We start from the raw sequence: 230,686 nt of genomic DNA, 5'->3' as shown, positions 1-230,686 counted from the left end.
GGGCGGTGTGGCCACCGACCTGAACGGCCGCAGTTCTCTGACCGGGCTCTGGGCATGTGGCGAGGCGGCCTCGACCGGGTTGCACGGGGCGAACCGGCTGGCCTCGAACGGTCTGCTCGAGGCGCTGGTCTTTGCCCGCGCCTGCGCCCGTGACATTGCGGGCACCCTGACGGTGGCCGACGCGCCCGAGGTGCGGCTGGGCCTGCCGTCCGGCGGCACCGAACCCGACCCCCAAGCCGTAGCCGAACTGCGCCAGGTCATGACTGATGGCGTGGGGGTGGTGCGCGACGCGGACGGGCTGCGCCGCGCCTTGGGCCGGATCGCCGTGTTGGAGTCGCTGCACGGCCAGTCGCACCTGTTCCGAAACATGACAGCAACCGCCACGCTGATCGCGGCAGCAGCGCTGATGCGCACCGAAAGCCGCGGCGCGCACTATCGGTCGGATTGTCCGGTTACGGCCGAAGGGCCGGGGCGGCGGTCTGATCTGACATTGGACGAGGCCGTGGCGCTGCGGTCGAAAATCTTCAAGGAAACCGCAAAATGCATCATGCCACTGTCCCCGACCTGATCCTCGAACCGATGGTCCGCGCCGCCCTGACCGAGGATCTGGGCACCTGCGGCGACATCACTACCCGCACCGTGATCCCGGCGGACGTGACCTATGCCGCACGGCTGAACGCGCGCGAGGATGCGGTTGTGTCGGGCATGCAGGTTGCGGCCCTGGCGTTCCGGCTGGTGGACCCGACGTTGAAGATCACGCCGCTTGTGGCGGACGGGGACCGTTGCACCAAGGGCCAGACCCTCATGGAGATCGCCGGCAGCGCGGCCTCGATCCTGTCCGGCGAACGCGTGGCGCTGAACTTTGCCGGTCGTCTGACCGGGGTGGCGACCCTGACCGCCGGGCTGGTGGCGCAGACCGCCGGGACCAGGGCGCGCGTCACCTGCACCCGCAAGACCACACCGGGCCTGCGAATCGTCGAGAAACTGGCCGTGTTGCATGGCGGCGGGTTCAATCACCGCCATTCGCTGTCCGACGCGATCCTGATCAAGGACAACCACATCGCTGCCGCCGGCGGGGTGCGCGCGGTGCTGGACGCGGTCAAGGCGCGTGCGTCGCACATGATGAAGGTCGAGATCGAAGTGGACCGGCTGGACCAGCTGGCCGAGGTTCTGGAAACCGGCGGCGCCGATGTGGTGCTGCTGGACAACATGACGCCCGACATACTGGCCGAGGCCGTGGCGATGGTAGGCGGACGTCTGGTGACCGAGGCGTCGGGCAATGTCACCGTGGACACGGTGGCTGAGATCGCGGCCACCGGGGTCGATTACATCTCGTCCGGGGCGCTGACCCATTCCTATCGGACAGTCGATCTGGGTCTGGATTTCTGATCACGGATCACGATGGTTTCGGCCATTCGATTGGATCCAGCCGGAAGTATCGGGACAGCTGTCCGTAGAATTCGGGCGCGGTTTCCCTGAGGGCCTCGGGGCGTTCGAAGAACAGCTCGACCGTGACGGCAAAGAACTCTTCGTGTCCCGTGGCGCCATAGGGGTCGATCACAGTGCGCCGGCCTGTCTCGACCGCGTGCAGATGCGCGTCATACGCGGCCAGAAAAACACGTTCCCACTCGGCATAGCTTTGACCCTTGGCCAGTACGGGCACGCCGTTGGTGCCGCCGGACAGATCATCCAACTGATGCGCGAATTCATGAAACACGACGTTGTGTCCGTCATGATCGTTTGCCGCGCCCTGCCGGCTGTGCGCCCAGGACAGGATCACCGGCCCCCGATCCCAGCTTTCGCCGGTACGGATGATCTCTTGCTCGGTCACGACATAGCCGCTGTGCCGCTGTTGGCGGGACTTGAAGGCATTTGGATAGATCAGGACCGTCGTCAGATTATCGTACCATTGGTCCGAGTTGACGACCAGAAGGCAGGCTTGTGCGGCAATCGACAGACGCATCTCGTCCGTGACCTCCAGCCCGTCGCAACCGATGAAATCGACCTGATTCAGGAACAGGTTGATCTTGCCTTCCAAAGTGGCGCGCAGCTTGGCCGGCAAACGCTCGAGGATCGGCACCATCGCATGGATGGTCCGCCGCTCCTCATCGCTCAGCGGTGTTTGCAGCAGCTCGGCCCTGGCCCTGGACTTCGACCAGAAATACCAGGCCACCAGACCGGCGATTGCCGCAACAAGGATCAGAAAAAGCACCATGTGGCGACGGTATCTCTATTGCCCCACCTCGGAAAGCCGATTCATTCGGTCGAGGGCTGCGTGAAGTGTGCCAGCCAAGGCCGTTCGACATCCATGCCCTGATACAGCGCATGCAGCAGCAGATGTGCCGTCACCGGGTCGGGGGCAAGGGGGCGTCGGTCCAGTCGCCCCTCTTTGACCGTCGTATCGGCGTCGAAGATCACCGCATTCTCTTTGATGGTGGTCACCACACGAAGCTGGGCCAGCGTTTCGGGGTCGACCGCGGTCGGGTCGTCCGAAAGGATCACGAAATCGGCCAGTTTGCCCACCTCGATCGAGCCCTTCTGGTCTTCCTCGAAATGCTGCCATGCCGGCCAGATCGTCATCGCCTTGAGGGCCGTCATCACATCGACCCGTTGATGCGGGCCCAGGATGTCGCCTGATCGGGTGCGCCGGGTGACCGTTGCGGCCAGAACCCGCATGCTGTCGGGAAACGCCACGGGCGCGTCGTGATGCGTACCGAACATCATTCCACGTTCCGTCACCCAGCCGGTGGGCGAGATGTTGTCGGCATTGACCGGCCCGACCGTGTGGTCGCGGTGCCAATCGCCCCAGTAGAAGGTGTGCATCGGAAACAGCGATGGGAACACGCCCAATCGTTTGAGGCTGGCCACCTGATCCTCCCGCAGGAACTGACCATGCACCAGAACCGGCCGGTTGCCCGGATCGCCATAGGTCAGCCGGGCCTCGTCGATGGCAGCGATCAGCATGTCCGTGGCCCCCTCGCCATTGGAGTGGGTCAGGATCTGGAGACCGTTCTCGAAACACCAGTTCACCGCATCCTGCAACTGCTCGCGCGTGATGGCGGCGTATCCGGCATAGCCGGGCGGGTAATCCCCGACCGGATCGTAGTAGGGCCGATCCCGCAGCGCGGTAAATCCTTGCGGCGAGCCGTCGATTGTCAGCTTGCACCCGCCGACTCGCACCCGGTCGGCATAGGTGCGCGAGGCGTCAGACGCGATGAAATCGCGCGATTCCAGAACGTCGGGAAAGGCCACGACGTCGATCGGAAGGTCGCCGTCCGCGGCCACCCGGCGCAGGGCTTGAACCACCGCGCCCGAGGAGCGTCCCTCTTGCGCGGTGGTGTAGCCAAAGCGCGCCCACATCCGACTGCCGGCGCGCGCGAAAGTCTGCAGCCCGTCTTCGCCGACAGCGCCAAGCAAGGGCACCAAGGCGCCGAAGAATGCGTATTCCTCCAGCACGCCGTTCGGCTCGCCGGCCTCGTCCTTTCGGATCACACCTCCGGGCGGGTTCTCGGTTTCTCCGGTGATCCCGGCCCGTTCGAGCGCTTTGGAATTGCCGACCCCCAGATGTCCGGATTGGTGGATGATCATGATCGGAACGTCGCGCGATACCGCGTCCAGTTCGGAACGGGTGGGGTGGCGCAGCTCGGCCAGTTGCGCGTTGTCATAGCCAAAGCCGATGATCATCCCCATCGCTTCGACCGTGTCGCTATTGGCCTCGGCCCACGCGGACAACGCCGCCTGCAGGCTGTCAATGTCGGTGACCCTGCCATCCGGTGGGGCCAGCAGGTTCGCCGACAGGGCTTGCAAACCACCCATGACCACGTGGCCGTGGCTGTCGACAAAGCCGGGCAGCATTGCGCGCCCGTCCAGGTCAAAGATCGTCGTATCGTCGCCCTGATGACTGCGCATCTCGGCCAGTTCACCTATTGCGATGATCCGCCCATCCCTGACCGCGACCGCCTGTACCGTGGGCCGGGCGTCATCGATCGTCAGAATCGGACCACCGGTATAGATCGTGTCCGCGACCTGTTGGGCAAAAGCCATGTTGCCGAAGGTCAGACCGGCAGCAACGCTCACGGCAGACAGGGATGAAAAACGCATTCCGAACCTCCAGCAGCATATGGCAATGCGATGGAGTCTAGCACGAAGTCCGCGTCTGGCCCGTGCAATATTCAGTTGTCGAACCGGCGCGCCGGCGTTTACTTGAGCGCGCGCGCGAGGAATTGCCGTGTGGCGTCCTGCTGCGGGTGGTCGAACAGCTGCTCGGGCGGGCCTTCCTCGACGATGCGGCCGTTCTGCAGGAAACACACCTTGTCGGCGGCCTGCCGGGCAAAGCCCATCTCGTGGGTGGCCATCACCATCGTCATGCCCTGCTGCTTGAGCATCAGCAGAACGTCCAGAACCTCGCCCACCAGTTGCGGGTCCAGGGCCGAGGTGATCTCGTCGAACAGCATTACCTCGGGCTGCATGGCCAATGCGCGCACGATGGCAACGCGCTGCTGCTGTCCGCCTGACAGCTGGTCAGGATAATTGTGCATCCGGTCGGCCAGCCCGAAGCGTTCGAACATCTCTTCGATCTGGGGCAGCAGGTCGGCCCGCGTGCGGCCGCGCACGCGGCGCGGCGCCAGCATCACGTTGTCCAGCGCCGTCATGTGCGGGAACAAGTTGAAGCTCTGGAACACGATGCCGATGCGCGCGCGCACAGATTGCGGATCCAGACCCGGCACCGAGATGTCGACCCCGTCCAACAGGATCTCGCCATCCTCGATCGGCTCGAGCAGGTTGATACAGCGCAGAACGGTGGATTTGCCTGCCCCCGAGGCGCCGATCAGGCAGACCATCTGCCCCTCGTCCACGGTCAGGTCGATGCCGTCGCAGACGGTGCGGTCGCCAAAGCGTTTGACGACGTTGCGCAGGTTCAGTTTCGACATCAGCGCCGCTCTCGCATTTGTCGGGCCATCAGGTGGTCGGCATAGCGCGTTGCCGGGATGGTCACGATCAGGAAGATGATCGCCGCGCCCACGTAAGGCGTGAAATTGGCCAGCAGCGATTTGAACACGCCGGCCTGGCGGAAGATCTCGACAGGGCCGATGAAGCTGAGAAGCGACACGTCCTTTTGCAGCGCGATCAGCATATTCATCTGCGAAGGCACCACGTTGCGGACGGCCTGCGGCAGCACCACGTCGCGCATCACCTGGCCTTCGGTCAGGCCCAGCGACAGGGCGGCGGCGCGCTGACTGTGGTGTACGCTGTCGATGCCCGAGCGGAAAATCTCGGCCACATAGGCCGAATAGGTCAGGATCAGCGCCAGCGACCCCCAGATATAGGGCGAGTTCCATGGCCGGGTCAGGCCCAGCCCCGGAATGCCGAAACCGATCAGATAGACGGTCAGGATCACAGGCACGCCGCGGAAGATGTCGGTGAAAGCCGCGCCGAAGATGCGCAACGGGAACAGCGCGGGTGATTTGGTGTCGCGGGCCAGCGCGATCAGCAGCCCCAGCACCGCGATCGCCGGTGCCGACCAGGCAAAGATCATCACGTTGATCTTGAAGGCTTCAAGCAGCTTCGGGAAGGTCTTGACCAGGACCTCGCCGTTGAAAAAGCTCTGCTGGACCTTGGCCCAGCCCGGCGCCAGCGGCACCAGCACGATAAGCGCCACGACGACCAGAACGGTGCTGGTCGCGGCGATCCGGATCGACCGCCGCCGCTGCTGCGCCTCAAAAAGTTCGCGGCGGGTCGGGCCCGCCGTTCTGTTTCGTGTCATGTCACTTGATCAGCGGAACGCCCGTTGTGTCCTGCAGCCACTTGGCCTCGATCTCGGCCAGCTTGCCGCTTTCATTCAGCGCGGCGATGGCCGCATCCACGCAGGATTTCAGCGGGTTGCCTTCCTCCATCAGCATGCCGAACTGATCGGGGTTGTCGCCTTGATCGGCAGGGAACTGGCCGATCACCTTGGACCCTTCGATCATCACCGCGCTCAGGAACAGGGCGGTAGGCAGGTCGAACAGCGCGGCGTCGATCTGGTTCGCAGTCATGGCCGCGTTCACATCGGCATTGTCGCCATAGAGCAGCGGATCGGCATCCGGCTGGATCACGCTGGCCAGTTTCGGCACGGCGGTGGTCGACCCGACCGCGCCCCATTGCAGGCCCTTCAGCGCCTCGAGCGTGGGCGGGGTGTCAACGGCGTTTGCGCTGACCAGAACGGCCATCGGCGCGGTGTAGTAGGGGGCCGAAAAATCGACGACCTGATCGCGCTCGGGCGTGATCGAGTATTGCTGGATGTTCACGTCGAAATTCTTGGCACCGGGCTGGATCGCCTCGTCAAAGGACGACCGGACCCAGACCACGTCGTCCGCGGCAAAGCCCATCTCCTCGGCCACGGCATAGGCGACGGCGGCTTCGAAGCCCTGGCCGGATTCGGGCGCGTCGTCCATCACCCACGGGTAATAGGCCGGGTTTCCGGTGGCCACGGTGAACTTGCCCTCGGTCAGGGTCTTGCCCGCGGCGCAATGCCCATCCGCAAGGGCCGAAGTTGCGGTGAACGCAAGGGTTGCGGCCGCGATCGAAAGCATCTTGGACATGAGTTTGGGTCTCCTGTTGGGAATGTCGGGCCCACGGTAGTGTTGCCCGCCGACCCTGTCCAGTTGGTCGCGGTCTATGCCAGACACCGCAAGAAGTTCAAGCCGTCACGCGGGTGGAATGTTGTGGTTCACTCGGAACAGGTTGCCGGGATCGTACCGCCCCTTGATGCGCGACAGCTGCGTGGCATTGGCCCCGTAGGCGCCGGACAGGTGATCGGCCTCGTCTGCTGGCATGAAATTGACATAGGCACTGCCGGTTGCATGCGGCGTCATGCGGTCATAGAGCGCGCGTGCCCAAGCGATGCAAGTGTCATCCTTGGCCGGATCTTCCCAACGGGTGTGCACGTTCATGATGAAATGGGCCGAGCGTTGGGGATAGGCTGTCGCCGCAGCCTCGACCCGGGCCATCGCACCGCCGACATGGGCAATGAACACCTCGCAGGACGGGTCCGGAAGGGTCGAGATACTGTCCAGAAGCCCTGCGATTGCATCCGTGGGCAGGGCATCAAAATCGTGACTTTTCCAATAGTTTCGCGCGCCGGGGGTCAGCAGGGGGTCAAAAGCGGCTTGCCAGTCGACGAAGGCGTGCGGCGAGATCACGTCCACGATCGGGTCCCCGAGGGCGCGCAGCGGCTCCATCGCGGCTTCGCCGTTTTCGATGGGACCTGCATAGCAGGCGGCAAAGATCAGCACCTCGCGCCCGTGCCAGTCTTCGGGAAGGAAGGGCAGGGGAGGGGCCTTGCGCATCACCGTCCAGACCGTCAGATCGTCAGGGGCGGTGTCGGCGATCCGGGCGTATTCGGGCAGCAGGGCGGGACCCTGTTCAAGCGGGTGGATCACAAGGCCGGACAGCACCTGCGGCCCCAGCGGGTGCAGGCGGAACTCGAACGAGGTAACCACGCCGAAATTGCCGCCACCGCCGCGAATGGCCCAGAACAGGTCCGGGTGGCTGCTTTCCGACGCGGTCACGATCGAGCCATCGGCCAGCACCACCTCGGCCGAGATCAGGTTGTCGATGGTCATGCCGAACTTGCGCGTTGTCCAGCCAAAGCCGCCGCCCAGTGTCAGCCCGGCGATCCCGGTGGTCGAGTTGATGCCCGTCGGAACCACCAACCCGTGCGCCTGCGTCTCTCGGTCCACGTCACCCAGAACCGCACCCGGCGCCACACGCGCGGTGCGCGCCTTCGGGTCGACATGCACCGATTTCATCTGCGACAGGTCCAGCATCACCGCATCATCGGCCACGGCATGTCCGGCGATCTGGTGCCCGCCCGAGCGGACGGACATGATCAGCCCCGCTTCGCGCACGAAATTCACGGCCTTTTGCACATCGCTGGCCCCGAGCGCCCGGATCACAAAGCCGGGTTTGCGGTCGACGATGCTGTTCCAGGTGGTGCGGGCACTATCGTATTCGCGGCTGCCGGGAAGAAAGACGGATCCACGCAGCGACGCGTCCAAAGCGTCCAGCGCTTCTTGGTCCACGGTTTTGGTGCTGCCGTTCAGCGTTATCAGGTCAAACATGATCAGTCCTCCAGATCAGGTGGACAGGTTTCCTGCGGTGCTGCCTCGGGCAATGGGTTGCGCGCCCCATTCGAGCGAAGGGCGCGCAATGCAAATTTGGTCGTGTCAGGCGAAGATGCCGGGATCGATCCGATCAACTGGCGTGATGACGTCAGCCGGAATGTTCAGACGCTTTGCCGCCTTGCGCAGGCTTTCCGCGTCCGGCGCCTCGTATAGACAATAGGTTTTTCGCTTGTCCGCGCTCAGGAACGAGAAAATCCACTCGATCCCTTCTTCGTCGTTGATTTCCTTGATCTTTACCTTGTCATCGTCGCCAAGCTCAAGCTGTTCGGCGAAGTTCCGTTCGATGATGTACCTTGGCATTATGCACCCCCCTGCGCATGTGCTCGGAGTCTAAGACGCGGATCCTTCAAGTTTTGACCTAAGGGAAACCATACCCAATTCCCGGGCAGTTGCCAACGCTTCGGCCTCAAGCGACAGGGCCGAGCGCAGATCCTGAGCGCGACCGCGACGGCGAAGAGCCCAGGCCCGCGCGGCTTGGCTGTGGGCGATCCACGGCGGCGCGGCCATCGCTGTGTCCACTTGGATCGCGGTTTCGAACAGCTCGTCGGCGGTGTCCCAATCACCCAACACGGCGGACAGAGCTCCCAGCCGCCGGGCCGCGGATCCGGTGCAGACGGTTGTCGCGCCGGCCGTGATCGTCAGGTCCCGGTAGGGCAGCAGCTTGTCGATCAGCGTTTGGGCATGGTGCGTGTTCTCGACCGCGACGCAGATATCCGCCAGATAGGACAGGGTGGTCGAGTACATCGCGTCCTGCGGCAGGTCAAAACCGGTGTCCGCGATCTCATTGAGAATACGCTCGGCGGGCTCGCGAAACCCGAGTTCGGCGGCTATCAGGCCGAAACCGGGTTTCCAGCTGGTTTCGCCGGGACTGTCGGACATGAGCCGTTTGATCACAGGGGCCACTTCATGCAACCGGGCCTGCTCGCGCCGGATGGTGAACATCTGAACGCCGTAGACACCCTCGACATGGGCGCCGTGTGTCTGCCGCCCGATTTTGACGGCTTCGCCTGCATAGGTCTCGGCGCGTTCAAAATCGCCATCCAGTATGGCTACCATTGCACGGGCGTGGATCTGAACCCAGTACAGCTGTCGGTGGTTGTCCTTGTCCGAAATCTCGGTCAGCAGTTTCAACGAGGTGTCGACCAACTGGCGATCCGCCATTTCGGCACCGACAAACAGGTTCAGGGTACGGTCGCGACCCTGATCGATGTTTCCAAGCTTTTCCGCAACTTCGTGCATGGATTCGAGGTTCTTGCGCCAGTTCAGCCGATCTTCGCCCTGGCGCGCCACGAAGGGAGCGCCGAAGCGGGTCATCATGACGGCGAACCGGGATTTGTGATCCCCCAGCCGGGCGGCCAGTTCCATGCATTGCTGGCCATATTTGGTGCCCTCGGCAAAGTCGCCGATGAACATGTAGGCGCGGGCGATCTGGGCCATCAGACGACACCGCCGAACCTCATCTGTCGGCGGCAGGCTGTCCAATGCCTCGAGGCACAGGCTGATCGCCTGGCCGTGCCTTTGGCCGGCCATCATGCATGAATCGGCGAAGTGATGTGCCGCGTCGGCAGCAAGGTCCGTCCGGCCTGAGTGCCGGGCGGCGTCCGAAGCCTCCTTCAGTTTGGCGATGCCTTCCGGCAACCTGCCTGCGCTGTCGTAGCTGCGCCCAAGCAGAAGGTTCCCAACGATCGTCTGAGGACTTTTTTCGTCGCCCAGTTTTTGCGCGGCCTTCAGGGTTTCCGTCGCATTGGCCAGGGCTTCCTGGCTGGCCGACCGTGACAGGGCCATTTCTGTCGCCGCGCGCCACCGGTCATAGGCGGCAGCCCAGTCTTCGGCCTCGGTCAGGTGCCGGGCGGCCAACTCGGGGCGTCGTTCAATCTCGGCCGACCGCAACTGCATCAGCGCGTGGGCGACATTGGCGTGTTGGGCCTTGCGTGTGCTGCTGAGCATGGACTGATAGGCGGTGTCCCTGATCAACGCATGGCGGAATACATAGTGCCCTTTGTGGTGCCCGCTTTCAAAGACCAGACCAGCGCGACACAGCTCAGCCAAACAAGTGTCGAGCTCTGGCGGGGCTTCCGGCATCGACGCGGCAAGCAGAGCCGGTTCGAACTCGCGCCCGATAACCGACGCCGCAAGAGCCGTTTGTTTGGCGTCGGGCGATACGGCGTCCAACCGGGCCATCAACGCTCCGCTCAGGGACGAGGGCACATTCACACCGACCCCGCCGGTTTCGTGTATGGCGCGTGTCAGTTCCTCGACAAAAAGCGGCACGCCGTCGGTTTTTTCGACAATCAGGTCGACCAATTCCGGATCCGGATCGCGTCCCGAGACACGTTGCACCAGATGGGCGACCTGCTCGGCATCAAGTCGCCCCAGATGCAGGGTTTGGACATGGCTGTCCCCTTCGGTCTTCTGCATTTCCCAGCCGGGGCGATGCGTGATCACGATCAGAAGGGGAAGGTCGACGCACAACGCTTTGAAACGGTCCAGCAACGCGTGGGTCGAGGCGTCGATCCAATGGGCATCCTCGACAAACAGGATGACCGGACGTTGGACGGCCCGGGCCTTTACCGTGGTGATCAGCGCTTGGATCGTCAGGTCTCGCTGTTCCTGGGGCGACAGTTGCAGGACCTGCTGGGCCAAGGTGCTGCGCGGGGCGACCAAGGCGGCGAAGGCAGGAAGAACTAGGTCCAGATCCAGTCCTTGCCGCTGGGCCAGCATGTCGTGAACACTCTCCTGCACCCTGTCGTCGTCAAAATCCGGGTCGACGCCCGCATCCTGCGAAATCCGTTCGGCAACCGGGTGAAACGGGCTGCTGGTGAGATAGGGAGAGCAGTTCAGTCTGATGATGTCGGCCTGATGGACCACGCTTTCGTCCTGCAGAAACTCCTCGATCAGGCGCGACTTGCCGATTCCCGCTTCACCTGACAGCAGGACCACTTCGCCTTTGCCGTCCTGCGCGTGTTTCCAGGATTGCAGAAGGATGCCCTTTTCAAAACTGCGGCCGATCAGGAACCCGTGGGCACCATCCCCGCGAACCGCATGGAACCGGCTTTCGGCGCTGCGCTCACCCATGACCTGAACCAGGTCGTGGGCGACATCGAAGCCTTTCAGGGGCACGCTGCCCAAGGATGAAACCTCGAACACGCCATCCAACGACCCTGTCAGGTCTGCACGGGGCATGACGACGGCGTTTGCCGGGGCTTTTTCCTGCAACCTGGCGGCCAAGTTCAACACCGGTCCGGTCATGGCGCCTTCTTCGAACGAGTTTTCACCGATCGCGTCACCGACAACCACGTCGCCGCTGGCGATGCCGATGCGCACGGCGAGTGGAGTTCCGTCGGGCGTCGTCATCTGCCGGACCCTTCGCACGGCTTCGAGGCCAGCTTTGACGGCCCGAATGGCGTGATCCTCATAGGCGCGGGGCCACCCGAAAAAGACCAACAGCCCGTCGCCAAGGTATTTTGCGACATATCCTCCATACCGGCTGACAGCACCTGCAACGGAATCCTGGTATCGCTGCAACAGGATCCGCATGTCTTCGGGGTCGATCCGGTTGGTCAATTCGGTCGAGCCGACGAGGTCGGCAAAAAAGACCGTCAGATGGCGCCGCTCGGCCGGAGCTCGCGACGGTTGCCCATCCGTGTCGGGCCGTATTTCGGCTGCGGCTGCTGCGATGTCAGATGTTGGCTGCTCGGGCGTTTGTTCATCAGACAGGATGCGGGCGGCAGCCAGAATGACCTTGCGGTGCCCGAGGCTGACTCCAAGCTCTCGGAGATCGTCATTGGTCAGCAGAGGCAATACGCGTGCATCAACGTCATTCTCCGCAAATGTCTCTGCGTATTGGCCCAGACCAAGATCGTTCAGCCATGTTTTGACCGTGAACCCCATTGACGGATCATGCGTGGTTGCAATTCGTCAATCAAGCGTGAGGATTGAACTTTACATAATCATGATTACGCGGCTCTGTGATCAGAACTCATTCCGCGGCCCACGTGATCCGGTCAGGCGCGGTCAGTCTTTGCCAGGCGTCATATTGCGACAGAAACACCTGACCGTTCAAAGCATCGAGGAAATGCGACTGCTTCAGTCGGTCCATGACCGGGCCTTTGACCTCGCTCAGGTGCAGCCCGACACCCATGTCGCGCAGGCGGTGGTTGATCGCTTCGAGGCTTTCGAGCGCCGAGAAGTCGACCTCGTTCACCGCCGAGAACATCAGTACCACGTTGCGGATCTCGCAACCCTCGGTCACGCGCGACTGGATCAGATCCTCGAGGAAGCGGGCATTCACGAAATACAGGCTTTCATCCACCCGCAGCGTGACCAGCGTGGGGTCGGTCTGGACCTTGTGGCGCAGGATGTTGCGGAAGTGTTGAGTGCCCGGCACCAGCCCCAGTTCGGCCACATGTGGACGTGAAGTCTTGTAAAGATGCAGAAGGATCGAGATTGCCACGCCGCTGGCAACACCCGCTTCGACGCCGGCCATCAGGGTCAGGACGATTGTAGCGGCGACGGCGGTGAAATCGGCCCGTGAATAGCCCCAGGTCTTTTTGAGGATTGAAAAATCCACCAGGCTAAGCACCGCCACGATGATCGTCGCGGCCAGCGTCGCCTTGGGCAAGAAATAGACAAGCGGGGTCAGGAAGAGTGCCGCCACCGCCAGCCCAACGGCGGTGAAGGCACCGGCCGCCGGGGTCTCGGCGCCCGCGTCGAAGTTCACCACCGAGCGCGAGAACCCGCCGGTGACCGGAAAGCCCCCGGTGAACGCGGCGCCCAGATTGGCCGCGCCCAGACCGATCAGTTCCTGGTCGGGGTCGACGCGCTGGCGTTTCTTGGCCGCAAGCGTCTGCGCGACCGAGATGCTTTCGACGAAGCCGATGATCGAGATCAGGATGGCGGGCACCAGCAGCGCGCCGATCAGGTCCGAGGACAGCCCCGGCAGGGTCAGCGGAGGCAGGCTTTGGGGCACCTCGCCCACGATCTTGACGCCGCGCGCGTCCAGCCCGAAGGCCCAGACCGCCATCGTGGTTGCCACTACCGCCACCACAGGCCCGGCCTTGGTCAGCACATCGGCCAAAAGCGGCGGTACGCCCATGCGCCGCAGCGCGGGTTTGAGGTTCTTGCGCACCCAGAACAGGAAGGCCGTGGCCAGTGCGCCGATCACCACCGTAATCCCGCTGGTCTGGTCCAGATGCGCCAAGATAGAGCCCAGCATCTCGGGCAGGGTATGGCCATGCGCGCTGACCCCCAGGATGTGTTTCAACTGGCTGGTGGCGATCAGAATGCCCGAGGCGGTGATGAAACCCGCGATCACCGGATGAGACAGGAAGTTGGCCAGAAAGCCCAGCCGGAACACACCCAGCAACACCAGGAACCCGCCCGACAGAAAGGCCAGTGTCAGCGCCGCCACCGCATAGCCGGCGGTGCCCTGTTCAGCCATCTGCCCCACGGCGGATGCGGTCAGCAGCGACACCACCGCCACCGGACCCACCGCCAGCGCCCGGCTGGTGCCGAAGATCGCATAGAGGATGATCGGCACGATCGAGGCATAGATACCCGCCTCGGGCGGCAGCCCCGCCAGCAGCGCATAGGCCAGCGATTGTGGGATCAGCATGATCGTCACGATCACCGCGGCGATCAGGTCATTGGACAGCGCCGCCCGGTCATACCGGCGGCCCCAATCCAGAATTGGCAAGTATCGCAACAGGTTGTGCATCGGTTCCACGTTCAAGAGGGCACAGGGCGGGTGTTGGATGGCGCAGGGCAAGAAGCCCTAGCGACCTATTCGGCCGCCACGTTCAGCGGCTCGGGCTTGGCCATCCATTCCTTGCCCTTCAGCATCGCCGACCAATAGACCGGCGGCAGCAGCTTTTCCTTGAGGACCCAGGCCGCGCGGCTGGGTTTGGTGCCGTCGATCAGGAACTTAGGGAAGCTGGGCTTCAGGACACCGCCATAGCCGAACTCGGCCAGCACGATCTTGCCGCGTTCCACCGTCAGCGGGCACGAGCCGTAACCGTCATAGGCCGCCACCGGGGCGCGGCCTTGGATATCGGCCACAATGTTGTCGGCCACCACTGGCGCCTGCTTGCGGGCAGCGGCCGCGGTTTTCGCGTTCGGCGCGTTCATCACGTCGCCCAGCGACCAGATGTTGTCAAAGCTCTTGTGGCGCAGCGTGGACTGATCCACATCGACCCAACCCGCCGCATCTGCCAGCGGCGATACCCGGATGAAGTCCGGCGCCACCTGCGGCGGGCAGACATGCATCATGTCGAACTCGACCGTCACCTGCTCGGGCTGCTCGTCGGGCTTGGCGACCTTGAACGTGGCGGTTTTCGCCGCCCCGTCCACCGCCACCAGATTGTGGAAGAAGTTCAGCGTGGCGTCGTATTTCCTGACATACTCCATCAGCGCCGGGACATAGTCCTTGACCCCGAACAGCACCCCGCCCGCATTCATGAACTGGATGTCGATATCCTTCAGAACCCCGCGTCGGACCCACGCATCGCCCGACAGATACATCGCCTTTTGCGGCGCGCCCGCACATTTGATCGGCATCGGCGGCTGGGTGAACAGCGCCCGTCCCACCTTCAGCCCTTCGACCAACTGCCAGGTATAGGGCGCCAGGTCATAGCGATAGTTCGAGGTCACGCCGTTGCGGCCCAGCGTTTCCTCCAGCCCTTCGACCGCACCCCAGTCCAGCTTGAGCCCCGGAGTCACCACCAGACGGTCGTATTTGACCACTCGGCAACCATCCAGAATGACGGCGTTGTTCTGTGGCTCGAACGCGGCCACGGCGGCCTTGATCCATTTGACCCCGCGCGGGATCAGCGCGCCCATGGTCTTGGCCGTCTGTTCCGGCGTGAACACGCCGCCGCCCACCAGGGTCCAGCCGGGTTGATAATAGTGCACGTCGGACGGGTCGATGATGGCAATCGACAGGTCGGATTTACGCGCATGCAGGCTGGCGGCGGTGGCGATGCCCCCTGCCCCGCCGCCCACGATCACCACGTCAAAGGACGCGTCGCCGGTGTCGGTGGGCGTCTTGCCGCCATTGGCGATGCGGCGGGCCACGCCGCTCATGTCATATCCGGCAGCCTTGGTTGAGGTCAGGATGTCAGGCAAGGCTCGGCCCTGCGCGGCCTCGTGCAGCGACCAAAGCGTGGCCGAGCGCGTGCCCGTCCGGCAATAGGCCAGGATCGGACCTGGCAGTTCGGTCAGGGCTTGACCGAAGGCCTGCGCGTCCTCATCCCGAACCAGGCCAGTCTGGACGGGAACGTACCGGGCTTCGATGCCAAGCTTTTCTGCAGCGGCCTCGATTTCCTCGAATGTCGGTTGGTCGGACCCTTCACCGTCGGGGCGATTGCAGATGATGGCGCGGAAGCCCGCGGCCTTGATCGCCGGGATATCGGCAAGCGTTACCTGTGGCGACACCGAGAGTGCGCCCGAAATCTTTCGGATTTCCATTGTTGTCTCCTGCGGTCAGATCTTGTTGACCGGAACCTTGAGCATCTGGTTGCCGTCCTTGTCGGTCGGGATGTCACCCGCCCGGATATTGACCTGGATCGACGGGATGATCAGGGTCGGCATCGCCAGCGTCGCGTCACGCTCGGTGCGCATCTTGATGAACTCGTCCCGCGACTTGCCGCCGCCCACGTGAATGTTGTGCGCCTTTTCCTCGGCCACCGTGGTTTCCCAGCGAATGTCGCGGCCGTTGGGGCCGTAATCGTGGCACATGAACAGGCGGGTTTCGTCCGGCAGGCTCAGCACCTTCTGGATCGAGTCATAAAGCGTTCCCGCATCTCCGCCCGGAAAGTCGGCTCGGGCCGAACCACCATCGGGCATGAACAGCGTGTCACCCACAAACGCCGCATCGCCCATCACATGCACCATGCAGGCCGGTGTATGGCCCGGTGTGTGCATGGTGAAGGCGGTCATGTTGCCGATCTTGTAGGTCATGCCATCGGTGAACAGTGCATCGAACTGGCTGCCGTCACGCTGGAACTCGGTGCCTTCGTTGAAGATCTTGCCGAAGACCTCCTGCACGATCTTGATGTTCTCGCCGATGCCGATCTTGCCGCCCAGCTTTTGCTGGATGTAGGGCGCCGCCGACAGGTGATCGGCATGGGCGTGGGTCTCGATGATCCACTCCAGTTTCAGGCCCTGCTTTTCGATCTCGGCGATCAGCAGGTCGGCATGTTCGAAGGTGATCCGGCCAGCGGCATAGTCGATGTCCATCACGCTGTCGATGATCGCGCAGGCATTGGATGTCGGGTCCGAAACGATGTAGCTGATCGTCGCCGTGGCCTTGTCGTAGAAGCCCTGAACCTTGGGTTTGACGCTCAGATCCACCGGATATGCGGAAATTGGTGTCGCGATTGCGTCAGCCATTTTCTGGTTGTGGGTGTCGATTGCCTTTTGGTCGGTCATGATCGTGCCTCCTCTCTGACGCTCAGGCCTTGGCCGAACGTGTAATCAATGGTTGCCCTTGCAGAATGCGCGCCAGGGCCAGCCCGGCGGCGACCGCGCCCAGAAACAGCAGAACCTCCCACCGTCCGGTGCCCAGGGCCGGAATTGCCGCGCCCGGGCAGAATCCTGCGATGCCCCAGCCCACGCCAAACAAGGCTGAGCCGCCGACAAGCTTCATGTCGATGTGCTTTGCGCCCGGAATCTGGAACCGGTCCGCATAAAGCGGCGCGGCGCGTCGCCATACCAGTCGATAGCCGATGAATGTCACCACCAGCGCACCGCCCATTACGAAGGCGAGGCTGGGGTCCCAAGTTCCGGCCAGATCGAAGAAGTTCAACACCTTGGCCGGGTTCATCATACCCGAGATCGCGATGCCTGTGCCGAAGACAAGGCCGGTCAGGAACGTATGGAACAGTTTCATTGCCTCACCCTCCGAATACGTGGCGGATCACGAAAACCGTGATGGCGGCAGTTGCCATGAAGGTCGGAACGGCGACCAGGGACCGGGTCGACAACCGCGACAGGCCGCATACTCCGTGACCCGAGGTGCACCCCGAGCCGAGGCTGGCGCCCAGGCCGACGATGACGCCGCCGACCAAGATCATCAGCGGGCTGATCGGCACCTCGATGGCCGGCATGGAGCCGGTCAGCACGTAGATCAGACCCGGCGCAACGATCATTCCGGCAACAAGCGCCAGACGCCAGGAAAACTCGGACCAGCTGTCAGGAAAGACCAGACCGGACATGATACCGGTGGCACCCATGATGCGGCCGAGGCCCAGCATCAACAACACGGCGCCCAAGCCTATCAGCAGGCCGCCGCCAAAGGATGCAAAAGGCGTGAATACGGTTTCCATATTATCTGGTCCTGCAGGTCTTGATGCCCAAAAGCGTGTACACTGGGCAGAATTTCATGGTCGCGGTCAACAGCATGATGATGCCAATGATCACAGCGCCATATTTGAAAAGGGGTGCGGCGAACAGGGCCAGCCCGCTGAAGATTGCCAGGTACAGCAGGACCAACCCAAGAGCTGCGCGCAGCGTGCGGTCGATCGTTCCGACGTTGTTGGTCATATCGCCCTCCATATTCAGGTTTCTGAATGGCATATATGACGCCAGGAGCGTCTCTTCAGTGACAATGTCACGAAAGCCGAAAAGATTCCCGAAAAATCAGGTGCTGTGGGCCAAAGCCTGCAAAGCCGTTGTGTCGGTGAGCGTAATCTTGCCCCGGGATTGCGAAACCAACTCGCGTTTCTGGAAGTCGTGCAGCACCCGCGAGACAACTTCACGCGCGGTTCCCAGTTCGCTGGCCAGTTGTTGATGTGTGGACTGCACCTCGTTCGCGGGATCGGCCAATGCAAGCAGACGTTCCGCCAGCCGGACATCGATCCGGCCGAAGGCGACGTCATCGACCACACGCAGAAGGTCGATCAATCGGCGGGAATAGGCTTGGAACACGAAATCGCGGAACGCGTCCTCTTCCGCGGCAAGGCGGTCGAAGGCAGGCTTGGGCAGGACGATCGCGGTGACATCTGTTTCAGCAATGCCTTCGGCGTTATAGGCCTCTTCGGCCAGCATGCATGCCGTGGTCAGCACACAGCTTTCGCCTGCTTCGACCCGATACAAGACGATTTCGCGCCCTGTATCCGAGCTTTGTGAAACGCGGATCCGCCCTTCGTACAGAAACATGAGGCTGTCCGGCACATTGTCGGGCCCGAACACTTGGGCCCCTTTCGGGAACTTCACGATCCGCGCAGCCGCGCGCAAGCGGGCGCGGACCGCCTCAGGCAGGTGGCTGGTTCCGTGGAACCGCTGGGTCCAGTCAGTGATCGTCATGTGGCTGCTTGCATGGGTGGCCCAAAGCCCTCGTAGATCATTACGGTTTTGCCGTCTTTCGCCCGGTCCGGACGATACGTTCGTAACGGAGCATCCTGTGCACCTGCCGCATGGCCTAGGACAGAACCGTGGTCGCGATCAAGGGAAAGCGCCCGAAGATGCCTCGGGTCCATCCTGTCAGTCGCGACCCAGATCCTTGAGAATGGGGCAATCCGGGCGGTCATCTCCGGCGCATTCCTGGATCAGGTGCGACAGTGTTTCGCGCATGGCTTTCAAGCCTTCGATCTTGGCATCGATCTCTTCGAGGTTCTGTTTGGCGATCCGCTTTACGTCGGCGCTGGCGCGGTGCTTGTCCTCGTACAGCGCCAGCAGCGAGCGACAGTCTTCGATGGTGAACCCCAGCGACCGCGCGCGCCCGATGAACGCCAGCTTGTGCAGCTCTTTCTCGTCGAAATGGCGGTATCCATTGGTCGAGCGTCTGGGTTTGATGAAACCGATATCCTCATAATACCGGATGGTCTTGGCCGGCAAACCCGAGCGTTCGGCGACGTCCCCGATGTTCATGGCGGCTCCTTTCCTATTCGGCGGGTGTGGGTGCGTGTGCGATGGTCTGCGGTTTGCGATCGGATCCGCTCGGCGGTCGTGCCGCCTTGACCCAACGCAGCCGCAGTGCATTTGACAGCACAAACACGCTGGACAGCGCCATGGCGCCAGCCGCCAAAACCGGGGACAGCAAGGGTCCGCCAAAGGGATAGAGGATCCCCGCGGCCACCGGTATCAGCAGCGTGTTGTAGCCAAAGGCCCAGAACAGGTTCTGCCGGATATTGCGCATGGTGCGCTGGCTGATGTCGAAAGCGTTGACCACGCCGATCAGATCGCCCGACATCAGCACCACGTCTGCGGCCTCGATCGCAACGTCGGTCCCGGTGCCGATGGCAATGCCGACATCCGCGGCCGCCAGCGCCGGAGCGTCGTTGATCCCATCGCCGACAAAAGCCAACTTGCCGCCGTTCACGCGCAGGTTATTCAGTGCAGCGACTTTGCCTTCGGGCAGGACTTCGGCGACGACTGTGTCGATCCCAAGCTGTGCTGCGATGGCATCGGCCGTCGCCCTGTTGTCGCCCGTGATCATCGCCACTTTGAGCCCCAGCGCGTGCAAGGCTTCGATGGCCTCCGGTGTGCTGGGCTTGATCGGGTCGGCCACCGCGATTGCGGCGGCAGCGGTTCCGTCGATTGCGGCGTAGAGCGGTGTTCTGCCTTTGGCGGCCAGCGACGCGCCGTGATCTGACAGCGCACTGATGTCGATGCCTTCGCGCTCCATCAGACGATCGGCGCCGATGAGGATGCTGTGCCCTTCGACGACCGCTTGAACCCCATAGCCGGTGATCGACTTGAAATCCTCGGGCTTCGGCAGATTCAGGCCGCGTGTCTCGGCCGCGCGCACGATGGCGGTGGCGATCGGATGTTCCGAAGTGGCCTCGACGGCTGCGACCAGCCGCAGGACGGTGTCCTCATCCAGCCCTTGGGCAACCACAAGATCAGTCAGTTCCGGGCGGCCTTCCGTCAGGGTGCCGGTCTTGTCCACCGCTACAACAGTGGTTTCCTGCAACATCTGCAGCGCGTCGCCCTTGCGGAACAGAACGCCCATCTCCGCAGCGCGCCCCGTGCCCACCATGATCGATGTCGGCGTAGCCAGACCCATTGCGCAGGGGCAGGCAATGATAAGCACCGCGACCCCGGCAACCAGAGCCATGCTGAGCGCCGGGTCCGGTCCGAACAGCAACCAAACAAGGACTGTCACGACCGCCACCGCGATCACCGCGGGAACAAACCAAAGGGTGATACGGTCAACCAAGCCCTGAATGGGCAGCTTCGCGCCCTGAGCCTGTTCGACCATCTGAATGATCTGCGCCAGCATCGTATCCGCTCCGATCTTTTCGGCGCGGACGGTCAACGCTCCGGTACCGTTCACGGTGCCACCTACGACAGTTGCGTCAGAGGATTTCTCGACCGGAACCGGCTCACCCGTGATCATGCTTTCGTCGACATACGAAGTGCCGCTCAGAACTGAGCCATCGACCGGGATCTTTTCACCGGGACGTACATGAACCAGATCGCCCACTGCGATCTGATCAATGGGCAGTTCGACAATGCAGTTCTCCCGTTCGACCCGCGCGGTTTTGGCCTGCAGGCCGACCAGCTTGCGGATCGCCTCGCCGGTGCGGCCTTTGGCGCGTGCCTCAAGGAAGCGGCCCAGCAAGATCAGAACCACGATGACCGCGGCCGCCTCGTAATAGACATTGGCGGTGCCGGCCGGAAGGATTTCGGGCGCAAAGGTCGAGATCAGCGAGAACCCGTATGCCGCCGACGTGCCCAAAGCGACCAGCGAATTCATGTCTGGCGCGCCTTTGGCAAGTGCTGGAAAGCCCTTGGTGTAGAATTGAAGACCGGGCCCGAACAGGACCAATGTCGTCAAGACGAACTGAATGTAGTGGCTGGCTTGCAGGCCGATGGTGCTTGCAATCAGGTGATGCATGCCGGGAATGACATGCGCGCCCATCTCAAGGATGAAAACCGGCAAGGCGAGGATTGCCGCAAACCCCGTTCGCAGTGCCAGTTTGCGGGTTTCGTCAGCTTTGCGATCCTGCGCCGCTGTCTGAGCCGAGTTGCGTGGCGTCGCCGGGTACCCGGCCGCGTTGGCCAGTGCAGCAATCGCTTCGGGTGTCGTGGCGCCCGTTGCAAACTGGACGGTCGCGCTTTCCGAGGCGAGGTTGACCGACGCCGTCAGCACCCCCTGCCCGGCAAGCAAAGCCTTCTCGACCCGGCCGACGCATGAAGCACAGCTCATGCCCTGGATGTTGAGCGTGACGGTCTCGGTCACGGCTGGATAGCCCGCCGCCTCCATCGCCTGTGCGATGGATTTGACATCAGCCGGAGCATGGAAATCCACCTGGACGCTCTCATTCGTCAGGTTTACGGCAGCCGAGTCGACACCCGGAACCGCGCTGAGCGCACGCTCAACCCGGGCTACGCAAGACGCGCAACTCATCCCCTGAACCTGAAATTTGGCATGTGAAATATTGGCCATGTCGTCACCACGATTATCCGGTCGACCCTGTACATAAGGGTTCCAGCAAGTGGAAGGTCAAGGCCCTCTGCGGAATATCCCTGCACACCAAGCAAACCATCCCGTCAGGGCAAGAGCAGTTGCGGCTGTGCTCCGTCGGCAACAGGGCAACGATGGATGGCGACGGATCCTTGGTGAATTGAAGCGGAATCGCTTGGATGCGAGGGTATCACGCAAAGAGAATCACTTGGGAATCGGAAAGGTGCGGCATGACAACGAGGAAAGCATTGATTGGGCTATGCGCGCTGTCCCTGATTGCCGCCTGCACCGAGACCACGTCGATGTCCGGCGACAAAGCCCCCGGTGATCTTGCCAAAGTGCCCGAGGGCGTGGTCGAGATCGCCGCGCCGGGCCAGGACCTGACCGCCGTTCGCATCATGCCCGAAGACGGTTGTTACTGGTACCGGTACGTGGGCCCGGTCGAAACGACATACCTACCGCTGAGAACCGCCGATGGCCGCCCGATCTGCGCCCGGGCGTGACGGATCAGCTGCTGGCAGTCGCAAATCTTTCGGGTGGGTAAAGATGAGCCGTCGCGCCCGGCTGCACCCGGTCATACAGGCCAATAATATGGGCCATGACCATACGTACACAGCCTGAGCTTGCCCGCCCGCCGATAGACCGGGAATAGGGTGTTCCGTGGATGCGCAGATATGTGTCGCGATTGCCCTGAAACAGGTAGAAAGCGCGTGCGCCCAAGGGGTTGTTGGGTCCGCCGGGCATTCCGTCGGCAAACTGCGCATAGTCCTGCGGATCGCGTTTGATCATGTCTGCGGTCGGGGTCCAACGCGGCCATTTGGCTTTGCGCCGGATCGTGTAGGTCCCGGGTTCGTAGAGATTGCCACGGGCGATCGCCACGCCGTATCGCATCGCGGTTCCGCCCTCTTCGATGAAATACAGGTAGCGCGCGACCGCATCCACGTGAATGTCACCGGGCACCAGCGACCGATTGGTTTCGACCCGTTGCGGCAGAAACCGGGGATTCAACCCCCAAGGGTTCGAGGTGGCCGGGTCATAGTTGGCCGGTGTCACCTGCCTGTCCCAAGCCGCCCATTGAGATGCGGTCGACGCTTCGGCCGATGTCGCGCCAAGAATCGGTTGCGAGAAAACAGCAAGCGAAGTCGCAACAAAATGTCTTCTGGTCAGCATGTCTGCACCTCCAGTCGCCTTGCCGTGGCAGCAAGAAAAAAGATCGGACTAAACGATTCCCTGAAACAGACCCCGAGTCCATTCACTTGTTCGTTTGACGCAAAACCTTGTCGCAACTGGTGTTTTGAGGTCGTGCACAAACGGCTGCCGAAAGCCGCGCATCTGGATCAGACGAGTTTTTGAACCGCCCCGGGTGGGTTGTCATAAAACTGTTACGAAAGCGTTACATAAGCTTCGCACGCCCGGACTACTGCACTCAACAAGGCCGCAGGGGGCGGCCAAAGCTGATTCTCAGGAGTGACCATGACCACCATCAAACTGACCGCTTCGGTTCTGGCAATCACCGCGATCGCCGCGTCCGCTGCCTCGGCGCGCGACGCCATCCGTATCGTCGGATCGTCGACCGTATTCCCGTACACCCAAGCCGTGGCCGAGCAGTTCGCCAACAACACGGGCGCTGCTTCGCCCATCGTCGAATCGACCGGTACCGGCGGCGGCATGAAAATCTTCTGCGAAGGCATCGGCGAAAACACTGCCGACATCACCGGCGCATCGCGTGCCATGAAGGCCTCGGAATACGAGCTGTGCCAAAAGAACGGCGTGACCGACATCTCTGAAGCTCTGATCGGTTTCGACGGCCTGTCGATCGCCATCTCGCGCAGCAATGAACAGGATTGGGACCTGTCGCTGGCCGACATCTACATGGCTCTCGGCGCCCAGGTGCCGGTTGATGGCGAGTGGAAGGACAACCCGTACAAGACCTGGAACGAAATCAACCCCGACCTGCCGGCCGTGGAAATCCTGGCTTATGGACCGCCGCCGACCTCGGGCACCCGCGACGCGTTCGTCGAGCTGGCCATGCATGAAGGCTGCAAAGAGCTGGACTTCGTCAAGAGCGGTGATTTCGACAAGAAATGGGTCAAGGAAAACTGCTCGCGCATGCGTACCGACGGGCCCTTCGTCGAAGCGGGCGAGAATGACAACCTGATCGTTCAGCGCCTTGAGGCGGATCCGAACGCCGTGGGCATCTTCGGCTACTCGTTCCTGTACGAGAACCTGGACAAGCTGAAGCCGGTCACGATCGAAGGCGTCGAGCCGAATGCCGACACCATCGCCGACAAATCCTATCCGGTGTCCCGCCCGCTGTACTTCTATGTAAAGAATGCGCATCGCGGCGTGATCCCGAACCTGGACGAGTTCCTGGAAGAATACATGTCGGATGATGCTTTGGCATCCGACGGCTACCTGGCCGAACGTGGTCTGGTTGGTCTGTCCGACGAGCGCCGTGAAGAGCTGCAGGACGCAATTCTGGACGGCCAGAACATGGAACCCAAGTCGTAAGATTTGCAATTCACAGGGCTGTCCGGCCGCGAAACCGGGCAGCCCATTTTTGTGCCTGGGGGGCAGATGACTACTTTCGTGTTTGCGGCGCTGTTGGGCGTCAGTATCCTTGGATATTTGCTGAACAGACGGGCCGCGGCCGGTCTGCGCGCAGATGGGACGTCCCTGCACTCCCTGCCCGGCTATCACGGGCTGTTTTCTTTTCTGTCCACGCTGGTTCCGGTCTTTGTGCTGATCGTACTGTGGCTGATCTTGCAGGGCCCGATGATCGACCATGTGGTCATGTCGGGCCTGCCTGCGGGCAGCCTTGACGGATTGGACACTGGAGGGCGTCAACTGGTGTTGGCCGAGATCAAGTCGATCTCGCGCGGGCAGATCTTCGGCGAGCCTGAACAGTGGAAGATGGACGCGGCCCAGCGGTATCTTGAGCTGCATCAGATGTCGGGATGGGTGCTGCTGTCTATCGTTGTCATTCTGTCACTGGCCATCGTGGCATTTGCCCGGTCGCGTGTCGGTGTCGAATTCCGCGCCCGCCACAGTGTGGAACGCATCGTTTCCGGCCTGATGATCTTCTGTTCGACCGTCGCCATCTTTACGACCGTCGGCATCATTGCCGCGCTGCTGTTCGAATCCATCCGCTTTTTCGAGATGGTGCCGATCACCGAGTTCTTCTTCGGCCTGAACTGGGAACCGCAGATTCCTCTGCGCGAGGACCAGATTGCGGCCGAAGGTGCCTTTGGCTGGCTTCCGGTCATCCTCGGCACGATCGTCATTACCGTGGTCGCGTTGTTCCTGGCGGTGCCGGTGGGCCTGCTGTCGGCCATCTACCTGAACGAATTCGCGCCCGACCGCTTGCGGGCGGTGGCCAAGCCAGTGCTGGAGATTCTGGCCGGCGTGCCGACCGTGGTCTATGGCTTTTTCGCGATCCTGGTCGTGGCCCCGGCCATGCGCAGTTTCGGAGCCTCACTGGGCATTCCGGTTTCGCCCAACACGGCGCTGGCCGCAGGCAGCGTGATGGGCATCATGCTGATCCCGTTTATCTCGTCCTTTACCGACGACGCCCTGTCAGCCGTGCCGAAATCTCTGCGTGACGGAGCACTGGCGCTGGGTGCGACACGGGCCGAGACGGTTCTGAACGTGCTGTTCCCCGCCGCCATTCCCGGCATCGTCGGTGGCATCCTGTTGGCCGTCAGTCGCGCGATCGGGGAAACCATGATCGTTGTGATGGCGGCGGGCCTGATCGCCTCGCTGACCATCAACCCGCTGGACAGCGTGACCACGGTGACCGTGCAGATCGTCACGCTTCTGATCGGCGACACCTCGTTCGACAACCCCAAGACGCTGGCAGCCTTTGCCTTGGGCATGATGCTGTTCGTCGTCACCCTGATCATCAACGTCTTCGCGCTGCGCATCGTGCGCAAGTACCGCGAAGCCTACGACTGAGGCCAAGAATCATGGCTGACCTGACTGCAGGACAAAACAACTCGCCCAAAGGCGGAGACACCGCCGACGCCGTGCGCGTCGGCCTAGCCCGCCGCAACCGCAAGCAGAAGATACTGCAGGGCCTTGGCCTGGGCGCCATCGGATTTGCATTTCTGATGCTGTTTATCCTGGTGGCCTCGCTTGTATCATCCGGATATCAGGCGTTCACCCAGACCAAGATCACGCTCGAGGTCTATGTCGACCCCGAGGAGATCGAGCCCGAAAAGCTGCCGCGGGGCGGTTTCAAGGACGTGTTGCAAGCCTCGCTGTCCGAGTTGCTGCCCGAGGTGGACACCAGCGATCGGGCTACCCGAAAGGCCCTGTCGGGCATTCTGTCCAACGGAGCGCAGTTTGATCTGCGCGACCGGGTGGTGGCCGACCCTGCGCTGATTGGTCAGACCATCACGATGACAGTGCCGGTATCTGACCCGTATGACCAGCTCAACAAGGGCACCATCGACCGCGACACGCCCGAACAGAACCGCCGCTTGAACGATGCCGAGATTGCGTGGTTCGATCAGCTCAAGGCCGAAGGCGTGATCAGCAAGCCGCTGAACACCGGCCTGGTCACCAATGCCGACAGCCGGTTCCCCGAACTGGCGGGCCTGAAGGGCGCGCTGATCGGGTCGTTCTGGGCGCTGTTCGTGTGTTTCGTGATTTCCTTCCCGCTGGGCATCGGCGCGGCGATCTACCTTGAGGAATTCGCGCCCAAGAACAAGGTCAGTGACTTCATCGAGGTCAACATCAACAACCTGGCCGCGGTGCCGTCGGTCGTTTTCGGCCTGTTGGCGCTGGCGGTGTTCATCGGCTGGTTCGGGCTACCGCGCTCGGCCCCGTTCGTGGGTGGCATGACGCTGGCGCTGATGACCATGCCGACGATCATCATCGCCACCCGCGCGGCGCTGAAGGCCGTGCCGCCCTCGATCCGCGAGGCGGCCCTGGGCATCGGTGCGTCCAAGCACCAGGTGGTGTTCGGTCATGTGCTGCCGCTGGCGATGCCCGGCATCCTGACCGGTACGATCATCGGGCTGGCGCAGGCCTTGGGGGAAACTGCTCCGTTGCTGCTGATCGGGATGAACGCGTTCATCACCTCGGCCCCGGCTGGCCCGTTCGACAGTGCCACCGCCCTACCCACGCAGATCTTCATCTGGGCTGACAGCCCCGAGCGCGGCTTCGTCAGCCGGACCTCAGCCGCGATCCTGGTGCTGCTGGGGTTCCTGGTCACGATGAATGCAATCGCGATCTATCTTCGCAACAAATTCGAGCGCAGCTGGTAAGCGCAAAGGGGTCATCATGATGAACGACATGAGCAAGATCGAGCCGAGTACCGCCGTCGACGCCATCAAAATTCAGGCGAAGGGCGTCCAGGTCTTTTATGGCGACAACCAGGCAATCAAGGACGTATCGGTCGACATTCTCGACAAAACGGTAACCGCTTTCATCGGCCCGTCCGGATGCGGCAAGTCCACGTTCCTGCGCTGCCTGAACCGGATGAACGACACGATTGACGTCTGCCGGGTCGAAGGCGACATCCGGATCGACAACGAAGACATCTACGACAAACGGATCGACCCGGTGCAGCTGCGTGCCAAGGTGGGTATGGTGTTCCAAAAGCCGAACCCGTTCCCCAAGTCGATCTACGACAACGTAGCCTATGGTCCCCGGATCCACGGACTGGCTAGAACCAAGGCTGATCTGGATGAGATCGTTGAGAAATCCCTGCGCCGCGGGGCCATCTGGGATGAGGTGAAGGATCGCCTGCACGAGCCCGGCACCGGCTTGTCCGGTGGTCAGCAGCAGCGCCTTTGCATCGCGCGCGCGGTTGCCACTGAACCCGAGGTCCTGTTGATGGACGAGCCGTGCTCGGCTTTGGATCCGATCGCGACCGCCCAGGTCGAGGAACTGATTGACGAGTTGAAGCTGAACTTCTCCGTGGTGATCGTCACGCACTCGATGCAGCAGGCGGCTCGGGTCAGCCAGAAAACGGCGTTCTTCCACCTCGGCAGCTTGGTGGAATACGGGGACACGGGGCACATCTTCACCAATCCCGAAGACCCGCGCACGGAATCCTACATCACCGGGAGAATCGGATGACCCAGGACGCCATGAAGGACAAGCACATCGTCCGATCTTTTGATCAGGAACTCGAGTCCGTTCAGGCTCATCTGATGCGCATGGGTGGGTTGGTCGAGAGCTGCCTATCGGACGCGATCCGGGCACTGTGCGACAAGGATGTCGAACTCGCCGCGCGCACCGTCAAGGCCGATCGCGCCATCGACGAGTTGGAAGAGATGGTCAAGAACGACAGCGCCAACATCATCGCGCGGCGCGCGCCTACGGCCATCGACCTGCGCGTGGTCCTGGCGACCTTCACCATCGCCAACCAGCTCGAGCGCAGTGGGGACCATGCAAAAAACATCGCCAAGCGTGCCGTGACCCTGGCGGACTCGGCGAGTTTGGACGAAGTCAAATCGGCCATAGCGCGTCAGGCCCAGCTGGTGCAGAGCATGATTGCGGATGCCCTGGATTGCTTCATCCAGCGGGACGCGGACAAGGCCCAGGCCATCCGTGAACGTGACGCTGATGTGGATGCGATGTACAATAACGTGTTTCGCGCTCTGCTGACCCATATGATGGAGAACCCGGGTAATATCACCCCGGGCATGCATCTGCATTTCGTGGCCAAAAACCTCGAGCGGATCGGTGATCATGCTACCGGGATCGCGGAGCAGACCATCTACCTTGTCAGTGGGCAGTTGCCTGATGATGACCGCCCGCGCCTCGACAAGACACCAACGGAAACCACCGAGGTCCTGTGATGCCAACGCCATCGATCCTTGTCGTCGAAGACGAGCCCGCGCAGCGCGAGATCATCTGCTACAACCTCGAGGCCGAAGGCTTTGACGTGCGCCAGGCCGAAACCGGTGACGAGGCGCTGTTGCAGATCAAGGAAGTGCCGCCCGATCTGATCCTGCTGGACTGGATGCTGCCCGGCGTTTCCGGGATCGAAATTTGCCGCCAACTGAAGATGACGGCCGCGACCCGTGCCATTCCGGTGATCATGCTCTCGGCAAAATCCGAAGAGGTCGACAAGGTGCGCGGGCTGGAGACAGGTGCCGACGACTATGTCACCAAGCCCTATTCGGTGATCGAGCTGATGGCCCGAGTCAAATCCCAGTTCCGGCGGACCCGCCCCGCAGCCGTGGGCGAGCGGTTGGAATACGATGACATCGTCCTGGATGCCGAAACGCACCGCGTGACCCGCGCGGACGAGGACATCAAGCTGGGCCCGACCGAGTTTCGGCTGCTGTCGACCTTCATGGAAAAGCCAGGCCGGGTCTGGAGTCGCGAACAATTGCTCGACCGGGTCTGGGGGCGCGACATCTACGTGGATACCCGGACCGTCGACGTGCATATCGGGCGTTTACGCAAAGCTTTGACGGTGCGTGGGGGGGATGACCCGATCCGCACCGTACGCGGGGCCGGTTACGCGCTCGGCTGAGCACCGGTCCCTGCCATTTCGCGCAGATGGCACCCCAGCATCAGCAGCGCCGGCCAGAGCAGATAGGCCTCGATCTCGATGTTTTCGCCGAAGGTCAGCAGCAGCAGGGTCATCAGCAGGCCCAGCGGCAAGCGTCCACGCGCCGAGCGGACCGCGTCGGTGATCACTACGCCGAAATGCACGGCGAAGGGGACAATAAAAGCCACGAAGCCGGTGATGCCCTTGACGAACAGAAGCCCGTACCAGGTGTGGTGGCTTCCGATGGGCATGTACTCGACCAAATGCGCACCGGGCTTAACGGTTCCGTGACCAAACAGCACCGCGTCGGATTGCCAGCGCTCATAGGCGATGCGTTGCAGGGTTTCGCGCACGCGGGTGCTGTCGGCGCGGGCCGATTTGAAATTCTGCAGTGCCTGGTTGCCAAGATCGATCGCGGCGGCCCCCCACGCCGCGGACGCCGTCGCCACGGCCGACACCAGAAACCATCCGATGCTGCGCGCCACCAGCGGCAAAAGGCGTGGCCCCATCGTGCAGGCCACCAGCCCGACCAGCCCCATGCGGGATTTCGACGCCAAGATCATGAGAATACCCGCGCTCAGCCCGACAGCCATCCATCCCCGGTGCCGTTCTTCGAGCGCGAACAGGACCATGCATACCCCCAGCAGGGCGGCAAATGGTGACCACGGCGCGAAGAACTGCCACCGGGGCGTCCAACTGGCCGGGTCGATTGTGTAGAGATAGACCGAGAAATACTCGGGGCCCGGCCCACCGACCGCCTTGAGCGGTGAGGTGAAGATCTGGCTGGGCAGGCCCAGATAAGGCGCAGCCAACAGCGGGGGCGCAAGGCACAGGGTCCACAGCCCCAGCTTGCACTGGCCTCGCACCAGAACCTCGCGCCGGATCGGCAGCACGGCCCCGGCCAGAATGAACAATGGAATAAGCGCCCAGCCCTTGGCCCAGCCGATCGAGGACTTGATGGTCTTGCCCAGCCCCAGCCCCCAATCCAGATGGCCGGCCCACAGTGCAAACAGCATCAACAACATGCCGGCCATCCACAGCCAAGCCAGCGCCGGAACCGGCCCCGTGGCCCGCAGCTCCGGACGAATCGCCGGCCCCAGATACAAAGCCAACACCGCCAACCCCGCCAGGGACCATCCCAGTACCGGCCCGACGACATAGAGCGCGCCGATGGCATAGAACGGCCATGTCCAGACCAGCGCGCGCCAGACAAGCCGCTCGGCCGGGTTCTGCGGCGCGGCCTGGCTCATGCCTTGTTCTCGCCTGCGTCTTTCAACAGCCGCGAGATCAGCGGGTTGCGGACCCATGCCAGCGTTAGCCCGATCAGAAGCATCAACGTGGCGGCAATCCCTGCCGCGATCGACAGCTTCTTGTTGGGTGAAGACGGCCGTTCCGGCAGCGACGGATTTTCCAGCACCTGGATCAGCGGGTACGAGGCGTAGACATCGGTCTTTTTCGATTCCGACCGGGCGATGGCCGAGGCAAAGACGGCTTCGGCCACGGCAAAATCCCTTTGGCGGTCTTCAAGTTCAGCCGCCATCGACGCCAGCGCGGACAGGCGCGCAGTTTCGGCCGTGACCTGTGCGGCGAGGGTTTTTACGTGCTTTTCCTGCCCCGCGCGCAGGGCGTTTTCGCGGACAAGCTCGCTCAGCAACTGCGCACGCTCTCCCTCGGGGGCGCGGTCCAGACCCGAGAGCTGTTCGACCGACAGGCCGGTCACCTCGGCCGCGCGTTGGACGGCGACCTTCCGTGCGCCTTCATATTCGTCCCGCGCTGCGCGATAGACCGGATGGCGCGGCCCGTAATTGGCATCGACCTGCGCCAGCTTGGCCGCGCCGGCCGAAACATCCTTGAGCAATGACAAGTATTGCGCGTCGGCGTACAGCTTCAGCGTCACCGCGGCGGCATCCGGCGGCAGATCAAGCGCGACCTCAAGCGCCGCGACCCGCTCGGCCTGCCGGGCCAGCGTGCTTTCCTCGGCCCGCAGCGTTTGGCGCGCGCGGTCATTCGCGGCCACCTGCTCACGGTATTGGGCGGCCGAGAGCAGCCCACTCTGCCGCTGCAACTGCTCGATCGCGGCGCGGGTTTCACGAACCGAGCGCTGATAGGCGTCGATTGCGCCGCTGTTGCTGGCCTCGCGCGTGGCGATCTCGTCCGCGCGCAAGGCGTCAATCTCGGCAAAGAACGCAGCGACAAGGGCATCGCCGTGGCGTTGCGCGTCCCCCGGGCTGGCGGCCTCCATTTCGATATGGATCAAGCTGGTCTGGTCCACCAGGCGGATGCGCGGCTTGCCGAACGCATCGCGCTCAGCCCCGACGGCGCGTGCGGCCGCATCCAGAATGCGATCGGCCGATAACAGCCGCTTGTAGGTTTCGGTGGGGCTGATCGACCCGTTGGCAAAGGCCGAATTGGCGAAGGACGAGGCCTGCCCGATATTGGCCAGATTGACCGAGGCCGACGCGCCCGACCCCGGCAGGATCAACGAGGCGTGGGATGCGTATTTGACCGGCGCGGTTGCCAGATACCCGCTGATCGGGGCACAGATGCAGCTGGATCCCAGAAGAAACAACGCAACGTATCGCGGCAGCCGTCCCGCATCGGTCAGCCGCCCGCCCTTGAGAACGCGGCGCCATCCCAGCGACCGGATGTCCGTGCGGCTGATGCGCGCCCAGTCCCAAGGGCGGTTTGGCGCAAGCGTTTGTTGGTTGTCGGAAATCTGGTTCGGCATATCAAATCCTCTCTTACAGGATTGATATACGGATGCGGCTTGGGCTGTCCGCTGCGCAAGGGGTTAGGCCGGGGCGGGTTGGGACAGGCCCCCTATCCGAAAGGATGGGCGCGGGTCAGAACAGGCCCGCCTCGCGCGCGGCCATCGCGGCCTGAGTACGGTTGCTGACACCCACTTTGCGGTACAGCGTTTTCACATGCAGCTTGATCGTGGGCTCGGACAGGTCCAGATCGCGGGCGATCTCCTTGTTCGACTTGCCCTCGGTCAGACCTTTGAGGACCTGGCGCTCGCGCTCGGTCAGTTTCTTGGCCATCGGGTGGGTGTCGTTCGGTTGCTCGGCGCTCATGAAACCGACGGGCAGATATTGCTCACCCATGGCCATGAAACGGATGGCGTTTACCAGAGACTTGGCCGGCAGGGTCTTGGGCACGAACCCGGCTGCCCCCAGCTCGAGCGCACGTTCAGCCAGATCGCGCGAGGCATCGCCGGTGAACAGCGCCACATGCCGCGCGCGATCCATGCCAATGCAGGTTTCCAAACCGCTCAGCCCGTTCATGCCGGGCATGTTCAGATCCAGCAGAACCAGATCAAACGGACCTTCGGATTCGATCTTGGCCTTTGCGGTCGCAAAATCCGGCGCCGTGGTGGGTTCGATCCCGCCCGCGGCCTCGATGAAGGCGACGAGCGTGTCCAAAACCAGTTCGTGATCGTCGGCGATAAGAACTTTCATCAATGAACTCCATGTGCCTCTACCCAGACCTGAAAAGGTTAATAAACCATTGATGATTGGCGGTGAAGCCTACCGAACGGACAGGCAGATACCCGATCGGATAGGAGCAGCTGGCCGGATGTCCGCGCGGTGCCGCATCCGGGCCGCATCGGTCAGCCGATTTCTCCGCGCGCTCTCCCGATGCTCTTCTGTTGCAGTGCCGGCACAACGGGCAGGTTCAGGGCAACAGTACAGTTCATGTTCGGAGAGTTCCATGCACTTTCAAGCCGCTCACGCCCTTTTCGACGGCGCACACACCACGCCAGGCACCGCGCTGCCGATCACTGAAATCCTCGGGCAACCGGTGGTGAATGCAGAATCCGGGCCGGTCATCACCACGCTTTTGGATGGTCACCGCCGGACCGTCTTTTTCCTGAACGCCCATTGCGCAAATGTCCGGGCAAAGAATGACCAATATCGAGCAGCCCTGACGCAAGCCGACCTCGTCCTGCCCGACGGAATCGGGGTCGAGCTTGCCGCCGCGATGCAGGGCGAACGCCTGGCCGAGAACCTGAACGGAACCGACATTGTCCCGCGCCTGGTCCGGCGCGCGGCCAAGCTGGGGCAGTCGGTCTATCTGCTGGGCGGAACGCCCGGCACCGCACAGGCGGCGGCAGCGCGCCTGCAAGACACGGCGCCCGGCCTGAGGATTGCCGGGTGCCGCGACGGGTTTGGGGGCATCGAACGGACGGAAGAAGCCCTGGACGAAATCAACCAGTCCGGCGCAGACATCCTGCTGGTGGCCATGGGCGTTCCGCTGCAAGAACTGTGGATTACGCGGCACCGCGCACGGCTGAACCCGAACCTGGTGCTGGGTGTCGGCGCGTTGTTCGACTTTCTGGCGGGCAACGTCCGGCGGGCGCCTGGGGTCGTTCGGCGGGTCCGGGTGGAATGGGCGTGGCGGCTGGCGATGGAACCGCGCCGCATGGCCCGCCGCTATCTGATCGGAAATTTCGAATTTCTGGGCCGGTGCGTCGCCCAGGCTCTTGGCGGGCTGACGCCAAGCCGTATTCTTGACCTGACCGTCGCGCTGGCGGCCATGACGGTTCTGGCCCTGCCGATGCTGGCCATTGCCGCCCTTGTCCGGCTGGACAGCCGCGGCCCGGCCCTATTCCGGCAGACGCGGGTGGGCAGGAACGGGGTACCTTTCACCGTCTACAAGTTCCGCTCGATGACCACAGACGCCGAAGCGCAAAGGGCCAGCCTGCTGGCGCAGTCCGACCGCGCGGGCGTGTGCTTCAAGGCCCGTCACGATCCGCGTGTCACGCGGGTGGGCAAGGTTCTGCGCCGCTTTTCGCTGGATGAGCTGCCACAGGTCCTCAACGTGTTGAAGGGCGACATGTCGATCGTCGGACCGCGCCCTGCCCTGCCTGAGGAGGTCGCCAAATACCCACCCCGCGCGCTTGAACGCCTGGACGTCCGCCCCGGGATCACCGGCCTGTGGCAGGTGTCGGGCCGGGCCGCCATCGACTTTGACCGGATGATCGATCTGGACACGGCCTATGTGCGGTCCCGCTCGGCCCTTCTGGATCTGATGCTGATTGCCATGACCGTGCGGGCCGTCGTGTCCGGCCGCGGCGCCTACTGAGAAAACCAAAGGAGAATTGATATGACCAAGATTCGCAAAGCCGTCTTTCCCGTCGCCGGACTGGGCACAAGGTTTCTGCCCGCGACCAAGACCGTGGCCAAGGAAATGCTGCCCCTGATCGACCGCCCGCTGATCCAATATGCCGTCGACGAGGCGCGCGCGGCCGGGATTGAAGAGTTCATCTTCATCACGTCACCCGAGAAAACTGCGCTCGAGGCCTATTTCGGGCGGAATACGGCGCTTGAACGCAAATTGAAGGATGGTGGCAAGACCGAGCTTTTGAACAACCTGCGCTGCGCCGATCTGGAGGATGGCAAATACTGCTTTGTCCGGCAGGACGCGCCCCGTGGATTGGGCCATGCGGTGTCGCTGGCGCGCGAGTGTGTGGGCAATGAGCCGTTTGCGGTGATCCTGCCCGATGACGTCATCAGCGCCCGACGCCCGGCCCTGTCACAGATGGTCCAAAGCTATTGTGACCAAAGCGGCCACATGGTTGCGACCCAATCCGTGCCGTCCGACAGGATCGGGTCCTACGGGGTGGTCGATATCGCCCTGCAGGCCGGGCGTGTGCAAAAGCTGCGCGGCCTGGTCGAAAAGCCCAGCCCCGAGCAGGCGCCGTCGAACTACGGTATCGTCGGGCGGTATATCCTGCAGCCATCGATCTTTGATCGTCTGGCCGGCCAGGCACCGGGTGCGGGAAATGAAATCCAGCTGACCGACGCCATCGCTGCGGATGTCGAAACCGCTGGCTGCTCGGGCTACGCCTTTGCGGGTGAACGCTTCGACTGCGGGTCGGTCGCCGGATATCTTGAGGCCACCGCGGTCTTTGCCCTGCAGCGGTCAGAGCTGCGGGAAGGGTTTGAGCGGATCATGGCACAGCGCATGGGCCACCTGCGCCCGGCCGCGTAACGGCGGGCACCTATCCGTTCGGATAGGTGCTTATCCCGATGCCCGTCTGTTGCCCGGTCAAGCTTTCTGATCTTGTGCAGTTGGACACTAGGAGAATGACATGCGGATTTTACTTGCAGCCCTGGCAATGGTTCTGACCTTGGGCCAGGCACAGGCCCAGGATCTGGCCGAACCCACCGGAGAGGTGGTTCTGACGATCACCGGCAACCTGACCCAGTCCGGAGCCGAGGATGGTGCACGGTTCGACATGGACATGTTGAAAGCCTTGCCCGCGCGGACTTTTGCGACCTCGACGATCTGGACCGAAGGTCAAAACACCTTTGTTGGCGTGCCGTTGTCTGTGGTGCTAAAGGCAGTCGGTGCAGATGGAAGCATGATCCGCGCCACGGCGATCAACGACTATGCGGTCGAAATCCCCATGGACTCGGTCACCGAAAGCGACCCGATCGTGGCCTATGAGATGGACGGCGCCGAGATGTCGCGCCGGCAGAAGGGTCCGCTGTGGATCGTCTACCCCTATGACAGCGATCCGAAATACCAGACCGAGGTGACCTATTCGCGCAGCATCTGGCAACTCGATCGTCTTGAGGTCGTTAAATAGCTTGCAACCGGAATGAGTGCAGTAATGAGTAAAGCGCAGTGAACAATCGATGAGGCTCGGATTGAGCGATACCGATACGCAGGTTTTGCGCCGCCGATGGGTCTTCGGGCTCATCGGCTTCGGCGTTTTGTTGGGTCTGGTCGCGGTGGCGTGGTTGTCGGCGCAGGTGTTTACCGATTTCAACGATCGGCGAGCGGCGCCTTCGGACAATGTCCAATGGACGCTGTCGCAGGTCGAGGTCGACTATCTGTCCTACCTGAACGCTCTGGAAACCGCGTCGGCGGCGCAGGACGCGCAAAATGGCACGTTGGATCTGGTGCGCCGGCGGTTCGATCTGTTTTACAGCCGTGTCGATACGCTGGCCCAATCCCGTGTGTTCCAGCCGTTGCGCCAGGATGACCGGTTCCGCCTGCCGTTGGAGCGGGTGACCCGGCACCTGAACGCCGCAATCCCCTTGATCGACGCGCCGGATGCCGAGCTGTCCGAACAACTGGACGATCTGAAACGCGCGGCCCTTGAGATCGGTCCGCATGTCCGCACGTTGGCCGTTTCCGGCATCTCGTATTTTGCCACCGAGTCAGACCAGCAGCGCACCCAGACCGCGGCAAACCTGCTGCGATTGGCGATTCTGTCGGGGGCCTTGCTTCTGACCCTGGGCGCCGTCAGCGCCTATCTTCTGGTGGTCAACCGGCGCGCCACGCGCCGCGGCCGGGCCCTGCGGCAGGCGAATGAACGGATGAACACGATCCTCTCCACCTCGTTGGACGGGGTGATCGTGGTCGATGCCAAGGGCGATGTGATCGAGTTCAACCCAGCTGCCGAGGCAATATTCGGCTATGCGGCGGATCAGGCTCGGGGGCGCTCGATCGGTGACCTGATCGTGCCGCCGCATCTGCGTGAGGCACATCGCGCCGGCATGGTGCGCATGCAGTCTGGTGGAGAACGTCATGTCGTCGGCAAAGGCCGTGTCCAGTTGGAGGCGATGCGCGCGGATGGCGAGCAGTTCCCGGTCGAACTGGCGCTGCAGTCGGCCCGGGCGGGCGATCAGGAAATCGTCATCGGCTTTGTCCGCGACATCTCGCAGCAGGCGGCGGCGCAGCAGGAACTGATCCATGCCCGCGACCAGGCCCTTGCCGGCGAAAAGGCCAAGGCCGATTTCCTGACCGTGATGAGCCACGAGATCCGCACGCCGCTGAACGGGCTGCTGGGCAACCTCACGCTGTTGAAAAACACCCGCACGACCCGGGAACAGGCACGGTTTGTCGAGAACATGGAAATCTCGGGCCAGATCCTCCTGAGCCACGTCGACACCGTTCTGGACATCGCCCGGTTCGAGGCCGGGAAACTGTCGGTGGCGTTGCAGCCCTCGAACCTGAACGACATCCTGCAAGAGATTGTGGACGGTCAAAGCGGCAACGCTGCCTCGCGCGGGAACTCCATCTCGTGGCAATGGGTGGGCGATGCGCGCCCCTGCGTCGCCGCCGATGCCCAAAGGTTACGGCAGATTCTTCTGAACCTTGTGGGCAATGCCATCAAGTTCACCGAAAACGGCCGGATCTCGATCGAGGTCGAAGTAACCGAGCCTGGCCCAACGGCCGGCGTCAACATCTTTGAATTCCGCATCATCGACACGGGTATCGGTATCGGCCCTGATGAGGTCGACGTCATCTTTGACGATTTTCACACCAGCGATCCAAGCATCGGTCGGGCCGCCGGCGGCACCGGTCTGGGCCTGGGCATCGCACGTCGGTTTGCTCGGGCCATGGGCGGCGAGATCGGCGTTGAAAGCACACCCGGCGAGGGCAGTGTATTCTGGGTTCGTCTGCCGCTGCAGGACGCGGAATTGGACGCCAACCTTGACAGCGACCAGCCAGAGGTTCAGCACGCCCAGCCGTTGGACGTGCTGGTGGTCGAAGACAACGAGATCAACCGCGAGGTAATTTGCAACATGCTGAAACTGGACGGTCACCGGGTGACGGTTGCCGAGAACGGCCAACTGGGCGTGGACGCGGCGGCTGCGCATCGGTTCGACGTTATCCTGATGGATATCAGCATGCCGGTCATGGACGGCCCGACGGCCACGCGCCACATCCGCAGCGGGGGCGGGCCTTCGGCGGAGATACCGATAATTGCCGTTTCGGCCAACGTGCTGCCTGATGCGGTCGACGCGTTCCGCGCCGCCGGTATGACAGCCTTTGTCGGCAAGCCGATTGCCCTAGATGCCTTGCGCAAGGTCTTGTCGGTGGTCACCGGCCCCGGAGCTTCGACCCGGTCCGAGGACGAAACGGATCATATCGGAGAGCTGCGCGCCAGCCTCGGCGCCGAAGTCTTTGACCGGTTGCTTGGCAAGTACCTGTCCGAAGGGGATGCCGTTGTCGCTCAGCTTGCCGGACTGGACGGGGGTGAAGCCGATCTGGACCAGGTCGCGCAGGAGTGTCACAGGCTGGCGGGAAGCGCGGCGACCTTTGGTGCGATGGGGTTCCGCGATGCGCTGATTGCGATCGAGATGGCCGCTAAATCCGCAGACCGTCAGAAAGTCGCCGAGCTGTTGAGCGGTTTGCCCGAGATTTGGGAGCGGGCAAAGGCTGCCCTGCCCGCCCCCGGTGCGATTAAGGGATAAGCAGTGCGGCGGCCCCGACGATGCCCAGCGACCGGGCGATTTCGGTCACTCCGGTGACCTTGCTGTCGTAACAGGCTACGGCATCACCTGGCAGAACATAGGGATCGAAGTCGTCGCGGTCTCCGCGCCGCAGCAGCTTTTCGATATTGCGCTCGATCACGACCGAGGATCCGGTCACGGGATTGCGCGTGAACAACACCGCGCTGCGGTTGGCGTTTGTCGTCTTCGACCCGCCGACGCAGTTGCTGTCGACCACGGCCTGCAGGAAACGGGTGCCATAAGGCACTTCACGCACGTCGCGCCCGATGGCGGATTCGGCATTGCCCGCAGCGGGTTGGGTCAGGTTCGACATGTATAGCGTCACGCCGGGCGGGCTGATCGGGCTGGGGCGCATCAGCGCGTCCTGGAAGCAGCCGCGGCTGTTGACCACGATCTGGTCGCCGGTCAGCAGCATGATGTCGGTCGGGTCCGATCCTTCGAACACGCCGCGCAGATCCATGCGATAGATGCGCCCCTGGCGGTGCAGTTCGACCGCTGGCAGATCGGCATCCGGCCGCACCCCGCCCGCGGCCCGCAGCGCCACCGACAGGTTGCGCCCCTCGGTCGAGGCCCCCAGTGCGCCCTGGCGCCGACGGTCAAGGGAGTCCCCCGGAACTCCGCCGATCTCGACCGAGTGCGGCTCGAACACCGCGCCGCGCACACCTACTGTCACCGAGGCGAAATCGCTGACCCGTACGGTCACGCGGGGTTCGATGTCATAGAACTGGGCCGCAACCAGAACGCGGGCCACCTCTTGTTCGACCTGCTCGGTGGTGCGGCCCTGGGCGCGCACGGGCGGCAGGTAGGGCAGCTTGAGGTCTCCGTCACGTGAGACGACATAAGCGTCGCTCAGCAGGTCGTCCCCTTCGATGGTGATCTGGACCATGTCGTTGCGCGACAGTTTCTCGCCCAGCAAGGGGCTGAGCGCCGGTTGCGACCATTTCGCATAGGTATTTGCGCCGTGATCGCCGGCCTGCGGCATGCAGGTCTGGCCGTTCATCGCGGCGGCCTGCAGCAATTGCGTATCGCCCCGCCGACGACCGGGTTCGCGATATTGCGCCTGATAACTTTCGCCGCGCGATACGGCTTCGATGTTGCGCGGGGTCTGCATGCTGCTGCACCCCAGCAGGGTTGAGGTGCTGACGGCCGTAATAAGGAAGGTCTTGAAATTCATGGTCATTTTCATCTCCTGATCTGTCACAGAAGATAAACCGCGCCGCGCGCCCTGCGTCAGTCCGGCATCGGGATGGCGGTTTGTCCCATTCGGATAGGTCCCTCTCCGAACGGTCCCCTGCCCCGTCCGACCGCGTCCGGGACACAGACCCTGGCCACCCGTACAACAGAACCAACAACTGTTTTTCGGGATAACGGCGTCATGACGCACAGCTTTGCACGATCAGGGTTCCTACAGCATCTTTTGGCCTACACCGCCTCCGAAGTGGCGGCCAAGGCGTCGCGCCTGGTCGTCGTGGTGGCCGTTGCCCGTACCCTCAGCCCCGAAGCGATCGGTCTGGCCGCAGCAGCTCTGGCGGCGGGCGACATCCTCAAGGCGCTGACCGAGAATGGGGTGAACCAGCGTATCATTCAGGCTCCGTCCGAGGAGCTGGCGCGGCGGTGCAACACGGCGCACCGCATCTTCTGGGTCTGGTGCGCGGGGCTGTGCCTGCTGCAACTGGCGGTCGCGGCGGCGCTGTTCATCATGGGCCACACCATGCTGGCGATGCTGCTGGCGGTGCTGGCCGGGGAATACCTGTTCATGCCGGCGGGCCTGGTTCAGGCCGCACTGGCAATGCGCGAGGGCAAGCTGCAGCAGACCGCCGCGATCGCCGGCGGGCAAGTCGTGGGGGCCAACACCCTGACGGCGCTGCTGGCGGTGGTCTGGGCTTCGCCCCTGGCGCTGGTCCTTCCGCGCCTGCTGACTGCACCTGTCTGGCTGGTGCTGATGCGCCGCCTGCGTCGGTGGTCGCCTGATCGTCAGGCCGGGTTTGCAGCCTTGAAACCTTTCGTGGTCTACGGCTGGGCCGTTCTGGGCGTCGAACTGGTCAAGGTTCTGCGCCTGCAGGCAGACAAGCTGGTGGTGGGCGCGATGATGGGCGCAGAGGCGCTTGGCATCTATTTCATGGCTTTCAATGCGGGGCTTGGGCTGGCGACTTCGTTCACGCAAGCCTTCTCGGTCGTTCTATTCCCGCATCTGTGCGCGGCCGAGGACAAGCATGGGGCGCTGCGCCACGGGCTGGGCCTGTCTCTGCTGATCCTGACGCCGCTGGTTTTGCTGCAGGCGGCGCTGGCCCCGGTCTATGTGCCGCTGCTGCTGGGACAGGGCTGGGCCGAGATCGCCCCGGTGGTATCGGTTCTGTGCCTTGCAGCCCTGCCGACGGTGATCTGGTCGGCGGTCGCCGGGTGGCTGCGGTCGGAAAACCGCCCCGTCACCGAATTGCGGGTCAGCACGGTTCTGGCCGCGGCACTGATCGCGAATACCGCCCTGATGGCGCCGCTCGGCCTGATGCCCGTCGCCGTCGGGTACGTCTGCACCTGCAGCGCCATCATGCTGGCCGCATCCTGGGCGCTGCTGCCGCGGGGTTCTGCAATCACTCAGGAGGCGCGCGCCCAATGACCCGGTTTTCCATCATCGTTCCCTTCCACAATGACGCGGCAACCATTGCCGCCACCCTGAATAGCCTGCTGGGGCAGAGCTTTGCGGATTTCGAACTCATCTGCGTGGGCGACAAGCCCTCGCGCCAGACGACCGAAGTTGTCCGGCAATTTTGCGCGCGCGACGCCCGGGTGCGGGTTGAGGTCAACCCCAATCGCGGCCCCAGCTCTGCGCGCAACCATGGTGCAACTGTGGCCACCGGCGACATCCTCGCGTTCTGCGACGCGGATGACCTGTGGGTCACCGACAAGCTGGCCCAACTGGACCGGTTGTTTGCAGATACCAGCATTGATGCGGCCTTTGGCCAGATCGGGTTCTTTTCCGAAACCCTCGGCGATTGTCCGACGCGCTCAACGGTTCCCACCGATCCCCTGACCATTCCTGACCTGCTGGCGGAAAACGCGGTGTGCACGATGTCGAACCTTGCAGTGCGCCGCCTGGTGTTCGCTGCTGTCGGCGGGCTGAACCCGGCTGCGGTCCACAACGAAGATCTCGAGCTGCTGATCCGCTTGGCAGGCGAAGGCCACGTGATCATCGGGGTTGACCGCCTGCAGGTCTGGTACCGGACCAGCGGCAGCGGTCTGTCTTCGGACCTCGAGGCGATGCGGGCCGGGCGCGCACGGGCGGTTGCAACGGCGGCCCGCTATGGCGTTGCGCCGTCGCCCGCGTCCGAGGCGATCTACATGCGGTATTTGGCCCGGCGCGCACTGCGTCTGGGGGCGGAACCGTCGATGGCCCGCGCCTATGCCCGCGCCGGTCTGGCGCTGAGCGCGCGCAGCTTTCTCAACCCAATCCGGCGCGGTGTGCCCACTGCACTTGGCGCGGCACTGGCCCCGGCCCTGCCCCGTCCGATCCGTCAGGCGCTGTTTGCCCGCTGATCCCAACCAGGAGACCCAAAATGCCCCAGGCATCCATCATCGTTCCCGCCTACAACACCGCCGCGACCCTGACCGAGACTCTGGCTTCGCTTCTGTCGCAGACCCACGATGATTTCGAAATCATCATCGTGGATGACGGCTCGCAGGACGAAACCCCCGCCATTGCCCGCGCCAATGCTATCGACCCCAAAGTGCGGGTGATCCGGCAGGAAAACCGCGGCCTCGCCGGGGCGCGCAATACCGGCATCGCGGCCGCTCGGGGAGAGTTCGTCGGCTTCTGCGACGCCGACGACTTGTGGCTGCCCGAAAAGCTGGCCACCCATGTGCGTCACCTGCAGGCCGAACCCGACCTTGCGATCAGCTATTCCGGCAGTGCCATGATCGACGAGGGTGGTCGGCTGATGCGCGTCCGTCAGTCGCCGCGCCTGCGGGACGTGACGGCGGCGCATGTCCTGAAACGCAACCCGATCGGCAATGGGTCGGCAGCGGTGATGCGCAAATCGGCCTTGCTGGATCTGGCCTACCGTCCGGCGTTCGAGACCAAGCGCGACTGGGTCTTTGACGAGACCTTTCGCCAGTCCGAGGACATCGAATGCTGGCTGCGGCTGATGTTGACGACGGATTGGCAAATCGCAGGCGTGCCGGGGTTGCTGACCCGCTACCGGATCCATGCGACCGGCCTGTCGGCGGCCTTGGACCGGCAGTTGCAGGCGTGGGAGCGGATGGTTGACAAGCTACGTCCGCTGAACCCCGAATTCTTTGCCCGGCACGAGGCGGCGACGCGCGCCTACCAGCTGCGTTATCTTGCCCGCCGCGCGGTCAGCAATCTGGATGCGCACAAGGCTTGGGAGCTTGCGCAGCGGTCGATTTCAACCAGCGCCCGGCCCCTGATCGAAGAACCCGCCAAAACGCTGACCACCATCATCGCGGCCGCAGCCCTGCGCGCGGTCGGGCCGGCGTCTGTTGTTCAAGCCGGCCGCCTCATGCGCCGCCAGACTTCCATCTGAACCGAGGTTTCCAAATGTCCAAGATCACCGTTCTTCACCTTGTTGATGACACCACGGCCGGCGGAGTCATGCGTATGCTCGACCATCTTTCGCAGCTGCCCGAACTGGCCGACGAAGTCCACCAAGAGGTTCGCCCGGTCAAGCGGACCGCCTTCAGCTGGGGCAATTTCGACGCCGATGTCATCGTGTGCCACATCGCCCCCGGCTGGCGTTGCCTGCCGGCCTTCTCGGCCTTGCGGGCGATGCATCCCACCACGCGGCTGGTTCATGTCGAACACAGCTATACCCGGTCATTCACCGCCTTGAACGTGCCGCACAAGCGGCGGTTCTTTGCGATGCTGCGCGTGACCTATTCGTTGTTCGATCAGGTTATCGCCGTCAGCAAGGCCCAGGCCGGCTGGATGGCCGAACGTCGGTTGGCGCCCGCATCCAAGCTGAGCGTGATCTCGCCGCAGGTTGACCTGAGCGCAGTTGCGCGCGCAGCCGGGCCGGTCGAGGCGGCCCGGGTCATCGGTGCGATCGGACGGCTCGAGCCGCAGAAAGGCTTCGATCTGCTGATCGAAGGATTTCGCATGTGCCCCAACCCCGATGCACGGCTTGTGATCTTTGGCGAAGGCAGCCAGCGCGACCGCCTTGCAGCCTTGGCCGCAGGTGACCGGCGGATCGAGTTTCGGGGCCACGCCGACGACCCGGCCGAAGCCTATCGGGCCGTGGACGTGGTGGCGATGCCCTCGCGGTGGGAGGCCTACGGGTTGGTGGCGGATGAGGCGCGCGCGGCGCGGCGTCCGGTTATCGTCAGCATGGTCGACGGTCTGCGCGACCGGATCGGGGCAAGCGGCGTGATCCCGTGCGGGTCCGATCCCAAGGCGTGGCGCAAATCGATCGAGGCGGTTTTGGCAGGTACGCCGCCGGTGGTTCCCGTCCTTGCGCCCAAGGCTGACAGATCCCGCTATGCACAGCGGTGGCAGCAGGTGTTCGATCCGGCCAAACGGTTGTGAGGGTGGCGTGGCCACGGCTACGGCAAGGGGCGCCACAAGAACCAGCGGCAATGTCCGGGCGGGCTCTGCGTGGGCGTGTTGGCCAGGTGACCAAAGGGCTCGAAGCCCAAAGCCTGATAGAACCGCGCGGCGGCCGGGTTGGATGTGTCCAGCCACGCAGAATGACACCCACGCCGGCGCGCCTCGGCAAAGGCGTGGTCCAGCAACCGCCGGCCCAAACCGCGGCGTCGATGGGCCGGATCGATCCATAAGGTCTTGATCAGCAGCCACCCATAGGAGGTGGCGCCATGCAGGCCGCCCACCCGGCCCGCGCCGTCCTGCGCAATCAGCGTGATGCTGGCATTGACCCCTTGCGGTGCGGTAGCCCGCAATTCCGCAAGAAGGGCTTGCTCGACCCAGTCCGACTGACCGGAGGCGGAAACAATGGATGGGCTCGCCATCGGTCAGGCCTGTATCCATCGGGCGGGGACCGGTGCCGCGCCGCTCATGCCGGGGTGGTTTCCGCGTTCAGGATCTCGATCACCATCGCGGCCGTCCAGGTAAAGCTGCTGCCGCCGCAGGGTTCGGCAGTGACCGGGTCGTAATACTCGGCAAAGCCGCTTTGTTCGATCAGGCGCAGGCTGTCGTCGACGATCCGCTGCACTATCCGGGTCTGGCCCGCGCGTTTCAGCCCATCGGCGATCATGTAGTTCACGATCAGCCAGACCGGCCCGCGCCAGTACCTCAGTCCGTCGAATTCGGGGGCCGCTGGGTCGTGGCTGGGTACCAAAAACGGGACTGCGGCACCGATGGCGTCCAACCGTTGGGCGATGGTCTGCGCGCGGTGCTCGGGGACGGGACAGAACGCCGCCAACAAGCCGCCGATCGAGGGGCTGTCGATCAACTTCCCAGTGGCCCGGTCAAAGCACAGATATTGCCCGCGGGTCTCGCTCCACAGGGCGTCCATAGCCGCGATGCCCGCCTGCGCAAAGGCGCGTGAGGCGCTGGCGATCTCGGCTTCGCCCAAGTCGTCGGCCAGCGCGGCAAGGTCGAGGCACGAGCGGATTAGGATCGCGTTGAACCCCGGATCGACGACCCGGAACGGCGAGGCGTCATGCAGCCTGGAATTGTCCCAGCCAAGGTCGCGGAAATGTTGCACCAGCCAGATATAGCGGCGGTATTCTTCATCGGTCGGCCTGTGGGCCGGGTTGGCATGGGCTACGTCGCGACGCTGGAACGGGGCCACGCCCTCGGTCGGGACACGGGCCAGCGCCGCGTCCCAATCGACCGAGTTGTCGCGCCCCGATTCCCACGGGTGGATGATGGCGACCAGACCGGTGCCCTGCGGGTCGCGGTTGGTATAGAACCATTGGTGCCAAGCATGGATCTTGGGCAGCAGGTTGCGGGCCTGAGCATCGGCCAGCGCCCGGTTCTTCGCCCGCCCATGGATCCGGCGCACGGCGAACCCGGCCACCGCTGGCTGCGTGATGCCCGAGGTGGGAACCGCGCGGCTCGTGGCCCAGACATCCGGCCCCGGGAAATAGCCGTCATTCATCTCGTGGAAGATGATATGCGGCACCATGCCGTCATCCCACTGATGCCGAAACAAGGTCTCGATCTCGCGCCAGGCGCGGGCCTCGTCGAAATGCGAGAACCCAAGGGCGCTGAGCGCGCTGTCCCAGTTCCACTGGAACGGATAGAGGCCGTGGGTGGGCACCGTGTAGTCGCCCCGGTCGTTTCGGGCCAGAACGGCGCGGGCCTGTTCGATCAGATCCTGTTTCATTGCGCGCTCCTCAGGCCACGGCCAGCGTTGTTTCGGGGTCGAACCAGCGCACCCGGTCGGGCTGCGGGGCCAGGGTCAGGGTGTCGCCGCGGCGGACGGTCAGATCGCTGTCCAGAACCGCGCGGAACAAGGCACCATCCACGCTGCAGGTGACAAGCAGATGCGCGCCCAAGGGTTCAACCACCTTGACCGTGGCGGCGAGGCCCTTATCGGCCGGGCGCAGATCCTCGGGGCGGATGGCGAAATGCAGCGGCGTGGTCCGGGAAGGCCCGTCGAGGATCTGGCCCGCGACGGTCCATTTGCCGTCTCCGGACGGGGTGGCGGGCAGGAAGTTCATCGGCGGATTGCCGATGAATCCGGCCACGAACTCGGCCGCCGGGTTGCGGTAGACCTCGATCGGCGAGGCCGCCTGAACGATCTTGCCCTGATGCATCACGCTGATCCGGTCGGCCATGCTCATGGCTTCGACCTGGTCGTGGGTGACATAGATGGCGGTGGTGTTGCTTTCGGCCAGAACGCCTTTGAGCTCGGCCCGCATCTCCATCCGCAGCAGCGCGTCCAGGTTCGACAGGGGCTCGTCCATCAGGATCACGTCGGGCTCCATCGCCAGGGCGCGGGCCACGGCGACGCGCTGGCGCTGACCGCCGGACAGCTCGCCCGAATAGCGCCCCAGCAGCTGGTCGATATGCATCAGACCCGCCGTGCGCTCGACCCGGCGCTTGACCTCGTCATTGGGCAGTTTCTGCATCCGCAGGCCGAACCCGATGTTTTCGAACACGGTCAGATGCGGGAATACGGCATAGTTCTGGAACACCATGGCGATGCCCCGATCCTTGGGCGGCAGGTGATCCACCCGGCGCCCGCCGATCCAGACCTCGCCCTCGGTCGCGGTCTCCAGCCCGGCGATGATCCGCAGCAGCGTGGTCTTGCCGCAGCCCGAGGCCCCCAGCAGAACCATGAATTCCTGGTCCTGGATGGTCAGGTTGATGTCGTGCAGCGCCTGGTAGCTGCCAAAGCGTTTCGCGACATTCTTGATTTGAATTTCTGCCATTATTCCAACTCCTTGGGGCTGTCAGCGGTTGGCGATGCCCCACATGGCGAACAGGTATTTGCGCACGGCGAAGATGAAGATCAGCGCCGGCACGACCAGGATGAAACCGCCCGCGAATTTCAGATGCAGCGGCGAGGTGTCGAGGTTCTGCAGCAAAAAGGCCGTCAGGGTCCGGTTCTCGATCGTCAGAACGGCGGCGGCGAACACCTCGTTCCACGAGATCACGAAGGCGAAGATGGCCGAAGCCGTGATCCCCGGCAGGATCAGCGGCAGCACCACCTTGGTGAAGGCGGTCAGCCGGGTGCAGCCCAGCGTCCAGGCGGCCTCTTCCAGTTCCAGCGGGATGCCGGAAAACAGCGAGAACGTGATCAGCACTGCGAACGGGATCGCCAGCGTGGTGTGCACCAGCGACAGGCCGAATACCGTGTCATCCAGCCCGGTCTGGATGAACATCACCGCCAAGGGCAGCGCCAGCAGTGGCAGCGGAAAGGCCCGGGTCAGCAGGATCAGCAGGCGGAACGCCTCTTTCCCGCGAAAGTCGAACCGCGACAGGGCATAGCCCGCCGGCGCGCCGATCAGGATCGACATGATCATCGTCAGCCCCGCCACCAGAATCGAGTTCTTCAGCGCGGTCAGGATCCCCGCGAAGCCTGCAAAGAACCCTAGGCTCCCCAGGTCGAATTCGGGGATGAAGGGCTTGGGAAAGCTGTTCACCGTTTCCGGCGAAGACAAGGTGTTGATCAACAGGAAATACAGCGGCACCAGCACCCAGGCGCACAGCAGCACCACCGCGGCGATGTAGACATATCGTCCGGCCCGGCGCGTATCGGGCGCGGCGACATCGGTCGTGACGGTCGTCATATCGTGGCTCCTTTCGGGACACGCAGGGCGCGCAGGATGATCAGGGTGAACCCGATCGAGATGGCGAGGATGATCAGCGCCATTGCCGCCGCCGCGCCGCTGTCAAGCAGGTCGAATTGATAGGCGTAGGTTTCGCTCATGAGGACGGGGAACAGAGTGCCACCCAGGGCCAGCACCACGGCGAAGACCTCGAAGGCCAGGATCACGCGCAGCACCAGTGCCGTCTGCAGCGACGGGCGCAGCAGCGGAAGCGTGATGCGGGTGAAGCGTTTCCAGGGTGAGGCGCCAAAGACCTCGGCCGCCTCGTAGTATTCCTTGGGGATCAGGCCGATCCCGGCCACCAGAATTACCAGCATGATCGCCGTAGCGCGCCAGATCTCGGCCAGGGCGATGGCCAGGAACACCACGCCGGGGTGCTGATAGCTGAGGAAATTCACCGGCCGGTCCACCACGCCCAGCCCGGAAAGCATGGAGTTCAGGAAACCCGACTGTTCGAAGATCGCCAGCCAGATGATGCCTGCGGCCAGATCCGAGATACCCAGCGGGATGGTCCAGACATACAGCACCAGGTCGCGTCCGCGCTGCATCTTGTTGACCATCGTGGCCATCAGCAGCGCCAGCGCCAGTTGCACCGGAACCACCGCCGCCGCCAGCAGCAGCGTATTCTGCAGCGAGATCGGGAATTTCCAGTACCCGACCACCTGCCGGAAATTGTCCAGCGTGAATCCGTCGCCGGTGTTGAAAGCCTGCTTGGCGACCAGGACGAAAGGATACAGAAAGAACAGGCACAGAAACGCCGTCACGGGCAGGATCAGCACATAGGGCAACACACGAGCGTTCATCAGATCGCTCCTTTCCTTGCGGAAGTTCCGGTGGTTTCGGGCAGAGAGTTCGGGGGGGGGGACACCGGGCCTGCATCAGGCCCTGTGTCGGGATCAGGTCAGACCCTTATTCGACAGGGCACGGACCGTCCGAGGGTGCATCCGGAGCCCAGCAGGGCGCGCCGGTCTCCTGCATGATCGCCTCCAACGCCCCTTTCTGATCGTCCAGCACGGTACGGATGTCCTGACCGCCCAGTACGATCCGCTCGAACGCATCGGTATAAACACGGTTGAAGTCACCGCCCTTGTCGCCCAGTCCCGCGGGCAGCAGCCCGGGGTTGGCATCAGCCGAGCCACTCATCTTGGCGACCGCGTCGCCTGCGGCCTTGACAGCCGGCGGCAGGTCGGCGGGCAGGTCAACGGCGACGACCGGGAAGAAGTTGGTGGCACGCAACGTGGCGATCTGGGTTTCCGGCTTCATCATGTAGGCAACCAGAGCTTTGGACGCTTCCATGTCCGGTGCGGTTTTGGGGATCGCTACACCAGCCAGAACCGGCATGAAGCCGCGCCCGGTCGGGCCCGCCGGGGCCGGGAAGGCCACGAAGTCATCAGGCCGCTCGTTGAAGGCCTGCGCCAGACGCGAGGTGTGGTCGAACACGATCCAGGCGTCGCCCGACAACAGCTGTTCCTGCATGAACGAGAAATTGGTCGAGGCCGGGTTGGTATGCGTCCACAGCTCGCGGAATTTTTCCCACGCGGTCACGGCATCGTCGCTGGCAAAGGTACGCACCACGCCGTTCGTATAGGACGGATACAGATAGCCCTGGAAGAAGCGGTGCTTCAGGCCCTTGGGCCCGGCCGGGAAGCCGAATTTCGGCTCGCCCGCAGCCTCATGTGCGTTGGCGGCCCATTCGATCAGCTGGTCATAGGTCAGCGCATTGATGTCGGCACCTTCGGGCAAGTACTGCAGCGCCTCTTTGTTGGCCGCCATGATATAGCTGGCCTGCATCCAGGGAATGTATTGCAAGCTGCCTGCTCCCAGCGTCGCCAGTTCGTTGAACGTGTCCGAGGCCGAGGCGATGCCCAGATCATCCAGGTCGACCAGATCGTCGGGGTTCATGGCCGAGAAGTCGCCATGCAGCGCGCCCAGAACGCCGATCGTGCCCGAGCCGGCCTGCAATTCGGCTTGCAGACGCGTCAGCCAGGGGCCGCCGTCATTGGGCTGGTAGTCCACGCCACCCTCGAAGCCTGAAAGAACCTGTTCGCGCATGGCCTGCGCCTCTTCGACCGGCTTGGCCTGCGTCGACCAGAACAGAACCTCGGCCTGCGCCACGTTTGTGACTAGGGCCAGAACAAGGCCGGATGCGGCACCGACCAGCTTGGATTGAATTGACATGGACTCCTCCCAGAGTTTCGATTGGGCCTTTTGCCCGTTCTGCCCGGTGGGGTCGGTTTGCTGCGCTTGTCGTGCGACGACTCACCCTAGGCGATGCCATTAGCATGGTATAACGATATATCTTACGTCAACGAATATTTTCCAATTGGTTGGTCTGAACTTCAGAAAATAGTAGGAATTGCTCGTTGCAATACCCCTGCGGGTTGGGCATTTTGATGATGCAACGATATATCAGAAGTTCGAGAAATGGCTGCCAAACCCACCCTCGCCAGTGTCGCCAAAGCCGCCGGAGTCTCGATTCCGACGGTCAGTCAGGTGATGCGCGGCACTGGCCGGATTTCCGAGCAGACCCGCAAGAAAGTGCTGCAGGCGGCCGAGGACCTGCACTATGTCACGGACTCGCGCGCGGCGTCTATGCGGTCGGGCGAGAACCGGGAAATCGGGTTCGTTCTGAACCAGTTTGCAAACCCGTTCAACGCCGAAGTGGTCAGCGGCGCGGTCGAGTTGCTGGAGGCCGAGGGGTATTTGGTTTCGATCCTGGACACGCGCGACGACGCGGACCGTCAGGGCAGGCAACTGCGGGATTTCATCCGTAACGGGCGCGGCGGCCTGCTGTGGGTTCCCGCACTGGAGACCACGGCGGAAACCCTTCAACTCTTGCGCACGCATGGTTTGCCCACGGTGACCTTTCTGCGCCATGTCAGCCCTGATTTTGATCATGTGGGCATCAGAAATGCCGAAGCGACCGCGACCGCGACCAATCACCTGGCGGAACTGGGGCACAGGCACATCGCATTCTTCGGCGGCATCGGCATGAACCCCGTTCGAAAGCAGCGCATAGCCGGGTATGAGCGTACGCTGCAGGACTTGTCTTTGGGGCCGCCGATCATCTGGCCCTCACCTGACACCAAGCGTGCGGGTATGCAGGAGATGCTGAAATTGCACGACGCCCATCCTGAGGTCACGGCGGTGGTCTGCAATGGCGACATGGTCGCCCTGGGGGCGTGTTTCGGCCTGATGCGGGCTGGGTTGCAGCCGGGGCGGGATGTTTCGATTGTTGGATTTGACGATACCGAGGATGCCTCGGTCGCAATTCCCGCGCTCAGTACCATGGCGGTTTCGCCAAAGCGGTTGGGCCGCAAGCTCGCACGTACTCTGCTGGACAGGATAAAAGACCCTGACATGCCGGTAATCGTGTCCGAAGTTTCAGCCCGGCTCATCGCACGGGAAACCACGGGGCCGCTGCAGAAGGACCGCTGACGAGTCAGGCGCGCGTATCCGGCAAAGTCTCACTCCACTTCCGCAGCTCGTCCAGAAAACCCAGCGCGGTGCGTCCACGGTCGGTCACGGAGTACTGCACCGAAACCGGTGAGGTTTCGAGCACTTGGCGGTGCACCAGGCCCTGTTGCTCCAATTGGCGCAAGCGTTCGGCGATCATCTTTTTGCTGGCGCCACCGATCATCCGGGCCAAGTCATTGAATCGCACCGGCCCATCCTTGAGGTGCCATAGGATCGAACCGGTCCACTTGCCGCCGATGATCCGCATGCCGCGTTCAATGGGGCATGGTTCGCGGCACGCATCCACTGCTTGCCGCTTGCCTTGGCCGTCCTGTTCGATACGGGCACGCATAGCCGTCTCCAGTCCAGTAGCAGGTTACAAAAAGTAAACTGGTTGCAATTCATCACTGCCGTTCTCAAGTTCGGTTTCACCCCGGTCGAAGTCAAGGGGCAAGCAGTTTCAAAACCAAGGATATGACATGAGCAAGATCCTGATCGTGAATGGTACGCAGCCTTATGAATTCGCACCTGGCCGCCTGAATGCGTCGCTGGTCGAACGTGCACATGACGCGCTGACCGGTATGGGCCACGAGGTGCGGGTGACCACGGTTGCCGAAGGATACGACATCAATACCGAGATCGACGCCCATGTCTGGGCGGATGTGGTCATCATGCAGTTTCCGGTGAACTGGATGGGTGTACCGTGGGTGTTCAAGAAATACATTGACGAGGTCTATACCGCGGGCATGGACGGCCGGTTGCTGGCCGGCGACGGCCGGACCGCCGAGGCGCCCAAGGCCAATTACGGCACCGGTGGCCTGCTGCACGGAACGAAATACATGCTGTCGGTCACCTTCAACGCTCCGCGCGAGGCGTTCGACAACCCCGCCGAGCCGTTCTTTGCAGGGGCCAGCGTCGATGACCTGCTGTGGCCCATGCACCTGAACGCCAAGTTTCTGGCGATGCAACCTCTGCCCACCTTCGCGGCCTTCGACGTGATGAAGAACCCCCGGATCGAACAGGATTTTAAGCGGTTCGACGCGCATTTGAAGCAGCATTTCGAGGAGATCGCGCATGTCGCAGCCTGACATTCACCTCTACACCGCGGCCACGATGAATGGCTACAAACCGGTGATCTTCCTGGAAGAGGCAGGCGTACCCTACGACCTGACGCCCATCGACTTTTCCAAACAGGAACAAAAGTCGCCCGCGTTCTTGTCGCTGAACCCCAATGGCAAGATCCCGGTGATCGAGGACCGGGCCGAAGGTCGCGCGATTTTCGAAAGCGGCGCAATCCTGTGGCACCTCGCGCAGAAATACGGTCAGTTCCTGCCCTCAGATCCGATGCAGCAGTCCGAGGTGATGCAGTGGATGCTGTTCCAGGTCGGGCATGTGGGTCCGATGATGGGCCAAGCCATGTATTTCCAGCACATTGCTGCCCCCAATGGCCATACCGAACCATTCTCGATCCGCCGCTACGTGGACGAAAGCCGCCGCCTGATGGAGGTGATGAATGATCGTCTGAATGGGCGCGACTGGATCGCGGCGGGGCAATACACGATCGCGGATATGATGCTGTTCCCTTGGGCGCGGGCCTATGTCTGGGCGCGGGTTCAGGTCGATGACCTTCCGCATCTGAACGCATGGTTCGACCGCATCGATGCCCGCCCCGCAGTGCAGAAGGCGCTGACCATTCCCAAGGCCAATCCCCAGTTCTGGGATGCCTCGGCTGATGCCAGCGCCTTTGCGCGGGAGAACGCCGCGCGGTTTGCCGGTGACGTGAAAAAGGACTGAGGCCGCGGCCCGGGCTCCCTAGCCCGGGCCCGCACCACAGCACCTTGGGCGCCGCACCGCCCGCAGGTCGATGGCCGGGAGGACGCTTTACTCGGGTGTCAAAAGCGGTCAGTCTGAACCATCGGCGCGCTGGGTGATCCCCTCGGGCCGCGCTGTCACATCATTGTCGTCATAAACGTTCAGATGATGCGTCGACCAATTTATTTCGAGAGGTGCCTCATGACCCTATCCAGCAAATTCGCGATGTCGCGGCGTCAATTCCTGGCCTCCACCACGGCCGGCGTCGCCATGGTTTCCCTGCACCCGTTTTCCGCCGCCGCCGCAAGCAATCAGGCGCATCTGCGGATCATGGAAACGACCGACATTCACGTTCACGTCTTTCCCTATGACTACTACGCCGACAAGCCGCGCGATACGGTGGGCCTGTCGCGCGCGGCCGCGATCATCAACCAGATCCGTGCCGAGGCTACAAACTCGATGCTGGTCGACAATGGCGACTTTCTTCAGGGCAACCCGATGGGCGACTACATCGCCTACGAGCGTGGCATGAACGACGGCGACACCCACCCGATCATCAACGCGTTCAATACACTGGGCTATGATGCCGCGACGCTGGGCAACCACGAGTTCAACTATGGCCTGAGCTTTCTGGAAAAATCGCTGGCCGGGGCGCAGTTCCCGATCGTGCTGGCCAATATCGCCAAGGAACAGGGCGCCAACCCGCGCGCGGACAAGACGCTGGTGCAGCCCTATGTCATCCTCGACCGCGAGATCGAGCTGGGCGATGGCAGCAAGCAGCCGATCCGCATCGGCGTCATCGGCTTTACCCCGCCGCAGATCATGAACTGGGACCGCCGCCACCTGGAAGGCAACGTGCAGGCCCGCGACATCGTCGAGACCGCCAAGGCCTATGTGCCCGAGATGAAAGAGCAGGGCTGCGATCTGATCCTCGCCCTGTCGCATTCGGGCATCGGCGCGGCCGAACACTCGGACGGGATGGAGAACGCCTCGGTCCCGCTGGCCGGGGTCGATGGCATCGACGCGCTGGTGACCGGGCACAACCACCTGGTCTTCCCCTCGCCCACCTTCGCCGACCGTGCGGGCGTTGACGTGGACAAGGGCACGCTGATGGGCAAGCCGGCCGTCATGGGCGGGTTCTGGGGGTCGCATCTGGGCGTGCTCGACCTGCTGCTGGAACGCGACGGCAACGAATGGCGCGTGGTCACCACCACCTCCGAAGCGCGGCCGATCTCGAAACGCAACGAAGACCGCTCGATCACCGCGCTGGTCGAGGACAACCCCAAGGTGCTGGCCTCGGTCGCGCAGGATCACGAGGAAACGCTGGCCTATGTGCGCCGCGCGGTGGGCAAGACCTCGGCCCCGCTGCACAGCTATTTCGCGCTGGTGGCCGATGATCCTTCGGTCCAGATCGTGTCTATCGCGCAGAAATGGTATGTCGAAGAGATGCTGAAAGGCACCGAGCATGAGGGCCTGCCGATCCTGTCGGCCGCGGCGCCGTTCAAGGCCGGTGGCCGGGGTGGCCCGGAATACTATACCGACGTGCCGGTGGGCGATGTGGCGATCAAGAACGTGGCCGATCTGTATCTCTATCCCAACACCGTGCGCGCGGTGCGGGTGAACGGCGCGCAGTTGCGCGGCTGGCTGGAGCGTTCGGCCGGGATGTTCAACCAGATCGAGCCGGGCGCCAGGGATGCGCTGCTGCTGAATCCCGAATTCCCGTCCTACAATTTCGACGTGATCGACGGTGTGACCTATCAGATCGACCTGTCGCAGCCCTCGCGTTTTGGCCCGAAAGGTGAAGAGATCAACCCCGACGCGGCGCGCATCGTGAACCTGCAGTTCAACGGTGCCCCGGTGACCGACGACATGGAATTCATCATCGCCACCAACAACTACCGCGCTTCGGGCGGCGGATCGTTCCCGGGGGCGATGGGCGACACCATCGTGTTCGAGGCCCCCGACACCAACCGCGACGTGATCGTGCGCTATATCGTCGAACAGGGCACGATCGACCCCAAGGCCGACGGCAACTGGTCCTTCGCGCCGCTGGGCGAGACCACCGTTCTGTTCGAAACCGGTCCCAAGGCGCGCGATTACATCAGCGACGTCAAAGGTTTGGCGCTGGAAGATGCAGGCGACGGGGCCGACGGTTTCGCGGCCTTCCGCATCACGCTCTGACTGGCGACAGACATCGGATCGGGCGGCCAATCTGGCCGCCCTTTTCTTTTGGTTTGTGGCCGAAGGCCGGATTATCACGCGCATTGGCGTGATGCTTGTTTTTCAGGCGATAGGGGAATTAATGCCCAGGAAATGGGCGAACGAGTGTTCTGGCCCAATTGCCTCTGCCGGGCTGCACTGACACCAGGAAAAGGCTGTGGTGCTTTCGCAAACGACAACCCTCTCGCTCGGAGCTTCCAATAACCTCTTTGTCCGCAATAACTGCCGCGCAAGCGATCGCCACGCCCCCCCGTGCTGTCGGGCGGGGTGTTGTGTCCGTAGTTGGCCGCGCGGGCCGAACCGAGTTGCGGGACCTGCGCCAGCAGGGGTCGCTGAAGCTGCTGTTTCCTCGGTGTGATGGCGCGGACATGCAGGCGGTGCTGATCAACACCGCCGGCGGCGTCACCGGCGGAGACAGTTTTGACCTTTCAGCCAGCGTTCAGGCAGATGCACATCTGACCTTGACCACGCAGGCGGCCGAGCGGGCTTATCGCGCGTCCGGAGCAACCCCGGGCCGGATTCGGACACATCTGACCGTGGCGGCAGGCGGCCAGTTGAACTGGCTGCCGCAGGAAACGATCCTGTTCGACGGTTGCGCGATCGACCGCCGCCTGCGTGTCGATCTGGCCCCCGATGCCGGCCTGCTGCTGGTGGAATCGCTGATCTTCGGACGCGCCGCAATGGGCGAGCAGGTCACATCGGCCCACTTCCAAGACCGCATCGAAATCTGGCGCGCGGGCCGGCTGGCCCATCTGGACGCGCTGCGTCTGACCGGTGATGTGGCGGCGGAAATGGCCCGGCCCGGCGTTGGCGACGGCGCGGGCGCGCTCAGCAGCCTGATACTGATCCGTCCGGATGCCGCCGCGCATCTGGACCCGATCCGCACGGCCTTGCCTGACACCGGCGGCGTCAGCCTTGTGGGTGAGGACATGCTGTTGATGCGCCTGCTGGCGCCCGACGGTTTCACGCTGCGCCGGACCCTTGTGCCGATCCTGAACCGGCTGACCCGCAACTCCCTGCCAAGACCCTGGATGATCTGACATGCAACTCTCGCCGCGTGAAAAAGACAAACTGCTGATCGCCATGGCCGCCGAGGTGGCGCGCAAACGCCTGGCCCGGGGCGTGCGCCTGAATTACCCCGAGGCCATCGCGCTGATCACCGATGCCGTGGTCGAGGGTGCCCGCGACGGCCGCTCGGTCGCCGACATGATGGAGGCCGGCGCGCAGGTCATCACCCGCGACCAGTGCATGGACGGCATCCCCGAGATGATCCACGAGGTGCAGGTCGAGGCGACGTTCCCCGACGGCACCAAGCTGGTCACCGTCCATAACCCCATCCGCTGAAGGAGATGACGATGAAACACCTGGCTTCCCTGCCCTTCGCCCTGATGGCCGCGCCCGCGCTGGCGCATGACGGGCCGCACCTGCACCCGCATGACTCGGGCACCTGGCTGGCGCTGGTCCTGCTGCTGGCGATCGGCGGCGTCGCGATCTGGCTGAAGGCGCGCAAATGATCCCCGGAGAGGTCATCACCGCCCCCGGCGAGATCGAGCTGAACGCAGGCGCGGCTGCAATCACCCTGATGGTGGCCAATACTGGTGACCGCCCCGTGCAGGTGGGCTCGCACTATCATTTCGCCGAAACCAACCCGGCGCTGGACTTCGACCGGGCCGCCGCCCACGGCATGCGGCTGGACATCGCCGCCGGAACCGCCGTGCGGTTCGAGCCCGGCCAAAGGCGCGAGGTGCAGCTGATCCCGATCGCCGGCGCGCGGCGCGTCTTCGGGTTCAACGGCGCAGTCATGGGAGACCTCTGATGCCAGCCCGGATCAAACGTACCGACTATGCCGCCATGTACGGCCCCACCACGGGCGACAAGGTGCGGCTGGCCGATACTGACCTGATCATCGAGGTCGAGCGCGACCTGACCACCTATGGCGAAGAGGTCAAGTTCGGCGGCGGCAAGGTGATCCGCGATGGCATGGGCCAGTCTCAGGCCACCCGCGCCGAAGGGGCGGTGGACACCGTGATCACCAATGCGCTGATCATCGACCACACGGGCATCTACAAGGCGGATGTGGGCCTCAAGGACGGGCGCATCGCCAAGATCGGCAAGGCGGGCAACCCCGACACGCAGCCCGGCGTCGATATCATCGTCGGCCCCGGCACCGAGGCCATCGCCGGCGAGGGCCGCATCCTGACTGCCGGCGGGTTCGACAGCCACATCCATTTCATCTGCCCGCAACAGATCGAGGATGCGCTGCATTCCGGCCTGACCACCATGCTGGGCGGCGGCACCGGCCCGGCGCATGGCACCTTGGCCACCACCTGCACGCCCGGCCCCTGGCACATAGGGCGCATGCTGCAGGCGGCGGATGCCTTTCCGATGAATCTGGCCTTTGCGGGCAAGGGCAACGCATCGCAACCGGCGGCCCTGCGCGAACAGGTCCGGGCCGGGGCCTGCGCCCTGAAACTGCACGAGGACTGGGGCACCACCCCTGCGGCCATCGATTGCTGCCTGTCGGTGGCCGACGATATGGACGTGCAGGTGATGATCCACACCGACACGCTGAACGAAAGCGGCTTTGTCGAAAACACCGTGGCCGCCATGAAAGGCCGCACGATCCACGCCTTCCACACCGAGGGCGCAGGCGGCGGCCACGCGCCCGACATCATCAAGATCTGCGGCGAGGCGCATGTGCTGCCCTCCTCGACCAACCCGACCCGCCCTTTCACCGTGAACACGGTCGAAGAGCATCTGGACATGCTGATGGTCTGCCATCACCTCGACAAATCCATCCCCGAGGACGTGGCCTTTGCCGAAAGCCGCATCCGGCGCGAGACCATCGCGGCCGAGGACATTCTGCACGACATGGGCGCCTTCAGCATCATCGCCTCCGACAGCCAGGCCATGGGCCGCGTGGGCGAGGTGCTGATCCGCACCTGGCAGACCGCCGACAAGATGAAGAAACAACGCGGGCGCCTGCCGGAGGAAACGGGTGAAAACGACAATTTCCGCGTGCGCCGCTATGTCGCGAAATACACGATCAACCCGGCCATCGCGCATGGGCTGGGTACCCATATCGGCAGCATCGAGGAGGGCAAACGCGCCGATCTGGTGCTGTGGAACCCCGCCTTTTTCGGCGTGAAGCCCGAGATGGTGCTGCTGGGCGGCACCATCGCGATGGCGCAGATGGGCGACCCGAACGCCTCGATCCCCACACCTCAGCCGGTCTATTCCCGGCCGATGTGGGGGGCCTATGGCCGCTCGGTCGAACAGGGCGCGGTGACCTTCGTGTCGGAAGCCGCGCAAGAGGACGGCATCGCCGCGCGTCTGGGCCTGGCCAAGCAGACCGTTGCCGTGCGCAACACCCGCGCGATCGGCAAGCGTGATCTGCGGCTGAACGATGCCCTGCCCGAGATCGAGGTGAACCCCGAAACCTACGAGGTGCGCGCCGACGGCGAATTGCTGACCTGCCAGCCCGCCGAAACACTGCCCATGGCGCAACGCTATTTCCTGTTCTGAGAAGGGACGCTCTGATGCTTGCCACATCACAGAAAATCCGCCGCAACGGTCAGTGGGACGAAACCCATGGCACCGTGACGCTGAACTACGAAGACCGCTTTCTGCGCCGCCGGATGCTGCGCACCGCCCAGAATGAAGAATTCCTGGTGGATCTGTCGCAGACGACCTCGCTGGACGGGGGGGATGCGTTCGAGCTGGCCGATGGCCGCCTGATCGAGGTGGTCGCCGCCGAAGAGGATCTGTTCGCCGTCACTGGCCCCGATCTGACCCGGCTGGCCTGGCATATCGGCAACCGTCACACCCCATGCCAGATCGAGCCGGACCGGCTGGTGATCCGCCGCGACCATGTGATCCGCGACATGCTGCTGAAGCTTGGCGCGACGGTGCAAGACATCCGCGCACCCTTCAGCCCCGAAGGCGGCGCCTATGGGCACGGACGGACGCATGGCCACAGCCACTGACCTTGATCTGCTGACGCTGACGCAATGGCTGTCACCCGCCTACCCGGTCGGGGCGTTTGCCTATTCGCATGGGCTGGAACGCTTGGTCCAATCGGGCGCGGTGCACGATGCGGCCAGCCTGCGAGACTGGCTGCATGATGTGCTGGAACACGGTGCCGGATGGTCGGATGCCCTGTTTCTGACCTCCGCTTGGCGCGCCAAATCCGAGCTGGCCATGGCCGAACTTGACGATATGGCCCGCGCCTTCGCCGGCCCCTTCGAGCGCAGGTTCGAGACCGCGCAACAGGGCGCGGCCTTCTGCGGTGTGACGGCTGCAGTCTGGGGCATCGAACTGGCGGATCTGACCTACCCCGTTGCCGTCGGCTGCGCCGCGCGCCACGCCGATTTGCCGGTGGAGCCGACCGCGCGGCTGTATCTGCATGCGTTCATCAGCAATCTTGTTTCGGCCGCGCAGCGGCTGATGCCCCTGGGCCAGACCGCTGCGCAAGGGGTGGTCCGAGACATGGCGCCCTTGTGCGCAATTCAGGCGCACGCGGCAGTGGAGGCCGATCTGTCGGCCCTGTCCGGCACTGCCTTTCTGGCCGAGATCGCGGCCATGCAACATGAAACCCAACAACCAAGGATCTTCCGCACATGAGCAGCATGAACGGCCCTCTGCGGGTGGGAATCGGCGGCCCGGTCGGTGCGGGCAAGACCAGCCTGACCGCCGCCCTCGCCCGCGCGCTGCGCGATACTCACTCGATCGGGGTGATCACCAATGACATCTACACCCAGGAAGACGCCGAGGCGCTGATGCGCATGCAGATCCTGCCGCAGGACCGGGTGATCGGCGTGGAAACCGGAGGCTGCCCGCATACGGCGATCCGAGAGGATGCCTCGATCAATCTGGCCGCCGTGGCCGAGATGGTACGCCGTCACCCCGAGGTCGAGATCGTTCTGATCGAATCCGGCGGTGACAACCTGTCGGCCACCTTCAGCCCGGAACTGGCGGATGTGACGATCTACGTGATCGACGTGGCCGCGGGCGAAGAGATCCCCCGCAAGGGCGGCCCCGCGATCACCCGGTCGGACATCCTGATCATCAACAAGATCGATCTTGCCCCGCATGTCGGAGCGGACCTGTCGGTGATGCAGCGCGATGCGGCCCGGATGCGCGGCGATCGTCCTTTCGTATTCACCAACCTGCGGAGCGGCAGCGGAACAAGTGAAATCATCGATCTGTTGGACAAGATTGCCGGCATCGACGCCGGAAGGCGTGCAACGGCGTAAGACCCACAACACGACTATGGGCGTTTCCGGTTCCAGACTTTGGAACCTTGCGCCTGCAAGGCAATCCGATGTAACCGGACTCGACCACCGACGCAGTCCTTGCGATAGCCCGGTGCGAGAAAGTTGCAGCCGGGCCGATCCTTCTTGGGGCCGCCCCATCACCTGAGGACCGCCGGTGAGCCCATTCGTCGTCGCGATCATTCTGTCGGCTGCCATCCTGCACGCCGTCTGGAACGCCATCGTCAAAACCGCGGGCGACCGGACGACGACGCTGGGCCTTGTGGCCTTCGGGCATGTGATCCCGGCCAGCGTCATGATCCTTGTCCTGCCTTTTCCAGGCGGCGACAGCTTTGTCTACATCCTTTTGTCCACCGTGGTGCATTTCGGATATTACTTCATGCTGGGCAAAGCCTATCAGCATGGCGACCTCAGCGTGGTCTACCCGATCGCCCGAGGCATCGTTCCGGCGTTGGTGGCGCTTTGGGCCTATCTGTTGCTGGATGAGGTTCTGCCCCTGCAAGCCTGGATCGGCATCGGCCTGATCGCGGTCGGCATCCAACTCAGCAGTTGGAACTCGCTCCGGCAAGGCGTCGGCGGCGCGGCGCTGGGGTTTGCGGTGGGTACCGGACTTTGCATCTCGGTCTATTCGGTTGTGGACGGCATCGGGGTGCGGCTGTCTGGAAACACGCTCAGCTACTGGGCTTGGGGGGCGTTTCTGCACCTGTTCATCGCCGGCTTCGTGGGTCTTCGGCGGCGGCGGGCTCTGACCCAGCTTCCGGCGCGCACCTGGGCGATCGGCATCCTGGGCGGTTTCGTGTCGATGCTGGCTTATGGTCTGGTGCTCTATGCCAAGAATTTCGCGCCGCTGGGGGCAGTCTCGGCGTTGCGGGAAACCTCGGTGATTTTTGCGGCCCTGATCGGGTTCGTATTTCTGCACGAAGGCTATTGGATGCGCAGGCTGGGGGCCGCCATCCTGATGGCGGGGGGCGTGGCGCTGGTTGGACTTTCGGGCTGAGCCAGTCCGTCAACTGCCGTAACGTGCCATGAACATGTCAACGGCGTTGGTGGCCACTTCGTCGATTTCCTCATCCGAGAACCGGGTTTGGATCCCCAACGCCGCCAGCGTCCACAGGCGCACCTTGCACAATTCCGAGAACTGCTCGGCGGCAAAATGCACGTTGTCGATCGCCAGCTCACCTTTGGCCACGGCTTTTTCCAGATACTCGGCCATCTGGCGCTGACCGTTGGCGGGGCCGGCTTCGTAGAACGCCTTGCCCAGTTCCGGGAACCTGTCACGCTCGGCCACGCAGATGCGGAACACCTGTTGCGCAAAATCCGAAACCAGAAACCGGGTCAGATGCGTGGCGGTGATCATCAACGCCTCGCGCACCGGCTTGGTTTCGTCGATCATGGACAACACGTTTTCGGCCATGCGGCAGCACTCGGTCTGCGCCACTTCGGAGAACAGAAGTCGTTTGTCTGGGAAATAGCTGTAGAGCGTCGCCTTCGACACACCCGCCGCACGCGCGATGTCATCGACGCTGGCGCCTTCAAACCCATCCGCCATGAAAACCTCTCGGGCGCCGTTCAGAACCTGGTCGAATTTCCGTCCGGTACGCACGATGGTTGCGGCTTGGGTCATGGTGTCTCCTTGGCTGGGTGCTGCGACAAATCTATAAACCAGTCAGTTCAGTTTCAACGGTTTTCAATTCGGCTTGAAAGTTCCGTTACGCGGCGTAGATTAGAATAATTCTAAAACGAGGGTGGCTATGCGGTTTTTCACTCAGCGCAAACACTTCAGGGATCTGACCGAGCAGGAAGTTATCGCACTTGCGATTTCGTCCGAGGAAGATGACGCGCGGATCTATAGGTCATATGCCGAAATGCTACGCCCCGACTATCCGGCGACGGCCAAAATCTTCGATGGCATGGCTGCCGAGGAAGACGAGCACCGCCGTCGCCTGATCGCTCTGCACGAGGATCGGTTCGGCCCGGTGATCCCTCTGATTCGGCGCGAGCATGTCGCCGGTTACTACGCCCGCCGTCCGATCTGGCTGGTCGAGAATCTTGGAATCGAGCGAATCCGCGAAGAAGCCGAGATGATGGAGCGCGACGCGGAGCGCTTCTATCTGGCGGCTGCCGGTCGCACGACCGATGCAGCAACACGCAAACTTCTGGGCGACCTGGCTGCGGCCGAAGCAGGGCATCAAGCCGCGGCCGCCGAATTGGAAGAAGCTCACTTGGATCACGATGAAAAAGAAGCCGAAAAAGTGATTTCGCACCGGCAATTCATCTTGACCTGGGTCCAGCCGGGATTGGCCGGGCTGATGGACGGGTCGGTGTCGACCTTGGCGCCGATCTTCGCGACGGCCTTTGCCACGCACGACCCTTGGACGACATTTCTTGTGGGCCTTGCAGCGTCAGTGGGCGCAGGTATTTCCATGGGCTTCACCGAAGCGGCATCGGACGATGGCGAGCTGTCGGGCCGTGGATCACCGGTCAAGCGGGGTTTGGCGTCCGGCGTGATGACAACGGTCGGCGGATTGGGCCATGCCCTGCCCTATCTGATCCCGGAATTCTGGACGGCCACGATCATTGCATTTATCGTGGTGTTTTTCGAATTGTGGGCGATCGCGTGGATTCAGAACCGCTATATGGAAACTCCGTTCTTCCGCGCGGCTTTTCAGGTCGTTTTGGGCGGAGCACTGGTGCTGGCAGCCGGAATATTGATCGGCAGCGGGTGATGACCCTGCTTGCGATGTGGTAATTCTATGTTACCAATCTGCGCATGGTCGATATCTTTCTGCGCACCCTGCCCTTCTTTGCGATCATCGGCCTGGGATACTGGGCCGGGCGCAGCCGGTTCTTCACCGAAGACGCCACGGCCTATCTGACCAAGTTCGTGTTCTATTTCGCGTTGTCGGCGATGCTGTTCCGCTTTGCCGCCACGCTGCCCTTTGCCGAGATCTTCAACGCGCGGCTGATGCTGGGCTACCTGATCGGCACGGCGGGCGTATACGCGCTGGCCACGTTGGTCGCCTATCTGCGCGGGCTAGACATCCCCACCGCGGCGGTCGAGGCGCAATGCGCCGCCATCGGAAATGTGGGCTTTCTGGGTCTGCCAATGTTGGCCCTGCTGTTTTCCGAAGCCGCAATCGGGCCGGTCATGCTGGTTCTGACGGTCGATCTGGTGGTGTTTTCCTCGCTGATCGTGATCCTGATCAACGGCGGGCGGGATGGAAAGCTGACGGTTGGGACGCTGCGGCTCATCGGAGTCGGGCTGCTGAAAAACCCCATGATCGTCTCGATCTCGGCCGGGTTGATCTGGTCGGCCCTGCAGATGCCGGTGCCTGACCCGTTAAACGATTTTCTGACCATTCTGGGCGGCGCCGCCACGCCGGGGGCGCTGTTCGCAATCGGCGCCTCGCTGGCCAGCAAATCGGCCGAGCGGGTTCAGATCGCGCTGTGGCTCAGCTTTTGCAAACTGGCCGTGCATCCGGCCTGTGTGGCAGTGGTGCTGCTGTGGCTGCTGCCGACTGATCCTTTTGCCGCGGCGGTGGCGATCTCCGCCGCCGCCCTGCCAGTGGCCGGCAATGTCTATATGCTGGCGGCTCACTATGGGGTGGCGCCGCACCGGGCATCTGCCGCCATTCTGCTGTCGACCATTGTCAGCATTCTGACCGTGCCGGTGGTCATCGCGTGGGTTGCCGCATTCTGACGCGGCGACTTCAAAATGCGTGCGAACATTGGTGCCCGGACTTTACGCCGGGGCCTTCGCCCGTTAGCCATGGCACGAACCCAACGTAAGGATGATGCCAGATGGAAACCCTTTCCGAAAACGCCTGTTTCGGTGGCGTGCAGGGCGTGTACCGCCACGCCTCGGCGGCGTGCCAGTGCGACATGACCTTTGGCCTGTTCCTGCCGGCCGAGGCCAAGGACGGTCCGGTTCCGGTCCTGTGGTATCTGTCGGGCCTGACCTGCACCCATGAAAACGCGATGGTCAAAGCGGGCGCGCAGGGCTGGGCCGCCGAACAAGGCATCGCACTGGTCTTTCCCGACACCTCGCCGCGCGGCGAAGGGGTCGCCGATCATGAGGATTACGACCTGGGCCAGGGCGCCGGGTTCTACGTCAACGCCACGCAATCGCCGTGGGCGCCGCATTTCAACATGTGGGACTATGTGGCTGACGAGCTGCCCGCGCTGCTGGTTGAAAACTTCGCCATCGACGGCGACCGGCAGGCCATCACCGGCCATTCGATGGGCGGCCACGGGGCGCTGACGCTGGCGATGAACCTGCCGAGCCGGTTCCGCTCGGTCTCGGCCTTTGCGCCGATCTCGAACCCCACGGCCAGCGACTGGGGCCGCAAGCAGCTGAGTGCCTATCTGGGCGATGACCCGGCCGCTTGGGCCAAACATGACGCGACTCTGATGATGAAGGAAAAGGGCTTTGACGGCCCGATCCTGATCGACACCGGCACCAACGACCAGTTCATCGACCTGCTGCGCCCCGAGGCTCTGGCCAAGGCCATCGCCGAACGCCGCCAGCAGGCCACGAACCGGTTGCAGCCCGGCTATGACCATTCCTACTTTTTCGTGTCCACCTTCATGGAGGACCACGTCACCTTCCACGCCGAAGCCCTGTACGGAGACTGAGGGATGAGCAAATACGACTATGACCTGATCATCATCGGCTCGGGTCCATCGGGCCGCGCGGCGGCGATTCAGGCGGGCAAGCTGAAACGCAAGGTTCTGGTAGTTGACCGCCGTGACCGGTTGGGCGGCGTGTCGGTGCACACGGGCACGATTCCGTCGAAGACCCTGCGCGAAACGGTGCTGAACCTGTCTGGCTGGCGCGAGCGCAGCTTTTACGGCCGTTCGTACCGGGTCAAGGACCAGATCCGCGCCGAGGACCTCAAGGCCCGGCTGCACATGACGCTGGACTATGAGGTTGACGTGCTGGAACACCAGTTCAACCGCAACCACGTTGAAACCATGGACGGCGTAGCCCGTTTCGTGGGCCCGCACGAGATCGAGGTCACTGCCGATGCGGGCGACACCACCCGCCTGACGGCCGCGAAATTCCTGATCTCGACCGGGACGAAAACCTATCGCCCCGATTACGTGCCCTTTAACGGCAAGACCATCGTCGATGGCGACGAGTTCCTGGAAATGGCCGAGATTCCGCGTTCGCTCTGCGTGATCGGCGCGGGCGTGATCGGGGTCGAGTATGCCACGATGTTCTCGGCGCTGGATGTGCGGGTGACGCTGATCGAACCGCGCGAGACCTTCCTGGATTTCATCGACAAGACCCTGATCCAGGAATTCACACACCAGATCCGCGAAAACGGGGTGGACCTGCGGCTGGGCTCGGCCGTGGAAAAGATCGAGGACGCCGGCAAGCATGTCGAGATCACCATGTCAAACGGCCGCCATGTTCGGGCCGAGATGCTGCTGTTCGCGGCGGGCCGCATGGGCAACACCTCGGCGCTGAATCTGGGTGCGGTTGGGATCGAAACCGACCACCGCAACCGCATTTCGGTGGACCGCAAGACCTATCAGACCTCGGTGCCGCATATCTATGCCACCGGCGACGTGATCGGGCATCCATCGCTGGCCTCGACGTCGATGCAGCAGGGCCGCGTGGCCGCCTGCCACGCGCTCGAGACCCCCACCCTGCCCGAAAGCCCTTGGTTCCCTTATGGCATCTACTCGGTGCCCGAAATCTCGACCTGCGGCATGTCCGAGGAAGAGCTGCAGGAACGTGGCATTCCCTACGAGGTGGGCGTGGCCCGGTTCCGCGAGACGTCGCGCGGGCATATCATGGGGCTCGAGCATGGGATGCTGAAGATGCTGTTCTCGCTGAAAACCCGCCGAGTGCTGGGGGTTCAGATCGTCGGCGAAGGCGCGACCGAGCTGATCCACATCGCCCAGGCGGTGCTGAACCTGAAGGGCACGGTGGACTATTTCGTGCAGAACACCTTCAACTATCCGACCCTGGCCGAGGCCTACAAGATCGCCGGGCTCGACGCCTTCAACCGGATGCCGATCCCGGACGAGTTCAAGGTGCGCAAATCCGATGCGCCCGAGCCAGCGAAGTTGGCGCCCAAGAAGGCCAAGCAGGCGTGACGACCCTGTATGTCGATGGCGACGCCTGCCCGGTGAAGGCCGAGGCCGAACGCGTCGCCACACGGCACAAAATGCCGATGGTCGTGGTCGCAAATGGCGGGCTGCGCCCCTCGACCAACCCGCTGGTTCAGATCGTGACCGTTGCGCAAGGTGCGGACGAGGCCGACAAGTGGATCGCCGAGCGGTGCGACGCGGGCGACATCGTCATCACCTCGGACATCCCGTTGGCCGCCAAATGCGTCGAGGCCGGCGCGCGGGTGCTGCGCCCCAACGGCGAGGCCTTCACCGCCGCCAATATCGGCCAGCAACTGGCGATGCGCGATCTGATGGCGGATCTGCGCGCCGCCAATCCGCTGGGTGCCGGGGGCGGTGGTAAACCGTTTTCCAAGGCCGACCGATCGCGGTTTCTGGACGCGCTCGAGCGCGAGATGCGCGCCGCCTTGCGCGGCTGAGATTGGCCTTGCATCACGCCCGGCGGGTTGTTTCAGTCGGCCCCGAACGCAACACAAGCGAACAGGAAATCCCATGCCCGTAGAAGCGGTTGTTTTTGACATCGGCAACGTTCTGATCGAATGGCAGCCCGAGCGGTATTATGACCGCATGATCGGCGAGGACCGGCGCCGAGCCATGTTCTCGGCCGTCGACCTGCACGGCATGAACGACTTGGTCGATCAGGGGCATCACTTCACCGAAACGATCTATGCCTGGGCCGAAAAATACCCCGAATGGCGCAATGAGATCCGCATGTGGCACGACAACTGGATCGAACTGGCCGCGCCCGAGATCCCGCATTCGGTCCGGCTGCAGCGCGCGCTGCGAGCCAAGGGCGTGCCGGTCTTTGCGCTGACCAATTTCGGGGTGCAGAATTTCGACTATGCGACCACCGTCTATCCGTTCCTGAACGAGTTCGACCGGCATTATGTCTCGGGGCGGATGAAGATGGTGAAACCGCATGCCCCGATCTACCAGATGGTCGAACAGGATTGCGGCCTGCCGCCCGAGACGCTGCTGTTCACAGACGACCGGATCGACAACATCGAAACCGCCCGTGCGCGTGGATGGCAGACCCACCATTTCGACGGCCCGCAGGGCTGGGCCGAAAGGCTGGTGGCCGAAGGTCTGCTCTCCCCGGACGAGGCCGCCTGATCCTAGGCGGCAGCGGGCTGCGCGGGGCGATTCTCGCGGATTGGGAGGTGCACGATCGCGCTGAAGGCGCCGATGGCCACGCCGATCCACCAGACAACTGTGTAATCGCCATAAAGGTCATACATGCGGCCGCCCAGCCAGATGCCCAGGAAACTGCCGACCTGATGGCTGAAGAAGATGATGCCATACAGCGTGCCCATGTAGCGCAGGCCGTAAAGATGCGCGACGAGGCCCGAGGTCAACGGGATCGTCGCCAGCCACAGTGACCCCATGACCAGCGAGAACAGGATCACGGTCAGAGGCGTGATGGGAAACAGGATGAACGCCGCGGCCGCGATCGTGCGCCCGGTGTAGACTGCTGCCAGAAGGTATTTCTTGGGGAAGTGATTGCCCGCCCATCCGGCCAGAAGGGTGCCTCCGATATTGGCGAGCCCGATCAACGAGATCGCCAGGGCACCCAAGGCAGACGTTGTGGTGATTCCCATCGCATGCAGGACACCGCCGGGTTGGATCGGGCCGCACATCTCGGTCACGAAGGCCGGGAAATGCGCGGTGACGAAGCCCAGTTGATAGCCGCAGCTGAAAAAACCCAAGAATATCAGCGCATAGGACGGGTCGCGGAAGGCGCGGCCCAGGATCTGGCCCATGCTTTCTTCCAATTCGGCCTTGCTGACCTGCGCGGGCGCGCGCATGAAAGGCAGCGTCAGCACAAGGGCCAGAATGGCAATGGCGAAGATGATGAACACCTGCTGCCACGGCAGGAAAGTCAGCATCCATTCAGCCGTCGGCGCACCGATCACCTGCCCGAAGCTGCCCGCCGCCGTCACGATCGCCAGTGACATCGAGCGGTTCTGATCCGTCGAGGCCCGCCCGACCACCGCCAGCACGACGCCAAAGCCCGTGCCCGCGATACCGAAGCCCACCAGCCAGGCATAAAGTTGATGCCCGAAGGGAGTGACGGACCAGGCCGACAGCACCATCCCCGCCGCATAGGTCAACGCGCCCAGAATGATCGCCCGCCGGTCGCCCATCTTCTCGGCGATGGCGGCAAAGATCGGCTGGCCGATGCCCCAGGCCAGGTTCTGGATCGCGATGGCCAGCGAGAAATCGGTGCGCAGCCAACCGAACTCCTCGGCGATCGGAATCTGGAACACGCCGAACGAGGCGCGCACGGCGAAGCTGACCGTGATGATCACGCATCCGACGATCAGCACCGGGTTGAGCAGACGGGCGGTTGGGGTCATGTGGCCTCCGATTTCAGCCCGCCGACAGTATCCGCTTGGGCCCGCTCGTCAATTCAGGAGTTTTGCGGTCACGATTAACCAAAATTGATGCGTGCCGGAGGATGCCTTCTTTTCAACGGCGCGGGCGGGCGCTATGGCTCGGGCCATGACCGACATGATCTCGTTGTACGAGGCCCGCGTTGCCGATGGCACCCTGAACCGCGACGACGCGCAAGAGGCCGTTCTGCCCCAGTTCGAGCGTATCCGGGCGGCTCTGGCCGCGCCGGTGAAACGCGGGCTGTTCCGCAAGGCACCGCCGCCGCCCAAGGGTTTGTACCTGTGGGGCGGCGTGGGGCGCGGCAAGTCCATGTTGATGGACATGTTCGTCGAAACGCTGGGCGAAGTTCCGGCCCGGCGCGTCCATTTCCATGCCTTCATGCAGGAAATCCACGCCGGCATGCATGAGGCGCGCGAAACCGGCGTGCAGGATGCTCTGGCGCCGGTGGCGGCCTCGGTCGTGAAATCCGTGCGCCTGCTGGCCTTTGACGAGATGCAGATCACCGACATCACCGACGCGATGATCGTCGGGCGGCTGTTCGACATGCTGCATGCGGGTGGCGTCGTCGTTGTGACCACCTCCAACCGTCATCCCGACGATCTGTACAAGGATGGCCTGAACCGGCAGCTGTTCCTGCCCTTCATCCACCACATCAAGCAGCAGCTCGAAGTGTGGGAACTGACCTCGCCCACGGATTACCGGCAGAACCGGCTCGAGGGCTCGCCGGTCTATTTCACGCCCATCGGACCCGAGGCGCGGGAGAAGATCCGGGCCGTGTGGGCCGACCTGTCCGGTGGGCCGGCCGAACCCCTGACCCTGCATGTCAAGGGGCGCGAGGTAGTGTTGCCCGCTTTTCGCAATGGTGTGGCACGGGCCTCGTTCTATGATCTGTGCGGCCGGATGTTGGGGCCGGGGGACTATTTGGCCATTGCTGATGCGGTAAAAGTGCTGGTGCTCGAGGACATACCGCGCCTGTCGCGCAACAACTTCAACGAGGCGAAGCGGTTCGTCACGTTGATCGATGCGCTGTACGAGGCGAAGGTGCGGTTGATCTGTTCAGCGGCCGCCGAGCCTGAGATGCTGTATGTCGAGGGGGAAGGTGTTTTCGAGTTCGAGCGGACAGCCTCGCGCCTGCGGGAGATGCAGGCACTGGACTGGGGACAATAGCGAACGTTGCCTCCGGCGTAGCTGTGACTCAATGAATGGTCAGCCGTTTTCGCGCAGGATGTTGCCCGCGAGGTAGAGCGAGCCGCAGATCAGCACGCGCGCCTGTGGGTTGGCTTTGATGATGGTGTCGAGGGCTTGGGACACACTGCTGGCGGTCGTCGCGGGCAGGTTCACCGATTTGGCGGCGGCGGCGGTTTCTTCGGCGCTCAGCGTGTTGGTCTCGCCCGGGATGGAAACGGCGGTCAGGCTGGCAGCTTCCTGTGCCAGTGGGGAGAGGTAGCCGGTTACATCCTTGGTATTGAGCATGCCGCAAATCAGGTGTGTGGGTCGCGGGGGCAGCTTGGCCAAGACGTCCGCCAGCGCGACACCGGCGGCGGCGTTGTGGCCGCCGTCCAGCCAGAGTTCGGCCTGGGGCGCCTGTTCGACCAGCGGGCCGGTTTTCAGGCGCTGCATCCGGGCGGGCCATTCGGCGCGGGTGACAGCGGCCTCGTAGGTCTCGTCGCCGAGGTCGAGGTGGCGCAGGACCGCCAGTGCGGCGCCGGCGTTCTGGACTTGGTGCGCGCCCAGCAGGTTCGGCAGCGGCAGGTCGCGCAGGCCGTTTTCGTCCTGATAGATCAGGCTGCCATGTTCCTCGTGGACGTGCCAGTGCTGTCCGTGGGCCAGCAAGGGTGCGCCGAGGCGGGCGGCGGTGGCCTCGATGACCTCCATCGCCTCGTCTAGCTGCGGCCCGACGATGCAGGGCACACCGCGCTTGATGATGCCGGCCTTTTCGGCGGCGATCTTGGCCAGCGTGTTGCCCAGGAACTGTTCATGGTCGATCGAGACCGGGGTGATGACCGTGACCGCGGGCTTTGCGATCACGTTGGTGGCGTCGAGCCGCCCGCCAAGTCCGACTTCGAGCAGCGTGTAGTCGGCCGGCACACGGGAAAAGGCCAGCAGCGCCGCGCAGGTGGTGATCTCGAAATAGGTGATGTTCTCGCCGCCATTGGCGGTGTAGCACTCATCCAGAACGGCGGTCAGGTCGGGTTCCGAGATCAGCTTGCCCGCCAGGCGGATGCGCTCGTGAAAGCGCGCCAGATGGGGCGAGGTATAGGCATGGGCCGTCAGACCTGCGCCTTCCAGCCCGGCGCGGATCATCGCCTGGGTCGAGCCCTTGCCGTTGGTGCCGGCGATATGGATCACCGGGGGCAGCTTGTCCTGCGGGTTGTCCAAAGCTTCGAGCAGACGGCAGACACGGTCCAAGGTCAGGTCGATGATCTTGGGGTGCAGCGCCATCATCCGGTCGAGGATGACGTCGGATGTGGGCGCGGTCATTTCTTGGGCTGGTCTTCGGCAGGCTTGGCCTGCGCGTCAGGCTGTTCGGCCGTGTCCTCGTTCGGGGCGGGCAGATCGCCTTTGACTGCCGGGGGCAGACCCATCAGCATCCGGGTGATCGTGATCAGCTCGTCCCGCAACTCGGTCCGTTTGGTGACGCGGTCCAGCATGCCGTGATCCAGCAGGTATTCGGCCCGCTGGAAGCCTTCGGGCAGTTTCTCTCGGATCGTCTGCTCGATCACACGGGGGCCAGCGAAACAGATCAGGGCGTTCGGCTCGGCAATGTGCACGTCGCCGAGCATCGCGTAGGAGGCCGTAACGCCGCCGGTGGTGGGATGGGTCAGAACGACGATATAAGGCAGGCCGGCCTCTTTCAGCATCTCCACCGCGACCGTGGTGCGCGGCATCTGCATCAGGCTGAGGATGCCTTCCTGCATCCGGGCGCCGCCGGCCGCGGAAAACAGGATCAGCGGGCGCTTGAGTTTTACCGCCTCTTGCGCGGCCGCGATGATCGCGTTGCCCACATACATGCCCATCGAACCGCCCATGAACGAGAAGTCCTGCGCCGCAGCCACGATCGGCGTGCGGCCGATCTCGCCGGTGGCGACCAGCATCGCTTCTTTCTCGCCAGTCTTTTTCTGCGCCGCCTTCATGCGGTCGGGGTATTTCTTCTGATCGCGGAACTGCAGCGGATCTTCCTTGGGCGCAGGCACTGCGACTTCGGTGAAAATACCGCCGTCGAACAGGTGCTTGAACCGCTCGCGCGGGGTGATCAGCATGTGGTGTCCGCACTGGGTACAAACGTTCTGGTTGTCCGCCAGTTCACGATGGAACAGCATCGTTCCGCACTCGTCGCATTTGTGCCAGAGATTCTCGGGCACCTCACGGCGGGAGAAGATCGAGTTGATCCGGGGGCGGACGTAGTTTGTGATCCAGTTCATGTCGGAACCTTGCTGATGCGGGTTGCAGTCAAATAAGACGCTACGGAAGGAAATGCAATCAGCGCCTGAGCGCAAGTCGCGCAACCAGCCAGCTGACGATCATCACCGCGAAATCCACGACAAGCCACTGGCGCAGGATACCGGTGTCCGATGTTTCGAACGGAAGATGATAGAGGGCCAGCCCACCCAGGCCGTCAGGCAACGATACGATCAGCAGAGCCGTTACATTGTTGGCAAAATGCATGGCGATTGCGGGTCCCAGCGTTCCTGCTCTGGCGGTGATGTCTGCACTAAGAAGGCCAAAGACAAAGGCCCAAACTGCGATCAGGATAGCATTGTCACCGGCGGCAAGAGGTGCGTAGTGCCCGGCAGCAAAAATCAGGGAGGGTACACCCATCCAAATCCACGGGGCCCTGAACCGCGCGGCCAGCGATTGTTGCAGGAACCCGCGGAACAGAATCTCTTCGGCGCTGACCTGAATAAGGACAGCCACCAGCGCCAGCGGCAACAGCAGCAGCCACCTGAAAACCGGCAGGTTTGGCTCCAAGGGCGGTCCCATATCGTATGGGGGCAGAACAAAAAGCAAGGCACCCAGCACGACCAGCGCCCGCAGAACCCGCCAGAATTGCCGTACAGTCAGAATCGGCGTCCCAACCACGGAGATCAGTTTCCGGTGCTGCACCTGTCGCACGGCCAATCCGACGCCCAATGTGGCAAAGGCAAAACTGGAAAGGATGACCAGCAGCGCCAGGGCCGAGGACCCGTCTTCGAAACCGGACACCAGTTCAGCCGAACCAAAGGCGGTTACAGCGGCCAGGAGAACCAGATTCAGTGCCAGCACGACGACCGTGATGATCGCGAACCCGAGCAGCAGCCGCCAGAGTTCGGGATAAGCCCTGGCCGGCGCCACCAGGATTTCGTGCGGGGCATAGGCCGGGTGTGGCTGCGGGTCGCGCATCCTAACCGCCCGCCCCGGTCTCGGCTTCGGGTGTCAACGGGGTATTAGACAGCAACAGTCGTTCCGAGACAGTTGTCAGATACCCGGCCACCGTTTCGAGAAGGCGCATCGAAACAGCCGCGTCACCCTCTACCACGGCGCGCAGCTCTTCCGCGCCGATCCGCAGGAACGAACAGTCGGTCATCGCAACGAGGTCAAGTTGCCGAGGCGCGCCGGTGATGATCGACAGGTCGCCGATCAGACGGCCTGGCTCGACGATGGAGATGTTGCGCTTTTCGCCGTCCGGCATCGTCCATTCCAGGCTCGCCTGTCCGGAGATGCACAGATAGGCCGCGTCAGGCGTTTGCCCGCGCGAGAATATGGTCTGCCCCGCCGCCGCGTCGTACCATTGTGCCGAAAAGGCCAGAAGACGCTGGTGCTTTCCGTCAAGCCTCGAAAACAGTTCCGTCGCCGAAATGATCTTGAGTTTTCGGCTGAAGTCTTCGGGTTGTTCTTCATCCGCCTCGACCTTGGAGCGCGATACACCGTCGACTCGGCCGTCCTTGATTTCCACGTACATGTCATAGGCCTCGGGATGGCCAAAATGATCTTCCATGAAGATCATGACCGAGTCGGGAAGCAACTCACGCAGCTTGAGACGCGTACGCAGACGGCTTTCCGAATCGTGGCTGGCAAGGACCTTGTCCAGGATCAGGATGTCGGGCCGCTTGATCGCTGCCCGTGAAAACGCGGCACGTTCCTGAAAAACCGTGGGCAGGTTGGCCCCGCCAAGACCGGTCGGCAGATCGTAGATGATAGCCGCCAGGCGACGGGTGAGACCGGCCTCGATCAGGACTTCGGCTACGGCATCCTCGATCTCTTCGGCATGTGCCCCGGCCATCAGCGACACGCGGCCATACAGGGCATTTTCCATGACGGTCAGGCGCGGAACATAGGTTTCGGGTGCCACGGGAATGAACAGCCCGTCGAAAGATGCGTGCAGGTTTTGGGCCTGCGTGCGCCGGATCGAAAGGATCTTTTCCTTGTACTCCTCGGGGAAACTGGGGCCGATCTGTTCGGCGGTCAGCATGAACGGCACCGTCAGCAACAGTGCCATTTCACGTTCAGACAGGGTTGCCTCACCTTTCGACATGCGGCGTTCGTCGATGTCGAGCAGTCGGTGGTACATGTCCTTGGACATGCCCAAACGCAGGAACAGCGGGTGATCCGTCCCTTCTCGGCCGAATGTTTTGCGCAGCGTGCTGAGGACCGCCGTCGCGATGCTTAGGGCGTCCTTGTCCAGATCATGGGCCCGCAGCATGGCAAGAAATCGAGCGTCCCCGGCCAGGATGTCCGGTGAGATGTTGCGCGACGGTGAGGCAAACAGAAGGTTGCCCCCCAAAGGTACGGCCGGGTTGAACCGGTCCGGATCGAACCGGTAAACGTATTTGTCCAAGCCCTTTTCCTTGAGACGCGCTGCAACCTTGTCGCGCGCATCCACGATCGCCTTGGCCAGATGGGGGTGCAGTTCGGGATCGAATTGCGACCGCAACGTCCGCCGGAACATGAATTCGTCGATGCCCATCGCCTCGACCAGTTCGAACCACCAATCCCGGATCTCGTCGATGCTCTGCAGCCCGGCAAGGCGTGGGTCGACCCATTCGTCCTCCAGCAGGTCCGGGGAGTTGCCGGCGCGCACGGCTTCGACCTGATAACGTGATGGAGCCTTCTGAGCCTCGGCCTCGTGCTGGGGATGGGGACGCAAAGGCATCAGCAGGTTGTCCCCAAGCGTGCCGTTGAACAAGTAGGGTCGCGAGTGGGCATAGCCGACACGGGCGGCGATCACCGCCTGATGGAGTTCGCGAAGGTTGTGCCCAGACAGAAGGACCTCGCCCTGAACCGGCAGAATCTCGCGGATCAGCAACTGGGCCAGCGCCTGTCTTTCCGAGTCGTGCGAGGCCTTGATGGCGACCCGAGCGCCCTTTGGGATCGTCAGGTCGATGTCTTCAAGGATCAGCTTGCCGTCCTCGTCGCGCACCGTGACATTGCGCAATTCGATGTCGCCCTGCAGGTGCGGGATGCTCTCCGGTTCGCCATAGAACAGTTCTTCGGGGATCATGTTCTCGGGTGCAAACCGTTCGGTGACGACCTGCCAGCGCAACGACATGTCCTGAACCTGATTGTAATAGGTCAGCAGATCGCGCCAAGGGCCGCTGAGGTCCTTGTACGCCCCCAGCGCCGCAACCAGCGCACCGACTGTCACTTCGCCCGTGATCGCGAGATAGCCACCGACCGAATAGAACAGGAACGGCGTCATCTGCGTGATCAGGTTGTTGAGGAACTTCATGAAGAATTTCTTGTTGTAGATCCGGACCCGGATATCGAACAAGGTTCCCAGACGATGACTGAACTGCGCCAGCCGATAGCGCCAACCACCGTTCGCGCGCAGGTCGCTGATACCGGCGGCGGTTTCGCCGATCTCGGTGCTCAGGTGACGGATCTCCTGAATACGGTCCTTGTTAAAAAGGTTGATCTGACGCTGCAGGCGCGGGATCAGCCAGGCTTGCAGCGGGATCAGCGCGATCGAGGCCAGCCCGAACCAGACGCTCTGCATGAACAGGAAAGTGACAATCGTCATCATCTGACCGAACTGAAAAACCGGCTGGGCGATCGCGTCGCCCATCAGCCCGCCCATCGGTTCCGCTTCGGACGATATCATCGACACCAGCTCGCCCTGGCTTGTGATCGAGAAATACGGTTTGGGGAAGCGCAGCATCCGGCTGATGAGGGTGAATCTGAGCCGCCGCAACATGCGTTCGGCCAGGATCCCCTTCATGGTGTTGATGCGCATCTTCATGAGGCCGCCAGCCAGCACGGTTCCCAAGAAGGCAAAACACAGGATCAGCAGGTATTGGACCTGGGTCACCTTCGTGCCGAACAGCGTTACCGTGTTGCCGGTCGCGCCGATGGCGTCGTTGATGATCTGCTTGGGCAGTTCAAGCGAGGCATAGAGAAACGGAAACGAAAGTACGGTCAACAGCAGCAGAATGAACTGCTGTTTCTTGGAGTGCTTCCAGATGAACGCGAATAGGGTGGGTTCCATGCCCCGGCCTCGTCTTGTTTTTTGGACTGCGGCCCGTTGCGGAGGATCCACGGCGACCGGGTGACTGACGGTAAGCTTTGCCCCGTGCTATTTCAAGAACGTGCCCTGGCGTGATCTTGCAAAAATCCGGCCGGCACGACCGGCGTCGTTCACAATTCGGGAATTTTGCAGTGCTATCTGTCGAAGGCGGGTTTATTCCGCCCGCGGAATCCGACTAAAGAGGTGCAGTTTCAGGCACTGGGCACATGAGCAGACTTCTGGATCGGTATTTCAGCCGCAAGGCAGTTGGGCATTGGAAACGGACGGCGCAGAACGCGCCGCACGAAGACCTGCCCCTGCTTCGCCAGCAGCGTGATCAGGCGCGGGTTCTTCGCGCCCAACTTGATCGGCTGATCCAGATTGCGGACGGGCGCCTGACCCGCCCGCATATCGGCACCCAGAATTTCCCCAGACCGCTTGGCACGGATTGGGCATGGCGCCCGGATTTGTGGGGCAGCCCCCTGCCCGTTACGGGCCTGGTATCATTGTCTCGCAAGGCGCAGCTTGATGACAGTGTGGCGCTTTTCCATGACTGTCCGCTGGCCGAGATTGCAATCCGGCAAATCCGCAACAGCGGGGAAAAGGACCTGGCGCCTTTCAGCCTGGCGATCGACGTATTCACCTTTCAAGGCTCGTTCCTCTCCGTGTCTGTCGAGCTTCCGGGCAGCGCCGCCGAGGGTCTGACGCGGCAACACCTCGTCCGGACCCATGTGACGGTCGACAGTGAACGCCCGGCCGAGGTCTTTGCCAGGCTGAATATCCAGAATGGACCGAATACCGAGCAGGTGCTGCGAAAGCTGGAACCGCAACATGCGACGTCCGACATCGATTTTGATCTTGCGCATCTGTCCTTGAACGAACGTCGCATCGAGAAGATGTGGCTGGACCTTATCATCCAGGATCCTGGTATGAACCGTGTGGTGCTGCGGGATCTGACCCTGTGCCGCCATCATCGCGCTGACTTGTGAAAGGAAAGGCCATGGTGGAAACAAAACTCGTCCCGATCCGGTTCGAAGGCGGCGTATGGGAAGGCCACTATTCAGGAAGTACCGCACCCCAACTTGAAGCCCGGTACCGGGATCAGATCCTGCAAGGTATCGAGGTTTCCGTGGCCGAAGGTGGCTGGCATGTTCTGGTTCCCGTTCCAACGGCCCTGTTGTCCGAAGGTGTACACAGTGTGATTATCCTCGACAGCGATTCACAGGAAAAAGTGGGTGACATCACCGTAATCGCGGGTGCGCCGGCCGTAGGCGATATCCGCGCCGAGATGGACCTGCTGCGCGCCGAACTTGACCTTCTGAAGCGCGTGGTGCGTCGGTTGAGCGCTGATCAGGGTTGATCGGCCAAAAGCCTGCAGGATCTACGTAGTCGAAACCTGCTTGGATGCATTCCTATCTTTTTCGCTGAATTCATGCATGATTGAGCCACCAAGGAAACGCAGGGGGCCGAATGGAACGTGACAGCATTATCAAGGTCATAGCGCTGATGGTAACGGCGTTTGGCATCGGCATAGACTTCACCGGTGCGCTGATGCTGGTTCCGGCGATCGAAAACTCGTTTGATGCCGATATCACGAGTACTCAGTGGGTGTTGAACATCTACGCGCTGTTCTTCGCCATGACCATGGTCGCAGGCGGCCGGCTGGGCGACATGTACGGCCATCGCAAGATCATGATCATCGGATTGTCGCTGTTTCTATTCGCCTCGGTCATGTGTTTCGTATCTCCCAGCCTTGATTTCCTGATCGGCGCACGCGCGCTTCAAGGTATCGGCGCGGGATGCGTGTGGCCGTGCACGCTGGCCTTCGGGGCCACGAGGGTATCCCGTGAGGAACACCGTGCGATGGTCATGGGTTTGATCCTTGCCGGTGTCACGACGGGCAACGTATTTGGTCCGATGATCAGCGGGTTTGTCGTCAACCTTGGGGATTGGCGCCTGTTCTTTCTGGCGAATGTCGTCTTCTCGTGCATCTCGATGGCCACGGCAGTCCTGCTGATGCAGCGTGACAAGACCCACAAGACGGGTGAGCACATCGACTTTGCCGGAATGGGTGTCCTTTCTTTTGCCGTCCTGCTGCTGCTGTACGCGCTGGATGTCGGATCGGACTGGGGCTGGCTGTCGGTTCCGCTGATGTTTCTGTTTTTCCTCAGCGCGTCGCTGTTTCTGTTGTTCCCACGCGTGGAAAAACGGGTGAAAGAACCGCTTTTGCTGCCGCAGATGATGCAAAATCCGCAATTTCGCATCACCTTGGGGCTGAACATGTTCAACGTCTCGGCTGCCTTTGTGGGATTGCTGTATTTTCCGCAATACATGCAAAAGGTTCTGGGTTGGTCGGTATTTGAATCCGCTCTGGGCCTTGCGCCGCTGACCGTTCTTTTGGCTGTCGGGTCGATCGTGTCTGGCACCTTGTATAATGATTTCGGACCCAAGCGCCTGCTGTTCTGGGGGTATCTCTGCGCTACGATAGGCGCGGCCAGTGTCGTCGTGATGCCGGCCGGTCTGGGGTATTTCCAAATTCTTCCGGGGATGGCTCTGATCGGGTTGGGAGCGACACTGACGGTTGGCCCGTCGGGCACCGCCGCCGTTTGCGCCGTCAAGCCCGAACGCGCCGGCCTGGTTGGCGGTCTGAGCTTCATGGTGCACTTGGTCTATGGCGCCATTTCGGTCGCCTGCGCGACGGCCATCATGTACATGGTCAGCCTGTCCAGCTTCCGCGAGCACCTTGCCAAAGCTGGCATCGACATGTCCCTAGCCGATCAAAAAGCCATCAATGGCGGTACTTTGACGACCAAGACCGCGCAGGCTGTCATGCAGAAATTCAGCGCGCCCGAGGCCGAAAAGATCAAATCCGCGTTGTCGATGGCCTTTGACAGCGGGATGGACATGGCTTTTGTCTTTTCAACGCTGTCGGTGTCGATCGGCCTAGTTCTGGCGCTGATGCTTGACGAAAAGAAACTGCACAAAATCGAGAGCTGAGCCAAAAGAAAAGGCCGCGGAAAACCGCGGCCCTTCGGTCATTGTTTGCGCAGCTTACTGCGATGCCCGCTCTGTCGGATTGAAGGCGGACAGGCCTTTGAGAATGTCGATCGCATAGGCCAACTGGTAGTCTTCGTTGCGCAGTTCGGCGGTTTCTTCCGCTTTGGTGCGGTCTTCCTCGATCTGGCGGATTTCATCCTCGGTCAAACTGTCATTGTTCAGGCTGCCCCGCAGGTCGGCCTCGGACCGGGTGCGGGCGTTGCTTTCTTCCTCTTCCTCAGCCTCGGGACGGACGCGGGGCTGTTCCACGATGATGTCGGGGCTGACACCCAAAGCCTGGATCGACCGACCCGACGGGGTGTAGTAGCGCGAGGTGGTCAGACGCATCGCCCCGTCGCCACGCAGCGGCATCACGGTTTGAACCGATCCTTTGCCGAAGCTTTTGGTGCCGACGACGATCGCGCGGTGGTGATCCTTCAATGCACCTGCAACAATTTCGGAAGCCGACGCCGATCCGCCGTTGATCAGCACTACGATCGGCTTGCCTTGGGCAAGATCACCCGGGGTTGCGTTGAAGCGTTCACCATCTTCGGGATTGCGCCCACGGGTCGAGACGATCTCGCCTTCGTTCAGGAATGCGTCCGATACCTTGATGGCTTGGGTCAACAGCCCGCCGGGGTTGTTGCGCAGGTCCAGAACAAAGCCATTCACCTTGTCGATGCCGCCAGCTTCGGCGATCTGCTTTTCCATGCCCTCTTTCAGGTTCGGGAAGGTCTGATCGTTGAAGGTGGTCACACGCAGCACCACGCTGGCGCCTTCGGTTCGGGCGCGAACGGCGGTCAGTTTGATCGTGTCGCGGATGATGGTCACATCGAATGGGTCTGGTTCGCCTTCCCGCACGACGGTGATCACGATTTCCGAACCGACCGGGCCGCGCATCAGGTCGACTGCCTTGTCCAGCGTCAGGCCCAGGATGCTCTCGCCGTCCACATGAGTAATGAAATCGCCGGCCTCGATGCCCGCCTCATCTGCAGGCGTGCCGTCAATTGGCGAGACGACTTTGACGAACCCATCCTCTTGGGTGACCTCGATGCCCAGCCCACCGAATTCACCGCGCGTCTGAACGCGCATCTGCTCGGCGTCGTCCGGGGAAAGATAGCTTGAATGCGGATCCAGAGACGTCAACATGCCGTCGATCGCAGCCTCGATCAGCTCTTCAGGGGCGACTTCCTCGACATACTGGGCGCGGATCCGTTCGAAGATGTCTCCGAACAGGTCAAGTTGTTCATAGACTCCGGCCTTGTTTTCGGCCTCTTGCGCCAGCAGTGGCCCGGCGATCTGAGTAGTCGCAATAATCCCTGCCACGGTGCCGGCCAGACCGGCCATCACAAATCTCTTCATACTCGTCTATCCATCCTTGTCTGTCCGGAACCATGATTCCGGATCCACGGGGCTATTGTTCTCTCTTACCTCTATATAGAGCGTTTCTGGACGATCAGTTCCAGTGCCATCACCGCTTGTTGACAAAATCGCGCCGATTTCTGGTGTTTGACTGGGCATCAGGCCCACTGGCGTTCCTTCGGGGATCACTTGACCGGGGTCCCCATACACCTCTTGAAGGCCGGAGAAGACAAAAAGCAAACCCGGCTGCGGTTCCAGGATCACAAGGTTTCCAAGGTCCAGAAGCGGCCCTCTGTATCGGATCGTGGCCGCTGTGGGCGACAGCACCAATGCACGTGGTCTGGTTCCCAGTACAAGCCCCGGACGCGTGACCCCGGCGGCGTCCGTTTCGCCGGAACGATGGAGTATTACGCCTTGGGTCGGCAGCGGAATCTGTCCTTTCAGTTGGGAGACATCCGCGTTCGAGGCTAAGATTTTTCCATCCGATATTTCAGACAGACCGCTGGCGAACCCATCCAGCGTCTCCGTCGATGAGATCAGGATGGCTGTCCGTACCGGGTCTTCGATGAAGCGGCGCGGCAGGTCGGTACGATCCGCTATGGCCTCGCTCAGCTTCGTCCTGGCATTCTGCACGCCTTCCAACCCTTCGGTCAGCGTGTCCGCAGCGCTTTGTTGCAATCGGCGCAGGGTCTGCACCTCGTCCAGATCGCGGGCCAACGCTTGGGCCCTGGTGTTCAGGCCAGGGGTGACTTCGGACAGCATCATCCCGGTGCGCGCCGCCCCGAGCGGCCCGGCCGGGTGCAGCATCAGAACCGGTGGCGCCGTGGTTTCGATGGTTTGCAGCACGCCCAGCAACTGGCGGATTTCGCGTTCGCGCGCGTTCAACTCGGCGGTCAGCTGGCTTTCGCGCAAAGCCGCTCGGCGCAGCCCGTCGCGCATGGCGGCCAGCCCGGCCTCGTAGGCCTGGATCGTCTCGGTCAGGGCACGCACGCGGTCGCGGGCGGTTTCGGCCTCGGTCAGCGCGATCGAGGCCTGTTCCAGCATCTGCGCTGCCTCCAGTGCCGCCTGCGCGGGGTCCGGCGCGGCCCGGACCGCCTGCCCCGCCATCAGGGCCGCCAGAAGAAGCGCGCGCAGCCTCATGACAGCAGGCTCTGACCCGTCATTTCCGGCGGCTTGGGCAGGCCCATCAGGTCCAGCACCGTAGGCGCCAGATCGGACAGGCGACCTTCGCGCAGGGTTGCGCCCTCGGGTCCGCCAACCAGCGCCACGGGTACCGGGTTCAGGGTGTGAGCGGTATGCGGCCCGCCTGTTTCGGGGTCGATCATGGTTTCGCAGTTGCCGTGATCGGCCGTCACGATCATGGCACCGCCTGCCTTTTCAAGCGCGGCGACCACGCGGGACAGGCCTTGGTCAACGGCCTCGCAGGCCTTGATCGCGGCCTGCAGGTCACCGGTATGGCCCACCATGTCGGGGTTGGCATAGTTGGTGACGATCAGGTCATAGCCGCCCTCGATCGCCTCGACGAAATTGTCCGTCACCTCTCCGGCCGACATCTCGGGCTGCAGATCATAGGTCGCCACCTTGGGCGACGGGGCCATATAGCGATCCTCGCCGGGCTCGGGGGTTTCCTTGCCGCCGTTCAGGAAGAACGTGACATGGGGGTATTTCTCGGTTTCGGCCAGGCGGAACTGGCGCAGGCCCTGCTTGGCGACCCATTCGCCCAGCGTGTTGACGATCTCGCGCTTGGGGAACACCGTGTTCATGTAGGCGTTGTGACCGTCGGAATATTCCACCATGCCCAGCAGCGCCGACAGCTGCGGGCGTGGTCCGGTGTCGAATTCAGCGAAATCAGGTTCGGCAATGGCGCGCAGGATTTCGCGGGCGCGGTCGGCGCGGAAGTTGAGGCAGAAGAAGCCGTCACCGTCGCGGACGCCGTCGTAGCCGGGCAGAACCGTGGGGGCAATGAACTCGTCCGTTTCGCCCCGGTCGTAGGCGGCCTGAATTGCGGCGCTTGCGGTATCAGCCGGCGCGCCTTCACCTTTGATGATCGCGTCATAGGCGCGACCGACCCGCTCCCACCGGTTGTCGCGGTCCATGGCATAGTACCGCCCCGAGACGGTGACGACACGCGCGTTCGCGGGCAGACGGCGCTCCAGCTCGGCCAGGAAGTCCAGCGCCGATTTCGGGGCCACGTCGCGCCCGTCGGTGATGGCGTGCAGTGCCACCGGCACGCCTGCATCGGTGATCGCTTTTGCTGCGGCGACGATATGGTTCAGGTGCCCATGCACCCCGCCATCCGAGACCAGCCCCATCAGATGCGCGGTCCCACCCGCCGCCTTCACCTTGGCGACAAAGTCCTGCAGCGCAGCGTTTTCGAAGAACGAGCCGTCTTCGATTGCAAGATCGATCTGGCCCAGATCCATGGCCACGACCCGCCCGGCCCCGATATTGGTGTGCCCGACCTCGGAATTACCCATCTGGCCGCTGGGCAGGCCCACATCAGGGCCATGGGTGATCAGCCACGCGTGCGGACCCTTGGTCATGATCGCGTCGAATGTGGGCGTGTGGGCCAGATAGGGCGCGTTGGCCTGCGTGTCGTCGGACAGACCCCAACCATCAAGGATACACAGGACGACGGGTTTGGGTGCGCTCATGTCGGGTCTCCGGTAACTGCTCTTGTCCGTTCTTCTATCCCCTGCCCGCCGCGTCGTGAACCGCCTTTTGCGGCGACCCGCGCCGCGTCGGGCTATTTCCTGATCTGCTGCCAGGGCCGGGCCTTGCGGCCGCGATACTTGACCGTCAGTTCGGGCGGGGCGTCGCGTTCGTCATAAGCGCCCAGGATCACGCCCTTGCCGCGACTTTTGGTGCGCATCTCGACCAGTTCGGTCGCCGAGCGCGTGGTGCGCTGCGACGGGCGACGGGCCCAGGCGAACAGGTGGTCGTACATCTGCGCGATCACATCCGCATGGGCCGCGCTGTCGCCCAAATCGGTCAGCTCGTCGGGGTCGTTTTCCAGATCGAACAGGATCGGGCGGAACCCGCCTTCGCAATGGATCAGCTTCCACTTCTTCGTGGCCACCATGAACATCGCCGCGTCGCGCACCGACACGCCCAGCGTTTCCGCGATGGGCGAGGCCGAATAGTCGTATTCGCAGATCACGAATTTGCGCGGGGTCTCGTCCGCCCGCCCGTGCAGGATGGGCAGCAGCGAGTGGCCTTCTAGGATATGATCAGGCACCGCACCGCCCGCGACCTCGACGAAAGTGGGGGCCAGGTCGATCGACTCGACCAGCGCGTCGCAGGCGGTGCCGCGCGTGGCATCGGCCTGTTCGGACGGGTCGTAGATGATCAGCGGCACCTTGGTCGAAGCGTCGTGGAAGAACGTCTTTTCGCCCATCCAGTGATCGCCCAGAAAATCGCCATGGTCCGAGGTCAGCACGATCATCGTGTCGTCCATGCGGCCGGTCTGGTCCATCCAGTCCAGCAACCGCCCGATCTGGTCATCGGCCTGCTTGATCAGGCCCATATAGGAGGGGATCACGGCCTCGCGCACATCCTGCCGCCAGAAGGTCTGACCGATCTTGGTATGCATGAAGGCGCTCAGCACGGGATGCGCGTCGGCCCGTTCAGCCTCGGACCGGTTGGGGGGCAGAACATGCTCGGGCCCGTACATCGAGGCATAGGGCTCGGGGACGATATAGGGCCAGTGCGGTTTGATGTAGCTCAGGTGGCAGCACCACGGGCCGTCATGGGTTTCCATGAATTCGATGCCGCGCGTGGTCAGATAGGGGGTCTCGCTATCTTCTTCGGCGATGTTCGCGGCCTGCGGCGCGTTTTTCAGAAACCAGCCCGACAGCACGTTGCCGTCCTCGTCCAGCCCGGAATTGGCAAAGTCGTGCCAGGGGTTGTCGCCGTCATAGCCCTTGTCGGCCAGCCACGCGTTGTAGGCGCGGGCCCCGTCGGGGTCATAGAACCCGTCAGGGCCTTCGGGGCGCATCCCGTCGTCGCGCTCGAACACGTCGAAACCGCATTCGGCCACGCGCGCGCCGATCAGGCTGTCGGGTTCCAAGCCCAGCCGCGCCATGCCCTCGGCGTCGGCGCGCATATGGGTCTTGCCGACCAGCCAGCAGTCCATCCCCGCCTTGCGCAGATGGTCGCCCATGGTCTGTTCGCCCACCTTCAACGGAATGCCGTTCCACGAGGCGCCATGTGACTGCACATAGCGCCCGGTATAGGTGGACATGCGCGAACTGCCGCAGATCGGCGACTGGATATAGGCCCGCGTGAACCGCACGCCGCGCGCGGCCAGCCGGTCGATATTGGGCGTGTGCAGATGTGGATGGCCGTAACAGCTCAGGTAATCCCAGCGAAGCTGGTCGAACATGATGAACAGGATGTTGCGGGCCTTGGCCATTCAGTGCTGCGCGCCCTGGCTTTCCATCTGTTCCACCATCCGGCGGGCGCGCTTGCATTGCAGCTTGTCACGCAGAGGGCTGTTGGGGTCCACGTCTTTTTGGCACACCACGCATTTGTCGGCCCCCGAGATCGCGTTCAGCCCGCCGCAACTGCCCTTGATGGTCTTGCCCATCAGCATCACGCCCAGCGACATGCCGACCATGATGATCAGCAGCAGAACAAACGCGAGAATAAAGGTGCTCATCAGCCGGCCCGCCCTTCAGTTCGATCCCAGCGCATCCTTGAACGCGCTGCTTTGTACCGTGATATAGGCATCTTCGCCGCCTGTCACATCCCGCGAGATGAAAAACACCGCCAAACCCAGCTGATCGGCCAGTTTCAGCCCCCGCTCCTGCCCCAGCGCCAGCATCGCAGTGGCCCAGGCATCGGCCATCATCGCATTTTCGGCCAGAACCGTGACCGAGGTCGTCCGATGCGTGATCGGGCGTCCGGTGATCGGGTCGATGATGTGCGAATACCGCACCCCGTCCTGTTCGAAGAAGTTCTTGTAGTCGCCCGAGGTCGCCATGCCGCGGTTGTCCAACGGCACGATGAACTGGATGGTCTGCGATCCGGTTTCGGGCTTTTCGATGCCGATGCGCCAGGCCTCGCCCTTGTCGTTCTGACCGCGGGCCACCAGGTCGCCGCCGATCTCGACCATGTAGTTCTCGATGCCGGCGTCTCGCAACGTCTCGGCCACGGCGTCGATCCCGTATCCCTTGGCGATGGCCGACAGGTTGATCCCCACCCCCGGTTGCGCCTTGGCCAGCGTCCCGGCCTGTGCATCCAGCGTCAGCAGGCGCGCCTGCCCCACCTGTTCCAGCGCCGCTGCGATCTCGGCATCCGACGGCACCGGGTCTTCGGGCTTGCGCGGGCCGAAGCCCCACAGCTCGATCAACGGGCCGAGGGTCACGTCGAAAACGCCGCCGCTTTGCTCGTGCACCTGGTTGGCCGCCGCGATCACATAGGCGAATTCCTGTGACACCGGTATCGGGTCGGTGTTGGCCGAGGCGGAAAAGACCGAGACTTCGGAATTCGGGTCCCAGTTGGACATCTTGGCATTCACCTGCGCCAGCGTTTCCTCCACAGAGCCGGACAGGGCAGCCTCGTCCAGATCCTCGCCGATTGCGGTGATGTGATAGGTCGTGCCCATGGTTTCGCCGGACAGACGGACGATCTCGGGCTCCTCGTCGAACAGACAGCCAGAAACAACAAGCGGCAGGGCCAGAGCAAGCAGTCGGCGCATGGGGCGATCTCCTGGAAATGTGTTGCCCGGCATATGCCAGCGGCCCCACCCAGAGTCAAACCTGCGTCAGGGCGTCAGCGGCAGGAAGCCCAGGATCAGCAGCCCGACCGCAGCGGGCACTCCAAACAGCCACGCGCGTTTCTGCCAACCCGGGGGCTGTTCTTTCCACAGTTTGCGGAAATTATGCCCGCAGATCACGACCAGAAGGAAGATCACGGCGGCAACCGCAGGAGACAGATGGAGTTGGGTCACGGGGTCCGGTTTTTCCTTGCGACCCGGCGCGGTTGCGCCGGTTTTTGAATTTGCACCCTATACAGGTTTCTCTGCTGCGATAAGGTGGTGAGGACAGCCTGTAGCGTTGAAGGAGGAGACCGCCCATGGCCCCAAGCTCTTACCAGCCCCCGACACGTGGCGACAAGGCCGGGTCAAGCACTTACAGCCAATCCGCCGAGTCGAATTTGTCACATACTCAGACCACTGTCGCCAAATTGCTGGAAGGAAAAGGTGATGCGGTGTTTTCGGTTCGGCCGAATGACACCATCCATTCGGTGGTCGAAATTCTAAAGGAGAAACGCATCGGGGCGGTTGTCGTCACCGATCAGAACGGCGCACTGCAGGGGATCCTGTCCGAGCGGGATATCGTTCGCCGCATGGCGGATACTCCGGGTCAGACGCTGCCACAATCGGTCGAGGCGCTGATGACACGCGATGTGCGGACCTGCACGCCGGACGATCTGCTGATGGATGTGCTGAAGACGATGACCGAGGGGCGGTTCCGCCACATGCCGGTTCTTCGCGACGGCAAGCTTTGGGGCATGATCACCATCGGAGATGTCGTGCATTTCCGCCTGAAAGAGCTGGAATACGAAGCCCTGCGCATGAAGCAGATGATCGTCGGCTAGATCGTCACATGTTGTAGTAATGGGCATAGGCCCCATAGGCCTGCCCGCCTGCCTTGGTCTGTTTTCGGGCAGACCCTAGGTCCGATTTGACCAGCACGGTGGCGTGCAAGTTCACGCTGGAAAACTTGCGCAGCGCTTGTGCCAACTGGGCGCCGAGCAGCGCGACTATGTCTATCTTGGGGGGGGAGAGTTCCCCAAGAACGCTCGTGTTCCCCTGCCCTACGGCCAGCACCTGAGCCTGGCCGACGCTTTGTTCGGCGAAGGCGGTTACAGCATCAGAACGGCAGACGCGTCGCAAATCTATGTATTGCGTGCCTCTCCCAAACCTAAGGAAATCGGTGTGTTCACTGCCTGGCACCTGGATGCGCGCAATCCTGCGGCATTGTCGATTGCGGCCCGTATGGAACTGCGCCCCAACGATATTGTCTTCATCCAAGAACAGCGGATCACGACCTGGGGTCGGGCGCTGGATCAATTCCTGCCCTCGATGGTCAATGCGGGGCTGGGCGCGGCAAATGGTTGACGCGCACCGCCCTGCATCGGATATGAGGCCCCACCGACCGATAATCCCCTTGACCTTGGCGGGTCGAAAGGGTCCCTGATGGTCGGGATTATTGATTTGCGTTCGAGGGTTTCATGCAACGGGTATTGATTACGGGCACTGCGGGCTTCATCGGGTTCCACCTGGCCAAGCTGCTGTTGTCCGAAGGATTTCAGGTCCATGGCTATGACGGGATGACGGATTACTACGACGTCACTCTCAAACAACGCCGCCATCAGATGCTCTTGCAGACGCCCGGCTTCTCGGCAACCGAGGATCTGTTGGAAAACTACGAACGCCTCATGCAGGTTGCAGACGAATTCCAGCCCGAGGTTATCGTTCACCTCGCCGCCCAGGCGGGTGTGCGTTACAGCCTTGAACACCCGCGCAGCTATATCGATTCAAACGTTGTGGGTACGTTCAACGTGATGGAGGTGGCCCGTCAGCACAAGGTCGGTCACCTGCTCATGGCATCTACCTCTTCGGTTTATGGGGCAAACGAAGACATGCCCTTTACCGAGGTGGAAAAGGCCGACACCCAATTGACGATCTATTCTGCCACCAAGAAGGCGAACGAAGCGATGGGACATTCCTATGCCCATCTCTGGGATCTGCCCACGACCATGTTCCGGTTCTTCACCGTATACGGCACCTGGGGCCGTCCAGACCTGGCCCTGTACAAGTTTGTCGATGCAATTCTGGATGGGCGCCCGATCGACATCTACAATCACGGCGAAATGTATCGCGACTTCACCAATGTGAACGACCTGGTGCGCGGGATCCGGTTGTTGATCGATGCGGTCCCCGTCCGTCCGGACAGCCCCGAGGATATCGAGGAGGGTGACAGCCTTTCGCCGGTCGCGCCCTATCGTGTGGTCAACATCGGAAATGGTGACAAGGTGCGTCTGATGGATTTCGTCGAAGCAATCGAGGAAGCCGTGGGCAAGAAGGCGATCCGGAATTACATGCCCATGCAGATGGGTGATGTTCCGGCGACATGGGCCAATACCAACCTGCTGCAACGCCTGACCGGGTATCGTCCGCAGACCGATTTCAAGGATGGAATCGCTCAGTTTGTCGAATGGTTCCGCGAATACCACGGCAAATGATCTAGTGACCCGGACCTGACGTATGCTTGATACAAACCCCAATTCCCGTCGGATCGCCGTGATCGGTCTGGGCTATGTCGGCCTGCCGTTGGCCGCTGCCTTTGGCAAGATCGGACCGGTTCTGGGCTTTGACATCAATCCCACGCGCATCGACGCGCTGCGCCAGGGCAGTGACGCCACGCATGAGGTCAGCGAAGACGAGCTGTCCGCCGCCGGGGGTCTTAGGTTTACCACTGACCCCGCTGATCTGGCGGACTGTGACACGTATATCGTGACGGTGCCCACACCGATCACAGCACAAAAACAGCCAGACCTTGCACCGTTGCTGCGCGCCTCAGAAACGGTTGGACGGGTGTTGAAGCCTGGTGATCTGGTCATCTATGAATCAACCGTCTACCCCGGCGCGACCGAGGAAGACTGCGTCCCGATCCTCGAGCGGGAGTCCGGCTTGCGTTTCAACGTGGATTTCTTTGCCGGGTACAGTCCTGAAAGGATCAATCCCGGCGACAAGGCGCATCGCATCGCCGATATCTGCAAGGTCACGTCCGGATCGACGCCTATGGCCGCCGATCTGGTGGACGCGCTTTATGCGCGGATCATCACGGCGGGGACGCACAAGGCCGAAAGCATCCGCGTGGCCGAGGCTGCGAAGGTGATCGAGAACACACAGCGCGATCTGAATATCGCCCTGGTGAACGAACTTGCCATGATCTTCGGGCGCCTCGGCATCGACACCGATGCGGTGCTGCGGGCGGCGGGCACCAAATGGAATTTCCTGCCCTTCCGCCCCGGCCTTGTCGGTGGGCATTGCATCGGGGTCGACCCATACTACCTGACCCACAAGGCCGAGGCCGTTGGCCATCATCCTCAGGTCATTCTGGCGGGGCGGCGCCTGAACGATGGAATGGGCGCATATGTCGTGTCCCAGTTGGTCAAGCGGATGATCCGCGAGCGGATTGAGATGACGGACGCCCGGGTCCTGGTCATGGGGCTGACCTTCAAGGAAAACTGCCCTGATCTGCGAAACACCCGGGTCGTGGACATCGTTCACGAGTTGCAGAGCTACGGAGTGACCGTGGACGTTCACGATCCCCATGCCGACCCGCAAGCCGCACGTGACGAGTATGGGATCGACCTGCTGGAGCACCCCAAGCCCGGCACCTATGACGGTATCGTCCTTGCGGTTGCCCATGATGCATTTCTTGCGATGGATCCAGCCGAAATCCGAGCGTTCGGAAAGGCCCGGAATGTCTTGTTCGACGTCAAATCCTGCCTGCCGCGCAACGCCAGTGATCTGAGGCTCTGACCCGCGCCAGCACACTGAAATGAGAGACATTTTCTAACTGTGAAACCTCTGTCCGCAAGGTCCGAGGCCCTGTGGGTTGCCGCCGGCCAGTTCAGTCTTCTGGTTGGCGGGCTGGTGCTTGGTCCGCTGTGCTGTGCGTCCTTGCTGTTGTGTCCGCGCTGAATGGCGCAGCGACCACCGCGCTGATTGCGATGGGGAATGCAGCACGTTCTCGTCGGGTGGGCTCAGGGCCTGGGCCTATATCCTGTTGCGATACGTGATCTGGCTGGGATTTTTTGGACAGCCGTCAAGGGCGGCGGTTTCCCCGGCTACGGGGTCTTTGGCATCGGCCTCGAGCCGACCGGACGTTGGCGTTGGTAGAACGCTGCATGCGGAGCAACCGCGTTGAACCACCAACGGCAATACGCGGCGTTTTGGGTCTTGATGCTACAAAATGAAACCGGCGCAATTTTGCACCGGTTTTTTCTTAGCCACCAAAGTCGTCCAGCATGATGTCTTCGCGATCAACACCCAGATCCAGCAGCATGTTGATGACCGACTGGTTCATGATTGGCGGACCGCACATGTAGAATTCGCAGTCTTCGGGCGCCGGGTGGTTCTTGAGGTATTCCTCGAACAGAACGTTGTGGATGAACCCTGTGTAGCCATCCCAATCGTCGCCCGGTTGCGGGTCGGACAAAGCAACGTGCCACTCGAAATTTTCGTTCTCGGCGGCCAGCTGGTCGAAATCTTCAACATAGAACATCTCGCGGCGCGACCGCGCACCATACCAGAAGGTGATCTTGCGTTTGGTGTTCAGACGCTTGAGCTGGTCGAAGATGTGGCTGCGCATCGGGGCCATGCCCGCGCCACCACCGACGAACACCATCTCTTTGTCGGTCTCGCGTGCGAAGAATTCCCCGAACGGACCCGAGATCGTAACCTTGTCGCCCGGCTTCAGGTTGAAGATGTAGGACGACATCTGCCCGGGCGGAATGCCTTCGGACCCCGGCGGGGGCGAGGCGATCCGCACGTTGAGCATGATGATGCCTTTTTCGTTGGGGTAGTTGGCCATCGAATAGGCGCGCTCGATCGGTTCGGTAACCGTGGATTTGTACTGCCACAGGTTGAACTTGTCCCAATCCTCACGGTATTCCTCGGCGACGTCGAAATCGCTGTAGTCGACCTTGTGAGCCGGGGCGGCGATCTGGATGTACCCGCCCGCGCGGAAATTCACATCCTCGCCTTCGGGAAGTTCCAGCACCAGTTCCTTGATGAAGGTCGCCACGTTGTCATTCGACCGGACGGTGCATTCCCATTTCTTGACGCCAAAGACCTCTTCGGGAACTTCGATCTTCATGTCCTGTTTGACGGCCACCTGGCACGACAGGCGGTCACCGCAGGTGGCCTCGCGCTTGGTGATGTGGCTTTCTTCGGTCGGCAGGATCGACCCGCCGCCCTCCAGCACTCGCACCCGGCACTGCGCGCAGGTACCGCCGCCGCCGCAAGCCGACGGAACGAACAGCTTTTCGGCTGCCAGCGTCTGCAGCAGTTTGCCGCCGGCAGGAACCGAGATGGTTTTCTCACCGTTGATGGTGATGTTGACGTTGCCCGATGAAACCAGCCGAGACCGGGCCGCCATGATAAGCGCGACCAGGGCCAGAACGATCAGGGTGAAAAGGACAACGCCGAGCGAGAAAGTTTCCATGCCCCTGCCCCTTTACAGTTTGACGCCCGAGAAGGACATGAAGGCCATCGCCATCAGACCTGCGGTGATGAAGGTGATGCCGAGGCCCTGCAGTCCGTCCGGAATGTCGGAATATTTCAGCTTTTCGCGCACGCCCGCCATGGCGGTGATCGCCAGCGCCCAACCAAAGCCCGAGGACAGGCCATAGGTTGCGGCCTCGGCAAAGTTGTAGTCGCGTTCGACCATGAACAGAGAGCCGCCCAGGATGGCGCAGTTCACCGTGATCAGCGGCAGGAAGATCCCCAGCGCGTTGTAGAGCGGCGGGAAATACTTGTCCAAAACCATCTCGAGGATCTGCACCATCGCCGCGATCACGCCGATATACGAAATCAGGCCGAGAAAGGTCAGGTCCACATCCGGGAAACCGGCCCACGCCAGCGCACCCGGCTTGAGCAGGTAATTCAGCAACAGGTTGTTGGCCGGAACGGTGATGGCCTGCACGACCATGACCGAGATCCCGAGCCCCAGCGCCGTCGAGATTTTTTTCGACACGGCGATGAAGGTACACATGCCCAGGAAAAAGCTGAGCGCGAGGTTTTCGACGAAGATGGCCTTTACGGCCAGTGAGATGAGACCTTCCATCAGTGCGCCTCTACCTGCTGGATCTTGTATTCACGTTCCTCGACCTGGTTCGGCTTCCACGTGCGGAAGGCCCAGATGATCAGGCCGATGATGAAAAAGGCCGACGGCGGCAGCAGCAGCAAGCCGTTGGGCACGTACCAGCCGCCATTGTTCACGGTTTCCAGAATGGTCACCCCAAACAGAGAGCCCGAGCCGAACAGCTCGCGGATGACGCCGACCAGCATCAGGATCAGGCCATAACCCATGCCGTTGCCCAGACCGTCGATGAAGGACGCCACGGGCGGGTTCTTCATTGCAAAGGCCTCGGCCCGGCCCATCACGATGCAGTTGGTGATGATGAGGCCCACGAAAACCGACAGCGTCTTCGAGATCTCGAAGGCATAGGCCTTGAGGATCTGGTCGACCAGGATCACCAGCGACGCGATGATGACCATCTGCACGATGATCCGGATCGAGCCGGGGATCTGGTTGCGCAGGCATGAGATGAAAAAGGACGAAAACGCCGTCACGAACATCACCGCCAGCGACATCACGAAGGCCACTTGCAGCGACGAAGTTACCGCCAGCGCCGAGCAGATGCCCAACACCTGCAGCGTGATCGGGTTGTTGTCGACAAGCGGGTCGACCAGCAGATCTTTCTTGGTCTGTGACATCAGATCTCTCCTGCTTGCAGCTTGGCCAGGAACGGAGCATAGCCCGCGTCCCCCATCCAGAATTTCACCAGGTTGTCGACGCCGACCGTCGTCAAGGTCGCGCCGGCCAGCGCATCGATATAGAAGTCAGGCCCTGCGGCGGGCATCGTTTTGGCGACCGTGATCTGCAGATCACCCGCATCGTCGCGCAGCTTCTTGCCGCTCCAGAGGGCTTTCCAGCGCGGGTTGTCCACCTCGGCCCCAAGGCCCGGCGTTTCCCCGTGCTGATAGAATTGCAGCCCGAAGATGTCGTTGCCATTCGCTTCGAGCGCGATGAAGCCATAGAGCGTGGACCACAGCCCATAGCCGTGGACCGGCAGGATCACCTTGTCCAACGCGCCGTTTTCGTCGCGCAGCAGGTAGATCACGCGGTATTTTGCCTTGCGGCCGATGCCGGCAGGGTCGTCGGCAAGCGGCTCGCTCAACTCGGGGTCACTGGCGGCAGCAATGTCGTCGAACGTGGCCGGGTCGAACTGGTCGTCGACGAATTCACCCGTCGCCAGTTCCAGCACATGCGGTTCGAACGCGGCAAAAGCCTCGGCCACGTCAATGCCCGGCTCATAGACGCCCGCGACCTGCAGAACGTTGATCTGCTTGTCCTTGAGCTTGTTGGCCTCTTGCACCGGGCGCAGGCTGACCGCCGCGGCCGACACGATCATCGAAGCGACCAGGCACACGGCGACCGCGATGAAGATCGTCTTGCCTACCGAGTCCGGCGAGGCCGCGAGGAACCGGGCGATGGCACCTTTGGGTTCAGGGGATTGCGTATCAGACATGGCGACGCGCCCTCCGTTTGATGTTTGCCTGAACGACGAAATGGTCGATCAGCGGCGCAAAGACGTTGCCGAACAGGATGGCCAGCATCATGCCTTCGGGGAAGGCCGGGTTCACCACCCGGATCATCACGACCATGACGCCGATCAGGGCGCCATAGATATAGCGGCCCATATTGGTGTGGCTGGCCGAAACCGGCTCGGTCACCATGAAGGCCAGACCGAACGCATAACCGCCCAGCACGACGTGCCAGTACCATGGCATCGCGAACATCGGGTTCGTATCCGATCCGATCAGGTTCAGCAGCAGGGTAAAGCCGATGGTTCCCGCCAGACAGCCCACGATCAGGCGGTAGTTGGCAATCTTGGTCATCAGCAGGAAGGCGAGCCCGACCATGCATGCCAGGGTCGATGTCTCACCAAAGCTGCCCTGGATCGAGCCGAAGAAGGCGTTCCACCATGTGATGCCCTCGGCCGCCAGCGCCTGATAGCCGTCAGCGGCCGAAACGGCCAGCGCGGTCGCGCCGGAAAAGCCGTCGACCGGGGTCCAGACCGCGTCGCCCGACATGGATGCGGGATAGGCGAAATACAGAAAGGCCCGCCCCACCAGCGCGGGATTGAGGAAGTTCTTGCCGGTGCCACCGAACACTTCTTTGCCGATGACCACACCAAAGATGATCCCCAGCGCCACCTGCCACAACGGCGCGGTGGCCGGCATGATCAACGTGTACAGCATCGAGGTGACAAGAAAGCCCTCGTTCACTTCATGCCCGCGCACGGTGGCAAAGATCACCTCGAAGGTGCCGCCGGCGACCAGTGTCACGATATAGATCGGCAGAAAATACATCAGCCCGTGCATCACGTTGGCAAAGATGCTGGACGGGTCCAGAGAAATGCCCATGGCCTGCAGGATGGCGATGCGCCAACCGGTTGCCGACTCCGGGCCCAGCGTCGCGATTGCCGAGTTGGCCTGGAACCCGGTATTGTACATGCCCCACAGGATGCAGGGGATCGTGGCGATCACGACATAGGTCATGATCCGCTTCATATCCACGTAGGACCGCGCGTGCGGTGCCACGGATGTTACGGTTTTCGGAGTGTAGATGAAGCTTTCCACCATCTCGTAGATGGGGAAGAACTTCTCGTACTTGCCGCCCTTGGTGAAGTTCGGCTCGATCCGGTCAAAGAAGCTGCGCAAACCCATGTGGATCAGCCCTCCTTTTCAATCTTGGTCAGGCAGTCGCGCAGCGCCAGCCCGTATTCATACTTGGCCGGACAGGCAAAGCCCACAAGGCCCAAATCCTCTTCATCCAGCTCCAGCGCGCCCAGGGCCTGCGCCGTGTCGGTATCCATCACCAACAGCGCCCGCAGCAGTTGCGTCGGCAGGTAATCCTGCGGCATGAGCTCTTCGAAGGTACCGGTGGGCACCATGGCGCGGCGGCCACCGTTCAGGTTCGACGTGAAGGCGAACAGCTTTTTGGCAAAGGCCGAACCCAGAACCGGCTGCACCGCGTATTTCGACGGCATCGGACGGATCCAGCCCATCGGGATCTGGTCGTGATCCTCGCGGATGATGCAGATCTGGCGCGCGAAGCGTCCCAGATAAGCGAACGGCCCGGTGGCGTGACGCCCCGACAGGACCGAGCCGGAAATGACGCGGGCCTCGCCGTCGACATTTATCTCGTCGCGGGTCAGATCCTCGGTCGAGGCCCCCATGACGGTGCGGATCAGACGCGGCTGACGCGCGCCGGGGCCGGTCAGGGCCACCACCACGTTCGGGTCCAGATGGCCCGACTGCAGCAGCCGCCCGATGGCGATCACGTCCTGATAGCCGATGGTCCAGACGGTTTTCGCGGCGGTCACGGGTTCGAGGAAATGGATATGCGTCCCGGCCAGGCCCGCCGGATGGGGGCCGCTGAAGGCCGCAGCCTCGACGCCCGGCAGATCGGCGCCGGGGATCGTGTCGCCATCCTTCTGGCACAGATAGGTCTTGCCTTCGGTCAGCTTGGCCACGGCGGCCAGACCGGCGGCAAAGGCCTCGCTCGCGTCATTGATGATCAGCGCGGCATCGGCAGCCAGCGGCTCGCTGTCCATGGCGGTGACGAAAATCGCGGCGGGCGCGGTGCCCGGTTGCGGCATCTTGGAATAGGGCCGCGTGCGGAACGCGGTCCATAGGCCGGCGGCGCACAGCTTGGCGGTGAGGCCCTGTGCGGTCTCGGCATCGCCCACACCCGAGAAATCGACGCCGGGGTCGTTGGGGTCCGACACTTCGATGACGACGCTCTGCAACACGCGCCGCGCACCGCGGTTGATGGCCACGACCTTGCCGGTCAGCGGCGCAACCATCATCGCCTCGGGCGCGTCCTTGTGGCAGAACAGCGGCGTGCCGCGCTGGAGGGTGTCCCCTTCCTGAACCAGCATGCGGGGTTTCAGACCGATATAGTCTCCACCCAGCACGCCAACCGAAGAATATGCTGGCCCTGGCTGAATGACCTGTTCAGGCGATCCCTCGATCGGAAGGTCCAGTCCCTTTTTCAGTTTGAAAGTTTGCATGTCGCTACGTTCTTCCAAGCCTTTTTCTTGCGCCCGTCATACAGGGCCCTTTGCTTTGGGCACTGAATAGCGCGGAGTTTCGTCAAGCCCGTCGTAAAAACGACGAGGACCGGCCGAAATCCGCGGGCGTCTCTCTGATTACGGCCCCTTTACGCGGCGAAGCGGCCAAACGCAAACCTGTTACCGCCCAAATCGCGCGTCGTGTAGCTATTTTTACCCGAAACCACGGGCGGAGTACCAAAAACTTGGTAGGAAATTTCGTGTCGCACGGATGGCCCTGCTGATATAAGCAGCCGGAATGGAGAATACCGATCTTGAGATTTTTCTGGTCGCGACACCCGGTCTGGAGGCTCCCCTCCTCGCCGAAGCGCAGGAGGCCGGATTCGCTGAGGCCCGGCTGGCGCCCGGTGGTGTCACGGTTCGTGGCAACCTGCGCGAGGTCTGGCGTGCCAATCTCCAGTTGCGCGGGGCCAACAAGGTGTTGGTTCGGGTGGGTTCGTTCCCGGCTGTGCATCTGGCTCAGCTGGACAAGCGGGCACGAAAGTTTCCGTGGGGAGATTTTCTGAAACCCGACGTCCCGGTTCGGGTTGAGGCCACCAGCCGAAAATCCCGCATCTATCACGCTGGCGCCGCACGGCAACGGATTGAAGGCGCAATCTCTGACATGTTGGGGGCTCCGATCTCGTCCGAGGCGACGGTCCGTGTTCTGCTGCGAATCGAGAAAGACATCTGCACATTTTCCCTCGACAGTTCCGGAGAGGCGCTGCACAAGCGCGGTCACAAGGAAGCGGTGGCCAAGGCCCCCATGCGCGAAACGATGGCGGCGATGTTTCTGCGCAGTTGCGGCTTTGACGGATCTGAGCCGGTGCTGGACCCGATGTGCGGCTCGGGCACTTTCGTGATCGAAGCCGCGCAGATCGCGATGGGCCTGCCGCCCGGCCGCGACAGAGCCTTTGCCTTTCAGGACTTTGCCGGATTTGACCCCAAGGCATGGGCGGAACTCCGCGCCGACTGGGTCGCAACGCAGACAGATACCGTGTTCCATGGCTCGGACCGTAATGACGGGGCGATCGCGGCCGCGCAGGCGAATGCCAACCGCGCCGGGGTGGACGGCGCGACGCAATTCCAAAAACGCGTAGTCGCTGACCTGAAACCACCCATGGGCGGGCCGGGCCTGATAATCGTCAACCCACCGTATGGGGCACGCATCGGCGATGAAAAACGCCTGCGGTCGCTGTATGGCAGCTTTGGCAAGGTGATGTTGTCCAGGTTTTCCGGCTGGCGTGTCGGCGTCGTCACCAGCAACCAGTCTCTGGCGCGCGCCACCCGCCTGCCGTTGCTACCTCCGGGTCCGATCGTCGATCATGGCGGCACGAAGATCCGCCTCTATCAAACCGAGGCCCTGCCCTGACCGGCCAATTCCTGCGGGTCCAAGCGGCAGAGTTAGTTCGGACAAAAAGCACACAGAATCCCTCTTGCACATCAAATCCACTGGGTATAGATCACGCGCCACGGTCGGAGTGTAGCTCAGCCTGGTAGAGCACTGTCTTCGGGAGGCAGGGGTCGGAGGTTCGAATCCTCTCACTCCGACCAATAAAACAAGGCGCCCTGCTGCGCCTTTTTTGTTGGTTGGTCGTATCTCCAAATATGTCCGGGGCAGCAACGTGCTGAATTATTCGGCATCTGCGCACGATCTGCCATCTGGATAGGCGCTTTCCGGGGAATTGAGCGCAGCGCTCCGAGGGTGGCATTGCCTCGCTCTGCCGGCTTGGTCAGTTCGATGTTATGAACCAAACGTTGACCGTTGTTGTTGTCGAACAGAACCCGGACCGCGCCGATGCGATCCTCGAGGCCCTGAAAGCGGCGGGGAGCGTCGAGGCGCAGGTGATCGATGGCGTGTCTGAATTGCCGAGCAAGATTGCTGTCCACAATCCCGATGTCGTTCTGATCGACATCGACAATCCATCTCGGGACATGCTTGAAGAACTGACAACCGCCTCCGGCCCGATGGAGCGGCCGGTTGCCATGTTCGTATCCGGGGCTGCAGGCGGCCTGTCCAAAGCTGCGGTCGAAGCAGGTGTCTCGGCCTATGTCGTCGACGGTCTGCATCCCGAAAGGGTCAAGCCCATCATCGACACCGCCATCGCCCGTTTCCAAGTACTGCGCCAGATGCGGACCGAGTTGGCCGAAACCAGACGCGCATTGGAAGAGCGCAAGGTGATCGACCGCGCGAAAGGGGTGTTGATGAAAGCAAAGGGCATTCAGGAAGATGAAGCCTATGCCCTGCTGCGCAAGACCGCCATGAATCAGAATCGCCGGGTGGCCGATGTGGCCGAGGCTTTGGTGACGGCTTCGGGGCTGTTGTCATGAGGGCGGTCTCGCTCCGAGCGGCCTATATGCCGTTGGTCGATGCAGCCCCCCTGATCGTGGCGCACGAGATGGGATATGATCAGGCCGAGGGCATCTCTCTGGACCTGCGCCCTGCCCCGTCCTGGTCCTCGTTGCGGGACATGCTGGCCTTCGGACATGTTGATGCGGCGCACCTGCTGTCCCCTGTCCCGGTGGCCATGGCGCTGGGGCTTGGGGGGATCGTCACGCCCCTTTCGGCCGTATCGGTCCTGTCGGTCAATGGAAACGTGATCGGCGTTGGCCGCCAACTGGAGGCGCGGCTGCGCGAAAATGGCTATGCCTTCGATTTCAGCGATGCTTTTGCGGCCGGAGCGGCCTTGGCAAAGGCGGCCGGTGGAACGCTGACCTTCGGGGTTCCGTTTCCGTTTTCCATGCATGTGGAGCTGCTGCGATATTGGGTCAGCGGCACGGAACTCGCCTCGACCCAGGTTGAGATCCGCACCGTTCCCCCACCGTTGATGGCCCAGGCCCTGGCCGCCGGTGAGATCGATGCTTTCTGCGTGGGTGAGCCCTGGGGGTCGTTTTCCGTCGATGACCGGGTGGGTGCGCTCCTGCTCCCGGGAAACGCGATTTGGTCCTGCGCCCCTGAAAAGGTGCTGGCCGTGCGAACGGAATGGGCGCAGACGGAACCACATCTGACGGGCGCGCTGCTGCGGGCGATCTGGCGGGCGGGCCGGTGGCTTTCAAATCCCGAAAGCCTGACTACGGCGTCGGAGATGCTGGCGCAGAGGCTCTATCTGGATGTTCCCGCGGACCTGGTCGACCGGGCATTGACCGGACAATTTGCGATTTCAGCGCGCGGAGACCAGCGTCAGGTCGACCGGTTTGTCACTTTTCACGAAGGCGCAACGGGCTTTCCTTGGCGCAGTCAGGCCAAATGGATCGCGCACCACATGGCGCGAAGATATGGACTGGATCCGTCAGATGCCGAGCGTACGGCAGCCGATGTGTTCCAAAGTGACCTGTATCGGCGCGAGCTGCAGGGAATCGGTGTTGTCATGCCCGCCGATTCTGAAAAGCCCGAGGGTGCCGGCAACGACCCGACGCTAGTGTCCGGCCCGGGTGGAAAGTTGATGTTGCCGCAAAACGTCTTTTTCGACAGTCGGATTTTTGAGCCTTCCCAGTAAGTGCGCCTAATTTTTTTGCACTGCAGCGTCAAATTATGCTGCGTTGCAGAATTTTCGCCTGATGGCCGTCAATTTCGGATGACTCATCTGCTCACCGGTGCCTTTATCAGGACAACGGCAGGCAACGTCGCCCACCGTAGGAATTCGCCTGATGTCTTGGGCAAAACTTCTGAGCAAAGCCGCTCGACCAACCGCCTTCTCCTTCCGGCGGTGTGTGTCGGCGGCTTTTTTTTGGCCCGAACGTTGCTCGGGTCGCCACCCAGCCCGGTTTGGGCCGGACCGAAAGGAACAAAGATGAAAAAACTCATTCTGAGTCTTGTTGCGACGACAGCCCTTGTTGCGCCGGCCACCGCAGAAATGCTGGAGCTGGAAAAGGACGAACTGACCTTCGGCTTCATCAAGCTGACCGACATGGCGCCGCTGGCCGTTGCCTATGAGCAGGGGTATTTCCTGGACGAGGGCCTGTTCGTGACGCTCGAGGCGCAGGCCAACTGGAAAGTTCTGCTGGACGGCGTGATCGGCGGCCAGCTGGACGGTGCGCATATGCTGGCCGGTCAACCGCTGGCGGCGACCATTGGTTATGGAACCGAGGCGCATATCATCACGCCCTTCTCGATGGACCTGAACGGCAACGGCATCACGGTATCCAACGAGGTCTGGGCGGAGATGAAACCCAACATCCCGGTGATGGACGACGGCCGCCCGCAGCATCCGATCAGCGCCGAGGCACTGGCTCCGGTGGTCGAGAAGTACAAGGCCGAGGGCAAGCCTTTCAACATGGGCATGGTGTTCCCGGTTTCGACCCACAATTACGAACTGCGCTACTGGCTGGCCGCCGGGGGGCTGAACCCGGGCTATTACAGCCCTGAAAACGTGACCGGTCAGATCGGCGCGGACGTGTTCCTGTCGGTCACCCCGCCGCCGCAGATGCCCGCCACGCTCGAGGCCGGCACGATCCATGGCTATTGCGTGGGCGAGCCTTGGAACCAGCAGGCGGTGTTCAAGGGCATCGGCGTTCCGGTCATCACCGACTACGAGCTGTGGAAGAACAACCCTGAAAAGGTGTTCGGCATCACCGCCGAATTCGCCGAGGAATACCCGAACACCACCTTGGCCGTGACCAAGGCGCTGATCCGTGCGGCGATGTGGCTGGACGAGAACGACAATGCCAACCGTCCCGAGGCGGTCGAGATCCTCAGCCGCCCGGAATATGTAGGGGCCGATTACGAGGTGATCGCCAACTCCATGACCGGCACGTTCGAATACGAAAAGGGCGACAAGCGCGAGGTGCCCGATTTCAACGTGTTCTTCCGCTACAACGCGACCTATCCGTTCTATTCCGACGCGGTCTGGTACCTGACCCAGATGCGCCGCTGGGGGCAAATCCCCGAAGCCAAGGCAGACAGCTGGTATGACGAGGTCGCCAAGTCGGTCTACAAGCCCGAGATCTATCTGCAGGCCGCGCGCCTTCTGGTCGAAGAAGGCCTGGCGGACGAGGCCGATTTCCCCTGGGACAGCGACGGCTACAAGGCGCCTACCCCAGCCGAGGACATCATCGACGGCATTCCCTTCGATGGCCACGCGCCGAACGCCTATCTCGAAAGCCTGCCGATCGGCCTGAAGGGCGACCAGAAGGTCGTCGGGACCGAAATCCAAGGCTGACCCCGAACCGCCCTGCCCGGCTGCGGTCGGGCAGGGCCCCTGAAACGCCCCGCCATCGCAAGGACGCATCAGATGACAACGGTCGATCCGGAATTCAACGCAGACGCCGCACGGGACGCGCGCCGCGCCCGTCTATTCACCCGCATCAACGCCGCCGACAAATGGTTCCAGGTGCTGGGCCTCAGCTGGGCCACCCCGGTTCTGAAGGCCGCCGCCGGCGACAATCCCCGCGCCCAGATGGCCGAGATCTGGCGGCTGCTGATCGTGCCGATCCTGTCGATCTGCGCCTTCTTGCTGCTGTGGGCGACGCTGGCCCCCAAGGTACAGACATCGCTTGGGGCGGTGCCCGGCCCGGCGCAGGTCTGGGAGGAAATGGTCAACCTGAGTCAGGACGCTCAGGCCAAGGCCGCCAAACGCGCCAAGTTCGAGGCGATGGTCGAAAAGCGGAACCAGAAGCTGATCGAGGCCGGACGCGCGGACGAGGTCAAGCAGGTCGCCTATACCGGCGCGCCGTCTTACTACCAGCAGATCTGGACCTCGATCAAAACCGTGTTCTTCGGGTTCCTGATCGCCACGGTCGTGGCGGTGCCGCTGGGCATCGCGGCGGGGCTGTCGCCCACCGCAAACGCGGCGCTGAACCCGCTGATCCAGGTGTTCAAACCGGTCTCGCCGCTGGCCTGGCTGCCGATCGTGACGATGATCGTCTCGGCCGTCTATGTCACCAATGACGGCTGGTTCGCGAAATCCTTCCTGATCTCGGCCATCACGGTGACGCTGTGTTCGCTGTGGCCCACGCTGATCAACACCTCGTTGGGCGTGGCCTCGATCGACAAGGATCTGGTGAACGTGTCCAAGGTTCTGAAGATGAACACCTGGACCAAGATCACCAAGCTGGTGCTGCCCTCGGCGCTGCCGCTGATCTTCACCGGCCTGCGCCTGTCGCTGGGCGTGGGTTGGATGGTCCTGATCGCGGCCGAGATGTTGGCGCAGAACCCGGGCCTGGGCAAATTCGTCTGGGACGAGTTCCAGAACGGCTCGTCCAGCTCGCTGGCCCGGATCATGGTGGCGGTCTTCACCATCGGCATCATCGGCTTCCTGCTGGACCGGGTGATGTACGCGCTGCAGTCCCTGTTTACCTTTACCAACAACCGGTGAGCGTGATGAGCATCCTCAGCTTCGAAAATGTCTCGAAATCTTTCGGCGAAGGCACCGGGCGCACCGATGTTCTGAACGGCATCGACCTGCAGGTGCAGGAGGGCGAGTTCCTGGTGATCCTGGGCTTTTCCGGCACCGGCAAGACCACGCTGATCAACCTGATGGCCGGGCTGGACATGCCCAGCCGCGGGCAGGTCACCTTCAAGGGCGCGCCTATCAAGGGGCCGGGGCCGGAACGCGGCGTGATCTTTCAGAACTACTCGCTGATGCCGTGGCTGACGGTCAGCGGCAATGTCGGACTGGCGGTCGATACGGTCTTTCCGGGCCTGCCCAAGGCCGAGAAGGCCGCGAAGGTGGCCCATTTCGTCAAGATGGTCGGCCTAAGTCACGCGGCGTCGCGCCGGCCGGCCGAATTGTCGGGCGGGATGCGCCAGCGGGTCAACGTAGCCAGGGCGCTGGCCATGAACCCCGAGGTCTTGTTGCTGGACGAGCCGCTGTCGGCACTGGACGCTCTGACCCGCGCCAACCTGGCCGACGAGATCGAGCGCATCTGGGAAGCCGACCGCAAGACCTGCGTGCTGATCACCAATGACGTGGACGAGGCGATCATTCTGGCCGACCGGATCATCGCCCTGAACCCCGACGGCACGCTGGGGCAGGAGTTCCGCGTCTCGATCCCGCGCCCGCGCGACCGGGCGGCGATGAACACCGATGAAACCTTCAAGCGCCTGCGCGCCGAGGTCACCAAATACCTGATGGATGTGGGGATCGAGGCCAAGGTCGAAGGCACCCGCATCCTGCCCGAGGTCACGCCGATCCACGGCGTGCCCACCGCCGTGACCGAGGCGCAGAAGGGCATGATCGACAGCCGGTTCCTGGATTTCTCGCAACTGCACAAGGTCTATCCCACGCCCAAGGGGCCGCTGACCGTGGTCGAGGACTTCGATCTGAAGATCGACAAGGGCGAGTTCATCTCGCTGATCGGCCATTCGGGCTGCGGCAAATCCACGGTGCTGACCATGGCGGCGGGGCTGAACGAGATTTCCAAGGGCGCGATCAAGCTGGATGGCCGCCACGTCGAAGGCGCCGACCCTGAACGCGCGGTGGTGTTCCAGTCACCCAACCTGTTCCCGTGGCTGTCCGCGAAAGAGAACGTGGCGATCGGGGTCGACAAGGTCTATCCGAACGCCAGCCAGGCCGAACGGCAGGACGTGGTGGAATACTACCTGGAACGCGTCGGCCTGGCCGATGCGATGGACAAGCAGGCCAGCGACCTGTCGAACGGCATGAGACAGCGCGTCGGCATCGCCCGCGCCTTTGCCCTGTCGCCCAAGCTGCTGCTGCTGGATGAACCTTTCGGGATGCTCGACAGCCTGACCCGCTGGGAGCTGCAGGAGGTTCTGATGGAGGTCTGGTCGCGCACCAAGGTCACCGCGATCTGCGTCACCCATGACGTGGACGAGGCGATCCTGCTGGCCGACCGGGTGGTGATGATGACCAACGGCCCGCAGGCTACGATCGGCAAGATCACCCGCGTGGACCTGCCGCGCCCGCGCACCCGCAAGGCGTTGCTCGAACATCCCGACTACTACGCCTACCGGCAGGAAGTTCTGGATTTCCTCGAAGAATACGAACACGGCGCCAAGCCGAAATCGCCCGCCCCCAAGGCCATTGCAGCGGAGTGACCCCATGAAACAGAAACTTGTCGTGATCGGTGCCGGGATGGCGTCGGGCCGCGTGCTTGAACATCTGACCGAGACCGCGCCGGATGCGTTCGACATCACCCTGTTCAACGCCGAACCGCGCGGAAACTACAACCGCATTATGCTCAGCCCGGTTCTTTCGGGCGATAAGACCTATGAGGACATCGTCACCCATGACGGCGACTGGTACGCGCAGCGGGGCATCGCCTGCCGCTTTGGCGAGCATGTGGTGAAGATCGACCGCGAGATGAAGGTGGTCGAGGGCGAAAACGGTCATGTGCCCTATGACAAGCTGCTGATCGCCACCGGCTCGGCCCCGTTCATCATTCCGGTTCCGGGCAAGGACCTGCCCGGCGTCATCACCTATCGCGATCTGGACGACACCAACGCGATGATCGACGCGGCCGCCAAGGGTGGCAACGCGGTGGTGATCGGCGGCGGGCTTCTGGGGCTCGAGGCCGCGGCGGGGCTGGCCGAACGCGGCATGACCGTCACCGTGGTGCACCTGATGGGCCACCTGATGGAACGGCAGTTGGACGAGGCCGCCGGATACCTGCTGCGCAAGGATCTGGAACGCCGCGGGATCACCGTGCGGACCCAGGCCTCGACCAAGGCCATTCTGGGTGAGGGTCGCGCCGAGGCGGTGCTGCTGGAAAGCGGCGAAACGCTGCCCGCCGATCTGGTCGTGATGGCCGTCGGCATCCGCCCCGAAACCCGGCTGGCCACCGATGCCGGGCTGGACGTGGCCCGCGGGATCGAGGTGAACGCGCAGATGCAGAGCTCGGACCCCGATGTGCTGGCCGTGGGCGAATGCGTCGAATTCGACGGCCACCCGTTCGGCCTGGTGGCGCCGCTTTACGATCAGGCCAAGGTCGCGGCCAATACCCTGCTGGGCCAGCCGGACACCTTCGTGGTCAAGGAACTGGCCACCAAGCTGAAGGTCACCGGCTGCGACCTGTTCAGCGCCGGAGACTTCGCCGAGGGCGAGGGGCGCGAGGACATCGTGTTCCGCGACCCGGCGCGCGGGGTCTACAAGCGGCTGGTCATCGAAGATGACCGCCTGATCGGCGCGGTCATGTATGGCGACACCGCCGATGGCAGCTGGTTCTTCGGCCTGATCAAGGACGGCACCGACATCGACGAGATGCGCGACACGCTGATCTTTGGCCCGGCCTATCAGGGGGGCGACACCGCGGACCCTCTGTCAGCCGTTGCAGCATTGCCGCCTGAGGCGGAGATCTGCGGCTGCAACGGCGTATGCAAGGGCACCATCGTCGAGGCGATCGCCGCCGGGGCCACCGATCTGGCCGCCGTGCGCGCCAGCACCAAGGCCAGCGCATCCTGCGGAACGTGCACGGGTCTGGTCGAACAGGTCCTGCAGGTCACGCTTGGCGATGAGTTCCAGATGCCGGCGGCGCAACCGATCTGCGGGTGCACCGACCTGACCCACGAGGACGTGCGCCGCCTGATCAAGGCGCAAGAGTTGAAAAGCCAGGCCGCCGTCTGGCAGGAGCTGGGCTGGAAAACGCCCAATGGCTGCCATGTCTGCCGGCCGGCGATCAACTATTACCTGCTGGCCGACTGGCCGCTGGAATACCAGGACGACCCGCAAAGCCGGTTCGTCAACGAACGCAAACACGCCAACATCCAGAAGGACGGCACCTTCAGCGTCGTGCCCCGCATGTGGGGCGGCATCACCAACCCGGCCGAGCTTCGCGCCATCGCCGACGCGGCCGAGAAATATGACGTGCCCACCGTCAAGGTCACCGGCGGTCAGCGCATCGACCTGCTGGGCGTCAAGGGCGAGGACCTGCCCGCCATCTGGGCCGATCTGAACAAGGCCGGCCTGGTCTCGGGGCACGCCTATTCCAAGGGTCTGCGCACGGTCAAAACCTGTGTCGGCACCGATCACTGCCGCTTCGGGACCCAGGACAGCACCGGCCTTGGCATCAAGCTGGAACAGATCCTGTGGGGATCGTGGACACCGCACAAGCTCAAGCTGGCGGTTTCGGGCTGCCCCCGCAACTGTGCCGAGGCGACCTGCAAAGATATCGGCGTGGTCTGCGTGGACTCGGGCTATCAGATCGGCATCGGCGGGGCGGCCGGGATGGACGTCAAGGAAACCGAACTGCTGTGCCAGGTCCCGACCGAGGACGAGGCGATCGAGGTTGTGATGGCCGTCACCCAGGCCTATCGCGAGGGCGGCAAGTATCTGGACCGGCTGTACAAATGGCTGGCCAAGGTCGGCATGGACTGGGTCAGGGCCAATGTGGTCGACGACCTCGAAAACAGGCGGGCATTGGTCGCGCGGTTCGAACTGTCGCAAAGCATCTATCGCAAGGACCCCTGGGCCGAGCATGTGCGTGACAAGGCGCCGAGCTATGCCCCGATTGCAGATTTCACCCTGGAGGCCGCGGAATGAGCTGGATCGACATCGGACATATCGACGACGTGCCGCTGCGTGGCGCGCGTCTGGTGAAAACCCGTCTTGGCTGCATCGCCATCTTCCGCACGGCCGAGGCCGAACTGTTCGCGGCCAGCAATGCCTGCCCCCACAAGGGCGGCCCGCTGTCCGAAGGCATCGTGCATGGCCAGTCGGTGACCTGCCCGCTGCACAACTGGGTGTTCGACCTGAATACGGGCGAGGCCCAAGGCGCGGATGAAGGCCGGATCACCACCTATCCGGTTCGGCTGGAGGGCGGGCGCATCCTGCTGGACGCCCGCGCCGTCACCGAGCGGAGCGCCGCGTGATGGACGGCTCGAACCTGCCCGAGGTTCGATCCACCTGCGCCTATTGCGGCGTGGGTTGCGGCGTGCTGCTGCGCCCGGACGGGGCGGGAGGTCTGACCGTGCGGGGCGACCCGAACCACCCGGCGAATTTCGGACGGTTGTGTTCCAAAGGCACCGCGCTGGGTGAAACGGTCGGGCTGGGCCACCGCCTGCTGACCCCGCGCGCCTTTGGCAGGAACGTGGGCTGGGACAACGCGCTGCAGCTGGTGGCCGACCGGTTCCGCGAAACGATCGCGGCGCATGGTCCCGACAGCGTGGCCTTCTATGTCTCGGGGCAGTTGCTGACCGAGGATTACTACGTGGCCAACAAGTTGATGAAGGGCTTCATCGGATCGGCCAATATCGACACCAATTCGCGGCTGTGCATGGCCTCGACCGTGGCCGGGCACAAGCGGGCCTTTGGCACCGACACCGTGCCCGGCACCTACGAGGATCTGGATCAGGCCGATCTGGTGGTGCTGGTCGGGTCGAACCTGGCGTGGTGCCACCCGGTTCTGTACCAGCGCGTCCTGGCGGCACGGCAGGCGCGCGGCACCCGGATCGTGGTGATCGACCCGCGCCGCACCGCCAGCTGCGATCAGGCCGATCTGCATCTGGCGCTGAATCCGGGCAGCGACGTGGCGCTGTTCAACGGGCTGCTGACCGAGATTCATCGGCGCGGGGCCGTGGACCCGGACTTCGTGAGGCTAACCTCGGGTCTGGAAGCCGCACTGGAAACGGCCGGAAACGACCAGATCTCGGAAACCGGCCTGCCTGCCGAAAAACTCGCCGCATTTTTCGATCTATGGATCAATACCCCGCGCGTCGTGACGGTCTTCAGCCAGGGAGTGAACCAATCCTCCAGCGGGACCGACAAAGTCAACGCCATTCTGAACTGCCATCTGGCCACCGGTCGGATCGGACGGCCGGGAATGGGCCCGTTCTCGGTCACCGGCCAACCCAACGCGATGGGTGGGCGCGAAGTGGGTGGTCTGGCCAACACGCTGGCTTGCCATCTGGACATCGAAAACGCCGATCATCGCGCCGCGGTTCAGGCGTATTGGCAGGCGCCTGCAATACCGCAGTCTCCGGGGCTGAAGGCCGTGGACATGTTCCGTGCGGTCGAAGATGGGCAGATCAAGGCCCTTTGGATCATCCACACCAACCCGGCGGCAACCATGCCCGAAGCTGACAGGGTCAGCCGCGCAATCGCCGCCTGCTCGTTCACGGTCGTCAGTGATCTGACGTTGAATACCGATACGGCGCGTCTGGCCGACGTTGTGTTGCCGGCCGCTGGGTGGGCCGAAAAGAACGGAACTGTCACGAATTCGGACCGAACCATCAGCCGGCAACGCGCCGTTTTGCAGTCACCGGGCCAAGCGCGCCCGGATTGGGACATCCTGGCCGAAGTTGGCCGCCGCATGGGATGGAAAACCGCGTTCGACTACGCTTCACCGGCCGAGATATTCCGGGAATACGCCGCAATGTCCCAAATCGCCGCGCAGTTCGGGAAAGACTTCGACATTTCGGGCTTCTCCGAAATTGACGAGGCGGGCTATGCCGAATTGGAACCCACCCGCTGGCCATTGGGTCGCAAGGGTGCAGGTGGGAGGTTTTTCGGTGACGGACACTTCTTTCACTCAGACAGGAAGGCCCGGATCGTTCCTGTTGCCCATCGGCGTCCGGCAGCCCGACCCGGACAGCAATATCCCTTTGTGATGAACACCGGACGCACACGGGATCAATGGCACACCATGACCCGGACCGGTCTTTCAGCCCGCCTGTCCGCCCATCTGGCCGAGCCGTTTGTGGACATTCATCCCCAGGACGCCGCCCGCGAGGGGATATCCAGCGCAGATCTTGTCGAGGTCACCAGTCCCACTGGGCGTGGTATTTTTCGCGCGCGCATCACCCAAGATGTTCGCATCGGTCACGTCTTTGCCCCCATCCATTGGACTGCGGAAACGGCGCCTTCGGGCCGGGTGGACATTCTGGTTCCCGGCACCACTGATCCGATCTCCGGACAACCCGAAAGCAAGGCCACACCCGTTTCGATCTCGGTCATGCAGGCGGCGTGGTACGCCTTTGCAGTCTCCAGGAACCCCCTGACCCCCTCGGTCTCTTACCGGGCGACGGTCCGAACGGACAACGGTTTCAGGACAGAGCTGGCTGATCATGCCCGGATACTGAATTGGGAAAAAACCGCCCGCGAATGGTTTGCGCTGACCGATGCGGACGCGGTCACGGCAGGTGACCCCGCCCGCGGTTCATTTCGCATTGCGTTGTCGCAGAACGGATGCCTGCAAGCGGCACTGTTCGTGTCGCCGCGCCCGCTGCCCCTGATGCGGGACTATCTTGCGTCGATGCCGGACATACCACCCGCACAGTTTCTGACCGGCCGCGCACCCGCAGATGCCAAGGACACCGGACCAATCATCTGCGCCTGTTTTGGCGTCGGGTTGAAGACGATCGTTGACGCGATCTCGTGCGGGCAAGCGATCAGTGTCGACGCTATCGGCGCGGCGTTGAACGCCGGAACAAATTGCGGGTCTTGCCGGCCTGAATTGGGTGCCCTGATCGACCGGTATGCCCCGGATGCCGCCGACAACCTAAGCCGTCAATTGCAGGGAGGCGTCGCCTAACCCTGTCGCATTTCTGTTGACAGGTGATCCCGCTATGGGCAGCATTTTTCCATCGGATCGACAACCAGAGTGATCAAGCCGTGATTGACTGCACCAAAGATACCCAAGGCCGCCGGGCAACCGGTTGCAACCTCGTCGTCTGACGAGGGACGGGTTTTTTCGCAGTCTTCGGATGCTGAACCAGCAGCCCGAAACGATCTGAAACTTCGCCCATGGCTTCATTTTATGCACAATCACGCTGGGCTTCGGCTGGCCGTCGATATTGGCGGCACATTTACCGATACCGTTCTGATGGACGGGCAATCCAATATCCTCGCAACGACGAAAACTCCGACGACACCGGACAACCCAACCGTCGGCGCCTTGATTGGTGCAAAGCGCGTTCTGGATGACGCCGATGCCGGTTTCCCGCAGGTTTCCGGGTTCATTCACGGCACCACTCTGGCCACCAATGCCCTGATCGAGCGGCGGGGTGCCCCGGTTGCGACAATAACCACCGACGGGTTTCGGGACATACTCGAGATTGGGTACGAACGTCGCTACAGCCAGTATGACATCAATCTGGTCAAGCCCAACCTGCTGGTCCCACGCGCTCGTGCCTTCACGATCGGCGGGCGAATGGATGCACGTGGTGACGAACTGACACCGCTGGATGTCGCCGGTATGAGCGATCTGGTGCGCCGGATTGAGGATACCGACGCCCAGTCCGTGGCGGTATGCCTGATGCATTCCTATGCCAACCCAAAGCACGAGCTGTCTCTGCGAGACCAGTTGCTCAAGGAGCTCCCCGACCTGGCTATCTCGCTCTCGCACGAAGTCAGCCCCGAGGCGCGCGAATTTGACCGCCTGTGCACCACCATCGCCAACGCCTATATCCAGCCCCAGATGGCCGGGTACCTGGCCGAGTTCCAATCCCGCTTCGCCGCAGAGGGGCTGACCTGTCCCATTCTCATGATGACGGCCGGCGGCGGTATGACAACATTGGAAACGGCCGCCCGCCTGCCGATCCGGTTGGTCGAATCCGGCCCGGCCGGTGGGGCCATCCTTGCCGCACGGATCGCGGCTGAAACCGGTGCGCGCGCCGTAACCAGCTTTGACATGGGGGGGACGACTGCCAAGCTGTGCCTGATTGATGCTTTCCGCCCGCAGACCGCGCGCAGGTTCGAAATCGCAAGGGCCGCGCGCTTCATCAAAGGCTCAGGCATGCCGGTGCGCGTCCCCGTGATCGAGATGATCGAAATCGGCGCAGGCGGCGGCTCGATTGCCAGGGTCGATCGGCTGGGCCGCCTGCAGGTTGGCCCCGAAAGTGCCGGCGCACAGCCAGGCCCTGCCGCCTTCGGCAATGGCGGCAGGGCGGCGACCGTGACAGACGCCGATGTGGTGCAGGGCCTGATCGAACCCGGCCGGTTTGCCGAAGGCCGACTGACGATTGACACAGCTGCCGCCGAACAGGCCATCACCGTGGAAATCGGGAGCGCGCTGGACCTGGCACCGGACCTGGCCGCACGTGGTCTCAGCGAAATCGTCGACGAAAGCATGGCCGCCGCAGGTCGGATGCACGCGGTCGAGTCCGGAAAAGAGTTGGCAACCCGAGTGATGATCGCCTTTGGCGGCAATGGGCCATTGCACGCAACGCGAGTGGCCCGGCGGTGTCAGGTCGACCAAATCGTGATCCCGAAGAACCCGGGCGTAGGGTCAGCGGTCGGATTTCTGTATGCCCCGGTCGCCTTCGAAATCGTCCGGTCGCGCTATGCCACTCTAGACCAGCCGGATCTCGACGGCCTCAACGCCTTTTTTGACGAAATGACAGCCGAGGCGCTGGCCGTGGTCCGCGCCGGTGCACCCGAAGCCGAGTTGTCGATCCGAAAACAGGCCTTCATGCGGTACCACGGCCAGGGTCATGAGATCGAGATCGCGCTTCCGGATCGGGCACTTGGGCCTGCAGACATCGAAATCCTGCGCCGGGATTTCGAATCCGAGTACAGCCGGTTGTTCCGCCGCGCTGTACCGGGAATGGCGATCGAGATTCTCAACTGGTCCGTCGAGGTGTCGTCACCCGCCCCTGCCCTCAGCCGGGTTCCTGACGTAGCCCAACAGCGCACGGCGCGGCCGTGCGACCATCGACGCATTCTTTGTGATGTCAGCGGGCATTGGTGCGACGCCAGTATCTACGATCGATCCGGTCTTGAACCCGGCGATTGGCTGCGCGGACCGGCGCTGATTGCCGAGCCTCAAACCACCACATTCGTCAGCGCGGATTTTCAGGCCAGCGTCGATGGCGGCGGCAATCTCTGGCTCAACCGGATACAGGAGGACGCCGAATGAACACGACGAATACCCGTCTGCAGGTCATGTGGAACCGGCTGCTAGCGGTGGTCGAAGAACAGGGCCAGGCGCTGATCCGCGCCGCCTTTTCTCCGATCGTTCGTGAATGCGGCGACATATCCGCCGGCATTTTTGATGTACGCGGCCGTATGCTGGCCCAAGCCGTTACTGGAACGCCGGGCCACATCAACACGATGGCCGAAGCGGTTAAGACCCTGTGCGGGCGATACTCCCGCTCCGAAATGAAGCCAGGCGATATTTTTCTGACCAACGATCCTTGGATCGCATCTGGCCATTTGAACGATTTCCTGCTGATGATGCCGGTTTTTCATCGTGGCAATGTGGTTGGGTTTTCGGCCTGCACCTCGCATCTGGTCGACCTCGGCGGTTTGGGCATGGGTCCCGAAGGCTCGGATATCTTTGATGAGGGGCTTCGAATCCCGCCGTGCAAACTGGTCGACCAAGGTCAGTTGAACGCGCTGCTGATGGATATCGTCAAAGCCAACTCGCGCGAGCCCATCGCCAATGAGGGCGACATCTACGCATTGATCGCGTGCTGCGAAACGGGCGCAGCGCGTCTGGCCGACATGATGGTCGAGTTTGGCATCGATACTCTGGACAGCCTGGCCGATTACATCATCGAAACCTCGCGCCGCGGCACGATCGAGGCCATTTCGGCGCTGCCGAATGGCACGTGGCACAATGTGCTGACCGTCGATGGGTACGAGTGCGAGATCGACTTGTGCGCGGCCCTGACCATCGCGGATGACCGGGTTCTGATCGACTTTTCGGGCACATCGGGCTTGTCGCGCAAAGGCATCAACGTGCCGCTCAACTATGCAACGGCCTATACGGTATTTGCCCTGCGCTGCATCATCGGCCCTGACATCCCCAACAATGCAGGCTCTTTGGCGCCATTCCACGTGACGGGACCGGCGGATTGCATCCTGAATGCGCAGCCACCCGCTCCGGTGGCCATGCGCCATACGTTGGGACAGATGACCCCGGATCTGGTCTATGGCTGCCTGTCGCAGGCTCTGCCGGACGCCGTGCCGGCCGAAGGCGCATCGTGCATGTACGACCTGCCTCTGCGCCACGCACCCGAGGCGGTTTCCCGCGGTGGCACGCAGTTTGCTCTGGAATTGGTGTTCAGCGGCGGAACCGGCGCAAGGCCAAGCCTGGATGGCCTGTCGGCGACGGCCTTCCCCTCGGGTGTCTGGGGCAGCCAGATCGAGACAACCGAGGCTGTCGCGCCTGTCCTGATCACGCGTCGCGAATTGCGCCAGGACAGCGGTGGCCCCGGTCGCCTCCGCGGCGGATTGGGGCAGAACATCGAAATACGCTCCTCCACCGGCGAGGATTTTATGCTGTTCCTTTCGGTCGAACGCATCGCAAACCCAGCCAAGGGACGGCACGGCGGACTGGCGGGCGCGCCCGGTCGCATCCGTCTCGGCCCCGACGGCCCGGACTTGCCGGGCAAGGGCGAGGTGCGAATTGGCGGCGGCGAAACGCTGATCTTCCAAACTCCGGGCGGCGGCGGATTTGGGCCACCCGATGAAAGGTCACCCTTGGCTGTTCGACAGGATGTGCGGGACGAGCTTGTGAGCGCCCGGGCCGCGCAGCATGTCTATGGGGTAAAGCCATGATCCGTCCCGTTTCCCATGTCGCTGCCATGTCACCTTATGCGTTGGCTCAGCTGGATCCGCCGGCAGGACAGCGCCTTGTTTCGCTGTCGCAGAACGAAAGCCTGCGCCCGCCAAGTCCCTTGGTCGGACAGGCCGTCGCAGAGGCGGCCGCGAACGGGCACCTCTACCCGGACCCGGACTGGACGGCACTGCGTGCGCGACTGGCCGAGCTTCATGATCTGCCCGAGCAAGGTCTGTTGTGCGGGAACGGGTCGATGGAGCTGATTGCGGGTCTGGCGCTGGCCTTTGCCGGACCAGACGCCGCCGTTCTTTCCCCTGCGAACGCATACCCGTTTTTTCGTACCGTGGCTCAGTTGGCTCGCGCCCGTTTCGACACTGCCGCCGAGGTGGACGGATGCGTATCCGTCGACGCGCTTCTGGCAGCCGTGCAACCGGATACGAGGGTGGTATTTGTGGCCAATCCCGGCAACCCGACAGGCACCCGTATCTCCCGTCGCGATCTGGTGCGGCTTTGGGAAGGGTTGCGGGACAACACACTGCTAGTGATCGACGAGGCCTATGGCGAGTTCGCCGATGATCTGAACGAGCCGATGTTCGACCTTGTCGCGCGGGGGGGCACGGTCGTGCTTCGAACTCTGTCCAAGGCCTATGGGCTGGCCGGGTTTCGCGTGGGTTGGGGCCTGTTCCCACCGCAGATCGCCGTCCAGATACGCAAGGTGATGAACCCAAACAATGTGTCGGTGTGTGGACAGGCGGCTGCCTTGGCCGCACTGAACGATCAGGACTACATGCACGAGACATGTGCCATCACGGCCGAGCTGCGCGACCGGTTCGCCGATCGCCTTCGGTCCGCCGAGTTCGACGTTCCCAAAAGCCATACCAACTTTCTTCTGATCCGCTTTGCAGACCAATCCACCGCGACCAGAGCCGACAAAGCCCTTCGGAAAAAAGGCGTTTTCCTGAGGCCGCAATCCGGCGCGGGACTGGCCAATTGCCTACGTGCCACCATCGGTCAGACTGCCGACCTCGAACTTATGGCCGCGGTTCTGGAACGTTGGGCAGAGGAGTTTCAGCCATGACACAGCCAAATTTCCACCCATCCAGAGGCCGGTCACGTTTCGGCATTCTCGTGCCGTTCACGAACACCAATCTCGAACCCGACATGACGATGCTACGGCCCGAGGGCGTTTCGCTGCACTTTGCCCGGATGGGTGGCTATGATCAGGAAGAAATACCCGATGCTGCCCAAATGCGCGGTCTTGGCGCCGCCGATCTGGATAAGCCGCTCAGGCTTTTGCATGGTGTCCGGCCGGATGTCATTCTTTATGGGTGTACCTCGGCAACGCTGACCCATGGCCCGGCCTTCGATCGCGAACTTGCCGACCGTATCAGGACCAGCAGCGGGGCGCAGACCGTCACGGCCGCGGGCGCCCTGGTGCATGCGCTGCGTACGCTGAGAGCGACACGCATCGGCTTTGCCTCTCCCTATGTCGCAGACATCAATGACTTGGCAATCCGGTTCCTGGCCGAGACTGGCATTTCAACCGTGTCGCGATCCGAAGTGACAGGCCAGCTGGACAATTACGGCCAAGGTGCCCTGACCCCGCAGGCGGTGTTTGACCTGGGTTTGGCCGCAGACTGCCCCGAGGCCGAAGTGTTGGTTTTGTCCTGTACGGACATGCGCAGCGTGGAAATCATCGACCGGCTTGAAAAAACTGTTGGCAAGCCCGTCGTCACTTCAAATCAGGCGATGGCATTCCAGGCAATGCAAATGGCCGGGATCACCACGCCACCTGCCGGATTTGGCCGGCTGATGCTGAACCTGCAACGCTTAGGCCGTAGCGCCAGAATGCGCAGTCGTTTCAGCCGAGACTTTTTGGGGTGTTCAAATCTTATACGCCCTCAATGACTTTGATTGCTCGTGCTGGAAATACCCGTTGCGGTCACACAGGTCGTTCAAATCGGATTGCAGTTCCTTGGCCTCCTTCGTTCTGCCTTCCTGCGCCAGAACCTGCACTTCGGCCGACAGCAGCCAGGCGACGAAGGCTTCCATTTCCATGTCCCGCGCCAGTTCGAGACCTCGGTTCAGGACCAGCCGGGCGTCCGGAAGTTCACCCAACACCGACTGCACCCGAGCCAGGGGAGCCGCTGCGAAACAGCACAGAACATCGATTCCAGCATCGTCAGACACGCGCAAGGCGCGGCGCAACGCAATGGCGGCGTCAGCCGGTTCGTTTCGCTGCCAGCACCAGATCCCCCGCGCGATCAGCGCAAAACTCAGGTCATAGGCCTTGCCGGTTTCTTCGGCGATCGACAGCACCTCGCGGATACCGGTATCCGCTTCGTCAAACCGATGCATCATGCTGTTGGCGTTAGCACGGGTCGCGAGCCCAAGCACCGAAATCGACCCGGTGGTGCCCGCTTCGGCCACACGGAACACCGTCTGGAAAAGATCCGCATGCTGATCAATCGCCGACCGCGCGGCCGCGAAGTTGCCGTGAAACCAAGCAGCCTGGGCCAGTGCAAAGGCCGCGTTTGCCTGCAGGCGCGGATCTTCGGCGTCGGTTGCGGTCCGCAGCGCGCGCTCAGACACTTCCATCGCTTGCCGCACATCCGCCAGGATCGTCAGCATGATCGCCTGGTCGACCTGAAACGCAACGCGCGCGGATGTGTCCCCCAACGCGTCGGACAAGGCTTCCGCCTCGCGTGAGATGGTCAGGATGCGGTTGAAGTTGCCGCTGGCCACCAGCGAAACGCGCAGACCGCGCCGGGCGCGTAGCCCGAGGTCAACAGCCACCTGAGTGCCGGTCCGCTTTTGAACTTGGTCGATGCACCGCAGGGCGTTTTCGAAATATGAGACGGCGGCCTCGAATGAAAACAGCTTTATCGACATCTCGCCGCACCGCGTATAAGCCTCGGCGGCCTCCAGCCATAACTCGCCTTTGTCCGCGTGACGGGCGATGGACTGTGCCACGTCCAGATCGTCGGATGTGCCGCGGCTCAGCAGAGTTTCATGGATCGCACGGTGCAGCCTTGCGCGGCGCTGGCGTGGAATACTGCGATACCCAACCTTCTGCACCAACGCATGACTGAACCGCAGCTGCTGGCCGTCCTGAGATTCCGGCAGCTCAAGAAAACCGCGTTCTACCAATGTCGAAATCTGGGTTTTGGCGTCGAAGCCCAGCCGCTGAAGCGTGTCGGCCAGAACACCCCACGTCCACTGCAACCCGCCGACAGCAACCAGCTGCAGAGCTTTGCGGTCCTCGCTTTGCAGGGCATCAATCCGGGATGCGATCAACGGTTGAACCCGGGCGGGGATCTCGATGTCGCCCAGGCTGTCCATCGCTCCGTCCTTGAACCCGGCTTGCGACATGCGGTCCCGCATGTGGTGGGCAAATTCTTCAACGAAAAGCGGTGTGCGGCCGCTCATGGCTTCGATGTATGAGCCCAACTGTCCATCGATGTCGCTCTGGCCCAGCAAGCGCGTGATCAGGTCCTTGCAGGCCGCCTCGCCCAACGGGGCGACCGGAACGACCTTGAGCAAGCCCATCGGGTCGTTCGTAAACAGGTTCGCGTTGCGCGATGTCAGGAGGATCAGAACATTCGTTCCCCGCACCTGACCCAGCAGGTTGTCGATAACGTCCAGAGTACCCTGGTCGGCCCAATGCAAATCCTCGAACAACAGAAGCAGGGGCTTGTCCTGTTTCATCGACAGAACCAGCCGCGACAGCATCTGGTTCAATTGCCTCCGTCGGCGAGACGGGTCCACTGCCGAAAGCGCCGGTTCCGTTTGGAAACGGCTGAACAGCGAATACAGGGCCGATCGGGTATGCGCATCCAGAAATTTGGTCCCGCCCAGAACCTCGGAAAGCTTTTGGTCCAGTTCGGCATCGGATTTGGTGTCCGACAGTCCCAAACGGGCATTGATCACGCGGGTGATCGGCAGATACGCAGCTTCTTGATCCAGCGAAAAGCAGTTGAACTCCAGAACCTGGTGCGCGCCTAGGGGCCAGTTCTCGACCAGCTCATGCAGCAGCCTGGATTTGCCGACGCCAGCCGCCCCCAACAACAGAACCGAGTTTCCTTTGCCGTCACGCGCCTGGTTCCACGCCGCAACAAGCTCGGCCAGTTCCCTTTCGCGCCCGACAAATGGCGAACGTTCGCGGCGCGCCCGCGCCATCCAGCGCGACACCTGTTCTTTGCGGCCGGTGATTTCGAACAGCTTGATCGGACCCGCACCCCCATCCAGCTCGAGATCGCCCACATGGGTATGGTCGAAAAGATCACCGGCATTCTCCAAAACCTGACCGGAAACCGTGACCACGTTCTTTCTGGCGGCGGCCTCGATCTTGCTGGCGATGTTCATGACCGGTCCTAGAAAGGCCTGCTCTTCCCCGAGGGTGTGTTGCAACTGGCCCACCAGTAGTTCGCCGGAATGAACGCCAACCCGCACATCCAACTGCCGATCGTCCAGCTTGCCGATGCGGTCGATGATCCGCTGGGCGCTGGCTATTGCCTTGACCGCGTGATCCTCGTCCGCGTTCGGTGATCCAAAAACCGCGAGCGCGCCATCGCCGGTGAACAACGTGGTTGCGCCAAACTTTTCGCAGATCGACATGATCAGTTCGATGGCAGGGCCCAGATGGCTGACGGCGTCTTCGGGATCCAAACTGCCGATCATCATGGTCGAACGAACAATGTCGGCGAACAGAACCGTGCACATTCTGCGCTCGGTCGGTTCGATCTGGACCTGTTTCCTCATGTTCAAGCGCCCCCCGACTGCCCGAGTTCAGTATGTCGCTGATCAAGGCCTTTTTCCAGACACCACGCAAGGGTGGCGCGGACCATCCACGGCATTGATATTGAGTAAAAAAACTATTAACAATTGGCCTTGTATTGCGAAAGGAACAATTATGAGTGACCACCATACTCGGGGTTTGACCCTGGAAGATGTTCAGCAGATCATTGGCCGCGGCATCCTTGACGAGGCCTTTCGAAAAGAATTCATCGACAACCCCGAAGGCGTAGTAAACCGCTTGGGAATCTCGCTCGATCAGGATGGCGAGGCGCGCAAGCTGTTGGCCGCGATTGGGAACGTCTTTTCCGGTGAATCCGACCTGAAGTCGGCGATGCAAGACATCAAGAATGCCTACGAAGATACGTCCGACGGTGTGATCCGGCCCCGCTGCGCGTAACTTCGCATGAGCGAAAGCGCGGTCGTCTCCAGTCAGGACCAAGGCGCAGCTCTGCATAAGCTGTGTCTGGTGTCCATGCCGTTTTCTTCGCTGCAACATCCCGGGCTTGGGATGTCTCTTCTTGCGCAGCTGGCGCGGGACAACGACTTTGCGACGACCGAGAAGTACTTCAGCTTCGACTATGCCGAGGCGATCGGCCTCGATGAGTATTTCATGCTGTCTGATGGCCGCTGCTATCAGGCGCTGCTGGGTGAATGGATATTCAGCGATCTTATCTACCCGCGCAGCGATCTGGACGCGATGGACTACCTGACCACGGTGCTTGGTGACTATGTGTCCGGAGTCGAGTGGCTGGCGTTCATGCAAAACGCCATTGCCGCCCGAAAGCAAGCCGGAGCATTCGTCGAACGTTGCGCCGATGAGGTGATGGAACAGAACCCGACCGTGATCGGGATTACGTCGTCGTTCCAACAGGTCATGGCCTCGATCGCACTGGCCCGGGCTGTGCGGAAACGGTCAACCGACGTGATCATCGTCATGGGCGGCGCCAACTGCGAGGGGCCGCTCGGGCGCGCGCTTTTGCAGGCGCATCCTGAACTGGACGCGGTTTGCATAGGCGAGGGCGACCATGCCTTTCCCGAGTTTCTGAAAGCTCTGAAGCCCAGCAGACCCTTGCCCGTGGTCGAGGGGTTTCTGAACCGGAGCCAATTGGATAACCCGCTGGAGGAGTCTCGACCGCGCCTGACCACGGATCTGGACAAGCTGCCCATACCGGACTTCAACGCCTTCTTTGATCAATTTCAAAACACTGCGGGACTATCAGAGCGCCTTGTGCCATCTGCTACGATCGAAACATCGCGTGGCTGCTGGTGGGGAGCGAAACACCATTGCACTTTCTGCGGGCTGAACGGCCAATCGATGACCTACCGGAGCAAGTCAGCCGAGCGGGCTTATGCCGAATTCTGCACGCTTGCCGATCTCTATGGCCCGGATCTTGTCGTGGTCGACAACATTCTGGATCACCGCTACCTCAAGACCCTGATCCCGAAACTTGCGCAGGACACGAGACCATTCCTGATGCATTACGAGGTCAAATCGAACCTCTCGCCGACCGTGATCGCTCGTCTGGCCGACGCCGGCGTTCGAAAGATCCAGCCGGGCATCGAGACCTTCGATACTCCGACCCTTGCGCATATGAGAAAAGGGGTAAGCGGAATTCAGAACATCCAGACGCTGAAACTGTGTGCCGAGGCCGGAGTTTTTGTCGAGTGGTGTTTCCTCTACGGGTTTCCCGGAGGAAGCCCCGAAGCCTTCGAACGGATGGCAAAGCTCATTCCGCTGCTGCATCACCTGCAACCACCCGGCTCGATTGGACCGGTGCGAGCGGATCGGTTCAGCCCGTATTTTGAACACCCCGAAGCATTTGGGGTCGAAGTCGAACCGGCGAAGCCGTATTCCTTCATATTCGACCTGCCGCCCGAAGAAGTCTGGAATTTCGCCTACCATTTCGACATCGTCGACAACGGTCCAAGCCCGCCAGCGCAGCGCGCGGCGTCGACGCTGGATGCTCTTTCTGCATGGCAAAGCGAGGCCGGTACGTCAGCCCTCTACGTCGAGGGCAACACGGTGATCGACCGGCGAGCGTCAGGCAAACGCGTTGTTCACCAATTGGACGATGCGGCTCGGGCCATCCTTGACCTGAGTCCAGTGATCATCGGCAGGGCGCTTCTTGGTGATCAGGTATCCGACTTGTGCGGGGTGGACGCTTTTGAAGCCGCGATGGACCGCCTTGAGAAGCTTGGGCTAATATATGTCGAGGACAAATCCGTGCTGTCCCTGGCCCTCAGATCGCCTGGCTTCCAGCGGGCGCCGACCTGGTCCGAGATCCGCAATGAGCCAGAACGTGCTTTCGCCGCTCAATTTCCAGCAGAATTCACAAGTGCACAGGTAGTGGGACCACAACCCGCGGAATGAGACCGGACCCGGAGCGTATCAATTCCCCGGATCCGACTAACACTTAAAGAGCAGCCCTGAACAATCCGGTCAGGTTTTCCTCGGTCAACTCGATGGGGTTGCCACCGCACGAAGGGTCAATAATCGCACCTTTGACCAGCTCCGGGATCGCATCCTCGGTCACGCCCAGATCGGACAGCTTGCGCGGGATGCCCAGCGAGTCGTTGAACTCCTGCACGAAGGCCCGGAATCCGTCGAACCCGCCCGAAATGCCCAGATAGGCTGCGGCTGCTTCGAACCGGTCGGCGATTACAGGCGCATGGAACTCCAGAACCGCAGGCATGCAGACCGCGTTGGTGGTGCCGTGATGGGTGTTGAACACCGCGCCGATCGGGTGGCTCATGGCGTGGATCGCGCCCAGCCCCTTCTGGAAAGCCGTTGCACCCATGGCGGCCGCGCTCATCGTCTGGGCGCGGGCGTCGATGTCGGTGCCGTCCGCATAGGCGCGCGGCAGGTACTCCTTGACCAGCCGCATCCCTTCCAGCGCGATGCCCTGGCTCATCGGGTGGTAATGCGGGCTGGAATAGGCCTCGACACAATGCGCGAACGCATCCAGTCCGGTCCCGGCGGTGATGAATTTCGGCATGCCCACGGTCAGTTCAGGGTCGCAGATCACCACGGTCGGCAGCACCTTGGGGTGGAAGATGATCTTCTTGGCATGGGTTTCCGAATTGGTGATGACGCTGGCGCGGCCGACTTCCGAGCCGGTGCCGGCCGTCGTCGGCACCGCGATGATCGGTGCGATCGCCTCGGCATCCGCGCGGGTCCACCAATCGCCAATGTCCTCGAAATCCCAGACCGGGCGAGTCTGACCGGCCATGAAGGCAACCATCTTGCCCAGATCCAGCCCCGAACCACCGCCAAACGCGATCACACCGTCATGTTCACCCGCCTTGTAGGCGGCCACACCGGCCTCGAGGTTCTTTTCATTCGGGTTCGGATCGACCTCGCTGAACAGGCCCCGGCCCAGCCCGGCGGCCTCAAGAATGTCTAGCGTCGCGGCGGTGATCGGCAGATCGGCAAGGCCGCGGTCGGTCACCAGCAGCGGGCGCTTGATCCCAGCCGCCGCGCAGGCCTCGGGCAGTTCCTTGATGCGGCCCGCGCCGAATTTTATCGTGGTCGGATAGGACCAGTTTCCAACAAGACTCATGTCAGTTTTCCTTGTGTCTAAGGCCTGCCCCGGCGAGGGGGTCGGTCCGGGGCAGGCAAATCGTCCTCAGCCCGTCACCTTTTTCAGGTGGTAGGATTTGGGACGTGTCAGGTTGTGATATCCGATGATCGACAGGCCGCCGCCACGACCGGTATTCTTGCAGCCGGTCCAGCACAGACCCGGGTCCAGATAGTCGGCCCGGTTCATGAACACGGTTCCGGTTTCGATCCGGTCTCCGATGCGTTCGGCCCGCGCCACATCGCGCGTCCACAGCGAGGCGGTCAGGCCAAATTCGCTGTCGTTCATCAAGGCAATGGCCTCGTCATCCGAAGACACCTTCATGATCCCCACGACCGGGCCGAAGCTTTCGTCGCGCATCACGCGCATGTCGTGCGTGACGTTGGTCAGGATCTGCGGCGTCAGATAGGCGCCGCCGTCATCTCCAGCAAAGGTCTCGATATGCGCCACTGCACCGCCGGCCACGGCCTCGGCGATCTGGGCGCGCACCTCGTCGGCAAAACGCACGTTGGCCATCGGCCCCAGCGTCGTCTCCGGATCCAGCGGGTTGCCCAGCTTGTAGCCCCTGACGATCTCGACCGCCTTGGCGACGAAATCGTCATACAGGCTTTCATGCACATAGATCCGCTCGATCCCGCAGCAGCACTGGCCCGAGTTGAACATGGCCCCGTCGATCAGCGTGTCGACCGCCGCGTCCAGATCGGCGTCCTCCATGACATAGCCCGGGTCCTTGCCCCCCAACTCGGTGCTGACGGGGGTAAAGGTACCGGCCGCCGCCCGCTCCATCGCCTGCCCTCCGGCGACCGAGCCGGTAAAATTCACGAAATCGAACGCCTTGCCGGCAATCAGATCGTTGGTCACGTCATGGCTCAGGAACAGGTTCTGGAACACGTCCTCGGGCACGCCAGCCGAGTGGAAGGCCCGCACCATCCGCTCGCCCACCAACAAGGTCTGCGTGGCATGTTTCAGCACAACCGTATTGCCCGCGATCAAGGCCGGCGCCACAGTGTTGATCGCCGTCATGTACGGATAGTTCCAGGGCGCCACGACGAACACCACGCCATGCGGCACGCGCTTGATGTATCGCTTGAACGTCTCGTCCTCGCCCACGGCAATATCGGCAAGCGCATCGCGCGCGATGCCCGCCATATAGGTCGCGCGTTCGCTGAAACCGCCGAACTCGCCGCCATAACGCACCGGCCGCCCCATCATCCGGGCCAGTTCCGGCACGATCTCGTCATTCATCGCACCCACGGCGGCAACGCCGGCCATCACCAGATCGATGCGCTCCTGCAGGGGCCGCGCGGCCCAATCCGCCTGCGCCGCCCGCGCCCGGCCCGCTGCGGCAAATGCCGCGTCACGATCCAGCGTGTCCCGCTCGGCAAACACCGATCCGTCGATCGGCGAGATACATTTCAACACCTGACCCATTGGTCACTCCATCCTCAAGCAAAGCAGGCCCGCTGCTTCATCTGGCCAAAAATATCCCGGGGAGCGTGAGGGGCTGGCCCCTCACATCCGCCCTCTACGCCCGCTCGAACCCGCGGGCAATCTCCCAATCGGTCACCACGCGCTCGAATTCCTCGATCTCGACCTCGGCGGCGCGGACATAGTGATCCACCACGTCATCTCCCATGGCCGCCCGCAGCATGGACGACCCATGCAACGCGTCCCGCGCCGCACGCAGGTTGCCCGGAATCATGCCCGTAGCCCCCTGATAGACATCGCCCTTGGTCGGCGGCTGCAGCTCGAGCCCCTCCTCGATGCCCGCGATCCCTGCGGCCAGCATGCCCGCGATGGCCAGATAGGGGTTCATGTCCGAACCCGGAATCCGGCACTCCACCCGCACCGCCTTGGTGCCATCCCCGCACAGCCGGAACCCCGCGGTGCGGTTGTCCACCGACCAGATGATCCGCGTCGGCGCAAAGGTGCCCTTCATGAACCGCTTGTAGCTGTTGATGTAGGGTGCCATGAAACAGGTATAGTCGGGCGCGTATTTCAGCAGGCCCGCCATGTAGTTTTTCATCAGGGCCGACATGCCCAGCGGATCGGCCTTGTCAAAAAATGCCGGTTGCCCGTCCGTCCACAGCGACTGATGCACATGCGACGAACTCCCGACCCGGTCATGATGCCATTTCGGCAGGAAGGTCGCTGCATGGCCGTGCTGCCACGCGATCTCCTTGACCGCGTTCTTGGCGATCGAGTGATACTCGGCCGTCTGCATGGCCGGGGCGTATTTGATGTTCAGTTCTTCCTGCCCGGCCTCGGCCTCGCCCTTGGAATTTTCGACCGGAATGCCCGCATCCCACAGGTGATTGCGGATCGGCCGCATCACATGCTCTTCCTTGGTGGTCTGCAGGATGTGGTAATCCTCGTTGTAGCCCGAGATCGGTTCCAGATCGCGGAAACCTTCCTTGCGTATCTGGTCAAAGCTCTTCTCAAAGAGGAAAAACTCCAGCTCGGTGGCGCACATCGCGTCATAGCCCATGGCCTGCAGCCGGTTGACCTGCTTCTTTAAAATTGACCGAGGCGCGTGCGGCACCTCCTCGTGCGTGTGGTGATCCAGCACGTCGCACATCACCATCACCGTGCCCTCCAGCCACGGCACCGGGCGCAGGGTGCTGAGGTCGGGCTTCATGACATAGTCGCCATAGCCGCGCTCCCAGCTGGTCGAGGCATAGCCGTCCGGCGTCGCCATCTCGAGATCGGTGGCCAGCAGGTAGTTGCAGCAATGGGTTTCTTCCCAAGCCCCGGCCACGAAATGACCGGCGTGGAATCGTTTGCCCATCAAGCGGCCCTGCATGTCCACCATGCAGACCAGAACCGTATCGACCGAGCCTTCGGCAACTTGGGTCTTGAGCGTGTCGAAGTTGAGCATGAGCCACCTATTTCTGCGCCGGCGCCACCTGCCGGACTGACGTTTTCGACGGCCTGCCCCCGGTATGAGGGCAGGCCGGTTTCACCTTAGCCGTACCGGTAGGGACGGCCAGCCTTTTGCATGTCGGCATTGTACTTCTTGATGATCTCGACAACCTTCGCCTTGGTCTCGGACTCGGCTGCAATCTCATCCCAGAAGGCCACTGCGGCGGCTTCGACCTGCGCCCATTCTTCATCCGGGATCGAGGTCAGCTTCATCTTGTCACCATTCACGCGCAGCGATGCCTCGCCGCCCCAATACCACCACTGGCGGTAGTAATGCGACTGGTCGGTGCAGACGCGGAACAGGGTCTGCAGATCTTCGGGCAGTTCGTTCCAACGGTCCATGTTGGCAAAGAACGACCCTGCCCAGGCGCCCGAGATGTTGTTGGTCAGGAAGTAGTTGGTCACATCCGCCCAGCCGACGGTGTAGTCCTCGGTGATGCCCGACCACGCGATGCCGTCCAGCTCGCCGGTCTGCACGGCGACCTCGATGTCCTCCCACGGCAAGGTCACCGGGACCACGCCGAACTGCGACAGGAACCGGCCCGCCGTCGGGAAGGTGAAGACCCGCTTGCCCTGAAGGTCCGCCAGGCTGTTGATCGGGTCCTTGGTGGCGAAATGGCACGGATCCCACGCACCGGCCGAGATGTGCTTGACGCCCACCTTGGAATACTCTTCGTCCCATATCTCGTTCAGACCGTACTGGTTGAACAGGACGGGAACATCCAGCGAATAGCGCGACGCAAACGGGAAATAGCCGCCGAACACGGTTACTTCGGTGGGCGAGGCCATTGAGTCGTCATCCGACTGCACCGCGTCGATCGTGCCGCGCTGCATGGCGCGGAACAGCTCGCCCGTGGGCACCAGCTGGTCTGCATAGAACAGCTCGATCTGCATCCGGTCGCCGGCGATCTGGTTGAACATCTTGATGGCCGGGTCGATCACATGCTCGGCCAGCGCGGGGCCGGCATAGGTCTGCATGCGCCAGCGGATCGTGGATTGCGCAAGCGCCGGGGTGGCCAGCGCGGCTGCCGGGGCAGCGGCGGCCCCTTTCAGGAATGTGCGTCTGTTCGTCATCTTCTCTCTCCGTTGTCGGTTTCGATGGGCGAGAGACCAACCTCTCGCAGGTGCCCCGGTATGTCCGGGGTCATTTGTTGTAGATGTAGTCGGGCAGCCACAGCGCGATCTGCGGGAAGGTCATGATGATGGCCAGCGCCAGCGTCATCACCATCACGAAGGGCAGGATCGAGCCGTAGATGTCGCGCAGCGAAATCTCGGGCGGGGCCATCGCCCGCATCAGGAACAGGTTATAGCCGAAGGGCGGCGTCATATAAGCGATCTGCGTGGTGATCGTGTACAGCACCCCGTACCAGATCAGGTCAAAGCCCAGTTCCCCCACCAGCGGCACATAGAGCGGCGCCACGATCACCAGCATCGCGGTGTCGTCCAGGAAGGTGCCCATCAGGATGAAGCTCAACTGCATCAGGATCAGGATCACCCAGGGGTTCAGACCCAGCCGTTCGGTGAACAGGGTCTCGATCGCGCGCACGGCGCCCAGCCCATCGAACACCGCACCAAAGGCCAGCGCGGCCAGGATGATCCACATGAACATGCAGGTGATGCCCAGGGTCGAGCGCACCGAGACCTCAAACACCTTGCGCGTCATCCGCCCTTTCAGCACGGCGGCGGCAAAAGCCGTCAGCGCGCCGATGGCAGAGCTTTCGACCAGCGAGGTCCAGCCATTGACGAAGGGCACCATCATCGCCGCGAAAATCGCCAGCGGCAGCAGTCCCGCGCGCAGCAGCCGCAACTTTTCCGCCATCGGCACGTCGCGCTCTTCCTTCGACAGGGCCGGGCCGAGTTCCGGGTTTATCCGGCAGCGGATCACGATGTACAGGATGAACATCCCCGCCATCATCAGGCCCGGCAGGATGCCCGCCAACCACAGCTGCCCCACCGGCTGACGCGCGATCATCGCATAAAGAACCAGCACCACCGACGGCGGCACGAGAATGCCCAGCGATGACCCGGCCTGGATCACTCCGGTCACCATCTTCTTATCATAGCCGCGTTTGAGCAGCTCGGGCAGCGCGATGGTGGCCCCGATCGCCATGCCTGCCACGCTCAGCCCGTTCATCGCCGAAATCAACACCATCAGCCCGATCGTTCCGATGGCCAGCCCGCCATTCAGTCCACCCATCCAGACATGAAACATCTTGTACAGGTCGTCAGCGATTTTGGACTCGGCCAGAACATATCCCATGAAGATGAACATCGGCAGCGTCAGCAGCGGGTACCATTTCATCAGCTTCATCGCGGCCGAAAACCCGATGTCATAGCCGCCGCGGTCGCCCCATAGCAGCAGCGCCGCCACCACGGCCACGAAACCGATGGCACCGAACACGCGCTGACCGGTCAGCAGCATCAGCATCATGGTCGAGAACATCAGGATGGCGATCAACTCATACGACATCAGATCACCTCGCGCGGGATGTCATCGCCCTTGAGGCGCAGAATATCTTTGAACAGTTCGGAAATGGCCTGCAGCAGCATCAGGATCAGCCCCACGACCATGATCACCTTGATCGGCCACAGATAGGGGCGCCACGCGGTCGGGCTGCGCTCGCCATATTGCAGGGAATAGCTGAGCGAGTCGAAGCCGCCATAGATCATCACGCCGAGGTAGAAGATCAGAAACAGAACGGTGATCGCATCGGTCCAGGCCCGCCGCCGGTGCGACCATTCGCTGTACAGCAGGTCCATCCGCACGTTCGAACCCATCTGGATCGAATACGGCCCGCCCAGGATGTAATAGGCGACCATCGCAAACTGCGCGACTTCGAGCGTCCAGAGCGACGGAAGGAAAAAGGTCTTCGAGATCGACGACCACAGCAGGATGCCCATCATCACGAAGATGCCGTACATGACGACCCGCCCGATCCAGCGGTTCATGCGGTCAATGACCGCAATATATCCCCGCATGAAGCTCATACCTGCACCCCTGTCCTCATGTGTTCTGCCCTGCGTCGGAAAAGGTTTCGACCGTGGCGGCCAGTATTGGCGTCAATAGCCCCACGATCCGATTGACCCCGGTCGGCGTGTCGATCAGATCATTGCGGATCTCGATCATCACGTTGGGCAAGCCCCGCACGATACCGTGCTCGCGCAGGGTGTGCGTGACACCATCCTCTGGCGAATAGGGTTCGTTCAACGCCACTCTCAGCCCGCAATGCGCTGCATGGTTCAGCATGACCTGAGCCGCACGGTCATCAGAGTCATGCAAAATCCCCAGTTCGACCGCCCGGGTCTTGCCGTTGTAGATTGGTGTGAAACTGTGGATCGTAATCAGAACAGGCGGTTCTGGGCGGCGGTCCAGCGTTTGCGACAAGAGACACCGGAACGGTTCATAAATGTCGCGAACTCGCTGGGCGCGCTGTTCCGCCGTCAGACCCTGATTGCCGGGCACAGCAAACACCTCGCTGCGCGGCGGCATCGAGTCTTCCCGTTCGGGCGGACGATTGCAGTCATAGACCAGCCGACTGACTCGCGAGTGTACGAGAGGCGCATCCAAGGCGCCGGCCAGTTCAACCGCAACCTCCAGCGCCCCGATATCCCAGGCCGCGTGTGAGCGGGCCGCCACGTCGTCCAATCCCAGCCCATCCAAAGCCACAGGAATGAATCGGCTTGCGTGTTCGCACACCAGAACAGCGCGTGCCGTTCCTCGCGCGTTCAACACACGTGCGGCGGGCGCTTCCAGCGGGGATAACAGGGATGACTCGGTCTTGGACTGCATGCGTAGCATTTGTTACAGCGGCCTTGGACCTGTCAAGAAAATTTCTGTAGACAAAATTACAATCACTCATATCCTGTAGCAAATTGAATAATATGAGGGCGCCGATGGCCTCTGTCGCCAAAACGGTCAAACAACGCATTCAGGACGAACTTGAAGGCCTGACCCGCTCGGAACGGCAGCTGGGATCGGTCCTGTTGCAGGATTATCCGATGGGTGGGCTGCAATCGATCACCAAGCTGGCGGCGGCGGCTCAAGTGTCCACCCCAACGGTCATTCGAATGGCGCGAAAACTGGGTTTCGATGGGTTTCCAGCGCTGCAGGAGGCGCTGCGCGAAGAAGTCGCGGCACAAATCCAAAAGCCGATCTCGAAACGCGACGCCTGGATCGTGGATGATGAAACCGAACATCCGATCACGCGTTTTGCCCAAGCCGTATGGACCAATATGCGCCACACGCTGGAGCGGCTGGACAAGTCGATGTTCGACGCGGTAGCCCAGTTGCTGGCCGATACCGAGCGCCATTTGTATGTCGTGGGCGGCCGCATCACCCGCTCGAACGCCGACTATCTGTTCAACCACATGCAGATCATCCGGCCCAACGTGACCATGCTGGGCAACTCGGCCAACGTATGGCCGCAATACCTGCTGGACATGGACGAAAGCTCGGTTCTGGTCATCTTCGACATCCGTCGCTACGAGGCGCATCTGGAAAAGCTGGCACAGGTTGCGTCCGATCGCGGGGTGACCGTCGTGCTGTTCACCGACCAATGGGGGTCGCCCATCGGCAAATCGGCCAACTATACCTTTCACGCTCTGGTCGAAGCTCCATCAAGTTGGGATTCAACGATCGCACTTCAACTCATTTCGGAAACCCTGATCGCCGAGGTTCAGGAAGCACGCTGGGAAGAAAGCAAAGAGCGTATCGAGGAGTTGGAACGCTATTTCTCGACCACACGGATTTTCCGCAGCCACGAGGCGTGACGAACAAACCACCGCCTTTAAGCCGGATTTTAGTTGTAAATGCCGCATCTGCTTGGTCGCCATCGCAGACGTCATTGGGAAATCTCCAGGAAATCCAGCTTAGGCAGTGCTGCTAAGACTTGCCTGAGTTTGCAAGAAGGCACGATACCTTTTGGCTCACGTTTTGCCTCCCGCGAATAGCCAGCTCACACCGCTTCGAGATTCCCAAGCAGGACCGACGTCATGTCCACACTGAACACCCCATTCAGGACGGCAACCGCAGCGCCGGTTTGATAGTCGACATTCGTGGGCGTGATTGAGGAAAGATCGGCGTTCTGGTCCAGATAGACCCATTCCGGCTCGTGTGCGGTGGGCAACCCAACGGCAACCTGCAGGATCGCCAGGGCATCCATTGCATTGACGGTGCCATCCTGGGTGATATCGGCCGCGATGAGGTTTTCGGGGGCTGCAGGTCCCCAGGTTGGTCCCAAACCGACCGCTATCCGCAAAACCTGCAGCGCATCCAGGGCCGTGATCTCTCCGCTGGCGTGGGAATACGATTTGATGATGTCCACATCACCCGACAACGAACCTGATGGCAAATCAAGATCGAATTGGCCCTGATCGTCGGCCTGTACCGATATCGGGCTGTTTCCAACTGGCGTGAACACGATCTCAGCATCGCTCAGCGCGGGGTTTGAACCGGAAGACTCTACCGTGATTGGACCCGTCACACCGGCCGAGGCCTCGGGCCCCGTGAGCACGCCAAAATCAACGGGGATATGATCCGGCCCCTCAAAACCGGACCCGAAAATTTCGGCGCTGGTGAGTGTGCCACCGTCGGTCGAAAATAACTCGACGGTTTCATCCATGAACTCAATCCTAGCCCCTTGTGCCGTTGACGTCACGGTCAGCTGGCCGGGGTTGCGCAACATCGGGTAGTCGAACAGATCCAACCGATCAGTTCCGGCCTCGAAATCCGTGATCGTCGTCAATCCACTGCCGAACCGCATAACGAAGATGTCCGCGCCGGAACCGCCCTGCATGGTGGTTTCACTGCGACCGGCAATCAGAATGTCGTCACCGGCACCGCCCTGCAAATCAGTGTCTAGGACGCCTGCGCTCAGCATGTCGTCCTGAGCGGTTCCGGTTACGATTCCATTCCCCTCGATGACATTGCCCAAGGAGTCCAAAGACACTGTCAGCTGGGTTAGCCCTGCATCCTGCTGCGATGCCACAAAGATCTGAAGGTCGTCCCCAACATGAGCCACCTCGATGGTCTCAACATTCTGAAGACCGCTATCCACCGTATCCGCAAAGCTGTCCAGGTAGATCAACTTGCCTTCAGGGGTCATCGTCAGCAGGGTCACTCCGTCATCTCCGCCACCGGCAACGACAAAGACACGTCCATCGACTTCGACGGCCTTCATGTCCTGAACTGCGCCAAAACGGGTACCCAACGTGTCCAACGCATGATCCTGTGGAACTAGTGTTCCGTCTGCGCGCAGCTCCATCACACTGATGGAGTTGCTGCTGGACCCGGCCACCAGAATCCAGGTGTGTCCATACGCATCAACGGTTTCCAACGCTGTCGGAGAACTGATCCCAAGCGTTTGGGTTGTCGTGTTGTCCACTTCGATCAGCGTCCCGCTTCCCTGATCGGCGCTGAACACCCGGATCGCATTGTCGGCGGCATTGGCGGTGACGACATACTGGTTGCTGCCCACCGCCGCGGTCTGCATCGCCCCGGCATTACCCGCGACCGAGCCCACATGACTAAGCGAACCATTCGAGTTCACCACGTAGGTGCCGATGAGCCCACTGTCCTGATGGGCCACCGTCAGGTAGTCGACCGCCCCCACCGAGTACTGGGCCAATGCGGTGACATCACCGCCTCCGGGAATCGCCGCCGTTTCCTGCAGCGCCCCGATCGTGCCATCCGTATTCAACTCGTACCCGACAAGGCCCGTGGCTGTATCGACGTCCAGTGCCAACAGGTCGCTTGCGCCCAATACGACCAGAGCACCAAGGCTGCCGACCTGCAACGATATGATGCCGCTGAAATACTGATCGTCGTGGAATTGCGGAGCGCCACCGTCCACAAGCTGCCAGACCACGATGCCGCCGCCAGCCCGGGTCGTGCTGTACAGATACGTAACACCGTTAAGCGTTTTTAAAGCCGTATCGCCGATACCTGAATCGAGCGCCGGACTCCCCGTTGCAACCACTCTTTCGAACTGAAGCATCAACTCAGATCACCCCCAATGCCATCGCTGGCAGTCCTTTCAAGGGTGACGCGGTGCCAAGGCAAAGACGAGAACGAAATTGTGGTGAAAACGAGGAATTCGGCTCCAGATTAACTCAATTTTTCAGGGTCCGACCGCATGAATAACTCGGCAGCAGGAAAGAAGAACAGAACTTGGCTTCTTCGGTCTTGCCGCGCGGGTATCCGCGGCCACCAATTGTGAGGACATGATGACGATGAAACCTGTTTCGCACGAAGTCTCCATCCAGAAGGACTCACCAGATGCAGGGCATGAGAAGCATGTCCGCAAATGGGTCAAAGCGCGTCTGCGCCGATGGGCCGGATCGGGCGTCGGCGGTGGCTTGGCCTCTGCCCTTCTGGCCTTGCCGGCGCTGGCCCAAGCCACTGAGGAGGAGTTGAGCACATTTCAGTTTGCCGATGTCCTGCCCGGTGTCCAGTCGGTCAAACTGCTGCCAAACGGCGACGTTCAACTGAAGCTTTTGGACGGTCGCACAGCCCTGGTTTCCGCGGAAAACGTGCACGTTCTGGAAAACGGTTCGATCATGATTGCCGAAGACGTGGCCGTTGAAGTCGCGCAGCTTGCAGTGGCCGCTGAAGCCGCCGGGGCAGCGGCAGCTGGTGGTGGCGGCATGGGAGCCGCAGGCGCGGTGCTGGGTGGTTTGGGTCTGGCCGGTGCGGCCGCCGCTGGCGGCGGTGGCGGCGAAGATGCCGCGACGCCCGCGGAATCGCCACGCCCGCCCAGTCTGAACCTGTCACAGTTGCAGGGAAATTCGCTCAACAGCACCACCGCCAAGGCGACAGCACCTGATGGCACCGTTTCGGTCGAGGTAACCATCGGGTCGGTCACCAAAACCGTTTCAGCGGGGCCGGACGGCAGTTGGAGCGTTTCGCTGAGCCAGGTCGAGGCGGCAGGGTTGCCTCAGGGGGTCACATCCGTGACGATCCGACACCTGGATGGAGCCGGAGGTGAGATCGCTGTCGAAACAGCCACGTACAACATCGACACCATCGCACCGAACATCGCGATCACAGGATTTTCCCACGGGGCGGTCATGAATGCGGCCGAGAGCGCGTCAGATCTGGAAATCAGTGGTACGACCGATGCGGAAAACGGTCAGATGGTGACTGTGGGGTTGAACGGTCAGATCTATACCGCAACAGTGTCCGGCGGCACTTGGAGCGTCACGGTTCCGGCCGCCGATCTGGCGTCACTGCCCGATGGCGCGACCGTCACTGTGACCGCTGATGTGGTGGATCGGGCAGGCAATCCGGCGGCTCAAGCCACCAACAGCTTTGATACTGACTTTTCCGCCCCAGCCATAACAATAGACGCTGTCGCAGGCGGCCAGATCGACCTTGTAGACGTCGGATCGGACCTGACGATTACCGGCACGACGACCGGCGAAGATGGCCAACCGGTTGTGCTGACCTTCAATGGCCAGACTTACAGCGGCATCGCCTCAGGCGGTGTTTGGAGTGTGACAGTTCCCGCAGCCGACCTCGGCGTTCTGGTCAGTGGCAGCCCCATCAGCATCAGTGCCGCAATCGCCGATGCCGCCGGAAACCCGGCCACGCCTGCTGCGGTTTCGGTGCCCGTGGACCTGAGCGGACCGTCCATCTCGATTTCGCCTCTATCCGTCGGTGCGGTGTTGAACGCAGCCGAAGTCGGGGCGGATCTGACGATCAGCGGCACGACCGGAAATGTCACCGATGGCCAGACAGTCACGGTAACTTTGGACGGTCAGACCTACACGGGCCCTGTGTCCGGAGGGACGTGGAGCGTGACCGTGCCGAGCGCGGATTTGATTGCGTTGGCCGACGGCGCAACTTTCACCATCACCGCCAACGTGACGGATGCCGATGGCCTCGTGGCCCCGCAGGCGAGTGCAGGAGTTTCCAAACACGCGACCGCCCCAACGATCAGCATCGACACGTTTTCGGACGGAGTGGTCATGAACGCGGTCGAACAGGGAACCAACCTCAGCATATCCGGAACGACGACCGCCGAAGACGGCCAGACCGTGACCATAGGAATGAACGGCCACACCTACAGCGCCACCGTTTCAGGTGGAAACTGGAGTGTCAGCGTTCCCGCAGCCGATCTAGCCGGCCTCTCCGACGGTGCCACCGTCACCGTGACCGCCGATGTTTCGGACCTTGCTGGGAACCCGGCCGCACAGGCCACTGGCAGCTTCGACACGGACTTTACGGCCCCCACTCTGTCAATCTCGACGGTATCGGCCGAAGGCACCATGAACCTGGCAGAGCAATCCGGCGGAATGACCGTCTCTGGCATTTCCGACGCGCCTGATGGAACGGTCGTCTCGATCGAGGTTCAACGAGCGGACGGGACTGTGGATGTCTCAGGCACCGCAACAGTGACGGGTGGCGCGTGGACCTACACCGCTTCACCCCTAGACCTGAGCGGCCTGCAAGATGCCGAATCCTACACGATTTCCGCGTCAGTCAGCGACGCAGCCGGAAATACACAGACGACTTCGACTGGGTTCAACACCGATTTCAGCGCCCCGACCATCTCACTGAACCCTCTGGGAACTGGATCGGTTCTAGACGTCACCGAGAAGGACAGCGACCTGACAGTATCGGGGACAACGACGGCCGAAGATGGGCAAACCATTACTGTCGGGCTGAACGGACAGACCTATACTGCCACCGCTTTGGGTGGGGTCTGGTCGACCACCATTCCCACAGCTGATCTCAACGCGCTTTCCGACGGAACAACCTATTCTATCACCGCATCGGTTTCGGACATCGCTGGCAACCCCGCTTCTCAGGCGGCAGCCTCGGTGACCACCGACTACCGACCCATCCTGACCTTAAATGAGGTCGGAACCAACGACGCGGTTTCGCTGAGTGACGCGCAATCCAGCGGCCTGACGGTCAGCGGTTCATCCATAGGTCTCGGCGCAGGACAAACCGTTGAGGTGATGCTGAACTCGGTCTCTGTCGGAACAGCCACGGTTGCGGCCAATGGCACGTGGAGCCTGAACGCACCTGCCACGGCGTTTTCGGGCACAACGGCGGGTGACCTTTTGGATTTTTCGGTTTCAGCGACGGTTGCCGGAGGACCGAACCCCCTACCCGCGACAGACCAGGCGACGGCTCACGTTCCAGCGGCCTATTTCATCTCCGAGGCAGGTCGCAGCGGGTCGACGATAACTTTCGAAATACATGCCGATGCGGACCGGGACATATCCAGTGGGTTTGCTTTCACGGCCAACTTGGGTTTTGACCCCGCGGTCGTGACCTATGACACGGGATCCGAGGTCGAAAACACCGATTTTGATCTGTTTCTGGCAAACCCGAACGGGGCGGCGGAAATCGGTTTTGCCGGGGCCGCAACAAGCGTCAGCGATCTGACCCAGCCTGTCGTCACGTTCACGATGACGGTGCTGGACCCCACGAAGCCGATCGAGTTGACGATCAACACGCCCGATGGTGGCCCTACCCGTTGGGTATTGGGAACAGAAGGCGCAGACACATTGGCGGCCACGGGTATCGACGATGTCATCCGCGGTGGGGACGGCGACGATGTGATCGATCTGTCCGGCGCTGGCCGAGATCTTATCGTTTTCGAAGCGGACCCGACGGCCAACGGCACCGACATCGTAACGGGTTTCACCCTGGGGCCTGCAGCCGACATGGCCGACGCCATTATGTTCAGCGGGTTGGATGTCTCATCGCTTCGCGGTGATGGAACAGGTGTCGAAACACTGGCGCTCGGCGACATGATCGCGGCCGACACAGGTTTTGTTGGGCTGACAACCACACTCACCGATCTGACAACCGATACTCTGGAAGCCGCCGCCGAAACGCTTACCGGGGCTCAAGCCGGAGATGAGATCTATCTGCTGGCCAGCGATGGAACTGACAGTGTGATGGTCAAGGTGGACTATTCCGCCCCAACCTCTGCCACGGTCAGCACGGTCGCGCAGTTTGACGACCTAGGTGATCTGAGCGGTCTGAGCAGCGACAACATCCTGCATACCGATCCGACCGGCGCGTCAAGTTGATCCTGACAAGCATGAAAAGGTGGGGCCGCCCCGGCCCTTTCTTAACGGACCAGCGGAGACATCAATGGCACAGAACGGCCCAGTACCCGTCACTTTCGACAGACATTCCGATCGCTCGTGGCACAGATTTACATCCTACGATTTCGCGCGCTGCAGATTGGAGTGCGAGATCGTAAGTGCGGAAGTCTCAGAAGCCGCCGCCGATTTTCCAATTGCGTTTCGATCCTCGGGGAGCGGGGTATCGCCTCATACAATTCTGGCGACCGCAGCTTCTCCGGAAACACCATTCGTTTCGGACCAAGGACGCTGGCGGGCCACCTATGTTCCTTCCTTGCTGAGATGCCATCCGTTCTCAATCGAACTGGTCGGTGGCGAAGCAGGATCGCGCACCAACTCAGGCAAGCTTGTTGTAGATGAAACCACCGGACTCGTGTCCTGTGACCAATCCGGCAGCCCGTTCTTTGCAAAGGACGGCTCGATCGCCTCTGAACTGGAAGCCCTGAAGGGCTTCTTCAAGAGCTTTCTGGCCGATCGCAACGCAACCCGACGTGCCTGCGCGCTGATAAAGGAATTGGGCCTATTCGTCGAATTGACCCGTTTTCGGGATGCGGAGTTGCCCGACGGTTGGATGAGCGTGGACTTTCGACGCTTCAATCAACTTGGGCCGGCCCAGATAGCGGTTCTGCAATCTAGCGGAGCGATGCAGTTGATTTACGCTCATCAAGTCTCGCTCAACCATCTTCTGTGGATGCACCACTGCCAGACGCATTCTCCCAAGGTGATCAGCACTCCCGCAAACGGCAGGGACTCCGACCTTGCGGGGTTCTTGGATGCCATTGCCTCGGAGCGAGACTTGTCGGACGCGGAGGCCAAATATGCCTACCTTTGATCGACTCATCTTGCCTCTACTGGTCGGTTCGGTGGCCGTGCTCACTGCGGCTTGTGAGCCGGTTCCGGATCTTGCCCCGATTGAGATGGCTTTTTCAGAAGGATCAACGGGCGCTGGCGCGACAAAGCCGTCGGGTCATCTGACTCGCAGTTCATTCGGCCAGAGAATACGGCGCGCGGTGGAAACCAGCCCGAACCTTGCACAGAGCGAGACTGGCGTTGACGCCGCCTTTGCCGATATGGACGCGGCAGAAGGAGCCTTTCTTCCGCAGGTGTCACTTGGCGTGAATGCCCGATCGGAACCGGTGGACTCGGATATTGCGGATGTATCGCCATATCTGCGGGTTTCACAGCTTGTATACGACGGGGGAGCTGCCGCCGGAGACTTGGCAGCGGCGCGGGCCCGTGTCCTCGTAAGCCGCGGCGATCAGCTTCAAACCGCAGCCGCGACGGCCCTTGCCGCAATTGAAACCTATGTGTTGGTCATCGACCGGCGGAAAATCGTTGAAATCGCTCGGGAAAACGTTCGCCGCCATGAGGAGATCGAGGAACAGATCTCCGACCGCGCCGCGCAAGGGGCCGGTTCCGCGGCCGACGTTCTGACGGCGCGTTCTCGGGTCGCGGATGCCAGGACCAAGTTGGCGGATGCCCGGGCTCAGGCTGATCGTGCCAATGCGCGGTTCCAAGAGGTGTTCGGGACCCCACCAGGCAAACTGGATCCCCCTGTCCCAGCGCCCAACCTGTCGAGAAGCGACGCCGTCATCGTGATGGACAGCCCGCAGGTTCGACGCGCAGACGCTGCGGTTCTGGCGGCACAGGCAGACCGCTCTTCCGCAATCGCAGGACGTCAGCCGGACGTGCGGGTTTCGGCATTTGCCAACCAGGACGACAGCAGGGACGCGAATTTCGGCGTAGACCTCTCGGTCAACTACGAGTTGGACAGCACCGGTCAACGGCGGGCTGCAATTGCCGCCGCCGAAGCGCGGGTCAAACAAGCGGAATATGCCCGTGAGGTTCTTGTTCGGGAAATCCAGCGCGAGCTAGGTTTCATTCGATCCGACCAAAAGGCCGGCGCCCAGCGTCTGCGCGAGGCCCGCATCGCAGTTGCCGCAAATGCCGACAGCGTTGCCGCCACTCAAGAGCAATTCCAGATCGGGCGCAGCAGCTTAATCGAAATACTGGACGCGCAGCGCGATTATGTGAACGCCCAAGAGCGACTGATCCTGGCGGAGCAGAATTTCTTCCTAACGAACTACGCCGCGCTCAGCCTTACTGGCGACATCATTGATCTGCTCGGCATCCAGCTCAGAACATGGGGCAACAGACCATGACCCAACGCAGCCAGCCTCGTACATCCCTGCCCCTCACCAACTTTGAGGCATGTCTGCTGCATGTAGCGGCGGAGCTTGGCCGGCCATTGACCAAAGCCAGCCTTTTGGCGGCCCAATCCTCGGTCTCTGGTGGGTTGAAGGTGCAGGACGCGATCGCACTAGCCCATGACCATGGATTGCAGGCGGGCTTCGGGCCGCGCCGGCTGTCGGAGTTTGATCCCAGCCTCGCACCGGCGATACTGTTGCTCGAGGACCAGCGGGCCGTGGTTTACCATGGCCGTTCGAAGTCTGGCCGTCTGTTGATCCACGACCCAGAGCTTGGAGACAGCATTGGTGAGATGGATGAATGCCAGCTCGACGCCGTCTATTCCGGCTATGCGATGTTATTTCGTCGAGCATACTCCGAGGAAATCAAAATCAACCCAAGCCAACCAAGCCGTCACTGGTTCCGATCAGCGCTTGTGGCCAATCGTTGGTCGTACTTGCAGGTTGCTCTGGCCGCGGCTCTGACCAATATCCTGGGGCTTTCAACCTCGGTTTTCATCATGACCGTTTATGACCGGGTTCTGCCAAATGAAGCCGTGGAATCTCTGGTCGCCTTGACCATCGGTGTCGGCATCGCGCTGTTTTTTGATTTTTTGCTGAAGATCCTGCGCGCCAGTTTCATCGACAGGGCAGGACAGAATGCGGACATGTTGATGGGTCGGCGTGTTTTCGATCAACTTCTGAATATCCAGATGAAGTCCCGAACCGGCTCAACCGGCGCCATGGCGAACACGGTGCGTGAGTTCGAAACACTCCGCGAGTTCTTCACGTCGGCTACGCTGGTCATGGTGGTTGATTTGCCGTTCATCGGTCTGTTTTTGCTTACGATCTACATGGTTGGCGGACCGCTGGTTCTGATCCCAGCTCTCGCCGTACCAGTCGTGCTGGTCGCCGGGCTCGCCATTCAGCCGCTCTTGTCCCGCTTGGCGGAACGCAGTTTTTTGGATGGCCAGTCAAAGCAATCCGTGCTGATCGAAACTCTGGCCGGTCTGGAAACGATCAAGACGACCACTGCCGCCGGCACGATGCGGCGACGCTGGGAAGAGGCGATCGAACGACAATCCGGCAACAGTGTTCGGTCGCGTGCCATCACTCAATTCGCCTTGAACCTGACCGGTTTCACGCAGCAGGCGGCCCAGGTCCTGATCGTATTTTATGGTGTTTTTCTGATAGCGGACGGCCTGACCAGCATGGGCGCTTTGGTCGCCTCAGTGATGCTGACCGGACGGGCTTTGGCACCTCTTGGTCAGCTGTCTCAAACACTGACTCGGTTCAACCAGGCGCACAGTGCATACCGGAACCTAGACGCAATGATGCAAGCCGACAGTGAGCGGCCGCCGGGGCGCACCTGGATCAGCCGCTCCAACTTCAAAGGGCGTATCACGTTCAACAACGTGTATTTCGCCTACCCAGACCAGGATGAGGACACACTGAAAGGCGTGTCCTTCGACATCAAACCGGGGGAAAAAGTTGCGATTCTCGGCCGGATCGGATCAGGAAAAAGCACCATCGCAAGACTGCTTCTGGGATTGTACCAGCCCCGTATCGGTTCGGTTCTTTTGGATGGGATTGACATCCGCCAGATTGATCCGGGGGACCTTCGGCGCAACATTGGGTCGGTCCTGCAGGATATTTGGCTGTTTTCGGGCTCGGTCCGCGAAAACATTATGGCCGGTGCGGTCCGCCCGCGCGACGAAGATCTAATCCGGGCCGGGCGCATTTCGGGCGTCGAAGACTTTGTATCGCGGCATCCCAGCGGGTACGATCTGATGCTGGCCGAACGTGGCGAGGGGCTCTCGGGCGGGCAACGTCAGACCATCGCCCTAGCCCGGGCACTGATCGGGCAGCCGCCCGTCCTGTTGCTGGACGAACCCACCAGCGCGATGGATCTCAAGAACGAGGCAATCGTCATTCAGCGGCTGAAGGCAGCGGCCGCGGATACGACTATGGTCATCGTTACCCATCGGGCCAGTCTGCTGGAACTGGTCGACCGGGTCATCGTGATCGAAAACGGCAAAGTGGGCGTTGACGCCGTCAAGTCAGTTCTCACCAAACGAGCCAAAGACGCGCGGAGGCACATGAATGTCGCGGCATCCTGACCTTGAAAAATTGGCCCGCGAGATGAACGGCGGCTCGGGGTTTCGCGGTTCGGTATTGCTGCTGGCCGTGTTGGGCTGCATGCTGACCGCCGGCGTATGGGCTTACGTCACCGAACTGGACGATGTGGTTCGCGCGGACGGTCGCGTTGTGCCTTCTGGCGACGTTCAGGTGATCGAAGCAACCGAACCTGGGGTTCTTCAAGCTGTTCATGTTCAAGAGGGTCAGATCGTCGACAAGAACGCTTTGCTGCTGGAATTGGACGCGACACAAATCGGCAGCGAGCTGGACGCCGAGCGGCAAAGGGCATTGGGACTAAGGACGCGTATTAAGCGATTGCAGGCCGAAATTGACGAATCCGATTTGCGGTTCGAGCCCGAGCTTGTGCAACAAGCACCGGACGTCGTTCGCTCGGAAACGGCTCTTTATCTCGGCCGAAGATCGGAGTTGGCCGACGAGATCGCCATTCTGGAACGCCAACGTGAGCAGAGGCAGCGCGAATTGGAAGAGGGGTTGGTGGACCGGGTCACTGCAGAAGAAACACTCAAGGTCCTGTCCGAAGAGCGCGCTTTGATGGAACCTCTGGTCCGCCGCAAGATGGAACCTGCGACAACTCTGCTGGCCCTGCGACGCAGCGAGGCCGAATGGAAGGGGCGCAAGGTAAGAGCCGAGGCCGCTGCAAACCGTCTGGAAACCGGGCTGAGTGAAATCGATGACCGCATCACGGCTACCAAAAGCCGGTTTCGCAGCGCGGCACTGACCGATCTTGCCATTGCCACTGCGCAGCTTGCGGCGCTTGAGCCCACCCTGCCCGCGTTGGAGAACCGCGCGGCGCGCGCGCAGGTTCGTGCGCCAGTCCGGGGCATCGTAAACCGAATCCACCGCACGACTTTGGGCGGTTTGGCCCGCAGCGGCGAGGATCTTGTCGAAATCGTTCCACTGGACGACAACCTGCTGGTCGAAGCCTATGTCCGCCCTGACGACATCGCATTCCTACGCGCAGGTCAGCAGGTCAAGGTCAAGATCACCGCCTATGATTTTGCCAGATACGGCGCGCTGGACGGTGAAATTGTTCGCATCGGTGCAGATACGATTACAAGGTCAGAGCGGCAGGACGAGGAAGTTTTCGTCGTCGAAATCCGAACCAGCGGCACCTTGTTGGACGTCGATGGCTTGGCGGTAGAGATCATTCCGGGGATGATCGCACAAGTTGACATTCTAGCCGGCAGGAAGACCGTTCTCGACTATCTCATCCAGCCTGTTCTCAAGGTAAAGAACCAGGCTTTGCGGGATTGATTATGCAGCCGGTGTCTTGAATTGCTGATCAAACAGGCGCCGGAAGCTGCCATTCTGTTCCATCAACTCATCCAACTTGCCCTGTTCGATCACCTGACCATCCTGGACAACCATGATCTTGTCTGCCTCAAGCACGGTCGACAGACGGTGAGCGATGACGATCGTGGTCACGTTCTCCGTCAGCTTATCCAACGCCTGCTTCACCAGAGCCTCGGACTCGGCATCCAGCGCGCTGGTCGCTTCGTCGAGCAGCAGAATTTCAGCCTTTCGAAGAATGGCGCGGGCAATGGCCAACCGCTGTTTCTGCCCTCCCGACAGAAACGCACCATTCTCTCCGACTTCGGTGTCGTATCCCTTGGGCAGCGACATGATGAAATCATGCGCATGCGCGGCTTTGGCCGCATCGCGAATCTCGTCCTCGGTCGCATCGGGACGGGCATATCGCAGGTTTTCCATGACCGTCGCGGAAAACAAAAACGTATCCTGGCCAACATAAGAAATCTTGCGCCGTAACGAGGCAAAGCTGACATCCTGCAAATCCAGCCCGTCGATCTCAACACAGCCTTGGTCAGGATCGTAGAACCGCATGATAAGTCCGAAAATGGTTGACTTACCGCCGCCCGACTGCCCAACAAGAGCAGTTGTCTTTCCTGCCTCGAATGTCAGATTCATTCCATTAATCACCGGCATGCCGCCGCTGTAGCCAAAGGTGACGTTCCGAAAACGCACCTCACCCGGACCGGCCTGCAGATCTTGCGGTTGCGGGCTTTCGCGCATCGGTTCTTCCTCGTCAAGCAACTCGAACATGTTTTTGATGGGGATTATGGTTGTTTCAATAACAACGCGCATACGTGATAGGCGTTTTGCAGGCTCATAGGCCATAAGCAGCGCCGTTATGAAAGACATCAGTTGACCAGCGGTGGTGGGTTCGCTGCCCGCGATACCTACTGTGGAGACGATAAGTACGCCAGCAACGGCCAATCCCGCTAGGAACTCCATCAAAGGGCTGGCGACAGACTGAAGCTTGGCAATCGAATTGGCACGATTCTCGACGGAAGTGATTGCGCCTTTCATGCGCTCTTCCATGCGGTCTTCCAAAGCGAAGACCTTGATAATCTTGATCCCGTTCGACGTTTCTTGCAGGACTTTGATGATCTCAGCCATCGCCTTCAATTCGCCTTGCATGATTGACCGCACGCTCTTCAACAGATAGCGGACACTATACAAAGCTATGGGCCCAACCAAGAAGAACATGACCGACAAAACGGGTTGTTGATAAAGCATCACGAAAACCAGACCTACCAAGGTAAACGCATCGCGCACAAAGCTTGTCACAATAACGTCAACCAGACGCCGCGCCGCCTGTGCACCGTTCGTCACCCGCATCAGCAGGTTCGAGGACTCGTATCTGGCGAAATAGCCAACCCCTCGTTTGACTAGCTTCTTATATAGTTTTTCCTGCTGTATCGCTATGATGCGGTTACCGGCGCGGGCTAGAAACACCGCCTGAACGTACGACGCGCTCGCTTTAGCGGCAAACAGCCCGACGACTGCCAGCGCGATCAAGTGCACTTGGGACTTCATCTCCGGCGTGGTCATGGCGTTCACGATGTTTTCCATCATCCATGCGGTGCCCGCCGTCGTTGCGGCCACGACCAGCATGGCAAGCATGGCAATACCATACAACCAACCCTGCGAGCGCAGACTGTCACCCACCAATCGGCCAATATAGCCGGATCGCCACTTGGCCCAGGTTTTCCTGATCATAAGGGTCTCCAAATCAAGCTGACGCTTTCTTGCGCGTCAGCGCAGAGTTTGCAAGCTGCCATAGTTACGCGCTTCAATACTGCACCGCAAAGTGTAGCCGGCAGAAGTTAAGGTCACTTCAGCCGGATTTCCAGAGGCAGCCCAAGAAACCAGACCGCTTCACCAGTGGTCTGGTTCGTCGTCGTGCAGGTCAAATCCAGCCCGCGGAATTGGTCAATCCCATGCGACATCCCCCAGAAAGATATACCCCGCGCCGTATATCGTCTTGATAAGGCGCGGGTTTTTCGGGTCTTCACCAAGCTTCGTGCGCAGGCGGGAAATACGCACGTCCATCGCCCTGTCAAAGCTTTCACCGGCTGCGCCACCCAGTGTTTCCTGCATCTGCGCGCGGCTGATCAGGCGTTTGGGGCTTTCCAGGAACAACCGCAACACTTCGCCTTCGGCATGGCTAAACGGTGTTTCAGCGCCGGTATCGGACAGCAACACATAGCGATCGAAATAGGCAGTCCAGCCGTTGAACCGAGCCACATCCGAATGGTGTTGCTGTGCCTTGGGCGCACGCAGACGGGCGCGGATGCGGGCCACCACCTCAGCCGGGTCAAAGGGTTTGGTGATGTAGTCATCTGCCCCCAACTCCAGCCCCGTCACCCGGTCCTGTACCTGTGCCCGCCCCGAGATGATGATGACCGCCGCCCCCTGTTCCAGCGCCAGCCGATGCACCAGCGCCAACCCGTCTGTATCCGGCAGCGACAAGTCCACCAGGCAGACATCGGGCGTGACCCGTTTCAGTGACGCTTCGAATTCGCGGGCGCGGGCAAAACTCTGCGTTCTAAACCCGGCATCCTCCAGCGCTTCGGTCAGAATCCGGCGGATCTCGGGTTCGTCGTCCAGAATAGTCACCAGGGGTTGGGTCATCAGGCGGCCTCGGTTCGGATCAGCGCGGACAATTGCGCGCGGGTGAAGGGTTTGCGCAGGACCGGCGCCTTGGCAAGAGCCTGACGGTGCAGCGGGTCATCATAGGGTAGCGAGGTCATCAGGATCACCGGAATTGGCAGAGCAAGCCGTTCGACCAGATCAATGCCGGTGGCAGCGCCCTCCAGCCGGATGTCCGACAGGATCACCGAGATATCGTCCAGGCTGGTGGCCAGGACCAGCGCCTCATCCGCCGAGGTCGCCTCGATCACCGACAGGCCCAGATCGACCAGCATGTCGCGGAACTGGTGGCGCAAGTCGTCGCTGTCTTCGACCAGCAGCGCCAGGCCCGACTGGACAGGCGGAGCGGGCCGGTAGGGCAGCCGCAGCATCACGGATGCGCCCGAGGGCGTGTTGCGCAGTTGCAGGTCTCCGCCTGCCAGCTTGACCGTGTCATAGACCATCGGCAGGCCCAGCCCCGACCCCTTGCTGCCCTTGGTGGTGAAAAACGGGTTGAGCGCCTTGTCCAGCGCATCCGGCGAAAACCCCGGACCGGTATCGGATACGGTGATTTCCACCCAGATCCGGCCGATCGCATGGGCACTGATGGTAATCTGCCCGCTGCTGCCGCAGGCGTCGCGGGCGTTCAGCACCAGGTTCAACAACGCGTCCTGAACCATGCCCGGGTCCAGCATCAGCGCCTCGTCCGGCAGGGTGTTGACCACCGACAGCCCCACCCCACGCGAAAGCGAAGGCGAGGCCAGCACCCGCAGATCCTCGAGAAGGCCGCGCATGTCGGTGGCCTGCGGCTGCGGGGTGCGGTTACCGGTCATGTCGGCGATGCGGTTCAGCAGCTGCCCGCCGCGCCGCGCGGTCTGCTGGGTTGCCGCGACAAGCTCGGCGGCGTCTTCGGGCAGGTCCATCTTTTCCAGCTTGGCCTGCATCCCCAGGATGATGGTCAGCAGGTTCGAGAAATCATGCGCCAGCCCGCTGGTCATCTGCGCGGCCATAGCCCGGCGTCGGGTCTGCTGCAGGGCCACGCGGGCCTGAGTTTCCTCGGTGATGTCCACCGACATGATATAGACGCCGCCCGCGCCGTCGGGCGTGAACGAGACACGGATTCGGCGTGAATCCTGATCCTCGGTGAATTCGAACACCGAGGCCTGCCCGTCATAGGCCTGTTTCAGATGCGGCCGGACCCGCTCGTAAGCATGCGCGCCGAGGGCCTGCGAGATGTGCAGACCCAGGATGTCCGACGGCCGCCCCGGCAGGACCGAACTGAGCCGCCGGTTGGAATAATCATACCGCCCCTCGGCATCCAGATGGGCGATATGTGCGGGCATCATCTCGGTGGTCATGCGGGTGCGCGCTTCGATCTCGGTCAGCTGGCGCTTGGCCTCTTCCAGCGCGCTGATCGTGGCGGCCAGTTGCCGGTTGGTCGCCGAAAGCTCTTCGGCATGGCTCAGCAACTGGTCCGACAGCTCCTCAGACCGGCTGCGCAGAAGCTCTTCGACCCGTTTGGTGCTGGTTATGTCGGTATAGACGGCAACCCAGCCACCGGTGGGCAGGGGTGCACCCTCGATCGCGATCACCTGCCCGTTGGGGCGCACGCGTTCCATGTAGTGCGGCTCGAACGCCAAGGCCTGTTCGACCCGGACACTGACCAGATCCTCGACCGATTGGTCGTGACCATATTCCCCGCGGCTGGCCAGAAAATGGATCGTGTCGCTGAACAGCGCGCCCGGCTGCACCAGGCGTTCGGGCAGGTCGAACATTTCCTGAAAACGCTTGTTGCTGACCACAAGGCGCAACTGGTCGTCATAGATCGACAGGGCCTGACCAATCAGGTTCAGCCCTGCGGTGGTCATCTCTTTGATGCGCTGTTCGGATATGTCCACGCCGATCCTCCCCTGGGCACAGGCCTATCACCAGTTTTCGGGCAGGTGTAGGGGGGCCGGATGCGACCGGTTGGCCCCTAGCCAGGTTTGCGGGCGATGATCCAGACGGGGTGATAGGTCAGGCGCACGCCTTCGGGGCCGGAAAACGCGGCGCGATAGCGCGTGCTGAAGTCGGTCAGATCGGCGCGGGTCCAGACCTGCGCCGCACGGCCGTTCACCCCGGTCTCACGCAGGTGGCGCAACACGTCCAACGGCGAGTCGAACCACAGCGGTTGCCGGTCCTGCCACAGGTCGAGGATTTCAACCTCGGGGCCGATGCCTGCAGCCAGATCCTCGGGGGCGCACAAGCCGGGCGCGCGGGCCGCCGACCCCAGCGCGGAAAGCTCGGTGTATTGGTCGGGGCCGAATCCCGAAACGGCCACCCAGCCACCGGGTTCGACCTGATGCATGGCGCGGCGGACCACGGCCGCCGGATCGTTCAGCCATTGGACCGTCGAGGCCGAGGCGATCAGGTCGGGCCGCGCGGGCCATGTCACATTGCGGATATCGCCCGGCAGGAAATCCGCGCCCCATCGCCGCGCAGTCTCCTGGGCCTGTGGCATCAGGTCGTTGAGCGTGGACCGGCCGAACAAAAACTTCTGGTGCAGCGCCTCGGTCAGATGGCCGGTTCCGCAGCCGATTTCGAACAGGGTGCCAAACTGGCGGGGCGCCCCGAGATCGACCAGCCGCTGCGCCAACGCGCGGGCGATCCGGGCCTGCGGGCCAGCAGCGCAGTGATAGCTGCCGAAGCTGCGGCTGAAACTGCGCCGGATGCGGTCCGTGGGCATGGCGTTCATGCGAACCACTCCGCCCAGGTCTGCCCCACCGCAAAAGGCTGGTGCGGGCCGGGGATGCGGCGCACGGTGTCCGATTGGCCCCAGGCCATTTCCTGCGCAGCCGTCGGCACGATGCGGTCCGAGGCGGAAATCCACACCCGGTCGAATTTGGGATCGGGCGCAGGTCCGCGCGCCGCGATGGCCCGCAGTTCCTCGGCCGCGGCGGCAAAATCGATCCCGGGCGCGGGGCCTTGCAACCCGGCCCGGCGGCAGAACCGGGCAAAGCTGGCCGCGCTCAGGCCATCTGCCGTGGCCGCCACCGTCTCGGGCGCGATGCCCCGGTCGGCATCCGCCGGAAACAGCGTGCCGTTGACCGCAACCTTGCGGAGGCAGGTCAGCCCATGACCCGCCAGCCAATGCGCCGCCGACGCGACCCCGAAGGAATAGGCCAGCAGCCGAACCGTGTCATAGTCGCCGGTTTCGGGCAGGTCGTCATCGAGGCTGCGATAGTCGTCAACCACCAGAACATCCGCCGCCCCGATCAGGCCCGCAAACGGGGCTGGCCCCAGCGCCCACCCGCCGAAGACCAGCGTCAACTGCGCTCCGCCGTCACGGGTCAGCCAGTGCCGCCTCATGCGTCGCCTCGCGCCAGTTCGACCATGGCCGCCGTCACCCGGCTCAGTTCGTCGCCTGAAATCACATAGGGCGGCATACAGTAGATGTTGCGCGCGAAGGGACGCAGCCAGACACCGGTTTCCGGCGCCCGCCGATGCGCGACACGCGGATCGACCGTGTGCTCCATCTCGATCACGCCGATGGCGCCCAGCACCCGCACATCGGCGACGCCGGGCAGGCCGCGCGCCGGCTCCAGTTCGGCCTTCATCTGCGCCTCGATGGCCCGCACACGGGCCTGCCAGTCGCCGTCTTCCAGCAGCCCCAGGCTGGCGATGCCGGCAGCGCAGGCCAGCGGGTTGGCCATGTAGGTGGGGCCGTGCATGAACACGCCGGCCTCGCTGTTGCCGATGCCATAAGCCACCTGTTCGGTGGTCACGGTCGCAGCGAAAGAGACATGTCCCCCCGTCAGCGCCTTGCCCAGGCAGATGATGTCCGGTGTCACCTCCGCATGGGTGGCGGCAAACAACTCTCCGGTGCGGCCGAAACCCGTGGCGATTTCATCGAAGATCACCAGAACATTGTGGGCCTGACACAGAGCTTTGGCCCGGCGCAGAAACTCGGGGTGATAGAAATACATGCCGCCCGCGCCCTGCACGACCGGTTCAAGCACCAGCGCAGCCAGCCGGTGCGCCTTGTCCCGCAGCAACTGTTCCAGAGCGTCGAGCCCGTTCTGCGACGGGTCCTCGGGCCAATCGTCGCCCAGACGTACCGAGGGGCGCGGCAAAAAATGCTGGATCGACAGCGCGCCGCGGAACAGCCCGTGCATGCCGTTGACGGGGTCGCAGACGCTCATCGCCTTCCAGGTGTCGCCGTGATAGCCACCGCGGATCGTGGCAAACTCGACCTTGTCGGTGCGGCCATGGGCCATCTGGAACTGCACCGCCATCTTCATCGCCACCTCGATCGAGACCGAGCCGCTGTCGCAATAGAAGATCCGGTCCAGCCCGTCGGGCAGCAGGGCCACCATCTTGCGGCCAAGATCAATGGCGGGCCGGTGGGTCAGACCGCCGAACATGACATGGGGCATCCGGTCCAGCTGCTGCTGCATGGCGGCGGTGATCGCAGGGTGACGGTGCCCATGGATGGCGCACCACCACGAGGACATGGCGTCGATCATCTTCACCCCATCCTCGCGGCACAGATACACGCCCTCGGCCCGGTCGATCAGATGCATCGGGCCCGGGTCGGCCGCGTTCGTGTAGGGGTGCCACAGGTGGCGGGCGTCAAATTCCAGCGGCGTCACAGGTCACCTCGGATCGTGTCCATGTCGATCGCCTCGAAGGCGTGAAGCAGGGTGTCGGATGTCAGAGTCTCGATCCGGCCGAGGCGTCCCAGGTGGGGCACCTGCGACATCTGGATGATGGTTTGTTCGACCGCGGGCTCGGGGTCGCCGATAAAGGCCACGCCGACCACCGGGCAACCGGCGCCACGCAGCGCCATCAGAGACAGGGTCGTGTGGTTGATCGTGCCCAGGGCCGTCCGGGCCACCAGGATCACCGGCGCCTGCCAGCGGGCGAACAGGTCAAGGTAATAGGCCTGCCGGGTCAGAGGCACCATGACGCCCCCTGCCCCTTCGACCACCAGCGGGCGATCGGTCTGCGGCAGGGTCAGCCGGTCAAGGTCGATCTCGACCCCCTCGGCCTCGGCCGACAGGTGCGGCGAGGCGGGCAGGTTCAGCAGATAGGCCTCGGGCAAGACCGGTTGGCCGGACAGGCGCGCCACGATCTGGCTGTCGGTCTCCTCCTCAAGCCCCGATTGCACGGGTTTCCAGTACTGCGCCCCAAGGGCCGCGGTCAGCCCGGCGGAAAACACGGTTTTGCCGACGCCGGTGTCGGTTCCGGTCACGATCACTGTGGTCATGCGGGTCCTGCCTGTTGTTCGGCGATGGCCTGAAACACCGCCGTGGTGTCCTGCGCGCCGACGTTGCCGGTGATCGAGACCCGCAGCCGCGAGCTGCCACGCGGCACGGTGGGCGGGCGGATCCCGCGCACGTCAAACCCCAGCTGCTGGAGTTTCGCCGCGCGATCCATCGTGGCCGCATCTTCGCCCACGATGACGGGCATGATCTGGCTGTGAAAACCGGTCAGGCCGCACAGACGCGCGGCCTCGGCATGGGCATGGGCCATCCGGTCGCGCGCGGACAATGTCAGGCCCGGGTCCTGCCCCACGGCCCGCAACGCGCCCCGCACGATGGCGGCGTCCAATGGCGACGGAGCTGTCGCAAAGATGAACGGCCGTGCCCGGTTGATCAGGGTGTCGATCATTTCACGCGGTCCGCAGATCAGCCCGCCGCTGGCGCCCAGCCCCTTGCCGCAGGTGTGCAGGGTCAGCACCTCGGCGTCCAACCCATGGGCCAGCCCTTGCCCATTCGAGCCGAAGACGCCCGTGGCATGGGCCTCGTCCACCACCAGCACTGCCTGCTCGGTTTGGGCCAGTTCGGCCAGGGCGGTCAACGGGGCCAGATCGCCCTCCATCGAATAGACGCTTTCGACCGCGATCCAGACCTGGCCCGTGCCGCCTTGCGCGCGCCAGTCGGCCAGCACCGCGCGCGCCGTCGAAATGTCGTTATGCGCAAAACCACGGGTCTCGGCCCGACCCAGGCGCATCCCTTCATGCGCGCTGGCATGGACCAACTCGTCATGCAGGATCAGATCCCCGGCCGCGGGAAGAGCCGAGAAAATGGCTTGATTGGCCTGAAACCCGCCGCCCATGTACAGCGCCGCCTCGGCGTCGAAAAAGGCGGCGGCCTCGGCTTCCAGCGCCTCGTGCTCGGGGTGGTTGCCGCGCAGCAAGCGCGACCCGCCCGAGCCCAGCGGAACGCCCCGGTCCAGCGCGTCCTGCGCCGCACGTTTCAGAACGTCGGACCCGGCCAGACCCAGATAGTCGTTGGACGCGAAATCCAGCCCCGTGCGGGGCGCAAGCCTGCGCAGCCGATGGCGCGTTTCCAGCACCTTCAGCGCATTGCCCAGCCTTGCGGTCGCTGTCATTCGGCCGCGTCCACGCGGGCCTCGGACTCCGCCTCCATCGGCTGGATGCCCAGCTTGGCGAACAGGATCGCGTCCTTGCTTTCTTCGGGGTTCTCGGCGGTCAGCAGCGTGTCGCCGGCAAAGATCGAGTTGGCACCGGCAAAGAAGCACATGGCCTGCATCTCGTCGCTCATGTCGCTGCGGCCAGCGGACAGGCGGACATGGGATTTCGGCATCATGATCCGAGCCAGCGCGATGATGCGTACGAAATCGATCGGGTCGATCGGCTTGGCGTCAGCCAACGGGGTGTCTGCTTGCGGCATCAGCATGTTGATCGGAACCGAGTCCGGCGCCTCGGGCAGGTTGGCCAGCGTCACCAGCATGTCGATCCGGTCCTCACCGTTTTCGCCCATGCCCAAAATCCCGCCCGAGCAGACCTTCATCCCCGCCTCGCGCACGCGGTTCAGCGTGTCGATCCGGTCAGCGAAGGTACGTGTCGTGATGACCTCGGGGTAGTAACGCTCGGACGTGTCGATGTTGTGGTTGTAATAATCCAGCCCGGCATCACGCAGCTGCACCACCTGGGTGTCGTCCAGCATGCCCAGCGTCATGCAGGTTTCCATGCCCATCGCCTTGACGCCCTGAATCATCGCCACCAGCGCATCCATGTCGCGCGCCTTCGGCTCACGCCAGGCGGCGCCCATGCAGAACCGGGTCGAGCCGGACTCGCGCGCCTTGCGGGCCTCGGCCAGAACGCGCTCGACCTCAATCAGTTTCGAGGCGCTCAGCTTGGAGCCGTTGCGCGCGGATTGCGAGCAATAGGCGCAATCCTCGGCGCAGCCGCCGGTCTTGATCGACAGAAGCCGCGACATCTGCACCTTGTTGGGGTCAAAATTCTCGCGATGTACGGTCTGCGCCCGATACAGAAGATCCATCAGCGGCAGGTCATAGATGGCCTGAGCGGTTTCGCGGGTCCAGGTGTTCGATGTAGCCGACATTTTATAGATAATTTTTCCCGATGATTCAGATTTACCCGGGTTTATCAATAAAGCCGAAAAACGCAACATCCGCGATGTCACAGGCGCAGAAAATGACCGTGACCGCTAACGGTGATTCAACCGTGAAGTGGCTTGTTGTTCGCTGCCCGATAGGCCTGCACATAACCGCGCGCGACCGAACGGACAGCGCGGCCGATCTGGGTGTACGCCTCGTCCGGCAAATTGGCGAACGATACCCGCGCGGACCAGTTCGGCGCATCGAAACCGCTGCCGTTCAGCAGCACGATCCCGTAGTCCTCGGCCAGTTTGAACGCGATGTCCAACGGGTGGACGTTCTTCTTGATCCAGTCCACGACCTCTTCGCCGACGTATTTGCGCAGCCAGAATTCGAAGTCGATGATGCCGTAGTAGGCATCGTAGTGATCGCCCGGCTGGACCTCGATCCCCAATGCTTCGGTCAGCAGGTGGAACCGTCGATGCACCAGTTCGATACAGGCGGTCTGATAGGCTTTCTTTGTGTCGACCAGCTCGCAGAGCGAGAACAACGTCATCATGACCTGCTGCGGCAGGGACAATCCGGCAGTGTGGTTCAGAGCCACATCCCGGCTGTCGGCCACCAGCCTGTCGACGAATTTGATCTCGCTGGGGTGCAGGCTGAGCGTGCCGTAACGCTTCTCGAGCTTCTGCTTGATCTCGGCCGGGTGCGCGGCGAGCTTTTCGTCAAAGATATTATCCTGCGCGACGGCGATCACGCCGAGCCGCCAACCGGTGCAGCCGAAATATTTCGAATAGGAATAAACACCGATCGTGTTGCGGGGCATGTAGCCCATGACCGAGGTGAAATCATGTACGAAAGTGCCGTACACATCATCGGTCAGGATAATCAGGTCCGGCCTGTGGTTCTCGACCAAATCCGCGAGTTTGCGCAGAGAAGCATCGTTAAGGGCCACCGACGACGGATTGCCCGGATTGACCAGAAAGAAGGCCTTGACCTTGGGGTCCTTCAGCTTTTCGACTGCAGCATCGGTCAGTTGGAACCCATCTTCCTCGTCTGTTTCCACGTGAACGGACTCGAGGCTGTAATCCTCAAGTTCAGGCATTTCGAGATAGGGCGTGAAGATCGGCGTGCACAGGGCGATCGTGTCGCCCGGGTTCAACAGCCGGTTGGCCTTGAGCGATTTGAAGATATAGCACATGGCCGCCGTGCCGCCTTCCACCGCAAACAGGTCGAACTGCGCATCGGGACGGTGCCCGGCACACATGGCCCACATCAGGTATTCATGGGCGATGGCGGCGTTGTGCTTAAGAATACGGTCGGGAACAGGGTAGTTGTCGCCGATGATCGAGTCCGTCAGTTCGTGCACGAATTCGTCAGCGTCGAAACCAAAGGCCCGGATGGCGTGGTCGACCACATCCAAAAGCGTGTCGGCGCCCGGCATCTCGGAATTGGCCCGGCCCCACTCCAACAGACGGTCATGGCAACCTGCCATTGCCGGCATCCCCCCCAGACCCGCCGGATGATTCATGACGCGGCGCGACTCGGTCACCGCAAACTGGCCAAGCGCAAAGAACGCTTCACGCGGGCGGGTGGCGACCCAATTGGGATTGCCCCGGCCGGCATTCAAAAAGGCGCTGTTGGATTTACGCGCCTCGACCGAGGCCAGCTTGATCAACTCGTCCTTGATCTGAAAGGGGCTGAGGGCTTCGTAATCGTGCAGCTTCAATCTGTCCATGTCTCAAGACCTTTCCAAATCAACTCAGGATCAAAACGACGACCATCCCAAATATCGTCAGCAGTGTGTTTCCGATCGCGTAGGGCATGCCGTAGCCCAGGGCTGGAATCCGGCTTTGCGCGGCCTCCTGGATCATGCCGAGCGCAGCCGTCGTGGTCCGGGCGCCCGCGCAGGCGCCAAACAGGATGGCGGGATGAAACTTGAATATGTAATGCCCGACATAAACCGAGAAAATCATCGGCAAAGACGTGGCCACAATACCCCATAACAACAGCGCGATACCCGCCTGCTGCAAACCGGCCACGAAACCGGGCCCGGCCGATATCCCGATGACCGCAATGAAGACATTCAGGCCCAGCGTATTCATCAACCACAGCGACGGTGCGGGAATGCGACCGAAGGTCGGGTGAACGGTACGCAGCCACCCCAGCAGCAGCCCGGCCAGCAACGCGCCACCAGTGGTCGACAGGCTGATCGGAAAACCGCCCATTGTAATTGCAAGCGTGCCGATGACACCCCCGATGAAGATGCCCCAGCCCACAAAGGCCAGATCGGTCGTGTCAACGGGCCGGTCGGCGTACCCGATTTCGGCGATGGCCGCCTCGACATGTCGCTTGCTGCCCAGAATGGTCAGAATGTCGCCGCGGTGCAGAACCGTGCCCGGCAGCAGCGGCAGATCAATCATGTTCCGCGTCAGCTTGGACACATACACACCACGGGCCTGAGGCATCTTGCTGAGGTCATCCAATGTCTTGCCGTGCACGTCCTTGCTTGTGATCAAAACGTCCAGTTTTTCCGATGGGATACTCAGCAGCTCGGGCGCATCCGCTTCCTTGAGGCTGGGCTCCAGCGCTCCGACAAGATCACCGCGCCGGCCTGAGAACATCACGACATCACCCGCTTGCAGCACCGTGTCCGCGTCAACCTCGACGATCTTGCCACCGCGGCTGAGGCGTTCGGCATAGACGCGGACGCCGGGCAACAGGTCCTTGACCGGCTGGCCGAGCAATTCGCTGCCCTCGGGAATTTCAAAGGCGCGCGCCTCGATCGCGCGATAGGCCGAAACGATGCCGCCTCCGGTCTCGACATCCTCGCCGCCACTCAGCTTGGCCTCGTATTCCTTGCAGGCGGCCACCAGATCGACACCGATCAGACGCGGGCCGATCTTGGCCAGAATGATCGCAGACCCGATCGTGCCGTAGATATAAGTCACCGCATAGGCGACCGGGATCTGGTTGGAATAGGTTTTGGCCTGCTCGGCCGACAAACCCAACTGGTTGATCTGGTCCGTCGCCACTCCGATCGCCGCCGAAATCGTTTGCGAGCCGGCATACAGGCCCGCGGCGTAGCCAAGCTCGAGCCCGGCGATCTTGGCCGACACGACCGACACGATCAGACAAAGGGCTAAAACACTTAGGGCAAAAAGCACCTCGCGCGCGCCGTCGACCTTGAGACCGCGAATGAACTGCGGCCCAACGCCGTAACCAACTGCGAAGATGAACAGGATGAAGAAGGTGGACTTCACCGCTGAATCAATACTGATCTGCGCCTGCCCGATCACGACGGCCGCCAACAGGGTGCCCGTTACCGAACCCAGACTGAACCCCATGACCTTGATTGGTCCGACCAAAAACCCGATGCCGATGGCGAGGAAGACAGCCAGTTCCGGATAGGTTTGCAGGATATTCACCAGCCAATCGACCATACTGCGCCTTTCGGGTTTGTTGCGTCGCTCAGTCCACCCTGAACGTCAGTTGTCCGGAGGCCCGGACGAGTGCGATCAGCGCGGGAATTTCCAAGGTCACGATACCCCACGGAAACCGTTTGTCCATTGAATTATCTGAATTTGTTTGGCGTCCGAGCCGCGCGGAACTGTCTCCGCCAGCGGCGGCACAGGTTAGTTAAATCGTCGGCAGCCGCCTGGATCAATCGAACCTGCGCACTGACTTCGGCCCCTGCGATGTCACGGAATGCAGGGACAGGGAATGATCCATGTTCCGCATACGGTGGCGCAGCATTTCACGACCAAGCCGCGCCAAATCAGCTGCGTACTCAGGGTTTGCGGCGACATTCTCGGCCTCGCCCCGACCATGGTGGTCGAACAACAACGGCGGCAGGTCGGCTGCAAACTCGACCAGGGTAAAGCGTTCGTCACGCAGGATGCCCAGACACGAGTCGCTGTTACCCGTCCCTAGTTCCCTCTGAAACTGAGTGGGCGTCAGCGGATCGGAAAAGTCCAGCTCACTGAAGGAATACCGGCGCCAGTCCTGTGGCACGGCACCACGCAGCAGCGGCAACAAGGATCGACCATCCATCGAGTTCGGGATCTCTTTCCCAACCCAGTCCAGGATCGTGGGTGCGACATCAATTGACTCGGTCGGCACTTCGACACGCTGGCCGGCCATCTGAGTGTTGCCAGGCATGCGAATGATCAGCGGCGTGTGGTAAGCCGCGTCATATACCGACATTTTGCCCCAGGAAAAATGATCGCCCAGCATCTCGCCATGATCCGCGGTGATCACCAACAGTGTGTCATCGTACTGGCCACTGTCCTTGAGAAAGCGGATGACCCGGCCGATATGATGGTCAACCTCAGTTGCCAATCCAAGATAGACGGCCCGCAGGGTCTGCGTGTTCTCATCCCTCGGCTCCACCTCGGCAAAACCTTGCACGCAGTCGTTTGGAGTATTCGAGTCCAGAGCGGGTCCAAAGAACGGGTGTATGGCCTTTTCGTCCTCGGGGCCGGGCAGACGGGTTGGCAAAGGCAACGCGTTGGGATCGTACATCCGGTTGTAGGGCGCGGGGGCCACCAGTGGCGGATGCGGACGGATATACGTCAAATGCGCGAACCATCCCGAGTTCCGATAGGCGGCAATTCCGTCCAGAAAACCGTTGGTCAGAAATGCGGTGTCGCTGTCCTCGGCCTTGTAGAGGGCCGGGTCGTTCAATTTTGGGGCCGACCCATCCGGCGAAACCGGCTTGTAGAGATCCCAGTAGTCTTCAAACTCGTATCCCCGGCGCATCAAGTAGGAACGCCAAGGATAGGACTCCTCAAGGCGCATTTCGAGTACTTCGTGAAACCCGTGCATCGGGTTTTCATAGGTCTTCACCGACGGATCATTCGGATGATGAACCCGTGGATCGGCCGAGGTGTCCGTATAGCCGAACAGCATCGGCAGATAGCCGGCTTTTCGCATCTCGGTCGCGATGTTCGGCGTGTCATGGCGCAGCGGCGTGCCATTGCGGACCGAACGATGGTTCATCGCATATTGCCCGGTCAGGATCGACGCGCGGGACGGCCCGCAGGGATTGGTAACGGAAAAATGCCGGTCGAACGAAACGGCCTCGTCCATGAAGGCGCGTAGATTGGGCAGGTCGACATGATCAGCCAGAGCACCGCGCAGACAATCGGCCCGCAATTGGTCGATGATGATGAAAAGAACGTTTCCTGCTTGGCTCATGCCGTGATTCCCATTGGAAAACTGGTGTTCGACGGTGCGGACTGTGTCGGGGTTCCCTCGGGCAGGCAACCGGTTTTGCGCCAATTCTCGACTCTAGGGCGACCCGGGCCGTGCAAACCGGTAACCCCCGCATCCAAATCGCCGCCCGGTTGAACAAAGCCATTGCGGCCCGGAACGGTTTCCCGTCTGATACCGGCATGACGAAACCCTCGATTGCAGTCGAACAGGAAGGCGGCACAGCGCGCGTGATTGTGTCTGGCGAAATGCTGACACAGTCGTTGAGCGCCGTCGAAGACGCCTTTCGCGCCACCCGTCCGGATGCGGCGCATGTGACGGTCGACATGTCCGAAATCGATGCGCTGGACACCGGCGGCGCGTGGCTGATCGCGGACCTGAAAAACCGCTGTGCAGCCATGGGGGCGACCGTGGCTTTCGACGGGTTGAAACCGGCACATTCCGCGCTGCTGGAAACCGTCTCGGAGAACATTCCCAAGGACATTCCCGCCGAAGCCCCACCAAAAGGGTTCATGCCATGGCTTGAGAGCCTGGGCCAATCAACGGTGGGCGCCGGGCGCGACACCATGTCGATCCTCGGCTTTCTGGGCCTGACCCTGCACCGGCTGGGCCGCACGATGATCATGCCGTGGCGCCTGCGCCGCGCCGCGGTCGTGTCACAGATGGAGGAAACCGGGTTCAAGGCCCTGCCCATCGTGGCGCTGATGGGGTTTCTGATCGGCGTGGTATTGGCTTTTCAGGGGGCCACCCAATTGAAACAGTTCGGCGCGGAAATTTTCGTGGTCGAGCTGATCTCGATCTCGGTATTGCGCGAGCTGGGTATCCTGCTGACCGCAATCATCGTGGCTGGTCGATCCGGCTCGGCCTTCACGGCCTCGATCGGCTCGATGAAAGTGCAGGAAGAAATCGACGCCATGCGCACATTGGGTCTGGACCCGATCGAGGTGCTCGTCATTCCACGGGTTCTTGCACTGCTGATCATGCTGCCGATACTGGGCTTCGTGGCCGATATCGCCGGCCTTTTTGGCGGCGCCCTAATGAGCTGGATCGATCTGGGCGTCAGCCCCGGAATGTTCATTACGCGCCTGAAGGAAAACACCAGCGTCTGGCACCTGGCGGTTGGGCTGATCAAGGCGCCGTTCTTTGCCATGGTCATCGGGGTAATCGCCTGTTGGCAGGCAATGCAGGTCAAGGGTTCCGCCCAAAGCGTCGGCCAACGCACCACCGCGTCAGTTGTTCAGTCGATTTTCATGGTCATTGCCATTGACGCGCTGTTTTCCATTTTCTTCTCCGAGATCGGTGTCTGACATGGATGGATCTGCTCAGACATCGACCGCCAAGCTGGAAGCGCAGCGCGAAGCGGTGATCCGTGTGCGCAATCTGCGCAACCAGTTCGGTCCGCAGGTGGTGCATGACGACCTGAACCTGGATGTCTGGCGCGGCGAAGTGCTGGGCATTGTCGGCGGGTCCGGGACCGGCAAGTCCGTCCTTCTGCGCACCATCGTCGGGCTGAACAAACCCGCGGCAGGCAGTATCGAAGTTTTGGGTGTCGACGTGCTGAACGGCCCCGAGGCCGACCGACGCCGCATCGAGAAACGCTGGGGCGTCGCCTTTCAGGACGGGGCACTGTTTTCCTCGCTGACCGTGCTTCAGAACGTCATGGCCCCGTTGCGCGAACACACCGGCCTGAGCGAGAGCTTGATGCGGGCGCTCGGCAGCCTCAAGATCAGCCTTGTGGGGCTGCCGCAGCTGAGTTGCGGCAAGTTCCCGTCAGAGCTGTCAGGCGGTATGCGCAAGCGGGCCGCGCTGGCCCGAGCATTGGCATTGGACCCCGAGATCGTGTTTCTGGACGAGCCCACCGCCGGGCTGGATCCCATCGGCGCCGCGGCCTACGACGAATTGATCGGAGAATTGCAACAGGCCTTGGGATTGACCGTTTTCATGGTAACACATGACCTGGACAGCCTGTACGCGATCTGCGACCGCGTTGCGGTTCTTGCAGAAAAGCGCGTGCTGGTGGAAGGTCCGATTGAAGACATGACCAAGATCGACCACCCTTGGGTACAGGAGTACTTCACAGGCCCCCGGGCCCGCGCGGCGCAACAGAAGGGGCAGGACAGGTAGAGGCGATGGAAACCCGGGCGAACTATATCCTGATCGGCGCGTTTACACTGGCGGGAATCCTGAGCGCGTTCGGCTTCTTCCTGTGGCTGGCCAAGTTCGAAGTCACGCGCCAATACGCTTACTATGACGTGCTGTTCGACAACGTGTCGGGCCTGTCAGCCGCCGGTGGCGTCAGCTATAACGGCCTGCCCGTGGGACAGGTCATTTCGCTGGACCTTGATGACGATGACCCGTCCAAAGTAAGGGTCCGGCTCGAGGTTGATGCAGACATTCCGGTGACCACGGACACGATCGCGCAGTTGCAGTCGCTGGGGGTGACCGGCGTCAGCTATGTCGAGCTGTCGGGCGGGTCGCCGGATGCCGAGAGGTTGCCGCAGAACAGTGTCATCAAAAGCAAGCGCAGCGCCATCCAATCCCTGTTCGAGGGCGCACCCAAGGTCCTGGACGAGGCGGTGACCTTGCTGGAGAACCTGAACGCTGTGGTGGATGACAACAATCGCAAGGCCGTGTCGGACATTCTCGACAACCTGGCTTCGGCCTCGGGTCGACTGGACAAGACCCTGAACGATTTTGAATCCCTGTCCAGCGATCTGGGCGGCGCGGCAAAGGACATCGGGGCCTTCACCAAACGCCTGGATCAGTTGGCTGATACCGCAGAAACCACGCTGACCACCGGAACTGATACGCTGAACAGCATCAAAACGGCCTCGGAATCGGCCAAAACCGCACTGGACAGCGCGAACCAGACGCTGGCGACAGCCAACAAGGTCATCGAAGACGACGTCCGCCCCTTCATCGAGCGCGGGTCGCAACTCGCGGACCGCCTGATCGGGTTGTCGGATGAAGCCGCGGTAACCATGGCAACCGTCAACAATACATTTGCCAACGCCAACCAAACGCTCGACTCGGTGACCGCGGCCATGGATTCGGCGAAAGGAACTCTGGCATCCGCAGAACGCGCGTTCGACTCGGCCAATCGCGTGATGGACGAAGACGTTGCACAGGTTGTTGACGACATCCGAAACGCCGCCACCAAAGTGGCCGAAACGGTAACGAACGTGACCGACAAGATCGACCAGATTTCAGCGGACGTTCTGAGCGCGTCGCAATCGGCATCGGACCTGTTGGGAACGATCGACGGCATCGTTCAACAAAACCGCCGGCAGGTTTCGGACTTCCTGCGGGTCGGACTGCCTCAATTCGTTCGTTTCGTGGAAGAATCCCAACGCCTTGTCATCAGCCTGGACCGTCTTGTCGACAAGGTCGAGCGCGACCCCGCGCGTTTCCTTCTGGGCACCCAAGCATCGGAGTTCCGTCAATGATCAGGCCCCTTTTTCTGACCCTTGCAATCACGACGCTGGGCGGATGTGCCGGTCTTGGCACGTTGAAACAGGCCTCGAAACCGAACGACCTGTATCTGCTGACCCCCAAGAGCACGTTCTCGCAGTCTTTGCCCCGGGTGCAGAAACAGATCGTCATCCAGGAACCCACTGCGACCGCTGCGGTGAACACCGACCAGATTGCCGTGCAGCCGACGCCCCTGCAGGTCCAGTATCTGCCGCGTGCCCGGTGGGTGGACCGAGCACCTTTGATCGTTCAGGCGTTGATGGTCGAAAGCTTTGAAAACAGCGGTCGCGTCGCCGCCGTGGGCCGTTCGACGGTCGGCCTGCGCGCCGACTACGTCATCGTTCCGGACCTGCGCGAGTTTCAAGGGATTGTCGTCGGAGAAACCGAAAACTCGAAAACCGTAAAAATCGAAGTGCGAATGAACATCAAGATCATCGACGAGTTCGAAGACAAGATCATCGCTTCAAGCTCGTTCCAGGAAGCCGTTGTCTCGACCAGCGACGAGACGCCGGATCTTGTTACCGCTTTTGACACCGCCTTGGGCAAAACCATGCGAGACGCAGTTGAGTGGAGCGTGCGGAAGATTCATTCGCACGCTGCCAACAATCCGCGCCCGTCGTTGAACTGACACGGATTGCCCACCCTTTATTTTGACAGGGATTGCGCCAGACGCATCAGGGTCACGGCTTCGGTCCGGTACCCGAAAGGATCGGCCCCACGGGCTGTGTTGCCCATCGCGATTGCATCATCATAGCTCCAGTCGGACAGGTAAGTGCCGCCGCGCAACAACTGGCCGAAACCTGCAATCGCGACGGAAAACCTCACGTCGTCCGTCTGGCGGCCCTGCCCGTCCATGATCGGTTGCTCGATCAACTGGCTGCGCGTGTCGCCGGGTGTTTTGTACCGCAGCTTGAAATAGCCGATTTCATCACTGCCCGAAGCGGGGGCGGTGTTTCCATACCGTAGCGGTGCATTGCGAATTGCGTTGGAGCCGACCGGCGTGACTTCGTAAATCGCGGTCACGCTGTGGCCAGCACCTATGTCGCCCGCATCAACAGTGTCATTCAAAAAGTCCTCGCGGCGCAAAGCGCGGGTTTCGTATCCGATCAGGCGGTATTCGGCGATTTGGGCAGGGTTGAATTCGACCTGAATCTTGACGTCGTTGGCAATCGGAAACAGCGCACCGGTCAGTTGGTCAACCAGCACTTTGCGGGCCTCACCCAGCGTGTCGATGTAAGCCGCCTGTCCGTTTCCGTTCTGGGCCAGGGCCTGTATCGTCGCGTCATCAAGGTTACCGCGCCCGAAACCCAGAACGCTCAGATATGTTCCGCTGTCGCGCTTGTCAGAGATAAACTCCTTGAGAGCTTCGGGATCGGACAGGCCAACGTTGAAATCCCCGTCCGTGGCCAGAATGACTCGCGTCACCTCGCCCTCGGCGGCCATGTCTGCAGCAACCTGATAGGCTTGCTGAAGCCCGGCTTGTCCCGCTGTGGATCCGCCCGCGTCCAAGTGTTCGAGCGCCCGCAGGATCTTGGCCTGATCGGCTGCAGATGTCGGCTCCAGAACCTGGCCCGCACTGCCGGCATAGGTCACGATCGACACCTGATCCTCGGGTCGCAACTCGGGCAACATCAGGCGCAGGGACTGTTTCAACAAGGGCAACTTGTTGGCGTCCTGCATCGAGCCCGAGGTGTCGATGAGAAAGACAAGATTGAGCGCCGGACGCTCCTCGATCACCGGAAGCGTTCCCTGAATGCCAATATGGACCAGTCGAGTACCGGTATTCCAGGGGCTGGGCATGACCGTGATGCTTGGCTGAAACGGCACCGCGCCCTCCGGCGCCGGATAGGAATAGGGAAAATAGTTTACCATTTCTTCAATCCGCACCGCGTCACGCGGGGGCAAGTGACCAGCCAGAAGCGAGGACCTGACGATGGCGTAAGATGCGGTATCGACATCAATCGAAAACGTCGAAACCGGTTCTTCCGCGGTGACCTTGAGTGAGTTGGTTTCGGCGTTTGCAAATTCTTCGGACGACTGCTCGGGTCGCGCTGGCGGACGAAAAGCGTCGCTCGAAACCGAAGGGGCCACTGTGCTGTCGACGAGGCGGCCTTGCGAAAGAAGGCTGCGTTTTGCCAGAGGTTCCCGGGCTTCATCCACAACCATCGGCGCTTCGACAACGGGTTCCTCGAGATCCATCTCGGCCGTTTCAGCGTCTGATCGACCGGTTGGCCGAACCGCCTGCGGCTGGCCGATCACCCGGGTCTCGGTACCGAACCTGGGGGACAGCACACCGTCCCGTGTCTGCGGCACGATCATGATCAGCGCAACGGCAGCGATGGCTGTTGTAGCGGCCAGCGCGCCGCGGGTCGAAATTGCATTCAACATGGCTTTGGTTCCTTCTGTCACGCGGGCAAACTGGCCTCGCCTGACATTGGGACGCGTACCGGGTCGGGATCCTTGGAGATCAGCAAGGTTTTTTCTGGCCAGTTCCAAATTGACGGCCCGCCGCTTTTCATCCGGTGCAGGCGTTGCGGCATCCATCAGTGTTTTCAGATCATCGAGCTCATCACTCATTGGGCAAGCTCCTCTTGTTTGATCGCACGCAGGCGCTTTCGGGCTTCGGACAGGCGCCATGAGACCGTGCCCTCGGACACGCCCAGCACGTCGGCGGCCTGTGCATGGGTCATTTCATCATCCAGCGTCAGCGCCAGTGTCTGACGCAGATCTTCGGGCAAACTCTGCATGGCCCGTTGCAGCCATGACAGGGCCTCGGCCGTCTCGACGGCTTCGGCGCGCCGCATCTTTTCCACATCGCCCCAGCCGATAGCTGCCCGGTTTCGGCTGGCGGTTCGACGCCGCGCATCGTGTGCCGCGTTGCAGACGACACGATACAGCCATGTCGTGAACTTTGAACTCGCTCGAAAACCGACAATTTTTGCGGGCAAGGCTGCACATATGTCCTGCGTCAGATCTTCGGCGACCTCGGCGCTGCCGGTCAGCCGAAAGGCCAGCCGGAACACGCGGTCATAATGCCGTCCAAGCAGCGTCGCGAACGCTTCCGCGTCCCCGTTGGCGGCCCCATGGGCCAATTCTTCATCCGAGGTCAGTTTGCTCATTCTGACTATTCAGACGTAGGACAGGAGCGGATCCTTGGACCATTCGAGAAAAAAATCAGAAATGGCTGGCCGACGCCTTCTGCCAATCCGCTGCAAATTCCTGCGGCACTGTGTCTTTCAACAAGGCACCTGGCTCGATAAAGGTGTAAAGTTCCGCGTATGAGCACTCGCGCTCGTTGGCAATTCGGCGGTAGATATCGGATGGGCCAAGCTCAGATACGTGCTCTTTCCCCATTGCACCCAATATTTCGCGAAAGCTTTCCAGAGTGGCGTCATGGAAGCGGTGAACCCGCTTGCGTTTCTGCGGCACGTTGACCGCGCGCCCGCGAATGGGATCTTGTGTTGCGACGCCAGACGGGCAGCGGTTCGTATTGCAATGCAGGGCCTGAATGCAGCCCACGGCGAACATCATCGCCCGCGCCGCATTGCACATGTCAGCCCCCAGCGCGAATTTCTCGATCATGTCATAGCCGGTTGCCACTTTGCCTGAACAGATCACCCGAATCTTGTCCCGCAGACCTACTCCGCGCAGACAGTTGTTCACGAAGATCAGCCCTTCGTTCAACGGTACGCCCAGACGGTTGGTAAATTCCACAGGCGCCGCGCCGGTCCCGCCTTCGGCCCCGTCTACGGTGATGAAATCGGGCAGAATGCCCGTTTCCAGCATGGCCTTGCAGATCCCCATGAACTCGGACCGGTTGCCGATGCACAGCTTGAAACCGACGGGTTTGCCCCCGGACATTTCGCGCAGGTGTTGGACGAAATGCATCAAGCCCGTTGGCCCGTCAAAGGCCGAGTGAATGGGTGGCGAAATCACATCCTGATGCACGGGTACGCCACGAATAAGAGCGATCTCTTCATCGACCTTGGCCGCCGGCAGAACACCGCCATGGGACGGTTTGGCGCCTTGGGACAGTTTGATCTCAATCGCCTTCACGACATCCTTCTGGGCATTCTGGGCGAACTTGTCCTTGTCAAAGCCGCCCTCTGCCGTCCGACAACCGAAGTATCCGGTGCCAATCTGCCAGATGATATCGCCGCCTTCGGCAAGATGGTGCGGCGACAGCCCGCCCTCGCCCGTGTTGTGTGCGAAACCGCCATCCTTGGCCCCGCCGTTCAGGGCGCGGATTGCGTTGGCGCTGAGTGCCCCGAAGCTCATCGCTGAAACGTTCAGCCGCGATGCGAGATAGGGCTTTTCACACTGAGGACCGCCCAGCATCACACGCTCTTCGCTTTCCGGAACGTCCTTGGGCGCAAGCGAATGGTTGGCCCGGTGATACCCGACTTCGGTGATATCGTATTGGGTGCCAAAGGCCTGAGTGTCGACTTGTCCTTTTGCTCGTGAATACACCAGCGCGCGAATGATCCTGTTGAAGGGCCGCCCGCTTTCGTTGGTTTCCACGAAATACTGGCGGATTTCCGGGCTGACGAACTCCAGCATATACCGGAAATGGCCCAGAACCGGATAGTTGTTCAGTACGTTGTGTTTGGTGGTCAGCATGTCGTACAGCCCGACCAACGCGTAAGGGACCAGCAAAATCAGCAGCCAGAATGCCGGAGGCCAGTACAAGCCCCAGACCACGGTCAAAGGCAGAACCACATAGGTCACGACATAATTGATTCGACGTACGATCATCTTGCTCTCCCTTGGGCCAACCGGTCAGAGGTTGGCCTTGAGTTCCTTGACCCAGTTGTCCCACTGCGCGTGTTCACCCTTGGCCAGCAGGATGCCTTCTTTCAGTTTGGACATGCCAAAACCCCAGGCCATCTTGGTATCGATATGCGGAGGCATGACCAACTCGCCGGGCGTGACCATGGCGTCGATGATGAATGGCTTTCGGCTGGCTTTGGCCCGCGCGACGGCCTCGGGGATGTCAGCCGCATGTTCCACACGGACCCCATCCCCACCGCAAACCCTCGCGTATTCCGCAAAGTCCGGGTTCACCAGATCGGTAGCAGCGGGGTTCAGCGGATAACCCGCCACCTCCATCTCCATCTTCACGAATCCGAGCGTCTGGTTGTTGAAGACCAGCACCTTGATGGGCCACTCGTAGCGCACGGCAGTCACGAAATCCTGCATGGACATGCCAAAACCGCCATCCCCGCAGAACGCCCAAACCTCGCGCTTCGGATCCAGTGCGGCGGCTCCCAACGCCGAAGGCAACCCGGACCCCAGTGACGAATGGTTGAACGACCCCACCATGCGCCGTCCGCCTTTCATTCGCGTCTGACGGGCCACCCAGACCGTGCATTCGCCGATATCCATTGCAAATATCGCGTCATCGGCAGCCTGGTCGGAGACCTGCCGCGCGAATAGCTGCGGGTGGAGTGGCTCGGTGTCGCGCTCGAGACTGGAGTCACGGTCTTGCTGCGCCAGCCATTTCGTACACAGCTTGACCTGACGATCGGCAAACGCCTTGTCGTCCTTTGCGGCCAGCTTTGGCAAGAGCAGATCCAGCGTCGCGCCAACATCTCCCAGCAATCCCGATGCGATGGGCGCGCGGCGTCCCAGATGTTCGACGTTACGATCGATCTGGATGATTTTCGCGTTTTCCGGCAGGAACCACTCGTATGGGAAGTCCGTCCCCAGCATCACCAGCACATCGCAGTCGCGCACTGCATGATACCCGCCGGGATTGCCGATCAACCCGGTCATCCCGACCACGTTGAGATCATCATAGTCAAAAATGTCCTTGCCCTTGAGGGAATGCGTGATCGGCGCGTTCAGCCGTTCGGACAGAGCCAGAACCTTGTCTTTGGCTTCTCTGCATCCCACGCCGGCGAAAAGAGCGACTTTCCTGCCCGCGTTGATGATCTTGGCCGCACGGTCGATTTCGGATTCGGGCGGGATCAGCGTTGATGGCGTTTTCAGGATCGGGTGCAGTTGGTGCAAGCTGGGCACCTGCTGTTCGGATACGTCGATGGGCAGTTCTATCCGGACGACCTCGCGGTTGATCAAGGCGCGTTGCACGGCGATCTGAGCCAGTCGCGGCATCTGGTCCGGCGAATTGATCACGGCCTGATAGCCGCAGACATCCTCGAACACCTTCTCTAGATTGACTTCCTGGTGGAAACCGGTCCCGCGCTCCCGATGAGCGACCTGACCTGTGATCGCCACGACCCCTGCACCCTCACGCCGGGCGTTGTACAGTCCATTGATCAGGTGCAGCGCGCCGGGACCGACGGTTCCGGCACAAATCCCGACCCCGCCGGTCAGATGCGCCTGGGCATAGGCTGCATAGGCTGCGTTTTCCTCGTGCCTGACCCCGATCCATTCGAACCGGCCATCGCCGCGCATGGCTTGGAGCAGAGGGTTGAGCGCATCGCCCGTCACGCCGAAGATCTGGCGCCCTCCGGCATCCGCGAGAATATCCAGCAATACCTTGCACACGGAATTCGACGTCATGACCTGCCCTCTGGTTCCGACCCCATCGGGCCTGTCCCGATAGATCGTGGTCAGGTTGCCCTTTGATTGCAAGCCTTTGTACGGCCACCCTAGGCATCGGGCGGATTTGCGGTGGCTTGGTTGCGGCGGTTGAACCCGGGCGGCACAGCCGCTATCCAAATCCAAACCCCACAGGCGGAGAAGCGTCCTTGGCCAAAACTCAGGCGGCAGTTTCGGGGAAGCCCATGATGTACGCCGCCGTCTTTGTCGGCGGGGCGGCTGGGTCGATCCTGCGCGAACTGTTTGCGCTGGAAATTCCGGGGATGCCGTTGCTGACATCGACCTTCGGCATCAATGTCGTGGCCTGTTTCATTCTGGGATGGCTCTACGCCATACGGGGCCGGGTGCATGCCCATGTTCTGCACCTCGGGGCCGTTGGTTTCTGCGGCGGATTGTCGACGTTTTCGTCCTTTGCCGCCGAACTGGAACGGATCGCTGAAACCGACGGCTGGTCGGTCATCTTCCCGTTGGCGGCCGAAGTCATCTGCGGTTTGGGCGCGGCCATTCTGGGCGAGGCAATCGGACGCCGCCGCCGCTCAGGAGGGCCGGCCGAATGACCGACCTGTATCTGCATGCGGTGTTCGGGCTGGGCGGCGGACTGGGAGCAGTCCTTCGTCACTGGGTCGCGCGGGCCATCACCCACGACCTGCCGGTCTCAACACTGGTCGTGAACGTATTGGGCAGCCTGTTGTTGGGGCTTTGGATCGGGTACCTGGGCGGGCCCGTGGAGATGGCCGAAGAAGAAAAGCGCCTGGTTTTCGGCTTTTGCGGAGGGTTCACGACATTCTCCAGCTTTGCCTACCAGTCTCTTGAACTGCAGCGTGAGCGGACGATTGTCCTTGCGGGTGGAAACATCCTGCTCAGCCTCGGACTGTGCTGGCTGGCCCTGTGGCTGGGACTGTGGGTGATGGGCTAGCCGGTCGCTACATGCCCGGCATGTGCATCCGCATTGCAAGATTGCCCAGGATCCAGACCGTTCCAAGGATGATAATCAGCAGAACCAGCGTCGAGAACAGGACCAAATCCAGATCTTCGCGGCTGCTGCGGCGACGGTCGATATGCAGGAAATAGACCAGCTGAACAATCAGCTGCGCCAGACCCAACAGCCCAATTGCCAGATAGACACCCTTGGTCTCGATGCCGAACCAGTAGGCGATCGCAAACACGGTGAGTGTCAGCAACAGCGAGCCGCCATAGCCGATCACATACCGGCGCCGCTCGTGTCTGTGCATCTCGGACCGTTTATCCATAGGTCAGCCCTCCGAAATACACGATGGTGATGATGCCGATCCAGATCAGATCAAGGAAGTGCCAGAACAGTGCCAGCCGCACCACGCGCGAAATCACGAGGTCGGTCATCCCCATGACCCGCAGTTGAATGCCCAGAACGACCAGCCACACACAGCCCGCCGCCACATGCAGCCCGTGCAGAGGCACCAGCCCATAGAAAGCGGACAGGAAACCGCTGCGCTGCGGGATGCCGCCCTTTTCCGCCATCGACATGAAATCGCGGATCTCGAGGACTAGAAAACTCAGCCCAAGCAGCAGCGTGACCCCGAACCACAGGACGATCCGACCGCGCGGCAGGTTGTATTTCAGCGCCAGCATGGCAAGTCCAACAGTCAGGCTGCTGGTCAACAAGATCAGCGTCTGGGCAAAGATGCTGTAGAGATCGAACAACTCGCGCGGACCCGGACCACCGGCCTGCGCGTCGATCATGGTGATGTAAACGCCGAACATCAGCCCGAAATAGACCAGGTCGCTCATCAGAAAGACCCAGAAACCGAAGGTCACCACTTCGGTCGCCTTGTGGGCGCTGGCATGACGCCGCCCAAGGTTCAGACCGGGGTAACTGTGGGTTGGTGCAGGCTTCATGTCGCTGCCTCCAGATCCGGTCGGGCAAGCCCGGTGTTTTCTGGGGCGCCTTCGTGATCCCGGTTCACAGGGGTCGCGTTGCGGACCAGGTCCAGCCAGGCCTCGTGCTGCCTGCGCACGTCTTCAGCAGAAATCACTTCTTCGGTATCGGTCTGAAAGGTCCACAGGATGAATGACAGGATCATCATCACTGTCATCAGCGCCGCCAGCCACCAGATCCACCAGACCAGCGCAAACATCCACACACCGCTGAGCACGCAGAGCACGAAACCGAGGCCGGTGTTGCGCGGCATGGTGATGTCCTCGTACCGGTCGGGGTGCGGGTATGCCTCGCCACGCTCTTTCGCGGCGGCAAAATCGTCGCGGTCCGTGACATGCGGGATGATCGCGAAATTGTAGGGCGGCGGCGGGGCCGGAATCGACCATTCCAGCGTGCGGGCGTCCCAGGGGTCGCCAACCGGAACGCGGCTTTGTTCGCGGTTCCGGATGCTGACCCACAGCTGCACGACGACCGAAAGCAAAGCCGCCAGAATGACCAGCGCGCCGATGACGGCCGTGATCATGTAGGGGTGAAAGCTCGGGTCCTCCCAGCTGTAGGAGCGGCGCGGCATCCCCATCAGCCCCACGAAATACAGCGGCAGGAAGGTCAGCATGAAGCCCACCGTCCACAGCACGACCGATGTCCGCCCCCAGGCCTCATCCAGGCGGAAGCCGAAGGCCTTGGGAAACCAGTAGTTGTAGCCCGCCAGCAGGCCGAACAGGACACCCGGAAGCAACACGTTGTGGAAATGCGCGACCAGGAACAGCGTATTGTGCACCTGATAATCGACGGTCGGATTGGCGAGGATCACCCCGCTGAGCCCCCCGATCACGAACAGCATCAGAAAGGCCAGCCCGTACAGCATCGGCACCGAGAACCGGATACGGCCGCGATACAGGGTGGCCATCCAGTCATAGACCTTAACGCCGGTTGGAATGGCGATCAGCATCGTGGCGATGCCGAAGACCGCGTTGATCAGGGCGCTTTGGCCCATGGTGAAGAAATGGTGCAGCCAGACGGTAAACGACAGCACCGCAATCGACATGGTCGCGATCACCAGCGAGTTGTAGCCATAGAGCCGCTTGGCCGAGAAGGTCGCGAAGACTTCGGAATAGATGCCATAGGCCGGCAGAACCAGCAGGTAGACCTCGGGGTGGCCGAACAGCCAGAACAGGTTGGCATAGTTCATCATGTTGCCGCCCAGGTCATTGGTGAAGAAATGGAAATCAAGATACCGGTCAGCGGCCAGCAACAGCGCCGCCACCCCCAAAGGCGGCATGGCGAACACGATCAGGATCGAACTGCAGATGATCGTCCAGCAATACATCGGCAACCGCATGAATTTCATCCCCGGCGCGCGCAACTTGTAGATCGTGACGGCAAAGTTGATTCCCGTCAGGGTGGTGCCGATGCCCGACACCACGATCGCCCAGATCCAGTAATCCGGCCCCACACCCGGATTGAAGGCCGCGCCGGTATAGGGCGGATAGGCCGTCCAGCCGCCGGTGGAAAACTCGCCCACCACCAGGCTGACCATCAGCATCATGCCCGCTGAAACCGTCAGGCCGAGGCTGATCTGGTTCATCACCGGAAAGGCCACATCCCGCGCGCCGATCATCAGCGGGACGAGGAAATTCGCCAGTCCGAACACGAACGGCACCGCCACGAAAAAGATCATGATCGTGCCGTGGGTACTGAACAGCTCGGCAAAATGTTCGGCCTCGAGGAACCCCTCGCCCGGCCCGGCCGCCTGTTGGGCGCGCATCACGACGCCTTCCAGAACGCCGCGCGCCAGCATGACGATGGCAAAGACGATATACATGATGCCGATCTTCTTGTGATCCGCGCTGGTCAGCCAGTCGCGCCACAGCGGCCCCCACAGGCGAAACCAGGTGAGCAGTCCGAGAACCGCGGCCACCCCCACGATCACCACGCCCGCCGCGGCATTGGCCACGATTTCATTCGTATTGGGGTCTTGGATCAGCCCGGCGATGGGGAAGGCATCCCAGTTCAGACGGCCGAAGAAACCGGACTCGGCAGATGTCATTGCTTGTCCTCCTGCCCGTATTGAGCGGTTCCCGGTTGCTGATCCTGCGGCAAAGGTTGCCCGTTGTGATACCGGCCCAGGATGCTGTGGAACAGATCGCCATCATCCAGGCGGAAATACAGCGCATTGTCCGGCATCTGCGCGGTGCCAAGCGCGGCCTGAACCTCGTCCCGGTCTGTCCGCATGGCCAGCGTCCGGTAGGTTGCTGGGTCCAGAACGATTCCGTTCTGCCGAACCCGGTCGACCCATGCGTCGAAGTCCGGGGGCGGCATCGCGACCGTCTGGAACTTCTGCTTGGTGAAGCCGCGCCCATTGTACTGGGTGTTTTCGCCCTGCATTTGTCCGGGGGCATCAGCCACGAGATGCAATTGGGTCGTCATGCCGGGCATGGCATAGATCTGCCCCGCCAGGGCGGGAACCATGAATGACTGCATCACCGTGTCCGTCGTCAGTGTTAGCGCGACTTGTTGTTTTGTTGGCACCCCGAACTCACCCACCGTTGCGATGCCCAGGTCGGGGTAGATGAACAGCCATTTCCAATCCAGCCCCACCACTTGCACGCGCAGGGCCGGTTCATCGCCGAACGGCGCCGCGTAAGGGTCCAGCCGGTGGGTTGCTTTCCAAAGATAAAAGGACAGCAGCGCCACGATCACCACCGGCACACCCCACATCGCGGTTTCCAGCAGGGGCGAGAAATCCCATTTGGGCCGATAGGCAGCATGGCTTTGCGCGCGGCGGCGATAGCGTAGAGCGATCAAGGGAACCAGAACCAGAACCGGAATGACCGCAATCAGGATCAACGCGGTCGCGCGCACCAGGTGTGTTTTTTGGACCGCCGCAATAGGGCCTTGAGGATCCATGAAACTGTCGCTGGCCAGAGCCGATTGCGCCGCGCCCAACCACAATACGACCACGATCAGCGCTGTCAGTACCGCAGGTATAGTCCTGTTTCCGCTCACGCCGGATCGCCCTCATCAAACCTTAGGTTGGTGCAACTATCGGCAGAGTCAGCAGATTTCACAAGGTTTTTCCCGGGCGGCCGTAACCCACGTCACCATCGAGTTGACTTGGCCAGTGGCTCGCGTCAGTCATTGGGTCATGCGTTTACTGCTTATTCTGATTGGACTGATCGCGTTTTCCGGCGCAGCGATCGCGCAGGACCGAGCCGCGGTCGAGCGGCAGTTTCAGGACTGGTTGCAGCAACAGGTCTGGCCGTTGGCTCGGGCGCAGGGTGTATCGCGCCGCACGTTTTACAGCGCAACCGACGGGGTTCGCCTGAATTGGGAACTGCCCGATCTTGTTCCGCCGGGCTCTCCGGCGCGGACGCCCAAAAAGCAAAGGCAAGCCGAGTTCGGGTCCCCCGGCCGGTATTTCAACGCAAATTCGGTTCAGGGTGCCGCCGCCGGCGGTCGGCGTATGGCCAAGCGTCATGAGGAAACGCTGCGCCGGGTCGAGGAACAGACCGGCGTTCCCGCCCGGATCATCCTTGCGGTCTGGGGCCGAGAAAGCGGCTATGGGCAGGTTCCGATCCGGCATGACGCAATCCAGGTGCTGGCCACCAAGGGATTCATGAGCACCCGCGCGGATTATTTTACCGGCGAACTGATCGCCGCGCTGCAGATCGTCGAGGCTGGTCACGTGAACGGCCGCGCGATGAAAAGCAGCTGGGCCGGCGCGTTGGGCCAGCCCCAATTCATGCCGACCAGCTTTTTGAACCACGCGGCCGACGGCAATGCAGACGGCCGGGCCGACATATGGGGGTCGGCCGACGACACGATCGCATCGATCGGAAACTACCTCGCGCGGCACGGTTGGGTCCGCGGCCGCGATTGGGGGTTCGAGGTGACCGTACCGGCGTCTGTGTCCTGCGCGCTTGAGGGTCCCGACCAGGGCCGGGCGATCCGCGACTGGGTTGCTATGGGCATCACACGCGTCTCGGGCCGCCCCTTCCCCGAACACGAGCTGCGCGGCGAGGGCTACCTGATGATGCCGGCCGGCCGGAACGGTCCGGCCTTTGTCGCAACGCCCAATTTCTACGTTCTCAAAGACTACAACATGAGCGACCTCTACGCCTTGTTCGTGGGTCATGTGGGCGATCGCATTCAGTATGGCGTGGGCGATTTCAAAGGCCGCTGGGGCAAGGTGGGCGGTCTCTACCGGTCGGATATCGCGACCATGCAGCAGGCGTTGATCGCGATGGGGCACGACGTGGGCGGTGCAGACGGGCTCCCGGGATACAAAACCCGCCGGTCGATCGGCCGCTGGCAGGAAGAAACCGGCCAGCGCCCCACCTGTTTCCCCGAGGCCGGGATGAAGTCGCGGTTGCGTCCCTGACCGCTGGCGATTCGCTTGTTTGGGCGAAAGCGAGCGGCGAAATTCTGCCGAAGAAGATCGCGCCTCAGGCTGCAATCCGGGCGGCCTGGGCACGAAAATATCGCAACGATACACGCCATCGTTACAAAATTTCGGCGACCACGCGTCACGAAGTTTCTTTCTACCTTTAGGCGATCCGGACTCATGGGAAGGCTTTAACCCTGCCCAAAATAGTGGCACGGTCTCGGCCAGCGAGAGGAAGCTCTTGCATCCACTTCACCGACTGCAATCCAGAAAGCTGCGACGCAGTGTTCCTTGCGAATTGGCACAACCCAAAATCCAAAAGAACCGGGTCCCAGCGGATGTCGGGCAATCAGGGCCGCCGGACGCCATCCCATATGGATGCGCAGAGCGCCGCCACAATAATTGGGAGAAGATCATGAACACCATCCTTCGAAACTCGGTGGCGGGCCTGCTGTGCTCGACCTTCATCACCGGAGCCGCGCTGGCCGCGGGCACCCATCCGGTCACCGGCGAGCCGCTGGCCGATGACCAGACTTTCGTCTACCGCGTGCTGGACGAGCACAGCTCGGTCGACCCGCAGGTGGTCGAGGACGTGTCGGGCGCCGAGATTGTCCGCGACCTGTTCGAAGGTCTGATGAACCAGGACGAAGACGGCAACCTGGTTCCGGGCGTGGCCACCGGCTATACCACCAACGAGACCAAGGACGTTTATACCTTCACCCTGCGCGACAACGCCAAGTGGTCGAACGGCGATCCGGTCACCGCGCATGATTTCGTTTTTGCCTGGAAACGCGCCGTCGATCCGGCCCTGTCCTCGCCCTATGCCTGGTTCATGGAGCTGATGTCGATCGAGAACGCCGCCGAGATCATCGCAGGCGACAAGCCGGTCGACGACCTGGGCGTCAAGGCGATCGACGACCACACGCTGGAAGTGAAACTGAGCGCGCCGCTGCCCTATTTCCCGCAGATGACCACGCACTCGACCACCTTCCCGGCCCCGCAGAAAGTCATCGAGCAGTTCGGCGATGAATGGACCAAGCCTGGCAACATCGTCTCGAACGGCGCCTATGTCCTGACCGAGCACCTGCCCAACGAACGCTCGGTGCGCGAACGCAACCCGATGTACTGGGACAACGACAACACCATCATCGACAAGGTCGTGGCGCTGGTCATCAACGATGAAAACGTGGCCCTGACCCGCTATCTGGCCGGTGAGCTGGACCGCACCGAGGTGCCCGCAGGCCAGTTCCCACGCCTGAAAAAGGAATACCCGAACGAGGCGATCAGCTTCCCGCGCCTGTGCAACTACTACTACACGTTCAACCTGTCCGACAGCGGCCCCGAGGCCTTCAAGGACCCGAACGTGCGTCAGGCCCTGTCGCTGGCGGTTGACCGCAAGATCATCACCGAGAACATCCTGGCCGGCGGTCAGCCCGAAGCCTATACCTTCGTGCCCGAAGCCACCGCAGGGTTCACCCCGCCGGTCGTGGAAATGGCGTCGATGACGCAAGCCGAGCGCGACGAGCTGGCCAAGGAACTGCTGGCCGAGGCCGGATACGGTCCCGACAACCCGCTGAGTTTCGCGATGGTCTACAACACCTCCGAGGCGCACAAAAAAGTCGCCGTGGCCCTCAGCCAGATGTGGAAGCAGAAGCTGGGCGCGCAGGTCGAGCTGGCCAACATGGAATGGAAGATCTTCCTCGAAGAGCGCGGCAACCAGAACTTTGAACTGGCCCGCGGCGCATGGTGCGGCGACTACAACGAAGCCTCGACCTTCCTGGACCTGCTGCAGTCGGATTCCGGCTACAATGACGGCAAGTACAACAATGCCAAGGTCGACGAGCTGCTGGCTCAGGCCAAAACCTCGGACGATCCGGCCCCGCTGTACACCGAGGTTGAGCGGATCATCGCACAGGAAACCCCTGTGATCCCGATCTACCACTACGCCGGTGTCTACATGATGGACAGCGACGTGGGGAACTGGCCGGTGAACAACGTCGAGCAGAACTGGTACTCGAAGAACCTCTACAAGATCGCCGAGTAATCATCATCCTTTGATCGCGCCCTGCCCCGGACATGCTCTGGGGCAGAGCCAATAATTGGGGGCATGAAATGCTTGCCTATGTCATCCGGCGACTGCTGATCGCCGTTCCGACGATCCTGTTGCTGATCGTCGCCAGTTTCTTTCTGATGCACTTCGCGCCCGGCGGGCCTTTCACCTCGGAGCGGCCGTTGCCGCCGCAGGTTCTGGCCAATATCGAGGCGCGCTACGGGCTGGATCAGCCGCTGTGGAAACAGCTGTGGGATTACCTGTACAACATCGTCGTGCATTTCGATTTCGGCCCGTCCTTCAAGTTCAAGGACCGCGACGTGAACGACATCATCGCGCAGGGCTTTCCAATTTCGCTGACCTACGGAATGCTGTCCTTCCTCGTGGCCACGCTGGTGGGCGTCAGTTTGGGCATCGCCGCTGCGATCCGCCACAACAGCTGGATCGACTATTTTGCCGTGGGCCTGGGCATCGCCGCCCAGGCGCTGCCGAACTTCATCATGGGCCCGATCCTGATCCTGACCTTCACCCTGTGGCTGGGCTGGCTGCCGGGCGGCGGCTGGAACGGGGGCCAGTGGCAATACCTGATCATGCCCGTCATCGCGCTTGCGACCTCATACATGGGTTCGATCGCGCGGATCACGCGTTCGTCGATGCTTGAGGTTCTGAATTCGAACTTCATCCGCACCGCGCGGGCCAAGGGCCTGCCCACCCGCACCGTGATCTGGCGCCATGCGCTGAAACCCACGCTATTGCCGGTGGTGTCCTATCTGGGTCCGGTCTTCGTCTATGTGCTGACCGGCTCGGTGTTTGTGGACATCTACTTCTCGACCGGCGGGCTGGGGCAGGCCTATGTCGGATCGGCACTGTCACGCGACTATGCTGTGCTGCTGGGGGTCACGATCCTCTATGGCGTTCTGACCGTTCTGGTGAACCTGCTGACCGACCTGGCTTATGCCTGGTTCGATCCGAAAATCCGTTACTGAGGGGGCTGGCAAATGCTTGGAAAATCTCAGAAAGCCGCCCATCTGGCCGAAGACATCACCGATTACACGGTCATTCAGGGACGTTCGCTTTGGCAGGACGCGCGGATGCGTTTTGTCCGCAACAAGGCCGCCATGGCCAGCGTGTTCATCCTGGGCCTGATCGTGCTGTTCACGATCATCGGGCCTTACTTCGCCGTCTGGAACAACGAGGAGATCGACTGGAATGTCATGGGCGACGTGGCCGGCATGGGTATGCCGTCCATCGAGACAGGGCACTATTTCGGCGTCGACGATCTAGGGCGCGACCTGTACAGCCGGGTCATCCAGGCCACCACAACCTCGTTGCTGGTGGGCCTGATCGGGGCGGCCACCGCGCTGATCGTCGGCACCTGCTATGGCATTGCCGCTGGTTACATCGGCGGGCGCGTCGATGGCGTGATGATGCGCTTCGTCGACATCCTGCTGGCCATTCCGGCCACGCTGGTCATCATCCTGCTGCTGGTCGTGGCGGGGCGGTCGTTCTTCATGCTGTTCATCGCGCTGGGTGCGGTGGGTTGGCTGACCATGGCGCGGATCGTGCGCGGCCAGACCCTGACCCTGAAGAACCGCGAGTTCATCGAGGCCGCCCGCGCCGCCGGTGTCAGCGAGTTCACCATCATGTACCGCCACATCCTGCCCAACCTGCTGGGCGTGGTGATCGTCTATGCCTCACTGCTGGTGCCCGAGATGATCCTGACGGAAAGTTTCATCTCGTTCCTGGGGCTGGGGATTTCCGAACCCTATACCTCGTTGGGTCGTCTGATCGCCGAGGGCGCCGGAACCATGGGTTACGGCACGTTGTGGCAACTGATGTACCCCCTGGCATTTTACGTCACCATCATCATCACGATGTTCTTCATCGGCGATGGCCTGCGTGACGCACTGGATCCGAAGGACCGCTGACATGAGCCTGCTTTCCGTAAAGAACCTGAGCGTTCAGTTCGACACGCCCGACGGGGTGGTCGAGGCCGTCAAGACCATCAGCTTTGACATCGCTCCGGGCGAATGCCTGGGCATCGTCGGCGAAAGCGGGTCGGGCAAAAGCCAGACCTTCATGGCTGCGATGGGGCTGCTGCCGCCGGCGGGCCGGGCCACCGGGTCGGTGCTGCTGAACGGGCAGGAAATTCTGAACCTGCCCGTGAACAAGCTGAACCAGATCCGCGGCGATGACGTGGGTATGATTTTTCAGGACCCGCTGACCGCCCTGACCCCGCATTTGCGGGTTGGCCAGCAGATGCGCGAAGTCTTACAGGTGCACGAAGGCCTGCAGGGTTCGGCCGCGCGGCAACGGTGCCTGGAATGGCTGGACCGCGTGCGCATCCCCGAGGCCGCGCGCCGTCTGGACCAGTTCCCGCACGAGCTGTCGGGCGGGATGCGCCAGCGGGTGATGATCGCCATGTCGATGCTGTGCAATCCCAAGCTGCTGATCGCCGACGAACCGACCACCGCGCTGGACGTGACCGTTCAGGCCGACATCCTGGACCTCATGGTGCGTCTACAAAAGGACGAAGGCACCGCCATCGCCCTGATCACGCATGACATGGGCGTCGTGGCCCGCATGTGCGACCGGGTTCAGGTCATGCGCCTGGGCGAATTCGTCGAGGCCGGTGACACGCGCGAGATCTTTCACGCGCCCAAACACGACTATACCCGCACCCTGATCGAGGCCATGCCCCGCATCGACGCGGGCGACGCGCCCAAGTCCGTGCAGACCGACGAGGCGCCGCTGCTGAAGGTCGATGACGTCAAGGTGCATTTCCCGATCCACGTTCCGGGCGGCATCTTTGGCCGCAAGGTGCCGTTGAAGGCGGTGAACGGGGTCAGCTTTGACATCCGCAAGGGTGAAACCCTGGGCGTGGTCGGTGAATCGGGCTGCGGCAAGTCCACCCTCGCCCGTGCCGTGCTGCAGTTGATCGAGCCGAGCGACGGCAATGTCAGCTGGCTGGGCCATCCGATCGTCGGGCTGAAACGGGCCGAGCTGAACAAGTACCGCAAGGATCTGCAGATCGTGTTCCAGGACCCGCTGGCCAGCCTGGACCCGCGGATGACGATCTCCGCCTCGATCGCGGAACCGCTGAAGACCTATCGCCCCGACCTGACCGAGCGCGAACGCAAGCAGATGGTCGCCGAGATGATGGAACGGGTCGGCCTGAACGCCAACATGATCAACCGCTACCCGCACGAGCTGTCGGGCGGGCAGAACCAACGCGTGGGCATCGCACGGGCGATGATCAACAAGCCCAAGCTGATCATCTGCGACGAGGCGGTCTCGGCGCTGGACGTGTCGATCCAGGCGCAGATCGTGCAGCTGCTGAAGGAACTGCAGCAGGAGTTCGGCCTGTCGATGATCTTCATCAGCCACGACCTGTCGGTGGTGCGCGCGGTGTCGAACCGGATCATGGTTCTGTATCTGGGTCGGATCGTCGAACTGGGCGATGGCGAGGTGATCTGCGCGAACCCGGTTCATCCTTATACGCAATCGCTGATCTCGGCGGTTCCGATCCCGGACCCGGATGTCGAGCGCAGCCGCCAGCGGCTGAAATTGCCGGGCGAGTTGCCCTCGCCCATGGATCCCAAGGCAGCGCTGCGGTTCCTGCCCAGCCGTCTGGCGGCGGGCCAGACCGACTATGTTCCCACGCTCAGCGAGATTTCGCCCGGACACTTCGTGGCCGAACACGATCCGCTGGAAGCAATCATGGCGAGCGCTTGATCCTGTCCCCGAAGCCGGGCAACCGGCTTCGGGGCGCTTGCCCGTTAGGGCAGAGATATTGGAAATGGGTATTTTGACTTTGCCATGACCAGATGGCACCCTTCGGTCGTTTTCGGCCTGTTTCTTCGGGCATCATTGATTGATCCGGTTTCGCAGCCTAAGAGGAAGCCCCGGATGCACCACGTCCGCCGGCTAAGTTTTTGAATTTGAGAGGTCACATGTCACGCAAGGTCACCAAGGCGATTTTCCCTGTCGCAGGATTGGGCACCCGGTTTCTTCCGGCAACGAAATCCGTTCCGAAGGAAATCATGACGCTGGTCGACCGGCCCCTCGTTCAATATGCCATCGACGAAGCACGCGCTGCGGGTATTACAGAGTTCATCTTTGTCACATCACGCGGGAAATCGGCGCTCGAAGACTATTTCGACCACAATCTCGTGCTGGAGCAGGAACTGAAGGCCAAAGGCAAGGATGATTTGTTGGAGGTTCTCGAGAACACCAACATGGAAAGCGGTGCTATCGCCTATATCCGCCAACACAAGGCTTTGGGCTTGGGACACGCCGTATGGTGCGCCCGCCGCCTGATCGGTGATGAACCCTTCGCGGTCATGCTGCCGGACGACGTTATTGCCGCCGACAAACCCTGCCTGCAGCAGATGGTCGAGGCTTACGAGGAAACCGGCGGCAACATGGTCGCCGCGATGGAGGTCGCACCCGAAAAAACCAGCTCGTACGGGATTCTGGACGCGGCCGACAGTTCCGGCAAGGTGATCCGCGCCCGCGGCATGGTTGAAAAGCCCAAGGCCGACGAGGCACCTTCGAACATGGCGGTGATCGGTCGATACATTTTGGGGCCGTCGGTGCTGTACAACCTCAATCAGATGAAGAAAGGCAGCGGCGGAGAGATCCAGCTGACCGATGCCATCGCCGAAGACATCGGCAACGGTGTCCCGGTTTTCGGATACCGCTTTGATGGTCAACGCTTCGACTGCGGATCAAAAGCGGGCTTCCTGCAGGCCACCGTGGCCTTTGCCCTGGCCCGGAATGACCTGCGCGACGACCTGAGCGCCTATCTGAATGATATTGTTGCCACAGGTCGGGCTGCCCAATAAGCGGCGGTCCTTCACCCACCCTGTGATGACTGCGATAAAACGTCAGAAAACCAGCCGAAAAGCCCATTCGTCATGACCACCATCTATCCTGTCATTCTGTGCGGCGGCTCCGGAACCCGGCTTTGGCCGCTGTCCCGAAAAAGCTATCCCAAACAGTTCGTGCCGCTGGTCGGCAACAGCAGCCTGTTGCAGGACTGTGCGGACAGGATGCGAGGGCCCAAGGACGCACCGTACGCCAAGCCCCTGATACTCACCAATGAATCGTTCCGCTTCATCGTCACCGAGCAGCTTACCGCCATTGGTGTCGACCCCGGTCCTATCCTTATTGAGCCTGAGGGCCGCAACACGGCTCCGGCGGTCTTGGCGGCCGCGCTTTACCTGTCCAAGGTAGACCCGGATGCTTTGATGCTGGTGGCGCCGTCCGATCACGTCGTTCCCGACAAATCCGCGTTCCACGCGGCGGTTTCGCAAGGTGTGACCGCCATCGAGAGGGACCGCCAACTGGTGACGTTCGGGATCACTCCGGACCGGCCGGAAACCGGATATGGATATCTGAAGCTCAGCGCTGCGCCCGACGCGACAGGTGCTGCGGTCGCATTGGACCATTTCGTTGAAAAGCCCGATCTGGATCGGGCCAAGGCCATGATTTCCGATGGCAGTTACCTGTGGAATTCCGGCATTTTCCTGTTTGCGGTGCGCGACATCATCGCTGCATTCCAAGATCATGCACCCAACTTGTTGCCGCCGGTACAGACTGCAGTCGAGGACGCGAAGGCCGATCTTGGCTTTCTGCGACTGGATGCATTGGCCTGGGGGAAAGTCGAAGACATTTCGATCGACTACGCGGTCATGGAGCGGGCCAAAAACCTGAGCGTTGTTCCCTATGCCGCCGGCTGGTCGGATGTCGGCAGCTGGTCGGCCGTCCAGGAGCTGAGCAGCCCCGACGAAAACGGCGTTGCGACCACCGGTGAGGTGACGACGATCGACTGCAACAATGTGTTGATCCGGTCCGAGTCTGCCTCCCAAGAAGTCGTGGCCATGGGGCTCGAGAACATGATCGCTGTGGCCATGCCGGATGCCGTTCTGGTGGCCAGCATGGACAAGGCACAGGATGTCAAACAGGCCGTGGCCGCCCTGAAGGCGAAAGGGGCACCGCAGGCCGAAGCTCTGCCGGTCGACCATCGCCCCTGGGGCTGGTTCGAGAGCTTGGTCGTGGGCGAACGATTCCAGGTCAAACGGATCCACGTAAACCCCGGCGCGTCCCTGAGCCTGCAGTCCCACCACCACAGGTCCGAGCATTGGATCGTGGTGGAAGGTACCGCCAAGGTCACGATCGATGACGAGGTTCGTCTGGTCAGCGAAAACCAGTCTGTCTACATCCCCCTTGGCGCGGTTCACCGCATGGAAAACCCCGGCAAGGTGCCTATGGTCCTGATCGAGGTTCAGACCGGCGCCTACCTCGGAGAAGACGATATTATCCGGTACGAGGATGTCTACGCCCGCAACTGATCGTGGCTGAACACCGCGGCTCCGGTCGCCAACGGTTCACTCTTTGGGCGTACAGGACAGAATCAGCTGGCCGACCTCCATCCTATAAATATCCACAGCCGCCCCAAAAGGGCGGCTTTGTTTCGTTTTTGGAAATCCACAAGTAACCAAATCCTTTTTGTGCCGTTCGCACGTGAAAGCGAGGATTCATCCCATCCGCGGCAGGGTGGCTCGCAGCGAATTCCGTGAATCGATGGCCCAAGGAGGATCCCGCCCGTGTCCCAAAACACCCCCCGTTTGAATCTGCCGTTTCTGCAACCATCACAGGCGCAAAAACACGTCACCCACAACGAAGCGCTGCGGCAGCTGGACCTGATCGTGCAGCTGAGTGTTGTGGCTCTGGATGAAACCATTCCACCTGCGGCACCAGATCAAGGTGCCATCTACGGCTTGGGGGCCAGCCCGACAGGCGCCTGGGCGGGGAAGCCTGGGCAACTCGCGGCTTGGCTGGACAATGCTTGGGTCTTTGTCACGCCAGCAAACGGATGGCGTGTTTGGGAGCAAGCCGGCGCCGCGCTCAAGGTCTGGGACAACGGCGGATGGATCGATCCTCCGGTCAATACTGCGAACCTTGCCGGGGTCGGGGTCGCAACCGGATACGATCCGACCAATCGCCTGTCGGTTCGGGGTCCCGCCACATTGCTGAGCCATGACGGGAGCGGCCACCAGTTGAAGATCAACAAAGCGAGCGCGACTGACACCGCCTCACTCCTGTTTCAGTCCAACTGGACCGGCCACGCCGAGATGGGCCTTGCGGGCAGTACCGATTTTTCCATCAAGGTTTCACCGGATGGAGGCTCTTGGACCGAGGCGGTGCGCGTGGATGCCACATCGGGAACGATCAGCGGCGCGGCCGTTCAAGCCAACCCTGAAGATGTAACACCCGGACGGCTGATGCGAGCCGACTACGGATATGGACCGGGCAACCTCGTGGGTCCGGTGACGCAGTCTGGCGGGACCCCGACCGGCGCAGTGATCGAACGCGGCGCAAATGCGAACGGCGAATTCGTTCGTTTCGCGGACGGAACTCAGATCTGCACCCTCGCGGCGAGTGCGGTGGCCTGTACTGCCGGCATGGGGCCACTATTTGCAAGCGCCCAGAATACTTGGACTTTCCCCGCGCCTTTTGCTGTGGGCAGTACTCCAACCCTGAGCGGCAGCGGTAATGCTCTGGGACGGTTCATCAGCTTCGATTTGCCGACCGAAACACAGGTAGCGTGGCAAGTTCTGTCGGCGGTGTCCGATCCGGCAGCGATACCCCCGGCGGTCTCGGCCATCGGTCGCTGGTTCTGATCAGCGAACGCACCCGGTCTTTGGGCCGGGTGCCTATTTGGCCCGCAGGTCGTCGGCCGATTGATCAAGGAACCAGGCATAGGTCTCGCGGATACCATCTTCGAGGCCTATGCGTGCCTTCCAGCCCATCTTGGCCAACCGGGAAACGTCCATCAGCTTGCGCATCGTACCATCTGGCTTGGTGGTGTCCTGCGTGATCCGGCCGGTATATCGGGTGATTTTGGCGATCAGTGCGGCCAGCTCGGCAATCGAAACGTCCTGCCCGCAGCCCACGTTTATGTGGCTCAGCATGGGTTGCGTATTGGCCTGATACACGTCCTGCGGCAAATCCATTACGAACAGCGATGCCTCGGCCATGTCATCGACATGCAGGAATTCACGCCGCGGCTTCCCAGTTCCCCAGATCACCACTTCGTCCAACCCGTCGCGTTTGGCTTCGTGGAAGCGGCGGATCAGTGCTGGCAGAACATGGCTGTTCTCAGGGTGGAAATTGTCGCCCGGCCCATACAGGTTGGTCGGCATGACCGACCGGTAGTCGACCCCGTGCTGGCGGTTGTAGCTTTCGCACAGCTTGATTCCGGCGATCTTGGCGACCGCATAGGGTTCGTTTGTCGGCTCCAAAACACCCGTCAGCAACGCGTCTTCGCGCATCGGCTGCGCTGCTTCACGCGGGTAGATGCAGGAACTGCCCAGCTGCAAAAGACGCCGTACGCCGGCCGCAAAAGCCTGATGGATCACGTTGCACTCGATCATCAGATTTTCGTAAATGAAATCTGCAGGATACGTGTTGTTGGCGTGAATCCCCCCCACCTTGGCAGCGGCCAGGATCACGACGTCTGGCCGCTCGGCCTGCATGAAGGCGCGGACGGCCGCCTGATCGGTCAGATCCAATTCGGAATGGGTTCGGGTCACCAGTTCAAGCGCCTCACCATCAGCCTGGCGCGCCTTGAGCTGACGCAGGATTGCTCCACCCACCATGCCACGATGTCCGGCGATGTAGATCTTGCGCATTTCTGCCTCCTCAGCCGTTTTCCAGGCTGACCGGCAATTCGAACCCATGCTCTTTCAACAAGGCGTGGCGCTTGGCGGTTTTGAGGTCTTCCCGCACCATCTCTGCGCACATTTCCTGCACGGTCAGCTCCGGCTCCCATCCCAATTTGGCCTTGGCGTTCGACGGGTCACCCAGCAGAGTGTCCACCTCGGCGGGTCGGAAATACTGCGGGTCGATCCGCATGATCACGTCGCCGGGTTTCAGCGCTGGGGCGTTGTCGCCTTCAATCGCCGTCACCGTTGCGACCTCGTCCACACCGCTGCCCGAAAACTCCAAGGTAAGCCCAAGCTCGGCCGACGACCATTCGATGAATTGGCGCACGGAATACTGCTTGCCGGTGGCAATAACAAAATCCTCGGGCTTGTCCTGCTGCAGCATCATCCACTGCATCCGCACGTAGTCCTTGGCATGGCCCCAATCGCGCAGACTGTCGATATTCCCCATGTAAAGGCACTTCTCCAAGCCCTGGGCGATGTTGGCCAGACCACGCGTGATCTTGCGGGTGACAAAGGTTTCGCCGCGGCGCGGGCTTTCGTGATTGAACAGGATTCCGTTGCAGGCATACATCCCGTACGCCTCGCGGTAATTGACCGTGATCCAATACGAATACAGCTTGGCCACCGCGTAGGGCGAGCGGGGATAGAACGGAGTCGTTTCGCGCTGCGGAGTTTCCTGGACCAGCCCATAGAGTTCCGACGTTGACGCCTGATAGAACCGGGTCTTGTTTTCAAGTCCCAAAAACCGGATCGCCTCAAGCAGACGCAGGGTGCCGATGGCATCGACATCCGCGGTATATTCCGGCGACTCGAAGCTGACGGCCACGTGAGATTGGGCACCCAGATTGTAGACTTCGTCGGGCTGAACCTCCTGAATGATGCGGGTCAGGTTCGAGGTATCGCTCAGATCACCGTAGTGCAGCCGCAGCTTCGGATCAGGCTCGTGGGGGTCCTGATAGATGTGGTCAATCCGTTGGGTATTGAACGAGGATGCCCGACGCTTGATCCCGTGAACCTCATAGCCCTTTGCCAACAGAAATTCGGCCAGGTAAGACCCGTCCTGTCCTGTAACTCCAGTGATCAGCGCTTTTTTGGTCATCAGTTTGTTCCACCAGTTTCATGGACGCCCATTTGTCGCCCCAAAAACAGCAAGATGTCATGGAATGCAACCCGAGGCCACTGTCAGGCATTGAAACCGGCGGAAGTTTCTCCGAATGTGTGGCCGCCCGAGGTGGCATTGGTAACAAGGGAATTTGAATAATGCGTATTGCGATGATCGGCACCGGATATGTGGGTCTGGTGTCCGGTGTGTGCTTCTCGGATTTCGGCCATGACGTCATTTGCGTCGACAAAGCCGAAGCTAAGATCCAGATGCTGCAGGACGGAAAGGTTCCGATCTACGAACCGGGACTGGATGTTCTGATGGCCAAGAACGTGGCCGCCGGCCGGCTGAGCTTTACCACCGATCTGGCGAATGCGGTGAAAGGCGCGGATGCCGTCTTCATAGCTGTCGGGACACCAACCCGCCGCGGCGACGGCCATGCGGATCTGACCTATGTGATGGCAGCGGCCGAGGAAATCGCCCATGCCATGGATGGCTACACCGTGGTGGTGACCAAATCCACGGTTCCGGTCGGGACCAACCGCAAGGTTCAGGAAGTTGTCGCGGCGGCAAACCCCAAGGCAGACTTTGATGTCGCCTCGAACCCGGAATTCCTGCGCGAAGGCGCTGCGATCGACGATTTCATGCGCCCGGACCGCGTCGTTGTAGGGGTCGAGAACGACCGCGCCGCCGAGGTGATGGCCGAAATCTACCGCCCACTTTACCTGCGCGATTTTCCGATCCTGACGACGGATCTGGAAAGCGCCGAAATGATCAAATATGCGGCAAATGCCTTTCTCGCCACCAAGATCACGTTCATCAACGAAATCGCTGGCCTGTGCGAGCGGGTCGGTGGCGACGTCAAGGAAGTGGCGCGCGGCATCGGCTTGGATGGGCGTATTGGAAACAAGTTCCTGCATGCCGGCCCCGGTTACGGCGGATCATGCTTTCCCAAGGACACCGCGGCGCTTGCGCGGATCGGACAGGAACATGCCTTCCCCATGCAGATCACCGAAACCGTCATGCGCGTGAATGACGAGGTCAAAAAACGCATGATCGAAAAGATCCGCGAAGCCTGCGACGACAGTTTCAACGGCAAGACCGTGGCGGTTCTTGGGGTGACGTTCAAACCCAACACCGATGACATGCGCGATGCTCCATCACTGACCATCGTGCCCGCCCTGATCGGTGGCGGCGCCAAAGTTCGCGTGGTCGACCCTCAGGGCCGGTCCGAGGGTGAGGCTCTGCTACCAGGTGTGGAGTGGGTCGAAGACCCGTATGCCGCAGCCAAGGACGCGGACGCATTGGTGCTGTTGACCGAATGGAACGAGTTCCGCGCGCTGAACCTGACGCAGATGGCGGCTGAGATGAAATCTCCACGCATGGTCGACCTGCGGAACATCTATTCAAGCGACAAGGTCAAGAAATCCGGTTTTGAAACCTATGTCGGGGTTGGGCGCTAGGCGTCCAATTCCCTAGCCTTTGGGTTTCGAACCCGGCTCAATCATAGAGCGGAACGGTGACCTTGGCCCCAGCTGCCAGCGCCTTGCCCAGATCGCGGCGCACCTGTTCGTACAGGGCAAGCGACTCGTCGGAAAACAGGGTGGCGGGCGGATCGACATGGATGAAGTTTCCCTGCCGGTCCTCTCCGCGCGCGACCATCGCGTAGTCGCGGTCCGCCACCAACTGCTTCGCATTCGGGCTGATATAGCGGATGGCCATCCCGATACGCCGATCGTCCGACCGGTTCGGACCCGAGCCATGAATGGTCAGCCCGTGGTGCAGTGACATCTGCCCGGGCGCCAGTTCGATATGGGTTTTGTCTTCCTCGGCCACTTCGACCGCAATCTCCTGCCCGCGCGACAGCAGGTTGGTCTCGGAATAGGTATCATTGTGCGGAAGTATTGGGTTCTTGTGGCTGCCCCGGACAAAATCCATGCAGCCGCTTTCCACGGTTGCCGGCGACAGGGCCAGCCAGGCCGTAACCTGATCCGGGGTCTCGCCCATCCCCCAATAGGTCAGGTCCTGATGCATGCCAACTGTCTGGACGGTGCGCGGTTCTTTGATGAAAAACTCGGCCGACCAGATCATGATGTCCGGACCCAAGACGCCTTCGACGGCATCCAGTATACGCGGATCCATGGCCAGTCGCGCCGCCAGAGGCATGACGAGGTGTGAGTTCACGCGCTTGTAGGTATTCAGCGGCAGAGGCAGATCGGCGGCCATCCAGTCGCGTTCAATCTGCTCGAGTTCCGAGCGCACCTGCGCGGCCTCGTCAGCAGACAGAATATCCAGCGGAAACAGGAAGCCGTCTTCCCAGTATTGCGCTGCTTGCGATGGGGTCAGTTTGTGCCGGGCCAGGTCTTGGATGTCGGGCATGGGTGCACCTTTTCGGATCGGTTCACGCACAGCCTAGCCGAACCGGTCTTGCGACGAGAACGCAAAGCCTTGCCTGTCAGGACAAGTTCAGCTTAGCCTGATTGCCATGTCGACCCGCATCCCCTCTCTCAACTGGCTGCGCGTTTTCGAGGCCGCAGCCCGCACCGAAAGCTTTGCCCGTGCTGCCGCCCAGCTAAACATGTCGGCCGCCGCCGTCAGCCAACAGGTCAAGGCGCTGGAAACTCGTCTGGGCACGCCGCTGTTTCATCGCCATGCCCATGCCGTCACTTTGACCGAGGCCGGGCGGGCGTACCTGCCGGTCGTGCAGCAATCGCTGGTGATGCTGGACTCAGCCACTACCGGCCTGTTCGGCCAGACCCGGGACCAACGGCTGTATGTCCAATCCGTGTTGTTGTTCGCGCAAGGGGTGCTTGCGGCGGGCCTGACCCAGTTCCAAAAATCCCATCCTCAGATCAACCTGTCCCTGACGACCGGGAACCGGATCGCCGACTTCGCCAATCGTTTTACCGACCTGCAGATCGTGTTCGGCAACCCGACGCTGTTCGGCTCCGAAGGTGACATGCTGTTGACCGAGACCCTTTTTCCCGTGGCACCACCGGACATTGCCGACCAGATCAGCACTCCGCTGGATCTGGCCCGGTTTCCGCTGATCGAGGTTTCGACCCACAGGGCCAGTTGGCCGCACGTGTTCGAAGCCCTGCGGCTGCCGACCGGGCAGGCTCAGTATTTCTTCGCGGACAACTCAGTGATGGCGGCCGAGCTATCCGCGCAAGGGGTCGGGATCGCCCTGGCCCGCGCGCCCGCGTCTGACCGGATCATGCGGATGTCTGGCCTGGTGCCATGTCTGCCCGAGGTGGCCGTGCCGGGCCGGGATGCCTACCACCTGATCTACCCTTCACGGGCCACATTGCGGCCACCCGCGCGCGCGTTCCGTGAATGGTTGTTGGACTACAGCGCGGCAGCCCAAACCCGATAACGGCCCTGCCCGGTCACTTCGCGGATCAACCCACGTTCGGTGAACTTGTCGAGATTGCGCTGCACGGCTGCACGCGATGCCTGCGTCAACTCCTCGGCCAATGGCGCAGAAACCATGGGCCAGGCGGTCAGCACATCAATCAGGACCGGCGGCGTCCGCCCGCTGAGATCCGTGGTGGCCTCGCGTGCCCGGGCCTCCCACGCGCTGACGCGATCCAGATGCAGCAGCGCGGCCAAGGCCGCCTGCCCTGCCCCCCGAACCCAAGCGTTGAGTTTTTCCTCTGGCGTGCCGATGCCGCGCAGCGCCCCGGGGCCCGACAGTGCCAGCGGCATGAACAGTGCCCCGCCCCGACCCATCGTGGCCGCATGCCGCGCAGCGATCACCGCTGCTTCGGTATCCTGTCCATTTCCTTGCGAAAGCGCGCGCCATGCATGAAAGGCAATGGCCGACTGCGTGACAGGGTGCAGGGCTTGCGCGCTGTCCATCACTTCGGCCAAGTCCGCGACCGCTTCTGGAACTTCGTCTATCCCCTGAGCCATCCGGTCCAGAAAGGCGGCCAGCCCCGATTGCCAGCCGCCGTCCGACGGCCCTGCGCCCGAAGTCAGTCGCCGAACCGCCCAACCCGCCCGAAACAATGCTTGCACATCGTCCCCGGTGGCTCCGATACGCAACCCGGTCCACAGGGCAAGCCGATCAACGCTGATCCGGTCGCCGGTCCACCACCCCAGGTCGGATACGTCCATCAGGGCCAGCCGGTGAGTCCACCCCTTTGGACCACTGCGCAACCGCTCGTCCAACGCCCCGAAGGTCAAGGTCAGATCCGCCAAGCCCTGCGCCACTTCGGCCTGGGCGGCGCGCCAGTCCCGCGGGTCGAACAAAGCGCCTCGATCGGCACGCGGACCCGGCGGCAACATGTCCTCGGGCGCCGCTGCATCTTCGGGCGGCAGAAACCAAAGGTCTTCGTCGTCCGGCGGATCGACGTCATAGATACTTCGCGGCCCGTCCAGGACATCGTCCTCGTCCGGGTCCGGGTTCGTGGCCTTGGTCGTCATGCCATGCATTGTTCGGCCAATCGCACCGGTTCACAAGAGGTTTTGCGCAAGGCGGCTCAGCCGGCGAATGTCTGGGCCAGGTAATCCAGCTGCACGGTCAAATCGTTGTCCGGCCGGTTCCCCAACAGCATGTATCCGTACCCGTCGCGCGCCCACCGGGCCGTTGCAAGCCCGCTCAGGACTTCCTGCTTCAACTCTGAATTCGGCGCGCCATCGCCTTGGCGGATCACGCACAGCGCAAAGGGATTGCCATCAGCGTCGGCAAAAACGATCTGAACCAATGGTTTGCCCTTGAAGGACAAAACCTGCGCGGCCTTCAGTTCCAGCCCCGGCAAACCTTCAAGCGAATCCCGGTTCAGCGGGCGGCCCAGTTTCTCTTCGGCCAATGAGATCTGGGCGTCGACGAGCGCCGGCGGGTATTCCAGCGTTGCAATCGAATCCGGCGTGTAAAGCGACTGGTACAGGGCCGCCTGCTCTGCCCATCCCATCGGCTGTGAGCGGGTCAGCCAAAAGGTCAGAGATACGGCCAACACGGCCGCGGCAGCCGCGACGCCCAACAGGCGCCAGGGCCCCGCCAAAGCCGGAACCCTAGGCGGCAGTTCAACTTGTGGCGCTGCGGCGGGAATGTCACGGAACACCTCGCGAACCACCGGCGCGATCGGATCCAGATCCATCAGGCGCTGCTCCAGTTCCGGATCGTTCTCAACAGCGGCCTCGATGGCATCGCTTTCCCCAGACCCCAATGAGCCTTGCAGATAGGCCTTTAGCGTATCGTCGGAAAAGGTCATGAGTCCCTCCGTCGGTCGGACGCAGCGGCATCCTGCGGCATCGCAGCTTGCAGTTTCTTGCGGGCATTGGAAAGCCGGCTCATGATCGTACCAATCGGAACCTCCAGCAACGCGGCGGCCTCGCGATAACTGTAGCCCTCGACAAAGACCAGCATGACCGTTTCGCGTTGCGCCTCGGGCAGTTGCATCACCTGTGTAAACACTTCCCGCGCAAAAATATTCATTTCGGCGTCGGTACCCGGCGCGACCAATTCGGCGTCCGGCGTTGCGGCCAACCCCTGGGACTTGCGCACGGTCCGCGCCCGCAGCTCGTTCAACCAGATCGACCGGCAGATCGTCATCAGCCACGAATCCAACCGATCAGTATGCGTAACCTGATGGCTTCGCTCCAACGCGCGCAGGCAAGTGGCCTGGGTCAGGTCGTCGGCAACATCCTGCGCCCCCGACAGAGCCAGCGCAAACCGCCAGACACGTCTGGAATACGCCCCAATCGCCTGACGCACGGCCTGTTCCGAACTGTTGAGGTCATCACTGGGCACTTGGTCGATCCATGTTTTGGCACGCATCCCGCGACGCCAGAACTGGCACAGACCGAGAAGAATTGAAAACGCTTTCTTTCCGGTCGCTTGGCGTCAGCGTCCGACCGCTTCCTCGGACGCTCGCTTGGCGGCCACCAGCGCCAGCAGTTGATCCTTGGTTCGTCCGATATGCGCGGACAGAAGCGCACAAGCCTGCTCGACCTGCCCATCCCGGGCAAGGCGCAGCAATTCGCGATGCTCTTTGCGGGCCGGTTCGCGTTGTTGCATTACACTGAGATGCATTCGGATGTACCGGTCCGACTGCAGGCTCACGCGATGCAGCAGCTCGTTGGTCAGGCTTCGGTTCGCGGCCGCATAGAGGGCCGAATGGTACTGGTAGTTCAGCGCGCCCCACCGGCTGACGTCGTTGGCGTCGTACGACGCCTCCATCTGCTCCAGCAGTTGTTCGCAGCGCGCAAAGTCAGATTGGGTCATCTGCGGAATTGCCCGACGGAACAGGTCGGTCTCCAACAGCGACCGCAGGTCGAAGATCTCGCCGATCTCGGACAGGGAATGGCGCGTGACCCGCGCACCGCGATTGTTCGTCAGCTGAACCAGTCCTTCGGCATCAAGCTGTTTGAGCGCCTCGCGCACCGGCATGCGCGACACGTCATAGTCTTCGGCCAATGCCTCCTGACGGATCGTCTCGCCTTCCGCCAGATCACCGCTGAGAATGCGTTCACGCAAGTCGGACGCGATTGCATCGGGAAGGCTTTGACGGGTGATTGCGCGTTTTGCTGCCAAGGATCTGTCCGCATTTGCATTTTGGATACAAATATCCGCCCCGAGGCGCTTTTCCAACCGCCTATCGGGTTGAACAGGGCTAGGGTTCCCCGCTACCCCTTTGGCAACCGAGATCAAACCCAGGGACGGAACATGAGCGAAACGGTACGGCTGACGCCTGAAGAAATGACCGATCTGAGCCTGAAGGTTCTGTCCCATGTGGGTTATGGCCCCGACCACGCGCAGGCGATCGCGGAACTATTGACCACCTGCCAGATGGACGATTGCCAGTCGCACGGGCTGTTTCGCCTGTTCATGTGCGCCCAGACCATGCAGGCCGGCAAGATCGACGGCCATGCGCAGCCCCGGGTCGCCCCCTCGGACAATGCCATCGTTCGCGTCGACGCGCAGGGCGGCATGTCGTTGCTGGCCTTCGAAACTGGCCTGCCGCATCTGATCGACAAGACCCGCACCCACGGGATCTCGGCCATGGCGATCAACCGCTGTTTTCATTTCTCGGCCCTGTGGCCCGAGGTCGAGGCCCTGTCGGCCCAGGGGCTTGCGGCCATGGCGATGGTGCCCAGCCATTCCTGGGTGGCCCCGGCCGGAGGCACGCGCGGCAGCCTGGGCACCAACCCACTGGCCTTCAGCTGGCCCCGCATGGGCAAAGACCCGTTCACCTTCGATTTCGCGACCAGCGCTTTCGCCCGCGGCGAGATCGAGCTGTACAAGCGCGCGGGCAAACCCCTGCCCGAAGGCGTGGCGATCGACAAAGACGGCAACCCCACGACCGACCCGCAAGCGGCGCTGGACGGCGCGATGCTGACCTTCGGCGGCTACAAAGGCTCGGCCCTGTCGATCATGATCGAACTTCTGGCCGGCCCGCTGATCGACGACCTGACCAGCCTGGAGAGCATGGAGTTCGCCCAAGGCACGGGCGGCGCGCCTTACCACGGCGACATCATCATCGCCTTCGACCCCGACCAGTTCAGCGGCGGGCGACGACAGGCCAACGACGCGCGGGCCGAGCGCCTGTTTGCCGATATCCTCGATCAGGGCGCGCGCCTGCCGTCACAGCGCCGCTTTGCCGCCCGCGCGCGCAACACCGCCCGGGGATATGCCGAGGTTTCCGCGCAACTGCATCGCGACCTGCTGGCCCTTCTGGACTAGGCACCCCAGGTGTCGCCCAGGCGGTAACCTTGCGGCCAGGGGTCGTTGGGGTCCAGCATGTACTGGTGGATGCCGGTGATCCATCCGCGGCCCGAGATCTCGGGCAGGATGGCCGGATGGTCGCCGACATGGGTCGTGCCCAGTATACGGCCGGCAAACCGCGAGCCGATGATCGACACCGCGTCAAAGCTCTGGCCCGGCCGCATCTGCCCCCGCGCGGCCATCAGCGCCATGCGGGCCGAAACGGCGGTACCGGTGGGCGAGCGGTCGACCTTGCCGGGCTGGATCGCCACCGCGGATCGGCCGGTCAGGCCGGTTTCTGTTTCGGCAAGCGGTCCGCAGAACGCGCAGAACGAGATGTGGTTCCAATCCGGGTTTTCGGGATGCGCAAAGCCCAGCTGCGCATTGGCAGCGTCGGTGATCGCCACCCCCAGACGGGCGATGTCGGCGGCCTCGTCCTCGGTGATGCGCAGCCCCAGCGCCGCGGCGTCGACCACGACGAAACTGTCCCCGCCATAGGCGGTGTCCACCGTCAGGGTCCCCAGCCCCTCGACCTCGAGCGGCGCGGCGAGGCGGTCGGCAAAGCTGGGCAGGTTCTGGACGTAGATCCGTACTGCCTTGCCGTTGCGGCATTCGGCCCGCACCCGCACCAGCCCGCCCGGCGCCTCGAGCGTCAGGTGGGTTTCCGGTTCGGTCATCGGCAGGATGCCCCCGTCCAGCAGCACTGTCGCCACGCATATCGCGTTCGAGCCGGACATGGGCGGCGTGTCCTCGGGCTCCATTATGATGAAGGCGGCGTCGGCATCAGGATGTTTGGGCGGCACCAGCAGGTTGACATGGCGGAACACCCCGCCGCGCGGCTCGTTCAGCACGAAGTTGCGCAGGGTCTGGTCGCGGGCGATGAAGCTGCGTTGCGCCCAGATCGTGTCGCCGGGCGGCGGGGCGACACCGCCGACGATCACATCCCCCACTTCACCCTCGGCATGGGCCGAGATCACGTGGATGGTCTTGCTGCTGCGCATCCCCCGCTCAGAACCGGGTGGCGGCGAAGGGATCGACCGGGATGGACGGATCGGTGCCGTCGATCAGCGCGCCCACCAGTTCGGCGGTCCCCGCCGACTGGGTCAGGCCCAGATGGCCGTGCCCGAAGGCGTAGATCAGGTTCGGCGATTTCGAAGACCGTCCGATCACCGGAATGCTGTCGGGCAGCGAGGGGCGGAACCCCATCCACTGCGTCCCGCCTTCGGTCTTCAACCCCGGCAGGAACTGGCGCGCCTTGTTCAGCAAGGTATCGGCGCGTTTGAAATTGGGCGGCAGGTCAAGCCCGCCCAGTTCGACCGCACCGCCGATGCGCACACCGCCGTTAATCTTGGTGGCCACGAAAGCATGCCGCGAGAAGGCAAGGTGCAGCCGCAGGTCGAACGCGCCCGGCGGCAGGGTCGTGTTATAGCCCCGCTCGGTCTCGAGCGGGATCCGGTCGCCCACCGTGCGGGTCAGGTGGTGCGACCACGCCCCGGCGGCCACGACCACCTTGCTGGCATCCGCCGCACCCTGGTCGAAGCGCACCCAGACGCCCGTGTCCGACAGCTCCAGCGCGCGTACGGGGCGCGTTTCGATCACCCCGCCACGGTCGCGAAACACCTGTGCCAGATGCTCGACCCAGCGCTTGGGGTCGACGGTATTCCACCAGTGTGGCGTGAACCCGGCATGGGTAAAACGCGGGCTGAGCCCGGGCTGGATCTCGGCGATCGCTTCGGGGCTTTCCAGCAGATCGAAGGCGATGCCATGCCGGCGACGCAACTCCCACGTGGGCAAGGCGGCGCGGAACTCGGCCGCGCTTTCGTACAACTGCAACTGCCCGTCGCGCTGCATCATCGCCTCGCCACCCGTATCGGCGATCTGCCGTTCGGTCGCGGCCTGGCACAGGCGCATCAGGTTGGCCTGCGCGGCGACCAGCGCCTGGTACCGGCTGGGGCGGCTGGCCCGCCAGAACCGCCACATCCACGGCGCGATCTGCAGGGCATAGGCGGGCGGGATCGACAGCGGCCCCAACGGATCGAGCAGCCATTTCGGGGCCTTTTTCATGATCCCCGGCGTGGCCAGAGGTTCGACCTCGGGGAAGGCGAACGCCCCGGCATTTCCCGCCGAACTGCCCGCGGCCACGCCTTCGCGGTCCAGTATCTGAACCGTGTAACCCCGACGCTGCAATTCCAGCGCTGCGCTGATACCAACGACGCCGGCACCTATGACGATGACATCTTTCTTCATGTGATCTCTATACCCGAACGGAATGGATCGGCGGGATCAAAAATCAAGCGGCTTTCGGCCATCACGAAAGCCTGACCGGTGATCGAGGGGATCACCCCGCCGTTCGGACCCGGCTGATAGGACAGCCGATAGGGGCTGCCGATGACGCTGGACTGCACGATTTCTTCACCCGGCGCCAAGCGCCCATCGGCCGCCAGACAGGCCAACCGCGCCGAACTGCCCGTGCCGCAGGGCGAGCGGTCATAGGCGTCATCGGGGCACAGAACGAAGTTTCGGCTGTGGACGCCGGAGGCCGGCGCGGTCTCCTGAAAAATCACATGATCGATCGGCTCGCCCGCTTCGCCGCCCACGCCCTGCGCGACCGAGGCCTGCCGAATGGCGACGCCCAGATCGGTCAGTTGCCGGATGTTCGCGGGCTCGACCGGCACCGGGCTGGGATCGACGATAAAGAACCAATTGCCGCCATAGGCCACATCACCTGTAACCGGCCCGAAATCCGGAACCTCGATCGTAACGGCCTGATGCACCCGCCGGCTTTCGATGTTGGTTACTGTCACTGTGTTGGGATCGTGCAGCTCCACCGTGACCACCCCTGCGGGCGTTTCGATCCGGTGGATGCCAACACCGATCCGCCCAAGATGGGCCAGCGTCACGGTCAACCCAATCGTGCCATGCCCGCACATGCCAAGCACCGCATCCACGTCGAAGAAGATCACCCCGGTCACGCAGGACGGATCGACCGGGGGCACCAGCAGCGCCCCCACCATCGCTGGCTGACCGCGCGGCTCCAGCATGACCGAGCGCCAGAACGGGCGGTGCTGAGTCGCCAAAAGCCCTGCGCGTTCGGACAGAGGACCGCTGACCAGATCGGGCGCGCCGTCCAGAATCACGCGCGTCGGCTCTCCGCCGGTATGGCTGTCGATCACATGCACGCGGCAATCACCCCGCCTTGCCTTGACCAGTCTGCAAACCAGGCGCGAAACAAGCTGTACTGTTGTTCGCAATAGTGGCGCTGCGCATCGGTCAGCGCGTCAGTTTCGTTGAAGTGCAAGCGGTATTCATCCTCGCCGTTCAGCGCCAGAAGGTGCTTGTAGTACAGAACCAGGTCAGGGCCTTCATCGAAACTGGACAGCACGTGGATGGCCTCTGTCAACTCCTGTGCGCGCTGGCGGGCCTCGGCGCTGCCAGAAGCCGCTTTTTTCGACAAAGCGGTCAGCAGCAGAACCTCTTTGGGCAGTACGTTGCCGATGCCAGTGATCGCGCCGGTTGCGCCACAATTGACGATGCCATGGTAGACGGCCGTATCGACCCCCACCATCAGCGTCACCTGGTCATCACGGCTGGTGATGTTTTCAGCCGCATAGCGCAGATCGTCCTTCCCACCGAATTCTTTGAAACCCACCAGGTTGGGATGCTCGGCCCGCAGGGCGAAGAAAAGGTCGGCGCGGGTGGCGAACCCGTAATGCGGACTGTTGTAAATGACCGCCGGGATATCCGGGGCCGCCGAGAGGATGGCCTTGAAATGATTGCGCTGTGCCGTGACCGAGCTGCCGCGCGACAGGACGCGCGGGATCACCATAAGCCCCGCCGCACCTGCCTTTTGCGCATGCGCCGCGTGGGTCACGGCGGATTGCGTGTTGACCGCCCCGGTGCCCACCACCACGGGCAGGCCCGCGCCGATCAACCGCTCGACCCCTTCCATCCGCTGTTCGTCGGTCAGCAGCGGCCAGTCGCCCATCGACCCGCAGTAGACGACTGCGGACATGCCCGCCTCGATCATCTGCTGACCCTTTCGCACCAAGGCGTCAAAGTCGGGCTGACGGTCGGGCGTACAAGGGGTCATGAGCGCGGGCATGGTGCCGGTAAAGACGTCGGGTGACATGTGGCCGATCCTTTCCAAGTTGCCCGCGTCCATCGCCGGGCGGTCAGATTTCCTGTCTCAACCCCGCAGTATCGGATTTTGTATCCAAAATCCATATGATTCGTCTGGCAAAAGGAAAACGCGCCAGGCAGAGGGCCCGGCGCGTTTACATTTTCCAATTGAACAACGGTTCAGCGCAACCGCATCCCGCTTTCCGGGTCAAACAGCATGGCGCGTTCGGGCCGAACCGAGATTCCGATCCGTTCGCCCGTTTTGCTGCGCTGGTCGTCCCGCTCCTCGACGATCAACTTGTCACCGTTGGGCGTCAGCAAATAACTGTAGGAGACGCCGCCAAGCGCTTCGGTCAGATCGACGGTACAGGTGTCGCCGGACCGATCCACGGCAATATGTTCCGGGCGGATTCCCAGGACCACCTTCTTGGCATCGGTCGGCACGCCATTGGTGACGGGGATCGAGTCCGTCAGAGCCGGGTGGCGCACCGTTCCTTCGACGACATCGCACTCCAGAAAGTTCATTGCGGGCGAGCCGATGAACCCCGCCACGAACCGGTTGTCGGGGTCCCGATACAGATCCATCGGAGCGCCCACCTGCTCGATCCGGCCATCGCGCAGCACCACGATCTTGTCGGCCATGGTCATAGCTTCGACCTGGTCGTGGGTGACGTAGATCATCGTCGCGCCGATCTCCTGGTGCAGACGGGCGATCTCAACCCGCATTTCCACGCGCAGTTCGGCATCGAGGTTCGACAGCGGCTCGTCGAACAGAAAAACCTCGGGGCCGCGCACGATGGCCCGGCCGATGGCGACCCGCTGACGCTGGCCACCCGACAAGGCCTTGGGCTTGCGCTTGAGATACTGGTCCAGCTTGAGGATTTCTGATGCTTCGGCGACCTTCTTGTCGATCTCGGCCTTGGGCACGCCGTTCATGCGCAGTCCAAAGCCCATGTTCTCGGCCACGGACATGTGCGGATACAGGGCGTAGGTCTGGAACACCATCGCGACACCGCGCTTGGCCGGGTCCATGTGGGTCACGTCACGCTGACCGATGCGGATTTCACCCTCGGTGGTTTCTTCCAGCCCGGCGATCATCCGCAACAGGGTGGATTTGCCACAGCCCGACGGCCCGACAAAAACGCAGAACTCGCCGTCCTCGATTTCCAGATCAATGCCGTGAATGACCTGGGTCTGGCCATAACGCTTGATTGCGCCCTTCAGGGTAACGCCTGTCATGATGCTTGCATCCTGTCCTTGCGGCCCTCGGGGAACCGCCATGCTTCGGCTTCGGACCCGATCTGGTCGGCCGAACGCCGCACCCGAGGGACCCATTTCTTCAACTGGTCAAAATCCATGCGCTGGGTCGATCCGGTGATCGAGATCGCCCCCAGTACCCGCCCGCTCGATGTTAGGATCGGACAGGCCACGCAGATGATGCCGGGCTCGTGCTCTTCATCATCCATGGCGAACCCCCGTTCGCGGATCCGGGCCAGATCCGCCCGCAGCACCGCCTCCGAGGTCAGCGTCTTGTCGGTAAAGCGGTGAAAGCTTTGCTGCGAGATCGCCTTGTCCAACCGGTCGTCATCCAGAAAGGCGAGCATCGCCTTCCCCACACCGGTGCAATAGGCCGGGCCAACCTTTCCGGCTTCGGAATACATCTCGACCGGGTTTTTGGCATTGCGCTTGTCCACATACAGAACCTGACTGGAATCAAGCTGCGCAAGGTGCACCGTCTCGCCGGTTTCCAAGCTGAGCGCATCCAGGATCGGCCGCGCGATCGGCGCGAGCGAGCTTTGCGTCCAGGCCGAATGCGCCAGCCGCACCAGCCGCAGCCCCGGCGAATAGGTCTGCCGGTCTGGGTCGTAAGACAACATGCCCTGATTGGTAAGCGACTGCAGAAACCGGTACAGGGACGCCTTGGGAAAGCTGCTGCTTTCCAGCAATTCGGCAAACCGCACAGGCCGGCCGAACGCCGCGACCTGTTCCAGCACGTCACATGCTTTGCCGATGGTTCCGTCACCTGCCACGGGTCTGATTTCTCCTCCACTTCCCCTTGCGGACGGGCCGCGAGGGTATTGACAAGCCTAGCCGATTCGATGTGTAGTTTTCAATATATAAAACTTGGTTTCACTATTTGGAACCGCAAAATGGAAGCTAAGGGAGGAAACCATGCATTCCATGTTCAAGCGCACTGCGGCGGCTCTGGCGGCCAGTGTGGCACTTGCAGCGCCCGTTTCGGCAGAACTGACCGGCGAGCTGCGAATCTTCCTCGACACATCGAATCCGGCGCCGCGCGCGACGATGGAAGCGATGATCGAGCGTTTCGCGGCACAGCACCCGGGTCTGGAGATCGAGACCACGGTCATCGACCGCGAAGCGTACAAGACCCAGATCCGCAACTTCCTGACGGCGGACACGCCCGACGTCGCGACCTGGTACGCGGCCAACCGCATGAAGCCTTATGTCGAGGCCGGACTGTTCGAAGATGTATCGGACCTGTGGGCCGAGCCGGAAATCGCCGAAAACCTTGCCTCGACCAAGGGCGCGATGACCATCGACGGCAAGCAGTGGGGCGTGCCTTACACCTACTATCAGTGGGGCGTCTACTACCGCAAAGACATCTTTGACGAGCTGGGCCTGTCCGAGCCGACCACCTGGGAAGAAGAGCTGGCCAACTGCCAGAAGATCGTCGACTCGGGTCGCGCCTGCTATACCATCGGCACCAAGTTCCTGTGGACGGCTGGCGGCTGGTTCGACTACCTGAACATGCGCACCAACGGCTTCGACTTCCACCAGCAACTGGCCAATGGCGAAGTCAGCTGGGAAGACGACCGGGTCAAGCAGACCTTCGCCAACTGGAAGCAGCTGATCGACATGGGCGCGTTCATCGACAACCACCAAACCTACAGCTGGCAAGAGGCCCTGCCCTTCATGGTTCAGGGTGACGCAGCGGCCTATCTGATGGGCAACTTCGCCGTGGCTCCGCTGCGCGAGGCCGGTCTGACCGATGACCAGCTGGACTTCTACCAGTTCGTCGCGATCAACCCAGATGTCGAGCTGGCCGAAGATGCGCCGACCGACACGTTCCACATCCCGGCGAACGCGTCGAACAAAGAAGCCGCGCGCGAGTTCCTGCGTTTTGTCGTTTCGGCTGACGAGCAGACCGAGATCAACAACGGCAAGAACCTCGGACAACTGCCCGTCAACGCCAAATCCTCGGTGGATGACGACAAGTTCCTGCAGGAAGGCTTCAAGATGCTGTCGACCAACAGCCCCGGCGGCGTCGCCCAGTTCTGGGATCGCGACGCACCGGCGGAAATGGCCAAAGTGTCGATGGAAGGCTTCCAGGAGTTCATGGTCAAGCCGGACAACCTGGACAGCATCCTGGCCAAGCTGGAACGCGCACGTCAGCGCATCTATGACAACTGATCGGGTTGTGGCCGGGGCAACCCCGGCCACGCCGTAGCCAAACGCAGGACGGGCACGATCCCGTCCTGCCCATTCCAAACCGGGATTGACCATGACCGCTGTCGACGTCACCGAACACGAAAGCTGGTTCCACAGAAATCAGCAACGTATCGCACCCTGGCTGTTTCTGGCTCCGGGCGTGCTGTTCTTCATGGTCTACGTGATCATCCCCGTATTCCAGTCCTTCAACCTGTCGCTCTACGAATGGGACGGGCTGGGCGCGGCCGAATATGTCGGAATGCGCAACTATGAAGACCTGTATTGGGAATGGGTCGATCGTGACGCCTTCTATGTCTCGCTGAAGAACAACCTGATCTGGCTGATCATGTACCTGCTGGCGATCCCGGCTGGTCTGTTCATCGCGCTGTTCCTCAACCAGAGGGTCTGGGGAATCCGGTTGTACAAATCCCTGTTCTTCTTTCCCTTCGTCATCAGCCAGGTCGTAGTCGGGCTGGTCTTCACCTGGTTCTACGACCCCACTTTCGGACTGCTGAACGAGCTTTTGGGCTTGGTCGGGTTGGGTCCGCTGAACGTACTGGGTGATGAACGCTTCGTAACCTACGGCATCATTTTCGCGGGCCTCTGGCCGCAGACCGCCTATTGCATGATCCTGTATCTGACCGGCCTGAACGCCGTGGACCCCGAACAGATCGAGGCCGGCCGGCTGGACGGCGCCAAGGGCGGGCGGATGCTGTGGCATATCATCCTGCCGCAACTGCGCCCGGCGACCTTCATCGCCTTCGTGGTGACCATTATCGGCGCGCTGCGCTCGTTCGACCTGATCTCGATCATGACGCAGGGCGGGCCGTTCGGGTCAAGCCGCGTGCTGGCATATTACATGTTCGAGGTCGCCTTGTCGGAGTACGGGTTCCGCATGGGCTATGGCGCGGCCATCGCCGTGATCCTGTTCCTGATCATGCTGTGCTTCATCGCCTACTTCCTGTGGTCGATGTACCGCGAAGAAAAGGGGCACTGAGATGTTTCCCAAACCGATCGAAAAACAACCCCGCGCGGCGCAGATTTCCTATCAGGCAATGCTGCCGGTCGCCCTTCTGCTGTGGCTCGGCCCTCTGCTGGCGGTGGCCCTGTTTTCCATCAAGCCCGAGGCGGATTTCACCAACGCCAACTACTGGGGCCTGCCCTCCAGCTTTGAAGGCGCCAGGAACTATGGCCAGGTCTTCTTCAACTCGGACATGCCGCGCTATCTGCTGAACTCGTTCCTGATCACGGTTCCCACGGTGATCGGCGCGGTGGCGCTCAGCTGCATGACCGGGTTCGCGCTGGGGATTTACAAGTTCAAGTCGAACCTGTGGATTTTCTTCATGTTCGTGGCCGGCAACTTCGTACCCTTCCAGATCCTGATGGTGCCGGTGCGCGACCTGACGCTGGACTTGGGGCTCTACAATACGAAAACCGGGCTGGTACTGTTCCACATTGCGTTCCAGACGGGGTTCTGCACCCTGTTCATGCGCAACTTCATCCGCGCCCTGCCCTTTGAGTTGATCGAGGCCGCCCGGGTCGAGGGCATCAGCGAATGGCGCATCTTCTGGTACGTGGTCCTGCCGCTGATGAAACCCGCAATCGCCGCGCTCAGCGTTCTGATCTTCACCTTCATCTGGAATGACTATTTCTGGGCCGTCGTGCTGACCCAGGGGGCCGAGAGCCAACCCGTCACCGCCGGCATCACCAGCTTCAACGCGCAGTTCCGCGCAGCGTATCACTTGATGAGTGCCGGCTCGATCGTCGCGGCCCTGCCGCCGGTGGCCATGTTCTTTCTGATGCAGAAACACTTCATCGCGGGTCTGACCCTCGGTGCCGTAAAATAACGCCTAGTCAAGGTTTACAGTCATGACCAAGATCACCTTCATCGGTGCAGGTTCCACGATTTTCATGCAAAATATCGTGGGCGATGCCCTGCTGACCCCGTCACTGGCCGACAGCCATTTTGCCCTGATGGACATTGACCCCGAGCGTCTGGCCGAAAGCGAAACCGTGGTCCGCGCCATGATCCGCTCGGTCGGGACCGGCGCGACCGTGTCCACCCATACCGACCGCCGCGCGGCGCTGGACGGGGCCGATTTCGTCATCACCGCCTTCCAGATCGGCGGCTACAGACCCTGCACCGTCACCGATTTCGAGATCCCCAAGCAATATGGCCTGCGCCAGACCATCGCCGACACGCTGGGCGTGGGCGGCATCATGCGCGGCCTGCGCACCGTGCCGGTCCTGTGGGATGTGGCACGCGACATGGCGCAACTGTGCCCGAATGCCACGCTGCTGCAATACGTCAACCCGATGGCCATCAACACCTGGGCGCTGGCCGAACGGTTCCCGGCACTGAAACATGTGGGTCTGTGCCACTCGGTCCAGAACACGGTCGAGGAACTGGCCCATGACCTGGACCTGCCCAAGGATGAAATCCGCTATCGCGTTGCGGGCGTGAACCATGTGGCGTTTTTCCTGCGGCTGGAACATCAGGGCCGCGACCTGTATCCGGCGCTGCGCCGGGGCTATCACGCGGGCCAGCTGCCCAAGGCGCCGCTGCTGATGCCGCGCTGCCCCAACAAGGTGCGGTACGAGGTGATGGATCACCTGGGCTATTTCTGCACCGAAAGCTCGGAACACCTGGCCGAGTACGTCCCGTGGTTCATCAAGGACGGACGTCAGGACCTGATCGACCAATTCCAGATCCCGCTGGACGAATACCCCACCCGTTGCGAGGAGCAGGTCGCGAATTGGAAGGAACAGGCCAAGACCCTGACCGACGGGCGCGACATTGAAGTGATCCGCAGCCACGAATTCGCCGCCGACCTGATGAACGCCATCGTCACCGACACGCCCTATGTCGCCTATGGCAACCTGCCCAATACCGGGCAGATTCCGCAGCTACCGCTCGGCGCCGCAGTCGAAACACCCTGCCTGGTCGACAGCAACGGCGTGCAGCCCTCGGTCGTGACCGGCATCCCGCCGCAGCTGGTCGCCCTGATGCGCAGCCAGATCAACGTGCAGGAACTGACCGTGCGCGCCCTGGTCGAGGAAAACCCCGAACACATCTACCACGCCGCCATGATGGACCCGCACACCGCCGCCGAACTGGACCTGCGCCAGATCCGCAGCCTGGTCAGTGACCTGCTGACCGCCCATGCCGACTGGCTGCCGGATTGGTGCCGTCCGGCCCGCGCGGCCTGATCATCCGGTAAACACACAAGAGAACCACGACCCAATACGAAAAAGAAACAAAGACATGAAGAAACGCCGCTCACAGCACTGGTACGGCAAGCTCGACAAGGACGGGTTCATCCATCGGTCGTGGATGAAGAACCAGGGCTTTCCCGATCATGCGTTCGACGGACGCCCGATCATCGGCATCTGCAACACATGGTCGGAACTGACGCCGTGCAACTCGGGCCTGCGCGACCTCGCCGAAGGCGTCAAGCGCGGCGTGTGGGAGGCCGGAGGCTTTCCGGTCGAATTCCCGGTGATGTCGCTGGGCGAAACCCAGATGAAGCCCACCGCCATGCTGTTCCGCAACCTGCTGGCCATGGATGTCGAGGAATCGATCCGCGCCTATGGCATTGACGGAGTGGTGCTGCTGGGTGGCTGCGACAAGACCACGCCGGGCCAGCTGATGGGCGCGGCCTCGGTCGATCTGCCCACCATCGTGGTCAGCTCGGGGCCGATGCTGAACGGCAAGTATCGCGGCAAGGATATCGGCTCGGGCACCGATGTGTGGAAGTTCTCGGAAGCCGTGCGCGCCGGCGAGATGACTTTGCAGGATTTCATGAACGCAGAATCCGGCATGAGCCGGTCCAAGGGCGTGTGCATGACTATGGGCACGGCCTCGACCATGGCATCGCTGGTCGAGGCGATGGGCATGAGCCTGCCCACCAACGCCGCCCTGCCTGCCGTCGATGCCCGCCGGATGGCGCTGGCGCACATGACCGGCAAGCGCATCGTCGAGATGGTGGACGAGGACCTCAAACCCTCGGACATCCTGACCAAAGCGGCGTTTGAGAACGCCATCCTGGCCAATGCCGCGGTGGGCGGGTCCACCAACGCCGTGGTGCACCTGCTGGCGCTGGCCGGCCGGGTGGGCGTGGACCTGACCCTGCAGGATTTCGAGATCGGCTCGGACATTCCGCTGCTGGTCAACTGCATGCCCTCGGGCAAATACCTGATGGAAGATTTCTGCTATGCCGGCGGGATGCCGGTGGTCCTGTCCGAGCTGAAATCGCATCTGCGCCCGGCCCGCACCGTTCTGAACAAGGACATCTCGGCCCACTATGAGGGCGCGGAATGCTTCAACCGTGACGTGATCCACGCCTTTGACGATCCGGTGAAACCGGCCGCCGGGCTGCGCGTTCTGCGCGGCAACCTGGCGCCGAACGGGGCCATCGTGAAACCCTCGGCCGCCACAGACAGCCTGCTGGAGACGGAAGGTGAGGCCTATGTCTTCGACAGCATCGAGGACCTGAAGGCCAATATCGACCGCGACGACCTGCCTGTGACGCCCGAGACCATACTGGTGCTCAAAGGCTGCGGGCCCAAGGGCTATCCGGGCATGCCCGAGGTCGGCAACATGCCGATCCCCGCCAAACTGGTGAAACAGGGCGTACGTGACATGATCCGCGTTTCCGACGCACGCATGTCGGGCACCGCCTTCGGCACAGTGATCCTGCATGTCAGCCCCGAGGCGCAGGCGGGCGGTCCTCTGGCGCTGGTGAAAACCGGCGATCGCATCCGCGTCTCGGCCAGCAAGGGCGAGTTGGAACTGCTGGTCGACGAACAGGAACTGGCGGCCCGCCGCGCGGCCTGGCAGCCCGACGACCCGCATTACACCCGCGGCTATGCCAAACTGTATATCGACCATGTCCTGCAGGCCGATCAGGGGGCCGACCTTGATTTCCTGGTGGGCAAGGACACCCGCCTTGTGACCAGAGAGAGCCATTGATGACCCAGCCAGCAACCTTCCATGACCTCGACGGCGCGTCCGTCTTCATCACCGGCGGCGGGTCGGGCGTGGGCGCGGCCCTGACAGACGGGTTCCTGGCCCAAGGCGCCAAGGTCGCCTTTATCGGCCGGTCCGACGCCAGCGCGTTCGTCGAAGTGATGCGCGCCAAACACGGCCGCGCGCCCTTGTTCCTGCAGGGCGACATGACCGACACCGCGCTGCTGCGCGAAACCATGACCAAGGCCGCCGAGGCCCACGGCCCGCTGAACGTGCTGGTCAACAATGCCGCGAACGACAAGCGCCACAGCCTCGAGGAAACCACGCCCGAGTTCTGGGACTGGATGATCGAGGTGAACCTCAAGGCCTATTACTTCGCCTGCCAGCAGGCTGCGCGCCAGATGGCAGAAACCGGCGGGTCGATCATCAACTTCAGTTCGATCAGCTACATGATGGGCAATGCAGGCTATCCGATCTATACGACGGCCAACGCCGGAATCACCGGCATGACCCGCTCGCTCGCGCGCGAGCTGGGGCCGAAGAACATCCGCGTCAACGCGCTGGCCCCCGGTTGGGTGCTGACGCAGAAACAACTGGACATGTGGGCCACGCCCGAGGATCTGGCCGCGCATATGGATCGCCAATGCCTGAAGGAACATCTGCGTCCGGACGACATGATCGCGCCGACGCTGTTTCTGGCATCGACGGCCAGCCGCGCCATGACCGGGCAATGCATGGTCGTCGATGGCGGCGTGGTCACAACGGGGTGAGGACATGAACACCGAGTGGATCGCAGTAGACTGGGGCACCTCGCATCTGCGCGCCTGGGCGATGCAGGGCGATACGGTGCTGGACCACGCCCAATGCGACCGGGGCATGGCAACGCTGGGCCGGGATCAGTTCCAGGACGCGCTGCTGACGCTGGTCCAGGGCTGGCTGGGCGCGGCGCCCGTCGATGTGATCGCCTGCGGCATGGTCGGTGCCCGCCAGGGCTGGGTCGAGGCGCCCTATGTGGCTGTTCCCGCCAAGCCGATCTCGACCGTTCCGGTGCGCGTGCCCGGCACCGATCCACGCATCCGCGCCTTCGTGGTGCCAGGCCTGAAACAGGACGACCCCGCGGACGTGATGCGCGGCGAGGAAACCCAGATCGCCGGCTACCTGTCCACGCGCCCACATTGGGATGGCGTAATCTGCCTGCCCGGCACCCACACCAAATGGGTGCAGGTCAGCGCCGGCGAGGTCGTCAGCTTCCGCACCTTCATGACCGGTGAGCTGTTCGATCTGCTGGGACAGCACTCGGTGCTGAAACACTCGGTGGGCGACGGCTGGGACGACGACGCCTTCGCCACGGCCGTGGCGGACACGCTGTCCAAGCCCGAGCAACTGGCCGGGCGGCTGTTCGGGCTGCGCGCCGCCGACCTGCTGCACGGGCAGGATCCGGCCACCGCCCGCGCCCGCCTGTCCGGTGCGCTGATCGGTGCCGAGCTGGCCGCCACCCGCCCCTATTGGCTGGGTCAGCAACTGGCCATCATCGGGGCCGAGGCCCTGTCGAACATCTATGCCACCGCGCTGCAGCAACAGGGCGCGTTCGTCGAAACCGCCGACGCGACCCAGGCCACGCTGGCCGGTCTGCTGCCGGCCCGCACCCTCACGAGGCAAACCGCATGAGCCGCCCCATCATCGCCATTCTGCGCGGGCTTGACCCGGCGCAGGCCGAGGCCGTCGGCCAGGCCATTCTGGACGCCGGCATCGACCGGATCGAGGTGCCGCTGAACTCGCCCGACCCGCTGGACAGCATCGGCCGTCTGGCCCGTTCGATCGGCGACCGCGCGCTGGTCGGGGCCGGAACCGTCCTGACCGTGGACGAGGTCGAACAGGTGGCCTCCGTGGGCGGCAAGCTGATCGTGTCGCCCAATTGCGATGCCGAGGTGATCGCGCGCACGGTGGATCTGAGCCTTCAAAGCTGGCCCGGGGTCTATACCCCGACCGAGGCCTTCGTCGCCCTGCGCGCCGGAGCCACCGGGCTGAAACTGTTTCCCGGGGTGATGGCCGGACCGGTGGGGCTGGCGGCCATGCGCCCGATCCTGCCCAAGGGCACGCAGGTCTATGCCGTGGGCGGCGCGGGGCCCGAGAATTTCGGCGACTGGCTCAAGGCCGGGGCCGACGGTTTCGGCATAGGCTCGGCCCTGTTCAAACCCGGCATGTCCGTGGACCAGATCGCCGAAAACGCCCGCCGGATCGTCGCCGCCTATGACGAGGCCACGCGATGAACCACGTCTTTGACGACCGCCCGTGCGAGTTGGGCGAAGGCCCGCTGTGGCACCCCGAACGGCAACAGCTGTTCTGGTTCGACATCGTCAACAAGCGCCTGATGACCCGCGACGCGGATGGCCCGCAGAGCTGGGATTTTGCCGAGCACGTCTCGGCCGCAGGTTGGATCGACCGCGACACGCTGCTGATCGCGTCGGAAACCGGCCTGTGGCGTTTCGGGCTTGAGACCGGTCACAAGGACCGCGTCGTCGCGCTCGAGGCCGACAACCCGGTGACCCGCTCGAATGACGGGCGGGCTGATCCGTGGGGCGGGTTCTGGATCGGCACAATGGGCAAGCGCGCGGAACGGGGCGCGGGGGCGATCTATCGCTTGTGGCGGGGTGAGCTGCGGCAACTGGTGCCGGACGTGACCATCTCGAACGCGATCTGTTTCGCGCCCGACCGGTCCTGCGCCTATTTCTGCGACACGGCCACCGGGCAGGTGCGGCGCTGGGGTCTGAACCCAGAAACCGGCTGGCCCGAGGGCGACAGCGCGGTGCTTCTGGACCTGCGCGCCGAGGGGCTGAACCCCGATGGCGCGGTCGTCGATGCCGCGGGAAATCTGTGGCTTGCACAATGGGGCGCGGCGCGGGTTGCGGCCTATGACGCCGGCGGAACCTTTCTGCGCGCGGTGCCATTCGCGGCGGCCCATACCTCGTGCCCCGCTTTCGGCGGGCCGGATCTGACGACGCTGTTCTGCACCTCGGCCCGTGAGGGGCTGGATGAGGACACCATCGCGTCGCATCCCACCAACGGAATGACCTTTGCCGCCGAAAACGCGGGCCAAGGTCAGGCGGAACACAGAGTCATCCTATGAACCCCGAACTTGGCGTTTGCTATTACCCCGAACATTGGCCCCAGTCGATGTGGGCCGAAGATGCCGCGCGCATGGTCGAGGCCGGTCTGCGCTGGGTCCGGATCGGCGAATTCGGATGGAGCCGGATGGAGCCGGAACCGGGCCGGCTGACATTCGACTGGCTGGATCAGGCCATCGAGACCCTTGGTGCGGCCGGGTTGAAAGTGGTGCTGGGAACGCCCACGGCCACGCCGCCGCGCTGGATGCTGGACCGGCACCCGGACATGCTGGCGGTGGACGAAAACGGGCAGCCGCGCAAGTTCGGCTCGCGCCGGCACTATTGTTTCAGCCATCAGGGATACATTCATGACTGCGTCCGCATCGCCCGGATCATGGGTGAACGCTATGGCCGCAACCCGCATGTGGCCGCCTGGCAGATCGACAATGAATATGGCTGCCACGACACCACCGTCAGCTACAGCGAGCCCGCGCGGAAGGCCTTCCGCCGCTGGCTGGCCGAACGCTATGGCTCGATTGAGGCGCTGAACGCGGCCTGGGGCAACGTGTTCTGGTCGATGGAATACAGTGATTTCGATCAGATCGACCTGCCCAACCTGACCGTGACCGAACCCAACCCCGCGCATGTGCTGGCCTTCCGCCGGTTCAGCTCGGATCAGGTGGTGGCCTTCAACCGGGCCCAGGTTCAGGCGCTGCGGCCCCTGACCGACGCGCCGCTGCTGCACAACTACATGGGCCGGATTCTGGATTTCGACCATTTCGAGGTGGGCGCCGATCTGGATATCGCCGCCTGGGACAGCTACCCGATCGGGTTCCTGTCCGACCGGCTCGAGGCCGACGCGGCACACAAGGCAGCCTTTCTGCAACAGGGCGACCCGGACATGCAGGCCTTTCACCACGATCTGTACCGCGCCGTCGGGCGCGGCCGCTGGTGGGTGATGGAACAGCAGCCCGGACCGGTGAACTGGGCGCCCTACAACCCGGCCCCCCTGCCAGGCATGGTGAGGCTCTGGTCGCTCGAGGCCGTGGCTCACGGGGCCGAGGTGGTCAGCTATTTCCGCTGGCGGCAGGCGCCTTTTGCGCAGGAACAGATGCACGCGGGCTTGCTGACACCGAACAACCAACCCGCCCCCGGTCTGGCCGAGGCGCAGCAGACGGCCGCGGATCTGGCCGCGCTGGGACCGGTCGAACCGGTGCAGGCGCGGGTGGCCATCCTGTTCGACTACCCGTCGGACTGGGCCTGGGCGACCCAGCCTCAGGGCGCGGGCTTCAACTATTTCCGGCTGGTGTTTTCCGCCTATCGCGCCCTGCGCCGCGCCGGGCTGTCGGTCGATGTCGTGCCGGCCTCGGGCTTGGACGACGCCGACTATGATCTGATCCTCGCTCCCGGACTGGCCACGCTGGACGACGCGCTGGCCGACCGCCTGCGGGCGGCCGCGAAACTGACGGTTCTGGGCCCGCGCGCCGGAGCAATCACGGCTGATTTCCAGATCCCGGCCCAAGGCCGCCCCGGCCTGCAGGCGTTGGACTGCGACGTGGCGCTGGTGGAATCCCTACCGCCCGAGATCACCCGCCCGGTTCAGGGTGGCGGAGCGGCGCAACACTGGGTCGAGCGGTTGACCGGCCACGCGCCCGATCAGTTGACCTTCGAAGACGGGACTCCGGCGCTCAAGGGCAGTGACCAGCTTTGGTACCTGGCCGGGTTCCCGGACGAAGGCCTTTGGGACCGGATAGTTGAGATGGCGGCGCAGAAAGTCGGGCTGCCATTGCACCAGATGCCGCCCGGCCTGCGGCGGCGCGAGACCGCGACCCATGACTTCCTGATCAACTACAACGCCACACCGGTGGATTGGAACGGCCACCGCATCGCTGCCTGCGGAGTCGCCATCCTGAAACGCAATCCGCCCGGCCAGGAATGAACCTGAACCGGGCGGATGCGGTGCTCTGGCGCTTCGTCCTACTCGTCGGTCTTCAGACTGTTTGGATCGAAGACGTTGCCGAACCCACTGTTGCCCGAAGGCTGATTGTCAGGCTCGGCTGAGCTTTCGTCGTCCTGACCACCCAATGTGTTCGGAGCGAACACATTGCCAAAACCGCTGTTGTTCGACGGTTTGGGCGTGGATTGCTGCGCGTCGCCTTGCTCGGCCTCGCGCTGCTTGCGCTGCTCCTCGCGTTGCTTGCGCAATTCCTGAATGCGCTGCTCGGCTTCCAAACGCTTTTCTTCCTTGACGTCCGCGATGCACTGGGCCGGGTTGTAAGCCATGGCCGTCCCGACGACAGTGATCGTTGCCACGGCAAACATGACCAGCAGCACGGCCGCCATGTTCCCCGAGAAAAAGCTGGGCAACTTGATCTTGCCCGCAAGCTCCTCGACCGTGGCTTCCTTGCGCGCGGCGGCGACCAGTTCCTGACGCTTCAACTTGGCTTCGTTCAACAGGGCGAAGAACACGGTCAGCGCCACGATGATAAAGGCCAGCGCCGAAATCGCGGGTGTAATGCCGTAGCGCACCTTTTGAGCCAGTTCGATTGTCAGTGTCGGATATTCGCCGAACGTGAAGGTGGTGGTGTTGTAGTTCTCGAACGAGGCAAGAAACGCCAGCACCGCCGCCGAAGCAATCGCCGGGCGCATGAACGGGAGCAGGATCTTGCGAAACGCCTGTGCATGCGTTGCACCAAGGTCCAGTGCCGCCTCGGTCAGCGCCAGGTCATATCGCTGCAGCCGGGCCACCAGAACCAACATGCAATAGCTGGCTATGAAGGTGGATTGGCCAATCACGGTCAGGAAAATGCCGTTCGACAAAAAGCTGTCGGCGCCCAGCCCCAGCATCCGGTTGATCCGGTCCCAGAAGACCAGCGTCGAGATACCCAGAACAACGCCCGGGATCAGGATCGGTGCGATGATGATCGTGTAGTAGGTGGCGCGCAGCTTGGGCCAGATCTGGGTCAGCATAAGCGCTCCGGCCAAGCCCATCGCCACCGACAGAACCACGGTTCCCGCGCCGATGATCAACGAGTTCTTGATGCCGTTCAGGATGCGTTGGTCCTGAAACAACTCGCCGAACCACTGGAAGGTCAGGCATTCCCACGGGCTCATGCGCGGGAAACCGGACGAGTTGAAGGCGGTGATCGACATGATCACCAAGGGACCCAGCAGGTAGGCGAAGAAGATCGCCAGATAGACCCAGATGCTGATACGGAGGAAGGACATGTTCATTTCCCGATATCCCCCATGTTCACCTTGAACAGGCGCATCATTGCCAGCACGAACAGGATACAGGTGACCAGCAGAACGATGGCGTAGGCCGCGCCTTGTGGCCAGTCGTTGTTGTCATTGAACTGCTGATAGATCAGCTGCGTGAACCACAGACTGGACGGCCCACCCAGGATTTGCGGTGCGGCCAGCGCACCGGCCGACAGCATGAACACCATCGTACAGCCGGAACTGATGCCAGGCTTGGCATAGGGGATGACCACCCTCCAGTGGATCCGCCACCACGGAGCGCCCAAGTCGCGCGCGGCTTCGATCTGGTTTCCATCCAGGCTTTCGATGACGTTGTACATCGGGAAGATCATCAGCAGGATGTACGCGTAGCCGAGGCCCGCATAGAGCGCGATGTCGTTGCGGATGAAATCGAACGGCGTGTCCCAGATCCCCAATCCGACGAACAGCGTGTTCAAAACACCCGTCTCTCCGAAGATGATGCGCAGCGCAAAGGCACGCAGGATCTCGTTGATCCAATAGGGGATGATCAGCATGATCGCGAAGATACGGATGTGATTGCCCTTGGACTGACCCAGGTAATAAGCAATCGGATAGCAAATGATCAGGTTGAAAACCGTCACGCAGACCGCGGCAATCAACGTCCGGAAGAAAACGCGCAGATCAACGGCGTTGTAGGACTGGCTACCGCCTTCCGGGCCGTAGATCAAATATTTGTAGTTCTCCAGCGTGTACACGTCCTTGGGGCCGCCGATTTCTGGGGGCGGCAGGTTGGGACGGAAGGAAAAGTCCAGCATCGACAGCTGCGGCAGGATGATCAGGCCGATCGTCCAGAACAGGACAAGTCCCAGAATCGCGAGCCCCATGCCGAAACCGTTGCGGTTGAAGAAGTCCCTGAGGAAGCCAGGCATCGTCGGGCCTCCTTATTCCGCAGCCAGCTCACCCGCCGGAACGACAACCGCGTTGCGGGTTTCGTATTCCAGCGTGATGTTCTGCCCGGTGTGATCTTTGAACGACTGCCCGTGGTTCGGGATCGAGACCTTGATCTCCTTGCCGCCCTCTCCTTCGGTGAAGATGTTGAAGACGTTGCCTTCGAACTCCTCGTGGGTTACCCGCGCCGTGACGAAGTGATCGCCGCTCGTCCCCTCGGGCGCAATCGAGAACGCCTCGGGTCGGATGAACATCATGGCGTCGTCACCTTCGGCCAACTTGCCCTGATTGGCGGTCGATATCCGCGCCACCAGATCGCCGGACCGGTTGGTCGAGATCAGGGCCTCTTCGCCCATCACTCTTTTGACCTTGCCGCGGAAGACGTTGTTTTCGCCCACGAACGAGGCGGCAAAAGCGGTTGTCGGGTCGTTGTAGATGGTCTTGCCATCGGCGATCTGGTCGATCACGCCAGCGCGCATCACGGCGATGTTGTCAGACATGGTCAGGGCCTCGCCCTGGTCATGGGTGATGTAGATGAAGGTGATGCCCACACGCTGCTGGATCTCACGCAGTTCGGTGCGCATGTGCTGGCGCAGCTTGAGGTCCAGCGCCGACAGCGGTTCGTCCAACAGCAGCACGTCCGGTTCGGCGCATAAGGCGCGCGCGATGGCGACACGCTGGCGTTGGCCACCCGACAATTCGCTGGGCAGCTTGTCGCCCTGGCCCGGCAGCGCGATCATGTCCAGCAGCTCATCCGCGCGTTTGCGGCGCTCGGCAGCGCTGGCGCCCTTGATCTCCATCGAGAAGGTGATGTTCTCCCACACTTTCATCAGCGGAAACAGTGCGAGGTTCTGAAAGATCAGCGCGGTCGGGCGCTTGTTCGGCCCGATGCCCTTCATGTTCTTTCCACCGATCAGCACATTGCCTTCGCTGGGCTCCAGGAACCCGGACACCGCGCGCAGAATCGTCGTCTTGCCGCAGCCCGAGGGCCCCAGGAACGAAAAGAAATCGCCGCCGTTGATGTTCACGTTCGCATCTCGCACAGCGACAAAATCGCCGAAGCGGATCCACAGGTTTTCCAGATCGACTCCGATCCCTGCACTCATTTTTGGTATCTCCCTGTGATGCAGCTTCAGGCCGCACCGCATCGTTGTCCGTCACGCGGGGCAAACGCGTGCGGGGTCCAAAGGCCCCCCGCGCGACAACGCGAGGGGCGCGATCTCAAGGCGATCAGGCGCTCTTGAACTTGTTGACGAACTCGGTCCGGGTCTCGGCGTACCAAGGTGCTTCGGCAGGCCACGGGTTCAGGTTGGCCAGCGAGTCGCCCGGATAGGCCTCGGCAAAGTTCTTCTTGTAGGTGTCGCCCGAATACTGGTCGGCACCCAGAACCGGCGAGTTGTAGCCGTGGCTGTCGATCGCGACACCGGCCGGTTTGGCCTGATAGGCGAAGTCGATGAAGGCGTAGACCTGGTCGATATTGGTTGCACCGGTCGGCATCGACATGCCGTCGACCCAAGCCATCGCACCCTCGACCGGAGCCTGGTAGTGCACCGGTTCGCCCGCGGATTTCAGTGCCAGCGGCGGGCCATCCCAAGTCTGTCCGACGACAACCCCTTCGTTCAGCAGGCCGTTCTTCTGGGTGTCGGCGTCGTTCCAGATCAGTTTGATCCGGTCCTTGCGGGCGATGCACCAGTCGGTGATTTGACCCCAGACCTTACGCATGGTGTCTTCGTCGCCATATGCGGCCCAGACCGAGCCGGGCTCCATCTCGCCGATGCGCTCCATGTACAGGCCTGCGCCCAGCATCATCGAATGCGCGCGACCCATGGTCTTGCCGGCGTTTTCTTCCGACCAGACGTCACCATAGGACGGAGCGTCGCCTTCGGGCAGCCACAGGTCGGTCCGATAGGCTATGCCTTCGGTACCCCAGATATGCGGCAGCCAATGCGCGCCGCTGTCACCAAAGTTCCAGGCATCGGTGCCGATCTTGGCCATCGCCGGGTTGACCTTGTCGATCGGAACCCTGTTCATGTCGAACGGCTGCAGAAGCTCCAGCGGCTCCCACTGCAGCGACCGGTTGTTGGTCGGCGAAACGATGTCAAAGCCCTGGCCCTTGGTGGCCTTCATCTTGTTGATGATCTCTTCGTTCGAGCCGATACCGGTGTAGTTCACCTTGATCCCGGTCAGGGTCTCGAACTCTTCGATGAAGCTGGGCGGCAGGTAATCCGACCACATCAGGATGTTGACTTCGCCCGAAGATGCCAGGGCGCTTTTGCTGTACAGAGGTGCCGCCAGCGCTGCGGCGCCGGCCCCTTTCAACACCGTACGACGGCTGAAGTTTGACGATTTGGTCATTCGTGTTTCTCCCGTGTTTGGACTGAGTTTTGTTTTTTATCCGTGCGTCACGTTAGAGTTTTGCGATCGCCCCGTCAGTCCAAAAAGTGACAGTTTGCGAAATTCTTAGGTCCAGTTCCCTTGGAAGCCCAAGCCCGGAGCCCGCCCAAACAGCGCGCGACTCTGCTGGAATTCGCGCGAGGATCATATATCAAAAGGGCCGACGATACCTAGCGGCGCATCGGAACTGGCCTCATGTCACACAGGGAGATCACGCGAATTTTTTGCGCATCCGCCTAATCGATGCGCATCATTTCAGCCGCAAAAATCGAATTGCGACAAATTCAGACCAGAATCACGACACGGTTGGAGCTATTTGCGCATTGACCGGCCGTCATGGAACAGGTGGATCTTCTCCGGCGCGGCAGTCACCGAAACCGTCTGGCCACGCAAGCCACGATGGATGCCCGGCAGTTTGCCGATCACCGACTCGGCGCCGGGGGCTTTCGCGAAATAGAGCAACGTCACCTCGCCCAATGCTTCGGTAAAGTCCACGGTCCCGGTCAGGATGGGGTCACCGTCGGCGACCACCAGATCCTCGGGGCGCACACCCACGTTGACCTTCTTGCCGGCGTCCGCGTCCTGGGTCGGGATGGCCGAAACTGCCGTGCCGCCACAGTCCAGCGCGACGGTCGTGGTGGCACCGGTGCCGGTGATCGTGCCCGGCAGCAGGTTCATGGCGGGCGAGCCGATGAACTGGGCCACGAATTCATTGTCAGGCGTCTCGTACAGTTCCAGCGGCGTGCCGACCTGCGCGATACCCTTGTTGGCCAGAACCACGATCCGGCTGGCCAGGGTCATTGCCTCGACCTGGTCGTGGGTGACATAGATCATCGTGCTGTCAGGCATCGCCTCTTTCAGGCGCGCGATCTCGATCCGCGTGGCCACCCGCAGGGCGGCATCCAGGTTCGACAGCGGCTCGTCGAACAGATAGACCTTGGGGTCGCGCACGATAGCCCGGCCGATGGCGACCCGCTGTCGCTGACCGCCCGACAGGGCCTTGGGCAGCCGGTCCAGAAACGGTTCCAGCTGCAGGATCTGCGCCGCACGGTTTACCGCCGCGTCGATCTGATCGGTGGGCATCTTGGCGATCTTCAGGGCAAAGGCCATGTTCTCGCGCACGGTCATGTGCGGATACAGCGCGTAGCTTTGGAACACCATGGCGATGCCGCGCTGTGCCGGGGGCACGTCGTTCATCACCTGCCCCTCGATCTCCAGCGTCCCGCCCGAAATGCGTTCCAGCCCCGCGATCATCCGCAGCAGGGTGGACTTGCCGCAGCCCGAAGGGCCGACGAACACGATCAACTCGCCGCGCTCGATCTCGAGGTTGATGTCCTTCAGGACATCAACATTGCCATAGGTCTTTGCGACATCGGTCAACTTGAGCTCGGACATGGGTTACCCTTTCTCTCGGACCATCAGGCAAAATTGCGACGGCGCCAGCGTGGCGCGGCCCTGCGCCTCGACTGCGCCCAGATCCTGACCGATGCAGCGCCAGTTGCCTTCGGGCAGGTCGATTTCGGCGGCGCCATTGCCCAGGTTGAAGGCGCAGAACACCTGCTGGGTATCATCCTCGCGCAGGAAGCTGAGGATCGGGCCGGTTTCGCGCATGTCGGACTGGGTGCCCGACATCAGCGCCGGATATTCATGGCGCAAGGCGATGGCACGACGATAGTGGTTCAGCACCGACTGCGGGTCGGCGTCCATCCGGTCCACGGCGCGCTCGGCCTGCGCGGTGCTGACGGGCAGCCAGGGCGCACCGGTGGTAAAGCCCGACTGTTCGTCCTGCGCAGCCCAGACCATGGGCGTGCGGCAGCCGTCGCGGCCCTTGTATTCAGGCCAGAACTCGATGCCATAGGGGTCCTGCAGGTGCTCAAAGGGCACGTCGGCCTCGGGCAAGCCCAGCTCTTCGCCCTGATACAGGCAGGCCGAGCCGCGCAGGCACATCATCAGAACCGCGTGCTGCCGGATGCCGGCCTCATCCAGATCCCAGCGCGAGGCGTGGCGCTGCACGTCGTGGTTGGAGAACGCCCAGCACGGCCAGGCGTCGCCGGCCTTGGACAGGAGCTGGTCGAACACATGCTTGGTGTATTCTGCCGTCAGGCGGCGTTTTTCCAGAAATTCAAAGGCATAGCACATGTGCATACGCTTGTCGCCACGGGTGTATTCGCCCATGATCTCAAGCCCGCGCTGTGCGTCGCCCACCTCGCCCAGACAGGCGCGACCGTCATATTGATCGGTCAGGGCGCGCAGCCGTTCCAGGAAGGCGATGTTTTCGGGCTGGCTCTTGGAATACAGGTGGTCCTGATGGTTGTAGGGGTTGACCATCGGCGCGATGGTTGCGTTGCGCTGATCCAGCGGCAGCGCCGGGTTGTCGCGCAGTTGCGCGTCGTGGAAGTAGAAGTTGATCGTGTCCAGTCGGAACCCGTCAACGCCCATGTCCAGCCAGAACCGCGCCACGTCCAGCAGCGCGTCCTGCACATCGGGGTTGTGGAAATTCAGGTCCGGCTGCGAGGTCAGGAAGTTGTGCAGGTAATACTGCTGCCGGCGCGTATCCCACTGCCAGGCCGAGCCGCCGAAGATCGACAGCCAGTTGTTGGGCGGGGTCCCGTCAGGCTTGGGGTCGGCCCAGACATACCAGTCGGCCTTGGGGTTTTCGCGGTTGCTGCGGCTTTCGACGAACCACGGATGCTGGTCCGAGGTATGCGACAGAACCAGGTCGATCATCACCCGCAGACCCAGACCATGGGCGCGGTCCAGCAACGTCTGGAAATCCTCCATCGTGCCGAACATCGGATCGATGGCGCGATAGTCGCTGACATCGTACCCGAAATCCTTCATCGGCGACTTGAAGAAGGGCGAGATCCAGATCGCATCAACCCCCAGACCAGCGATGTAATCCAGCCGCTGGGTAATGCCCCGCAGGTCTCCGATGCCGTCGCCGTTGCTGTCCTGAAAGCTGCGCGGGTAGATCTGATAGATCACGCCGCCGCGCCACCAGTCGGACGCCGTCTTGGTTGAGTGCTTGAGGTCCACGTTGTTCTGCACGTTCATCACACGCCCTTATTTGACTGAACCGGCCAGCAATCCGCGGACCAGGTATTTCTGCATTGCAAAGAAGACGACCAGCGGCACCGCGATCGACACGAATGCGGCCGTGGCCAGGATTTCCCAGTTGCCGCCACGGGTGCCCAGAAGCTCGACGATACTGTTGGTCATCACGGTAGTCTCGCCGGATGCGTCGATCAGGAACACCTTGGCCACCAGCAGGTCGTTCCATGTCCACAGGAACTGGAAGATGGCGAACGAGGCCAGCGCCGGAAAGCTCAGCGGCAGGATCAGCTTGGTGAAGATTTGAAATTCGGTGGCGCCATCGACCCGCGCATTCTCGATCAGGTCGCGGGGCAGCCCGGCCATGTAGTTGCGCAGAAGATAGATCGCCAGCGGCATGCCAAAGCCGGTATGGGCCAGCCAGACGCCCAGATACCCTTTGCCGATGCCTATGTTCAGGTGGAATTTCAGCAGCGGGATCAGCGCCAACTGCAAGGGAACCACCAGCAGACCGACCACCGCGGCGATCAACAGCGCACGGCCCGGGAAATCCATCCAGGCCAGCGCATAGGCCGCGAAAGCCGCCACCAGGATCGGAATGATCGTGGCCGGAATCGTGACTGTCAACGTGTTGAAGAACGCCTTGGCCATGCTGTCAGTGCTGTCCTCGGCCAGCAGGACCTTGTGGTAGTTGTCCAGCGTGAACTCGGGCGGCAACTCGGCGGTCACGAAGACGCGCGACCCACGGCTGCCGGTGAATTCCTCGGTGTTCTCCATCCGGTAGTCGCCATTGGCCTGAACGGTGATCGCACCGCCCTTGCGCAGTTCGGCGGTCTGGCCCGGCTCAAACGCATCGATCTCGCGCGAGCTGATGCCCCATTTCGAGATGCGCGCCTTGGTTCCGGCGTCGAACAGATTGCCCTCGATCACATACAGGCCGTTTTTCTGCATCTGGGTGTCGGGCGCGGCGCTGCGCAGCGTCAGGTTCTGCTCGGACGGGAAAATCGCCCGCCACCAGCCGCTGGTCGCGATCTGGTCCGCCGTGCGAAACGACGAGATGAACAGGCCCAGCGTGGGCACCACCCACAGCACCACCAGAAACAGAACCGAGGCATGTACGGCCCATCTGAGCGCCGGGCGGGTTCCTGCGATCTCACTCATGACGCACCCCCTATTCCATTTCCTTGCGCGCGTTGCGCACGTTCCAGACAAGGATCGGCGTCACCAGCAGCATGATGACCATGGCCGAGGCCGAACCCACGCCCCAGTCATTGGCGCGGAACAGCTTGTCGAACATGTAGTTGGCCAAGACCTGTGTCTCCCACTGGCCGTTGGTCATGGCGAAAACGATGTCGAACACCTTCAGCACGACGATGGTGATCGTGGTCCACACCACCAGAATCGTCGTCTTGATCTGCGGCACCTTGATCTTGAAGAAGATCTGGAACGGGCTGGCGCCATCTAGAATGGCGGCCTCGACCGTTTCTTCGGGAATGCCGCGCAGGGCCGCCGACAGGATCACCATGGCAAAGCCCGTCTGAATCCAGACCAGCACGATCATCAGGAAGAAATTGTTCCAGAACGGGATCGTCAGCCAGGTCTGCGGGTCGGTTCCGCCAAAGAAGATGTACAGGGCATTCAGCATGCCGATCTGGTCCTGCTCGACCGGACGGGTGTCATAGACAAGCTTCCAGATCACCGATGCGCCCACGAACGAGATCGCCATCGGCATGAAGATCAGAGATTTGGCGACATTGCCCCATCGGATGCGGTCGGTCAGCTGGGCGACCAACAGGCCAAATGCTGTCGACAGCGCCGGGACCACGATCAGCCACAGCATGTTGTTACGCATCGCTTCCCAGAATTTGGGCTCTCCCATCATTTGGGCGTAGTTGTCCAGACCCACCCACTCGTATCCGCCGCCGGGCACCCGGTCGGTCAGGGACAGGCGTAGCGTTTCCACCACAGGGTAGGCCAGGTACAGCCCCAGCGCGACCAGAGCGGGCAATAGAAACAACCATGGCCGGACCATGTTCGCCCGATTGATGTTGCGTCCGGCGTTCGGGCCGCGCGGCGGGAACAGAACCTTGTCCAGAAACTGGTTGGACAGGTAGAAATAGCCGACGCAGCCGGATACGCCGATGGCGATCGTCAGCAGACCTTGCAATGCGGGATGCATGTCACCCTCCCTGGCGACAATGGGTCGGGCAACCCTGAGGTCGGATTGCCCGGTTTCATGGCTTTATTGGATCGCGTCCCAAGACGCCTGGATCTCGTCCGCCACGTCTTGCGCGGGTTTGCCACCGGCATAGTCGACCATGCCCGTCCAGAACGTGCCTGCGCCAACCGCGCCCGGCATCAGGTCAGACCCGTCAAAACGGAAGGTGGTCGCACCCAGAAGAATGTCGTTCATCTTCTTCAGCGTCGGATCCGAGAAGGCCGAGGTATCGACACCCTTGTGCGGGGTCAAAAAGCCGCTGAGCGCCATCCAGGTCTCATGCGCCTCGGGCGTCTGCAGATAGGCGATCAGGTCATGCGCTGCGGGGCTGTCATTGGTGATCGCCCACAGGGTGCCAGCGCCCAGTACCGGGCTGCCCAGATCCTTGCTTTCATAAGCCGGGAAGTAGAAGAAATCGGCATCTTCACCCACGACCGTGCCTTCGGGGAAGAAGGCCGGGATGAACGAGGCCTGACGGTGCATGTAGCACTGCGGCGGCGAGCTGAACATGCCTTTGGGGCTGTCGCGGAAATCCGTGGTTGCAACCGCACCGGCCCCACCGGCGACGTAGTCGTCATTGCGGGCGAATGCGCCGAATTCCTCGATCGCGGCCACGACCTTGGGATCGTTGAACTTCAGCTCGTTGGCAACCCACGCGTCATAATCCTCGGGGGATTGGGTGCGCAGCATCATATCCTCGACCCAGTCGGTCGCAGGCCAGCCGGTTGCGCCACCCGACCCCAGACCGATGCACCAGGGCGTGCCGCCATCGGCGACGATCTGCTCGGTCAGGGCCTTGAGCTCTTCCATCGTGGTCGGAACTTCATATCCCGCGTCCTCAAAGTTCTCGGGCACGTACCAGACCAGCGATTTCACATCGACCTTGTAGAAGAAGCCGTACAGGTGGTCCTGACCGTCCGGGCCGGCATAGGTGCCCAGATCGACCCAAGACTGGCCCGCGGCATAGTTGTCCCGGATCCAGTCGGCGGTCCCGTCAGCAAGCGGTGTCAGAAACCCGGCCTTGGCCATATCGGCTGCAAGACCCGGCTGGGGGAACACGGCGATGTTCGGGGCCGACCCGGCCTCGGCGTCGATGCGGATCTGCTGCTCGAAGCTGTCCGACCCGACATAGGCATATTCATGACCGGTGGCCGCGGCAAAGCCGTCCAGCACCTTTTCGACATTCTCCTGGTCCGGGCCAAGCCACGGGCCGAACACGGTGACCTTTTCGGCCTGGGCCGCGCCCGCCATCAGGGCAAACGTGGCCGCACCTGCCAAAAGCGAGTGTTTCATTGATTTTCCTCCCAACTGTATCCGCGCGTGTGAGACTCAGTTTTCAAAGCGCTTTGAATGCGGCCGTTATCCGCTAACATGTTGGCCCTGTCAATGGCTAGATTTTGACATGGGCCGTCCGTGTCCATGTTTTCTTGACATATAGCAAAGAATGGCAAAACAACTTGACGCAAGCCGCAATTCCCCACACAACAGGGCGCACACAAGCATTGAAAGCCTTTTGAAACCGCTATGAACCTCAAACAGCTCTCTCAGATCCTGGGTCTGTCACAGACAACGGTCAGCCGCGCGCTGAACGGTTACCCAGAGGTGAACGAAGAGACTCGCATGCGGGTTCAGGCGGCGGCGGCCAAACATGGCTATCGGCCGAACGCCCGCGCCAAGGGGCTGGCGACGGGTCGTTCGATGGTGATCGGCCACGTGATCCCCAGCTCGTCGCGCCACGAGATGGTGAACCCGATCTTCGGCGATTTCGTCGCCGGCGCGGTCAAGAAATATGCCGAGCACGGCTACGACATGATGTTCACCAATGCCGACGACACCTCGATCGAAGACGCCTATCGCAGCCTGTTCCAACGCGGTGCGGTCGACGGCGTGGTGCTGCAGGGCCCCAAGGTGAACGAGCCGCGGATCGAGGTTCTGACTCGGATGCAGGTGCCGTTCATCGTGCATGGCCGGTCGACCGGCGTCAGCGTGCCCTATGACTGGATCGACGTGAACAACAAAAGCTCGTTCCTGCGTGCGACCCGCTTTCTGATCGACCTGGGCCACCGGCGGATCGCGCTGATCAACGGTCTGGAAGACATGGATTTTGCCCAAAGGCGCCGCGACGGGTATCTTGAGGCGCTGAAACAAGCCGGTCTGTCGCCCGACCCGGCCCTGATGCGCAGCGCCGAGATGACCGAAGTCTATGGCCATCACGAAACCCGCGACATGCTGCGGCTGGACGATCCGCCGACCGCGATCCTGACCTCGTCGATGATCTCGGCGATCGGGGTGCGGCGCGCGCTGGACGAGGCCGGGCTGAAAATGGGCCGCGACGTGTCGGTGATCGCACATGACGACGACCTGTCCTATCTGAAGAACGGGCAGGACGTTCCGATCTTTACCGCCACCCGGTCTTCGGTGCGCCACGCCGGCGAACTGGCCGCCGAGATGCTGATCGAGCGCATCCGCGCGCCCCACGACCCGGCCAAGACTAGATTGCTCGAGGCCGAACTGGTAGTCGGCGGCTCGACTGGTCCCGCCCCCAACAGGTTCTGAACATGAAGTACACCCGCGCTGATTTCCCCAAAGACTTTCTCTTTGGTGTCGCAACCTCTGCCTATCAGATCGAAGGCCACGCACAGGGCGGCGCCGGCCCGACCCATTGGGACAGTTTCGCAGCCACGCCCGGCAACGTGGTGCGCGCCGAAAACGGCGATCTCGCCTGCGACCACCTGCACCGGTACGAACAGGATTTCGACCTGATCCGCGAGGCCGGGTTCGACTGCTATCGTTTTTCCACCAGCTGGGCGCGCGTGCTGCCCGAAGGGCGCGGGCCGGTGAATCAGGCCGGGCTGGACTATTATGACCGGTTGGCCGACGCCCTGCTGGAACGCGGCATCCGCCCCTGCGCCACCCTGTATCATTGGGAACTGCCCTCGCCGCTGGTTGATCTGGGCGGTTGGCGCAACCGTGACATCGCCCACTGGTTCGCCGATTTCACCGAGATCATCATGGGCCGCATCGGCGACCGCATGTACAGCGTCGCCCCGATAAACGAGCCCTGGTGCGTCAGCTGGCTGAGCCATTTCGAAGGCCACCATGCCCCCGGCCTGCGCGACATCCGCGCCACGGCCCGTGCCATGCATCACGTCCTTCTGGCCCACGGCCGCGCGATTCAGGCGATGCGGGGCCTTGGCATGTCGAACCTGGGCGCGGTGTTCAACCTTGAATGGGCCGAACCTGCCGATGACACCCCCGAGGCCCGCGAAGCCGCCGATCTGTACGACGGCATCTACAACCGGTTCTTCCTGGGCGGCGTTTTCAACAAGGCCTACCCCGAGAATGTCCTGCAGGGGCTGCAGGCCCACCTGCCCGACGGGTGGCAGGATGATTTCGACACGATCGGCACGCCGGTCGACTGGTGCGGGCTGAACTACTATACCCGCAAGCTGATCGCGCCCGCCGACACGCCCTGGCCCAGCCTCCAAGAGATCCCCGGCCCCCTGCCCAAGACGCAGATGGGGTGGGAGATCGAACCAAGCGCGCTGACCCGGTTTCTGACCCGTACGGCCCGGGACTACACGGGCGATCTGCCGATCTATGTCACCGAAAACGGCATGGCCAGCCCCGAGCGGCAGCAGGATGACGACCGCATCGACTATCTGAATCAGCATCTGGCGGCGGTGCAGGACGCGCTGGATCAGGGCGTTCCGGTCAAGGGCTATTTCATATGGTCGCTGCTGGACAACTACGAATGGGCGCTGGGATACGAAAAGCGGTTCGGCCTGGTCGATGTCGACTTCGACACGCTGGAACGCCGCCCCAAGGCCTCGTTCCGGGCGATGCAGGCCGCGTTGGCCCAGGGCGATCCGGTCTCGGTTCCGATGGCGCAGCCCAGGGGCGCAATGCACGACCACTGGAATCTGGTGGCCGATATCGGCGGCACCAACACGCGGCTGGGGGTCGTCACCAAAGGCACCCTCACCGATCTGCGCAAATCACCCACCGGCACCCTGCCCGAGTTTCTGGCCGCCCTGCACGACCTGTGCGCCGAGATCGGAACGCCGCCGCGCGCCGTGGTCGCCGCGGGCGCAGGCCCGGTGCGCAATGGCACGATCCGCCTGACCAATGCCAATCTGGATCTGTCCGAGGCCGACATCGCCAAGGCCACCGGCGCGGACCACACCTTTGTCATCAACGACTTCACCGCCGCCGCGTGGTCGGTGGCCGAGATCACCGGCGATGACGTGCAGGCCCTGCAGGGCGATCCAACCCCGCCCACGGGCACCCGACTGGTGGTCGGCCCCGGCACCGGGCTGGGCGTCGGCGCGCTTTTGTATTCCGAAGGCCACTATCACACCGTCTCGGGCGAGGGCGGCCATGTCGGCCTGTCGCCCCGCACCCGCGACGAGGTGGACGTGTTCGAAGCCGCCCACCGGATCGCGTCCGAGTGTTTCTTTGGCGACAGCCTGACGCTCGAGGCAGAGATGTTCCTGAGCGGCACGGGCCTGCCGATCCTGTACCGCGCCGTGGGCATGGCCGCGGGCCAGCCCGAAACGCCCGCCTTGCCCGCCAAGGACATCCTGCAGGCCGCGCGCGACGGGTCCGATCCGCTCGCCATGCGCGCCGCGCAGATCTTCACCACCCATCTGGGCGCCGTGATGGGCGACATGGCCGTCACCGTGATGCCCACCGGCGGCGTCTTCCTTGTGGGCGGCGTGGCCGAGAAGAACCGCTGGCTGTTCGGCGACGACTTCCTGGCCGCCTTCAACGCCGGCGGCCGGTTCGACGCGCTGCGGCAAGGCTTTGGCGTTTATGTGTCGGAACAGGCTGAATTTGGCATTGTTGGCGCTAACAACTTCTGCAAAAATGCGCTCGCGCGGTAAACTCACCGCCAGATCTTTGCAGAAGGAAGGAGCCGGGACATGATCCTGTGCTGTGGCGAGGCCCTGATCGACATGATCGCGGAACCGACGGTTTCGGGCGCGCAAGGTTTCGTGCCGCATTCGGGTGGCGCGGTGTTCAACACCGCCATCGCCCTGGGCCGGCTGGATGCGCCTGCCGGAATGCTGACCGGGCTGTCGAGCGACATGTTCGGCCAGCAATTGGCGCAGGCCCTGAAAGAAAGCCATGTGGATGGCTCGCAGGTCGTACTCTCGGACCGTCCGACCACGCTGGCCTTCGTCCAACTGCAGGACGGGCACGCCACCTATTCCTTCGTCGATGAAAACTCGGCCGGGCGGATGCTGCGCCCCGAGGACATGCCGGACCAGCTGACCGCGACCTCGGCGCTGTATTTCGGCGGCATCAGCCTGGCCTGCGAGCCCTGCGCCGATGCCTATGCCGCCCTGCTGGACCGCCACGGGACCGAGCTCGCGGTGATGATCGACCCCAACATCCGCCCCGGCTTCATCCAGGACCAGACCCGCTATCGCACCCGGCTGAACCGGATGATCGCGCAGGCCGACATCGTCAAGGTCTCGGACGAAGATCTGGACTGGATCGTCCCCGGCCCTGAAACGCTGGAAGAAAAGGTGCCGCTGCTGCTGCAGGCCGGCCCCGCCGTGGTGATCGTCACGCGCGGCAGCCAGGGCGCGACCGGGTATTTGGCCGATGGCCGCACGGTTTCAGTGCCGGTCACGCCGGTTCAGGTGGTCGACACGGTGGGCGCGGGCGACACGTTCAACGCCGGGGTTCTGGCGCAACTGCACCGCGCCGGGCTGCTGACCAAACAGGCGCTCCGCGCGATCTCGCCCGACGACCTGCGCGCCGCGCTGGAACTGGGCGGCAAGGTTGCTGCCGTCACCGTATCCCGCGCCGGGGCCAACCCGCCCTGGGCACACGAGCTGTAAGTCATCGAAAGCACCGATATGAAACGATCCGAGATCAACCGCATCAAGGCCGAGGCGCAGGCCTTCATCAATTCGTTCGGCTTTGCGCTGCCGCCCTTTGCCGACTGGACGCCCGAGCAGATGCGCAGCCCGCAGGCCGCCGGCATCCGCGCCCGTGGCCTTGGCTGGGACATCACCGATTACGGCCAGGGCAGGTTCGACGAACTGGGCCTGTTCCTGTTCACCCTGCGCAATGGCGACGAAAAGGACCTGAGCGCGGGCCGAGGCATGCTCTATGCCGAGAAGCTTTTGATTTCACGCGACAAACAGCTGTCGCCGATGCATCGCCACATCGTCAAGGCCGAAGACATCATCAACCGCGGCGGCGGCGATCTGGTGATGGAGATCTACGCCTCGGCCCCCGATGGCAGCATCGACCGCGACACCCCCGTCACCGTACCCAGTGACGCCTGCCCGGTGACCATCCAGCCGGGCGAGCATCTGCGCCTGAAACCGGGCGAAAGCGTCACGCTGATGCCCGGCATCTGGCACGCCTTCTGGGCGGAAAAGGGCGATTGTCTGATCGGCGAGGTCTCGACCGTCAATGACGACCGCACCGACAACGTGTTCGAACAGCCGATCCCGCGCTTTGCCACGATCGAGGAAGACACCGCGCCCGAATTCCTGCTGGTTGCCGACTACTGAACGCGCGGGGCCCGACCAAAGGGCGGGTCGGAGGCCAGCGTCAACGCGACCCGGCCCGGGCTTGCGGCTTGGGCCAGCCGGTCGCGGACGGCCTCGAAGGCTTCGATCGTCACGGATTCGGCGGGTTTCAGATAGACAAGGTGGAACAGCGCCCGCCCGCTGCGCACCGTCGCCACGTCCAGCACCTGAAACGGGCTGTCTGCACAGATCCGGCGGGCCTGCCCAATGATCTCGGACCGGGCATCGGCCGGCAGCGCCACGCCAACGATATCGCGCAGCGCGCCCAGAAACACCTTGATCGGCTGAGGCAGCAGCGCCAAGCACAGCAGCAAAACCACCAGCGCATCCGACACCGGAACCAGACCTGCAAGCGGCCCGCCCTCAAGCAGGGTGATCGCAAAAAACGCCGCCCCGGCCCCAAGGCTCAGCACCCCGTCGACCATCGCGGCCCGGGACTCGACCCGCAGCAGATCGCTGGTCTTTCCCGTGCGGCGCCAGTTCCAGCGATGATAGGCGAACAGCGCCAGACAGATCGCCGCCATCGACCCGGCATAGATCAGGATCCATTCCAGAACCACCGGCGCGGCTTCGCCCGTCCTGGCATAGGCCAGCAGACGGTTCACCGCCGAACCGGCTGCCATCACGATGATCCCGAACAGCAGCAGGCTGCGGAACATCGCGAAGACGGATTCGTCGATCTCGTATCCGAAGGGGCGGTTCTGGTCCGGGGCGCGCCGGATCGAGGCGGCGACCCATCCCGCCACCACAGCCGTTGCGAAATTGAGTCCCGAGAACAGCCCGTCCAGCAACAGCGCATCGGAGTTTGCCAGCAACCCGGCCACAACCCCGGCGCCTGCCATGAACAGGCTGGCCCATTTTGCCGCGTTCAGCGACCGGCGTTCAAAAATCAATGTGTCCTGCATCGGTTCAGCTTCTCGGTTGATGAGGCTGGCGGTCATTTATGTCCGGCAGGCCAAGGCGCAAGCCCCTGTGCCGTGCTCATGCCTGTCCACGTATCATGTCGGCAGCCTTTTCCGCGATCATGATCACGGGCGAGGCGGTATTGCCCGAGACGATCTTCGGCATGACCGAGGCATCGACCACCCGCAGCCCCTCCAGACCCCGAACGCGCAACCCTGGATCGACCACCGCGGCGGCGTCACTGCCCATGCGGCAGGTGCCGACCGGGTGAAAGATCGTCGTGGCGATATCGCCCACCGCTTCCAGCAGGCCCTGTTGGTCGTTGATCTCGGGACCGGGCAGAACCTCTTGCGGGTGATACGGTGCCAGCGCCCGCGCCGCCATCACCTGCCGGGCCTGCTGTACGGATTTGACCGCCACCTGCCGATCACGCTCGGCCGAGAGGTAGTTCAACCTGATCTCGGGCTGGGCCTTCGGATTGGGTGTTGTGATGTGGCAGTGGCCCCGGCTTTCGGGCCGCAGATTGCAGACCGAGACGGTGATCGCGGGGAACGGATGCAGCGGGTCGCCCAGCCGGTCGGTCGACAGCGGCTGCACGTGATATTCCAGATCCGGCGTGGCCAGCATCGGGTCGGACTTGGTGAACATGCCGAACTGGCTGGGCGCCATCGCCATCGGACCCGACCGGGTCAGGGCGTATTGCGCCGCGATGCGCGCCTTGCCCCACAGGCTGTTGGCCATGGTGTTCAGGGTTTTGACGTTCTGCACCTTGAACACGGTTCGGATCTGCAGGTGGTCCTGCAGGTTCGCCCCCACGCCGGCGCTTTCATGCTGAACCGCGATTCCCTGCGCCGCCAGCACCTGAGGGTCGCCGATCCCCGACAGTTCCAGCAGTTTGGGCGAGTTGATCGACCCCGCCGCCAATACAACCTCGGCCCGGGCAAAAGCGCGGTATTCGGTGCCGCCACGGGCAAAGCGTACGCCGCGCACGGCCTTGCCTTCGAGGATCAGGCCCAGCGTCTCGGCCTCGGTCAGGACCCGCAGGTTGGGCCGTTTCATCGCCGGGCGCAGAAATCCCTTGGCCGTGTTCCAGCGCACGCCGTTCTTTTGGTTGACCTCGAAAAACCCCGAGCCTTCGTTGTTGCCGTCATTGAAATCGGCACGCGGCTGGATGCCGATCTCGCGCGCGCCGTCCTGCACGGCCTTCAGGATCTCCCAGCTCAGCCGCTGTTTCTGAACCTTCCACTCGCCGCCGGACCGGTGCATTTCGCTGTCGCCGGCGTGGTGATCTTCGGATTTCAGGAAATAAGGCAGCACATCGTCCCAGCCCCAGCCCGCATTGCCCAGTTGCCGCCAATGGTCATAGTCGGCCGCCTGCCCGCGCATGTAGATCATCCCGTTGACCGAGCTGCACCCGCCCAGCACCTTGCCGCGCGGATAGACCAGAGACCGCCCGTTCAGCCCCGGCTCGGCCGCGGTTTTCATCATCCAGTCAGTGCGCGGATTGCCGATGCAGTAAAGATACCCCACCGGGATGTGGACCCAGTGGTAGTTGTCCGACTTGCCCGCCTCAAGCAGCAGAACCCGTGTCTTGGGGTCCTCGGTCAGCCGGTTGGCCAGCACGCAGCCCGCGGTACCCGCGCCTATGATGATATAATCGTACTCGCCCCCAAGCCGGGCGGTTTCAGATGTGGCGGAATTCATTCTCGGTCTGCTCTGTGCATTGTTCCTGATCCTGCGGAGCGCAGCTTAGCAGCTGTTGCGGGCAATGCACGGGCTCGATGTCGCATTCCGCAACAGTATTTCGCAATCCTGCAGGTCGCGCCCCCAGTTGCTGGTCAGACTGGTGTCAAAGGAGGCCCAGAATGACCCAGACCGCCACCCGCGTCCGCTCCGGAGGCCGCGCCGCCCGCCGCGCCCTGCGCACCGCGCCCAGCTTTGACATGTTGCCGGTCCTGACCCGCAACATCCCGCTGTGCGAAGTGATGGACGGGTCACAGGTCGAGCGGATCGACGCAGCCTCGATGGACATCCTCGAAAACGTTGGCGTGCAGTTCCGCGACCCGATTGCGCTGGCCGACTGGAAGGCGGCTGGAGCCAAGGTTGACGGCGAGCGGGTATATCTTGATCGCGGGCTGGTCCGCGACTTGATCGCGACGATCCCCTCGGACTTCATCTATCACGCCCGTGACCCGCGCAAGAATGTGCGCCTGGGCGGGCCGCACGCGATTTTCGTGCCGATGACCGGCGCGCCGTTTCTGCGCGATCTGGACGACGTGCGCCGCAATCCGACACTGGACGACCTGGCGATATTCCACAAGCTCAGCCACATGCTGCCGGCGCTGCATTCCAGCGCCCACCACATCGTCGAGCCCTATGATCACCCGATCAGCCAGCGCCACCTGCGCATCACCTATTCGTCGATGAAATATTCCGACAAGACCTTCATGGGCATGACCACCTCGCCCAGAAACGCCGAGGACGTGATGGAGATG

The 230,686-nt window shown here is 62.3% G+C and carries 199 protein-coding genes, 1 tRNA gene and 1 pseudogene (2 of these 201 only partly in view); 99 read left to right on the top strand and 102 right to left on the bottom strand.

What is annotated here, in order from left to right:
* Both K3752_RS19050 and nadC read left to right on the top strand, forming a co-directional pair.
* On the top strand, positions 1–568 hold the 3' portion of the coding sequence (locus K3752_RS19050; RefSeq protein WP_260066565.1) for an L-aspartate oxidase. It extends 1,025 nt beyond the left edge of the window; 568 of the gene's 1,593 nt are visible here — the last part of the coding sequence; its start codon lies off the left edge, out of view; it ends in the stop codon at positions 566–568.
* Positions 541–1,389 carry a carboxylating nicotinate-nucleotide diphosphorylase gene (nadC, locus tag K3752_RS19045; RefSeq protein WP_170435789.1) on the top strand — a complete coding sequence of 283 codons (849 nt, stop codon included), beginning with the start codon at positions 541–543 and terminating at the stop codon, positions 1,387–1,389. Before K3752_RS19050 ends, nadC begins: the two co-directional genes overlap by 28 nt.
* Positions 1,390–1,396: 7 nt before the next feature.
* Here the strand turns inward: nadC and K3752_RS19040 are convergent, their stop codons facing one another.
* The 17 genes from K3752_RS19040 to K3752_RS18960 form a co-directional block, all read right to left on the bottom strand.
* Positions 1,397–2,215 (bottom strand): zinc-dependent peptidase, encoded by an 819-nt coding sequence (locus tag K3752_RS19040; protein WP_260066563.1) that lies wholly within the window; start codon positions 2,213–2,215, stop codon positions 1,397–1,399.
* 41 nt (positions 2,216–2,256) lie between these two features.
* Positions 2,257–4,101 carry an amidohydrolase gene (locus tag K3752_RS19035; RefSeq protein ID WP_260066561.1) on the bottom strand — a complete coding sequence of 615 codons (1,845 nt, stop codon included), beginning with the start codon at positions 4,099–4,101 and terminating at the stop codon, positions 2,257–2,259.
* A gap of 98 nt (positions 4,102–4,199) precedes the next feature.
* Positions 4,200–4,931 (bottom strand): amino acid ABC transporter ATP-binding protein, encoded by a 732-nt coding sequence (locus tag K3752_RS19030; RefSeq protein WP_260066559.1) that lies wholly within the window; start codon positions 4,929–4,931, stop codon positions 4,200–4,202.
* Positions 4,931–5,764 (bottom strand): amino acid ABC transporter permease, encoded by an 834-nt coding sequence (locus tag K3752_RS19025; protein ID WP_170365763.1) that lies wholly within the window; start codon positions 5,762–5,764, stop codon positions 4,931–4,933. The genes K3752_RS19030 and K3752_RS19025 overlap by 1 nt, the downstream gene beginning before the upstream one ends.
* A 1-nt stretch (position 5,765) precedes the next feature.
* Complete coding sequence (locus K3752_RS19020) at positions 5,766–6,581, bottom strand: ABC transporter substrate-binding protein (protein ID WP_170541516.1); 816 nt, start codon at positions 6,579–6,581, stop codon at positions 5,766–5,768.
* Positions 6,582–6,686: 105 nt separating this feature from the next.
* Complete coding sequence (locus K3752_RS19015) at positions 6,687–8,102, bottom strand: FAD-binding oxidoreductase (RefSeq protein ID WP_260066557.1); 1,416 nt, start codon at positions 8,100–8,102, stop codon at positions 6,687–6,689.
* Positions 8,103–8,207: 105 nt separating this feature from the next.
* Positions 8,208–8,465, bottom strand: coding sequence for a DUF4242 domain-containing protein (locus K3752_RS19010; RefSeq protein ID WP_093963294.1), 258 nt, complete (start codon positions 8,463–8,465; stop codon positions 8,208–8,210).
* Positions 8,466–8,495: 30 nt separating this feature from the next.
* Complete coding sequence (locus tag K3752_RS19005) at positions 8,496–12,056, bottom strand: AAA family ATPase (RefSeq protein WP_260066555.1); 3,561 nt, start codon at positions 12,054–12,056, stop codon at positions 8,496–8,498.
* A gap of 88 nt (positions 12,057–12,144) precedes the next feature.
* On the bottom strand, positions 12,145–13,881 hold the full coding sequence (locus K3752_RS19000) for a SulP family inorganic anion transporter (RefSeq protein WP_260066553.1): 1,737 nt from the start codon (positions 13,879–13,881) through the stop codon (positions 12,145–12,147).
* Between the two features lie 65 nt (positions 13,882–13,946).
* A complete protein-coding gene (locus K3752_RS18995; RefSeq protein ID WP_260066551.1) occupies positions 13,947–15,629 on the bottom strand; it encodes a bifunctional protein tyrosine phosphatase family protein/NAD(P)/FAD-dependent oxidoreductase in 1,683 nt (560 codons plus the stop codon).
* Positions 15,630–15,644: 15 nt separating this feature from the next.
* Positions 15,645–16,529, bottom strand: coding sequence for an MBL fold metallo-hydrolase (locus tag K3752_RS18990; protein ID WP_260066749.1), 885 nt, complete (start codon positions 16,527–16,529; stop codon positions 15,645–15,647).
* 85 nt (positions 16,530–16,614) lie between these two features.
* Positions 16,615–17,052: a DUF6691 family protein gene (locus K3752_RS18985; RefSeq protein ID WP_093963297.1), complete on the bottom strand. Its 438-nt coding sequence runs from the start codon at positions 17,050–17,052 to the stop codon at positions 16,615–16,617.
* A gap of 4 nt (positions 17,053–17,056) precedes the next feature.
* Entirely contained in the window at positions 17,057–17,488 is a 432-nt protein-coding gene (locus K3752_RS18980) for a YeeE/YedE family protein (protein ID WP_260066550.1), read from the bottom strand.
* Position 17,489: 1 nt separating this feature from the next.
* Positions 17,490–17,705 carry a DUF2892 domain-containing protein gene (locus K3752_RS18975; RefSeq protein ID WP_260066549.1) on the bottom strand — a complete coding sequence of 72 codons (216 nt, stop codon included), beginning with the start codon at positions 17,703–17,705 and terminating at the stop codon, positions 17,490–17,492.
* A gap of 96 nt (positions 17,706–17,801) precedes the next feature.
* On the bottom strand, positions 17,802–18,467 hold the full coding sequence (locus K3752_RS18970) for a Crp/Fnr family transcriptional regulator (RefSeq protein ID WP_260066547.1): 666 nt from the start codon (positions 18,465–18,467) through the stop codon (positions 17,802–17,804).
* Between the two features lie 177 nt (positions 18,468–18,644).
* Complete coding sequence (gene cueR / locus K3752_RS18965; protein WP_093963300.1) at positions 18,645–19,031, bottom strand: Cu(I)-responsive transcriptional regulator; 387 nt, start codon at positions 19,029–19,031, stop codon at positions 18,645–18,647.
* A 13-nt stretch (positions 19,032–19,044) separates the two neighbouring features.
* Positions 19,045–21,555, bottom strand: coding sequence for a heavy metal translocating P-type ATPase (locus K3752_RS18960; RefSeq protein ID WP_260066545.1), 2,511 nt, complete (start codon positions 21,553–21,555; stop codon positions 19,045–19,047).
* A 248-nt stretch (positions 21,556–21,803) separates the two neighbouring features.
* Between K3752_RS18960 and K3752_RS18955 the strand changes: the two genes are divergently transcribed.
* On the top strand, positions 21,804–22,076 hold the full coding sequence (locus tag K3752_RS18955; protein ID WP_170341585.1) for a hypothetical protein: 273 nt from the start codon (positions 21,804–21,806) through the stop codon (positions 22,074–22,076).
* A gap of 4 nt (positions 22,077–22,080) precedes the next feature.
* On the opposite strand, the gene K3752_RS18950 is transcribed toward K3752_RS18955, so the two are convergent.
* Complete coding sequence (locus tag K3752_RS18950) at positions 22,081–22,743, bottom strand: L,D-transpeptidase (protein ID WP_093963303.1); 663 nt, start codon at positions 22,741–22,743, stop codon at positions 22,081–22,083.
* Positions 22,744–23,046: 303 nt separating this feature from the next.
* On the opposite strand from K3752_RS18950, the gene K3752_RS18945 reads away from it, so the two are divergent.
* The 6 genes from K3752_RS18945 (at position 23,047) to phoB (ending at position 29,068) form a co-directional block, all read left to right on the top strand.
* Positions 23,047–24,084, top strand: a complete 1,038-nt coding sequence (locus K3752_RS18945) for a substrate-binding domain-containing protein (protein ID WP_093963304.1) — start codon at positions 23,047–23,049, stop codon at positions 24,082–24,084.
* A 66-nt stretch (positions 24,085–24,150) separates the two neighbouring features.
* A complete protein-coding gene (pstC, locus tag K3752_RS18940) occupies positions 24,151–25,527 on the top strand; it encodes a phosphate ABC transporter permease subunit PstC (protein WP_254444320.1) in 1,377 nt (458 codons plus the stop codon).
* 11 nt (positions 25,528–25,538) lie between these two features.
* A complete protein-coding gene (gene pstA, locus K3752_RS18935; RefSeq protein ID WP_260066540.1) occupies positions 25,539–26,843 on the top strand; it encodes a phosphate ABC transporter permease PstA in 1,305 nt (434 codons plus the stop codon).
* Positions 26,844–26,871: 28 nt separating this feature from the next.
* Complete coding sequence (gene pstB, locus K3752_RS18930; RefSeq protein ID WP_409233631.1) at positions 26,872–27,660, top strand: phosphate ABC transporter ATP-binding protein PstB; 789 nt, start codon at positions 26,872–26,874, stop codon at positions 27,658–27,660.
* Positions 27,657–28,385 carry a phosphate signaling complex protein PhoU gene (phoU, locus tag K3752_RS18925; protein ID WP_244952437.1) on the top strand — a complete coding sequence of 243 codons (729 nt, stop codon included), beginning with the start codon at positions 27,657–27,659 and terminating at the stop codon, positions 28,383–28,385. The genes pstB and phoU overlap by 4 nt, the downstream gene beginning before the upstream one ends.
* A complete protein-coding gene (gene phoB, locus K3752_RS18920; protein WP_170341606.1) occupies positions 28,385–29,068 on the top strand; it encodes a phosphate regulon transcriptional regulator PhoB in 684 nt (227 codons plus the stop codon). Before phoU ends, phoB begins: the two co-directional genes overlap by 1 nt.
* Here phoB and K3752_RS18915 read toward each other — a convergent pair.
* The 3 genes from K3752_RS18915 to K3752_RS18905 all read right to left on the bottom strand — a co-directional run bounded on the left by K3752_RS18915 (position 29,053) and on the right by K3752_RS18905 (position 32,544).
* Entirely contained in the window at positions 29,053–30,336 is a 1,284-nt protein-coding gene (locus tag K3752_RS18915) for an O-antigen ligase domain-containing protein (RefSeq protein ID WP_260066537.1), read from the bottom strand. The two genes, phoB and K3752_RS18915, sit on opposite strands and share 16 nt — an antisense overlap.
* A complete protein-coding gene (locus tag K3752_RS18910; protein WP_260066535.1) occupies positions 30,333–31,814 on the bottom strand; it encodes a hypothetical protein in 1,482 nt (493 codons plus the stop codon). The genes K3752_RS18915 and K3752_RS18910 overlap by 4 nt, the downstream gene beginning before the upstream one ends.
* A 115-nt stretch (positions 31,815–31,929) precedes the next feature.
* A complete protein-coding gene (locus tag K3752_RS18905) occupies positions 31,930–32,544 on the bottom strand; it encodes a LuxR C-terminal-related transcriptional regulator (protein ID WP_170341595.1) in 615 nt (204 codons plus the stop codon).
* A 253-nt stretch (positions 32,545–32,797) separates the two neighbouring features.
* Here K3752_RS18905 and K3752_RS18900 point away from each other — a divergent pair, with 253 nt between their 5' ends.
* From K3752_RS18900 to K3752_RS18885, 4 genes are all read left to right on the top strand, one after another.
* Positions 32,798–34,171, top strand: a complete 1,374-nt coding sequence (locus K3752_RS18900) for a WecB/TagA/CpsF family glycosyltransferase (RefSeq protein WP_260066533.1) — start codon at positions 32,798–32,800, stop codon at positions 34,169–34,171.
* A gap of 21 nt (positions 34,172–34,192) precedes the next feature.
* Positions 34,193–35,080, top strand: a complete 888-nt coding sequence (locus K3752_RS18895; protein WP_170367261.1) for a UTP--glucose-1-phosphate uridylyltransferase — start codon at positions 34,193–34,195, stop codon at positions 35,078–35,080.
* A gap of 100 nt (positions 35,081–35,180) precedes the next feature.
* Positions 35,181–35,681 carry a molybdopterin-dependent oxidoreductase gene (locus K3752_RS18890; protein ID WP_260066531.1) on the top strand — a complete coding sequence of 167 codons (501 nt, stop codon included), beginning with the start codon at positions 35,181–35,183 and terminating at the stop codon, positions 35,679–35,681.
* A 61-nt stretch (positions 35,682–35,742) separates the two neighbouring features.
* Complete coding sequence (locus K3752_RS18885; protein ID WP_260066529.1) at positions 35,743–38,301, top strand: PAS domain-containing hybrid sensor histidine kinase/response regulator; 2,559 nt, start codon at positions 35,743–35,745, stop codon at positions 38,299–38,301.
* Here the strand turns inward: K3752_RS18885 and K3752_RS18880 are convergent.
* On the bottom strand, positions 38,291–39,520 hold the full coding sequence (locus K3752_RS18880; protein WP_260066527.1) for a polysaccharide biosynthesis/export family protein: 1,230 nt from the start codon (positions 39,518–39,520) through the stop codon (positions 38,291–38,293). The two genes, K3752_RS18885 and K3752_RS18880, sit on opposite strands and share 11 nt — an antisense overlap.
* A gap of 195 nt (positions 39,521–39,715) precedes the next feature.
* On the opposite strand from K3752_RS18880, the gene K3752_RS18875 reads away from it, so the two are divergent.
* Genes K3752_RS18875 through K3752_RS18860 form a run of 4 tightly spaced genes read left to right on the top strand, consistent with a single transcriptional unit; the run spans position 39,716 to position 43,876 of the window.
* The gene (locus tag K3752_RS18875) at positions 39,716–40,954 is read left to right on the top strand and encodes an oligosaccharide flippase family protein (protein WP_260066525.1); all 1,239 of its coding nucleotides are present in this window, start codon (positions 39,716–39,718) and stop codon (positions 40,952–40,954) included.
* Complete coding sequence (locus K3752_RS18870; RefSeq protein WP_260066523.1) at positions 40,951–41,871, top strand: glycosyltransferase family A protein; 921 nt, start codon at positions 40,951–40,953, stop codon at positions 41,869–41,871. The genes K3752_RS18875 and K3752_RS18870 overlap by 4 nt, the downstream gene beginning before the upstream one ends.
* Positions 41,872–41,891: 20 nt before the next feature.
* Positions 41,892–42,878 carry a glycosyltransferase family 2 protein gene (locus K3752_RS18865; protein WP_260066521.1) on the top strand — a complete coding sequence of 329 codons (987 nt, stop codon included), beginning with the start codon at positions 41,892–41,894 and terminating at the stop codon, positions 42,876–42,878.
* A 14-nt stretch (positions 42,879–42,892) separates the two neighbouring features.
* On the top strand, positions 42,893–43,876 hold the full coding sequence (locus K3752_RS18860) for a glycosyltransferase family 4 protein (RefSeq protein ID WP_260066520.1): 984 nt from the start codon (positions 42,893–42,895) through the stop codon (positions 43,874–43,876).
* Positions 43,877–43,893: 17 nt separating this feature from the next.
* Here the strand turns inward: K3752_RS18860 and K3752_RS18855 are convergent, their stop codons facing one another.
* From K3752_RS18855 to K3752_RS18830, 6 genes are all read right to left on the bottom strand, one after another.
* Positions 43,894–44,316 (bottom strand): GNAT family N-acetyltransferase, encoded by a 423-nt coding sequence (locus tag K3752_RS18855; protein WP_260066519.1) that lies wholly within the window; start codon positions 44,314–44,316, stop codon positions 43,894–43,896.
* Positions 44,317–44,360: 44 nt separating this feature from the next.
* Positions 44,361–45,638: an amylo-alpha-1,6-glucosidase gene (locus K3752_RS18850; protein ID WP_260066517.1), complete on the bottom strand. Its 1,278-nt coding sequence runs from the start codon at positions 45,636–45,638 to the stop codon at positions 44,361–44,363.
* A 10-nt stretch (positions 45,639–45,648) separates the two neighbouring features.
* On the bottom strand, positions 45,649–46,689 hold the full coding sequence (locus K3752_RS18845; protein WP_260066516.1) for an ABC transporter ATP-binding protein: 1,041 nt from the start codon (positions 46,687–46,689) through the stop codon (positions 45,649–45,651).
* 21 nt (positions 46,690–46,710) lie between these two features.
* The gene (locus K3752_RS18840; protein ID WP_170341552.1) at positions 46,711–47,550 is read right to left on the bottom strand and encodes a carbohydrate ABC transporter permease; all 840 of its coding nucleotides are present in this window, start codon (positions 47,548–47,550) and stop codon (positions 46,711–46,713) included.
* On the bottom strand, positions 47,547–48,392 hold the full coding sequence (locus K3752_RS18835) for a carbohydrate ABC transporter permease (RefSeq protein ID WP_170341551.1): 846 nt from the start codon (positions 48,390–48,392) through the stop codon (positions 47,547–47,549). Before K3752_RS18835 ends, K3752_RS18840 begins: the two co-directional genes overlap by 4 nt.
* Before the next feature lie 106 nt (positions 48,393–48,498).
* Entirely contained in the window at positions 48,499–49,767 is a 1,269-nt protein-coding gene (locus tag K3752_RS18830) for an ABC transporter substrate-binding protein (RefSeq protein ID WP_260066514.1), read from the bottom strand.
* 246 nt (positions 49,768–50,013) lie between these two features.
* On the opposite strand from K3752_RS18830, the gene K3752_RS18825 reads away from it, so the two are divergent.
* Positions 50,014–51,027: a LacI family DNA-binding transcriptional regulator gene (locus K3752_RS18825; protein WP_260066512.1), complete on the top strand. Its 1,014-nt coding sequence runs from the start codon at positions 50,014–50,016 to the stop codon at positions 51,025–51,027.
* 4 nt (positions 51,028–51,031) lie between these two features.
* Here K3752_RS18825 and K3752_RS18820 read toward each other — a convergent pair whose 3' ends face one another.
* The gene (locus K3752_RS18820; RefSeq protein WP_260066510.1) at positions 51,032–51,397 is read right to left on the bottom strand and encodes a helix-turn-helix domain-containing protein; all 366 of its coding nucleotides are present in this window, start codon (positions 51,395–51,397) and stop codon (positions 51,032–51,034) included.
* Between the two features lie 127 nt (positions 51,398–51,524).
* Here K3752_RS18820 and K3752_RS18815 point away from each other — a divergent pair, with 127 nt between their 5' ends.
* The 12 genes from K3752_RS18815 (at position 51,525) to K3752_RS18760 (ending at position 61,347) form a co-directional block, all read left to right on the top strand.
* Positions 51,525–52,133 (top strand): NAD(P)H-dependent oxidoreductase, encoded by a 609-nt coding sequence (locus tag K3752_RS18815; RefSeq protein WP_260066509.1) that lies wholly within the window; start codon positions 51,525–51,527, stop codon positions 52,131–52,133.
* Positions 52,120–52,839 (top strand): glutathione S-transferase family protein, encoded by a 720-nt coding sequence (locus K3752_RS18810; protein ID WP_170435745.1) that lies wholly within the window; start codon positions 52,120–52,122, stop codon positions 52,837–52,839. The genes K3752_RS18815 and K3752_RS18810 overlap by 14 nt, the downstream gene beginning before the upstream one ends.
* Positions 52,840–53,058: 219 nt before the next feature.
* Positions 53,059–55,038: a bifunctional 2',3'-cyclic-nucleotide 2'-phosphodiesterase/3'-nucleotidase gene (locus K3752_RS18805; protein WP_409233624.1), complete on the top strand. Its 1,980-nt coding sequence runs from the start codon at positions 53,059–53,061 to the stop codon at positions 55,036–55,038.
* Between the two features lie 311 nt (positions 55,039–55,349).
* Positions 55,350–56,117 (top strand): urease accessory protein UreD, encoded by a 768-nt coding sequence (locus K3752_RS18800; protein ID WP_260066507.1) that lies wholly within the window; start codon positions 55,350–55,352, stop codon positions 56,115–56,117.
* 1 nt (position 56,118) lies between these two features.
* Positions 56,119–56,421 (top strand): urease subunit gamma, encoded by a 303-nt coding sequence (locus K3752_RS18795; protein WP_005976933.1) that lies wholly within the window; start codon positions 56,119–56,121, stop codon positions 56,419–56,421.
* 11 nt (positions 56,422–56,432) lie between these two features.
* Positions 56,433–56,591, top strand: a complete 159-nt coding sequence (locus K3752_RS18790) for a hypothetical protein (protein ID WP_260066503.1) — start codon at positions 56,433–56,435, stop codon at positions 56,589–56,591.
* Positions 56,588–56,893 (top strand): urease subunit beta, encoded by a 306-nt coding sequence (locus tag K3752_RS18785; protein WP_260066502.1) that lies wholly within the window; start codon positions 56,588–56,590, stop codon positions 56,891–56,893. Before K3752_RS18790 ends, K3752_RS18785 begins: the two co-directional genes overlap by 4 nt.
* Positions 56,893–58,602, top strand: coding sequence for an urease subunit alpha (ureC, locus tag K3752_RS18780; RefSeq protein ID WP_260066500.1), 1,710 nt, complete (start codon positions 56,893–56,895; stop codon positions 58,600–58,602). Before K3752_RS18785 ends, ureC begins: the two co-directional genes overlap by 1 nt.
* Before the next feature lie 14 nt (positions 58,603–58,616).
* Entirely contained in the window at positions 58,617–59,063 is a 447-nt protein-coding gene (locus K3752_RS18775) for an urease accessory protein UreE (RefSeq protein WP_170509874.1), read from the top strand.
* On the top strand, positions 59,047–59,700 hold the full coding sequence (locus K3752_RS18770; RefSeq protein WP_260066495.1) for an urease accessory protein UreF: 654 nt from the start codon (positions 59,047–59,049) through the stop codon (positions 59,698–59,700). The genes K3752_RS18775 and K3752_RS18770 overlap by 17 nt, the downstream gene beginning before the upstream one ends.
* Positions 59,697–60,332, top strand: a complete 636-nt coding sequence (gene ureG / locus K3752_RS18765) for an urease accessory protein UreG (protein WP_170359481.1) — start codon at positions 59,697–59,699, stop codon at positions 60,330–60,332. Before K3752_RS18770 ends, ureG begins: the two co-directional genes overlap by 4 nt.
* A gap of 175 nt (positions 60,333–60,507) precedes the next feature.
* On the top strand, positions 60,508–61,347 hold the full coding sequence (locus K3752_RS18760) for a DMT family transporter (protein WP_260066492.1): 840 nt from the start codon (positions 60,508–60,510) through the stop codon (positions 61,345–61,347).
* Between the two features lie 9 nt (positions 61,348–61,356).
* Here K3752_RS18760 and K3752_RS18755 read toward each other — a convergent pair whose 3' ends face one another.
* Complete coding sequence (locus K3752_RS18755; RefSeq protein ID WP_260066491.1) at positions 61,357–61,974, bottom strand: TetR/AcrR family transcriptional regulator; 618 nt, start codon at positions 61,972–61,974, stop codon at positions 61,357–61,359.
* A gap of 127 nt (positions 61,975–62,101) precedes the next feature.
* Between K3752_RS18755 and mbfA the strand changes: the two genes are divergently transcribed.
* From mbfA to K3752_RS18725, 6 genes are all read left to right on the top strand, one after another.
* Complete coding sequence (mbfA, locus tag K3752_RS18750; protein ID WP_170365821.1) at positions 62,102–63,076, top strand: iron exporter MbfA; 975 nt, start codon at positions 62,102–62,104, stop codon at positions 63,074–63,076.
* 44 nt (positions 63,077–63,120) lie between these two features.
* Entirely contained in the window at positions 63,121–64,050 is a 930-nt protein-coding gene (locus K3752_RS18745) for an AEC family transporter (RefSeq protein WP_170359474.1), read from the top strand.
* Positions 64,051–64,151: 101 nt separating this feature from the next.
* A complete protein-coding gene (gene fghA, locus K3752_RS18740; protein ID WP_260066487.1) occupies positions 64,152–64,985 on the top strand; it encodes an S-formylglutathione hydrolase in 834 nt (277 codons plus the stop codon).
* Between the two features lie 3 nt (positions 64,986–64,988).
* Positions 64,989–66,458, top strand: coding sequence for a Si-specific NAD(P)(+) transhydrogenase (gene sthA, locus K3752_RS18735; protein WP_093963338.1), 1,470 nt, complete (start codon positions 64,989–64,991; stop codon positions 66,456–66,458).
* A complete protein-coding gene (locus K3752_RS18730) occupies positions 66,455–66,910 on the top strand; it encodes a YaiI/YqxD family protein (protein WP_260066485.1) in 456 nt (151 codons plus the stop codon). Before sthA ends, K3752_RS18730 begins: the two co-directional genes overlap by 4 nt.
* 73 nt (positions 66,911–66,983) lie before the next feature.
* Complete coding sequence (locus K3752_RS18725; RefSeq protein WP_260066484.1) at positions 66,984–67,604, top strand: HAD family phosphatase; 621 nt, start codon at positions 66,984–66,986, stop codon at positions 67,602–67,604.
* A gap of 2 nt (positions 67,605–67,606) precedes the next feature.
* On the opposite strand, the gene K3752_RS18720 is transcribed toward K3752_RS18725, so the two are convergent.
* Positions 67,607–68,848: an MFS transporter gene (locus K3752_RS18720; RefSeq protein WP_170365830.1), complete on the bottom strand. Its 1,242-nt coding sequence runs from the start codon at positions 68,846–68,848 to the stop codon at positions 67,607–67,609.
* 145 nt (positions 68,849–68,993) lie between these two features.
* Here K3752_RS18720 and zapE point away from each other — a divergent pair, with 145 nt between their 5' ends.
* Complete coding sequence (zapE, locus tag K3752_RS18715) at positions 68,994–70,052, top strand: cell division protein ZapE (protein ID WP_170372579.1); 1,059 nt, start codon at positions 68,994–68,996, stop codon at positions 70,050–70,052.
* 39 nt (positions 70,053–70,091) lie between these two features.
* Here zapE and K3752_RS18710 read toward each other — a convergent pair whose 3' ends face one another.
* The 4 genes from K3752_RS18710 to K3752_RS18695 are packed head-to-tail and all read right to left on the bottom strand — an operon-like array spanning position 70,092 to position 76,347.
* Positions 70,092–71,366 carry a folylpolyglutamate synthase/dihydrofolate synthase family protein gene (locus K3752_RS18710; RefSeq protein ID WP_260066482.1) on the bottom strand — a complete coding sequence of 425 codons (1,275 nt, stop codon included), beginning with the start codon at positions 71,364–71,366 and terminating at the stop codon, positions 70,092–70,094.
* The gene (accD, locus tag K3752_RS18705) at positions 71,363–72,307 is read right to left on the bottom strand and encodes an acetyl-CoA carboxylase, carboxyltransferase subunit beta (RefSeq protein ID WP_170439658.1); all 945 of its coding nucleotides are present in this window, start codon (positions 72,305–72,307) and stop codon (positions 71,363–71,365) included. Before accD ends, K3752_RS18710 begins: the two co-directional genes overlap by 4 nt.
* Before the next feature lie 58 nt (positions 72,308–72,365).
* Positions 72,366–73,265, bottom strand: coding sequence for a CPBP family intramembrane glutamic endopeptidase (locus tag K3752_RS18700; RefSeq protein ID WP_260066478.1), 900 nt, complete (start codon positions 73,263–73,265; stop codon positions 72,366–72,368).
* A gap of 1 nt (position 73,266) precedes the next feature.
* The gene (locus K3752_RS18695) at positions 73,267–76,347 is read right to left on the bottom strand and encodes an ABC transporter transmembrane domain-containing protein (RefSeq protein ID WP_260066477.1); all 3,081 of its coding nucleotides are present in this window, start codon (positions 76,345–76,347) and stop codon (positions 73,267–73,269) included.
* A gap of 245 nt (positions 76,348–76,592) precedes the next feature.
* On the opposite strand from K3752_RS18695, the gene K3752_RS18690 reads away from it, so the two are divergent.
* From K3752_RS18690 to K3752_RS18680, 3 genes are all read left to right on the top strand, one after another.
* Entirely contained in the window at positions 76,593–77,354 is a 762-nt protein-coding gene (locus tag K3752_RS18690) for a DUF6478 family protein (RefSeq protein WP_260066476.1), read from the top strand.
* Between the two features lie 11 nt (positions 77,355–77,365).
* Positions 77,366–77,725 carry a hypothetical protein gene (locus K3752_RS18685; RefSeq protein WP_260066474.1) on the top strand — a complete coding sequence of 120 codons (360 nt, stop codon included), beginning with the start codon at positions 77,366–77,368 and terminating at the stop codon, positions 77,723–77,725.
* Positions 77,726–77,835: 110 nt separating this feature from the next.
* Positions 77,836–79,362 (top strand): MFS transporter, encoded by a 1,527-nt coding sequence (locus K3752_RS18680; protein ID WP_170441180.1) that lies wholly within the window; start codon positions 77,836–77,838, stop codon positions 79,360–79,362.
* 54 nt (positions 79,363–79,416) lie between these two features.
* On the opposite strand, the gene K3752_RS18675 is transcribed toward K3752_RS18680, so the two are convergent.
* From K3752_RS18675 to K3752_RS18645, 7 genes are all read right to left on the bottom strand, one after another.
* Positions 79,417–80,763, bottom strand: coding sequence for a S41 family peptidase (locus K3752_RS18675; protein ID WP_093963348.1), 1,347 nt, complete (start codon positions 80,761–80,763; stop codon positions 79,417–79,419).
* A 6-nt stretch (positions 80,764–80,769) separates the two neighbouring features.
* The gene (locus tag K3752_RS18670) at positions 80,770–81,903 is read right to left on the bottom strand and encodes a murein hydrolase activator EnvC (RefSeq protein WP_260066469.1); all 1,134 of its coding nucleotides are present in this window, start codon (positions 81,901–81,903) and stop codon (positions 80,770–80,772) included.
* Positions 81,900–83,417 carry a 2,3-bisphosphoglycerate-independent phosphoglycerate mutase gene (gpmI, locus tag K3752_RS18665; RefSeq protein WP_260066468.1) on the bottom strand — a complete coding sequence of 506 codons (1,518 nt, stop codon included), beginning with the start codon at positions 83,415–83,417 and terminating at the stop codon, positions 81,900–81,902. Before gpmI ends, K3752_RS18670 begins: the two co-directional genes overlap by 4 nt.
* 92 nt (positions 83,418–83,509) lie before the next feature.
* Positions 83,510–85,177: a sulfatase-like hydrolase/transferase gene (locus K3752_RS18660; protein WP_260066466.1), complete on the bottom strand. Its 1,668-nt coding sequence runs from the start codon at positions 85,175–85,177 to the stop codon at positions 83,510–83,512.
* Positions 85,178–85,423, bottom strand: coding sequence for a (Na+)-NQR maturation NqrM (gene nqrM, locus K3752_RS18655; protein WP_093963352.1), 246 nt, complete (start codon positions 85,421–85,423; stop codon positions 85,178–85,180).
* A 15-nt stretch (positions 85,424–85,438) separates the two neighbouring features.
* Positions 85,439–86,464 (bottom strand): FAD:protein FMN transferase, encoded by a 1,026-nt coding sequence (locus K3752_RS18650; protein WP_260066463.1) that lies wholly within the window; start codon positions 86,462–86,464, stop codon positions 85,439–85,441.
* 66 nt (positions 86,465–86,530) lie between these two features.
* Positions 86,531–86,716: a hypothetical protein gene (locus K3752_RS18645; RefSeq protein WP_170435711.1), complete on the bottom strand. Its 186-nt coding sequence runs from the start codon at positions 86,714–86,716 to the stop codon at positions 86,531–86,533.
* A 125-nt stretch (positions 86,717–86,841) separates the two neighbouring features.
* Here K3752_RS18645 and K3752_RS18640 point away from each other — a divergent pair, with 125 nt between their 5' ends.
* A complete protein-coding gene (locus K3752_RS18640; RefSeq protein WP_260066460.1) occupies positions 86,842–87,366 on the top strand; it encodes a CBS domain-containing protein in 525 nt (174 codons plus the stop codon).
* Positions 87,367–87,370: 4 nt separating this feature from the next.
* Here the strand turns inward: K3752_RS18640 and K3752_RS18635 are convergent, their stop codons facing one another.
* A complete protein-coding gene (locus K3752_RS18635) occupies positions 87,371–87,511 on the bottom strand; it encodes a hypothetical protein (RefSeq protein ID WP_260066458.1) in 141 nt (46 codons plus the stop codon).
* Here K3752_RS18635 and K3752_RS18630 point away from each other — a divergent pair.
* The 3 genes from K3752_RS18630 (at position 87,503) to tviB (ending at position 90,322) form a co-directional block, all read left to right on the top strand.
* Complete coding sequence (locus K3752_RS18630; RefSeq protein WP_260066457.1) at positions 87,503–87,889, top strand: hypothetical protein; 387 nt, start codon at positions 87,503–87,505, stop codon at positions 87,887–87,889. The genes K3752_RS18635 and K3752_RS18630 overlap by 9 nt on opposite strands.
* A 113-nt stretch (positions 87,890–88,002) precedes the next feature.
* Positions 88,003–89,016: a GDP-mannose 4,6-dehydratase gene (locus K3752_RS18625; protein WP_260066455.1), complete on the top strand. Its 1,014-nt coding sequence runs from the start codon at positions 88,003–88,005 to the stop codon at positions 89,014–89,016.
* 22 nt (positions 89,017–89,038) lie between these two features.
* Positions 89,039–90,322 (top strand): Vi polysaccharide biosynthesis UDP-N-acetylglucosamine C-6 dehydrogenase TviB, encoded by a 1,284-nt coding sequence (gene tviB / locus K3752_RS18620; RefSeq protein ID WP_260066453.1) that lies wholly within the window; start codon positions 89,039–89,041, stop codon positions 90,320–90,322.
* 466 nt (positions 90,323–90,788) lie between these two features.
* Here the strand turns inward: tviB and nqrF are convergent, their stop codons facing one another.
* Genes nqrF through K3752_RS18590 form a run of 6 tightly spaced genes read right to left on the bottom strand, consistent with a single transcriptional unit; the run spans position 90,789 to position 96,648 of the window.
* Entirely contained in the window at positions 90,789–92,009 is a 1,221-nt protein-coding gene (nqrF, locus tag K3752_RS18615) for an NADH:ubiquinone reductase (Na(+)-transporting) subunit F (RefSeq protein WP_170341483.1), read from the bottom strand.
* 12 nt (positions 92,010–92,021) lie between these two features.
* Positions 92,022–92,630, bottom strand: coding sequence for an NADH:ubiquinone reductase (Na(+)-transporting) subunit E (nqrE, locus tag K3752_RS18610; protein WP_050603817.1), 609 nt, complete (start codon positions 92,628–92,630; stop codon positions 92,022–92,024).
* Positions 92,630–93,283, bottom strand: coding sequence for an NADH:ubiquinone reductase (Na(+)-transporting) subunit D (locus K3752_RS18605; protein ID WP_170341481.1), 654 nt, complete (start codon positions 93,281–93,283; stop codon positions 92,630–92,632). The genes nqrE and K3752_RS18605 overlap by 1 nt, the downstream gene beginning before the upstream one ends.
* Positions 93,283–94,098, bottom strand: a complete 816-nt coding sequence (locus tag K3752_RS18600) for a Na(+)-translocating NADH-quinone reductase subunit C (RefSeq protein WP_170359420.1) — start codon at positions 94,096–94,098, stop codon at positions 93,283–93,285. The genes K3752_RS18605 and K3752_RS18600 overlap by 1 nt, the downstream gene beginning before the upstream one ends.
* Positions 94,091–95,299: an NADH:ubiquinone reductase (Na(+)-transporting) subunit B gene (locus K3752_RS18595; RefSeq protein WP_260066449.1), complete on the bottom strand. Its 1,209-nt coding sequence runs from the start codon at positions 95,297–95,299 to the stop codon at positions 94,091–94,093. The genes K3752_RS18600 and K3752_RS18595 overlap by 8 nt, the downstream gene beginning before the upstream one ends.
* A 5-nt stretch (positions 95,300–95,304) precedes the next feature.
* On the bottom strand, positions 95,305–96,648 hold the full coding sequence (locus K3752_RS18590; protein WP_260066447.1) for a Na(+)-translocating NADH-quinone reductase subunit A: 1,344 nt from the start codon (positions 96,646–96,648) through the stop codon (positions 95,305–95,307).
* Between the two features lie 298 nt (positions 96,649–96,946).
* Here K3752_RS18590 and K3752_RS18585 point away from each other — a divergent pair, with 298 nt between their 5' ends.
* From K3752_RS18585 to K3752_RS18520, 14 genes are all read left to right on the top strand, one after another.
* The gene (locus K3752_RS18585) at positions 96,947–98,059 is read left to right on the top strand and encodes a class I SAM-dependent RNA methyltransferase (RefSeq protein WP_260066446.1); all 1,113 of its coding nucleotides are present in this window, start codon (positions 96,947–96,949) and stop codon (positions 98,057–98,059) included.
* Between the two features lie 105 nt (positions 98,060–98,164).
* Positions 98,165–98,241, top strand: a tRNA-Pro gene (locus tag K3752_RS18580).
* Positions 98,242–98,433: 192 nt separating this feature from the next.
* The gene (locus K3752_RS18575; RefSeq protein ID WP_260066444.1) at positions 98,434–99,018 is read left to right on the top strand and encodes an ANTAR domain-containing response regulator; all 585 of its coding nucleotides are present in this window, start codon (positions 98,434–98,436) and stop codon (positions 99,016–99,018) included.
* Entirely contained in the window at positions 99,015–100,184 is a 1,170-nt protein-coding gene (locus K3752_RS18570) for an ABC transporter substrate-binding protein (RefSeq protein WP_170371657.1), read from the top strand. Before K3752_RS18575 ends, K3752_RS18570 begins: the two co-directional genes overlap by 4 nt.
* A gap of 294 nt (positions 100,185–100,478) precedes the next feature.
* Positions 100,479–101,846: a CmpA/NrtA family ABC transporter substrate-binding protein gene (locus K3752_RS18565; RefSeq protein WP_170359409.1), complete on the top strand. Its 1,368-nt coding sequence runs from the start codon at positions 100,479–100,481 to the stop codon at positions 101,844–101,846.
* Between the two features lie 72 nt (positions 101,847–101,918).
* Positions 101,919–103,001 carry an ABC transporter permease gene (locus tag K3752_RS18560; RefSeq protein WP_260066442.1) on the top strand — a complete coding sequence of 361 codons (1,083 nt, stop codon included), beginning with the start codon at positions 101,919–101,921 and terminating at the stop codon, positions 102,999–103,001.
* Positions 103,002–103,006: 5 nt separating this feature from the next.
* Positions 103,007–104,686: an ABC transporter ATP-binding protein gene (locus tag K3752_RS18555; protein WP_170359407.1), complete on the top strand. Its 1,680-nt coding sequence runs from the start codon at positions 103,007–103,009 to the stop codon at positions 104,684–104,686.
* 4 nt (positions 104,687–104,690) lie between these two features.
* Complete coding sequence (gene nirB / locus K3752_RS18550; protein WP_260066440.1) at positions 104,691–107,126, top strand: nitrite reductase large subunit NirB; 2,436 nt, start codon at positions 104,691–104,693, stop codon at positions 107,124–107,126.
* A complete protein-coding gene (gene nirD, locus K3752_RS18545) occupies positions 107,123–107,455 on the top strand; it encodes a nitrite reductase small subunit NirD (RefSeq protein WP_093963084.1) in 333 nt (110 codons plus the stop codon). The genes nirB and nirD overlap by 4 nt, the downstream gene beginning before the upstream one ends.
* Positions 107,455–110,115, top strand: coding sequence for a nitrate reductase (locus K3752_RS18540; RefSeq protein WP_260066437.1), 2,661 nt, complete (start codon positions 107,455–107,457; stop codon positions 110,113–110,115). The genes nirD and K3752_RS18540 overlap by 1 nt, the downstream gene beginning before the upstream one ends.
* A 225-nt stretch (positions 110,116–110,340) precedes the next feature.
* Entirely contained in the window at positions 110,341–112,440 is a 2,100-nt protein-coding gene (locus K3752_RS18535; protein ID WP_260066435.1) for a hydantoinase/oxoprolinase family protein, read from the top strand.
* Positions 112,437–114,086, top strand: a complete 1,650-nt coding sequence (locus K3752_RS18530; protein ID WP_260066433.1) for a hydantoinase B/oxoprolinase family protein — start codon at positions 112,437–112,439, stop codon at positions 114,084–114,086. Before K3752_RS18535 ends, K3752_RS18530 begins: the two co-directional genes overlap by 4 nt.
* Positions 114,083–115,165 (top strand): histidinol-phosphate transaminase, encoded by a 1,083-nt coding sequence (locus K3752_RS18525; RefSeq protein WP_260066432.1) that lies wholly within the window; start codon positions 114,083–114,085, stop codon positions 115,163–115,165. The genes K3752_RS18530 and K3752_RS18525 overlap by 4 nt, the downstream gene beginning before the upstream one ends.
* On the top strand, positions 115,162–115,995 hold the full coding sequence (locus K3752_RS18520) for an Asp/Glu racemase (protein WP_260066430.1): 834 nt from the start codon (positions 115,162–115,164) through the stop codon (positions 115,993–115,995). Before K3752_RS18525 ends, K3752_RS18520 begins: the two co-directional genes overlap by 4 nt.
* On the opposite strand, the gene K3752_RS18515 is transcribed toward K3752_RS18520, so the two are convergent.
* Positions 115,972–118,848, bottom strand: a complete 2,877-nt coding sequence (locus K3752_RS18515; RefSeq protein ID WP_260066428.1) for an AAA family ATPase — start codon at positions 118,846–118,848, stop codon at positions 115,972–115,974. The two genes, K3752_RS18520 and K3752_RS18515, sit on opposite strands and share 24 nt — an antisense overlap.
* A gap of 175 nt (positions 118,849–119,023) precedes the next feature.
* Here K3752_RS18515 and K3752_RS18510 point away from each other — a divergent pair, with 175 nt between their 5' ends.
* Both K3752_RS18510 and K3752_RS18505 read left to right on the top strand, forming a co-directional pair.
* Entirely contained in the window at positions 119,024–119,281 is a 258-nt protein-coding gene (locus K3752_RS18510) for an Os1348 family NHLP clan protein (protein WP_260066427.1), read from the top strand.
* A gap of 6 nt (positions 119,282–119,287) precedes the next feature.
* Positions 119,288–121,255 carry a RiPP maturation radical SAM C-methyltransferase gene (locus K3752_RS18505; protein ID WP_260066426.1) on the top strand — a complete coding sequence of 656 codons (1,968 nt, stop codon included), beginning with the start codon at positions 119,288–119,290 and terminating at the stop codon, positions 121,253–121,255.
* 43 nt (positions 121,256–121,298) lie between these two features.
* Here K3752_RS18505 and K3752_RS18500 read toward each other — a convergent pair whose 3' ends face one another.
* The 7 genes from K3752_RS18500 to K3752_RS18470 form a co-directional block, all read right to left on the bottom strand.
* Entirely contained in the window at positions 121,299–122,444 is a 1,146-nt protein-coding gene (locus K3752_RS18500) for an iron-containing alcohol dehydrogenase (protein WP_260066424.1), read from the bottom strand.
* 66 nt (positions 122,445–122,510) lie between these two features.
* A complete protein-coding gene (locus tag K3752_RS18495) occupies positions 122,511–123,893 on the bottom strand; it encodes an aldehyde dehydrogenase family protein (RefSeq protein WP_260066422.1) in 1,383 nt (460 codons plus the stop codon).
* 94 nt (positions 123,894–123,987) lie between these two features.
* Positions 123,988–125,340 (bottom strand): glutamine synthetase family protein, encoded by a 1,353-nt coding sequence (locus K3752_RS18490; RefSeq protein WP_260066421.1) that lies wholly within the window; start codon positions 125,338–125,340, stop codon positions 123,988–123,990.
* A gap of 86 nt (positions 125,341–125,426) precedes the next feature.
* Positions 125,427–126,458 carry a TRAP transporter substrate-binding protein gene (locus K3752_RS18485; RefSeq protein WP_093963096.1) on the bottom strand — a complete coding sequence of 344 codons (1,032 nt, stop codon included), beginning with the start codon at positions 126,456–126,458 and terminating at the stop codon, positions 125,427–125,429.
* 70 nt (positions 126,459–126,528) lie between these two features.
* Positions 126,529–127,854, bottom strand: coding sequence for a TRAP transporter large permease subunit (locus K3752_RS18480; protein ID WP_170369364.1), 1,326 nt, complete (start codon positions 127,852–127,854; stop codon positions 126,529–126,531).
* Entirely contained in the window at positions 127,854–128,372 is a 519-nt protein-coding gene (locus K3752_RS18475; protein WP_170365895.1) for a TRAP transporter small permease subunit, read from the bottom strand. The genes K3752_RS18480 and K3752_RS18475 overlap by 1 nt, the downstream gene beginning before the upstream one ends.
* A gap of 16 nt (positions 128,373–128,388) precedes the next feature.
* Positions 128,389–129,174 carry an N-formylglutamate amidohydrolase gene (locus K3752_RS18470; RefSeq protein WP_260066417.1) on the bottom strand — a complete coding sequence of 262 codons (786 nt, stop codon included), beginning with the start codon at positions 129,172–129,174 and terminating at the stop codon, positions 128,389–128,391.
* A 104-nt stretch (positions 129,175–129,278) separates the two neighbouring features.
* Here K3752_RS18470 and K3752_RS18465 point away from each other — a divergent pair, with 104 nt between their 5' ends.
* Positions 129,279–130,154 (top strand): MurR/RpiR family transcriptional regulator, encoded by an 876-nt coding sequence (locus K3752_RS18465; protein WP_093963099.1) that lies wholly within the window; start codon positions 129,279–129,281, stop codon positions 130,152–130,154.
* A 185-nt stretch (positions 130,155–130,339) separates the two neighbouring features.
* Here the strand turns inward: K3752_RS18465 and K3752_RS18460 are convergent, their stop codons facing one another.
* Entirely contained in the window at positions 130,340–132,361 is a 2,022-nt protein-coding gene (locus K3752_RS18460) for a dockerin type I domain-containing protein (protein WP_260066416.1), read from the bottom strand.
* Between the two features lie 253 nt (positions 132,362–132,614).
* On the opposite strand from K3752_RS18460, the gene K3752_RS18455 reads away from it, so the two are divergent.
* The 5 genes from K3752_RS18455 (at position 132,615) to K3752_RS18435 (ending at position 142,090) form a co-directional block, all read left to right on the top strand.
* Positions 132,615–136,433, top strand: a complete 3,819-nt coding sequence (locus K3752_RS18455) for an Ig-like domain-containing protein (protein WP_260066415.1) — start codon at positions 132,615–132,617, stop codon at positions 136,431–136,433.
* A 64-nt stretch (positions 136,434–136,497) separates the two neighbouring features.
* Positions 136,498–137,322, top strand: a complete 825-nt coding sequence (locus K3752_RS18450) for a SapC family protein (RefSeq protein ID WP_260066414.1) — start codon at positions 136,498–136,500, stop codon at positions 137,320–137,322.
* Positions 137,323–137,500: 178 nt separating this feature from the next.
* On the top strand, positions 137,501–138,652 hold the full coding sequence (locus K3752_RS18445) for a TolC family protein (protein ID WP_260066413.1): 1,152 nt from the start codon (positions 137,501–137,503) through the stop codon (positions 138,650–138,652).
* The gene (locus K3752_RS18440) at positions 138,649–140,796 is read left to right on the top strand and encodes a type I secretion system permease/ATPase (RefSeq protein ID WP_260066412.1); all 2,148 of its coding nucleotides are present in this window, start codon (positions 138,649–138,651) and stop codon (positions 140,794–140,796) included. Before K3752_RS18445 ends, K3752_RS18440 begins: the two co-directional genes overlap by 4 nt.
* The gene (locus K3752_RS18435; RefSeq protein WP_260066411.1) at positions 140,780–142,090 is read left to right on the top strand and encodes an HlyD family type I secretion periplasmic adaptor subunit; all 1,311 of its coding nucleotides are present in this window, start codon (positions 140,780–140,782) and stop codon (positions 142,088–142,090) included. The genes K3752_RS18440 and K3752_RS18435 overlap by 17 nt, the downstream gene beginning before the upstream one ends.
* Here the strand turns inward: K3752_RS18435 and K3752_RS18430 are convergent, their stop codons facing one another.
* From K3752_RS18430 to K3752_RS18375, 12 genes are all read right to left on the bottom strand, one after another.
* Positions 142,091–143,857, bottom strand: coding sequence for an ABC transporter ATP-binding protein (locus tag K3752_RS18430; protein WP_260066410.1), 1,767 nt, complete (start codon positions 143,855–143,857; stop codon positions 142,091–142,093).
* Between the two features lie 213 nt (positions 143,858–144,070).
* The gene (locus tag K3752_RS18425) at positions 144,071–144,772 is read right to left on the bottom strand and encodes a response regulator transcription factor (RefSeq protein WP_170359365.1); all 702 of its coding nucleotides are present in this window, start codon (positions 144,770–144,772) and stop codon (positions 144,071–144,073) included.
* Entirely contained in the window at positions 144,772–146,637 is a 1,866-nt protein-coding gene (locus tag K3752_RS18420; protein ID WP_409233630.1) for a PAS-domain containing protein, read from the bottom strand. The genes K3752_RS18425 and K3752_RS18420 overlap by 1 nt, the downstream gene beginning before the upstream one ends.
* A 107-nt stretch (positions 146,638–146,744) precedes the next feature.
* Complete coding sequence (locus tag K3752_RS18415) at positions 146,745–147,503, bottom strand: methyltransferase domain-containing protein (RefSeq protein ID WP_260066407.1); 759 nt, start codon at positions 147,501–147,503, stop codon at positions 146,745–146,747.
* Positions 147,500–148,117: a pimeloyl-ACP methyl esterase BioG family protein gene (locus K3752_RS18410; RefSeq protein WP_260066405.1), complete on the bottom strand. Its 618-nt coding sequence runs from the start codon at positions 148,115–148,117 to the stop codon at positions 147,500–147,502. Before K3752_RS18410 ends, K3752_RS18415 begins: the two co-directional genes overlap by 4 nt.
* The gene (gene bioA / locus K3752_RS18405) at positions 148,114–149,400 is read right to left on the bottom strand and encodes an adenosylmethionine--8-amino-7-oxononanoate transaminase (RefSeq protein WP_260066403.1); all 1,287 of its coding nucleotides are present in this window, start codon (positions 149,398–149,400) and stop codon (positions 148,114–148,116) included. Before bioA ends, K3752_RS18410 begins: the two co-directional genes overlap by 4 nt.
* The gene (gene bioD / locus K3752_RS18400; protein ID WP_170457640.1) at positions 149,397–150,017 is read right to left on the bottom strand and encodes a dethiobiotin synthase; all 621 of its coding nucleotides are present in this window, start codon (positions 150,015–150,017) and stop codon (positions 149,397–149,399) included. The genes bioA and bioD overlap by 4 nt, the downstream gene beginning before the upstream one ends.
* Complete coding sequence (locus K3752_RS18395) at positions 150,014–151,144, bottom strand: 8-amino-7-oxononanoate synthase (protein ID WP_260066745.1); 1,131 nt, start codon at positions 151,142–151,144, stop codon at positions 150,014–150,016. Before K3752_RS18395 ends, bioD begins: the two co-directional genes overlap by 4 nt.
* Entirely contained in the window at positions 151,141–152,121 is a 981-nt protein-coding gene (gene bioB / locus K3752_RS18390) for a biotin synthase BioB (protein WP_170407507.1), read from the bottom strand. The genes K3752_RS18395 and bioB overlap by 4 nt, the downstream gene beginning before the upstream one ends.
* 116 nt (positions 152,122–152,237) lie before the next feature.
* Entirely contained in the window at positions 152,238–153,854 is a 1,617-nt protein-coding gene (locus K3752_RS18385) for a bifunctional aspartate transaminase/aspartate 4-decarboxylase (RefSeq protein ID WP_170525841.1), read from the bottom strand.
* A 19-nt stretch (positions 153,855–153,873) separates the two neighbouring features.
* Positions 153,874–155,559 (bottom strand): aspartate-alanine antiporter, encoded by a 1,686-nt coding sequence (gene aspT / locus K3752_RS18380; RefSeq protein WP_260066744.1) that lies wholly within the window; start codon positions 155,557–155,559, stop codon positions 153,874–153,876.
* A gap of 220 nt (positions 155,560–155,779) precedes the next feature.
* A complete protein-coding gene (locus tag K3752_RS18375) occupies positions 155,780–157,315 on the bottom strand; it encodes a sulfatase-like hydrolase/transferase (RefSeq protein WP_260066743.1) in 1,536 nt (511 codons plus the stop codon).
* Between the two features lie 197 nt (positions 157,316–157,512).
* Here K3752_RS18375 and K3752_RS18370 point away from each other — a divergent pair, with 197 nt between their 5' ends.
* From K3752_RS18370 to K3752_RS18355, 4 genes are read left to right on the top strand one after another with little or no spacing between them, the layout of a single operon-like run.
* On the top strand, positions 157,513–158,637 hold the full coding sequence (locus K3752_RS18370; protein WP_170359354.1) for an MlaE family lipid ABC transporter permease subunit: 1,125 nt from the start codon (positions 157,513–157,515) through the stop codon (positions 158,635–158,637).
* A gap of 1 nt (position 158,638) precedes the next feature.
* Positions 158,639–159,454 carry an ABC transporter ATP-binding protein gene (locus tag K3752_RS18365; protein WP_260066742.1) on the top strand — a complete coding sequence of 272 codons (816 nt, stop codon included), beginning with the start codon at positions 158,639–158,641 and terminating at the stop codon, positions 159,452–159,454.
* A 5-nt stretch (positions 159,455–159,459) separates the two neighbouring features.
* Entirely contained in the window at positions 159,460–160,776 is a 1,317-nt protein-coding gene (locus K3752_RS18360) for an MlaD family protein (protein ID WP_170367367.1), read from the top strand.
* Positions 160,773–161,429: an ABC-type transport auxiliary lipoprotein family protein gene (locus tag K3752_RS18355; protein WP_170359351.1), complete on the top strand. Its 657-nt coding sequence runs from the start codon at positions 160,773–160,775 to the stop codon at positions 161,427–161,429. The genes K3752_RS18360 and K3752_RS18355 overlap by 4 nt, the downstream gene beginning before the upstream one ends.
* 17 nt (positions 161,430–161,446) lie before the next feature.
* Here the strand turns inward: K3752_RS18355 and K3752_RS18350 are convergent, their stop codons facing one another.
* From K3752_RS18350 to K3752_RS18335, 4 genes are read right to left on the bottom strand one after another with little or no spacing between them, the layout of a single operon-like run.
* A complete protein-coding gene (locus K3752_RS18350; protein ID WP_260066740.1) occupies positions 161,447–163,378 on the bottom strand; it encodes a VWA domain-containing protein in 1,932 nt (643 codons plus the stop codon).
* A complete protein-coding gene (locus tag K3752_RS18345) occupies positions 163,375–163,920 on the bottom strand; it encodes an RNA polymerase sigma factor (RefSeq protein ID WP_170452430.1) in 546 nt (181 codons plus the stop codon). Before K3752_RS18345 ends, K3752_RS18350 begins: the two co-directional genes overlap by 4 nt.
* A 55-nt stretch (positions 163,921–163,975) precedes the next feature.
* Entirely contained in the window at positions 163,976–165,556 is a 1,581-nt protein-coding gene (locus K3752_RS18340) for an FMN-binding glutamate synthase family protein (RefSeq protein ID WP_260066738.1), read from the bottom strand.
* Between the two features lie 24 nt (positions 165,557–165,580).
* Positions 165,581–167,326: a thiamine pyrophosphate-dependent enzyme gene (locus K3752_RS18335; RefSeq protein ID WP_260066736.1), complete on the bottom strand. Its 1,746-nt coding sequence runs from the start codon at positions 167,324–167,326 to the stop codon at positions 165,581–165,583.
* Positions 167,327–167,550: 224 nt separating this feature from the next.
* On the opposite strand from K3752_RS18335, the gene K3752_RS18330 reads away from it, so the two are divergent.
* The gene (locus K3752_RS18330) at positions 167,551–167,922 is read left to right on the top strand and encodes a CrcB family protein (RefSeq protein WP_254429010.1); all 372 of its coding nucleotides are present in this window, start codon (positions 167,551–167,553) and stop codon (positions 167,920–167,922) included.
* Positions 167,919–168,281: a CrcB family protein gene (locus tag K3752_RS18325; RefSeq protein ID WP_170341325.1), complete on the top strand. Its 363-nt coding sequence runs from the start codon at positions 167,919–167,921 to the stop codon at positions 168,279–168,281. The genes K3752_RS18330 and K3752_RS18325 overlap by 4 nt, the downstream gene beginning before the upstream one ends.
* A 7-nt stretch (positions 168,282–168,288) precedes the next feature.
* Here K3752_RS18325 and K3752_RS18320 read toward each other — a convergent pair whose 3' ends face one another.
* From K3752_RS18320 to K3752_RS18305, 4 genes are read right to left on the bottom strand one after another with little or no spacing between them, the layout of a single operon-like run.
* On the bottom strand, positions 168,289–168,615 hold the full coding sequence (locus K3752_RS18320) for a cytochrome o ubiquinol/quinol oxidase subunit IV (RefSeq protein WP_260066735.1): 327 nt from the start codon (positions 168,613–168,615) through the stop codon (positions 168,289–168,291).
* On the bottom strand, positions 168,608–169,240 hold the full coding sequence (locus K3752_RS18315; RefSeq protein WP_170367371.1) for a cytochrome c oxidase subunit 3: 633 nt from the start codon (positions 169,238–169,240) through the stop codon (positions 168,608–168,610). The genes K3752_RS18320 and K3752_RS18315 overlap by 8 nt, the downstream gene beginning before the upstream one ends.
* Positions 169,237–171,327, bottom strand: a complete 2,091-nt coding sequence (locus K3752_RS18310) for a cbb3-type cytochrome c oxidase subunit I (RefSeq protein ID WP_260066734.1) — start codon at positions 171,325–171,327, stop codon at positions 169,237–169,239. The genes K3752_RS18315 and K3752_RS18310 overlap by 4 nt, the downstream gene beginning before the upstream one ends.
* Positions 171,324–172,286 carry a cytochrome ubiquinol oxidase subunit II gene (locus tag K3752_RS18305; RefSeq protein ID WP_260066732.1) on the bottom strand — a complete coding sequence of 321 codons (963 nt, stop codon included), beginning with the start codon at positions 172,284–172,286 and terminating at the stop codon, positions 171,324–171,326. The genes K3752_RS18310 and K3752_RS18305 overlap by 4 nt, the downstream gene beginning before the upstream one ends.
* Before the next feature lie 139 nt (positions 172,287–172,425).
* Between K3752_RS18305 and K3752_RS18300 the strand changes: the two genes are divergently transcribed.
* From K3752_RS18300 to K3752_RS18265, 8 genes are all read left to right on the top strand, one after another.
* The gene (locus K3752_RS18300; protein WP_260066730.1) at positions 172,426–173,661 is read left to right on the top strand and encodes a lytic murein transglycosylase; all 1,236 of its coding nucleotides are present in this window, start codon (positions 172,426–172,428) and stop codon (positions 173,659–173,661) included.
* Between the two features lie 418 nt (positions 173,662–174,079).
* Entirely contained in the window at positions 174,080–175,708 is a 1,629-nt protein-coding gene (locus K3752_RS18295; RefSeq protein ID WP_260066728.1) for a peptide ABC transporter substrate-binding protein, read from the top strand.
* Positions 175,709–175,776: 68 nt separating this feature from the next.
* The gene (gene oppB, locus K3752_RS18290; protein ID WP_093963128.1) at positions 175,777–176,700 is read left to right on the top strand and encodes an oligopeptide ABC transporter permease OppB; all 924 of its coding nucleotides are present in this window, start codon (positions 175,777–175,779) and stop codon (positions 176,698–176,700) included.
* A gap of 12 nt (positions 176,701–176,712) precedes the next feature.
* A complete protein-coding gene (locus K3752_RS18285; RefSeq protein WP_170341885.1) occupies positions 176,713–177,642 on the top strand; it encodes an ABC transporter permease subunit in 930 nt (309 codons plus the stop codon).
* Between the two features lies 1 nt (position 177,643).
* Complete coding sequence (locus tag K3752_RS18280; RefSeq protein ID WP_260066725.1) at positions 177,644–179,449, top strand: ABC transporter ATP-binding protein; 1,806 nt, start codon at positions 177,644–177,646, stop codon at positions 179,447–179,449.
* Between the two features lie 218 nt (positions 179,450–179,667).
* Complete coding sequence (gene galU, locus K3752_RS18275; RefSeq protein WP_093963131.1) at positions 179,668–180,561, top strand: UTP--glucose-1-phosphate uridylyltransferase GalU; 894 nt, start codon at positions 179,668–179,670, stop codon at positions 180,559–180,561.
* Between the two features lie 72 nt (positions 180,562–180,633).
* Positions 180,634–182,070 (top strand): mannose-1-phosphate guanylyltransferase/mannose-6-phosphate isomerase, encoded by a 1,437-nt coding sequence (locus K3752_RS18270; RefSeq protein WP_170525830.1) that lies wholly within the window; start codon positions 180,634–180,636, stop codon positions 182,068–182,070.
* Between the two features lie 255 nt (positions 182,071–182,325).
* Positions 182,326–183,402 (top strand): DUF2793 domain-containing protein, encoded by a 1,077-nt coding sequence (locus K3752_RS18265; RefSeq protein ID WP_260066721.1) that lies wholly within the window; start codon positions 182,326–182,328, stop codon positions 183,400–183,402.
* 33 nt (positions 183,403–183,435) lie between these two features.
* On the opposite strand, the gene K3752_RS18260 is transcribed toward K3752_RS18265, so the two are convergent.
* Positions 183,436–184,413, bottom strand: a complete 978-nt coding sequence (locus K3752_RS18260) for a GDP-L-fucose synthase (RefSeq protein ID WP_170359331.1) — start codon at positions 184,411–184,413, stop codon at positions 183,436–183,438.
* A gap of 10 nt (positions 184,414–184,423) precedes the next feature.
* Positions 184,424–185,548 (bottom strand): GDP-mannose 4,6-dehydratase, encoded by a 1,125-nt coding sequence (gene gmd / locus K3752_RS18255; RefSeq protein WP_260066719.1) that lies wholly within the window; start codon positions 185,546–185,548, stop codon positions 184,424–184,426.
* Positions 185,549–185,709: 161 nt separating this feature from the next.
* Between gmd and K3752_RS18250 the strand changes: the two genes are divergently transcribed.
* Complete coding sequence (locus K3752_RS18250; RefSeq protein ID WP_260066717.1) at positions 185,710–187,014, top strand: UDP-glucose/GDP-mannose dehydrogenase family protein; 1,305 nt, start codon at positions 185,710–185,712, stop codon at positions 187,012–187,014.
* Between the two features lie 37 nt (positions 187,015–187,051).
* Here K3752_RS18250 and K3752_RS18245 read toward each other — a convergent pair whose 3' ends face one another.
* Complete coding sequence (locus tag K3752_RS18245) at positions 187,052–187,930, bottom strand: phytanoyl-CoA dioxygenase family protein (protein ID WP_260066716.1); 879 nt, start codon at positions 187,928–187,930, stop codon at positions 187,052–187,054.
* Positions 187,931–188,036: 106 nt separating this feature from the next.
* On the opposite strand from K3752_RS18245, the gene K3752_RS18240 reads away from it, so the two are divergent.
* Complete coding sequence (locus K3752_RS18240; RefSeq protein ID WP_260066714.1) at positions 188,037–188,927, top strand: LysR substrate-binding domain-containing protein; 891 nt, start codon at positions 188,037–188,039, stop codon at positions 188,925–188,927.
* On the opposite strand, the gene K3752_RS18235 is transcribed toward K3752_RS18240, so the two are convergent.
* The 4 genes from K3752_RS18235 to K3752_RS18220 all read right to left on the bottom strand — a co-directional run bounded on the left by K3752_RS18235 (position 188,900) and on the right by K3752_RS18220 (position 192,089).
* Complete coding sequence (locus K3752_RS18235; protein WP_260066712.1) at positions 188,900–189,979, bottom strand: helix-turn-helix domain-containing protein; 1,080 nt, start codon at positions 189,977–189,979, stop codon at positions 188,900–188,902. The two genes, K3752_RS18240 and K3752_RS18235, sit on opposite strands and share 28 nt — an antisense overlap.
* Before the next feature lie 56 nt (positions 189,980–190,035).
* Positions 190,036–190,767 (bottom strand): hypothetical protein, encoded by a 732-nt coding sequence (locus K3752_RS18230; RefSeq protein ID WP_260066710.1) that lies wholly within the window; start codon positions 190,765–190,767, stop codon positions 190,036–190,038.
* The gene (locus K3752_RS18225; protein WP_260066708.1) at positions 190,764–191,333 is read right to left on the bottom strand and encodes an RNA polymerase sigma factor; all 570 of its coding nucleotides are present in this window, start codon (positions 191,331–191,333) and stop codon (positions 190,764–190,766) included. The genes K3752_RS18230 and K3752_RS18225 overlap by 4 nt, the downstream gene beginning before the upstream one ends.
* Before the next feature lie 66 nt (positions 191,334–191,399).
* Positions 191,400–192,089: a GntR family transcriptional regulator gene (locus K3752_RS18220; protein WP_170359319.1), complete on the bottom strand. Its 690-nt coding sequence runs from the start codon at positions 192,087–192,089 to the stop codon at positions 191,400–191,402.
* A gap of 132 nt (positions 192,090–192,221) precedes the next feature.
* Between K3752_RS18220 and K3752_RS18215 the strand changes: the two genes are divergently transcribed.
* Positions 192,222–193,238: an Ldh family oxidoreductase gene (locus tag K3752_RS18215; protein WP_170365969.1), complete on the top strand. Its 1,017-nt coding sequence runs from the start codon at positions 192,222–192,224 to the stop codon at positions 193,236–193,238.
* Here K3752_RS18215 and K3752_RS18210 read toward each other — a convergent pair.
* The 6 genes from K3752_RS18210 to K3752_RS18185 form a co-directional block, all read right to left on the bottom strand.
* The gene (locus K3752_RS18210) at positions 193,235–194,260 is read right to left on the bottom strand and encodes a trans-3-hydroxy-L-proline dehydratase (RefSeq protein WP_170359315.1); all 1,026 of its coding nucleotides are present in this window, start codon (positions 194,258–194,260) and stop codon (positions 193,235–193,237) included. The genes K3752_RS18215 and K3752_RS18210 overlap by 4 nt on opposite strands.
* Before the next feature lie 7 nt (positions 194,261–194,267).
* The gene (locus K3752_RS18205) at positions 194,268–195,506 is read right to left on the bottom strand and encodes an FAD-binding oxidoreductase (protein WP_170435595.1); all 1,239 of its coding nucleotides are present in this window, start codon (positions 195,504–195,506) and stop codon (positions 194,268–194,270) included.
* A complete protein-coding gene (locus K3752_RS18200; protein ID WP_260066704.1) occupies positions 195,503–196,438 on the bottom strand; it encodes a proline racemase family protein in 936 nt (311 codons plus the stop codon). The genes K3752_RS18205 and K3752_RS18200 overlap by 4 nt, the downstream gene beginning before the upstream one ends.
* Positions 196,429–197,388 (bottom strand): dihydrodipicolinate synthase family protein, encoded by a 960-nt coding sequence (locus K3752_RS18195; protein ID WP_260066703.1) that lies wholly within the window; start codon positions 197,386–197,388, stop codon positions 196,429–196,431. The genes K3752_RS18200 and K3752_RS18195 overlap by 10 nt, the downstream gene beginning before the upstream one ends.
* 170 nt (positions 197,389–197,558) lie before the next feature.
* Entirely contained in the window at positions 197,559–198,617 is a 1,059-nt protein-coding gene (locus K3752_RS18190; RefSeq protein ID WP_170407438.1) for an ABC transporter ATP-binding protein, read from the bottom strand.
* Entirely contained in the window at positions 198,614–199,408 is a 795-nt protein-coding gene (locus K3752_RS18185; protein WP_260066701.1) for an IclR family transcriptional regulator, read from the bottom strand. Before K3752_RS18185 ends, K3752_RS18190 begins: the two co-directional genes overlap by 4 nt.
* Positions 199,409–199,550: 142 nt before the next feature.
* Here K3752_RS18185 and K3752_RS18180 point away from each other — a divergent pair, with 142 nt between their 5' ends.
* From K3752_RS18180 to K3752_RS18135, 10 genes are all read left to right on the top strand, one after another.
* Positions 199,551–200,810 (top strand): ABC transporter substrate-binding protein, encoded by a 1,260-nt coding sequence (locus K3752_RS18180; RefSeq protein WP_093963148.1) that lies wholly within the window; start codon positions 199,551–199,553, stop codon positions 200,808–200,810.
* A 91-nt stretch (positions 200,811–200,901) separates the two neighbouring features.
* On the top strand, positions 200,902–201,825 hold the full coding sequence (locus tag K3752_RS18175) for a carbohydrate ABC transporter permease (RefSeq protein WP_260066699.1): 924 nt from the start codon (positions 200,902–200,904) through the stop codon (positions 201,823–201,825).
* A 1-nt stretch (position 201,826) separates the two neighbouring features.
* Positions 201,827–202,675: a carbohydrate ABC transporter permease gene (locus K3752_RS18170; RefSeq protein WP_093963150.1), complete on the top strand. Its 849-nt coding sequence runs from the start codon at positions 201,827–201,829 to the stop codon at positions 202,673–202,675.
* A gap of 22 nt (positions 202,676–202,697) precedes the next feature.
* Complete coding sequence (locus tag K3752_RS18165; RefSeq protein WP_260066696.1) at positions 202,698–204,038, top strand: alpha-glucosidase/alpha-galactosidase; 1,341 nt, start codon at positions 202,698–202,700, stop codon at positions 204,036–204,038.
* Between the two features lie 55 nt (positions 204,039–204,093).
* Positions 204,094–205,800 carry an IlvD/Edd family dehydratase gene (locus K3752_RS18160; RefSeq protein ID WP_409233629.1) on the top strand — a complete coding sequence of 569 codons (1,707 nt, stop codon included), beginning with the start codon at positions 204,094–204,096 and terminating at the stop codon, positions 205,798–205,800.
* Positions 205,800–206,567, top strand: a complete 768-nt coding sequence (locus tag K3752_RS18155; protein ID WP_260066693.1) for an SDR family NAD(P)-dependent oxidoreductase — start codon at positions 205,800–205,802, stop codon at positions 206,565–206,567. The genes K3752_RS18160 and K3752_RS18155 overlap by 1 nt, the downstream gene beginning before the upstream one ends.
* 4 nt (positions 206,568–206,571) lie before the next feature.
* Entirely contained in the window at positions 206,572–207,465 is an 894-nt protein-coding gene (locus tag K3752_RS18150) for a 2-dehydro-3-deoxygalactonokinase (protein ID WP_260066691.1), read from the top strand.
* Positions 207,462–208,067 carry a 2-dehydro-3-deoxy-6-phosphogalactonate aldolase gene (locus tag K3752_RS18145; protein ID WP_260066689.1) on the top strand — a complete coding sequence of 202 codons (606 nt, stop codon included), beginning with the start codon at positions 207,462–207,464 and terminating at the stop codon, positions 208,065–208,067. Before K3752_RS18150 ends, K3752_RS18145 begins: the two co-directional genes overlap by 4 nt.
* Positions 208,064–208,924 carry an SMP-30/gluconolactonase/LRE family protein gene (locus K3752_RS18140; protein ID WP_260066687.1) on the top strand — a complete coding sequence of 287 codons (861 nt, stop codon included), beginning with the start codon at positions 208,064–208,066 and terminating at the stop codon, positions 208,922–208,924. The genes K3752_RS18145 and K3752_RS18140 overlap by 4 nt, the downstream gene beginning before the upstream one ends.
* Positions 208,921–210,840 (top strand): beta-galactosidase, encoded by a 1,920-nt coding sequence (locus tag K3752_RS18135; protein ID WP_260066685.1) that lies wholly within the window; start codon positions 208,921–208,923, stop codon positions 210,838–210,840. Before K3752_RS18140 ends, K3752_RS18135 begins: the two co-directional genes overlap by 4 nt.
* 38 nt (positions 210,841–210,878) lie before the next feature.
* Here the strand turns inward: K3752_RS18135 and K3752_RS18130 are convergent, their stop codons facing one another.
* The 9 genes from K3752_RS18130 to K3752_RS18090 all read right to left on the bottom strand — a co-directional run bounded on the left by K3752_RS18130 (position 210,879) and on the right by K3752_RS18090 (position 222,027).
* Positions 210,879–212,135: an ABC transporter permease gene (locus K3752_RS18130; protein ID WP_170341237.1), complete on the bottom strand. Its 1,257-nt coding sequence runs from the start codon at positions 212,133–212,135 to the stop codon at positions 210,879–210,881.
* Complete coding sequence (locus K3752_RS18125) at positions 212,132–213,052, bottom strand: ABC transporter permease (RefSeq protein WP_170391631.1); 921 nt, start codon at positions 213,050–213,052, stop codon at positions 212,132–212,134. The genes K3752_RS18130 and K3752_RS18125 overlap by 4 nt, the downstream gene beginning before the upstream one ends.
* A gap of 12 nt (positions 213,053–213,064) precedes the next feature.
* Positions 213,065–214,177: an ABC transporter ATP-binding protein gene (locus K3752_RS18120; RefSeq protein WP_170341232.1), complete on the bottom strand. Its 1,113-nt coding sequence runs from the start codon at positions 214,175–214,177 to the stop codon at positions 213,065–213,067.
* A 124-nt stretch (positions 214,178–214,301) separates the two neighbouring features.
* Complete coding sequence (locus tag K3752_RS18115) at positions 214,302–215,426, bottom strand: extracellular solute-binding protein (protein ID WP_170341229.1); 1,125 nt, start codon at positions 215,424–215,426, stop codon at positions 214,302–214,304.
* A 351-nt stretch (positions 215,427–215,777) separates the two neighbouring features.
* Positions 215,778–216,860, bottom strand: a complete 1,083-nt coding sequence (locus tag K3752_RS18110; RefSeq protein WP_170372742.1) for an ABC transporter ATP-binding protein — start codon at positions 216,858–216,860, stop codon at positions 215,778–215,780.
* 3 nt (positions 216,861–216,863) lie between these two features.
* Entirely contained in the window at positions 216,864–218,519 is a 1,656-nt protein-coding gene (locus tag K3752_RS18105; RefSeq protein ID WP_260066682.1) for an alpha-glucosidase, read from the bottom strand.
* Between the two features lie 9 nt (positions 218,520–218,528).
* The gene (locus K3752_RS18100) at positions 218,529–219,677 is read right to left on the bottom strand and encodes a carbohydrate ABC transporter permease (RefSeq protein WP_170367399.1); all 1,149 of its coding nucleotides are present in this window, start codon (positions 219,675–219,677) and stop codon (positions 218,529–218,531) included.
* A gap of 10 nt (positions 219,678–219,687) precedes the next feature.
* On the bottom strand, positions 219,688–220,695 hold the full coding sequence (locus K3752_RS18095) for a carbohydrate ABC transporter permease (RefSeq protein WP_170341219.1): 1,008 nt from the start codon (positions 220,693–220,695) through the stop codon (positions 219,688–219,690).
* A 63-nt stretch (positions 220,696–220,758) separates the two neighbouring features.
* The gene (locus K3752_RS18090; RefSeq protein WP_260066680.1) at positions 220,759–222,027 is read right to left on the bottom strand and encodes an ABC transporter substrate-binding protein; all 1,269 of its coding nucleotides are present in this window, start codon (positions 222,025–222,027) and stop codon (positions 220,759–220,761) included.
* A 231-nt stretch (positions 222,028–222,258) separates the two neighbouring features.
* Between K3752_RS18090 and K3752_RS18085 the strand changes: the two genes are divergently transcribed.
* The 5 genes and pseudogenes from K3752_RS18085 (at position 222,259) to K3752_RS18065 (ending at position 227,270) form a co-directional block, all read left to right on the top strand.
* Positions 222,259–223,290 (top strand): LacI family DNA-binding transcriptional regulator, encoded by a 1,032-nt coding sequence (locus K3752_RS18085; RefSeq protein ID WP_093963166.1) that lies wholly within the window; start codon positions 222,259–222,261, stop codon positions 223,288–223,290.
* Between the two features lie 2 nt (positions 223,291–223,292).
* Positions 223,293–224,591: pseudogene (locus K3752_RS18080) on the top strand (GH1 family beta-glucosidase); the annotation flags it as partial.
* Positions 224,577–225,620 (top strand): ROK family protein, encoded by a 1,044-nt coding sequence (locus K3752_RS18075; protein ID WP_311201688.1) that lies wholly within the window; start codon positions 224,577–224,579, stop codon positions 225,618–225,620. The pseudogene K3752_RS18080 and the gene K3752_RS18075, both read left to right, overlap by 15 nt.
* Positions 225,621–225,659: 39 nt before the next feature.
* Positions 225,660–226,586, top strand: a complete 927-nt coding sequence (locus K3752_RS18070; RefSeq protein WP_260066677.1) for a carbohydrate kinase — start codon at positions 225,660–225,662, stop codon at positions 226,584–226,586.
* A gap of 18 nt (positions 226,587–226,604) precedes the next feature.
* On the top strand, positions 226,605–227,270 hold the full coding sequence (locus K3752_RS18065) for a D-lyxose/D-mannose family sugar isomerase (protein ID WP_170359737.1): 666 nt from the start codon (positions 226,605–226,607) through the stop codon (positions 227,268–227,270).
* Here K3752_RS18065 and K3752_RS18060 read toward each other — a convergent pair.
* Positions 227,264–228,229, bottom strand: a complete 966-nt coding sequence (locus tag K3752_RS18060; RefSeq protein ID WP_260066676.1) for a cation transporter — start codon at positions 228,227–228,229, stop codon at positions 227,264–227,266. The genes K3752_RS18065 and K3752_RS18060 overlap by 7 nt on opposite strands.
* 40 nt (positions 228,230–228,269) lie before the next feature.
* Positions 228,270–229,895, bottom strand: a complete 1,626-nt coding sequence (locus K3752_RS18055; RefSeq protein ID WP_260066675.1) for a GMC family oxidoreductase — start codon at positions 229,893–229,895, stop codon at positions 228,270–228,272.
* Between the two features lie 161 nt (positions 229,896–230,056).
* Between K3752_RS18055 and K3752_RS18050 the strand changes: the two genes are divergently transcribed.
* Positions 230,057–230,686 carry the 5' end (the start) of a trimethylamine methyltransferase family protein gene (locus K3752_RS18050; RefSeq protein WP_260066673.1) on the top strand. It continues 921 nt past the right edge of the window, so the window shows 630 of its 1,551 coding nt (coding positions 1–630); its start codon is at positions 230,057–230,059; the stop codon falls past the right edge of the window.

Origin of the sequence: Ruegeria sp. B32, assembly GCF_025141855.1 — a bacterium.
Lineage (GTDB): Bacteria > Pseudomonadota > Alphaproteobacteria > Rhodobacterales > Rhodobacteraceae > Ruegeria > Ruegeria arenilitoris.
This window is presented reverse-complemented; position numbering and strand designations above follow the sequence as displayed.

Coding starts and splice junctions, on each gene's coding strand:
- nadC (WP_170435789.1), top strand. CDS start 541: ATGCATCATGCCACTGTCCCCGACCTGATCCTCGAACCGATGGTCCGC.
- K3752_RS19040 (WP_260066563.1), bottom strand. CDS start 2,215: ATGGTGCTTTTTCTGATCCTTGTTGCGGCAATCGCCGGTCTGGTGGCC.
- K3752_RS19035 (WP_260066561.1), bottom strand. CDS start 4,101: ATGCGTTTTTCATCCCTGTCTGCCGTGAGCGTTGCTGCCGGTCTGACC.
- K3752_RS19030 (WP_260066559.1), bottom strand. CDS start 4,931: ATGTCGAAACTGAACCTGCGCAACGTCGTCAAACGCTTTGGCGACCGC.
- K3752_RS19025 (WP_170365763.1), bottom strand. CDS start 5,764: ATGACACGAAACAGAACGGCGGGCCCGACCCGCCGCGAACTTTTTGAG.
- K3752_RS19020 (WP_170541516.1), bottom strand. CDS start 6,581: ATGTCCAAGATGCTTTCGATCGCGGCCGCAACCCTTGCGTTCACCGCA.
- K3752_RS19015 (WP_260066557.1), bottom strand. CDS start 8,102: ATGTTTGACCTGATAACGCTGAACGGCAGCACCAAAACCGTGGACCAA.
- K3752_RS19010 (WP_093963294.1), bottom strand. CDS start 8,465: ATGCCAAGGTACATCATCGAACGGAACTTCGCCGAACAGCTTGAGCTT.
- K3752_RS19005 (WP_260066555.1), bottom strand. CDS start 12,056: ATGGGGTTCACGGTCAAAACATGGCTGAACGATCTTGGTCTGGGCCAA.
- K3752_RS19000 (WP_260066553.1), bottom strand. CDS start 13,881: ATGCACAACCTGTTGCGATACTTGCCAATTCTGGATTGGGGCCGCCGG.
- K3752_RS18995 (WP_260066551.1), bottom strand. CDS start 15,629: ATGGAAATCCGAAAGATTTCGGGCGCACTCTCGGTGTCGCCACAGGTA.
- K3752_RS18985 (WP_093963297.1), bottom strand. CDS start 17,052: ATGAAACTGTTCCATACGTTCCTGACCGGCCTTGTCTTCGGCACAGGC.
- K3752_RS18980 (WP_260066550.1), bottom strand. CDS start 17,488: ATGGAAACCGTATTCACGCCTTTTGCATCCTTTGGCGGCGGCCTGCTG.
- K3752_RS18975 (WP_260066549.1), bottom strand. CDS start 17,705: ATGACCAACAACGTCGGAACGATCGACCGCACGCTGCGCGCAGCTCTT.
- K3752_RS18970 (WP_260066547.1), bottom strand. CDS start 18,467: ATGACGATCACTGACTGGACCCAGCGGTTCCACGGAACCAGCCACCTG.
- cueR (WP_093963300.1), bottom strand. CDS start 19,031: ATGAACATCGGGGACGTCGCCGAACGCTCGGGTTTGCCGGCCAAGACC.
- K3752_RS18960 (WP_260066545.1), bottom strand. CDS start 21,555: ATGGCCAATATTTCACATGCCAAATTTCAGGTTCAGGGGATGAGTTGC.
- K3752_RS18955 (WP_170341585.1), top strand. CDS start 21,804: ATGACAACGAGGAAAGCATTGATTGGGCTATGCGCGCTGTCCCTGATT.
- K3752_RS18950 (WP_093963303.1), bottom strand. CDS start 22,743: ATGCTGACCAGAAGACATTTTGTTGCGACTTCGCTTGCTGTTTTCTCG.
- K3752_RS18945 (WP_093963304.1), top strand. CDS start 23,047: ATGACCACCATCAAACTGACCGCTTCGGTTCTGGCAATCACCGCGATC.
- pstC (WP_254444320.1), top strand. CDS start 24,151: ATGACTACTTTCGTGTTTGCGGCGCTGTTGGGCGTCAGTATCCTTGGA.
- pstA (WP_260066540.1), top strand. CDS start 25,539: ATGGCTGACCTGACTGCAGGACAAAACAACTCGCCCAAAGGCGGAGAC.
- pstB (WP_409233631.1), top strand. CDS start 26,872: ATGAGCAAGATCGAGCCGAGTACCGCCGTCGACGCCATCAAAATTCAG.
- phoU (WP_244952437.1), top strand. CDS start 27,657: ATGACCCAGGACGCCATGAAGGACAAGCACATCGTCCGATCTTTTGAT.
- phoB (WP_170341606.1), top strand. CDS start 28,385: ATGCCAACGCCATCGATCCTTGTCGTCGAAGACGAGCCCGCGCAGCGC.
- K3752_RS18915 (WP_260066537.1), bottom strand. CDS start 30,336: ATGAGCCAGGCCGCGCCGCAGAACCCGGCCGAGCGGCTTGTCTGGCGC.
- K3752_RS18910 (WP_260066535.1), bottom strand. CDS start 31,814: ATGCCGAACCAGATTTCCGACAACCAACAAACGCTTGCGCCAAACCGC.
- K3752_RS18905 (WP_170341595.1), bottom strand. CDS start 32,544: ATGAAAGTTCTTATCGCCGACGATCACGAACTGGTTTTGGACACGCTC.
- K3752_RS18900 (WP_260066533.1), top strand. CDS start 32,798: ATGCACTTTCAAGCCGCTCACGCCCTTTTCGACGGCGCACACACCACG.
- K3752_RS18895 (WP_170367261.1), top strand. CDS start 34,193: ATGACCAAGATTCGCAAAGCCGTCTTTCCCGTCGCCGGACTGGGCACA.
- K3752_RS18890 (WP_260066531.1), top strand. CDS start 35,181: ATGCGGATTTTACTTGCAGCCCTGGCAATGGTTCTGACCTTGGGCCAG.
- K3752_RS18880 (WP_260066527.1), bottom strand. CDS start 39,520: ATGACCATGAATTTCAAGACCTTCCTTATTACGGCCGTCAGCACCTCA.
- K3752_RS18875 (WP_260066525.1), top strand. CDS start 39,716: ATGACGCACAGCTTTGCACGATCAGGGTTCCTACAGCATCTTTTGGCC.
- K3752_RS18870 (WP_260066523.1), top strand. CDS start 40,951: ATGACCCGGTTTTCCATCATCGTTCCCTTCCACAATGACGCGGCAACC.
- K3752_RS18865 (WP_260066521.1), top strand. CDS start 41,892: ATGCCCCAGGCATCCATCATCGTTCCCGCCTACAACACCGCCGCGACC.
- K3752_RS18860 (WP_260066520.1), top strand. CDS start 42,893: ATGTCCAAGATCACCGTTCTTCACCTTGTTGATGACACCACGGCCGGC.
- K3752_RS18855 (WP_260066519.1), bottom strand. CDS start 44,316: ATGGCGAGCCCATCCATTGTTTCCGCCTCCGGTCAGTCGGACTGGGTC.
- K3752_RS18850 (WP_260066517.1), bottom strand. CDS start 45,638: ATGAAACAGGATCTGATCGAACAGGCCCGCGCCGTTCTGGCCCGAAAC.
- K3752_RS18845 (WP_260066516.1), bottom strand. CDS start 46,689: ATGGCAGAAATTCAAATCAAGAATGTCGCGAAACGCTTTGGCAGCTAC.
- K3752_RS18840 (WP_170341552.1), bottom strand. CDS start 47,550: ATGACGACCGTCACGACCGATGTCGCCGCGCCCGATACGCGCCGGGCC.
- K3752_RS18835 (WP_170341551.1), bottom strand. CDS start 48,392: ATGAACGCTCGTGTGTTGCCCTATGTGCTGATCCTGCCCGTGACGGCG.
- K3752_RS18830 (WP_260066514.1), bottom strand. CDS start 49,767: ATGTCAATTCAATCCAAGCTGGTCGGTGCCGCATCCGGCCTTGTTCTG.
- K3752_RS18825 (WP_260066512.1), top strand. CDS start 50,014: ATGGCTGCCAAACCCACCCTCGCCAGTGTCGCCAAAGCCGCCGGAGTC.
- K3752_RS18820 (WP_260066510.1), bottom strand. CDS start 51,397: ATGCGTGCCCGTATCGAACAGGACGGCCAAGGCAAGCGGCAAGCAGTG.
- K3752_RS18815 (WP_260066509.1), top strand. CDS start 51,525: ATGAGCAAGATCCTGATCGTGAATGGTACGCAGCCTTATGAATTCGCA.
- K3752_RS18810 (WP_170435745.1), top strand. CDS start 52,120: ATGTCGCAGCCTGACATTCACCTCTACACCGCGGCCACGATGAATGGC.
- K3752_RS18805 (WP_409233624.1), top strand. CDS start 53,059: ATGACCCTATCCAGCAAATTCGCGATGTCGCGGCGTCAATTCCTGGCC.
- K3752_RS18795 (WP_005976933.1), top strand. CDS start 56,119: ATGCAACTCTCGCCGCGTGAAAAAGACAAACTGCTGATCGCCATGGCC.
- K3752_RS18790 (WP_260066503.1), top strand. CDS start 56,433: ATGAAACACCTGGCTTCCCTGCCCTTCGCCCTGATGGCCGCGCCCGCG.
- K3752_RS18785 (WP_260066502.1), top strand. CDS start 56,588: ATGATCCCCGGAGAGGTCATCACCGCCCCCGGCGAGATCGAGCTGAAC.
- ureC (WP_260066500.1), top strand. CDS start 56,893: ATGCCAGCCCGGATCAAACGTACCGACTATGCCGCCATGTACGGCCCC.
- K3752_RS18775 (WP_170509874.1), top strand. CDS start 58,617: ATGCTTGCCACATCACAGAAAATCCGCCGCAACGGTCAGTGGGACGAA.
- K3752_RS18770 (WP_260066495.1), top strand. CDS start 59,047: ATGGCCACAGCCACTGACCTTGATCTGCTGACGCTGACGCAATGGCTG.
- ureG (WP_170359481.1), top strand. CDS start 59,697: ATGAGCAGCATGAACGGCCCTCTGCGGGTGGGAATCGGCGGCCCGGTC.
- K3752_RS18755 (WP_260066491.1), bottom strand. CDS start 61,974: ATGACCCAAGCCGCAACCATCGTGCGTACCGGACGGAAATTCGACCAG.
- mbfA (WP_170365821.1), top strand. CDS start 62,102: ATGCGGTTTTTCACTCAGCGCAAACACTTCAGGGATCTGACCGAGCAG.
- K3752_RS18745 (WP_170359474.1), top strand. CDS start 63,121: ATGGTCGATATCTTTCTGCGCACCCTGCCCTTCTTTGCGATCATCGGC.
- fghA (WP_260066487.1), top strand. CDS start 64,152: ATGGAAACCCTTTCCGAAAACGCCTGTTTCGGTGGCGTGCAGGGCGTG.
- sthA (WP_093963338.1), top strand. CDS start 64,989: ATGAGCAAATACGACTATGACCTGATCATCATCGGCTCGGGTCCATCG.
- K3752_RS18725 (WP_260066484.1), top strand. CDS start 66,984: ATGCCCGTAGAAGCGGTTGTTTTTGACATCGGCAACGTTCTGATCGAA.
- K3752_RS18720 (WP_170365830.1), bottom strand. CDS start 68,848: ATGACCCCAACCGCCCGTCTGCTCAACCCGGTGCTGATCGTCGGATGC.
- zapE (WP_170372579.1), top strand. CDS start 68,994: ATGACCGACATGATCTCGTTGTACGAGGCCCGCGTTGCCGATGGCACC.
- K3752_RS18710 (WP_260066482.1), bottom strand. CDS start 71,366: ATGACCGCGCCCACATCCGACGTCATCCTCGACCGGATGATGGCGCTG.
- accD (WP_170439658.1), bottom strand. CDS start 72,307: ATGAACTGGATCACAAACTACGTCCGCCCCCGGATCAACTCGATCTTC.
- K3752_RS18700 (WP_260066478.1), bottom strand. CDS start 73,265: ATGCGCGACCCGCAGCCACACCCGGCCTATGCCCCGCACGAAATCCTG.
- K3752_RS18695 (WP_260066477.1), bottom strand. CDS start 76,347: ATGGAACCCACCCTATTCGCGTTCATCTGGAAGCACTCCAAGAAACAG.
- K3752_RS18690 (WP_260066476.1), top strand. CDS start 76,593: ATGAGCAGACTTCTGGATCGGTATTTCAGCCGCAAGGCAGTTGGGCAT.
- K3752_RS18685 (WP_260066474.1), top strand. CDS start 77,366: ATGGTGGAAACAAAACTCGTCCCGATCCGGTTCGAAGGCGGCGTATGG.
- K3752_RS18680 (WP_170441180.1), top strand. CDS start 77,836: ATGGAACGTGACAGCATTATCAAGGTCATAGCGCTGATGGTAACGGCG.
- K3752_RS18675 (WP_093963348.1), bottom strand. CDS start 80,763: ATGAAGAGATTTGTGATGGCCGGTCTGGCCGGCACCGTGGCAGGGATT.
- K3752_RS18670 (WP_260066469.1), bottom strand. CDS start 81,903: ATGAGGCTGCGCGCGCTTCTTCTGGCGGCCCTGATGGCGGGGCAGGCG.
- gpmI (WP_260066468.1), bottom strand. CDS start 83,417: ATGAGCGCACCCAAACCCGTCGTCCTGTGTATCCTTGATGGTTGGGGT.
- K3752_RS18660 (WP_260066466.1), bottom strand. CDS start 85,177: ATGGCCAAGGCCCGCAACATCCTGTTCATCATGTTCGACCAGCTTCGC.
- nqrM (WP_093963352.1), bottom strand. CDS start 85,423: ATGAGCACCTTTATTCTCGCGTTTGTTCTGCTGCTGATCATCATGGTC.
- K3752_RS18650 (WP_260066463.1), bottom strand. CDS start 86,464: ATGCGCCGACTGCTTGCTCTGGCCCTGCCGCTTGTTGTTTCTGGCTGT.
- K3752_RS18640 (WP_260066460.1), top strand. CDS start 86,842: ATGGCCCCAAGCTCTTACCAGCCCCCGACACGTGGCGACAAGGCCGGG.
- K3752_RS18625 (WP_260066455.1), top strand. CDS start 88,003: ATGCAACGGGTATTGATTACGGGCACTGCGGGCTTCATCGGGTTCCAC.
- tviB (WP_260066453.1), top strand. CDS start 89,039: ATGCTTGATACAAACCCCAATTCCCGTCGGATCGCCGTGATCGGTCTG.
- nqrF (WP_170341483.1), bottom strand. CDS start 92,009: ATGGAAACTTTCTCGCTCGGCGTTGTCCTTTTCACCCTGATCGTTCTG.
- nqrE (WP_050603817.1), bottom strand. CDS start 92,630: ATGGAAGGTCTCATCTCACTGGCCGTAAAGGCCATCTTCGTCGAAAAC.
- K3752_RS18605 (WP_170341481.1), bottom strand. CDS start 93,283: ATGTCACAGACCAAGAAAGATCTGCTGGTCGACCCGCTTGTCGACAAC.
- K3752_RS18600 (WP_170359420.1), bottom strand. CDS start 94,098: ATGTCTGATACGCAATCCCCTGAACCCAAAGGTGCCATCGCCCGGTTC.
- K3752_RS18595 (WP_260066449.1), bottom strand. CDS start 95,299: ATGGGTTTGCGCAGCTTCTTTGACCGGATCGAGCCGAACTTCACCAAG.
- K3752_RS18590 (WP_260066447.1), bottom strand. CDS start 96,648: ATGCAAACTTTCAAACTGAAAAAGGGACTGGACCTTCCGATCGAGGGA.
- K3752_RS18585 (WP_260066446.1), top strand. CDS start 96,947: ATGGAGAATACCGATCTTGAGATTTTTCTGGTCGCGACACCCGGTCTG.
- K3752_RS18575 (WP_260066444.1), top strand. CDS start 98,434: ATGAACCAAACGTTGACCGTTGTTGTTGTCGAACAGAACCCGGACCGC.
- K3752_RS18570 (WP_170371657.1), top strand. CDS start 99,015: ATGAGGGCGGTCTCGCTCCGAGCGGCCTATATGCCGTTGGTCGATGCA.
- K3752_RS18565 (WP_170359409.1), top strand. CDS start 100,479: ATGAAAAAACTCATTCTGAGTCTTGTTGCGACGACAGCCCTTGTTGCG.
- K3752_RS18560 (WP_260066442.1), top strand. CDS start 101,919: ATGACAACGGTCGATCCGGAATTCAACGCAGACGCCGCACGGGACGCG.
- K3752_RS18555 (WP_170359407.1), top strand. CDS start 103,007: ATGAGCATCCTCAGCTTCGAAAATGTCTCGAAATCTTTCGGCGAAGGC.
- nirB (WP_260066440.1), top strand. CDS start 104,691: ATGAAACAGAAACTTGTCGTGATCGGTGCCGGGATGGCGTCGGGCCGC.
- nirD (WP_093963084.1), top strand. CDS start 107,123: ATGAGCTGGATCGACATCGGACATATCGACGACGTGCCGCTGCGTGGC.
- K3752_RS18540 (WP_260066437.1), top strand. CDS start 107,455: ATGGACGGCTCGAACCTGCCCGAGGTTCGATCCACCTGCGCCTATTGC.
- K3752_RS18535 (WP_260066435.1), top strand. CDS start 110,341: ATGCACAATCACGCTGGGCTTCGGCTGGCCGTCGATATTGGCGGCACA.
- K3752_RS18530 (WP_260066433.1), top strand. CDS start 112,437: ATGAACACGACGAATACCCGTCTGCAGGTCATGTGGAACCGGCTGCTA.
- K3752_RS18525 (WP_260066432.1), top strand. CDS start 114,083: ATGATCCGTCCCGTTTCCCATGTCGCTGCCATGTCACCTTATGCGTTG.
- K3752_RS18520 (WP_260066430.1), top strand. CDS start 115,162: ATGACACAGCCAAATTTCCACCCATCCAGAGGCCGGTCACGTTTCGGC.
- K3752_RS18515 (WP_260066428.1), bottom strand. CDS start 118,848: ATGAGGAAACAGGTCCAGATCGAACCGACCGAGCGCAGAATGTGCACG.
- K3752_RS18505 (WP_260066426.1), top strand. CDS start 119,288: ATGAGCGAAAGCGCGGTCGTCTCCAGTCAGGACCAAGGCGCAGCTCTG.
- K3752_RS18500 (WP_260066424.1), bottom strand. CDS start 122,444: ATGAGTCTTGTTGGAAACTGGTCCTATCCGACCACGATAAAATTCGGC.
- K3752_RS18495 (WP_260066422.1), bottom strand. CDS start 123,893: ATGGGTCAGGTGTTGAAATGTATCTCGCCGATCGACGGATCGGTGTTT.
- K3752_RS18490 (WP_260066421.1), bottom strand. CDS start 125,340: ATGCTCAACTTCGACACGCTCAAGACCCAAGTTGCCGAAGGCTCGGTC.
- K3752_RS18485 (WP_093963096.1), bottom strand. CDS start 126,458: ATGACGAACAGACGCACATTCCTGAAAGGGGCCGCCGCTGCCCCGGCA.
- K3752_RS18480 (WP_170369364.1), bottom strand. CDS start 127,854: ATGTCGTATGAGTTGATCGCCATCCTGATGTTCTCGACCATGATGCTG.
- K3752_RS18475 (WP_170365895.1), bottom strand. CDS start 128,372: ATGAGCTTCATGCGGGGATATATTGCGGTCATTGACCGCATGAACCGC.
- K3752_RS18470 (WP_260066417.1), bottom strand. CDS start 129,174: ATGCAGTCCAAGACCGAGTCATCCCTGTTATCCCCGCTGGAAGCGCCC.
- K3752_RS18465 (WP_093963099.1), top strand. CDS start 129,279: ATGGCCTCTGTCGCCAAAACGGTCAAACAACGCATTCAGGACGAACTT.
- K3752_RS18455 (WP_260066415.1), top strand. CDS start 132,615: ATGAAACCTGTTTCGCACGAAGTCTCCATCCAGAAGGACTCACCAGAT.
- K3752_RS18450 (WP_260066414.1), top strand. CDS start 136,498: ATGGCACAGAACGGCCCAGTACCCGTCACTTTCGACAGACATTCCGAT.
- K3752_RS18440 (WP_260066412.1), top strand. CDS start 138,649: ATGACCCAACGCAGCCAGCCTCGTACATCCCTGCCCCTCACCAACTTT.
- K3752_RS18435 (WP_260066411.1), top strand. CDS start 140,780: ATGTCGCGGCATCCTGACCTTGAAAAATTGGCCCGCGAGATGAACGGC.
- K3752_RS18430 (WP_260066410.1), bottom strand. CDS start 143,857: ATGATCAGGAAAACCTGGGCCAAGTGGCGATCCGGCTATATTGGCCGA.
- K3752_RS18425 (WP_170359365.1), bottom strand. CDS start 144,772: ATGACCCAACCCCTGGTGACTATTCTGGACGACGAACCCGAGATCCGC.
- K3752_RS18420 (WP_409233630.1), bottom strand. CDS start 146,637: ATGACCACCGCAGGGCTGAACCTGATTGGTCAGGCCCTGTCGATCTAT.
- K3752_RS18415 (WP_260066407.1), bottom strand. CDS start 147,503: ATGAACGCCATGCCCACGGACCGCATCCGGCGCAGTTTCAGCCGCAGC.
- K3752_RS18410 (WP_260066405.1), bottom strand. CDS start 148,117: ATGAGGCGGCACTGGCTGACCCGTGACGGCGGAGCGCAGTTGACGCTG.
- bioD (WP_170457640.1), bottom strand. CDS start 150,017: ATGACCACAGTGATCGTGACCGGAACCGACACCGGCGTCGGCAAAACC.
- K3752_RS18395 (WP_260066745.1), bottom strand. CDS start 151,144: ATGACAGCGACCGCAAGGCTGGGCAATGCGCTGAAGGTGCTGGAAACG.
- bioB (WP_170407507.1), bottom strand. CDS start 152,121: ATGTCGGCTACATCGAACACCTGGACCCGCGAAACCGCTCAGGCCATC.
- K3752_RS18385 (WP_170525841.1), bottom strand. CDS start 153,854: ATGGACAGATTGAAGCTGCACGATTACGAAGCCCTCAGCCCCTTTCAG.
- aspT (WP_260066744.1), bottom strand. CDS start 155,559: ATGGTCGATTGGCTGGTGAATATCCTGCAAACCTATCCGGAACTGGCT.
- K3752_RS18375 (WP_260066743.1), bottom strand. CDS start 157,315: ATGAGCCAAGCAGGAAACGTTCTTTTCATCATCATCGACCAATTGCGG.
- K3752_RS18370 (WP_170359354.1), top strand. CDS start 157,513: ATGACGAAACCCTCGATTGCAGTCGAACAGGAAGGCGGCACAGCGCGC.
- K3752_RS18365 (WP_260066742.1), top strand. CDS start 158,639: ATGGATGGATCTGCTCAGACATCGACCGCCAAGCTGGAAGCGCAGCGC.
- K3752_RS18360 (WP_170367367.1), top strand. CDS start 159,460: ATGGAAACCCGGGCGAACTATATCCTGATCGGCGCGTTTACACTGGCG.
- K3752_RS18355 (WP_170359351.1), top strand. CDS start 160,773: ATGATCAGGCCCCTTTTTCTGACCCTTGCAATCACGACGCTGGGCGGA.
- K3752_RS18350 (WP_260066740.1), bottom strand. CDS start 163,378: ATGAGTGATGAGCTCGATGATCTGAAAACACTGATGGATGCCGCAACG.
- K3752_RS18345 (WP_170452430.1), bottom strand. CDS start 163,920: ATGAGCAAACTGACCTCGGATGAAGAATTGGCCCATGGGGCCGCCAAC.
- K3752_RS18340 (WP_260066738.1), bottom strand. CDS start 165,556: ATGATCGTACGTCGAATCAATTATGTCGTGACCTATGTGGTTCTGCCT.
- K3752_RS18335 (WP_260066736.1), bottom strand. CDS start 167,326: ATGACGTCGAATTCCGTGTGCAAGGTATTGCTGGATATTCTCGCGGAT.
- K3752_RS18330 (WP_254429010.1), top strand. CDS start 167,551: ATGATGTACGCCGCCGTCTTTGTCGGCGGGGCGGCTGGGTCGATCCTG.
- K3752_RS18325 (WP_170341325.1), top strand. CDS start 167,919: ATGACCGACCTGTATCTGCATGCGGTGTTCGGGCTGGGCGGCGGACTG.
- K3752_RS18320 (WP_260066735.1), bottom strand. CDS start 168,615: ATGGATAAACGGTCCGAGATGCACAGACACGAGCGGCGCCGGTATGTG.
- K3752_RS18315 (WP_170367371.1), bottom strand. CDS start 169,240: ATGAAGCCTGCACCAACCCACAGTTACCCCGGTCTGAACCTTGGGCGG.
- K3752_RS18310 (WP_260066734.1), bottom strand. CDS start 171,327: ATGACATCTGCCGAGTCCGGTTTCTTCGGCCGTCTGAACTGGGATGCC.
- K3752_RS18300 (WP_260066730.1), top strand. CDS start 172,426: ATGCGTTTACTGCTTATTCTGATTGGACTGATCGCGTTTTCCGGCGCA.
- K3752_RS18295 (WP_260066728.1), top strand. CDS start 174,080: ATGAACACCATCCTTCGAAACTCGGTGGCGGGCCTGCTGTGCTCGACC.
- oppB (WP_093963128.1), top strand. CDS start 175,777: ATGCTTGCCTATGTCATCCGGCGACTGCTGATCGCCGTTCCGACGATC.
- K3752_RS18285 (WP_170341885.1), top strand. CDS start 176,713: ATGCTTGGAAAATCTCAGAAAGCCGCCCATCTGGCCGAAGACATCACC.
- K3752_RS18280 (WP_260066725.1), top strand. CDS start 177,644: ATGAGCCTGCTTTCCGTAAAGAACCTGAGCGTTCAGTTCGACACGCCC.
- galU (WP_093963131.1), top strand. CDS start 179,668: ATGTCACGCAAGGTCACCAAGGCGATTTTCCCTGTCGCAGGATTGGGC.
- K3752_RS18270 (WP_170525830.1), top strand. CDS start 180,634: ATGACCACCATCTATCCTGTCATTCTGTGCGGCGGCTCCGGAACCCGG.
- K3752_RS18260 (WP_170359331.1), bottom strand. CDS start 184,413: ATGCGCAAGATCTACATCGCCGGACATCGTGGCATGGTGGGTGGAGCA.
- gmd (WP_260066719.1), bottom strand. CDS start 185,548: ATGACCAAAAAAGCGCTGATCACTGGAGTTACAGGACAGGACGGGTCT.
- K3752_RS18250 (WP_260066717.1), top strand. CDS start 185,710: ATGCGTATTGCGATGATCGGCACCGGATATGTGGGTCTGGTGTCCGGT.
- K3752_RS18245 (WP_260066716.1), bottom strand. CDS start 187,930: ATGCCCGACATCCAAGACCTGGCCCGGCACAAACTGACCCCATCGCAA.
- K3752_RS18240 (WP_260066714.1), top strand. CDS start 188,037: ATGTCGACCCGCATCCCCTCTCTCAACTGGCTGCGCGTTTTCGAGGCC.
- K3752_RS18235 (WP_260066712.1), bottom strand. CDS start 189,979: ATGACGACCAAGGCCACGAACCCGGACCCGGACGAGGACGATGTCCTG.
- K3752_RS18230 (WP_260066710.1), bottom strand. CDS start 190,767: ATGACCTTTTCCGACGATACGCTAAAGGCCTATCTGCAAGGCTCATTG.
- K3752_RS18225 (WP_260066708.1), bottom strand. CDS start 191,333: ATGCGTGCCAAAACATGGATCGACCAAGTGCCCAGTGATGACCTCAAC.
- K3752_RS18215 (WP_170365969.1), top strand. CDS start 192,222: ATGAGCGAAACGGTACGGCTGACGCCTGAAGAAATGACCGATCTGAGC.
- K3752_RS18210 (WP_170359315.1), bottom strand. CDS start 194,260: ATGCGCAGCAGCAAGACCATCCACGTGATCTCGGCCCATGCCGAGGGT.
- K3752_RS18205 (WP_170435595.1), bottom strand. CDS start 195,506: ATGAAGAAAGATGTCATCGTCATAGGTGCCGGCGTCGTTGGTATCAGC.
- K3752_RS18195 (WP_260066703.1), bottom strand. CDS start 197,388: ATGTCACCCGACGTCTTTACCGGCACCATGCCCGCGCTCATGACCCCT.
- K3752_RS18190 (WP_170407438.1), bottom strand. CDS start 198,617: ATGACAGGCGTTACCCTGAAGGGCGCAATCAAGCGTTATGGCCAGACC.
- K3752_RS18180 (WP_093963148.1), top strand. CDS start 199,551: ATGCATTCCATGTTCAAGCGCACTGCGGCGGCTCTGGCGGCCAGTGTG.
- K3752_RS18175 (WP_260066699.1), top strand. CDS start 200,902: ATGACCGCTGTCGACGTCACCGAACACGAAAGCTGGTTCCACAGAAAT.
- K3752_RS18170 (WP_093963150.1), top strand. CDS start 201,827: ATGTTTCCCAAACCGATCGAAAAACAACCCCGCGCGGCGCAGATTTCC.
- K3752_RS18165 (WP_260066696.1), top strand. CDS start 202,698: ATGACCAAGATCACCTTCATCGGTGCAGGTTCCACGATTTTCATGCAA.
- K3752_RS18160 (WP_409233629.1), top strand. CDS start 204,094: ATGAAGAAACGCCGCTCACAGCACTGGTACGGCAAGCTCGACAAGGAC.
- K3752_RS18155 (WP_260066693.1), top strand. CDS start 205,800: ATGACCCAGCCAGCAACCTTCCATGACCTCGACGGCGCGTCCGTCTTC.
- K3752_RS18150 (WP_260066691.1), top strand. CDS start 206,572: ATGAACACCGAGTGGATCGCAGTAGACTGGGGCACCTCGCATCTGCGC.
- K3752_RS18145 (WP_260066689.1), top strand. CDS start 207,462: ATGAGCCGCCCCATCATCGCCATTCTGCGCGGGCTTGACCCGGCGCAG.
- K3752_RS18140 (WP_260066687.1), top strand. CDS start 208,064: ATGAACCACGTCTTTGACGACCGCCCGTGCGAGTTGGGCGAAGGCCCG.
- K3752_RS18135 (WP_260066685.1), top strand. CDS start 208,921: ATGAACCCCGAACTTGGCGTTTGCTATTACCCCGAACATTGGCCCCAG.
- K3752_RS18130 (WP_170341237.1), bottom strand. CDS start 212,135: ATGAACATGTCCTTCCTCCGTATCAGCATCTGGGTCTATCTGGCGATC.
- K3752_RS18125 (WP_170391631.1), bottom strand. CDS start 213,052: ATGCCTGGCTTCCTCAGGGACTTCTTCAACCGCAACGGTTTCGGCATG.
- K3752_RS18120 (WP_170341232.1), bottom strand. CDS start 214,177: ATGAGTGCAGGGATCGGAGTCGATCTGGAAAACCTGTGGATCCGCTTC.
- K3752_RS18115 (WP_170341229.1), bottom strand. CDS start 215,426: ATGACCAAATCGTCAAACTTCAGCCGTCGTACGGTGTTGAAAGGGGCC.
- K3752_RS18110 (WP_170372742.1), bottom strand. CDS start 216,860: ATGTCCGAGCTCAAGTTGACCGATGTCGCAAAGACCTATGGCAATGTT.
- K3752_RS18105 (WP_260066682.1), bottom strand. CDS start 218,519: ATGAACGTGCAGAACAACGTGGACCTCAAGCACTCAACCAAGACGGCG.
- K3752_RS18100 (WP_170367399.1), bottom strand. CDS start 219,677: ATGAGTGAGATCGCAGGAACCCGCCCGGCGCTCAGATGGGCCGTACAT.
- K3752_RS18095 (WP_170341219.1), bottom strand. CDS start 220,695: ATGCATCCCGCATTGCAAGGTCTGCTGACGATCGCCATCGGCGTATCC.
- K3752_RS18090 (WP_260066680.1), bottom strand. CDS start 222,027: ATGAAACACTCGCTTTTGGCAGGTGCGGCCACGTTTGCCCTGATGGCG.
- K3752_RS18085 (WP_093963166.1), top strand. CDS start 222,259: ATGAACCTCAAACAGCTCTCTCAGATCCTGGGTCTGTCACAGACAACG.
- K3752_RS18075 (WP_311201688.1), top strand. CDS start 224,577: ATGCAGGCCGCGTTGGCCCAGGGCGATCCGGTCTCGGTTCCGATGGCG.
- K3752_RS18070 (WP_260066677.1), top strand. CDS start 225,660: ATGATCCTGTGCTGTGGCGAGGCCCTGATCGACATGATCGCGGAACCG.
- K3752_RS18065 (WP_170359737.1), top strand. CDS start 226,605: ATGAAACGATCCGAGATCAACCGCATCAAGGCCGAGGCGCAGGCCTTC.
- K3752_RS18060 (WP_260066676.1), bottom strand. CDS start 228,229: ATGACCGCCAGCCTCATCAACCGAGAAGCTGAACCGATGCAGGACACA.
- K3752_RS18055 (WP_260066675.1), bottom strand. CDS start 229,895: ATGAATTCCGCCACATCTGAAACCGCCCGGCTTGGGGGCGAGTACGAT.